We start from the raw sequence: 224952 nt of genomic DNA, 5'->3' as shown, positions 1-224952 counted from the left end.
GCTGTTTATCGTTAATCCAACCTCAATTTCATTGAAGAGCTTGAAAAGGTCAATGTCCCTGACCACAAGAGGAGATTTTGTCAGAATGCTGAGCTTATTTCGCTTGTTCATCATCTCAAGGGTTCTCCTCGTAAGCCTGAGCTCCTTCTCTATAGGCTGATAGGGATCGGAGATGCTTGACATCACCACATCTCCATAAACCCTCTTCCTTGCCAGCTCCGGGGCGTTAACCTTTACCTCCACCCATGTGCCCCATTCTCCGTAGTGCTTCCATTTGCAGATGAACTTTGCGTAGCAGTATTTGCACGCAAACTGGCAGCCAACGTATTGGTTTACAACGTAATCTACTCCCGGAATTCCGCTTTTTGTGTAAATGCTTTTTGCTTTGATTTTGATAACCCTCATCCAAACACCTCGATAACTTTGAGAAAGCTAAAGAAAGCTGAAAAGAGCACTAAACCCAAGAAAAGTCTATAGAATGTTAGCAGTTTCTTCTCTTCAAGCTCTCTGAGCCTAAGAAAAAGGTAAAAGGAAGCAACCCAGAGTGCAAGCTGAGCTAGAAGTAAAGGTGCATCATAGGGGTACTGACCTCCTCCCCGCCTTGAAAGGCGAGGGTTCCAACGAGCTAACCCCTCGCCAAGTCCGGGAAGGTTTTCGGGCGCATTGCCTACTCCCGTTGCCGGTTTCGGCTCAGCCCGAGGGGAGGGTCTTCCCCCCATTACCCCTACCGGCAAAGCCGGATTGGGGTTATCGCTTTGGCCACCTTCAGGGTTTTCAACTACTCTAAAGCAGAGTGGTAACGTGAAACCCCTCGTCTCATCGGGTTGTTTTGACTGGCCCCTCTGGGGCCTTATTACTCCTAGAAGTTTAAAAGGGTTTCGAGTGCTTAAAGGCTGTTGGGTAGTGCTTGCCCCCGCCCTGAAGGGCGAGGCTTTCAAAAGAGAAATGTAAACCCCATATGGAGCATCAAAATTAGCAAAAGCTACTGCCCCGGGCTGTGCCATCATTGAGATTGCCAAAGTGAAAAACAAAAACCTCAGTCTACTTCTCTCCATGACAGCACCAAACTTAAATAAGCTTTGGAGTTTATATCTTTTGATGTTCGGCAGCGAAATTTATTCAAAGCGCTTTTGGGAAGTGGACTTTGTTAGGGGAATAGCGTTAATCATGATGCTGATATCCAACTTTGTTACTGATTTGCAGTTCTTTCTAGGCTATTCAGAGCACAAGGTTTTCTGGAAGCTCTTTGCCTATGCAACGGCATCCCTCTTTGTCTCGATTTCTGGCCTCTCACTATGGATAAGTCATGCAAGAGGAAGAAAAAGCATGAAAAAATATTTTCTCAGATTTGCAAAGCTTTTTGGTCTTGGCTTGCTCATAACCTTCACAACATCCCTACTATTGGATAGAGGAACGATTTATTTTGGTGTTCTCCACTTCTTGGGTGTTGCGAGCTTGCTCGTTATTCCCTTCTATCCCCTTGGATGGAAAAACCTCTTTCCTGCAGCTTTCTTTCTTCTGGGGGCCCAAATCATAAAAAACATTCATGCGGAAACTCTGTTCATCCTTCCCTTAGGTATCACCCCCCATGAGTTCTTCACGCTTGACTACTTCCCTATTTTTCCATGGTTTGGGGTTTTCCTTTTGGGGACTGCAATAGGTGCGTTAACTTATCCAGACGGAAAAAGAAAGTTCAAAGTGAATACCCCAAAAAATCCCTTTGTTGAGTTCGTCTGCTTTCTTGGAAGAAACACCCTGAAAATTTACGTTATCCATCAGCCCGTATTCGTGGGGTTGCTCTTACTCCTCTACGGTGGTTTGCCCAATTTAGGGGTGTGAAGTTATGAAAACCTATGTCAAAAATATCCTAAAAACCCTAAGCATCCTTGCAGACGAGATAGTTGTTGGGATATTCTTGCTTTTCATTCTCCCAAAGGCCGGAATAGAAGTGCCGTTAAAGCTTACCCTCGTTCTAATTGGTTTCTTGATTTTTAAGGACCTCATAGCCGTTAAGTTCCTATGGGAGGTTTTCGAAAAGAGAATTGAAGTTGGACCAGAGGCATTAATTGGGAAAGAAGCCCTTGTAGTTGAAGAGCTAAACCCAAAAGGTGTTGTAAAAGTTGGAAACGAGCTTTGGATTGCAGAGTGCATAAACGGAACAGCCAAAGAGGGAGAGAAAGTTAAAATTATTGATGTTAAGGGGACTAGGCTCCTCGTGGAATGCCAAGCGTAACTAGAATCATTGCAATCTCTTCTGGGTTATTAGTGGTAAAAGCGACATCAAGGCCCCGTTTGTGGACAACAATGCATCCCTTTGCGGGAAAATTAAACCTTATTGGCGCCCAGCAGCTTATCCAGCCTTCTTTAACCTCAAAGCTCTCAATTTCTTCAATTTTTATTGTCTTTCTGAGGATAATTCCAAAAGTGCCGCGAAGTCTTATCTCCCGCTCGTCTATCTCGATTCTGAAAGTTAGCAGATCGGACAAAATTAATACCATTGCAGCAAATATTATCACCATTACTTCAAAGCCTTCTCCTTCATGGTAAGTCGCCCAGAGGCCAGCTGAGAGACCTACATAAGCAGGGAGCGTGAGAAAAAAGACAAACCTGCTGAAACGCTTCTCTTCATAAAGCATCAGCTCACCAAAAGAAAAGAGGAATTAGAGTTTAATAAAACTTTCCCAGGTCTTTGTGTCCTTCAAACCATGACCTGTTGCAACCACAACGACACTTTCGTCTCTATCTATTATTCCCTCTTCCCTCATGTTCTTAGCAAGGGCAAGGGCAGTGGCTGAGGAAGGTTCCACAAAGAGGCCCTCTTTCCCGAGCATTAAGCCCGCATTCATGGCCTCCTCATTTGTGACTGTATCCAGATAGCCCCCACTCTCATCAATTGCCTTTATGACATTCTCCCCATCCACTGGGGCTTTAACTGCTATAGCTGAGGCAACTGTTGGCTGTTTTTTCCTCATTGGCTCAATTGGCTTTTTCTCTTTCCAAGCCCTGACTATCGCATCGTAGCCTTCAATCTGAACCCCTGCAATTTTCGGCAATTTTTCAATAAGCCCCACTTCGTAGAATTCCTTTGCAGCCTTCCAGACGGCTCTTAAATGAGTCCCAGCACCGATAGGCACCACAATCCAGTCGGGAGCGTTAAATCGGAGCTGATCAAAGATCTCAAAGGCCGTGCTCTTCTGGCCTTCAACTCTGTAATGGTAGTTTCCCGTAAGGTAATAGTCCTCTTCCTTTGCCATCCTCTCGCTTTCCGCAAGGGCTTCATCATAGGTGCTTCCGTGAATCTTTATCTTTGCACCATAAACAACTGCTTGAACGAGCTTTCCAACCGGAGTTCCCTCTGGAACCACTATTGTCACTTCAAGCCCTGCCTTGGAGCCATAAGCAGAAATACTTGCAGCCATGTTTCCTGTCGAAGCGACCACAACTTTTCTTGCGTGGAATTCAAGGGCCTTTGTTATCTCAACACTCGAGCCCCTATCCTTGAAGGCCCCTGTTGGATTTTCTCCCTCATTTTTGATGTAAAGCTTTCCAAAGTCAAGCCTTTTCTCAAGGTTTTTCATTCTGTAAAGTCTTGTACCTCCTTCATTGAGACTAACAACTTTCCTAAGATTTGAAACCGGGTAGAACATCCAGTACTTCCATAACCTCGGCGCCTCTCTAAACCAAGCATCATTATCTTCTATAAGTTCTCTTATTCCGGCATAATCGTATTTCACATCCAGAGGAGCGCCGCAATTTTCACATTTGTAAATCCCACTCGCTAAGGAGTATTCTCTGCCGCATCTGGTACATTTTAACACTGTCTCAAACATTTTAACCACCCTATTGATTTTACACTCTTACCTCAGCCAGCTCCACTTAAATCTTTTGGATTAATGAAATTCAGCTCACTTATTAGGGAGAAAGTTTAAGTATCTGATGGTAAGAACATATTTGAGGTATGTAAGATGACAACTAGGCATTTTACAAGCTCAGTTATGCCGATGCCTTTGTTGTGGCAACTGCAATTGAAACAAATTCTCGAATTCTAACCGGTGATGAGGAATTCAGAAGTGTAGAGGACAAAGTAGAAATAGAATGGCTCTAATCCGTTATCCCTTAAATCTTAAGACGTGAATATCTCTAACAACTCTGTGTCTCTCTTCAAAGTCCGTGTATTTCCCTAAAACTTCAAAACCAAGCTTCTCAAGCCATTTCCTGTCCTTCCGGTAGACCCTCCCATTATCGAGTTTATACCCCGGAAATACAAACACGACCCTTGCATTTCTTTTTAAAACATCCCTAAAACCATCAAAAACCTGATAATAAAACCTGTCCAGCTCGTTAGCAAGCCTTATTGCCTCCCCTTTTGTGGGATGGTACTTTAAGGGCTTGCCCATATACGGCTCGGTGACTATTGCATCAAACTTAAGTCTAAAGCACCTCTTGAGCTTTCTTGCATCACAAACCTCAAGATGGGCCGTTCTTTTGACCCTAAACTCCTTCTTCAGCCATTTTAAATTTTCTTTTGCTCCATAAATTGCCCTCGGATTGGAATCACTCCCATAGGCGTTGAGTCCCTGAAGCAAAAACTCTTGCACTATAGTTCCTATCCCGCAGAATGGATCCAAAAAGTTCCCTTGCCTCACTTCACTAAGATTCACCATTATTCTAGCCAAACGTGGGGGAATAGAGAGAATGGGCCTCTGGACTGGCCTTTCAACATCCAGCTTTTTGAGTTCAAATGGATCAGCAACCGCTATTGTCTCTCCTACGTAAAGCTTCTCTCCAAAGAGGAAGACAAAATCCTTAACCTCGGGAAAACCCTTCAAGATAAGTTCAGCTGGCATTGCATAAACCTTGGCCGGCTTGAAAAACTTGGCAGGGCCGTAAGATTTAAAACTTTTCTTTATTTCACTCCCAAGCTTCCTCCAGAGCTTCCAATCCTCCTTTCCATAAATGCTCACGGTAAAATGCCTTGCATACTCCAAATCATCTATTGCTCCCTCCTCTCCCACAATTTTCACGAGCTTTAAAGAGCCCCCAAGTCTGTGAAAAAGTCTTTCTATACTTCTATCACTTTCAAAAACTATCCAGTGTCTAGAGCTCTCAATAACCCTAACCTTTAGTCCAAATCTTCTCGCAAAGGCCCAAAATTCAGCCTCACTAAGCTTAGGGTTCTTCCCATAAATGAGCGCATACATGATGGAGAGTTCATTGGCATATTTAAAAAACTTTGGAGAGAAATACCGAGACTCTGACCTCCTCCCCGACCTGAAGGGCAGGCTTTCAGAAAGGTGGTGTATCACATCTTGAAGTCCTTCAATTAGCTTAATTCTAACAGTATTCCCCCAACTTTTGAAAGCTAAGTTTATTTATGGGAAGAGCTTAGACATCATGGTGGTGTAACTTATGAAATTTGAGGTTATTATCCTTCCAAAAGTCTCAAAGAAGTCTAAGAAATACTTATCAAAGTCTCAGTTGGAAAAACTGAGTGAATTCTTTAAGACTTTGGAGTTTGATCCTCTTCCAGTGGAGCGATATGATATCAAACCTGTTAAGGGAAAGCACTCCGAAATTGGAAAGGGGAAACTCTATAGTTTTAGAATTGGAGATTATAGAGTGTTTTATACTATTCTTTGGGACAAAAAAGCGGTTGTCGTAGTCGATATTAAGCCTAGAGAAAAGGCATATAAAAAGTAGTCAGTCTAAACCTACCTTTTTTCTAAACTCTTCAATGCTTAACCCTTCCCCGCTTTTATAAGCCTCCTCGGCTTCTCTTATGAGTTGATTAGCTTCTTCATCATCTATTTCTTCAGCTTCTAACTGTTGGGCTTTTAGTTTAAGTAATTCAATCTTAATATCCTCTAGCCTTTTTTCAATATCCTCAATCTCTCTAATTAAGTTGCGAACATTTATAACCTCACTCATCTTTTCACCACTATTACCTTTCACTTTAAAGTTAAAATACTTTACCCTCACTTTATCCTTACAGTATGGGAATGCTTAAATTATCCCTTTGCTCAATAGAATGTGGGGTGTCTTATGAGCTTAGAAGAGCTTTATCGCTACCTTCGATGGAGGATGGATCCCGAAGATGAGAGAGCCCAAATAAGATTTCGGAGGATTGTTGAGGTCTTCGAAAAACTGAAGAAAGAAAACTTACTTCCCAACGAACCTAGAGTTCTCGACTTATGTACAGGCACCGGAATAGCAGGTGTTGCAATGGCAAAAGCGACAGGTGCAAAAGCTATTACTGTTCTTGATGCGAGAGAAGAAGACCTTAAAAAAGTTAAAAAGTGGATTGAGATAGCAGGTTTGGATTTGGAGCCAAAGATAGTTGTCGGGGATGCGAGGGAAGTATCAAAACTCGTCGGTGAGCATGACATTGCTCTCCTTTGGGGTCTTACAATGCCGCATTTTGATGCCTTTGATGCTGTAAAGCTATTCGCCAATGTTGCCTTAACCCTGAGCAAGGATGGAATCTTTCTCCTTGAAGAGTCGGACAGAGTTTATGGGATATTCTACCAAATCGGATACAAAGACATACTCATTGAGACCAAAACAGAGGAATACACTCTTATGTCAGTTCACGAAGGCTATGATCCAATTAGAGGTGTCTTTAAAAGAACCTACTACAAGCTTCCCGGGTTTGAGAAAGTTAGTGAGCAGGAGCACAGGCTCTGGGACTTGGCTTCCCAGCTAGCAATTGGAAGCGTGTTCTTTAAACAGCATCGCCTTATTTCAAAAATGGAGCACGGCATAAATGGGGTATCGAACCTAATTTATCTAAAAGGGCCAAGAAGAAAGATAGCAAAGGAGTTGGAGGAGGGTTAAATGCTATTTGAAATTGAAGTTCCAACAAGAGAGGAATTCGAGCTTATTGACATAACACCCGTTATAGAGGAGAGGGTAAGAAAATCTGGGATAAAAGAGGGGATAGCAGTTATTTTTACAAGACACACTACAACAGCCCTCTTCATCAATGAGAATGATAGTGGCCTTCTTGAAGATGTCAAAGAGTTCTTTGAAAGTTTTATCCCCAAGGGGAAAGGTTACAAACACGACAGAATAGATCACAATGCCCATTCCCATCTGAGGAGCATCCTTCTGAATCCAAGCCTTGCAATCCCAATAAAAGACGGGAAGCTCTTGCTCGGGACATGGCAAAGCGTGATTTTTGCTGAGCTGGATGGACCAAGGAGAAGAAGAGTTTTTGTGAAGATATGCAGGTGCTGATTTATTTTGATTTGTCTTTTGATTTATGAATTTTAAATTTTAAAATGACCACTTTTGAGCAGTATCTCCTTGTAGTTTGAGCATTCTATTGACTATTGGTGATGTGTGATGTTCAGCTTTGAGAGCTTGAGAAAGTTTTGGGAGAAGGAGAGAAGACCTGAACTTCAGAGAGAGCATGCAAAATACGAGGCAGTAAACTTCCAAAGAAGAATGCTTTAGCGCTCACTAAAAATTAAGCCAGATAAAAGGCTCTGGCGTGGCCTCATTTTTTATTTATCCAAGGAGACCTAGAGAAGATATCTGAGGAGTGCATCTCAATTATCCATCAACTAGCTGGGGATCCTCCGATTCACCATGTCTAATCCAAAATAATGAACGAAAGTTTTATTATACCAAAAAGTAAACAGAATACAAGATAATATTACCCTAATTAGCTCCCCTGACTACTGATCATTTCTAATCAGAAACACTATATGATTTGACCAACAATATATGATAGTGGGATGAAGATGACAGAAGATCAGGATGTCAAGAAGCTCTCAGAGGAGGTCAAAACTTTAAGAAAAGCCCTAAATGAACTAATGACAAGCTTTGAAATAGTTTCAAGGCTAGCAGAAAATTATCTCCGTCTGATTAACATCTATGCCCAATATGGTGGGTTAGGAATAGACGTGGTCGTGCCGGAGATAAGGCATGATCCCATAGCAAGAGAAATTGTAAAGATTCTCTTTGATTTGAGAAGTGCAAACATAAGCCAGATTACTCAAGAGCTAAAAAGAAGAAGGGGTAAAGCTTCACGAAATACCGTCAGAGAAAAAATACACCACTTAATTGACCTTAACGTTGTTGAAGAGGTTGATGGTGAGAAGGGAAAAGCATATGCACTCAGAAAGGAAGTGCTCAATAAGTGGTTTGATTTGATCGGAATCCCAATTAAGTTTGACCAAACAAAATAATTATTGAGGTGATTGATATGGAATTTGATGAAAAATTTGGTGAAGAGATAAAGAAAAAAATTGAAGAAGCCATGGAAAGCGAAACAGGAGCAAAGAAATTCATTGAACAGACTATTAGGGATCTCACGAAGGAACTCAGAGAAGCTAAGAGCGAGGAAGATGTAAAGCTGATAGAAAAGAAAATCGAAATGCTTGAAGAAATGCTCAAAGCCTACCAGAAGGGCAAAGGAGATGAGGAAGACATTAAGGAACTTCAACAGGTGCTCGGAACTGTTTCAGAGCACTTACCAAAGATCATGGACTCAATTTTTGGACCTATAAAGGATCTCCTAAACGACGTTTATGATCCAGAGAAGGCAGAAAAGTTCGGTAAAAACGTTGCAAACTTTTACAAAGAGCTTGTAGGAGCCGGAATGGATCCAGATAAAGCTTTCGAACTTACGAAAGAGTACATGGAAAGCATGAACATCATAAAGACTCTCGTTGCGGCGTTTATGAAAGAGAGGATGGGCAAACTCGAAAGCCTTAAAGACCTTGGGAACATCGGGAAGAAAAAGAAGATAGAGATAGAGGAGGAGTTTGAGGAGGAGCTCTGATGTTTTCGCTCTTTTTTTCCTTCCTTCGACTGCTCATGATAATTCCGAAAACACTGTGGCAGCTGGCAGGGATGAAAAGAGCTATCAAGAAAGGAAAAAGAAAGTTTAAGAAAACACTGATTAAAAACGGCCTCCCCAGAGAACTTGCAGAAGAACTTGCAAATGAATACGCCCTGTTGGATGAAATGCTGAGCATTAGAGGAATTTTAAAGCTAATCAAGACTTCCTGGCGTACTGAGCGTAATACGCCAGCTTTTCTAAAAGTTCGTTAAATCCTTCATAGGTAACCAGCGACAGCATTATTGGTTCTTGCTCAAGTCTCTTTTTGATGAGTTCCTTAAGCTCCTTGGCTTTTTCTCTAGGCACAAGATCTATTTTATTGACAACTACTATTATTGGCTTATCGTACCTAAACTTCAGCAGATGATGAAGCTTTTCCATTCCTCTGTGAAGGCCATATTGGGCATCTATCATGTGAATAACTATATCTGCCGAGGCAATTTCGTTCAGGAGCTCCTTGAACTTCTCCTCGCTTAGAACCTTTCCCCTGAGCTCATGTTGTGGATCATACAGTCCAGCCGTATCAATTAAAACCAGCTCATCGGCGCCCCCAAGGGGGTTCTTCATTGTTTTAGGAATCTTAACGGTTCCAAAGATTCTTCTAATTGTGCCTTTTGTGGTGCCAGGGATAGGCTGTGTTTCGGATATCTTCCTGCCCAAGAGAGCATTCATAAGCGTTGACTTGCCAACGTTTTCAGCACCTATAATCGCAACCTTTATCATCTCTCCCACCCAAACTATTTTCACGATAGTTAAGTTATAAGGGTGATGGGAGTGAAGAGAACCAAGTTCGGTCACAACTATTATTACATCCTTACGATTGACGAGCTCAAAAATGGCAATTTCAGGGGAAAAAATGTAGTAATAGAGGGAATTGTAGAGGACAAGCCAAAGATAGAATTCCTCCCCATGGAACTGCCAAGTTATAGAGCAACTTTCCACATTTCCGGCTTAAAAATAGAGTTCTCCGGAACTCCCAACGTAGGTAAAGGAGAGACCGTTAAAGTTTACGGAAGATTCGTGGGAGACGGGATAATAGCTAAAGCCATTGAAACAGAAAGAGTCCTCTACGTGACGGAGGAATAGGAATGCTGACCCTTTTTATAGAGGCTGGAAAGTTAAAAAAGCTCCCCAGAATGGGGTGGTTGCTTAGAGGAGTTCAAAATCCAGAGAGCGTTGCGGAGCATGCCTTTAGGGTGGCTTTTATAACTCTATTCTTAGGAGACGAACTGAGAAAAAAAGGGGTAAAGATAAACGTCGAGAAAGCACTGAAGATAGCCATCCTCCACGACCTTGCCGAGGCGAGGATCACTGATTTGCCCTTTGAAGCACAGAAGTATGTGGATAAAAAGAAAGCCGAGAGAAAGGCCATGGTAGATATCCTCGGCGCTGAAAAGGTGGAATACTTCAAGCTTTTTCAGGAGTACGAAGAGGAAAAAAGCCCAGAGGGGAGGCTTGTTAAATTTGCTGACAAGCTTGAAATGCTTCTTCAAGCATTGGAATATGAAAAAACTGGGTCAAAAGGTCTGGAAGAGTTTTGGGAAGCTTTGGGTTATTTGAAGAAAAGTGAATTTTACTCATACTTTAAAGAGCTCGTTGATGAGCTGGAAAAGCTGAGGTGATTTTATGGCCCTCGAGAAACTTGGAGAAAACCTCTATCTCTACCCTGGAAGCCCTTCAACAATGGTAAAAGTTGAGGAAAACGTGGTTATTATTGATCCGGGAAATGGGAGCAAAAGGCATAAAGAACTCAGACGAGAACTGAGGAAAATAAACCTTGAGATTGATTACATGCTCTCCACTCATGGACATGCCGACCACATAGCCATCGCACCGAAGCTTGGAAAGCCCTTATTCATTCACAGATATGAATTTTCTATAGCCGAGAGTCCACTCAACAGGGAGCTCTTAACCTTTGGCTCAAAGGCACCAAAAGGGTTTTTGGTTTATCAGTTTCCGCAAGAAGTCAAAGTCCACGGAATTTTTGAATGGGGCGATGTGCTATTTGGACTAAAAACAATAGAACTTCCCGGACACTCGCCAGGAATGACGGGCTTCCTAGACGAGGAAAACGGTGTTTTATATGCCGGAGATAGCTTTTTTGGTGAGAGGGTTATTCAGTCAGTAGGCTTGCCTTATTTAATTGAGCCAGAACTTTTCAAGGAGTCTATAAGGAAATTAATGAGCTACGCAGAGGAAGGCATTCTGCTCATTCCTTCCCATGGAAGGGCTGTAAAGGGGGAAGACGCCCTAAAACTGCTTGAACTTAATCTTCAAAGAGCAGAGGAAGGAGAAAGAAGGATTCTCGAGCTATTGAGAGAGCCAAAAAGTGTAAGCGAACTCAGCTATGCACTCGCAAAGGAATTCGGAGCAAAAATAACCCCCCAGATACTCGCTTTGAATCAAGTCCCAATAAGGGCAATTGTTGCAGAGCTCTACAATCGGAACCTCATAGAGGCAGTCATAGAAAACGACCTCAAGTGGAAGCTTAAGGAGTGAATCCATTTCCAAAACAAATATAGTAATAAGGACAGAATCTGCAGGTATAGTCCTTCCACCCCTCTGGGGGAACATCTTTTTCATAATGTTTTTTTATCAGATAGAACTGTTTTACGGTCTCTTTGAAAAGCTTTTCGTCGTAGGGCACTTCAAATGCCTTAAAGTTCTTGCCCCTTACTATAGGGAACCTAGAAAAGTCTACATCCTTCAGAACCTTTTTCGGCTCCTCATGCAGCTTAACATAATACAAATAGCCGTATTCACTTTCTGCCCACCTTAGATAAACGTTCAGCTGGGCCAAATGGTAGTCATAGGGAAGCCTTGGAAGGGAAGTTTTTCCTTTTATTTCTATTGGAAACCGCCTGAATGCATCTATTCTCCCGTGGATTTCAAGGCCTAGACGGGGAGATTTTAGCACTATGTGTTTCTCAAGCTCGAACCCAAACCTCTTTTTGAGTATCTCTCCAAGAACGTTGTGGGTATTAACTCCCTGCTCAAGCCTCACTTTTACGAATTCAGGCCACTTTTCCTTATACCCCTTGAGACGAAAGTAAACCCTTCTGGGGCACGTCATCGCTTCGCTTGCATAAAACTCAAGTAGCTCACTCATCCCCGCTCCTCCAAAAGGTGTTTAAAGCGTCAGCTAATACCGACGTCATCATTAACTCAGACTGGGCAAGGCCCATCATCCGCTAACTAAGAATACTTCTGAAGGTTTAAAATATTTGAGGTAAAAAGAAAAGATTAACTTCTGCTTTTTAGAAGAGACCCCTTCTTTATTGAGTAGCTGAGGCCATAAGCGGGCCACAAACCGGGAGGCATTGAATAGTGGTGGAGGTTCCTGAGTATTTTCTCAGCGTGCTCCTTTTTATCGGCAACTATCCTCAGCTTGTCCCTTGTGAGTTCTACAGTTCCGTTTGGTAGCTTGAGAATTATCTTATCCCCGATTATATCTGGCTTGGCCCTCATTAGAAGAGCCTTCAAGTCCCTATAGGCATCTTCCGTTATTTTCTGTTCAATGATGCCTTCCTTCTTTTTGGATTTTAATATCTTACTCAACCAAAAACTACTCGAGGATTCATCATCCATTGTCAAACTCTACCTCCGGTGAGGTTCTCAGATAATTCTGGGGAATAATCCTTTTTAAGCTTTTTCTATCGTTTTTTGCCGAAATGACCAAAAAACATCCAAGTTCAAGAAGTTAATCGCTACCACCAATTAACTCGAGGAAAACGATATAAACCACCCGGCAAATTTCCTTTGATGGCCAGAAAGACTCAACTTATAAAACCCCGTATAAGGGAAATATTAAGCAAAAAGCTCCCTTCAGAGTTAGTTAATCTTCTCCCAAAGCACTGGGTTCAGTTAGGGGATGTTCTAATACTTCCTCTAAGGGAAGAGCTCCTTCCATATAAGTACGAGATTGCAAAGGTCTATGCTGAGGTTCTAGGTGTAAAAACAGTCCTCAGGAAAGGAAGAATTGGCGGAGAGTTTAGAGAGACAAACTACGAGATAATCTACGGAAACGACCCCATAACAATCCACAAAGAGAACGGCATCCTATACAAGTTTGATGCTTCGAAGGTAATGTTCTCCCCTGCAAACGTTAAAGAGAGAGTCAGAATGGCAAGCATAGCAAAACCGAATGAGCTTGTGGTGGATATGTTCGCAGGAATAGGCCACTTAAGCCTGCCGATAGCAAAGCACTGCAAAGCTAGAGTGATAGCGATCGAAAAGAGCCCCTATACCTTTAAGTTCTTGGTCGAAAACATCGAGCTCAACAAAGTCCAAGACAGGATGACAGCCTATAACATAGACAACAGGGAATTCAAAGGCGAAAACATAGCAGACAGGATTTTGATGGGTTATGTTGTTAAAACCCATGAATTCATCCCGAAAGCTTTAGAAATAGCGAAAGATGAAGCAGTAATTCATTACCACAATACTGTTCCAGAAAAGTTGATGCCGAGGGAGCCCTTTGAGACTTTTCAAAAAATAGCCAGAGAACACGGCTACGAAAGCGAGCTTTTGGAGAGCAGAATAATCAAACGCTACGCTCCAGGAGTTTGGCATGTAGTTTTGGACATAAAGGTCTTCAAGAAATAAGGCTTTCATAGGTAGCCCAAATAGTATAGCAGCCCTTCTCGTCTTCCTCAATGGTCACGCTTTTCAACAAGCTCCCATATTCTTTAATCAACTCTTCTACCACCTTTGGGATCTCCTCAAGGAAAGCCTTCCTTTTTACAGTTATCCTCATCAGATCACCACAAGCCCAAAAGCGTCAAGTTTTTTAATGCTTTCCCAAACCCTCTTTCGGTGAGAGAATGAAATACAGCTGGGAAGAATTTGCGAGAAAAATGGGCGTAGAGCCAAAGATTTTGGAAAATAAAGAGGCGAGACTCTTAAAAAAGTTTGTGAGCGATTTAGTTCCACCAACTCACTGTCAGGGCTGCCAGGGGCTAGATTTAAGTATAGAGAATCCCGTTCACCATCCATCTTATGAGTTAACACCTGCATGCAATCACGACTGCATATTCTGCTACTCCAACGTTGCCCTAAAGTTGGGAAGGGCTCCAAAACCAGGCTACTACGGATGGGAAAACCCGTATGCAATCACCGTCTCCCAATACGGGGAACCCCTCATGAGTCCAAGAATAGTCGAGGTAAACAGGCTTTTGAGGGAGAAATTTCCCAATGCAAGATTAGACCTGCAGACGAATGGATCACTATTAACTGAAGAGCTCTGGCAGAAGCTTGACTTTGATCTAGTGATGATAAGCCTCGACGCCGCTTCACGAGAAAAGCACAAAATGATAACCAATGCCGACACCTTCGAAAACGTTGTGAATGCTCTTAAGATCGTGGGGAAAGACAAAAGCGTGCGCTCCATAGTTAGAACCATCTTCATGCCCGGGATAAACGACGAAGATATTCCAAAGATAGCGGAGCTTGCCGCTTCCCTTGGCATAGATGAAATGATGCTCCAGCCCCTAACGATACACAAGCTTAACGAAGAGAGACTTAAAAGAGCGGGTTTGGACTTTGAGAGAGCGGAGAGCATAAGGGAATACCTCAAGGCAGCAATGGAAGCCAAAAAATACATAGACGTTAGGATAAGCGGCTGTCAGCTTGCAATTTACAAGACCATGGATGCTTTAACACTTTTCAGCGCAAGGCGCATAGGAAGAGATGTCGCGCCGATAGTGAAGAGAAAGAGGGTCGAGCTCGAAGAAACCTGTGACGGATCAATAAGACTCAGCCTTGAGAAGGGAGTAAATCTAAGAGAGCTGGCCTCAAAGTTAGAACGCTTAAACATCCCCTATGAGCTAAAGAAAGAGTACATCAGGTTCTTAGATGAGGAAACAGAAATAATCGTCTTTAAGAGTGGAAAAGTATTGGTAAAAGGAGTTACAGAGGAGAGGGCAAGGGAGCTCTATGTCAAATACTTCGGTGAGTGAAATGCTGAAGTGCTCCCTCTGCATAAATGATGAGAGGACAGCGAAGATTAAAATCGTTGATGGAAAGCCTCTCTGCAAAGAGTGCATCAATTATTTAGCCCACAAGCCGGATAGAGAGAAGATAAGGGCAGAGCTTGAGGAGCTTATGGGCAAAGTAAATAAAGCCATAGTGGCTTTCTCGGGAGGAAAGGACAGCACCGTTGCATTATACCTTGCAAGGGAAAAATACAGAGTAGATGTGGAGGCTGTGATGATAGATCATGGCTTTATAGCGAAGGAAGCGATAGAGAATGCAGAGAGAATAGCCGAATACCTCAACGTTCCCTTAACTATTCTCCGCTACGATTATTCTGATATATTTAGGGATGCCCTTCTCAAAGGCAAATCTCCCTGCAAGAAGTGCTCCTCAAGAACAATGGAGAAGCTCAGAAAATATGCCTTAAAAAAGGGCATCAAATACATAATAACTGGGCATGAATTACCTTTTGGACACCACCCCTACAGGCTGATGAGCGATGGAGTTGTGCAAATCCGGCTTTTGAGTCTCATGAGCGAGGAAGAAAGGTTTGCGGTACTCAAAAATCTCCCCTTTGAGCTCCCAGAACTTGCCGGATACACCACCAACTGCCTGATTCTTGGGCCCGCACTTAAGAGGTACTACGAAAAGCACGGCTACAGTTTTGAAACGAGAAGGATAGCGGCACTTGTCAGATATGGACTGATCAGCAAAGAAAAAGCCTTAAAAAAGATCAGCAAACCAGAAGTCCCTGAAGAAGTTGAGAGGCAGGTTTACAGAAGTTTGAATATTTAGGGTTTGGAGCAATTCATCCTAACTGCCTTTTTGATGTGAAAAAACACTTATTTTAAGGGGCAATTATTCTGTATGCCCTAACGCTCCCGTCTCTAAACCTTATGTAAACAGTTTTATCTTCAAGCTGCACAGAATCCGGGGTCTTGTCGAGCTCTTTGCATGCTATCTTGATCAAATGCTTGCTTGTGAAGATACAAAGCCCATTTTTCTGCTTTCCCTCTTCATTCGCAAGGAAATAGGCAACAGCAACGTATTTATCATTCGCATCAACCCAGAAGCCTGCGCCAAGGGCACTGCCATCAATGCTTGCAACACGGGCTTTTCTAACCTTGCCTTCTTCGACAAGATACAAGTCTCCATTGGTTCTAACCCATAAAAATTTTGTCTCAACATATGTCGCTGCAAAATAAAGTTTATCCCCAATAATTTTGACCTTGGATATTACGAATCCTCCCGGAATGCTGGGACATATTTCAGTGAGAACCCCTCCAGCAGTAGCATTTACCACATAGACACAGGATTTAACTCCTTGCTCATAACTCCCATGCTTAATGAAGAAAACCGTGTCATTTTCGTAGTATTGAGGCAAAGTCATCCCCCTAAATTTTCTCTCCCATACAGTAGTAAGGTTGTAGTCCAAAAACAACATCGAAGTATCCCCAACAGGATCACCCGGATAATAAGCGTACAGCAGGATTCCGTCTGGAAGACAAAGATACTCACCAGTAACACCCTCCAATGTATAGTTAGCCAGAATTTCATTGCCCTCCACTATAGTGAAACTCACATAGCGGGCAAGATGATACCGGTAGGAATTAACTTTCACTTCAAACTGGCACTGTTTAAGAAGAGCGTTATAGTCCTCAAAACTATGACTCGATGCGTCTTTTGACTCTATTATTAAGTCTTTAGGAAGAAAGTAAAAAGCCAAGATCAATATTAGCAAAACTCCAAATCGTCTCATTGGTTCACACCTATCTTAAATGTACAAATTTCGTTAATTCCCTCTCCAATTACCCATTCATTCCAGACTAAGATTCTAGATATAGGTTCTTTTGTTTTCCAACATTTAAAATTCTTGAAATCATAAACACAAATGCCTTTAGATTCTCGGAATAAGCCAGATGTTTTTATGTCAAGATATGTGAAGGCTATCAAATCATTCTTTGCCACCGTGATCTCTTTGATTAAAGATGGAGTCTTCAGCCTTTTGTAAACTGGTGAAGCCACAATCTTCTTGAGTTTTCCTTTAAAATCAATAATGTATATTCTACCGGTGTATCCAATAACATACAAATAACCATCATGAGCTTTCATTCCGGCAATACCCCAATCATAGAACTTTCCTTCATAGTTCCTAAGGTTAATATGCCACTTGAGAGAACCATTGAGAGAAAACGCATAAATGTCACCGCCAGCTATGAGTGTTCCTCCAGGTTCTGTGCCACCAGTTGAAAAGAACAGCGTATTGTTGGAATACTCAAAGTCGCTGATTGCATATCTTGTAGTTATGTTCCATATGAACTCTCCGTTTTTGTTGAGAACTACCGCAGAACCATTAGTAAAGGCATCATCGGTCTCAAACGTTAAGATATACCCTTCTGGAAATGTATAAATCAGTGGGTACGAATCAGGAGGAGCTTTTAAAGAATACAGTAGACAGCCTTTAGTACAAACATAATACTCAATAACTTCAAAATTGTACTTCCCTCTAACGGAATGACGAGTAGAATAAAGCAGAAGATTTCCCAAGTTGATGGCAAACACCAATTCAGCTGAATCAACATCTTCAGGCACATCAAGCTTGGTAATTGTAAAATCACTCAGATTAATATTCAAAGCCTCAGAAGCATTTATTATTGAGAGCGTATCTCTTACAAGAAATGCCCTTTTTGCATCTGAAAATTCTTTGATAACTTTTCCATTTGTTATGTTAAGGATTAACAGGGCATTATCCTTAAGGATTGCAGCTTTTCCACTCCAAACACCAATCAAAGATCCACTATATTCCCATTCGCATTTGCTTCTCTCACTTAAAATATAAACTGAACCGAGTAACAATAAGAGAAAGAAAAAACCAAAAAATATTCTTTGTGTTTTCAAATTTTTCATGATATCTCACCTATGGCCATATTGTTCTGTTCGGCTTATCTTCATGTACAAAGTTTTGTGCTTTGCTGGGATCACATGCAAAACATCCTCCACAATGAGTGTTACACCAGTGGCACTGGCATCCAATCAAACAGCTTCTACAGCAATTTAAATAGTTTTCAAACACATCCAATTCATAAGTTCCCCAAGGGACCAAATTAGGATCTGGAAGATCTGCCCTTCCAGTTGTTAACCAGCAGTGAGTAGCATCACATTCAAACTGCCAAATTATATCGTGTTTTACACCAGCACTATCATACGCACTGAAAAACCACTTGACTTGGATAGAATGGACAGGAGATCCTCCCAAAATTGGATCATAGGTTAATTCTATTGCCTTGTCCCAATATTCGTGTATATTGGACGTTGATGTGAAATCATATGTACAATACTCATCATAGAAATAATTCATATTGGGAGTTGAAGATGTATACATACCGACCCACACAGCCGCTTTCTGAAACTCGTAGAGGTATGCTTGAGATGGCAGTAGGGGACTTGATTCTCCAAAGCAATAGCGTAGTGGACATCCCCAGCCTTTGTTTATACCTACATCAAGTGATAAAGGTTCTATTCCCATTATTTTCATAATTGTTTGTTTTTTTCCAAGTTCTTTAAGGTTTTTGAGTGTTTGCAGTTTATCCCTCTCCTTCAAGTAAGCATAAATTCTGTCCCAAATGTCTTTCCTATGCTGAATAAGCTTTACCGCATCTTCGATTGTAGTATTGCCGGATTTTATACCTTTAAGAATCTCCCTAAGCTTCATATCAGCCTCTATATACTTATCAAAAGTCAGCTCACCAGCTTGTCTATAATAAGCAATAAACCAGTCCAAGTCAATATCATTTCTGACAGGATGAACCTTCTCAACATACTCTCTGACTAACTCATCCTCCCTAGGAAGCTTATAGTACAGCACTTCCAATCCGTAGGAAGTTTTACGAGTGTACTTCTTGATTAACTTCAAGCTTAACCTCTGACGTTTATAAAATTCCAAATCACTCTTTAAAAACTGAACCTCGTCCTCAAGCTTGACGATTTTTTTCAAGGGTTTCAACGCTTTTAGTTCTGTTGAGTTCAGCATAAAGCTTCTGTAATTTTGCTTCTTTTTGGTTAATCACTTTAGTCAAGTTTTCAATTTTTGCATTCACTTCACCCAATGCTTTATCTACATCGAAATTCTGACAAGAGCAGCTTTCACACTTCTCGATCTGAACTTGCAAGTTCTTGACTTCTTGAAATTCTCCAGCAAAAGCAAAACTACTCAAAAACAACACTCCAGCCATGAACAACACTACCCACCTTTGCATTCGCCCCCCCCAAAGCACAACTTCAATAATACTATACGCAAAAGTATTATAAAAACATTTTGTCTCTATAATATCCATAACTAAACTAAGGATAGTAAAAATAAGGCACAGCAGAAACCTAATATATCCCCTCCGCCCAATCTAATTAAAGGGAAATCGTATGAATACAGAAGAAGTTATATGGGGAGCCCTTGCCCTTATAATCCTCTACCTCGCATGGAAGACGATAGCTCCTCTGCTCTCAGCAATATTCTTCGCTGGAGTTTTGGCCTATGCTATGCTGCCCATCCACAAGCGTTTTATACAGAAGACAACACCAAAGAACTCCGCTTTGCTGCTAACAGCATTCGTTATTGGAATCTCCGCCTTGATAACAGCCGAGCTTGTCCTAATTATAAAGAATCTTATCATGTCTTTTTACGAGGACATAATGACCTTTGTTTCGTGGAGCCTGGAACTTGAACTCCCGTTTGGAATGCACGACATTCTCCAAAAGCTTTATGCACAGCTTACTCCAAAATTAACAGAATATGTCCAGAGTTACGCCTTTTCAATCCCAAAATATCTCCTCCAGCTTGTAGTTTTCTTGGCAACGTTCTACGCTTTCCTCGTAAACTCTGAAGAGATAAAGAAGCAGATACATGCCTTAATTCCAGAAGGACACGAGCACTTGGCAGAAAAGCTCTTAAAAAGAGCGGATGTTACACTTCAAGCCCTCATCAGGGCGTGGCTTCTCCTAAACATCGCCAAGGGAATCATAATGACCCTTGGATTTGTGGGCTTTGGCATTACAGACTTTCCAACCGCCCTGCTAGCTGGGCTTTTAACGATACTCTTCAGCTTCATTCCGCTCTTTGAAGGATGGATGATATGGCTTGCTGCAGCTATCTATTTGCTCAAACAGGGAATTGTGCTAAAGGCAATCGCAATATCGGTTTATGGAGCCCTGCTCGTCTCTCCCACACCGGATTTCACAATAAGGCCAAAGCTTGTCGCAAAAGAGGCTAAGCTCGATGAGATAATGGTGCTCGTGGGTATGATTGGAGGAGTGTGGGCTTTTGGAGTTAAGGGACTTATAATCGGGCCAATAGTGCTTAACCTGGTCTCTGCGTTGCTAAAAGAGTGGAAAAGACTGACCTCCTCCCCGTCGTGAAGGGCGAGGGTTCCAACGAGGTCAGCATTCATTACAACGCCCCCTCTGTGGCACTTAAACAAACCTCTAAAGATCCTCCTGTTTGAGTGTTGCTGGCCACAGAGAGGGCAAGTTTTTGAAGTGAAAGCCTCATCTGTGATTATAACCTCAATACCATACTCCTTGGCAACTTCTTTTAAGCGTTTAATAAGGTAGTTAAAACGCCACACGTGAGAAAGCAGGAAGTTCTGCTTTTTACCCTTGTTAGAGTTCCTTGTGATTTCCTTTGGATGGCCAACCACGATTTTGCTAACGCCTAATTGGTAAAGCCTCTCGACAGTTTGTCTCACGGCAGTATTAATGTAATGCCTCGATTGGAGTTTTGCCTTCTCGTGCATTTTCTTGAGTTTCCTGCTCTTCTTCACTCCACTCTTATTGAGTTTGGACTGGTAATCAGCAATCCTCTTCTGCCAGTAGAAGGCAATGCTTTTTAGCGGTCTTCCATTAACGAGAAAACTCTCACCATTCTCCACATAAACAGCAATCAAGTTGTTTACTCCTAAATCAATCCCCGCTGAGAGATTTCCTTTCGGCTCTCTTGGAATTTTAACCCACTCTTTGTCATTCAGCCTTTCCTCTACTGTGAATGAAATGTGAGCGTACCACTTTCTCTTCACGTCGTCATAAATTATCTCCAGTCTTCCCTGCTTCCCCTTCAAGTGTATTCTGCCCTTGAACTGGATTCTCAGCCTACCAAATTTTCCGAGCCTCCTCAGCTCGATAAGGTTCCCATCAATCCGATACTGGTCGTTCCTGAGTGGAATTATGAAAAGTCTTCTGCCGTTATCCTCCTTGACGAATTTTGGAGGTTTTGGCTTGAACCACCCGGGAAGTTCTCCAGCCTTTTTCTTCTTGTTGAGTTGGAAGAAGCTCCTCCAGGCTTCGGCGTTTTTTCTGGCCAAGGTTTGAACCGTTGAGCCACCAATCCAGTCTTTGAAAGTGTAGTAGGCTTCTTGTTGAGTCCCTAGAAAGTCTATTTTACCAAATTCTTTAAACTGTTTCAAGCGTTCGTAGTTGATCCTATTCAGACTGTTGCTGTGGCTTGAGCTAACTCGAACAAAATCTTTTCCTGCTCTTTTGAAGGCTGGAGTTTGACCGTTACGCTCCTTTTCACTCTTCTTCACCGGTTTCTTTGACTTTTTTAATCCACATTTTTATGGCTTCGCTTACCGCTATCCCAAGTGCACCCTTTCTAACCCCGTACCTCCTTGCAACAGCCATCCGAAATTCTCTCTCAAGCTCATCATCGATAACTATAGTCATCTTTCCCATATACATCCCTCAACATACATATGGCATTAGAAGTATATCAAAGCTCAACAGAGCTGATGATTTTTACTCCTTTTTCTTCCAGCTCCTTGAGGGCTTTTTCCTCGTCTTCGGGCTTTATTCCCTTAACGGCATCCCTTATGAGATAAACCTCAAAGCCATGCTTTAGAGCATCCAAGGCAGTTGCTCTAACGCAGTATTCTGTAGCAACTCCACAGATGTAGACCTTTTTGACTCCCTTCTCTTTTAGAACTTCGGCAAGTTCTGTCCCCTCAAAACCGGAATATGCTTCCTTGTCTGGTTTGTCTGCCTTTGAAATGATTATTGCATCTTTAGGGAGATTAACCACTATCTCTGCCCCTTTGGTGTTTTGAACACAGTGGCTCGGCCACGGTCCTCCTTGCTCCTTGAAGCTTATGTGGTTTGGCGGATGCCAGTCCCTTGTTGCGACAATCAGGGCCCCTCTCTTCTTGAACTTCTCAATAAGCTCTTCGATCTTTGGGATTATTTTGTCTCCCTCTGGAACCGGAAGGGCTCCCCCAGGCATGAAATCCCTCTGCATATCAACTATTATCAACGCTTCCATTCTCACACCTCCAGTTTATCCTTAAACTTTGACATATCTATCCCCTTGTCCAACCCATAGAGGTAGGCAATTATTTTCTTATCCAAATCCCCATACCTTTCAGAAAACTTCTCTAAGTCCTCAAGGACTTCTAGATGACTCCACCCAAGCTTTTTGGCAATGTAGTCTATCATCTCACCAAAAACATCTTCTCTCTTCTCCTCTTCTTTAAGGACGTCTTCCTTAATTATGAGCTTTTCCCCTTTTTGCTCTATAATACCTCTATTTATGGCTTCCTCAACCAAGGTTTTAGCCTCGCTGTAATCCATAAGTCGCAGCTTAAGTACGATAGTTCCTATTAACTCAGGCTTTGAAAATTCATTCGAGCCTTTATAGAGGATCGCATACTTCAAAGCCTCCACAAATTCCACCAAGAATAAATAGGAACTCAAAAAATAAAAACGTTTGCCAGATTAAGGCCCTACTCCTCCTCCACCCCAGAAAAACATCTCAAACGGGAAGTCAAAGAGTTCCGAAAGCCTCCCCCCTGGAGATTGAGGATACACAAAATAAGCTGTTTTAAGGGCTTTCACGGATTTTCCGTCCACTTCGTATATATAAAGCTTTACAACAGGCAGAAGCGGATATCCTTGAGCTACTACCACTTGGTCAATCCTTTTAACTATAAAACCCTCTCTCTTTGAATCCAAAAGTTTATACCCCTTTAAAAAGCCTATAGATGGCGTTCCAAGTTTCTTAATTCCATCCACATCGAATTTGTAAAACTCATCGTTCCTCATATCCTCAAAAACGCCACTCGCAGTTAAGTGGCTCCCGGTCATTGTGAAGGAATAGAGGGATAGATAATAATCAATCGCTTTGAATGCAGAAACCGACCAAATTAAAAGGCCTATTAAGAGCCACGGAAGAAACCTCTTAAAAAACGGCCAGATACCACCCCTTATCCTGGCAAGCTTAAATTCTTTCTTCAATAGATAATTTCTGTTCAGATATGCTCCGTAAAGTATTATCGCAAGTCCACCAACATAATAAAAGGCCATCGTAAGGAGATAAGCACCATATTCCGGACCGTGTTCAAGGTACACCACTTTTTCCACCTCAGATAATAAAAACCCTAAAAATTTAAAAAGTTTTTCAAGAATGTAAAGGTTTATATTTCGGTGAAGGCAAGTGTACCTTGGTGATGATAATGGAGCAAAGGACACACCTCTTAACTTCAAAAGAGTTTGTTGGAGAGCCCGTAAAAATCGAAAAGGGCTATGCAGAGGTGAAACTCAAAACAAGAGAGGAGATGAAAGTTGATGAATACGGCCTAGTTCATGGTGGCTTTACATTCGGTTTAGCTGATTATGCAGCGATGCTTGCTGTTAATGAACCCACTGTAGTATTGGGCAAAGCAGAAGTGAGGTTCACAAAACCCGTAAAAGTTGGGGATGAACTTGTAGCCAAAGCAAAGGTAATTGAAGATCAAGGAAAGAAAAAGCTTGTCTCCGTTGAAGTCTTCAACCAAAACGAGGAAAAAGTGTTAGAGGGGACATTTTACTGTTATGTCCTAGAGAAGCACGTTCTTGAATGAGCCCTTTTCTTTTCAACCCTTATTATAGATGGACTCCTCAAAAAGCTTAGTTTTCCAAAACATTTTTATATTTAATATCGAAATTCGATATCGGTGCTCGATATGATGCGGCGCATTATTCTCGGCTTTATGGGACTGCATATACTCCACCATGCAAGCAAAGAACCAATAACCGGAGTTTTCATGATGAAAGAACTTGAATCCCATGGTTATAAGGTAAGTCCGGGAACGCTTTATCCTTTGCTCCAAAAAATGGAAAAAATGGGCCTTCTTAAGAGCAGATGGGAGGTTGAGAATGGAAGAAGGGTAAGGCTCTATGAAATAACCCAAGAAGGGATTAAAGTATTAGAAGAGGGAAAAAAGAAAGTTAGAGAGCTCTGCAGGGAAATTTTAGGTGATGAAAAATGAAAGAAAGAAAAATCTTTGGAATAAGCTGGAATGTTTTTCTCCTCGGAATTGTCAGCTTTCTCAACGATATGAGCAGTGAGATGATAGCACCGATAGTGCCTACTTACCTGACCGATGTATTGGGAGTTGGAAAAGCGGCAAGCGGTTCGATTATGGGGCTTATAGAGAGCCTAAGTTCCCTTTTTAAGGTTCTGTTTGGTTATGTAAGCGATGTATTCAGAAAGAGAAAAATCTTTGTCGCCCTAGGTTATTTACTCTCAACGATTTCAAAAGGAGCTTTAGCTTTTACACGCTCATGGTGGGATTTTTTAACTCTCAGAGTTTTGGATAGGGTTGGAAAAGGCATAAGAACAGCTCCCAGAGATGCTCTAATAGCGGAATCTAGTGAAAAAGGAAAGAGCGGCAAATCTTTTGGTTTTCACAGAATGATGGACACTCTAGGGGCAGTCGCTGGCCCTTTAGTTGCTATAGGGCTATTAGCGTTTTTAAGAAACTACCCTATAAAGACGGCGTATCGCTATGTATTCCTGCTTTCAGCAGTGCCGGGTATTGTGGGAGTTCTCCTTGTGCTGTTTCTAGTCAAAGATAAAGGAGAAGAAGTTAAAAAGAAAATAAAAGGGATATCAGCCCTAAAGAGCAAAAACCTCAGGCTGTTCCTAGTGATTGTTGCCTTAGCTGCCCTTGGAAGATACAGCTATGCCTTTACCTTATGGAAAGCTAAAGAACTAGGGTACAGCGTTATCCAAGGACTGGGATTCTATGCTGTGTTTAATGCAATCTATGCCCTATCAGCATACCCTATAGGCTATTACTCAGATAAGCTCAGCAAAAAAGCCGTTATAACATTAGGATTTGGAGTTGCAGCATTAGCATCACTTCTTTTTGCATATTCCATAAATTTGCCAATGCTTCTTCTTGCTTTTGTATTCTATGGGGTTTATATGGCAATTGAGGACACAATTCCAAGGGCCTATATGGCAGATCTGGCAGGGGAATTTGAGAAGGGAACAGTAATAGGGGCATACCACACCGTCTTTGGGATTTTTGTTTTTCCTGCCTCCCTAATAGTTGGCTATCTATGGCAGGCGTACTCCCTAAAGGTGGGCTTTATCTACGGTGCTACAGTAAATCTCATAGCAATGCTTCTCATGGCCCTCTTCGTCAAAGACTGAACCTTGTCAATTTTCTTTTATTTTTCATATTTTGTTGAATATATGTCAATATTCAAGGTGATAACACATGATTTTTTGTCAGAAAGACTAAAAAGCTATAGCGAGAAAAGAAAGTTAGAGCACAGAGGGGCTGAGAATATGAAGAGAATTCTGATCATCGGGACAGGGGGAACCATAGCGAGCGCAAAAACCAATACTGGATTTAAAAGCATCCTTACCATAGACGAGATTCTTGAAAAAGCCGGCATAAAGCTGAAAGATGGTTATGAGATAGAGACGAGGGACATTTTAAATATCGACAGCACCCTTATTCAGCCCGAAGATTGGGAGAGAATAGCAAAAGAAGTATACAGAGCACTGGAAGATTACGATGGGATAGTAATAACACACGGAACTGATACTCTAGCCTACACCGCCTCCATGCTGACCTTTATGATTAGAGGCGTTAACAAACCCGTGGTTTTAACCGGTTCAATGCGTCCAGTTACTGAGGAAGAAAGCGACGCCCCAAGAAATCTGAAAGCCGCTATAAGATTCGCAATGGAGAATATTTCGGGAATTTTTGTGGCTTTTATGGATAAAATAATGCTCGGCTGTAGAACTTCCAAAATAAGAGCCTTGGGCTTAAATGCCTTTATGAGCATAAACTATCCGGATGTGGCCTATGTAAAGGGAGAAGAAGTTATTTACAACCTTCCCCAAAAGAGATTCAAACCAAAAGGAGAACCCGTGCTTGATACAAAATACGACCCAAGGGTGGTCTTTATTAGACTCACTCCGGGATTAGATGGAGACGCAATAGATGCCCTCGTAAAAGCTGGATACAGAGGCATAGTGCTCGAAGGTTACGGGGCTGGGGGAATTCCTTATAGAAAAAGAGACATCCTAAGCAAGATAAGGAAAATTACCCCCAAAATCCCAGTAGTTATGACCACACAAGCCCTTTACGATGGGGTTGATCTGAACAAATATGAAGTTGGGAGAAAAGCCCTTGAGGCGGGAATTATTCCAGCAAAGGACATGACAAAAGAAACAACAGTAACAAAGCTCATGTGGGCTCTAGGACATACAAAAAACGTTGAAGAAGTAAGAAAAATACTCCACACAAACTACGCCGATGAAATAGAGGGTTAAGCTTTTTCGAGCTTTTCTATCATTTCTTCAGTTATCGTGAGAGGCTTCTCAACTTCATAGATGTCATTAAGCTCCCAAATGACTTCCCCTTTGTTTATGGCTTTAACATAGCGCTCCGCAAGTTCTTTTGCTTTTTCAAAAGAATCAGCCTCAACGATTCTCCTTACGTACCATTTCATTTCCCCATACCTAAGTTTGAACTCCGCCATGTACATGGTTACCACCAAATAAAAATTGGAGTGTGGGTATAAAAGGTTTAACTTCTCTTCAGCTTCACAACTTGCTTTGCAAACTCCTCAAGAACTTCCTTTCTCTTGCCCTCGAAGAATTTTATTGAACCTGCAAAGCTGTGGCCGCCGCCCTCAATCCCAGCATCAGGGAGCTTTTCTTGAAGTACTTTTATTATCTCGTTGAGATCAAAGTTGTACGCCTGCATTCCATCGCTTGCCCTAACAACCGCAAAATCTGGACCGTAAGCGAGGGTTAGAATTGGAGAATCTTCTCCATACTGCTCCTTGAAGTAATCATGGATCAGCCCGCTGAGCTTTCCCGGAGACGGATACTCAAACTTTGGAGCATATAGCTCTACATCGATAGTGTTGAATCTTATTCCATTTGGCAATACAATGCTCTTAACATGAGGCAGAGATGCCTTGAGGGCTTTCTCCTGCTTAGCCTTTACCTCTGGGTAGATTGAGTCCACTAGCTTCCTATGCCTCTGCAGGTTGCCAGTGAGGAGAAGGATCTCATCTATAATGCCATGTCCATCCATGAACTTCCAGTAGTAGGCTTCGTGGTCAATTACCTCTGCTATTTTCTTCAAATCCTCTTCTTCAAGACCTTTGCTTTCTTTGGCTATCTTGAGATATTGCTGGAACTCCGGAGCGTCGCTTCTATCCCCAGTTCCAGCTATAGCCGGAAGGTGCTTTATTTTGTCCTCAACCGGTGGATAGATGAAGCGAGCTATTTCAGTTGCAAGCATTCCCGCCGTTAGCTCATAGTAGCCCCTCTTTACTAGGTGAGGATTAACGTGTACGTCTACGTATTCATCCACCGCAGCCTTGTCCTCGCTTATAAAGTCTCTCGGATCGTGGTGGTCAATAACAACTATTGGAACCCCGTAGGCTTTTATACGCTTGTAAGCGGGGATATCCTCGGTTGTGCCCCCGTTATCGACTATCACAAGGAGCGGAAGCGGATCTCCAAAGCGCTCGTGATCTTCTATCATAAAGATTATGTCCTTAAGGACATCCTCAAGTTCATAAAACGGAGCTCTGCTCGGCCTTCTCTTAAAGAACTTCCATTTTGCCTGGGGATCTGGAGAAATCTCTTCCAATAGTGGCACTATAGCGTATTCAAGAGCCAAACCAGCTGTGTAGCCATCCGTATCTGCGTGGTGTCTCACAATTATAGGTCTTCCCTCAAATATTGCCTTCCTTATTATAAACGCAGCTTTCATGATCTTTGGTTTAAGCTTCTCTAGGACTTCGCTCTCAACAAGAAAACCAACATCCTCAGGCTGTGCCCTCTTGTTGAGCTCTTCCTCTATCTTCTTCTTAACCTCCGCAGCATCTGGACCCCATAGACGGGACATATCGCTTATTTCTATTTGAATCTCTCCCGCATGGAATGAAACCTTCCCAATTACTTCCACCATATCCCCAACTTCGATGTTAGGATAAGCCCTAACTCCCGGTGCCTCAAAAGCGGCTGCCCACGTTATACCTGTACCATCCGTTATCGTGAAGACCGTTGGACCTCCGGTAACTTGTATTTGGGTTATCTTGCCCCTAATTCTTACAGTTTTTCCAGCCATTTCTTTGGTTAATGCTCCAATATCCGTAACAGGAAGCTCTTTCCTAACGACTACTTCCTTGTAATGCCTCAAAGCAGATTCTATAAGGTCTATTTCCTTCTTTTCAGGTCTGACGTCTAATACTTGAACAAGAATCTCTTCCCCGGGGGTGTATTCCTTCTTTCCAAGAAGATCTTTCCTCTTTATTAATCCTGTCACATGAGGATTGAGCTTTACGAATACTCCAAACCGCTCCACCCTCTCGATAACACCCTTGTAAATCTTGCCTATTTCTACATCCTCGTAGTCACAGGTCTTGTCAAGAACGTAAACCACCTTGTACTTCCTTTCACACTCTGGGCACACCCATGAGGTCTCCATCCCAGGTTCCCAAGGCTCCTTAATCTTTCCACAAATGTCACAAGCTAACACTCTCCCAGTTCCTCCACAGGTTGGACAGGTGTCATAAACAGGAACAACTCCTTTTTCGTGGCACTCTGGACAAGGAATCTCTTCTACCTCCTCTTCAACTCCAAAATAATCCAAATTCCTGTAGCCTTTAAGCTTGTCTCCCAATTTAAAGTCCGCCGGAACATAACCCCAACCGTTACACACCTCACATTCCTTCTCGCCACTCTTTACTTTCCCGCTTCCATGACACTCGGGACAATCCTTCACCGCCATCTCTCACACCTCTCACAAAAGTAGACTATTCAATGAGACTAAGGCAAGCTTATAACTCTTTCTTTTATTCCTCTTTTGAGAAAAGCATCCAAAAAGCGATCATAGAGAGACCGTACAAGATACCAGTTACAAAAAACGGCATTACAAGGGATAAATCAAAAATTTTCCCACCTATAAGCTGACCTATGCCAAAGGTGGTCGTCCATGAGAAATTTCTTAATGCTACAGCAGTCGCTCTTTCCTCTTTAGTGAAAAAGCGCATCATAAATGAGTCCCATATTGGATTGACAATGTTCATAAGTATAGTTCGGATTGTATAAATCGCCGCTGCAATCGGGAAAGATGGAGAAAGGGGGAGTAAGAGTATCAACAGTGTGGCACTTCCATTGAAACCTACGATCGTTTTAACACTCCCAACTTTGTCGGCAATCATGGGAAGAGTGAATGTTCCAATCCCCATCACAAACTGCTGAATGGCAAAAAGACCACCAATGCTCTCCAAGCTGGTTCCAAAACGTTTGTTGAACCATAGCCCCATATAGGGTATCGTAACCCCAGCCCCCAAGCCAATTAAAGCCGATGGGAGGGAAAACTTTGCAATTTTGATCACAAGCTCCCTTTCAAACCTGAGTTTCTTTTCCTCCCTCTTCAAAACTGGAGAAACCATAAAAATAAAGAAGCCTTGAATCGGAACAAGTAATGCAACAAACAAGAGCGTCATTTTATATGGGTTTGAACCATCGAACATCTTGGGTAGTAAACCACCCAAGTACATCCCCAATGCAGCGCCTATCGTTCCCAAAGCGGCATTTAAGCTGAAGAGGTAGTGCCTCCTTTCATCGCTAGCTTCTTCACTTAAGAGGGACATCACTGCCGGTCCCTCAAGTGCCATTCCTATTCCTAACAAGACAGATGCAAGTGCAAAAGACCAGAATTCTGGAATAAACACTTGAAAAAGCCTGGCAATAAAAAATATGCCCACTGCAGCCAGGATAGTTATTCTATATCCAAGTTTAACACTGATATATCCCGAACCCAGAAGGGTTACCGCTTGAACTAGGGTGGAGATTGAAAAGACAACTCCTATCTGAGAAAAACTCATGCCAAGCGAGGAGTAATAAAACGGAAGAATAAACCATGCGATATTACCCCCTAACCAGGCTAAGAAGGAATAAACGACAACAAGCTTGGCATCTCTGCCGAATCCTCTGTAGCTTTGGAACATCGCTTTTTTGTCATTTGTCTCGTTTATAAACTTGTCGAAACGCTTAAACTTTGTTGTACCTAGCGAAGAAGAAGTAGAATATCAGGGTGGCTGTCACGTAGAGGGTTGCCGTGGCATAGAAGGGATAGCTAAGGGAAATTGAAAACAGTATGCCTCCTATATAATTCCCCAATCCCCTCATGAAGGTGGAAAAAGCCCTTCTAATCCCCGCAGCTGTTGCCTTTTCCTCAGTTGTAAAAAATCCCATCATGAAGGCATCATTTATAGGCCACACAATGTTCATAAGGATTGAGCGGATGATATAAACAAACGCTGCCAAGAGGAAGAGTTCCAACGATGGGAATATCCCAAAGAGAAAAGCAGCGATGCTCTGAAAGAGGGAAATAGTCTTCACAGGGCCGATTTTATCTACGAGCTTTGGAAGTATGAAAGAGCCTATGCCCATGACCAGCTGTTGGGCAAAGAAAACTCCGCTTATAACCGCTAACGTTTGTCCAAAGCGAAGGTTAAAGTATAAGCTCATATAGGGAATCGTTATTCCTGCTCCCAAACCTATCATTGCCGAAGGAAGTGAAAACTTGAGGATCTTTACAACAAGTTCCTTCCTCCAGTTTATACGTGGATTCTTTACTGGGACGTCTTTGATTACCAAAAGGATCGGGATTACAATGGCAAACTGGAGAATTGCCAAGGAAACAACAAGCCTGTATGCGAGTTCGCTTGTTATTCCAAAGGTTTCCACAAAGAAATCGGGAGCAAATCCGGCAATTAAGACCCCCAGAGCATTTAAAATCGTTCCAATTCCAAAGCTTATAGAAAAAGCATGATGCCTCTGCTTCTCTCCCACTTCCTCACTCAGCAAAGCGTAAAAGTTGGGCTGCCTTATTCCCATATTAGCCCCTATTAAAAAGAATCCCAGAGCAATAACGTAAAAGTTGAGTGCCAAAACTTGGAGTATTCTTCCCATCAATCCCAAAAATGCCCCGAGAATCAAAGTTTTCTTGTAGCCAAGCTTGAGAGACACCTGACCAGCGATCAAAAAGAAAAGTCCACCAACAAAAGTCTGGATTGAAAAGAAAATTCCCATTTTATCCATCCCATAGCCTAAAGCCCTAAGGTAAAAGGGCATTATGAATATGGAAAACTGGAGGAACAACTGGCCTGCTGCATTGGCTGCTATTAACAATTTTGCATCTCTGTTGTAGCTTCCAAGCATGGTTGAATTATATATCATAGCGTTTATAAGCTTATCGAAATGAAGCAGAAAAGCTTAAATACACTCCAGAGATGCCCTAAACGGCTAAAATAAGAAGAGCCATTCTAATCCGTGCTACAATCAGAGTTCGGTAAAATAAGCGTTCTTACAAAAAGTAAAGGAAAAGGCTAAGCTTTAGACATAAATTCGTCCACAGCTTTCTTTGTATGTATGTAGTCTTTTCCTGCCAAGATTATAACTTTGAAGTTTGGATTGTTTGGATTGTTCAAAATAGCGACTACGTGGCCCTTGTTCATTATGTCGTTTTTGAGACCCCCTATTGTTGCTGAATCATAGTTTTGTTCTAAGACCTTCCAAGCTTTGTTGCTGACCCATCCTCCAATTATTATCACATGTTTGTCGTTTGGAAGACTTGAAAGCTCTTCATCGGTTATTATGAGGGAGTTAACATCGCCTACAACCTCGGCTTTTGTCGTTTCTACCGTGATCTTCTTCTTGACTGTAACTGTCCTCAAAAACCTGTAGCCTGTTATCCCCGTTATAGCCCCATTGTTATCCTTCTCAAATACTGGTGAGATGCTAAGGGCGAACATAGGAAGGTTCAATACATCCCCATCTCCTAAGGTTACAACTGGGAATCCGTTTTCAGGGTCAACATGGAGATAGAGGGTGAATAAATAGTTTGAGGGATCGATATCCCAGACCCACTGTCCTTTGTACACATCCCCATCTTGGTATTTTGTGGTTTTTTCATAATATTCATATTCATAAGTAACCTGCTTGGTACCGCCAATCCCTATGAAGAAGTCCGAAGGAGTAAACACAAGAACTTTTTGAGCACCTTCCTCCAGCAGGGTCACAATCCTTCCACTGGGATAAGCATCGTAGATCTCAAAGTCCTCCTGACCTTGGGAATCCACATACATAATGTAATACTTCTCTTTGTAGAGTGTTTGAGTCTTTTCCAGCCCACTGGGGTATGTTATCTCTACAAGGGTCTTTTTCTGCTCAGTGTCAATATCAACAAAGTAAATCCTCCATCCATTTACTGTTAATGTGCTCCCAAGAGACTTCGAATCACTTTTCTCTTCATGGGAATATATGTAAAGGGTGTCCTTTCCGTTTTCAACCGTTGATACGAGTTTTGAGTTCTCCCCACCAAGGCTTAGTGGTGTCGTGTTCTCATTGAATATTATCTCTACACTTCTATCCCCGAACTGTGCCTTCTTTAACGTTGAATTGTAGAGAACTCTTGAAAAGTTCACTGCAATAACGATTTTATCTCCCTCTGGGGTTTCTCCGAGAACTAGGCCCACATCAGGCATGTCGGTTTCACTCAACTTATAATATTGATCGTTATCTGGGATAATAACACTCCTGTACGTCACTGGAACCTCAACGTATGTGGAGTATGAGCTCGGTTTTATTCCCTTAAGGACTAAGAATGCTCCAAGCCGTGCTCCAGCAATTGCGTCTTCGTTTATATGAAGGGGTTGATTGTTCACAACCTTTGTAGTGGGAAGCACGATAACGGCATTTGTTGAGTCTATTGAAAAGCTGTAGGCATTGGCTACTCCTACACCAGAGAGAAAGAACAACAACGCCATTACAAAACCCACGGTCTTCTTCATATTTGTCACCTCTATATCTTTTCAACTTTGAATTTTATTAAGATTTGCCTAGCTTACCAAATTTCTCAATAGATTAACCAAGGTCAGCAGAGAAATGCCAACAAATACCCCTTTGAGGTACTTGGGATCCATTTTAAGAGCAGTCTTAGCACCTAGCCATGAGCCAATAATGACGGGCAACATAAGAAGCATTCCAATAGAATAGTCCACACTGCCGTTTTTTGCATAGTTTATGAACGCAACAAAGTTGTTGAAGAAGATAATTACCTTTGCCATTGCGTTTGCCCTCAAAATATCTACCCTAAAGAACATCCTCAGGAGAGAGATTACCACAAGGGTAGATGCTATTCCCAAAACACCTATGTAGATGCCAATTGCCAGGCCCACAATTGATTGAGACAGCTTTCCACTAAGCATAGGCTCCCCTTGTGGCGCTTTTAATGTAAAATATGTCCCTATTATAAGAAACACCATCACTACAAAATTTGCGGCCTCCTCAGAAATACTCAGCAAGAAAACACTACCAATGTAGGAGCCAAGCAGAGAAAAGAGCACAATAGTTAAAGCTGTCTTTAGATTTAAAATGCCTGCTTTAAGGTATGTGAGAGAAGACACAAGTGTTAATGCCGCAATAATCATCTTTAATGTTCCAACAGCGGTTTTTGCGGGAATATTGAAGAGAGTGAGGATAAATAAGGTTATTAAACTCCCTCCGCTCATCAAAGAACCTATAAAACCTCCAAGCCCCACCATAAGTAAGAGAAGGACTTCTTCCATACTAGCTCGCCAGAAACACTTTTGGCATAGAAAAATAAAAAGCTTTATATGAGTTTTTATAACTCAAATAGTGCGATGATGAATGAATCCAATGCTGAAGAGATGATTGACCCCAGAGTGGCTGAGCGTGAAAAATGGAAAGCGAACTTAAAAAGCTAAACGAAAATATGGCAAAACTCTCTAAGCAAGTAGATGAGATACAAGAAGAGTTAGACAAGAAAAACAAACCCGATAAACTTGGATGGGATGATGTGGTCCAGTACGGCATAGGCAATATCGCTAACTTTTCATTGGGACAATACATCAGCGCCACAATCATTGTGAGTACTTTTGCAGTTATAGGGGCTATAGCTGTTGATCTGGTGAAGTAGATGATAATAGTTACTGGAGACAGATACGATGAAGCTCTAACGGATAGAAATTTTGAAAAAATTTTATTCCCAGAGTATGGAAAAAACAGAGAAAAACTTAGGGAATTCGTTAATAAGCTAAAGGGCGACGAAGTGATTGTAACCGCAAGCTTGGAGCTTATTGATCTCATACTGAAGAGATTTCAAGGGGAAGAACATGTCTTAATTTACTCAAACACGGGTAAAGGGTTAACCTTCAAAGAAGCTTATGAGCTGAGGAAATACCTTGATTTTGATCTGAGAGGGGCGGAGATAACAAACACAGAAAAAGTGAGCGTTCTCTTCTGTGAAGGGAAGACCGATTCAAAGTTCTTTAAAGCAAGCTATAAGAAGATCTTTGGCTTTAAAGAGGCCAGAGAAGTTCCTCCTAATTTAGTGCTAATTGAAAAGCTTTTCGAAAGAGACAACTACGAGCTAATAAAGAACAACGGATACATTGCCATAATCCCCAGTGAAGGGAACGCCGGAGTAATAAGAAATCTTGGGAACTTCTTGAGAGCAATGGAAGTCTTTGGATTTCATGTTGGGAAAATAGGCATTGCAATTGACATAGATGAAAGCAAAAAAGCTGTGATGGATTCCATAAGAGGCAAACTCTCATCCTTCAAGTATAGCAAAACAAAGAAAGGTTTTAAAGTTGGAAAAACTGAAGTCATTCCCCTCTTAATCGGGAGCAAGATAGACCTCGGCCCCTGCGTGGAGTGGCAAAAGCCAACGATTGAAGACTTTATGCTGGCGATTTTAGAAGGTGACAAAACTTTCAAAAAGCTGGAGAGAGCCATCAACATTTTATGCATAGACTTAAAGCGAAAATTGAAACCAAAAGAGGTTATTTATTTAGCAATAGCTGCCAAGAAGTTTTGGGGAAACCTTGAGGGCTTTTACGAGATGAGTATAATGAGAACCCCAAAGTGGAAGGTCGAGAAAGTCCTAAAAGAAAGCAAAATATATGAGAAGATGGAAGCGCTCTTACCATCTCTCTAAAAGGTAGTCTTTCTCCTTTAAGAATGTCTCCGCTCTTTTCAGAACTAGTTTTTCTGCCTCTTCTGTTGTCATGTCCTTTGTTTTTTCCACGAAGTCTGCGGTTTTTGCAAAATATAGCGGCACTAAAGGTTCGGCATTTTTGAGTATTCTGTTTTTATATGCCACTGCCCCATCAAAGAGAACGTGACTCCATAGGACGTCATCGAAGTCGAACGTTCTTAGTGCCTCTTTAACTTTCTCAAACGTTTCTTTTGAGAGTGCCCTCTCCAAAATCTCCTTATTTTCCTCGAAAAGATTCCTTGCCCTTTCTTTTAACAGGTCTAAGCTGACTTTGACAGGTTCTGGTTCTCTAACTTCCATCTCTCCGAAAACCGGAACCGGTTTTATATCCCTAACGTTTTTCCATTTATCCTCATACTTTTGCATCAGCATAAATAGAGTTCCCACGACTTGGTTGAACATTGGGCCTAGAGAAGCTGCTGGATCCTTTGGATCGTGAATTTTAACTCCCAGCGCTGTCTGGATAACTTTAAAGCCTTCCGCTATTGCAGTAGTGGTCAGAAATATGTCCACTCCAAACCTTGCTACATCGCTTTTCCAAATTTCTTCATCGGCAAGATAGGTGTCTATAAGCTCTGAGCTGATTCCAAAGTCTCCTCCTATTGGCTGTCTGACGTTGTATCCGTAGAGAGAGGCTGTCATTGGGTACGCTATGTTGTTGGTTATTGTTCCGTCATATTTGTGCCTTAAATACAGTGGGGCAACGAAGTGATAGCCCTCTTCAATTGGCTTGGCAAATTTGTAGATCCACTCTGGAGTTATGCTCCTTAGGTCGCTATCGACAAACACCACTGCATCGGCTCCTTCTTCCCTTGCTATCTCTAAGACCTCTTTCATGGCACTGCCCTTTCCTGGTATTGGCCATTTGTAAACCAAACTCCTTACTTCAACTCCTTCAGGGACTGGAGTTTTCATGACAACTTCTCTTGTACCATCTTTACTCCCACCGTCTGAATTGATAATTAAACCTCCCCCAAAATACCTCTTTAGTCCTTCTGCGGCTTGTCTAACGACGTATCCAATTGTATCAGCGTTGTTATAGCTTGGAATACCTACAATGACTTTCATCGCCCATCACCAAAATACAACCATTCATAGTGGTTTAAAATGAAAAATGCTTAAATACCTTTTGGTATTTAATAACCATGAGGGTTCCCCATGGGAAAGCTGAAGGTTGGAATAATAGGATGCGGAAATATATTCAATTTAGCCCATAAAAACGCCCTAAAAAACATTAGAGAAATAAAAGTCGTTGCTTGCATGGATATAAAGGAGAAAAAGGCAAAAGAAGCTACAAAGGAGTTCAATGCAAAACCGTATACAAATTTAGATGAGTTCCTCGATTTGGATTTAGACGTTGTTGAAATCCTAACCCCCACTTACACTCACGCTGAACTGGCCATAAAAGCCCTAAAAAGCGGTAAACATGTGATTGTAGAAAAACCCATAGCTCTTACAACTGAAGAAGCTCAAAAGATGATAAAAACCGCAGAAAAGGAAGGATTATGGCTTTTGGTTGGCCATACCAGAAGATTCGACAAGAGATGGGTGCAGATAAAGGAAGTGATAAAAAAGAGAAACATAGTACCGATGCAGATAAGAAAAGCGGAAGTTCAAAGACTGCCGTTTCCAGAGACTGCATGGTACTGGAAGCCAAATAAAGGGGGAGGAGTTGCAATAGACTTAGGCGTTCACGTTACAGATTTTCTCAGGTGGTATTTCGAAAGCGAACCCGTAAAAATCCTTGGAATCGGAAAAGCCATAAGAAAAGAGGCAAAAATTAACGGAACATACGACCACTTTGTGATGATGATAGAGTTTGAAGGTGGTAAAACAGGATTGGCAGAAGTAAGCTGGGCTTATTCGTATCCAGCCCGTTATGGTGTCTTCTACCACCACCTAGATGTTCTAGGAAAGAACGGAAGGATAAGATACACTCCCCTAGACACCCCTGTTGTTGGAGTGGTAAAGAGCCACTTTGAAATGCCACGCTTTTCACCATTGCTCTCAGCGTTCCCTGAGGCATTTGAAGCCGAACTGAGACATTTCTTCAGAGTAATAATGGGAGAAGAAGAGCCCGTGATAACTGCAAAAGACGCACTAATAGCCCTCCAAATGGCAGAGACGGCGATAGAATCAGCAAAGAGAGAAGAACCATTGGAGTTTAAGGGGGTGATAGAATGATAAATGTTGGAATAATCAGCTACGCTCACCCCCACGCACTTAGGTACGGAACAACTTTTGCCTCCAATCCAAAAGCAAGGCTCTACGCAATATCTGGTGATGGAGCAAACAGAGACGTGGCTAAGTCAGAGGCAGAAAAGCTGAAGGCAAAATTTTACCAAAACTACGAAGCCCTCCTCAAAGACAATAAGGTAGATGCCGTGTACATAGCGATTGAAACCTATAGACATAAAGAGGTTGCCATAAGGGCTGCCGAAGAAGGGAAGCACATACTTTTAGAAAAGCCTATCGCTTTAACTCTCGAAGACGCCGATGAAATTATTAAAGCAGCTAAAAAAGCCGGTGTAAAACTCATGGTTCCCTTTAATCCAAGGTTTACAACACCCCTTAGAAAGGCAAAAGAAATGATAGAAGCCGGAGAGATAGGAGATCTGGAGTACATATATTCGATTTCGGAGTACGTCAAACCCCCAATCTTCCTTGAAGGCTTGGACATGAGCTGGTTCTTAGACGTTAAAAAAGCAGGCGGCGGTGGGTTCATGGACACTGCACCACATGGGATAGATTCTCTGCTCTGGCTTACAAACAGCGAACCAAAGAGCGTTTACGCAGACATTGGTTCAAAAATATATGGATTTCCAGTAGATGATATAGGCACTGCAGTGCTGAGATTCAAAAATGGTGTGGTGGCAGTTCTAAACGCTGGATGGGGCAATCCGAAGGGATACTCATATGGACTGGAAATCAAGTACTACATACTCGGAAAGGAGGGATTCCTTGACGTCAGAACTGCATATCCCGACTTTACCGTGTATCAAGACAGAGCAGAAAAGATATACTGGGAGAGAGCCGATGTTAATGGCATCGTGAACTCATTCTTAGAATCGATAATAGAAGACAAAGAGCCACCAATAACTGGAGAAATCGCCAAAAAGAACCTAAGGATAATTCTAGCCGCTTATGAGTCTTCAAAAACTGGAAAAGTTATCAAGCTCTGAGTTTCCATTTTCACATTTTAAATACAACTACAAAAAGTGGTTTATATCACAAAATTTATATATTTTGAGTTAGCAAAATTAGGATGAGCAATTCAGAGGTGATAGGCCATGAGCCGAAAGGTAAGGTTGGCAGGAGTTTTGGTTTTGGTTCTTTTAGGAGCGATAGTAAGTGGGTGCATTGGGGGGCAACAAACCACAACACAAACTACTCAAACAACCACCGAAAAAGTCACAGTAACATGGCTTTCAACACAGCTAAACCCCCCAGAGGAGAGGGCTTTTGTACAGGAGCAATTAGTTAAAGAGTTTAAGGATCAAACGGGAATTGATGTAAACTTTGTACCTATCAGCTATACCGATCTAGCCACAAGACTTGAGGCGGAGGAAAAAGCAGGTAAGGTGACCATCGATCTGATAGCTGATCTCCACGGTGGATTGGACTTTTTTGCTTCCAAAGGATGGCTTGAAGACCTAAGCGGAAGAAAACTTGAAGGAAGAACATTCATAAGCACCTTTGAGAAATATGCAACCATAAACGGAAAGAAAGTTTACATCCCATGGATGAGTGCCACCTATGTAATGGTGGTAAACAAGAAAGCCTTTGACTACCTTCCAGCAGGACTTACACAAGAGGATGTTATGAAGGGAACTGAGAAGTGGACATATGATGCTCTTCTCGAATGGGCCAAGAACTTGAAAGATGCAACAGGACAACCACAGCTCGGCTTCCCAGCTGGACCAAAGGGTCTCTTGCACAGATTCCTCCACGGTTACATCTACCCAAGCTTTACCGGCTATCAGGCTAAGAACTTCGACAGCCCAGAGGCTGTAGAAATGTGGAAGTACCTTAGAGAGCTCTGGCAATACGTCAACCCAGCAAGTACAACATGGGACGCTATGGGTGAGCCACTCCTTAGAGGGGAAGTTATGATCGCCTGGGATCACACCGCAAGAATAAAGAACGCAATAGAAACCAACCCAGATCAGTTCGTAGTAGTCCCAGTTCCAAGGGGACCAAAGGGAAGAGGATTCATCCTTGTAGTTGCCGGATTGGCAATTCCAAAGAACGCTCCTCACCCAGATGAAGCATGGAAGTTAATTGATTACCTCACAAAGCCAGAAACACAAGTAAAGATCCTTGAGAACGTTGGATTCTTCCCAACAGTCCAAGAAGCAACGGGAGCTATCCCAAGTGGACCACTCAAGATACTCGCCGAAGGTGTTGCGGCTCAATCTGCAACTCCAGATGCGGTAGTAGCAATGATTCCAAACCTCGGTGAAAAGGGAGGACAGTTCACAAACGCTTACAGAACCGCCTTTGAGAGAATTGTCCTCAAAGGTGAAGACCCAGAAGCAGTAGTTAAAGAACTCGGTCCACAAGTAAAGCAGCTCTTCCAAGAGATGGGACAAGAGATTCCATGAGGGAGGTACCATGAAGGTCAAATCCTCCTACATTCCTTATTTTTTAATTTTACCTGCATTTGCGTATCTGCTGTTTTTTGTTGGGTATCCTCTTGTTCAAGCCCTCTATACCGCGTTTACCCAAAACGGACAATTCTCCCTTGCAACTGTTAGAAAAACATTTGCCGATCCTTATTTTTGGGATGCCTTAAAATATACCATAGCCCTTGCGGGAGTTATTGTCCCAACCCAAGTTGGGTTGGCTCTTATATTGGCCCTTACGGTTAATAGGGCGTTTAAAGGGAAAGATTTCACTATTTATGCCCTCACGATCCCGTTAACTATAAGCGATGTAGCTGCGGGTTTGATATGGTATTCTATGCTTTCTCCAAGCGGATTTTTGAATAAGCTTCTTCTAAATATTGGACTTATCCATCAACCCATCTACTTTTTTGGGTATCAATATCGTCATATGGAGTTTTTGGCTATTGTTCTAGCCGAGCTTTGGAGAGCAACCTCAATAGTTTTTGTTATAATTCTCGCCGGGCTTCAGATGATAAGCCACGAGTATCTAGAGGCAGCAGAGGTCTTTGGAGCAGATTACTGGACAAGGCTGAGGAAGATAGTGATTCCCCTCCTAAAGCCAAGCATCCAGAGTGCTTTGATAATCAGAACCCTTTTCGCAATGCAGATATTCGGTATTGTATGGATTCTAGCCGGGAGAGACATTCCAATTCTAGCTGGAGAAGGTTTCTACAGACTAACAGAGCTCAAAGAATACGATGTGGCATCCATCTACGCCTTGGTAATAGCAGGGCTTTCAATACTACTTGGAGCACTCTATATTAAGTTCATGAAGGCTGAATACCTGGAGGTGAGAAGATGAACGACGAAACAAAGTTTATGCTAAAAAGGCTAGCCTTCTATACGTTTATTTTTACCGTGGTCGCTTGGATAATAATCCCAATAATAATCTCAACACTCTATGGCTTCGCACTTCCCGGAGATTACTATGACCCCAAGAAGATCTTCCCAACAAGCTTCACAATAAAATACGTTAAAACCCTTCTCTTCACACTCGGGGCGTTAGATGGCATTAAGAACAGCGTTATTGTGGCATTAATCACAATAGCCATAAGTTTTGCCCTTGGAATTCCTGCTGGTTATGCAGTTGCAAAGTTTATCTTCCCCGGAAAGGACACCATAAAGCTGTCGATAGTGGCTCTTAGAATGTTCCCAATACCCGTAATGGCAATTCCCCTCGTAATCCTCTACATAAAGCTCAACCTTATTGATACATTATTAGGGGTTGCACTTGCCCATACGGCAATGGCGCTTCCCTTTGTAGTGCTAATAACCTCAAGCATCTTTGCAGGTGTTTCAACTGAGCTTGAGGAAGCCGGCATGGTGTTTGGACTTACAAGACTAGGCTCGTTCTTTAGAATTACCCTGCCCTTAGCATTACCAGGTTTAGCGGCTGCAGCTATGTTCACCTTCGTCATGTCGTGGAACGAGGTTTTTGTAGCGTCAATTTTAACGCTATCTCAGAGAACCCTCCCCGCTCAAATTCTGTCAATAATGGCTGGAGCGAGTGGAGGGGCAGCACCGGATTACTACAAGTTCGCAGCGGCATTCATCATGATAATACCCGCTATAACGTTCATATTCTTTGCTAGGAAGTATCTGGTAACAATGTGGGGTATAACACTAAAATGAGGTGTGAAAAATGGTGGAAGTCAGGCTTGAGAACCTCAAGAAGTATTTTGACAACGGAAAGGTAAAGGCTGTTGATGGAATAAACCTAACCATAAAAGACGGAGAATTCCTCGTACTCCTCGGACCGAGTGGCTGTGGAAAAACGACAACACTTAGGATGATAGCAGGCTTAGAAACACCAACAGATGGAAAGATATGGTTTGGAGACAAGGACGTTACTTACCTTCCCCCCAAAGACAGAAACATATCGATGGTTTTCCAGAGCTATGCCGTATGGCCCCATATGACGGTTTATGACAACATAGCATTCCCATTGAAGATTAAGAAGTATCCAAAAGAGGAGATAGACAAAAAGGTCAAATGGGCTGCGGAACTGCTCCAAATAGAGGAGCTTCTCGATAGGTATCCTGCCCAGCTCAGTGGTGGGCAGAGACAGAGAGTTGCCGTTGCAAGGGCAATAGTGGTTGAGCCAAATGTTTTACTCATGGATGAGCCACTCTCAAACCTCGATGCAAAGCTCAGAGTTGCAATGAGAGCGGAAATCAAGAAGCTCCAAACAAAGTTAAAGGTCACCACAATATACGTTACCCACGATCAAGTTGAGGCCATGACAATGGGCGATAGGATAGCGGTGATGAACCAAGGAAAGCTCCTTCAAGTCGGGCCCCCAACAGAGGTTTATTTGAAGCCAAACTCAATATTCGTCGCAACATTCATAGGCGCTCCGGAGATGAACTTACTTGAGGTAAGTGTTAAAGAGAATGACGATTCCATTATCCTAGAAGGAGAAGGGTTCGAAATTCCACTTTCAAGGGACTTTAAAGAGCTCCTAGAGAAGTACATAGACAAAACAGTTATCTTCGGTATAAGACCCGAACACATGACCATAGAAGGCGTCTCATCTCTAGAGCACGTGAAGAGAAGCACAACAATAGAGGGAACAGTTGACTTCGTTGAGGCTCTAGGAACAGATACGATTGTCCATGCCAATATAGGAAACGGCCAAATCATAAAGGTAAAGCTCCCTGGACACATACCCCTTGAGGTCGGGAGTAAGGTTAAAATAGTGATTGACTTGGATAACATCCACGTATTTGACAAGAACACTGAAAAAGCCATAATATGAGGGAAAGTAAATGGAGGAAGGCGAGCTCAAGGCGCTCTTGAAGGAGTTGGGATTGAACAAATATGAGGTCAATGCATACCTTACTTTAATCAAGCAAGGGCCCCTCACAGCGGGCGAGCTCGCCTCCCTCTCAAAAGTCCCTCAGCCAAGGATATACGACGTTGTGCGGAGTTTAATGGGAAAGGGCTTTGTTGCAGTAACAAGTGAAAGACCAAAGAAGGTAGTTCCACTCGATCCAGAAAAAGTTCTAGGAGCGATGGAGAAGAACTACTTGAAAAAAATAGAGCTTGCAAAAAGAGAATTAAAGGCTATGTACACTCCGCGTGAAAGCCACAGAGAAGTGATAGTAGTAAAAAGCAAAACAACCTTGGAAAACTACATAAAGGAGGCAATAAAGAACGCTAAATATCATCTCTCTCTTGCAATTCCTTCACAGCTTTTAGAAAAAGTGACACCCCTTCTAAAGGCAAAAAGCAGGGAAGTCACAATTGATCTATTTGTGTACGGAGAAAAAGAAGTCCCAAAAATCGCAGATAAGATCAGGGTAAGAGAAGTAGATGATCCAATAATAGTAATACAGGACAAGGCATTGGGCATTTATGTCCCTCCAGAAGCGTTCAAATCAAGAGAACAAACAATAAAGGGCTACGCCTTAATAATAAGGGACAAAAACCTCCTCTTCATGCTTGATAGGTACTTCTACCATGCACTATGGCCCACTGGAGAACTGATTTACAAGAAGAAAGGAAAAATAAAACTTCCAAAGAGTTACATACACATCAGATCTCTTGTAGAAGACATAAGGGAACACAACCTAATCGGGAACGAAATAGAAATATATGGAAAGTTTGTAAAGACTCAGAAACCCGTCCATTTAACTGGAAGAATAGCTGACTTCTTCGAAAGTGAAGGAAAAGTAATCTCAAACATAACCATTGAAACAAAAGATGGGAAAAGATACGTAGTGGGAGGCTGGAATGCATCCCTCGAAGACATTGAAGCCGATATATTGATTGTTAAAGATTAAATTATCAGTGATACAAGGTCTCTTATTGCTTTTTCTGGGTCTTTGGCTTTTGTGACGCCACTCGCTAAGAGAACTCCAACCGTCCCCAATTCTAGAGCCTTTTTCACATCTTCTCCCGTTGAGATACCAGCACCAGTAAGAACCTTAACCTCGGGGTTTACCTTTTTAACGAGTTCTACCGTGTTGGTTATTACCTCAGGCTTTGCCTTACTAACCGGGATCCCAGTGCCGATCAGCTCTGGAGGCTCAACAGCAACGTAATCCGGATTTAAAGCAGCAACTGCTGCACTAACTGAAGGATTGTTGGTGCAGACCATTGTCATTAAGCCGACTTCCTCAGCCCTTCTTATTGCAGCCTCCAAATCCGCGAGGATCATTCTGTTTTCAGAGTGGTTGAGTAAAGTCCCAACGGCTCCGGCCTCTTTTACTGCCTCCGGCAAAACGTGGCCTGTATGACTGCCGGGCTTTATTGGGTCTACATGCTGGGCAAAAACTGGAATCTCAACTTCCTGAGCGATTCTATAAAGATCAACCAACTGTGGAGCTACTACTATTGTTATCCCCGTCTCCTTGTAAACTTTTTCTGCCGCCTTGGCTATTTTTAAAGCCCTTTCTCCAGTGGCCTCAATATATGTCTTAAAATTTATAGCTATAATCGGCTCCTTCAACATCTTTTACCACCTCTTTTTTAGACAAAATAAAGGAAAAAATTAAAGCGTCCAATCAACCCCCAAAATTCTGCTGTATTCTGCCAAAACTCTTCTAAGGTATTCCTTAGCTGTCACAACTTTGTCTTTCTTAAACTGATCTGCCCACCTCTCGTTGCCAAACTCTTCTGCACCTTTTGCAACCAAGTCTATAACCCTCATTGAATCCCAGAATACCGGCTCATAACCTGCCTTTTTGAGGAAGTTGACAAGTTTCCTTATTGTTTTCTTGGCCTGTTCTTCCATATCCACATTTTCCCCATAAGCTTCCATAAAGAGTGCCTTCAACACGGGCTTTGCCCATCCACGGTGAAAGCGACACCAACCAACGTTATCATACCAGTATTCATAAAGGGCACTGGCGACTATCTTATTTGCAAGCTCTTCAGGCTCTAAGAATACCCCAAACTGATAGAAAGTCCAGTAGCGACCTTGGATTGGTAAAGGAATGTAGTTCCCAATAGCCCAGTACATAGTGGGTACCATCTCTCCGTTTATCCCTATGGGCGTGTAAACGCCATAGTCTTTGAAGCTTTCCCCGTAGCTCAATCTATCCTTGAATTTCTCATCAAGTATCTCACTAGCCCTCCTTATGCCTTCACCAATTATCCTGGCAATTTCCGTTTCAGCAAAAGCAACTCTGTGGGCTAATTCAGCAACAAGCTTGGCATTCTTTTCACTAGTCTCAACGGGCTTTAAGAGAAGAGAATCCTTATCAAATTCAGGCTTGTCGCTAATTCCAACTTCTTCTGGCTTGAGCAAACCTCTATAAACCAGTTCCAAAACCCACGCAGCGGTACCTCCAAAGCTGATCGCATCAAACCCCATGGCATCAACAGCGTGAACGCTTATATCGCTTGCCCTAAGGGTTATCACACCGCTTAAAGGCCCATTAGCTTCTCTCGGCTCGTACTCTATGTGGTGACCGTTGGCGTATTTCTTACACACTACTGGACAGGGTTCCCCACAGTTAGTCCAGTTTTTGGGCTCTATTGCCTCTTTGTTAAAGGGCTCCCAGTAGTATTTCATTATGTTTTCATGGATTTTAATACGCTCTTCTTTTGGGATATATGGCATCTGCCAGTTTAGTATGGGCACGAAATCTCCTTCGGCTGGATAGTTCCCTCCAAAGGTTCCTCCCGTCTTGAGCTTGGGGTTGTACTTGTATTTCACAGTTTTTTCCGATATGACTTCATTCATAGGTTTCTTATGAATACCCTCCACTATCGGCCTTGCCACCTTTATACTGCCTATATCTTCCTTTGGAAACTTCTTTCTTGCTTTTCCCCCAAATATTATGGCAACAACATTGTGAGCCCTCAACAAAACGCTTCCAGTTCCTCCCCTAGCAGCCCAGTCCTCACTTCCGACGACTCTTTTGCCGTTTCTCAAAGTTTGAGAGAACACTGCTCCCATATGCGTATTTAGAGAAGCAGGCCCAACACAAGCTATTCTATACTCCATTCCATCAAACTTGTCATGGAAGTTATCTATGAGGTATTGAGTGAGAGCATAAACCCCCTCTTCCCCTTTGTAGTCCTTCCATATTTCGATTACCTTTTCAAGCTCTATCTCGTGGAGCTCAACATTCAGGTTTTCTCCGTCATTGGAAAGCACTATTACTGTGGGCTTTTCCCTTTTGCCCTCAAGAACCACAAAGTCTACTCCAACCCTTTGAAACTGATAAGCCGCACCGCCCATAGTTGATGGGAAAACCCCTCCGTACTGGGGCGATCTGTAAACAAAAGTCATTCTATGAGAACCAGGGAGAACAGAACCAGCAAAAGGTCCTTTTCCAAAAACCATAACGTTCCTCGGGTCATAGGGATTCTTGAGCTCGTAGGTCTTATAAACTTCATCGTGCAAGTACAAGGCATAATCAATTATGCCGTAAATTCCCTCTCGCTCAAATTCTTCACTTTCAACTTTCTTTTCATCGAGGTTTATCTTAAGCACTGAAAACCTCATATCCCTCCCTCCCATATCACTCTGGGTGTTATGTAAAAGAGCAAATTATTTAAGATTTTTGGATAATGCAAGTGAATTTCATAGATTCTTTAGAACCAAAAAAGAAAATTAGCAAAGGAAGATCAAACCGGCTCAAATCTGTCCTTAAGCTTCTCTAAAACACCTGGCAAAGTTGTGTATTCCATTTCCTCCAGCGGTAGGCGATGTGGCTCAAAGGGTCCATGTCTCCTTATGTAATCTGCAATCTCCAATGCCTTCTTTCTTGCCTCGTCAAATGCAACATCCTCAAAGAGGTCAACCGGACCTATCAGCTTTCCATCCTTGTTGATCTGCCATCCTAACGCTACAACCCTTGGAGGTCCATCGAATCTTGAGGGAGTTGCATACTTGAGGGGAACGGGCATTATTGGGCCGTTGTGACTTCCTCTCATCCATCCACTTACCAAGTGTGGGAATGCAAATGGCTCCAAGACTTCTCCAAGGGCAGGAAGACCGCTTTGAGCCCTTACTATTGCCACTGGGTCGTCTTTTCCTACGTATTCGCCAGCAATTTCGTAAAGCTTTTCGGTGCTTATAACAGCAACCGGCTCATCTTCAGGGAGCTTGTGCCCTTTCTTTGGATACACGCGCTTTATTACGTATCTTGACTTTGCACCTATCAGTGCCAAAATGTCGTAAAGCTCCTCCGGCGAGTTCATAATAACCCTCTTGTGCTCCTTTATGTCCCATATCTCAAATCTAAAGCCCATGTGCATGTGGGGGTCAATGACCAGTCCAGCAGTGTTGAAGGGATCGGCAAACATCCTAAAGATCGGCAGGTTGAATGCTCCCGGCTCTGTTTTATCCATGTGGAATGTAACGATAGGCTCGCTTTTTCTTAGGGTAATCTCCATCTCGGCCACTCCTGGGCCCATTCCTCTAACGTTCCCACTAAAGGCATCTTTAAGTAGATCCTGACCAGCTCCGTAGAGACCGAGTTCTTTTGCTATCTCAGTCGCTTCTTTAAACACGTTCCAAGCTAGACCGTGTATTTTCTCACTGTCAACACCGTGCTTATGCGTCATAATAAGCTGCAAATCATCACCGCAGTATGTGGCATAGAAATCAATTATTGTCCCTTCCTCTTTTGCCTTACCCAAGAGCTCATTAGCCTTCTCGATAAGGGCTGGATGAACCTTGCAGTGTCCCGGCCATCCGCCAATATCAGCCTTTATCACGCTGATAGTTATCTTTTCTCCAACTGCCATGTGACATCACCAATAATACGTTTACTTTCGATCTTATAAAATTTTACCACCATAAAATATATCACTCTCAATGATACCAAAGAAGAAAAGGGTAAAAGGTTCAGCAGATATCAGTCCAGCCGAATTCCTCTTTTGCGACCTTTATAAGTTCTTTAAGCTCTTCTTTCTTGATGTTAACGCTGCTTACAGCACCCACAAGGGCTATAATGCCATGAACCTCTTCCTGCACCTGAATGACGTCGTCACTTATCTTTGTAACTTTAAGCTCCCTTCTGGCAACTTCCTCCTCCGTAATCCTAAACTTATCCTCCCCAATTTTTACGTGCTTTATCTCGGTCATGGATATCCCTCAAATAATATACGCTCTCAAATCTGATAAGCTTTCCTATTATGATTTCTGTGCATATGCACAAACTTTATATGCATCAAACTTCATCCATTTTTGGTGATGTACATGAGAATTGCAATACCTGCCGAGGATAACAGGGGCTTAGAAAGCAACGTAAGTAGGCACTTTGGAAGGGCTAAGTATTTTGTTTTTGTTGATGTTGAAGAGGGAAAAACAAAGAACGTAGAGGTTGTTGAAGTGCCCTTTGATGAACATAGCCCAGGAGATTTGCCGAACTTTATCAAGGAACACAATGCCGAGGTAGTTCTAGCTTACGGAATGGGGAGGAAAGCAATAGAGTACTTCAACCAGCTTGGCATCGAAGTTGTTACCGGAGCTTATGGAAAGATCAAGGATGCTGTTGAGGCATTTATTCACCAAGTTCTCGAAGTAGACCCTTACTGGAAAGAGAAGATAGAAAGAGAAAAGGAGCATAAAGGGGAGTGTGAAGAAGAAGGGTGCAAATGATCACTTTTTAATACAGTGTTAGAAATAAAAATATCACACGATCATTCCCTCAGAAGCCCCTTGATTATAAGCTCCGCTGCTTCCTCTTCACTCAAACCTTTCGCCATTAGCTGCATGAGCTGAGCCTCGTTTATCCTTCCTATCGAAGCCTCATGAGTGAGTTCAGCTTTGTCATTCTTTACCCTCAGGAGTGGCACTGTCTGTACATCTGCTCCGCCCTTAACTATCTCGTGACACTCTACATGACCTTTTGCATAGTCTCCGAGACCGTAGGCTTCATTTATTACATTTGCCCTCGCGTTGTCAAAAGCTATCACCGTAGTCTTCAGGTTTGCCCGCGAGTGATTCCCACTCAAATACGCAATCTCCTTAACCTCAACAGAATCGTCTTTAATAGCCTTTACCTTGGAAACAAGTTCCGTCACAGCATGATCGTCCAGTTTAACCTCCATTTCAAGCTTAAGCTCTCTGGCACGATGCTTTGTTAAAGAAAACTTCCCACTATATCTCCCTTTTCTCCCAACTTCAACCTCTGTTTTGCTGATCATTCTCACTCCTTCTCCGTGCACGTGTTCGTCTTCATAAACTACCTGCGCCCCTTCCTCAATCTTAATCTTTGCATATGCATCGTGGGTGAAATCTTTAGCATATGGGAATATGCAGTGGGAGAGAAATTTAACCTTTGAAGCTTTTCCCACGGCTATATCAAAAACAACCCTCTGATAACCTTCATTTTTTAGAAATCCTGTGCACAGATGGATTGGGAAGGGGAGTTCAACATTATCTTTGATTTTTATGCTTGCTTTTACCCCGTTTTTTATCTCCTCCCCAACTATTTCAACGCCCTCAACGTTGTTTAATCCGACTATTTTTTCTCCGCTTATTATTATCGCCGCTATCCTATCGCCGAAGAGAGATGTATCGAGGCCTTCTTTTTCATAAACCTCTACCAATGCTTCGTATTCCCTCACTCTGTCCATTTTAATGACCATCACTCATCACTTCCAAAAGCGGGCATTTACCACAGGCTCTTTTGTAGTATTCAACTACCTCATCCGAAAATCCCTTTCTAATGACTTTTCCACCACACACAAAGTAGCTGAACTCTGTCTTCCTTGCAATGTCCTCATGATGGGTGATTAAGATCACAGTTGTGCCAATCCTCCTCAGGTGATCCAAAATATCATCTATTAACTCTCCCGCCGTTATGTCCAGTCCAGAGTCGGGTTCATCAAGGATCGCATATTTTGGCTTTAGGAGAAGGATAGACGCAAGTTCAACTCTCTTTCTTTCTCCTCCGCTGAGGCTTTTATCAACAAACCTGGAATGATAGAGCTCATACGGTAAGCCAACTACCTCAAGAACTTCCCGCACTTCCTCTTTATCCACACTCAATTTTCCTCCCAGTGTGAGATACTCCTCAACCGTAATTCCATCGTAGCGTGCCGGCTCCTGCCAGAGCAGGGTAATACCGAGCTTGGCCCTTTCCGTTATGCTAAGGGGAGTTATATCTCTCTCATCCAGCAGAACTTTACCTCCAGTTGGCTTTATAACCCCCATTAGAATATAGGCTATAGTTGATTTCCCGGCCCCATTAGGGCCTAGGATAGAATAGCTCATGCCTTCCTTAAACCTCATGTTGATCTCTTCCAGTATTTTCCTGCCGTTTATTGAGTAGGTCACGTTTCTCAAGAGCAGCATGTGTATCAAAGAAGTTTCATGTGAATGGAATTTAAAGTTTTCTGGACAGCTTTACCCAAAACTCTTGGTTGAGAACCAAAACATGTGAAAAAGATTTTAAATGAAAAAATTTTAATATAAATGGTGGTTGAAATGAGCGAAGAAGTTAAGATGGAAAAGCTTCCTAAATTTCTGCCCAGCTGCCACAAAGAAGCTGAGAACCTCGATATAATCTTTACATGCTCTGGAGCGGCAAGTGTGGGAAAAATAGGTCATGAGGTTGGGGTTTTGCTAACCAACGCCGGTCAGAACGCGAGGCTCTGCTGTACAACTGCCGTTGCTGCCGGCTCGGAAATGCACCTCGACATAGGAAAGAGGGCAAGGAGGGTAATCGTCATAGACGGCTGTCCGATGAAGTGTGCAACCAAGGTTATAGAGAAAGCTGGGATAAAGATAGACCACAGCTTTACCGTTACGGACTTCGGAATAGCCAAGCAACCAACCCTCGACATAAGCGATGAAGACGTTCTCAAAGTTGCCCTGGCGATAGCTGAGAAGGTTGGAATGAAACTCAACGTTAAACCTTAGGTTGAGAACCTTTACATTTGAAAATCTTTTTAAGTGAAATTTTTCTCATTTATGCTGGTGATGCATATGAAGGGTCTTATACTCTGTGTTTGCCAGGGCACATGCCCATCCTTCCAGAAGATGAACGTGTTTGAGATTTTAAACCACTTCAGAAGGGAGAAGAAAGTTGACTTTGTCGCTCTGCACCCACAGCTCTGCGCTACGGATGGGGATAACTTCTGGAGGGCTTTGCTTAAGAACGGGGAGGACATAGAGAAGCTCTTTGTTGCTGGGTGCGATCCAGTTATGCAGAAGAAGATGTTTGGCTGGACGTTTAAGGAGCTCGGATTTAATGACCACAAGTTCATCGGAATAGAGATCAGAAACATGACCACGGAAGAAGCAATCAAAGCAATTGATGAAGCCATGAGCGTTGATACTCAGGAGGGATAAAGATGGCAAACAACTGGTACCCGATAATTGACTACGACAAGTGCACTGGCTGCTTGACTTGTGCAAACTTCTGCCCGCATGGGGTTTACGATGCCTCCGGGGACAAGCCCAAGGTAGTGAACCCCGATGAGTGCGTGGAGTTCTGCAGGGGCTGCCAGAGGATATGCCCAACAGGAGCTATAAACTACTTCGGAGACTCTTGATCACTTCTTCTACCCGTTTTCCCGATTTTACTTTGATTATTTTAATCCCTCCCTCCTCAAGTATCGTCTTTCCCTTCGGGCAGTCCATAGGTGTCAAGAGGACGTTTAGTCTCTCGCTAACCAAAAACAAGGCAACCTTGGAGCCTGCACCATAAGGCTCATCCTTATAGAGATTTTCCAGAACTTTTACATCTTTGATTTCTCCATCCTCAAGTTCCATCAATGTGAAGGTATCTGCCCTCACAAGGCTTTCGTGGATCTTATCGTCAAGACCGCCTTTTGAAGTTGGGAGGGCAACTTTAACCATTTTCCCCACCGCAGATTGTGTTCTTCTCCTCACACCTTCCTGCTTCGAGCTGAATCGTTACGTGGGTTATTCCAAAGTTTTTGAGTCTCTCCGCAATATCATCTATGAGCTTCTGGGCCTCGCTGAGGGGCATATCATTAACCTCAACGTGGCACTCAAAGTGGATTTCCTTCTCTCCCACCCTCCAAGCGTGGAAGTGGTGTGCATTCTTAACACCGGGGATGCTCTCAATTTCGTGTTTTATCTCCTCAAAATTTAGATTTGGTGAAGCCTCCATGAGTACTTCAACACTCTCCCTGAGAATTTCATAGCCCTCACGGAGGATGTAGAGCGAGATTAGAACTGTGACGAGGGGATCAACCCAGAGGACGTTCCACTTTATGATAGCTATTCCACCAATCACAACGGCGACTGAAGACAGTGTGTCACTCAATAGATGGAGATAAGCGGAGCGGACGTTCATGCTCTCGTGTGCATGCTCGTGGAGGAGGATAACCGATATCAGGTTGGCCAAAAGGCCTATTAAAGCTACTCCAAGCATAAGAGGCCCATTTATGGGTTCGGGGTTTTTAAACCGCTTATAGGCCTCAACAAGGAGGAATAATGCTACACCAACAAGGACGGCAGAATTGACAAAAGCAACTAGGATTTCGGCTCTTTTATACCCAAAGGTATACTTTTCGTTCCTCTCGCGCTCGCCAATCTTTACGGCCAAATAGCTCGCGAGGATGCTCATTGAGTCGCTGAAGTTGTGAAGGGAGTCGCTTAAAAGAGCTAAACTCCCAGAAAGAATACCGCCGATGACTTCAGCTAGTGTTATCGTTATGTTGAGGACGAAAGAAAACAACATTCTGCCCTTGAGTTCTTTGTGGTGATGTTCCATTATCACTCCCACTCTCAACTCTTGAGTGACAGTATAAAAGATTTTCGAACGTTAAGATTTGCATGGAAAAAGGCTTTTATTTGAGATGGCGTTCATTTTTAAAACGGTGGTACTATGGAGCGTCTTGAGTATTCTGCACATTTAAAGTGGGACGGCAACGTCGGGAGCGAGGCAAAGGTGAGGGAGTTCACATTTCATATAGATACAAACACCGATGGTCATAACAAGGGACCAAACCCGACGGAGTACCTCTTAGCGGCGATAGGCGGTTGTATAACCGTCAACTGGGGGAGGCTCATCAAGAAGATGCGCCTCGACGTGAGGGGCTTTGAGGTTGAAGTTAGGGGTTGGCGCGGGCTTGATGAGCCCCAGCTGAAGGAGATAACTTACAAAATCACGGTATTCACGAACGAGGACGAGAAGAAGATCATGCGCGTTAAGGAGCTGGCTGAGAAGTACGGAACGGTTTTCAACACCGTTGGAGCAGAGAAGATAAGGGGGGAGGTGGAGGTAGTAAAGCCAGGGGACTAAAGAGCCTCCGCTTTGCTTTTCTCATTAAGCTCAACACAGGTCTCAAAGAGGCACCTTACCCTCTCCGCAAGCTTTAGATAGAGGATGAGGAAAATTATCTGGAATATTGGAAGTGTAGCCGCTGGAATGGCCACGAGGGGTTGGAAAGCGAGCGTCGCTATCGCTATAGCCGTTCCGTTGTTCTTCCCGACGCTGAGGAAGGCTATCCCCATGTGTTCCTTGTAGCTCAGGCCGAGAACCCTGTCCAGCCACGTTATGACCCCGAGCATGATGAGCATGTAGACCGTGTTCACAATAGCAAGCTCAACGAGGAGGGTCCATTTGCTCAGCAGGAGCTGGGCCTTCATGAAGAATATCAATCCCACAAGGAGGAGCATGGTGCTCATTGTTATCGAACCAAAGAGCGGCTTTAGCTCAAGGAACCTCTCCTTGCCAAGCTTTCTCGTGAGGAGCCTCCTCGTGAGGTCGCCGAGGAACATGGGGAGGATGAGGACTATGAAGACCGTCCTGAGGAGCAGTGAGAGGGGAACAGGGACGTTGTAGGCACTGCCGAGGAGCTTTATCCAGAGCGGGAGCATGATCGGGATGAGGAGGAAGTTAACGCCGAGCGCCACCGTAGCAACTTCAAGGTCTCCTCCGGCTAAACCGGCGTAGCCTATGCTCATGGATGAGCCAGGAACGAGCATGACCAGGAGAAAGCCGAGCGCCAAGTTTGGGTCATGGATGAAGCCCTTTACGAGGAGAAAGGCCACCACTGGGGTGAGGGCAAAGTTGTAGACGAGGCTCAGGAGGACGGGCTTTGGCTCCTTGAGAACTTTGGGTATCCTCTCAAGGTTGAGGTTTATCATCATCGGGTATATCATGAGGAAGACGAGTATTGTAGTGAGGTTGCTCAATCCCTCTTTGTGGGCCTTAGCAAAGCCCGGAAAGGCCAGTCCCAGGGCCCAGCCTACGGCTATTGCTATGAGAGAGTACCACAGCAGGTTTTTCTTAAGGTTGTTTGCGAGCTTGAAGAACATGTGCATCACCTTCATGATATTTTCTTCATTTGAAACTAAACTTATTTGAATTTGATATCATTTAAAAGCATTGCTGGACAGAGCTGGGTAAAAGGCTCAAGCGAGCCAGAGAAAGCCCACCACCCTTCCGTCCTTCACGAGCTGGACCTTGGTGCCCAATCTCCCGAACCAGTAGGCACCGATCTCCACCTCTTTGGGGTCAACATCTTCCCAGAGCTCACCAATTATTTCCTCCTCAATGAGCAAGGGGACGTGGAGGGTTCCGCAACGGCACTTCCATGCAGCACCTTTGCTAACTTTCTCAAGCAGATCTCTTGCTTTTGTCTTGATTTCCTCGTAATTTGACTCTTTTTCCATCACATGTCCAAACCTTCCAACCTTCCACTTCCATCCGGGAACTCCAAACGGCATCTTAACCACCTCCAGTTTTTCTGAACTATAATATCACAATACTATTTATAAAGTTTTCTATAATATTCTAAGCAAAAGTCATCTAGAGCGGTAATTTTATAAGGGTTTAATGGTTAAGCATAATCGGTGAGGAAAGATGCCAAAATGGATGATGGGAGAAATGAGGAACCTGAAAAGTATGATGATGCTCCTCAAGCCTCTTTTGGCTGAACCAAGGAGAAGCATCATCAAAATCCTGAGTGAAGGGGTTAAGGGGACAAACGAAATCTATCAAGCACTTCAAGAGAGGGGATTGAACATGCCCCGCTCAACGCTCTACTACCACCTCTCTGCCCTTGAGGATGCAGGGATAATCGAGATGGCAGGTTATAGGGAAGAGGGTGGAGGAGCCCCTGAGAAGCTCTGGAAGCTGAAGGTTAGAAAAATTGGGATAGACTTGGTTACTGGAGAAGTGTTCAAAGAGTGAAAAGGCTCTTCTTACCTATTATCTCTTCCCTGCTCTTTCCGGCCTTCAAGTCGTCGATTAGCTTTAACACACGGCGCTTTATCTCGTCCCTTACTTCGCGGTACTTCTCTATTGGGTGGCCGTAGGGATCATCTAACCCCCAATCCCAAGTCTTTTCTGGTGGAGCATAAGGGCACTTGTCGAGACAGCCCATTGTGATGACGATGTAAGCTTTATCAGCCATCTCTTCGGTGTAGAGCTTCGGGTACTGGCCTTCGAGAGAAATTCCAATCTCTTCCATGACCTTCTTCGCTAGTGGGTCTATCTCTTCGGCAGGCTCCGTTCCGGCGCTCATGGCCTTGAACCTAGGGTCATCGTTGAAGTGGTTGAAGAAAGCCTCTGCCATCTGGCTTCTTGCGGAGTTCTTCACGCAGACGAAGAGGATGAGCTTTTCTTCCATTTTCTTCACCACGATGGGGTTAGAAACTCATTTTAAATATCTTTCCGCAATAATCTATAGAGATCAACATAAATGAAACAAATATCATTTGAACTTTCACCTTTGGTTTTAAAAAGACTTTTATTTGAAAACTCCTTCAACTCAAATGGGTGCGGGAAATGGGCGAGAAAAAAGGGTTAAGCTTCTTTGAAAAGTACCTCTCACTCTGGGTGGCTTTCTGTATAATGGCGGGCATAGTTCTCGGCAAGGTCGCCCCGGCAGTGCCAAGAGCACTCTCAAAGCTCACGGTAGCGAACGTCAACATGCCCATAGCAGTCCTGATATGGGCGATGATCTACCCCATGATGGTCAAGGTGGACTTCTCCGCAATAAAGAGGGTTCACAGGGGACAGATGCTCAAGGGGCTCACAGTCACGTGGGTGACCAACTGGCTGATAAAGCCTTTCAGCATGTTCCTCATAAGCTCCTTCTTCATAGGGACGCTCTTCTCCATCAAGCTCGGCCTGATCGAGCCCTCACTTGCCAAAGAATACATAGCTGGGGCAATACTCCTCGGTGCTGCTCCCTGCACGGCAATGGTCTTCGTATGGAGCTATCTTGCAGATGGAGATCCGCTCTACACGCTCGTGCAGGTTGCAACAAATGACCTCATAATTCTCCTCGCCTTCGCTCCAATAGTCGGCTTCCTAATGGGCCTCAACGAGGTTCCCGTCCCTTACGACACGCTCCTCCTCTCGGTGGTGCTCTTCGTGGTCATTCCGCTAACGGCAGGCTACGTCTCAAGGAGATACATCCTCACAAGGAAGGGACCGGAGTGGTTTGAAAGGGTGTTCCTGCCGAAGCTGAGCACCGTCTCCATCGTGGGGCTCCTGCTGACGCTGATACTCCTCTTCTCCTTCCAGGGGAGCATAATCCTAGAAAACCCACTTCACATAGCCCTCATAGCAATCCCACTGACGATACAGACGTACTTCATCTTTGCGATAGCCTACGGGTGGGCGTGGCTCTGGAAGCTTCCACACAAGGTTGCAGCTCCAGCATCATTCATAGGAGCAAGCAACTTCTTTGAGCTAGCCGTGGCAGTTGCAATAGCCCTCTTTGGCCTTGAAAGCGGAGCGGCCTTGGCCACGGTTGTTGGCGTTTTGGAGGAAGTGCCAATAATGTTAAGCTTAGTATGGATAGCCAACAAGACGAGAGGCTTGTTCACAGCTAAATTCGAGTCTGGAAGTTCAGCACTGGTACTTGCAGAGGAGTAGCGGTTTTTTTTCTCTGCTTTTAGCTTTTGATACCAAAACCTTAATCAATGAAGATACCTTCATCAATTCTGGGATGCGCCATGAAGGTTGAACTTCCCGTCCCAAGGCTTAAAGGTGAGATGAGCGTTGAGGAAGCGATAAACCTGAGAAAGAGCATAAGAAGATACAAAGATGAGCCATTAACCCTTGAAGAAGTCTCCCAGATACTCTGGGCCGCGTATGGAATAAATGCCTGGGGTAAAAGAACTTCTCCAAGCGCAGGTGCTTGCTATCCATTTGAAGTTTATGTAGTAGTCTCAAATGTCGAAGGGCTTAAACCGGGACTTTACCACTACGATGGCAAAGCCCATACTCTGGAATTGATCCGCGAAGGGGACTTAAGCAAACCCCTCGCTAGAGCATGCCTCAATCAAAGGCACGTAGAAACAGCTCCGATAAACATCATCATAGTGGCGCACTACGAAAGGACGACAAGAAGATACGGGGAGAGAGGGTATAGGTATGTGCACATAGACGCCGGACACATTGGGCAGAATATTTATCTGCAGGTTACCGCTTTGAAGCTGGGGACAGTTGCTGTAGGAGCTTTTATAGATGAAGAAGTTAAAAAAGTGCTTGATGTCCCAGGAGAGCCCCTCTACATATTCCCAGTTGGAGTTCCAGAGGACTAAAGCTCGCTTGCCTCGTAAACAACTGCACCGCCCCTCTCTTCAACCAATCTCGCATCGTACCTTTTTATTTTGCCGTTGGTGTTTATCTCCATGATCACCTTTTCCGGAGAAAGCTTTTTATCTGTTGTGAACTCCTTTGTCTCTATTGCCTGTGTAAAGAAGTCCCCACTCCGATCGAACTTAAAGACGAGTGTATTTCCTTCAAATTCATAGCCTTTGTAAACCGCTCCTCCCATTCTGAAAGTGGCTTCTAGAGTAATGTATTTTTCCTCATTAGCGTTGTTAATCACGTACCCTCCCACAAAAACTATCGCCAAAACCAAAATTCCGAAAAACGCTTTCAGACTTTTCATAGTTTTTCACCTAGAATACGCTCCGTTTAAAAATTTAAAAGAATTTTGACAGCTTCAAATATCTTTGAAGCTAAATTTTGTGAAGCTCTTCAAATTTGAGGAGGAGCTCGTCCTTAGTTCTTATGAGGTTCTGCCTTCCGACTTCCCGTCCGTCCTTGAGGTAAACGAGCGTGGGGACGTTCAGAATGCCGAACTGCTCCACAAGTTCCCCCCATTTTTCTGCATTCACATGGATAATCCGAATGTCATTGAATTCGTCAGCAAGCTCTTCAATGAAGTTCTCAACCAGTCTGCACGGGGGGCAACCTGGAATGGAAAACCAGAGCACAATCTTCCCCCTGCTAAGATCAACCTTTCCATCGTATTCGAGTATCATACCAACACCACCATTATTTTGCCTTCAAAGGGTAAAAGGATTGTCAGATTTTAACGCGCTTGAGCATGAGTGAGTTCGTGACCACGCTGACACTGCTAAGGCTCATGGCCCCGGCGGCCCACTCGGGCCGGAACTGGACGCCGAAGAGCACGTAGGCCAGCCCGGCCGCGAAGGGTATCAGTATTGTGTTGTAGAACATTGCCCAGAATATGTTCTGCTTTATCTTTGAAAGCGTCTTCTGGCTGAGCTTTATGGCCCTCACGACGTCCCTCGGGTCGTTTCTCACAAGCACTATGTCGCCGCTCTCCATCGCTATGTCCGTGGCGTTTCCAACTGCTATTCCCACATCTGCCTGAGCTAGGGCTGGGGCGTCGTTAATCCCGTCCCCCACGAAGATGACGGTTTCTCCCTTCTCCTGGAGCTTCTTTACCTCGCTGGCCTTATCGCCCGGAAGCACCTCCGCTAAGATGTAGTCCACGCCGAGGGCTTTTCCAATCGCTTCAGCAGTCCTCCTGTTGTCGCCGGTTATCATGCCGACCTTCTTGCCCATCCTGTGCAGCTCCTCAATGGCCTCCTTGGCGCCCTCCTTTATCGTGTCAGCAACCCCAATCACGCCGGCCGTTCTGCCGTCCACCGCCACTATTATCGCCGTCTTTGCCTCGTTTTCCAGCCTGTGAAGGACTTCCTCGATGCCCTCTATTGAGCGGCCGCTTTCCGCGAAGAGCCTCCTGTTCCCTGCCAAAACCTCTCTTCCGCGGACTCTGGCCCTGACGCCTTTTCCGGTGATCGCCTCAAACTCCTCCGGCTCTTCCGCCTCTATCCCCAGCTCCTCGGCCTTCCTCACTATGGCCTCTCCAAGCGGGTGCTCCGAGCGCTTCTCCGCCGAGGCCACCAGTTTCAGGAGCTCCCTTTCGTCCATGCCGAAGGCTATCACGTCCGTGACCTCGGGCTTCCCCTTCGTGAGCGTCCCGGTCTTATCAAAGAGAACTATGGTTGCTTTTCTAGCTATCTCCAATGCCTCACCGTTCTTGATTAATATTCCAAGCTCGGCCCCCTTCCCAATGCCTACCGTTAAAGCTGTTGGAGTTGCTAAACCAAAGGCACACGGACAGGCTATGACGAGAACGCTGAGTAGAGTGGTAAAGGCAAACACCAATGGTCTATCGGCTATGAAATACCAGTAGGCGAAGGAGAGCAGAGATACTGCGAGGACAGTGGGGATGAAATAAGCAACCACAGTGTCAGCCAGCCTCTGCACTGGAGGCTTCGTGTTTTGGGCTTCTTCAACTAGTTTTATTATCTGAGCGAGGAGTGTATCCCTTCCAACTTTTTCCGCTCTAATCTTGAGGACGGAGTTCTTGTTTATAGTCCCTCCGATGACCTTGTCTCCCGCCCGCTTCAGGCTTGGGATGGGCTCACCGGTTATCATTGACTCGTCTACGTAGCTTTCTCCCTCGATGACAACCCCATCGATGGGAATCCTTTCACCGGGCTTTACGATTACCACGTCCCCGGCCTTGACCTCGCTTATCGGGACTTCGATCTCCTTCCCTTCCCTCAGGACGGTTGCCTTCTTCGCCTGGAGCCCCATGAGCTTCTTTATTGCCTCACTAGTCCTCCCCTTTGCCCTTGCCTCAAGGTAGCGTCCGAGCAGGAGGAACGCCATAAGGAGGACGCTAGCCTCAAAAAAGTTGAACTCCCTCGGGATTACCCCAAATGTCGCTAGGACGCTCGTCAGGTAGGCCGAGCCGATACCTAAAGCGTACATCACCTCCATGTTGAGGGTCTTGTGCTTGAGCGAGGAGTAGGCCTTCCTGAAGATTCCCCTGCCGGCGTAGGCTATTGCCACCGTCGCGAGGAGGAAATGGATGTAGATCAGGTTTTCAACATAAATTCCAAACCTCTTCAGCTGCATGGAGAGAAAGAGGGGTATTCCGACACTCCAGGCCACTATGAGGTTGCGTTTCATCTCCCTTATATGCTTTTCCCTCACTTCCCTTTCGATGTCGTGGCTCTCTTCACCCTCCACGCCCAAAAACTCGTACCCCACGCTCTCAACGGCCTTCTTAATGTCATCAATATCAACGAGCGAAGGATTGTAAGAGACCCTTGCGCTCTCAGTTGCAAGATTAACGCTCACCTCCATGACCCCAGGGAGCTCCTTTATCGCATTTTCAACGGTCTTAACACACATCGCACAGGTCATGCCGCCGATTTTGATCACTGCATTCCTGCGCTCCCTTATTACCTCATATCCCACTTCTTCTATAGCCCTGATGATCTGATTCAAGCTAACCTTTGACTCATCAAAATCAACGAAAACCGTCTCACTGTTCAGGTTTGCCTTTGCAGTTCTCACACCATCTAATTCAGCCAAGGCCATTTCTATGGTTTTAACACACATGGCACAGGTCATGCCGTTAACTTTAAGAGTTATCCTCACACTCACCACCATTATTTACTTCGTGATGAAACTTATGGGCATTATTCATACCAAAATGTAAAGTCCAACCGAATGTCTTTTATATTTTGGTAACCAACTTCTTCAAGTGAGGGGGTAATGATGAACAGGCTGGACGACCTTGACCTCAAACTCATATACCTCCTAATGGACAACGCAAGGCTCAGCATATCCGAGCTGGCTGATAGGCTTGGAGTTAGCAGACCCACAGTTAGAACAAGGCTTGAAAAGCTCGAAAAGGATGGAATAATAGAAGGCTACACCATAAAACTAAATCCAGAACTTCAAAGAGCTCATAACGTGATCGCCCTTGTTGTTAGAACAGAAAAGCCAGAAAAGATGGATGAATTCGAGGAGATAATCGAGATAAATCGCTTCACAAGCACGAAGTACCTCATAAAAGTCGCTGTCAATGCTATGGAAGATCTCAAGCGGGTCATCGAGGGGACGGGCGTTGAAGTCCTCGAAATAATGCCAATCCTTGAGAGCAGAGAAAAAAGACTCAAACCGAAAATAAAGGTGCCCTTCAAGTGCGATTACTGTGGAAAAGAAATCGTGGAGGAGCCGATAGTCTACAAGTACCGCAACAGGGTCTACTTCTTCTGCTGTCCGACCTGCCTCCGGGAGTTCAAGAAGGCAAGGGAAAATTTGGAGAAAGTTAAACTATCCAAGGAGCAGAAGGTAGAGGATGCTCACGAACACGAGCACCATACCCATGGCTAAGTCCCCTCTTCCACTCATTTTTGAGAGTTTGTTGACAGCTTCGCCGAGCTTTGCATATCTGCTTCCATAGTGGAACCCCAACGTAACTAATGCCAAGGGAAGCACTGAAATCCCAATGAACACTCCCAAGAGTACTGCCCTAGTGCCTAAGGAGAATCCATCAGATAACAAAGAGGTTACAAGCAAATACGAGGGAAGAACACACGAAAGAGAGAGAAAAGACAGTATGCCACCCACTAAAAAAGCACTCGGTGGTGATGTGGCCCTCTCAAGAATTCTGTTGCTTTTCTCCCTCAGGGGGTTGCTTGGGGATATTTTTACATATCCCAGAGATGATGCTATTTTGTAGGCCCCCACTAAGATACCAAATGCCACAACAAAGTACCTTAGACCCATAAATTTTCCGTGGAGGTTCATCAAGACGGAGGCTATTATGGTATATCCCAGAAAAGCTCCCGCAGTAAACGAAAGTCCAACTTTGAGAACCTTATTTTTGTCGATCAGGGCTATCATCGAGAGGAGAAACACAATCATCAGGAAAATAGAGGGCCTTAATGCATTCAGAATTCCAAGTGCTATTACGGAAAGGGTCGTCAATCCCGTAAATTCGTTTATGGGCTCGGCTAGAACTCTTCCGTTCATGCTTAACAGCCAAAATAATATCAAGATGGTCTTTTTCATTTTGTGGCACCTCTTATGCAACAAGTTGCCAAATTTTATGGAATGACACTGAGAACATTAGCATAAAAAGTCCTTTCACAGCACCAATCCCTCAAAATATGAATAAAAGATAGGCAAGTCATGGGTTCTCTTCTTCCTCTTCTTCAAAACCCATATACTTCTCACATGCCTCGTGCATTTCCTTCATTTCTTTCCAGTTAACACCCATGTGCTCTTCCATCTCCGCTTCCATTTCTTCATGGAGCTCGGTGAAGTTCCCATCGGTCATGTACTCCTCCATCTCCTCGTGTTCGTCCATCATGCCGTGCATGCCGTAGCCCATCATTCCCATGCCCATTCTATGGCCGCCCATTGGGCCAAAGCCCCAGTGCGAACCGGTCTTCTCTCCTATGTCAAACCCGCCACTGTGGGCTAGGCCGTACGGGATTGCTATGAGCGCCCCAATTATGAATCCGATTAATAGCGACTTCCATTCCATCTTATCATCCTCCTGTTTCTTTTTCTACTTACTACTAAGTGAACACAATATTAATAGGCTTATCATTCCCAACATGGCAAGCAAAAAGTTGTTCCTTTACCAGAATGGAAGGATAATCTTAATTGGAAGTTTGCAAAGATAATTAACAGGCGAGAAGCGTGAACCCCGCGAAAAAATATGATAGATTTGCAAAGATTTATGATCTGTTTGAGAGCCCGATGGAGATACAGGCTTTTTCAAAATACAGGAAAAAAGCCCTAAGTCTTGTTAAAGGCAAAGTCCTCGAGATAGGAGTAGGAACGGGAAAGAACCTCCCATATTACCCAAAGGATGTGGAGGTTATTGGCATAGACTTCAGCAGAAACATGCTTAAAAAAGCCGAAGAACGGAGAAGGAAGGTCAGGTTAGAAAACGTCAAGCTTTTATACATGGACGCCCAGAACTTGGAGTTTGAGGATAATACCTTCGACACTATAGTTAGCACTTTCGTCTTCTGTACAGTTCCGGATCCAATTAAAGGACTAAAAGAGGCTTACAGAGTCCTAAAACCCGGAGGAAGGGCAATATTTCTTGAGCACATGAAAAGCGAATCAAAGCTTCTCAACGTCCCTCTCTACCTCATGGAGCCCTTCATAAGAACGCTCCTCGGAACTTCTCTGCTGAGAGAAACTCAGAGAAACATCGAAAGGGCGGGCTTTAAAATAGAAAAAGTTGAGAACCTCTTTTATGATATCGTGAGGCTGATAGTGGCGACAAAACCATAAAAGCAAATAAAACACAAAAAAAGCCTATGGACTTCACAGTTCTGTCCAAAACCTTTTATTTCAAACATTTCGTTAAATAACCATGAGTTGTTTCCTATTTTTCAAAAAGCAGCTTTGCCGCAATCGAAAGATATATATGCGCTTTTATTCACTAATGTGTAAGTGGTGGTTAGAATGGAGGAAAATTACACAAAAATGGGTATTTATGATGACATCGTGCAGACGATAGGTAACACTCCCCTGGTGAGGCTCAGGAAGATAGAGAGGTACTTTGGCCTCAAGAATGAGCTGTATGCTAAGGTGGAGTTCTTTAACCCTGGAGGAAGTATAAAAGACAGAATCGGGAAATACATGATTGAGGGTGCAAAGAAAGAGGGTAAAATCGTCGAGGGAGCCGTGATAATCGAGCCAACTTCTGGAAACACCGGTGTAGGTCTCGCACTTGTAGCAGCGGATGAGGGCTACCTGACGGTCTTCACGATGCCCGATAAGATGAGCATCGAGAAGGAACTCCTTCTCAAGGCCCTTGGAGCGTTCGTCATAAGAACACCAACGGCCGTTTCTCCAAGTGATCCGAACTCCTATTATAAAGTCGCCGAAGCTGTAAGAAACCTCATATGGAAGAAAGAGAGAGCCATTAGTAGGGAAGAACTCAGGGAAATAGTCGAATACGTGCAAAGACTCGTTAGGGAGGAAAGACTGGAAGAGCTGGAGGCCATCCTTGAGGAAAAGGTCGAGGAGACCCCCTACGCCTATATACCCAACCAGTACTTCAACAAGTACAACCCAATAGCTCATTACGAAACGACCGCCAGGGAAATTTGGGAGCAGACCAATGGGGAAGTAGACTATCTCTTCGCTGGCATAGGCACCGGAGGGACGATAACTGGAATTGGGCGCTATCTGAAGGAGAGAAAGGATATCAAGATAATCGGGGTTGACCCTATCGGCTCGATATACAACCTTGTGAAAAAAGGAACGAGTTTAGAGGAAGCTGTAAAGAGGGCTCATCCGTACCTCGTCGAGGGAATAGGGGAAGACCTGTTACCAGATACTGTAGATTTGAACTTAGTTGATGACATAGTGGTAGTTAATGACCAGCAGGCGTTTGCAATGACTCGCTTCCTTGCAAGGAAAGAGGGCATTTTAGCAGGAGGCTCTTCGGGGGCAGCTCTCTATGGAACCATAAAGTACCTCAAAGAAAATGGTGTTGAGGGCAAGAAGGCCGTCGTGATATTCCCGGATACGGGAAGAAACTACCTGACGAAGATCTTCAATGATGAATGGATGCTGAAGAACGGCTTCGAGATTGACGATGAAAAGGTTCTGGAGGTGCTGAGATGAGGTTCTCAACCAAGGCGATTCACATAGGCGAAGAACCAGAGAGAATGCAATACGGCGATGTGGTATCCCCGATCCACCTCTCAACAACCTTTGCAAAGAAGAGCGTAAAGGAGGTTGAAGAGGGCTATGTCTACTCGAGGAGCGGCAATCCAACGAGGGACAGTCTTGAGAGAAAGTTAGCAGCGCTTGAGAATGCAAAGTACGGACTTGTCTTCTCCTCCGGGCTTGCAGCCGAGTCAACGGTGCTTCTGGCGCTGTTAAGGAGAGGGGACCACGTTATAGCGTTCGACGACCTCTACGGCGGCACGAAGAGGCTCTTCAATCAGATAATGGAGCGCTTCGGACTTGAGTTCACCTACGTCGATGCGAGAAATCCAGAGAACGTTAGAAAGGCAATAAGGAAAAACACGCGGATGATCTGGCTTGAAACTCCCACAAACCCGCTCCTGAAGCTTGCGGACATAAAGGCGATAGCAGAGATCGCCCACGAGGAGGGCATCATAGTGGTAGTGGACAACACCTTTGCGAGTCCCTACTTCCAGAACCCCCTCGACCTCGGAGCGGACATAGTGCTCCACAGCGTCACCAAGTACCTCGGCGGACACTCGGATGTCGTCGGTGGAGCGGTTATGGTAAACGATGAGGAGCTCTATGAAAAGCTCAAGTTCCACCAGAACGCGGTTGGAGCGGTTCTTTCGCCCTTCGATTCCTGGCTGGTCATGAGGGGCATCAAAACTCTCTCCCTCAGGATGGAGAGGCACGAGAAGAACGCCATGGCAATAGCGAAGTACCTCGAGGGGCACCCGCTGGTTAAGCGCGTTTACTATCCAGGTTTGCCGTCTCATCCACAGCACGAGCTCGCGAAGAGACAGATGAGCGGCTTCGGTGGGATGCTTTCATTTGAGCTTAAAGGGGGTCTTGAGAAGGCCATAAAGTTCGTTGAGAGCTTAGAGATCTTCGCACTTGCTGAGAGCCTTGGCGGAGTGGAGTCCCTTATAGAACTGCCGGCGATCATGACGCACGCCTCCGTCCCCAAGGAAGAGAGGGAGAGAGTGGGGATAAGAGACTCGCTCATCAGAGTCTCAGTTGGAATAGAGGACGTCGAGGATCTCATCGAAGATCTTGAGAGAGGGTTCCAGGCGGTGGGAGAATGATATCGACTCTTGATGAGGTCAGAGAGTTTCTAAAAAAGCTCAGCTTTGATGAGAATTCAATAAATGAGCTTATGGATCAGATAGAGTACTTCGAAAAAGAAGCCCCGGAAAGGGACGATATTGTTAGAGACTATCTTAGAGAAGAGTGCATACAGACAATAGTAGAGGAAATAGTCAGTGAAATCATGAAGCTGAATAGAAAAGGACTCAAGATACTAGACGTTGCGGCCGGTTCCGGATTCTTTACTGAGAGGATCAAAAAGAAGCTTGAAGATAACGGAGTCGATGTAGAGGTCTATGGGTTGGATATAACTCCAAGCATGTTGAAGAGACTTAAGTACAAGGGCATAATCCCCATATGGGGCGTCGCCGAGAAAATTAAGGAATCTGTCAATATTGCAAACAAACAGTACAATATAAATGCCCCAGAGAAATTTGATGTTGTTTTATCCACCTTAGCATTTCACCACTTTCTAGAACCAGAGAAAGTGCTAAGAAGCATGAAAGAGGTTCTAGAGGATGGGGGAATTGTGGTGATAGTTGATGTCCTTAAACACGAGCATGAAGAGCTTAAAGAAACTTTGAAGGACACCCACCTTGGATTCTCGCTGGAGGAAATCAGGGAGATGGGTTCGAGAGTATTTAACCTAACAAAGGTCAACTATATGGATGTTTACTGTGAGGTTGGCGATATTATAGTTGGCTTGTATAAAGCCGTGTTTGCCTGACCAAGTAGTTTCTTTTTTCTGCTGTTTCTTTTAGCTTTGAGTGAGCTTTTAAGAGTCTTCTTCTAATATTATGCTCTGCTATAAGTATATTCAGCATTTTCCCTAAAATCCCATAGTGGAGAGTATGGTAAACGCTCTCAACACTTAGAGTTTTGTCATCCACAAGAATAGATATCATAAAAGGAAACCCAACACGCGGCTGTCCCTGACGGGTTTCATTTTGATACTTAAGAATAAAAAATAGAGAGATCTTCAGCCTTCCAGGATTTTTCTCTTCCTCCTTTCATATTCCTCGTCGTCTATCTCACCTCTGGCGTATTTTTCATCGAGAATTTCAAGTGCCCTCTTCTTCGAGGCTTTTTCCGTTCTGCTTGTACTTTCTATCAACCACTTGACAAGCCATATTATCCCGACTATTATCAGAACCCAGAACAACAGCATGAAAATCATGCCGAACCATCCAAACCAGCCAAATCCCATCATATGATGCCACCCCCATTCTTCTCCAACATGAACCAAAAAGTCTCCACCAATGTTCTCAAACATCATTTTTCTTTCACCAATGCCTACTCTTTTTCTAAAGACTATATGGTTTATCTCTATCGAAATGGAAATAATCAAATCAAAAATTTTCCAAAAATAAAGTTCAAGCCTTCAAAAACCTTGCATTTATGGCAACTATAACTGTACTCAAGCTCATTAACAAAGCACCTACAGCTGGGCTTAGCAATATCCCATAGCTGTAAAGTGTACCAGCTGCTAGGGGAATAGCAAATGTGTTGTAACCAGTAGCCCACGCTAAATTCTGCACCATCTTCCCATAAGTTGCCCTCGCAAGGTGTATTGCCGTTATCACATCCCTTGGGTCATTCTTGACGAGGATTATGTCTGCACTCTCTATTGCCACATCGGTTCCAGCTCCAATAGCTATACCTACATCGGCTTGAATCAAAGCCGGAGCATCGTTTATGCCATCCCCCACCATTGCAACTATGAACCCGTTTTCCTGGAGCTCTTTAACTTTCTCAGACTTCTGATGAGGCAAAACCTCTGCAAAGAACCCGTCTAAACCAAGCTCTTCCGCCACCCACTTTGCAACTTTGGCGTTGTCTCCTGTAAGCATATATGCCTTAATACCCATCTCGTGGAGCTTCTTTATAGCTTCCCTTGACTCAGGTCTTATCTTATCTGCTAAGGCTATTGCTCCTGCAAGCTTCCCATCTATTATTAAGAAGACCACGGTCTTACCTTGCTCAAGAACCTTATCAACACGCTTGTCATCTTTCCAAAGGCCATTTTCCTTCACGAAATTGGGGCTCACTACAAAGACTTCTTTTCCGTTAATAATACCTTGAACTCCTTTACCCGGCAGAACTTTTGATTCCTTGACTTCGTAGGATTCGAGATTGAGCTCCTTTGCCTTCTCAACTATACCTTGCGCAATTGGATGGCTTGAGTGGGCTTCAAGGGCAGCAGCATATTTTAGAATTTCGTATTCTTCAACGTCTTCCAGTGGGATTACATCAGTTACCTCAAATTTGCCCTCTGTTAGTGTTCCAGTTTTATCAAATACCACCACTTGGACGTCTTTAGCTCTCTCAAAGGCCTCCCTGTTCCTTATAAGAATTCCTTTTTTGGCTGAAATCGACGTGGAGACTGAAACAACAAGTGGAACTGCCAATCCAAGAGCATGCGGACAAGTTATAACCATCACCGTCACCATACGTTCAAGGGCAAAGACAAAGGGCATTCCCATATAAAGCCACGTTCCGAGGGTTATACTACCCGCTGTAATCGCTATGAGCGTGAGGTAAAAAGCAGCTCTGTTCGCTAAATCTTGGGTTCTAGATCTCGTCTCCTGGGCCTGCCTCACCAGCTCGACGACCTGCATGAGGTAAGTATCCTTCCCTGTCTTCTCTATCCTGACCTTTATTGCGCCTTCGAGATTTATTGAACCGCCTATAACACTGTCGCCGCGCTTCTTATAAACAGGTTTTGACTCCCCCGTGAGCATTGCTTCGTTTACACTTGTCTCTCCCTCAATTATGATCCCGTCAGAGGGTACTTTCTCTCCAGGCTTGACAAGGACAATATCCCCCTTTTTTAACTCACTTACTGAAACATCTTTTATTCCCTCTGGGGTTATTAAGTGAGCCTCAGTTGGCATGAGCTTTATCAGCTCTTCTAAGGCTCTTGAAGCGCCTAAAACAGAACGCATCTCGATGTAGTGGCCTAAAAGCATGATGTCAATAAGCGTGGCAAGCTCCCAATAGAATGTTTTTCCAGGCAACCCAAAGGTGACAGCGACACTGTAAGAAAACGCTACCGTAATTGCCAGGGCAATTAACGTCATCATCCCAGGTAGTCTCTTCTTGAGTTCTTCTACCATACCATTAAGAAATGGCCAGCCACCGTAGAAGTAGACCACTGCAGAGAGGCCGAAGAGAACGTAACGATCGCCGGCGAATGTGAACGTAAACCCAAGGAACCGCTGAATCAGAGGAGACAAGATCAGTATTGGAATCGTGAGTATTGCAGAGACTATAAATCTTCTCTTAAAGTCCTCCATCATCATTTTGTGATGCTCAGCATGTGAGTGCCCATGATCTTCGTGGCCCTTATGTTCGTGCTCCATATGATGATCATGTCCAGCGTTTTCTTCCATCACGCCCTTATGCGTGTGCATACTGCTCTCCGCCTCATGATCTATGTGCATGTCATGACCCATTTCATTATGACCTCCATGTCCCCTGGCTCCGTGGTGGACATGCATTTTTTCTTCATTATCTTCTTCCATCACACACCCCTCCAAATAATTTCTGATTTTAACCAGGTTAATGTTCCTGAAAAGGAAATCAGACCCTATTCACAACATCTCTAAGGATTTCTTCCACTTTGGTAGCGACTTCAATGAGTTCCTCATTCCCGGCTACACTCATAGCAATTGTTGGGAGCGTGAGGCTTACGTGAGTTTTCCCTTCTTTAACATAAACAAGGATGTTGCAAGGTAGGAATGAACCGCTGTTTGGATCGATTTCAACAAGTTGACTGGAGAACTCTGGGTTACATGCCCCGAGAATGACATAAGGCTCCATATCCAGGTTAAGCTTTTCTTTAAACAGCTTATCCACCCTTATCTCGCTGAGAACTCCAAAACTTGCTTTTTTTAGTTCCTCTCTAACCTTTGCAACGGTTTCATCGAACCCCTCCCCGACCATTTTTGTGTATGTATACCCTTTCTCCATTTCTCCCATTCCGTGCATTTCACGGGCGTGTTTTCCACCCATGCTCTCATACCCTTTCCATGGCCTTTGCAGCCGCCTTTCATTTTTCCTTTCATTCTCCCGTTCATTTGAATCACCTCTTGTTTTCTTCAATGTTATGTATATCTGGAAATAATATGAAGATTATCCTTTACAAATCGGTAATTGAAACATAAAAAACTTCCAAAATTGAAAATATATCGAGGGTATTGATTAAGCTTTTGGTACTCACGAGCCTCTTTCCCCGGAGGCTAAGCCTGAACTTCCGTATGACATCCGGAGGAATAACCTTTCCACTCGGGTTCTTGAAGCAGAGAGCATCGAAGGAACACATCCATTCCTGACATTATATTGAGCGAAACTCAAACCGGCAAGGAGCACCATGACAAGCCCGGCAATCCCCCATAATTACCACATGCACCAGAGCAGCTATTTCACCTATCTGTATTGACCAAAGTCCTCTCAACGAGACCTAAGGCATCAGAACAAAGTGGAGCGTATATTCCGCCCATATTGCAACTGAAACATGAAGCGGTAGGGTTTTCTTCTTTCGTAAGCTTTCTTAGTCTCAGACCACAAAAGGAGACTAAGAAAAGAAAAAGACTCCAATGCGTAAAGCACATCATCACCTCAGAATCCTCATTGCATTGAAGACCGCTATAAGGGCAACGCCTACATCCGCAAACACAGCCTCCCACATTGTTGCCTCCCCAATAATTCCAAGGCTTATGAATGCCAGCTTGACACCGAGTGCTAGTATTATATTCTGCCACACTATTCTCTGAGTCCTCCTTGCGATTTTTACTCCCCTAGGAAGCTTTGAAGGCTTGTCATCCATTACGACTACATCTGCAGTCTCTATTGCCGCATCACTTCCTAGGGCTCCCATAGCTACACCCACATCAGCTCTGGCAAGCACTGGAGCGTCATTTATGCCATCTCCAACGAAGACTATCTTCTCATCGCCCTTTTTCTTTCTCTCAAGCTCCTCAATGACCTTAACTTTATCCTCAGGTAAAAGCTCTGCGTAAAATTCATCGATGCCAAGTTGTTTGGCGATTTCATCAGCTACGTCCCTGTTATCTCCAGTGAGCATAATGACTTTCTTGACTCCAAGGCGCTTGAGCTCCTTCACTGCAATCGGCGAGTCCTCTTTTATCTCATCTGAGATTATTATATACCCGGCATATTTGCCATTGACTACAATGTGGGCTACTGTTCCCTTAACATGGCATGTGTCGTGCTCGATGTTGAATTTATGAAGAAGTCTGTCATTGCCAACCATTACCTCAGTGTCATCTATCCTCGCTCTGACCCCATGTCCAGCTATCTCCTCATGTTCCTTAATTTGAGTCTCGTCGATTTCTCTTCCATAGGCCTCCTTTATTGCCTTGGCTATTGGGTGGTTAGAGTGAGCCTCTGCTAATGCCGCGAATCTTAAGATTTCATCCTCACTGAAGCCGTTTCTCGTTTCTATCTTTGTAACCTTGAAAACACCCTTGGTTAGGGTTCCAGTTTTGTCAAAAGCAACTACTGTAGCTCTGCTAAGCGCATCAAGGAAGTTTGACCCTTTAACAAGGATTCCTTCTTTGGCAGCTCTTCCAATTCCCCCAAAGTACCCTAAGGGAATCGAAAGCACAAGGGCGCAGGGGCATGAAATAACTAGCAGAACCAAAGCCCTATAAACCCACTTTGAAAAGGGCTCTCCAAATGCTAGTGGTGGAATCACTGCTACTAATGTTGCTAGAGCTACCACACTTGGTGTATAACGGCGAGCGAATTTTGTAATAAACCTCTCTGTCTTAGCTTTTCTAGCACTCGCATTTTCCACGAGCTCAAGAATCCTTGTAATCGTTGATTCTCTGAGCTCTTTTGTCACCTTTACTTTTAGGAGACCACTCAGGTTAAGCATGCCTGAGAGGATCTCATCACCTTCTCTAACAGTTTTTGGAACGCTCTCTCCAGTCAGGGCGGATGTGTCAACGTTTGAAGTTCCCTGGATAATGATACCATCAACTGGAACTCTCTCACCCGGCTTGATTAGAATTATGTCCCCAACTTTGAGTTTTTCAGGCTTTATTTGAACAACTTTATCCCCTACAAGGAGGTTAGCGTACTCGGCCTTCAGGGCAAGGAGGGACTTAATCGAACGCCTCGATCTATTTACCGCCAGATCTTGGAAGAATTCTCCAACGACATAGAACAGCATGACACCAACAGCTTCAGGGTATTCCCTAATAGCAAAAGCTCCCAGCGTAGCTATCGCAATAAGGAAGTTCTCATCAAATACATTACCGCGTATTGAGTTGATCACAGCGTTCCTGAGTACTTTCCATCCGACAAGAAGATAACTCATTGTAAAGATCCCTAACACGAAGGCATTGTCCATGTCGTAGTAGTATCTCAAGACGATTCCAATAACAAACAACATGAGCGAGGGTGTTATGAAGTAGAGCGCCTTCTTAGGGTCTTCGTCTCCATCATGATGGTGCTCGTGGCCATGCTCGTGCTCTTCAGCGTCTATTACCTTCACGTCTGGTTCGACTTTCTTGATTATTCTCTTTGCCTTCTCTATATCCCCCTCTATTACGGCCTCTTTTGTAGCAAAGTTGACCAGAGCAAACTCAAAGCCTTCTTTTTTCAGTGCTTCCTCTATTTCGTAAGCACAGCTTGCGCAATCAAGGCCTTCCAATTTGAGCTTTTTAGGCATACCTCACTCCCTCACATGTTTCAATGCAATTTTCAAGACATCTTTGATGTGCTTATCATCCAACCTGTAGAAAACGTTCTTCCCATCTTTTCTGTAAGCGACGATTTTCCTGTCCTTTAGGATCCTCAACTGATGTGAAATGGCAGACACTGAGAGACCGGTAATATTTGAGAGGTCACATGTGCACAATTCTTCTTCTAGAAGCGCAAAAAGTATCTTCAACCTAGTTGGGTTCCCCAAAGCATCAAAGAAGTCTGCAATGTCTAAAATCAATTCCTCCTCTGGTAACTTCTTTTCAACCTCTAGTATCTTATCCATATGTTCCTCATATACTTTGCATATTTCTGTCATTTCATCACCTCCATATTTGAACAATTGTGCAAATATTTATAAACTTTGTCCCTCATTTACTATCACTAATGCTAAAACAATAAAGCTAAAACTATAAAACAACGAATTTAGAAATTCTACTATAAGTTCACAGAAATGGCACAATTCTGTTCGCTCAAAGAAACTCCTAGAAACTCAATGAAACCTTTAAATTCCACCGTTTCCCTAAAATATAAAGACCTCCCACGTATAATTGAGGTGAGAAAACATGATCTCAAAAAGAGTGATTGGTGCATCACTCTTTGCTCTCTTATTGCTCGGAAGCATAGGGCTGGCAAGCAACGTGACGATGTCAAATGAGACAGCCTCTATTGACAATGAAACAACAGTAATGGGCAATGTAACTGTAGATATTACGCTCAATGTGAGCTTGGCGGAGCAAGCTTATGGTCTGTTGCTTATTATCGAGAAGCTCTCGAACTATGTTACTGTTATGATTAACGCTACCCTTAATGTAGACAACGAAATTCTTCAGGAGTTTAATGAAACGGAGGCTCTCAGAGAAGCCGCATGGGGGGCTTACAACAGCTCAAACTACCAACTTGCAATAGAGCTTGCAATGGAAGCCATGGAAGGGTATAGAGATATAATTAAAGAACTAATGCCAGAAGAAGAGACAACTAAAAACGAAACTGAAGAGTACGAAGAGCTTATAATCGAAGCTCAACAAGAACTTAGAAGGGCACAAGAGTACCTCTCCTATGTAGAGGAGATCCTAAATGAGGCATCGCAGTTGGGAATAGATGTCTCACTTTTCCTTGAATTATATAACCAAACAGCAGAAGCTTACGAAAAAGTTGAGATTGACATAACTAACGGAAATCTTACCGCACTCAATGAAGACCTCAAGCTTGCTGAAGACCTCAGAGAAAAGCTGAGTGAAGCAATTGAAGAAGATTTAATCCCACAAATGCTCTCAATGAAAGCCGATGAAATCTCAATAGTATTTGTCTCCAAGCTGAACGTGCAACTAAACAGAACAATTGAACTCATGAACATGATTGAAAACCTGACACAGATTTCCAATGTTACATATCCCCCAGGGTATGAAGAAGAAATTAGGGATATCCTGAAAGATTACCAAGAAGAACTTAGGGAGATTGTGGAAGAGGTCAACAACCTCATAGAAGAAGGAGAATACGACGAAGCCCTAGAACTAATAGAAGAAATCAATGAAGAGCTGAGGGACATTGTAAACGAGATCAAAGAGGTTCGGGAAGAATTTTACAAGGAGTACTTGGAGAAATACTGCGAGGAATATAGAGAACAGGGCGAGGAAGGACATTATGAGAAGTACTGTGAGCGAGGAGAATGGGAGAGTGAAAAAGAAAATCATAAAGAGTATGAGGAAAATGACGAGTACAAAAAGGAGTATGAATGGGAAGAAGAGAAAGATAAAAACCATGGAGGAAACTACACGGAAAAATGGGAAGAAGATCATGAAGAAGAGAAAGAAGAACATGAAGAGAACTATACAGAAAATTGGAGAGAAAATTGGGAGGAATATAACTTCCCAAAAAATGATGAATCCAACGAGCCTGAAAAAGAGGAAGAGGACAATTAATAACATATGGAGGGATTTCAAGTGAACAGGAAGCTTGTAGTCAGTATACTCTTGCTTTTTGTTTTTTCACCCCTTACTTTAGCCCAATATACAGTAGAGAACATAGAACTTGCCGTGTATGAAGACGGGTATGTAAAAGTTACCCAAATAATAACTCCCGATGAATATACTGTGGTGGTAGACGTTCCCCTAATAGGAGGAAACGCTAAGGGCCTAATGGTTAGAGACGAAAATAATGAACCCCTCTTGTATAAGTTAAATAACTCTATCTTATCCATTTATTTTGAGAATGTTACTAATATCCTAGTTACTTACTACACTCCTGATTTGACATCTAAAGATGGTCCGCTTTGGAGTATTAATTTAACTTCCGAAGTCCCAGTAACGATTGATTTCCCTGAAAATGCCGTGATAGTCGGGTTAAATTCAGTTCCCCTTAAAATCGACAAGAACAAACTCATAATGCCTCCCGGAAACATCAGCGTTTCATACGTAATCGAAAGAAATCCTTCCTCTGCTACTTTAGGAACAGAAGTCGAAAGCAATCCCCCAAGTCCACCCCAACAAGGAGTACAGCAAGAAACAAACACAAAATGGCTCTTTTATGCAATACCGATCTTAGCAATACTGATCGCTGGAGGGTATTTATTAATCAAGAAGCAGCCGTCAGAAAGTTCTACAAGCAGCTTCTCCCTACCATTAAACAGAGAAGAGTTCCAGAAGAAAATCGAAGAGATGGATCTCTCAAGAGACGAAATGAGAGTTTTGCTGTATCTCTACGACAGGGGAGGCAAAGCGCCTCAGGCAGAGATGAAGAAGATGCTCAACATACCAAAGACGACCGCGTGGAGAATGTTCAAGCGCCTTGAGGAGAGGGGTCTGATCAGGATCTACAAGAAGAGGCGGGAGAACTGGGTGGAGCTCCTTTTTTAATCTCCCTTCGATTATCTCCTTTTCAGTAAGGCTTAAATAATTGCCCCGCGAATACTGTCCCATGCCAGAGATTGTTATTGAACCTGCCAAAGGAACGCCGGAAGAAGCCGGGCACTTCGCAGAGCTCATGCGCATTTCAGCTCCGGAGTTTTTTCCAGACCTCCTGGGGAAAAAGTTCAGGAAGTTCTTTGTGGGGGCTTTCCTCGAAAAGGGGAATCTTTTCAGCCATAAGCACGTCGTTTTTGCGAGGTTCAAGGGGAAAATAGCCGGAATGCTCCTAAGCTACGACTGGAAGGCGAAGAATAAAGAAGAAGGCAATACCGGCTGGCTCATGATGAAAATCCTCGGCTTCGACTTCCTCAGGCAGCTTCCGGCCTTCATAAGCTCCATCTCTGGGAGTGGAAGGCTTGAGAAGGGCGGTTACTACATCAGCAACGTAGCGGTCTATACGGACTTCCGGGGGAGGAAAATAGGAAAGGCTCTGATGCTGAAGGCGGAAGAGCTTGCCAGGGAAAGCAAGGCTAAGAAGCTCGCCCTGGACGTTGAGGTGGACAACGAGGTGGCGATAGCAGTTTACAAAAAGCTCGGCTATACCATCGAGAGGGAGCATGAGATTGGGCTTGGGGGCAAAAAGTACCGGTTCTACAGAATGATGAAGCCGCTCTAACCCCGGTAGTTCTTCCCCATTCAAAAAGCAGTTACTTGTGGATTTCTTCTCTGGAGAGCACGTACGCTCCAAGGAGCATGATCATGCCAAAGACGACCTTCAGTGCCGTGAGGCTCTCGCCAAGAGCTAGGAAAGCGAAGAGAGCACCTATGAGTGAGGAGGTCGAGAAAATTGCTCCCGTCCTCATCGCACCGATTTCTCTAAGGGCGAACAGGAACAGTACGAGGGAAAAGCCAATGCTGAACGCACCGACGGTTAAAACGTACGGAAGGCTCTGGAGCGGGATGTAAAAGGGGACTCCAATTAGAGAGGCTAGAGTTAACAGTGCACTTCCTCCAAACAGCCCCTTCAACGAAGTTACCAGAAGTAAATCCTTCTTAACGCTCAGGAGCTTGCTCAAATTGTTGTCTATTGCCCATGAAAGACCTGCCAAGATTATTAAAATGTTCCCGACAATGCCCTTGCTCAGCTCTACTTCCCTAAAGTTTTCTGTCGAGATTACAACGGCTCCAATTAAGATTAAGAGAATTCCGATAATGCTTCTTCTTGAGGCTCTTTCCTTAAAGACTATAAGAGCTATTAAAACAGTAAACAGCGTCTCGGTGTTGAGTAAAAGGGACGCATTAACAGCTGTTGTCCTATTCAAGCCAAACATGAACGAAAGAGGGGCTAAGAAAGATCCAAAAAGTACTATAAAGGCTAATATTAAAATGTCTCGCTTTGAGAAGAATTCTTGAGTTTTGACCCTGAATTCAAGCCTCTCAAGGATTTTGCCCCTGAGCGGCGTAAAGCGAAGGAGCATTAAAACTATCCCCGCCGTTAGATAGATACTTCCCGCTATTATCATTGGATGAACATTTCTAAGGGCGATTTTATTCAGCGTTGAACTTATTCCAAAGAGCAGAGCAGCTAAAACTGCACTCACATAGCCATAGTGATGCGTCATGATGACAAATACAAAAGGGGAGGTTATAAACGTATTTCACACAAAACGAAAAGAGATAGCACGGAATAGCATTGTTCGAACAGCTGTGCCCATACTCTGTTCTAAGAGGTAAAGAGCGGACTTTCATCATTCAATCACCACGCTAATATTAAGAAGATAGAATAATTCACACTTATCAAGCTAGATATCAAATTGAAGGGGATAAACAGCAATATTGGGCTGAACAGCAGTGCAAAGCAATTATTAGGATACGTGTTGAAAGTTAATTGAGTTTAGGTATTTCGCAACCTACGTAATATGTCGTTTGGTGGAGAATAGGAGGATGGATGTGTAAGCGCCAATGCTTACTAGATTTTGAGGGCTTATCTGAGGAAGTATCGTGGTGTCAGTTTCAGGTAGTTACAGGGTTATTTTGGACTTTCTGGCGTTAATTCTGAATAATAGGTGGGGGTTCTCAGAATTAACACCAGCCAAAATATCTAGATGAGCGAAAAGCTTATTACTCTAAATTGAGGTTATATTAATGAGGTGGTTTATGCATGGAGAGTACTGTAAAAATGGTACCTCAAGAACAAATTCAAGACTTCAAAGCTCAGAACCTTTTTATACCAAGGATTTTGAAAGAAAAACCCCCACGTCCTATCACAATGTCTAAAACCGGTCCATGTCCCCCCAAAGATCCGTACTTTTAGTTTTTATTTTTTCCACTTTTAAAACAGGTGATGTTATAATGAGATTGGCTTTAATTAAGCTTCCTATGGGAGCTCATCTTAGTTCTCATCCACCTTTAGGAATAACATATTTAGCATCTTATATTATTCAGCATAATATTATAGAACCATCAGATATATGTCTTTGTGACTTGGATTTAGTTCTACGCAATGCCTATTTTGATGGATTGGATATTTTGCATCTTTCCAAAGGAGAACTGCTCAAGTTACTTGCTGACACGATCGCAGGATTAAATTGTGAGATAATCGGATTTACAGTATATAACCATAATGTTAGATTATTGTCTGATATAGTAAAAGAAATACGAGATAAAATCCCAGATTCAATAATAATTATTGGAGGTCCCTTCCCCACACTCTTTCCTAAAATGGCCCTCAAGTATACTGGAGCAGATTATGCCGTTATTGGGGAGGGTGAACAGACACTATATGAACTTCTTAACTATCTAGCAACTGGCAAACCAAAACTAAACCGAATCAGAGGAATTGCATATGTGGATAAAGAGGGAAATATTAAACTCAATCCTAGGAGAGAACTTATTAGTAACTTAGACAAGATTCCGTTTCCAGCATTTGACCTGCTTCCTCTTGATGAGTATTGGGAATTCGATTACTTTCCTTCACTTCCACTGATAACTTCAAGAGGGTGTCCCTATCAATGCACTTTTTGTTCAGAACGCATAATTTGGGGCAAAACTGTCAGATTCAGAAGTATAAAAAATGTAATAGATGAAATAGAGAGAGATATATACGATTTTGGTGTAAGGGAAATATTGTTTTATGACAGCACCTTTACCCTTAATAGAGATCGTACTATAAATCTTCTTAAGGAGATAATTAATAGACGTCTTAATGATGAGGTTAGGTTCTTTGCTCAAACTCGTATAGACTGTATTGACAAAAAACTTCTTGAATTGATGAAACAGGGAGGTTTTGCCATGATTACATTTGGGGTTGAGACGGTAATAAAGTCAAGCATTGTAGAAGCTAACAAAGGGTATCCTCACTATATAGACGTTATTAATCATATTAAGGAACTAGTTAAACATGCCATTAAACTTGGGTTATATGTCAATGTGAATTTCATTATAGGATTCCCCTCAGAAACAAAAGACGAATTGCTCAAAGAACTTCAGTTGATTAAAGAATTACGACAATATGGGGCAATTCCCCGAGTTCATTTATTAAATCCTGAAGGAGAGCTACTTAATAAATACAAAGATGAATTAATTTCTAATCCAACTTATTATCGGGAGTTTTCCTCCCCATTAGAAGGAATCTCCGAACCAATTCCAGAAATTGATTCAGACTATTTCATTATACCTCCAAAGAATCTTAGCATTGATGAATATGTTAGTCTTTTTGAAGAGGCAATGTTTATAAGCGGTAGCATTGAGCCGGCGGGGATTTATTTATGATGAGGATAAAGATTGTTGATCCATTAACTTACTTTTCTACAGAAAAACTAAAAGAAAAAATCATTGAGCATTATTATCCTCCAAATTTCCCATTTTTCTTTACTTATCATTCTCTTCAGACACTTTTTGCGTACATTGTAAAAAAAGAAAATATTCTTGGAGAGATAGCAATGGTCAAAATTGGAAGGATCTTACATGTTGAACGTATTCTGTTGGATGAAGGAGAAAATGAGTTGGAATCAATTCTTTCTTTGATAAATACTTTTGCTACAAATTACCTAAAAGCACAAGAGGTTAGATACTATGTTTTAAAAGAAGTCAGTGGTGACATCTTCTTTCCTGGATCTAATACAGTTATAGGATCTCTTATTCCTACTAAGTACTACCCTCTCTTTAAGAAAAAGCAATTTTTGGAAATAGATTGCAGAATTGGATATCAGATAAAATCACTAAAAGACGTGGCAGATGTCGATACCTCTGACATCAATTTAAGTATAGGTATGGAGCCAAAACGTTACTACGAATTTCATGGAATACCAAATTATCCGGTAAATTTTATTCATGAAATATATGGGAAATTATTATCTCCCAACTTTTTTGTATTAAAAGCAGCTTTTAAAAATAGGGACATTGCTCTCTTTCATTGGTATCCAAATTACTATAGATTACTAAAAGACAATCCCATGATATTGTTTAGTGATATGAACGAAAATCAAATATCAGAAATTATACAGCGACTAAAGGAGGCAAAGATATTCAAAATCTTGTTTCATCCTAATATACTCGGCAAAATTGATTTAAGAATTGTCTTGGCCACTATAAAAGCTGTGTTAGATTTCCTTCATGAACAATTTGGTATAAAGCATATTCAAATTGGCAATTTTAATCCTTTTACTGAATCTTATTTAACATCGGCTTTACAAGAATTAGGAATGACCCCTATCTATGAATTTAGGACATTTTCATGGTGCACTGGAGGTGTGTGTGATGGATAAATATTTTGTTCCCAGACCTAGAATTATAATGAAAGAGTATGGTGGATGGTCAACACTGTATGATTTACGAAAGAGAAAGAGCCTGGACATTAACAAGGAGGGGGCTTTACTCCTTAAGCAGATTATAGGAAAGAGAGTAAATGAGGTACTGACTAAATTAGCAAAAGAACTAACACCAATTGAGATGGAATCAATTCAGAAATTCCTTGAAGAACTAATTCATGAAGGATGGCTTAGTATCTCCACACAACCAAGTAAGTTAAAAGTTATTAGGGGACCATTAGAAGCTGTCTATATTGAAGTGCTCAGAATTTGTAATTTGAACTGCAATCATTGTTATCTCCCAGAATGGAAGTCTAAAATGTCCTTTAATGATTTTTCACTAATATTGAATGAAGCATCAGAGTTGGGTGCATATAAAACGAGTATAACAGGAGGAGAGCCATTATTACATCCCGATATCTACAAAATGATCCAATACGCATATGATCTTGAATTTGACGTCAATCTCCAAACTAATGCAACACTTCTCACAAGCCATATAGTACAAAAGCTTACTAAGTACGATGTTTCAATTACAACTAGTTTAGACGGATTAGAGAATGTCCATGATGAGTTTAGAGGTATGAGTGGTGCATTTTCACGCACTTTAAGTGGAATACGTTTGGCCAAAGAGGAAGGATTACCAGTAAGAGTTAACGTCACATTGCACTCAAAGAACATTGATTCAATCCGTAAACTATTGTTGATGCTGAATCGCTTAGAAGTAGATGAAATAAATGTATTCTATCCTATCTTTACGGGGAAGGCCAAGACCATGAATGACATCGTTCCATTTTTGAAAGCTGTAAAAATTTTGTATGAAAATGAAGACTTAATCGGTTACAAGAAATACTATAATATTGCTATGTATAGTGGAAACTGTACTTTTTGTGGTATAGCTGAATGCTTTTTATTTATTACTGCTAGAGGAGACGTAACACTATGTCCTGCATTTTCAGGAGATGAGACATTTTATATAGGAAATATTCATCAACATACCCTATCTGAGTTATGGAACAGTAAAAAAAGAAGGGATCTCTTAGATAGATTGCAGTGCAAATTAATTCAAGAATGTCCCTATTCCAGAGGATGCAAAGGCGGATGTAGATCAAGAGCTTACTATTTCAGTGGTAAAAATCCATCTGCCCCGGATGTTATCTTCTGCAACCTCTGGAGGCTCTTGTTTTCGGAAAATATCAAAGAACCTCAGAGTTGAGAAAAATGTCCGAGATAATAATCAAAATAGAAAATCTTGACCTCATTTACAAGCGTGGCCAAGAGCGCATCAAAGCGTTAGATTCAATTAACTTGACTATCAGCAAAGGTGAAAAAGTTGGCATACTGGGTCCCAACGGGGCGGGGAAGTCATCACTAATAAAAATTTTGGCGGGAATTATTAGGCCTACATCTGGAAATGTAATTTGTTTAGGTTTGAACCCCTTTAAAGACCGTCGTAAATATCTGGAAAAAATTGGAGTTGTTTTTGGGCATAAAGGTTTTTTAATCCCAGATGTACCTGTTATAATGTCTCTTGAACTCGCAGCTGCAGTATATGGTGTGCCTAAAGAAGAATTTAACAAAAAACTCAAAGAATTGACTGAAATTTTAGGAATTGAACGAAGTCTTCTAAAGCGCCCTCCTCGCTTGATGTCCCTTGGTCAAAGAATAAAATTTGAACTAATTTCTTCTCTCCTTCACGAACCCGAACTTCTTATTCTCGATGAAGCCCTAATCGGAATTGATGTTGTGTCAAGACATATTATAAAAAACTATTTGACAAAAATAAACAAGGAACTTGAGACCACAATTTTAATTTCATCCCATATTTTATCTGACGTGGAAGATTTTTGTGATCGAGTCATAATACTGAACAGTGGCAAGTTAGTACTTGACACGAGCATAGAACAGCTGAAAAAGCGGCTTGGACAATTAAAGCAAATTGAAATGCACGTAATTTCCGAAGCTTATGCACCTTACGTAGCGGAGATGCTCAAGAAGGTCTCTTCTGATGTTACAGTGGACGGGACATTTGTAAAGTGCAGATTGCCATCTGAAAAAGTCAATGAAATTTTAACACTCATGTTAATGCCCAACAATCACAAATTGAACATTATAGAGGACATTATCATTAAAGAACCTTCTTTGGAAGACATCATTAAGAAGGTGTCTAACTATGAATAGGCTGTCTTGTGTAATCAACGTCCTCTTAAAATCTGCAGTGGAAAGGGTTAGGCTGTATAAAACCGACTTAGCTCTCTATTTAGTAGCATGGTGTGGATTTACCGCTCTGTTAATGACCTTCTGGACTTCGGTGTTAGCCAATTTTGAGATTGTGACCTTTACACGTGGAGAAGTGCTTGCATTTATAGGGATGTACTATATTGCATGGGGCATCGTTTCTTTTTTCTGGGGTGTACGGGATCTTCATGTTTACATTGTAGATGGCACAATTGACGTTTACCTGACCAAGCCCATAAATCCTGTGTTTTTAGTAATCTTAACAAAAAGCCATGCTGGAGTAGTTTTGGAAATTCTTACTGGAGTGATTCTACTCCTAATATCAATTCCACTATTGCCCAACCCAATAACTACTAAAAACATTTTTTTAAGCATTATTTTCCTCTCAGGAGGCGTAGCTCTTTATGCTTTAATCTACGGGGCTTTGAGTATGTTGGCCTTCTTCGTAGGTAGGATGGAGCACACTATTGAGCTAATTGACTACGCCTATGAATACACGTATTATCCGCTAAATTTTCTACCTAAGGGTCTGAGAAGCATTCTTACTTGGGCATTACCCTTGGCATTCTTAGTCACACTCCCTACTCTCAGTTTACTTGGGAAACTATCGACTAAGAAGCTCATAATATCAATCATCGGGGAGGGTATTCTACTCATCGTGTGGTTTGGGATTTTTGTGGCTGTTTTCAAAAAGGGCTTAGAGAAATACACATCTGCAGGAGGATGAGTGTATGAAGCTCGCAGTGGTGAAAACTCTTGTACAGGTTCATTTTGAGAAGCTCAAGACGTATAGGCGGGATTTTTTAATAGGGTTTGTTTCTGCTCCCATACAATTTCTCTTTCTTGTAGCTTTTTGGAGCTATGTCTATAGAACCTTCTCTCAAAAAACAGATATACCTACACTTAACGTAACGATTGCTTATTATGCTCTTCTCCTTATCTATGATAATGCAATCTCAGCATTAAATATCTCTGGAAAGCTCTCTAGAGATATATTTACGGGCAGAATTGATGTACTTCTCTCTAAGCCAATTTCTCCCCTGCTTAATTATGCCATTGAAGGTTATGTAAGATACCTTGTTTTTATACCGGTCTACCTCATTGTTTACTTTCCTATTGCGATAAAACTTGGTTTAAAATTTGACACTGAACATATTCTGGTAGCTTTCTTAGTTTTGTTGGCCTCCTCTACTATCAAGTTTTTAATAAGCTCTCTACTCGGCTTAGCTTCTGTATGGACTGGTAAAATAGTAGGTATAACAAGAATATATCAATTTGTTGAGTTAATACTCTCTGGAGGATTTGTTCCCTTATACCTTTATCCTGAGCCACTAAAAAGTATTGCAACATTCCTTCCTTTTTATTACCTCGCATACGTGCCAGTAGTGATTTGGATAGCTCCTGAGCTTGTTGCTCCTTCAACTTTTGTACTGTTGACTGTGTGGATTGTAGTATTGCTCTTCTTGGTGCATGTTATAACTCATCGTGCTTTATCCTCATATCAGTCTTCGTATGGATGATTTTTGGTATTTCGCATTGGCTCATCCACCTATTGTGACTGAAAGGTTTTAGAGTTTTCTTCCTGAGGGCTTATCATGGCAAGTGCCCCCAAACTCCTATATATCATGAGATTCTAATTCTTTTGGTGTTGTTTGGGTGAGAATAGCTGAATGGATGTGTAAGCGCCAATGCTTACTAAAGAAACCAACACTCCCAACCTGACTACGTTATTAAGGAAGAATAACCTGTCAATCACATTAAAAATTAACCCCGGGAGGATTAATGTTAAGATGGTTGAAATTAAGGCTGAGTAGTAAGAGTTAAACTCTTTCTTAAACCCCCAGAAGACGATTAACAAAAAACTAAAGGATATGAAGTAATCAACCATCATAATATCGCCGTCCAATAAGTCCATGTTATCTTAATGTCAATCCGAGTATTAACTCTCCCAGCATAAGTTATTGTGACATGCCCCGAACGGTCATCCGGATTTAAAGAAAAGTAGTCCCAGTCAAAATAAGATTTGTCAAATGCATCATATGCTTGAATTTTTATGGAATGAAATGTCATAGGAAGTGGTAGAGGTACATCAGAAATTTCGACGGGAATAGTTTTGGGACCATCCCACTCAAGATATAATGGGCATGCATACTCTGAGCAGTGTATAAGATCAAGCTTGGCATAAGCATAGAATTTGCCATCCTCAGCCGTTCCAGAGGCTGTGTAAATGTGTCCGGCATCACCTACTTGAAGGTGCAAGGTTATGGTGATGTCTTTGAAATATACTACCTGTTCTGGGCTTATTTCCTTTTGGTTAGTAGGTTCTGCTACTGTCATTTGGGCAGTCCCCACCAAACCTAACACTAACAACCCCAACAGTAAACCTAAGAGTTTTCTCCTCATTGAGGAGTCTCCTTACGAAGTTCTTGTGTTATAGTATAATGTTTTCAAATATTATAAATTTTTCGCTCCAAGTTTTAAATACTGTCATGATAAGCAGTTAAGGTTAAGTTTTTGGCAGTAGAAAAAGAAAGGAAAGAGAAGAACTAAAACCATATACTAGGTGGTTTCAGCATTAACTAGCTGCAGTGTTCTCGTACGTGAAAATATTAAAAAATCTTTTTTTACTAATAACATTGGGGAGAAGTGTTAATGGCTAATTACGCAATAAAGGCTCACCGCTTAACTAAACGCTATGACTCAACATTAGCACTCGACTCTTTAAGCTTTAGCGTAGGGCAAAATAGGATAATTGGACTAATAGGACCAAATGGGGCTGGAAAGACGACTTTAATAAAAATTTTAACTACTCAGCTCAAGCCTACATCAGGGAAAGCCTACGTTCTGGGCCATGAAGTGGGAAAGGGGAGCACTGAAATAAGGAAGAGAATTTCCCTTCTACCTCAGGAGGTCAAAGCCCACTTCTACACCCTCACGCCTTTTGAGTATATCTACCACTACCTTAGAATGCGCGGGCTGAAGAGGCAAGAGGCAAAAGAAAAAGCCCGTGAAGCTATAAGAGAATTCAACATAAGCTATGCCGACAAGCCAATGGTAGAGCTCTCGGGCGGGATGGTTAGAAAAGCGCTGGTTGCTATGGTCCTTTCCTTCGACGCTGAGCTGTACTTCTTGGACGAGCCTACAGTCGGCTTAGACCCCTCGGCGAGGTTCGAACTCTGGCAGATTTTAAGAGAGAAAACCAAAAGTTCAACGATTTTTCTGACCAGTCATTATATAGATGAGGTCTCAAAGGTCTGCGACGAGGTAATTCTGCTTGACAAGCGGATACTGCTCCAGGGGGAGCCCGAGGATATCGTAAAGCACTACTTGCCGCGCTTTAGGAAGAAAGTTGTGCTGTTTGAGTACGCGGACGTAGGAGAATATGCTGTCAAAAAAGCAGGGAAATACACTTTTGTTTATCCGGAAAGCGAAAGCGAGCTTGAAGAACTCACAGAATCGCTCATCTCCAGAGGAGTGCCCTTCAAAATTGAAGAACTTACAATTGAAGACCTGTTCCTGCTGGGGTGGTCTGATGATTAGCGTAATCGAGTACTACGCCAAGGCCCTCACGAAGAGCAGGGCTTCCCTTATAAGCTTCGCCGTTAGACCGCTCTCCTTCATATTCCTCCTGACCGTCGTGAGCGGTGGAAAGCTTTTCCCGACGGCACTCATTGGTGGAATGATCAGCTTTGTTGCCGGCGTCGGGATAGCCGACCTAGCCATAGAGATAGCGGGAATGAAAACGCGCTCAAAGTTTTATGATATACTCTCAACCCTTCCGGTGCATCCGCTGAAGCTCGGCCTTGGAATTTCAGTAGGGATGAGCATTCCCGCGTTGCCTTACTTGGTCATTCTCATCGTTACTTTAACCTACGTGAGGGGACTTTCTCTCCTGAGAATAGCCCAAATAATTCTTCTCTTAGCGTTTTTATGGCTTTGGAGTGTTTTCGTTGGACTCTACATAAGTGTGAAGCTCAAGGAGCCGATAGTTATAATGAGAGTTTCGAACATCACTCTAACAGCTTTAACGGTCTTCGCCCCAGTTTACTATCCCATTGAAGTTCTTCCAAACTTTGCCCACAAAATTATTCTCTTTTTACCGACGACAAGCTGTGCATACCTAATTCGCTCACTTTATGAGCCATTAAGTGAGTGGAAAATCGCTTTAACGAGCTTAACACTGTGGACTTTGCTTTTCGGAGTTTTGGCCTTTAGGGATGGGATTTTCAAAGAAGAGTGAACACTAGAGGGCACAGCACGGCATTTTTGAGATGTCCCCTTTGAAGGAGAGCGCCGCCAGCTTTATCGCCTCGCTCATCGTTGGGAAGACGTGAAGCGTGTCTATAACCTTATCCACGGTCATTCTGTTTCTAATTACCATAGCCGCCTCGTGGATCATCTCAGCAGCGTTGTAAGCTAAGATGTGAACTCCAAGGATCTCCTTCGTTTTTGCATCAACGACCATTTTTATCAGGCCCTTTTCTTCACCCAGGATCAATGCCTTTGGGACGTTCGAGATCTCTACCGTTCTGCATGAGCATCTTGTAATCCTTTGAGCTTCTCCATCAGTCAGACCAACGCTGGCAAGCTGTGGATCCGTGAAAACAACCCTCGGCACTACTCTGTAATTCATCTCAACACTTTTGTTTTCTTCCAGGGCGTTTGTTGCAGCGGTAAAGCCCTCCTTGGCGGCGACAGTTTCCAGCATTGGTTCACCTATCACGTCTCCGGCGGCGTAGATGTTTTCACCGGCCTTTAGGGTTTTATCCACGATCACAAAGCCCTTTCCGTCGGTTTTAACGTCCGTGTTTTCAAGACCAAGACCTACAGTGTTAGGCTCCCTTCCAGTTGCAAAGAAAACGTACTCCCCTTCAAACGTCTTTTCCTTTTCCATAACTTCCGCATGAACCCTGACACCATTTTCCGTCCTCTCAAAGCGTTTTATCCTCACGGAGGTGTTTACATCAATGTCCTCCTCCCTTAAGATGCCCTCAAGCTCTATTGCCAGTTCAGGCTCAACTGTGGGCATTATCCTTATGCTTCTCTGCAGAAGAGTTACCTCGCTCCCGGCCCTCGCAAAGATCTGGGCGAATTCTAAGGCTTGGGCTCTCCCACCGATGATTACAACTGAGTCGGGAGCCTTTTCAAGTTCAAGTGCCTCAATATGGGTCAGAATTCTGTTCTTAACGTCTTCAACACCGTCTATAGTTAAAATTCTTGGCTTTGCACCCGTTGCTATGAGAGCTTTCTTAAATTTAATCTCTCTACCATCTACTACAATTCTATGATTCGACTTAAACCTTGCTAAACCGTTGATATAGTCAACGTTCTCTAGACTCTCCAGAACTTTCTCATACTTCTCTCTCCTTAGCTTTTTTACGAGTTCATCCTTTCCGTCCAGCAGTTTTCTAAAGTCAAACTCCTTAAGGGTGAAGCCTAAGCCGGAGTAATGATTCACTAACGCCCTTTTCTTAAGCTCCAGGGAGGTTAGGAGATACTTAGTAGGAACACAGCCAACGTTTACACACGTCCCTCCAAGTGAACCATGGTTAACCATGAGCGTCTTCACACCAAGTTCATCGGCTTTTAAAGCCGCAGCGAAGCCTGCTGCTCCGCCTCCAATAATAACAAAATCGTATTCGTTCATCATGTTACATGCCGGATCAATGGGCATTTACTCCACCTCAACTTCGTAGCCGTATCGCTCTATTGCCCTTACAATGTCTTCAAGCCTTGTCTTTTCAGGATCGAACTCAACAACGGCAGTCTTCTTCTCAAGGCTGACCTCTCCCTTAGCTCCAACACTCTCAATTGCCTTGCTTATCCTCATAACGCAGTGCTGGCAGCTCATATTAGGTATTTTCAATATAGCTTTCATCATTTTGCCATCACCAGAATTACCTTAGAATAGAACATTTATTGCCCTTATCTTTTTCAAAGTGGGAAAAAGTAATCAAAAAAGTTTTAAAAATTGAAATTATAGGGACTCGATAATTTTGATAACCCTTTCCTCCATGGGCTTCATGAGCTTAACCACTTCCTCCCCCGCTATCTTCCATGCCACACTGGGCAAAGTAACGCCGAGGTAGTTTCCGTCCTCTCTGCGGTAGCCAAAGCCCGTGCAGGGGAGCAAAGCTCCTATGTTTGGGTCTATCTTCACAAGCTCTGCCACGAGTTCTTTGTCACATATGAATAGGAGATGATAGTCCGCGACAATGCCGTCCTCCCTCTCGACGATAGCCACAGGTATTCGCTCCCCTATGAGGAGAAAGCCCTCCTCCTCAAGCCTCTTCTTGAAGCGCTCCCATAGGAAGTCAAGGTCTTCCTCGAACTTTCTCACATAATAGAACACTCTCACACCTCCAGGAACATCTTCTTGTCGCTCGTCTCGACCATTATGCACTTTTCAAAACTGTATTCCACCCCTACTTTCTCTAAAAATTCCCTTATCTCCTCACTCTCGGCTCCAGGCTGGAACCAGAGTTTTTTGAAGCCTGCTTCAACAGCCTCCTTCGCCACCTGCAAACCTACTTTAGGTGGAACTACAAAGACTATGACATCTACATCCCTTGGAAGCTCTTTGATGCTTTTGTAGCACTTCACGCCTTCAATCTCATCGTAATTCGGATTCACTGGAAGGACTTCAAAGCCTTTGCTGAGGAGATCCTTCAATATTATATTCCCATACTTAGCGGGGTTTTTGCTTGCTCCAACGAGAGCTATCTTCTTGAATTCTTTCACATTCATTTTCCTCACCAAGCTTGAATTACGGTTCACCCTTTTTATACGTTTTTGGACAAAAATGGATAAAAGAGGATCATCCAGTGCTTTTTAATCTGGAATTCCTTGGAGCTAAGGAAGGTTCTTTGCCATATGCCCTTAAGACAAGATAGAGAGCCACTATAAGGTAGCCGAACTGGAGTATCACCCTTCCCCACTCCATCTTCACTGAGTAGCCGAAGAGAACCGCGAAGATTGAGCCAATCGCTCCCTTGTGGTGGAACACGCTCTCCTCGGGAATGCCGAGGTTGTAGGCTGTCTCCTCAATAAAGCCGAGGTGCATGCCCTCCTCTTCCGCCCACTCAATGAGCTCGTGGGTTCCGTAGCCGGCTAATCCAGCGGCAACAAACACGAGCAGTATAGAACTGTAGTAAAAGAACGTTCTGAGGTTTATTCTCATTCCTACCCCATAGATTAGGTATGCCAAAACCAAAGCGCTGATAACACCACCTATAAGCCCCGCTAAAGTTCCTCCCAAGTCCTGGGTGGCGAAAGGCGTAAGGAATAGCACCGTCTCAAGACCCTCCCTGAAAACCACTATGAAGGTGAATCCTATTAAAGCGAAGGGGTTTATGGCCTTGCTTACCTTGCTTTCTATTTCGGCTTTGATGTTCCTTCCTTTGGTGGCCATCCAGTAGATCATGCTCGTTAGCACTATAACAGCCAAGTAAGAGGCAACTCCTTCAAAGAGCTCCTTCTCCTCAAGGCCTCCATAGAGTGCAAGGATTGCAGCTCCTAAAACTACGCTGGCAAGTGCCGATAATCCAACTCCAGTCCATACGTCTTTGATTTGTCTCTCCCTACCAGTACGTTTAAGATAGGCAATTATGATAGCAACAATTATCGCAGCCTCCAATACCTCCCTAAATGTGATTAGGAACTGCCCTATCATTTTTTCACCCCCAATTTTAGACCAACCTAAAATAATTTTGTTGGCTTATTATTTTTACCCTTTCAGAATTGAAATTTCGAAATAGCAAAAGTTAAATGCACCCATCCACAAGAGAATTACCATTTTTATAAACCAGTTTACTTTTAATATCGAACTATAACTTTATGACATCCGACATAATTCAACAACTTTGAGAAGCATGGCTTAATGGGCTTAGCAATGTGAAAAATTTCCAGAATACTATTTAACAAAAAATAATAGAATAAGGAGTCAGATCTTTCCAACTAGGTCGAGGCTAACTTTTAAAGTCTCTTTGCCTGGCTCCCAGCTCGCTGGGCAAACTTCTCCCGGGTGTTCTCTTACATACTTCGAAGCTTTAAGTCTTCTAAGTATCTCCTTGGCACTTCTCCCTATGCTGTTGTCGTGAATGTCCATGCTGACAACTTTTCCATCCGGATCTATTATGAAAGTGGCCCTCCACGAGACCCCTTCGTCTTCTATGTAAGTTCCAAAAAGCCTGCATATCTTCCCTGAAGGATCAGCTAGCATTGGATAGCGCACCTTTTTGATTGCAGGGGAATGATCGTGCCAAGCTTTGTGAACATAAGCTGTATCAGTAGATACGCTAATTATTTCAGCACCTTCCTTCTTGAACTCCTCGTAATACTCAGCGAGCTCTTCAAGCTCCGTTGGGCAAACAAATGTAAAGTCCGCTGGATAAAAGGCTAGAACAACCCATTTGCCTCTGTAGTCCGAAATCTTGAGCTTTCCTATTTCGTCTTTCTCCGGGAAGTAGGCATCGGCCTCAAAATCGGGAACCACTTCTCCAACCCTCACCATTTGGTTCACCTCACGATTAATTAGGGTTGCCTAATTTAAAAAGGTTGTCCTAACAAAGTGTGAAGTTTTGAACTTCGAAGCTTTTCACTTCGAAAGGATAAACTTAAAGCCCCAAAGCAGAAACTCCACACGGTGGTAGCATGAAGCTCAAAGTTATTCTCGGAACGGCAAGGGAGGGGAGGAAGAGCGAAAAGGTCGCAAGGTACATCTTGAAGAAAGCGGGAGAACTCGGCTGGAAGGCAGAGCTGATAGACGTAAAGGACTATCTCCTATGCTACACCCACCGCTGGAACGTAACGCCCGAGATGGAGAGGTATAGGTTAAAAATCCTTGAGGCCGATGCCCTTGTAATAGTTGCACCCGAGTACAACGGGAGCTATCCGGGTGAGCTGAAGATTCTCCTCGACACGATTTATGACGAGTATGAGGCTTTGCCGGTTGGAATCGTCACCGTATCATCAGTTACTGGTGGAGTGAGGCTTCTTCAAGAGCTTAGATTAGCGGCGGTAAATTACAAAATGCTCCCCATCGGACAGGTTCTGTTTTACAATGTCGATGACCTCTTTGAAGGTGAAGAACTTAAGGACGAGAAATACAGGGAGAGAGTCGATAGAGTCCTCAAGACGCTTGAAAAATATGCAAAGGCGCTAAGGCCAATAAGAGAGGAAGTGAGAAAGAAGCTGGCGAGAGACGAAACTCATCTCTGACCTCAGTCGCCCACCGTGGCGAGGTGGATTCCCAGCAGCAGGAGGAAAACGGCCACGAGGGCGATATGGATAACTCTCCACCGCCTCAGGAGCTTCACTAAGTGCTTCAAAGCCCCGCTTTCCTTCTTCCGCGCGGCCTTCTCAATCTTTATGTGGACGTACCTCCCGTAGAAGCCGCTGATGTTCAGCAGAACTAAAACAATGGCCATTCCAAGTCCAGTCTTGCCGCCGAGGGTGGAGTAGTCGGTGCATGTCGCGAAGTGAGCTAATGCCAGCAACGTTCCCACCACGGTGAAGGCGTGGTGTATTGTCATCGGATAAACCGGGCCGAAGAAGGTAACGTATGGCCTCTCCGGCCTGACGACTATCCCCGGCTCCCCCTTCCTGTGCTCTATGAAGAGCCTCCTCTTCGTGAGCGCATAGTAGGCAGTGCCGGCGAAGATCAATGCCACCCCAAAGGCGGCCAAACCGCCGAGTTCCGCCTCGCCTTCGCCTTCACCGCCGTTCTCGTCCGCGAGCACAAAGCCAGGAAGGACGATGAGGGTTAGGAGTACCCCCGCCAGAACCTTCTTGGCAACTTTCATTTTTCTCCGCCTCTGCCCTTCATTCCAAGCAGGAAGTAATGGTACGGGTAGACATCGAACCGCTCAACCCTCGCGAAGCAGCGCCTCAGCATTTCAATCGCCTCCTCTTCAGCTATCCTTTCTTCAATTGGAGGCCCCCTGGGCGTTGGGATTCTTTTCCAGTCTATGACGATAACGTAATCGTAAAGCCCGGAAGCACGCCTTAGGAAACTTTCAGGCCCTTCAAGCTCGTGGAGGACGTTGGAGAGGAATAGAAGATTACCCCGAATCTCTGGGAGCTCCGATGAGTGAATTGGAACAACGTTCATTATCTTCTCTTCTTCAAGGCGCTTTTTCAAGTAGTCCAGTCTCTCTTCCCGCTTTTCCACAGCGTAAACCTTCTTAAAAAGCCTTGCCAGGGGAATCGTGAAGTAGCCGGTGCCGGCTCCAAAGTCTGTGGCAACCTCTCGATGTGGGATCCTTGATTTTATGACTTCGATGACCGGTCCAATGGGCTGGGTTTTCCTTCTCAATTCGCCGTGAAGGTGATGCACTCCAATCACCTTAAGGTAGTACCTTCCAAAGCGATTAAAGGTTTTTCCATATACCTCCTGTTTGAACCAGTTAGCTGTTGTCGAACTGGCCTCCTCCCCGCCCTGAAGGGCAAGGCTTTCAGAAGAAAAAAAGTAAAGTCCCCAATAGCGTCTAAGAGACTGGCAGAGATGGGAGACTTTGAGACTCCGCTTAAGGAGTACGTGAGGCTCGAGTACGTGGGCAAGATAATAGCCGGCTACCTTGAGAGGGGATACATTCCAATGACGTTCTGATGCTCAGAGGTCTCCTCTGAAGTAGATCGTTGCAGGACAGCCGCTGCACTTCTTTCCGTAGAGGTAGCAATCGGTGCAGACCTTCCCGCAGGGGGCTACCTTCCTAACGGGGTTTAGCTTGAAGTCCACGAACTCAGGATATGCCGGTGAAGAGCCGAGGGAGACGTCCATGTCCTTAACAGCCTCAAGCGGGCGTATCGTGTTCTCTATCGTGGCCTCAAGGGCCGAATGGTTTTCTGCTATGATGGCGAGGTTGAGGTTGTATTTCCCCGTCGTGGTGGCAACGAAAACCGTCCGGGGGCACCTTGCAAACACGTCCGCGAGCTTTTCCGCCTCGTCCATGCTCCTCACTCGAAGATTAACGACTGCAGAGACGAAGTTCCTCTTCTTTATGTTGAGCAGGGCCTGGACCCTCAGGTCACCGCGCTTCCCCAGCCGCTCAAGCCTCTCCCTCGCGGAGGGGTGGCTTATGCCGAGCTCCCTGGCTATTTCGCTTACCTTCGCCCTCCCGTTTTTCCTCAGCATGCGGTATATCTCCAGGTCGCGCTCGTCCATGGGACCACCTTCATTTTGAAGGTCTTTACCTAAAATTTCTTGGGAAATGAATATAAGCCTTTTGAATTCATAAAAAATTGAGGTGATGCAGATGGAGAGGAACGAGGGAACCCTCGATAGGGCCATTAGAGTGGTTCTTGGTTTGATCCTGCTCGGCCTCTGGGCGGCGGACAAGGTGCCCTACAGGACTCTGGTACTGATAGTCGGACTCATAGCGTTGATAACCGGACTTACGGGGTTCTGTGCAATTTATAAGCTCCTTAGCATAAGTACCTGCAAAGAGTGCTGAGGTGAAACCGTGAACCGCGCAACCAAGGCAATGATAATCTCGGGCGAGCTGCTCATATTAGTTAGTCTCGCCCTGATGGTAACTGGCCTATCCATGAACAGCCCATCGTCAAGCCTCGGAGGCCTCATCAGCTACGGGACGGCAAAAAGAGTCCACACGCTCGCGGCGTACCTCTTCATACCCCTGTTCTACGTCCACGCCACCTCGGGCCTGCTCATTGCCCTAAACCTCGTCAAGGCGTTCAGAAGCGAGAGGGCACGGAAGATAACCCTTGGAATCTGGACCGCAGTGGTGGCGGGAGTAGTACTGGTGTCACTGATTCCACAGGGCTCTCCAACGTTCCCCGGCTCGGTGAGTGCCTCCAATGCCACGACCCCCGAAGGGCTGACCCTCGAAGAGGTGGCAAAACACAGCACGGAAAGCGACTGCTGGATTGTGATAGGGAACGACGTCTACAACGTTACCTCCCTCATAGACACCCACAGCGGCGGCAGGGAGGCTATAATTAAGTACTGCGGAACCAACGCCACCGATGTCTTCTTCTCAAAGCACGACCAGAGGGCTTACGAGGTTCTACAGAGCTACTACATCGGCACCATTGGAAACACCACAGGGAAAGCATCGGGTTCGAATACCGCCATAGAGGAGGGCGAAGAAGACTGAGCTTTAGTTCTCCCTGTTTCTGTCCAGGATTTCAGGTTTGCTTTTTTCAATATCGAAAGACATAAAAGCTCCATAGCGTATTATTTTAAAGGATGATGTACATGGATGAAAAGTTTAACTCCCTAAAACGTCTCAACCTCATAGCCGGGGTATTCCACCTCATACAGGGCATCCTGATACTCGTGCTTGCCAACGATTTTACCGTTACCATAACACGGAACTACCTGAAGTTCGACGAAACCACGAGGAGCCTCATAACAGTCACGGAAAACCTCTTTGATGTTAGACTTGCCTACCTGATAGCTGTTTTCCCGTTCCTGACGGCTCTGTTCCATCTGGCAGTTTCAACGGTGCTTTTTGACTCCTACAGGGAGAACCTTTCAAAGGGCATCAACCCGTACCGCTGGGCCGAGTATTCAATTACCTCGTCCATAATGGTGGTCATCATAGCTCTCCTGGTCGGCATCTCGGACTTTGGGACGCTCCTGCTGATATTTGGAATAAACGCGGCCATGATATTCTTCGGGTACCTCATGGAGCTCCTGAACCAGTACACGGAGAAGGTGAAGTGGAGCCCCTTCATCTTCGGTTCCTTTGCAGGACTTATACCCTGGGTAGTGATCTTCATGGTAATACTCCGCTCCAGCCCGCCCGACTTCGTCATATGGATATTCGTCAGCATAGCGGTGTTCTTCAACCTCTTCCCCCTCAACATGATACTGCAGTACAAGAGGGTAGGAAAGTGGGCGGACTACCTCTACGGCGAGAAGGTTTACATCCTCCTGAGCCTCACCTCGAAGACCCTCCTTGTGTGGCAGGTCTTTGCCGGCACGCTCCAGCCCTCATGATATTTACCTCTGGTGAACCCTTATGGAAGAGGAGAAGGTTATACGGAACCCTGTCCCCTGGGAAGGCTGTTTTTAAAGTCGGCCAGTGGGCCTACAGCCCTGCGGGGGTGCCCACATCAATAATGACAGGCAGGCTTGCTGTAAAGAAAGCCCTCGGGGTTTGAGCGGGATTTCAGGGGGTAGATACATCCGCAGGAGGTGTCTTCAATGTGGTTTGCAGTTCTTTCATCGGACGAGGTGAGGAGAAAACCCGTTGGAGTCAGGCGACTCGGGAGAGACCTGGTGTTCTGGAGGGACAGTTCGGGAAAAGTCCACGCCCTGGAAGACTTCTGCGTGCACCGGAGGGCCAGGCTCTCAGTGGGGAGGGTTATAAAAGACAGAATCCAGTGCCCCTTTCACGGGTTTGAGTACGACGGCAATGGTAGGGTGAGGCTTATACCGGCCCTCGGGAAGAACTACAAAGTTCCTGATAGGTTCAGGGTTAATTCGTACCCGGTTTATGAAAAAAATAACATAATATGGCTCTGGTTCGGAGAAGGAGAGCCGGAGAAGGAGCCAAAGTTCTTCGATGATATAGATGAGGGCTTCGCCTACGCGGAGTTCAGAGAGCTCTGGAACGTCCCGTTCCCGAGGGCGGTTGAGAACCAGCTCGACGTCATGCACCTACCTTTCGTCCACAGAACCACCATAGGGCGGGGAAACAGGACCCTGGTCCACGGCCCCGTCGTCAAGTGGATAGACGAAGACAGTTTCATTTTTTACGTGTTCAACGAGGTCGATAGGGGGCAGAGGGTCAAAAAACCCGAGGAACTCAGCGGGGAGGAGTCGAGGGTTTACCTTGAGTTCATCTTTCCCAACCTCTGGCAGAACCACATAGGTGAAGGTATGAGGGTGGTGGCCTTTTTTGTTCCCGTGGACAGGCAGAAAACCATGATATACCTCCGCTTTTACGTGAAAATGACGGGATTGAAACCCGTTGATTCCATCATAGCCCGTTTAAGTATGCCCTTAAACAGGATAATCTTCCACCAGGATAAGAGAGTTGTGGAGACCCAGGAGGGGGACATAAGGAAAGATGTCCTCGTCCAGGGTGACCTGCCCATAATGGAGTTCCGCAAAAGGCTTTATAAGGAAAAGAAACTGATTGATTTCCTTTTTGGTGGGGGTCAGTGAGATGTCCGGAGTGAAAACCTACGACCCGACTTCATGGAAGCCAAAGCGCCTTGACCTCCTGCTTTCAGCTGTAATAGCCTTCTCTCTCCCTGCTGTGGCGGGATGGCTCTATGATCTGAGCGGGGCCCTCATACCCATGGTCATATACTATTCCCTCGCCTGGGGCCTTGTGAAGCTGAGGAGAGGGGTTATAGGCTATGGAACACCCCTCCCGGAAAAGCCTCCCAGGTGGTTCTATGTGAACGTCCTTGTAATACTCACGGCCCTATTCTTTGCCTACCAGGCACGGATTAGAGTTGAGGAAGCTGACCGGTTTGGTGTTCTCCTTACGGCACTTTTGTGGGCTCCGGTGAATGCTTCGACCGAACAGATACTCTGGCTCTACCTGTTTGATTCCTGGGACCTGTACCCTGAAAAACCCAGGCTCAGATATCGCATCGCGGGTCTGGTGTTCTTCGCCACCTTCGTGGGGCTAATACACACGATGTTCTGGACAAAGTTCCTCTATGTAGCGAGCCCCGAGGGCCTCTTTGGGGTGGCCTTTGTGCTGATGACGACCATTTCAGGGTTCATCCACATAGTGGTATGGCGTCAGTCCGGAAACATGGTTTTCACGTTCATACCACACCTCCTTCTGAACCTCGGCCCGCTCTTCTGGACGGGCTATAGCATAGTACCATACCTGTGGAGGTGAGAACCTGCGTCTCTGGTCGCTCCACCCAAAATACCTTGACGCCAAAGGGCTCGTGGCACTCTGGAGGGAAGGTTTACTGGCTAAAAAAGTGCTCGAGGGAAAGACCAGGGGATACAGAAACCACCCGCAGCTTGAACGTTTTAAAAACCATTCAGAGCCGTTAAAGGCCATAAACGCCTACCTCTTTGAAGTATGGAGGGAAGCGGAAAGGAGGGGCTACCGCTTTGACATCAGGAAGATAGAGGTAGTGGAGCTCAAGGAAAAGGTCCCGGTCACGAAGGGCCAGCTGGAGTACGAGTTCAACCACCTCCTCAAGAAGCTACAGAAAAGGGACTTAAAGCGCTATGAAATCCTGAAAAGAGAAAAGAACATCGAGGCAAACCCGGTGTTTGTGGTGGTTGAAGGCGGCGTAGAGACCTGGGAAAGGGTTGGGCACTAATCCACGTATATCATTTTTACCGTCATCCCGCCGTCCACCACAAAGTTCACTCCCGTTATGAAGCCCGCTTTCTCGTTGTCCGCGAGGAAGGCGCACATGTGAGCTATGTCCATGGGGTCACCGACCCTTCCGGCCGGGTGCTGCTCGTGGTCAATGGGCCTCAAATTTGGCTCCCTCCTTAACTTGGATTTCTTCCACCGTGAGGTCTCTATCCACCCGGGGCTGATTGCGACGACCCTTATCCTGTAGGGGGCAAGGCTTATGGCGAGGGCGTGGGTTAGGGCTAGGAGGCCTCCCTTCGAGGCCGAATAGGGCTCAGTGTTCGGTTCCGACATCAGGGCCCGCGTGCTTGCGATGTTGATGATAACTCCCCCTCCGCGCTTCTTCATCTCTTCAGCAGCATAGCGGGAGCATATGTAGGGCCCGGTGAGGTTCACCCTTATGGTTCTCTCCCACTCCTCAAGGGAGCGCTCGAAAATGCTCTTTCCATCGGGCTGTATGGCGGCGTTGTTCACGAGGATATCAACTCCCCCGTAAAGCTCCACGGTTTTCCTCACCATCTCCCTCACTGAGGCTTCATCCCCTACATCTGTTTTTATGAAGGTTACCTCAAGGCCCCTTTCTCTAAGCATCTGCTCTCTTTCAATTCCGGCCTCCTCGTCTATCTCCGCTATAACAACCTTCGCGCCGTTTTCGGCAAAGAGCTGGGCAATGGCCGCTCCAATCCCCTGGCCCCCGCCGGTTACTATGGCGACCTTATCCTTAAGGTTGTAGCACTTCATTTTCCCACCTCCAGCTTTTCGGGCTTTGTTTTGCAAATGGAAGAGGGATTATAAATAATGCCGAAAGGTTAATATTTCCTCCCCCAAACTTCCTATGGTGAAGTCCATGGCTGAATTTGACCGCTACTGGAGAATGCTCTTTTTCTTGGTGTGGTTTTTCCTGCTGAGCCTGTATGCCCTTGTCGTTTTGAGGAATGAAAGCAGCACGATTACGTTCAAGGTGGCCCTCTTCCTCTCCCTGCTTACGCTCCTTGGAATAGTGGCCCTCGTGGCCAAAATAAAAAAGATGGTCAGTAATTTTTCGTAATGACTTCAAGGTCCGAGAGGTGGGCCAGCTCTTCGGGTATTGCCTTCTGGGTGGCAATTTCCCTGAACACGAGGGCACTCGGTCTCAGGTAGCGCTTCTTTGTCTCGAAATCAACGTGGACGAGCCCAAATCTCATCCTGAACCCCTGGGCCCACTCGTAGTTGTCCGTCAGCGACCAGTGGAGGTAGCCCCTAACATCCGCCCCTTCCCTAATGGCGCTGTAAACGGCTTTGAGGTGGCTGACGAGGTAGCGAGGTCTGTACCTATCTGCCGCATCAGCAATTCCGTTCTCTGTTATGAGCATCGGGAGATTATACCTCTCGCTAAGCTCTTTGAGAAGTTTTTCAAGGCCTTCAGGATAGATTTCCCACCCGAAGTCGCTACATGGCCTGCCTGACCTTGCGTAGCCTTCTCTAACCCCCATAAACCCATAGCCCGGAAGGGGTCTGATGTGCCTACCCACCTTACCAAAGGCAAAGCGGGAATAGTAGTTTACTCCAAGCCAGTCAACTTTTCCCTTCAGGTCTTTCCGGGTCGAACCTCCATGGGCCTTTCCAAAATAGACGGCATCAACGAAACTGTAGAGATTGTTTTCCCTTATTTTCCTTACCTCCTCCGCGATATCCTCGCTCAAAGGTTCGAGCCATGTGTATGCGTAGATTACCCCCACTGGCTTCTTTGAAAACCTCTTGATGGCATCGTATGCTCTCGCGTGGGCCTGTACCATGTTCCACTTTGCCTTTTCTACAGCCTCAAAACTGAGGTAGCCCGGCGGAAAGCCCGAGGTCGGGCGGGAATATCCGTTTTCATAGACTACGTTGGGCTCGTTCATTGTGCTCCACATGTCCACCAAATCGTCAAGGTGGTAAGCAACGAAGGCGGCAAACTTTACAAACTCCACCACTGCACTTTCGTCCAGCCACCCGCTTGGGGCCCTGTCTGGGCCGAGCTTTCTTACTGCAATTGGGTCGTGAATCCACAATGGGAGAGGCCAGTGGTAGAGGTTGAGGATGAACGTCTTGCCCCTCTCCTTCCAGTCCGAGTAGATCTTGCGGTAATGTTTGAGGGCCTCCATGTTGGCCCTCTTTTCAAGCTCCTCTATCGCCTTCTCAGGAACTTCAATGCTTACTATGTTGCCGTCCTCGTCCTTCTCGACATCAACCTTCACGTCAAAGGTGGGCTCCGGGAAAATTCTAGCCCACTCTATACCTCCCCTTATGGCATCCATGCCAAGGCTTTCGGCTATATCGTGGTCCTGAGCGTAAAGGTGCCAGTAAGCAGGCCCGTTCTCAGGGAGGTCACCACTAACGAGGCCCGTAGCTATGTTCTCTCTATCGTGAACCCACACCCACCAGTCACTGTTGGGTACTTCGCTTCCTTCCAGCCCCATTTCAAACTGGAATCCGGACCAAGAATAGCCAAAAAGAAAATCTTTGGGGAACTTGTACATCTTTCACACCTCCAGAAAGTCCTCCCACTTTTTATAGACAGTTGGCACACTGTCTACCAATATCTTTGTGTACTCGTGCTTCGGGTTGTCAATAACTTCTTGCGGAGTCCCTTCCTCCACTATTTTTCCTTTGTACATAATGAAAACCCTGTCCGAGATGAAGTAGGACAGGCCTATGTCGTGGGATATGAAGATTATGGAGCTCCCCAGTTTGTTCCTTAGATCCTTGAAGATCTCCACTATCTTGCCCCTCGTTGAAACATCGAGCATTGAAACCGCTTCGTCAGCTATTAAGAGTTTTGGCTTAAGGATCCAGCTCCTCGAAATCATCACCCTCTGCAGCTGGCCTCCCGAGAGCTGGTGGGGATACTTGCCCAGTATCTCCTCTGGGTTTAGATCGACAGCCCTTAGGGATTCTTCCTTCAGACTTTTCCCTTCCTCTGACTTTGGATCAACGCCTATAAGTTCTAAGGCTTGGTCAAGAACCCTATCCACCTTGTAGAAGGCATTGAAGCTCCCCATTGGATTCTGGAAGACCGCGTGGACCTGCCTCCAGTACTCCTTCAGCTCTTCCTTCTTTTTTATGTCCTTCCATATGTCCTTGCCATAGAAAAGCACCCTTCCGGAAGTTGGAGATATTAGTCTCAGAATTATTTTCCCAAGGGTTGTCTTCCCTGAGCCGCTCTGCCCTATCAGTGAGATTATTTCCCCCTCATTGACGGTAAAGGATACGTCATCAACTGCCCTGACCTCTATTTTCTTTATGAAACCTGAAGTGAAGACCTTGGTGACGTGGTCACAGACGAGCATTTCTTTAGACATCTTTTCTCCCCTCCTGGTACAGCCAGCAAGCTACCTGGGACTCACCAACCGTCAGAAGTGCCGGTTCCTCCTTCTTGCATATCCCCATGGCATATGGGCACCTCGGGTGGAACCTGCATCCGCTCGGAGGATCTATCAGGTTTGGTGGTTGTCCGGGAATGTAAGAGATTCCCTTTTCCCTCCCTTCCGGCTCTATTGAAGCCACGGAGTTAATAAGACCCTGAGTGTACGGGTGGAGGGGCTCTCTGATTATTGACTCCGTTGGACCAACCTCAACGATCTTTCCGGCGTACATGACGGCTATGCGGTTTGCTATCTGTCTCACCGTGGATATGTCGTGGGTTATGAAGACGATGCTGTCAACGAATCCGAGCTTTCTGAGTTTGATTAAGGATTTTAGGACTATCTTTTGGGTCGTTACATCGAGTGCAGATGTCGGCTCATCCACTATAAGAATTTCCGGGTTCAGGAGGGTCGCCATAGCCAGCACGGCTCTCTGCCTCATGCCCCCGCTAAGCTGGAAGGGATAGAGCTCAATAACGTAATCTGGAAGATCCAGCTCAACGAGCCTCTCTTTTGCCGTCTCCACCGCCTTCTGGAAGCCAATATTTCTATCATGAGACCTCAGAACGTCATAGGCTATTTTTTTGATTTTTATTGTTGGCATAAGGGCATTCAACGCGTCTTGGGGAACATAGGCAATGTGTTTGCCCCATAGCTTTCTTTTAACTTCGTCCCTATTCCTGAACTGGCTTATCTCGAACCTCTTCCCGTCCCTGCTTATAATCTCAAGTCTGCCCCCCATGTACTGCAGGGGTGGAGTTAAATCCATCATCATGGTCTTCGCGAGGGTTGATTTCCCGCATCCACTCTCACCGACCAGTCCGAGGATATCGCCCTCATGGATCTCAAGGTTAACGCCATCAACCGCTTTTACGAGGTATTCTGTTGTGCCCTTTAGCTGGCGGTAGTATGCCTTCAGGTCCTCCAAAATCATTCTTCTCTCCATTGCCACCACCCTACATCTCCCTCAACCTTGGGTTGAAGACCTGCTCTATCCCTGTGGCTATGAGGAGCAATGAAGTTGAGAGCGCCACAAGCAGGACTCCCGGAGGTATAAAGACCCACCAGTGTCCCAGGAAGTACGATTGAGTTACAGCAGCGAAATAGAGCATCTTTCCAAGGGTCATTATGTGTATCGGCGTCAGTCCCAGTATGCTCAGCCCTACTTCCGCGTTTATTCCTATGTTCATGAAGGTCACGAAGGACACTATAGTATAGGTGGTGACGTAGGGAAGGAGGTCAAATACCGCTATTTTGAGGTCTCCGTATCCCGTCATCCTTGAGAAATGCACGAAGTCCCTTTCCCTGAGGCTCAGGAACTGTGCCCTTATTGCCCTCGCAAACCACGGCCAGGCCGTTAGGGATATTATCACCGCCACCAGGGTTAGTCCCGCGTTCTGGAGGCCGAGGTAGGTGGCTATAATGATGGCAAGCAGCACGTTTGGTATAGTAATAACGACGTTGGTAAAGGCCATTAAGCTCTCGTCTATGAGACCGCCTTTTATTCCTGCTACCACTCCTATTGTGAGGCCTATAAGAATGGAAAAGATGCCCGTGAGTGCACCCACGTAAAGGGAATTTCTGATACCAACCACTACTTGAGCGAGGATGTCCCTGCCAAACTGGTCAGTTCCCAGAAGGTAGTAACTACTTGGGGGAGACGCGGGGGGCCCGGCGGGACTAAATGGGTCAACTGGATAAAGGTAAGCTCCAAACAGTGAGAGCAGAATCTCAAACACCAGTATGCTAAAGCCTATCACGAACCTCTTGTTTCTGAAAAGTACGTAAAATATCTCCCTGTTCATGGTCTCACCTCATTCTCTAGCTCCAAGCCTTATTCTCGGATCTATAAGCACGTAGATGAACTCCACTATGAAGTTCGCAAGCAGCAGTGTCCCTATGAGTATCAGGAAGATTCCCTGTATCAGGGGGTAGTCTCTGGCCCCAAGAGACCTGGCGAGAAGAATACCCATTCCCTGGTAATTGAAAAGCTGCTCTGTAATTATCTGTCCTGCCATGACTGTTCCTAACTGAATTGCTATCCCCGTCACCTGCGGGAGCAGGGAATTTCTCAGGACGTATCTAAAGATTATCCTGTCATCAACGTTGAGCATTTGGGAGAATTTAACATAGGTTGACCCCATCTCCATCGCTGCAAGAACCCTCATGCCTATTATCCACCCTCCCGTGCTCACGAGGGCTATTGACAGAAATGGAAGTATGTAGTGGTGGAGGTAGCTTTTTATGAACTCCCAGGTGAGGGAAGGAGCCAAAGTTGGATCGTATGCCGAGCCGGAGGGGAACCATCCGAGTTTAATTGCAAATACGTATATGAGCACCATCGCCATCCAGTAATAGGGTATCTGAGAAAGCACTATGCCCGTCGATACAACGCTCTTCTCGAACAGCGTACCCCTCCTGTAAGCTGCCCTTGCACCAAGGTAGTTTCCAACAGTCCATGCAACTAGAGTCGCCGGCACAAGGAGGAGCAGGGTCCATGGGAGGTGCCATGCTATTAATTTTGTCACCGGCTGCCGGAAGGATGATATCGAAGTCCCGAGGTTTCCTGAAAATGCGTTTTTAAGGAAGTCCAAATACTGGACATGGAGAGGTTTGTTCAGTCCGAATTCTTCAACAAGCCTTCTCTGGTACTGGTCGAGGAGCTCCGGAGAGAGTGAACCTTGAGAAAGTCCGGCTATAATCTGTTGTACTGGGTTACCCGGTGCTATTCTGGGAAGAACGAATGCTATGGTCACAGCCACAAAGTAAGTAGCGAGTAAAAAAGAAAGTTTAATGAGGAGATATCTGTATATTGGTCTCATTGGGTATCACCTTGTCAGCTTCTTAGTCAGCTTCTTACTTTGACAACTTCCTCGCCCCAATTATGATGAGTATGACGACTATCACAATTCCCAAAATGCCTATGATGAACCTCGAACTGCTCACCGGCGTCTGTGGTTGTGTTTGAGTCTGTGTCTCTGTTGTGGTTGAAGAGGTTGTAAATGTCTCCGTTGGGGTAATCTCTGGTACAAAGACCCCTTTGAGCTGGGAAAGGACTTCACTGTTTGGTATTAATATTCCTCCTTCATCCTTGGGCTTAGCCCATTTTGGCGGGCTGACCGGCTCTCCGCTCTTTGAGAGGCCGAAGAGCAGCCATAATGGAAGAGAGTACTCTCTGTATGGAGCCACCTCCGTCCACCAGGGATTGTCTTGATTTGGCCATCCCTTCCAGTACTTTTCGCTATAAGCGTACCACTGCACAGAATACGCTATTGGTATGGCCGGAATATCCTCATAGATGAGCTTCTGTATCTCCGTGTAGTACTTCATGAGCTCTTCGCTATCCTTGGCCTGTGCAGCTTCTTTGAGGAGCTCCAGGGCTTTTGAGTTGTTGTAGAATCCCCAGTTGGCTGTGGGGGGAGTTAGTCTCGGGTCGAGAACATACCTGTAAGTGTCCCATGGGTGGTAGAATGATGGAGAACCTGTCCACCCCAAAGCGAGTGTGTAGCCTGCGCTGTTGATCATGCCCCAGTAGGCACCATAATCAACGGGGTTTGCCACCACGTTTAGCCCGATTTTCTGGAGGCTGTTCGCTATTAGATCAGCAGCTATCATCCAGTCTGTCCATCCGGTTGGTATTATTATGTTGAGCTCAATCTTTTCACCACTGGGGGTCTCTAGGAAGCCGTCCCCATCCACATCCCTGTATCCCGCCTGGGCGAGAATCTCTTTGGCTTTCTCCGGATTGGGAGTTATTTTTGCTTCAGGGTTGCCCCAGTACTCCTGAGCTAACGTCGTGTTCAGCCACTGCCTGTAGTGGGGAAATACCGTGAACACCAGCGACATTGATGGCTGCTCGGAGTATCCATAGAAAGCCTTCGTGAGGACTTCCTGATAGTCTATTGCATAGGCAATGGCTTTCCTCAGGTTGGGGTCCTGGAGGAGGGGGTCTCTGTGGTTGAAGTAGAGCATAACGAATGCTCCTGGCCTGAAGTAAGGCTTGCTCTTGTAGAAAGTACCTATCTCCTTGAAGTTGCCCACGTTGGGAATAAATATGCCCGACCAGTCAACGTTTCCCTGTCTAAGGTCTAAAAGTGCCTGTTCGTTGCTCAGGTAGATTCTATGTACTACATATTTTGGACCTGGTAGGCCAAAGATCTCTTTACCCCACCAGTCGTCTATCCTTTCGTAAACAATTCTGAGCTCATCAAAGTAGTAAAGCTTGTAGGGACCGGAGACTACTTGTGGGAGGTTTATGGTCACGTCTCCACTCTCGGTAGAAACTACGTCGTCGCAGACTCCTCCACAGTTTCTCCAGTCTATAATTTGGTTTCCAACCTTCTCATAGACCTGCTCGATTATGTGTTTTGGAGCTGGAGCAAACTGGAGGGCATAGAGGAGAAACATTGGAAGGTTTTTCTCCTCGCCGATTGTGAACTGAACTGTGTGAGCATCAAGGGCCTTTACATCGCTTATATACGGCTCTGAACCGGCAGCGGGACCAGAACCAACTTCTTTTGAAAGCCTGAAAGTGTATTCTACATCCTCTGCAGTTATTGGTCTTCCATCGCTCCATTTTGCCTCCGGACGTAGCTTAACAATCAGTGTTGTCTCGTTTACCAGTTCAAAGCTTTCACCTATAATGGGAACCCATGCGTTCAGACCCGCTATGTACTGGAATAGCGGGAGGTACATGAAACCGCCAGTTACGTAAGTTCCCCAGGTTTGTGACGGGGAGAATAGATTCCATGTCGATGCTGGACCCCATTGAGCTCCTGTAGCGAAAACAGTCTCCTCTCTTGGAAGTGAAATTTGGGCCCTTGCAACCGGAAATGCTCCTATATACACAATAAGAATCAAAAAGAGGGCCATACTACCAATCTTCTTATGATGGCTCATTATTCATCCCCCTTGTTCAAGTTTATCCTTCAGCAGTTCTTCCTTAGTTTTTTGTGTTTATAAGCTTTTTTATAAATTCGAAATAATTTATAAAATAGAAAAAGTTTTATAGAGATAATCACTAATTCTATGCGGGGATGCCTTATGAAGTACTATAAGCACTTCTTTGGAGGTTTAATGATACTGCTTCTACTGGGAAGCTACGCCTCAGCGCTGACGCTTCCAGAAGCAAAGCAGATTGCCAGTACGCAGGAAGCTGGGGATACAGTCCTTCAATGGAGCCCAAGCAATCCGTGGCCCGGTGCTTTGATTACCAGAAGTGATAATACCACCATTTGGATGGAGCCAAACTTCTGGAACATCGCTGGAGGGGACGGAGAGAACTACATGAGATTCATAAAAGCAACTGACGAAGTAGCTTTCTACGTCAACATGACCAACGTACAAACAAACTGGGGCGGAAATGCTTTTGCCACCCCAAACGTCCTCATAGTTGGTAGGGCTCCAAAGACCTGGTGGGGTAACAAGCCGGCAGTGGGAGGCTACGGGTGGTTCAGCCTTCCATTGAATGGTGCAGACATTGATTCCATCTCTAACGTGTGGACGAGGGTGAACTTTGAACTTGCCAAAGGCCAGAGCACCCTTGCAAGAACCGGAATTATAATGTGGTTTGAGCAACCGAACGGCAACCCTATCGGTGAAGTTTACATTGCATTCTCCGATGACTATGGTGGAATAGTGAACACCCAGTATCCACCGACAAACATTGGAACACTCACAGATAAAGTCTATGTTAATGGTCTGGTAATGGAGATAACTTTTACGATCCAGAGAACTTGGAACTGGGATCACTTTGTCCTTGAGTTTATCCCTGACCAGCCAATACCGGAGGGGGATGTGATTATAGACGTCAAGCCATTTGCAAAAGCCGCGGTGCAGGGAATTGTGGATGATCCATACTCCTCCTGGACCGCAGACCAAATAACCTGGACATCAATTGGTTTTGGAACTTACGTCGGGAGCAATGGGAATGCCTTTGAGATTGGCTGGATACTCCACGATGCAGAACTTCTTGAGTCGGCTTTCACATTAGAAGAAGCAAAGCAGATTGCTTCTACAGCAAACCCAGGGGATACCGTTCTCCAATGGGCTCCCGGAGGCTACTGGGCGCCTCCATATGACGACAATGGAGTTACAAGGCAGATTTGTACTTGGCCGGGTGCTTTGATTACCAGAAGTGATAATACCACCATTTGGATGGAGCCAAACTTCTGGAACATCGCTGGAGGGGACGGAGAGAACTACATGAGATTCATAAAAGCAACTGACGAAGTAGCTTTCTACGTCAACATGACCAACGTACAAACACAATGGGGAGGTATAGCATGGGCAACGCCGGCTGTAGTTATTGCAGGTAGAGTTCCTCCGAGCCTTAGCGGAACTGAACTCCCGGCTGCGGGAGGCTATGAGAACTTTTCATTGCCAATGCCATCAGTTAATGTTTCGAACTATGAAAGCATCTGGGCCAAGGTTGACTTTGAGCTCGTTAAAAGAGAAGACACTCTGATAAGGGCAGGCTTGGTGATGTGGTTTGAAGATGCTAACGGAAACCAGCTAGCGGAGGTATACATGCCTTTCTTTGATGATTACAACGGAATAGTCGGTGCCCAGTATCCCCCAAGTGAGGTCGGAAGTGTAAGCGCGATGGTCTATGTAAACGGAGTAGCCAGAAATGTTACCTTCACCGTTCAAAAGGCATGGAACTGGAATAACTTTGCATTTGAGTTTATACCAGAGGAGCCAATAGCAAAGAGTTCCGGTGAAATTCGCATTGATCTTAGAGCAATTGTGGACAAGGTAATCCAAGAAATAGTTAACGATCCGTATTCTAACTACAATGAGGAAGATATTGTATGGAGCTCCCTTGCATTTGGTACTTACAGCGGAAGCCAAGGAAATAGTTTTGAATATGGCTGGATACTCCACGATGCAAGAGTTCTACCGCCAGAAGCTGTGGAAGAAGAGGAAACATCTCCAGAGGAAAAGCCTTCTCATGAACCATACAACGTAGTAATGCTTAGCTATTTCTATTACCACCATTATCAGAAATTAATGGAAGCATACGAAGAAATCCTTGAAGGAAATACCACTGTAGAGGAAAATATCCTGAATACAACGGAAATCCTTAGAAAACAGGCGGAGGAGAACTATCAAAAGGTCATTGAACTCTCGCCAGGAACACCTTATGGTGGATTTGGAAATATAAGAACATTAATATATTTAAGAAAAGCTTACGTCTCTATTAAAAATGCAAAAGAGACTCTAGAGGGAGCATTACAGTATTCTAAGCTGTTGCAAGAATACGAAAAAGCCTTAGAACAAGCAAAGATGCAAAAAGTAGGTGAAAAAATACTTAATGAGGCAGAAACCGCTAAAAACACCTCGGAAGAGTATTACAATAAAGCTCTTTCCCTTCCAGCCGGAGATCCAAGCATAGTCTTCTACATAAATAAGGCATATAAACTTCTGAACTACGCCGTAAAAACTCTAGAAGATAACATACTTCCAACGCCACTCTTAGCAATACGCCAGGTTGCGGCGACTGCTGAAGAGGGAGATGTTCAGTTTACTTGGTGGGATCAGTGGCTTGAGGAGCCGATACAGCTGAGTGACGGAAGAACAGTGTGGATGCAGACGAACTTCTGGAACATCGTTGGTGGAGAGGGAGAAGTCTTCATGAGATTCATAAAGCAGACAGAAGACTTCGCCTTCTACGTTGACTTAAACAACGTACAAACACAATGGGGCGGCATAGCATGGGCAACACCCGAAGTAATATTCGCGGGTAGGGCTCCAAAGACCTGGTGGGGTAACAAGCCGGCAGTGGGAGGCTACGGGTTCTTTGACCTCCCATTACCAGCATCAGATGTTTCGAACTATGACAGAATCTGGGTCAAGGCAGACTACGAAGTTGTTAAGAAAGAAGGTTCATTAGTAAGATTTGGGCTCTTGCTGTGGTTTGAAAATGCCGATGGGTGGCCGATTGCAGAAGTTTACATCCCATTCTTCGACGACTTTGGAGGACTAGTCGTGGACAGGATACCAGCCGGGCAAGTTAATACAGTAGTAGCGTTAAATGGAAACACTTCCAGTGTGACGTTCAATGGTCAAAAAGGCTGGAATCCGGGAGGATGGTGGAGCTTCGAGTTCCTGCCAGAGCAGGAGTTCCCAAGCTCAGGAGAAATCGTAATAGACATCAAACCAATAGTAGACAAAGTGCTAGCAGAATTAGGCAACCAGGACGTCACTTGGACTTCAATATCTTTAAGCTCTTACAGTGGAAGCAGAGGAGATAGTTTCAACTACGGCTGGATAATCAGAGATGTAAGACTTCTCCCACCAGAAGAGGCACCGGTGTTGGATTAGACCACCTTTCTATATTTTTTGCATTTTTTATAAATTTTTTGTGTAATATAATAATGACAAGATTTATATAAAGAAGAGACAATTTTCATAGTGGTGATGCTTAATGAAAGAAATATGGAAGGCAGGCATGTTTGTTTTTGTTTTTGTCTTGATGGTTTCGACGTATGCGTCGGCAATGACACTTTCAGAGATACGCCAGGTTGCGGCGACTGCTGAAGAGGGAGATGTTCAGTTTACTTGGTGGGATCAGTGGCTTGAGGAGCCGATACAGCTGAGTGACGGAAGAACAGTGTGGATGCAGACGAACTTCTGGAACATCGTTGGTGGAGAGGGAGAAGTCTTCATGAGATTCATAAAGCAGACAGAAGACTTCGCCTTCTACGTTGACTTAAACAACGTACAAACACAATGGGGCGGCATAGCATGGGCAACACCCGAAGTTATCATCGAAGGAAGAGCACCAGCCCAGTGGTGGGGAGACAAAGCTCCAGTAGGAGGACACGAATACCTAACCTTACCAATGCCCGCTGCTGAGATCTCTAACTATGACAGTATCTGGGTCAAGGTAAAATATGAGGTGGCTAAAAGAGAAGACACCCTCGTGAGGTTTGGGATAAATCTCTGGTTTGAAGATCCTAGCTCAGGAGCGCCCATTGGTGAACTTTACATACCGTTCTTCGACGACTTTGGAGGAATAGTCGGGGACAGAACCGAAGTGGGAGAAGTCACCTCAACGGTAATTGTAAATGGAGAAATGAAAGACATGAAGTTCACCATCCAGAGGGCTATCTCTGGTGGCGGTTGGGGCGTTCTGCTGTTCATGCCGCAGGAACAGCTCCCGCAATCAGGAGAGGTCATAATTGACATAAAGCCCATGATGGACAAAGTGGTCGAGCAAATGAGAGACTTCTTTGGAATGCCCATTGAGAACCAGCAGTGGACTTCAATATCTGTGGGCTCATACAGCGGTAGCGAGGGAACGGCCTTCAACTATGGCTGGATAATTTACGAAGCGAAGATACTCTCTCCAAGTGACGCTCCCAAGGTTATTAAAACTGTGGTAACTGAAACTAAAACCATAACCGAGACTAAAACTGAGACTAAAACAGAAACTATAACCGAAACCAAGGCTGAGACCAAGACAGAGACCGTAACCCAAACAGTAACTGAGACCCAAGGAGGGATCTGTGGACCTGCCGCCCTTTTAGGGTTAGCACTAATCCCGTTATTCTTAAGAAGAAAGAAGTAGAGTAGCTTTGTTCTTTATGTTTTTATTCTTTTTTAGAGAGGTGAACCAATATGGAAAAAGTAATCTACGGCAAAATCATTGGCATCACGATGGTTTTGGCTTTATTCCTCGGGTGTATCGGAGGGAATACACAGACAGATATGGAGAAGACCTCTCCCACTTCTACAGCCGAGAATTCCCAGGTTCAGCCCACTACAACCACTTCTCAAATAGGGGAGGAGATAATAAAACCTAAAGCCAAGTTCCCCGAGGGATACTCCGATTTTGGAGGATGGAAGGAAATGAGACTCGAACCTTCTGGGTACTTCAGGGTTGAAGTTGTGGATGGAAAGTACTGGTTTGTTGATCCGGAGGGGTATGTCTTTCTTTCAAAGGGCATAAACGCGATAAACTATCTGGGAGATCACTCTCCCAAACTGGGGTACGCCCCGTATTATGTTAACGTACTCCGGAAGTACGGGGACATAAACCTGTGGATCAACACCACCGTTAGCAGGATGGTCGAATGGGGATTCAACACTGTGGGAGCGTGGTCTTCTCCCGAGATGTATGAGTATTTCCCCCACACCGTTCTTCTGGATATCGGGGCAAAATACGGGTTTAACTGGGAAAAGGGCACTATGCCGGACATTTTTAAGGATGATTTCGAGGATTATGTGAGGAAAGCGGTTTACTTCAATGTTGAACCATTGAAAGACAACCCCATGGTAATTGGGTTTTTTACAGATAATGAGCTCCGTTGGGGTCCGGACTGGAGATCAGGCAACCACCTTTTGGATGATTTCATAAATCTTCCTCCTGATGCTCCAGGAAAGAAAGTAGCTGTAGAAGTTCTGAAAGATGTTTTTAACGGTGACATCTCCAAGCTGAACAGGGAGCTTAAGACGAACTACACCTCTTTTGATGAGCTCCTTAGCTATACTGGAAAGCTCCCCTCAACTGCCCCCTTCAACGAAGCCAGAAAGGAGTTCGTGAGGAGGTACGCCGAGAGGTACTTCAGTGTGGTAACAAAAGCAATAAGGGAAGTTGACAAAAACCACCTCATACTCGGGGTGAGGTTTGCGGTTTCCCCCTTCATAAGACCGCCCGATGAGGTTTTTGAAGTTGCGGGGAAATATGTTGATGTTATTTCCTTAAACCTTTACAACTTCCAGGTGGCGCCGAAGGACTACCTCGACCATATACACGAAATCACAGGAAAGCCCATAATGATAACGGAGTTCTCCTTCAGGGCTATGGATTCAGGCCTCCCCAACACCAAGGGGGCGGGGATTACGGTGGAAACCCAGAAGGAAAGGGCTGAATACACCAAACGCTTCATAGAGAGCTTTATAAAGCTCCCCTATGCAGTCGGCTACCACTGGTTTAAGTGGTCAGACCAGCCGAAGGAAGGCAGGTGGGACGGTGAGAACAGCAACTATGGCCTCGTGAACATTGAAGACGATCCGTATGAGGAAATGGTTCAGATGTTCACTTCCCTCAACAAAGACCTTGAAAGGATCCACAAAGAAGGTTAATAGGGTGACTGCCATGATGGACAGAGAGTTTTTATGGGGAGTTTCACAATCGGGCTTCCAATTTGAAATGGGTGACCGCTTCAACAGGAACCTGGACACAAGGAGCGACTGGTGGAAGTGGGTTAGAGATCCGGTTAATCTCAAAAAGGGGCTCGTGAGTGGCGACCTGCCGGAGGAAGGTGCCAACAACTACGAGCTCTACCCAATTGACCACTCACTGGCAAAGGAGCTCGGGCTCAACGCCTACTCCCTCAACGTGGAATGGAGCAGAATATTCCCATGCCCCACGTATGGAGTCGAGGTGGATTACGAGCTCGACGGCAACGGGCTCGTTAAGAAGGTGAAAATAACCGAAGATGCCCTCAGAGAGCTCGATGAAATCGCAAACAGTTCAGAGGTCTACCATTACATGCGGGTACTCACGAACCTGAGGAAGCTGGGCTTTGAAATAATCCTTACCCTTGCCCACTACACCCACCCGATATGGCTCCACGACCCCGTCGAGTCAAGGGACGCAAACCTGAAGAACGAGAGGAACGGATGGGTAAACCAGAGATCAATAATCGAGTTCACCAAGTTTGCGGCCTACCTCGCCTACAAGTTTGGGCACCTCGTGGACATGTGGGCCACATTCAACGAGCCAATGGTGATGGTTGAACTTGGCTACCTCGCCCCTTACTCCGGGTTCCCGCCGGGAGTTATCAATCCACAGCTCGCAAAGAGGACCATCATTAACATAATAAACGCACATGCGAGGGCATACGATGCAATAAGGGAGTTTGATAAAGAGAAATCGGGAGGCAGGTCCAGAGAACCCGCCCAAATTGGCATAATAGCCAATAACGTAGGCACTTCGTATCCAAAAGACCCAAATGACCCGAGGGACGTTAAGGCCGCTGAAATGACGGACTTCTTCCACAGCGGGCTCTTGCTACAGGCACTAACCAAAGGGAACCTGAACATCGAGTTTGACATGGAGACGATGTTAAAGGTGAACCACTTGAAAAGACTCGACTGGATAGGGATGACCTATTACTCGAGGGAAGTTGTTGCCCATTCCGAGCCCAAATTCCAGGAAATTCCGATAACGGCTTTTAAAGGCGTCCCAGGATACGGTTACTCATGTCCACCAAACGAACTCTCGGCAGATGGACATCCGGTCAGTGATCTTGGATGGGAAGTGTATCCTGAGGGAATTTACAACAGCATAAAGGCCGCATCCTCCTATGGAAAGCCCGTTTACATAATTGAAAACGGAATCGCCGATTCTAAAGATATTCTCAGGCCGTACTTTATTGCCTCCCACATAGCTTACATAGAAAGGGCCGTTGAGGCCGGTTTTAATGTTGACGGATACTTCCACTGGGCACTGACGGACAATTATGAATGGGCAATGGGCTTTAGGATGAGGTTTGGCCTGTATGCCGTCGACATGATTACCAAAGAGAGGATTCCCAGGGAAGAAAGCGTTAGGGTCTACCGAGAGATCGTGGAGAACAACGGCATAACGGGTAGAATTGAAAAGAAGTACCTGAGGGGTGGGGGGTTATGAAAACAATAGCTGTTGATGAAGAGACCTGGAACGCAATAAAGAAGCTCAAAACAAAGCTCGATGCTAGGTCCTACGATGAAGTCCTCAGGATTCTAATAGAAACATGGCATTCCACTAACTTAAACCGAAAACTCGACGAAATAGGCCTGGACGACGAAGAGAGCGAGACAGCCCTGAAAATACTAAAAAAGCTAAAAGAAAAGGAGGAATAACCATATGAGAATTCCCAAGAGGATAATGTTTGATAGCTACTCCCTCCTGAGGATGCACATGAAAAGAAACAAATCACTGCTCGAGCTGACTCTCTTGAACTTCGAAGTCCTTGTACCACAGATCAGCATATATGAATACCTCGTCACAAAGGCTTTCCTTGGAAAAAATCCCGACCACGAGATGGCATTATTGAAGGAAATTTACCACATAATCCCTCTGGAAGATGAAGTAATCACTAAAAGTGCCGTAATCATGAAAAGTCTCCTGAAGAACAGAAAGAAAATTCCCACCATCGATGTTTTCGTTGGGGTTACGGCTATAGTGAAGAACGCTCTGCTGATAACGGATGATCCCGGCCGCTACAAACCACTCGAGAAATACGGGCTGGATGTAATAAGCATCGAAAAGTTTACTGAAGAGCTGAACCTCCTCGCCGTTGGACTCTCTGGGGAGGATTCTACAGCCAGTGCGATAGAAAAACCTGTAGGAGGAGATTCCAATGGATAAAAAAACTATAGGGATGCTGGTGTTAGTGATAATGCTTGGGGGCTTCATAAGCGGGTGTCTTGGAGGGGACACCCAAACGACATCGCCCTCTCCGAGCACAACCCCAGCCACCCAGACCACTCCAGTGACATCTTCTGAGACTTCAACAACTCAAACGTCCACCTCGACTACGCAAGTACCTATGAAAATTGAAACGAACGGGAGAACCTGGGAGTTGTTATGGCACGATGAGTTTGATGGAGAGATGGTAAACGAGAAGTACTGGACGTTTGAGATAGGAAACGGTCAGGCATATGGAATCCCCGGATGGGGAAACAATGAACTTGAATACTACTCCCCGAACAACACGGTGGTGGAGAACGGGACGCTCGTAATAGAGGCCAGAAAAGAGTGGGTAACCGACGAGTATGGAACCTTCATGTATACCTCCTCCAGGCTCAAAACCGAAGGCAAAGTTGAGTTTGAACCCCCTGTGAGAGTTGAGGCCAGGATGAAGCTGCCAAAGGGTAAAGGGCTCTGGCCAGCTTTCTGGATGCTGGGGACGAACATAAGGGAAGTCGGATGGCCCACATGTGGTGAGATAGACATAATGGAGTTCCTGGGCCATGAGCCGAGAACTGTTCACGGCACAGTCCATGGGCCCGGCTATTCAGGAGGAAGAGGAATAACTGCAAGTTATACGCCCCCTGAAGGAGTCCCCGACTTTACCGAAGATTTCCACGTCTTTGCCATTGAGTGGTTTCCCGATAGAATAGAGTGGTACGTGGATGGAGAGCTCTATCATGTGGTTACAAGGGCGCAGGTTGAGAGCGCGGGTAATGAATGGGTCTTTGACAAGCCCTTTTACATAATCCTAAACCTCGCAGTCGGCGGAAACTGGCCGGGAAGACCTGACGCGACTACAAAGTTCCCGGCCAGGATGTACGTGGACTACGTTAGGGTGTACAGGTTGGCCGATAACTAAAGCCGGGGGAAGAGTGATGATGGGGGAGAACTTCGATTCAAAGGGGCGCTTCATCATAGAGAACTACAACCGCTGGAAACCATTTGCGAGCTTTTTACCCGGAATAGCCGGAAAGAAAGGGATACCGATGTGGGTGTTCTATGTGAACAGGGGGCAGTGCATAAGCTCCTTTGGGCTACGGGACAAAGACCACCCGATAATGGAGTTCAACTCCGCAATTAGGGCCTATCAAAGCGTGAGGACTCTTGGCTTCAGGACTTTCATCAAGTTCCCAGAAGAAGGAATATTCTACGAGCCTTTCGGCCTCTCGGATAACGGGAGAATAAAACAGAGGATGCACATCGGGAGAAACGAGCTGGAAATAGAAGAGATAAATGAAGATCTGGGGCTCAGCATAAAGGTTCTCTACTACACCCTGCCCCAGGAGAAAATACCGGCCCTCGTCAGGATTGTCACCATAAGAAACATCTCCCCTGCCCCAAGAAAGCTGGAGATACTTGATGGAATGCCCATGATCATCCCCTACGGAGTCAACGACTACGTCATAAAGCACATGGCCACCCTCGTCAAGGCGTGGATGGAGGTCTTTAACCTTGAGAGGAAGATGCCCTTCTTTAAGTTGAAGTCCTCCACAGAGGATGTCCCCAAGGTCACAGAACTTACGGAGGGAACATTTTACATCTCATTCGTCAAGAGAAACGGAAAAAGCGAGCTCGTAAAGCCCATAGTTGATCCCAACGTGGTTTTCGGAGACGATACATCCATGATAACCCCTGAAAACTTCATTAGGACTCCTCTAAGGGAACTTCTCAACAGAAAGCAGGTCACATTCAACAAAATACCCTCCGCGTTCTCTCCGGTCGAAGTGGAGCTGAAGGCTAACGAAGAAGTAAAAATCTACACTGTAATAGGTTATGTGCCTCACATATCCTTTCTCGACCACTACGGGCCAAAATTCGCAGACGAGAAGTACCTTCGGACAAAGTACGAGGAAGGCAACGGCATAATCAAAGAAATCGTGCGCGACATCTGGACCAAAACCTCCTCCCAGCTCTTCAATGAGTATGTGAAGCAGTGCTACCTCGATAACGTCCTGAGAGGTGGTTATCCAATAGTTCTGAACGAGGGAAAGCCCTTTGTCTATTACCTGTACCTGAGGAAGCACGGCGACCAGGAGAGGGACTACAATTACTTTGTCCTAACCCCGGAGTATTATTCCACCGGAAACGGCAACTACCGGGACGTTAACCAGAACAGGCGGGAAAACGTCTTTTTCCATCCCGAAATCGGGAACTACGACATAAGGTTCTTCATGAGTCTCATCCAGGCGGACGGGTACAACCCACTCGTCATAAACGGAGTGAAGTATCACTTCGCCTCAGAGGACACATCCTTCCTTGGGGACCTCGTGGATAAGCCAGAGGCTTTAGCCGAGGCCCTAAAGGAGCCATTCACTCCGGGGAGGCTTTTAATGTTCATGGAGGAGAACAACATAAAGCTCAAGGTCTCCGAAGAGGAGTTCTTAAGAACACTGCTGAAGCACTCCGAGGAGGAGATAGATGCTGTCCATGGCGAGGGCTACTGGTGCGACCACTGGACATACAACCTGGATCTAATAGAGAGCTATCTCGGCATATATCCCGATAGAAAGCGGGAGCTGCTCTTTGAAGACCGCAGCTACACCTACTACGACAACGCAATGGTCGTGCTTCCGAGGTCTAAAAGGTACGTGCTCGAAAACGGAAGGGTCAGACAGTACAACTCCCTCATAGAAGACAAAGAGAAGAAGGCCCTTATCGAGTCGAGAAAGGAATACAAACACGTCATGAGGGCAGGAAAGGGAAGGGGCGAGATATACAGGACGAATCTTGCAACAAAGCTCCTCAACTTAGCACTCGTCAAGTTCGCAACGCTCGACCCGGCCGGAGTTGGGATAGAGATGGAAGCTGGCAAACCCGGATGGTACGATGCCCTCAACGGGCTTCCGGGACTCTTTGGCTCCTCGGTTGGAGAAACCACAGAGCTTTTGAGACTCCTCGACTTCCTGATTGAAACCTTCGAGGAGTTCTCCGAGGCCGAGCTCGATATCCCCGTGGAGGTTTGGAGGCTCTTCACAGAAGAGGTCAAGCTCGTTGAAGAATACAATAGCAGAGAAGACGAGAAAAAAGACCACTGGCTCTGGGAGGCTCTTTCAGACCTTCGCGAGTGGTACAGAGAGGAAACGAAGCTCGGCTTCGATGGAAGGGAGGTCAGGGTTAGGGCCGGAGAACTTGTTGATGGTCTGAAGTTTCTCCGCGAAAAGCTGACAGCGGGCCTTGAAAAGGCGATAGAAGAAAACAACGGAATAATGCCGATGTACTTCTACTATGAGCCCATAGAGTACAAACTCAACGAAAACGGAGAGATAAGAATACTGAAGTTTGAGCAGAGGAAGATGCCACTCTTCCTTGAGGGCGTTGTCAAGCAGATGAAAATAACCAGAGAAAAAGACCTCCTAAAGGAACTCTACCAGAAAGTAAAGGAGAGCGAGCTCTACGACAGGAAGCTGAAGATGTACAAGCTCAACGCACCTCTGAAAGACTGTTCAATAGAGATAGGAAGGGCAAGGGCCTTCACCCCTGGGTGGTTGGAAAATGAGTCCATATGGCTCCACATGGAGTACAAGTACATGCTGGAGCTCATAAAGAACGGCCTCTACGAAGAGTTCTACGACGACTTTAAGAACGTAATAGTTGCTTTCCTTGATCCGAGCGTTTACGGGAGGAGCCCGCTTGAGAACTCGTCCTTCATAGTCAGCAGTGCTTACCCCGACGAGTCCCTTCACGGAACGGGCTTCGTGGCAAGGCTTACAGGGGCAAACGCTGAGTTCCTGAGCATCTGGAAGAATATGTTCATAGGAGACAAGCCGTTCACCGTTGAAAACGGCGAGCTCAGGCTAACATTTGCACCGGCACTTCCAAGGCGGCTGTTTGACGAGGAGGGGAAGGTGAGCTTCAACTTCCTTGGAAAGTGCAGGGTCACCTACCACAACCCGGCTAAAAAAGACACGTGGAAGCTCGACCTAAACAGGGCAAAAGTAATCCTGCACCTTGAAGACGGGAGCAGAGTAGAGGTGAATGGAAATACACTCAGGGGAGAGTATGCACTGATGGTCAGGGAAGGCAAAGCCAAGGAGATCAACATTTACCTGCCGGAGGGTTGAAGCTGGCACCGTTGGCTTTTTCCTTTTTGATACTCCCAGGAGGTGGTAAAGATGAAGGTTGCCGTTGTTACCGGTGCATCAAAGGGAATAGGGAGGGCCGTTGCAAAGGCTCTGGCAAAAGAGGGTTATAAACTTGTACTTGGTGCGAGGAGCGTTGAAATGCTCGAAGAGCTTTCCAAAGAAATAGGGGGTGCTTTCTACTCCTACTTGGACGTCTCGGATCCAGAAAGCGTTGCGGAGTTTGCGGAGAAAGTCCTTAAGGAGTTTGGCGGCGTTGATTTGCTCGTTGCAAACGCAGGAATCCCAATGGGCGGAAGGCTGGATGAGGTTGGCGAAGAGGACATGAAGAAGGTTCTGGAAATCAACACCCTCGGCGTCTGGAGAACCATAAAAGCCTTCCTGCCGAGTTTGAAGGAGAGAAAAGGCACTGTAGCGGTCGTGACTTCATACATCTCAACAATGATCCTCCCAAATGCTGGACCCTACGTCGCGAGTAAGTGGGCGGCGAGGGCAATCACAAAGACCTTCCAGCTGGAAAACCCTGAGGTGAGGTTCATAGAGCTCCGTCCTGGAAAAGTTGATACCTACTTCTACGGAAAACCTGGAAGAAAAATAGAAGAAGGGTTCATGAAGCCGGAAGACGTCGCGGAGCTCTTAATCGCCCTTCTGAAGCTCCCGGAGCATGTGCTCGTTGAGGAGGTGCTCTTCAGATCAATCTATTAATCCGGGCCTTATCCTTTTGTTTTTCAGGCCGCTCAGTCCTTTAAGGCTCACTTTTGGACGGCAGAACCACGAGCCTAACGCTCGATGCTTTTATGGGCAGCGTCTCCCTCACAGCTATCGTCCCGTCGGTGTTGAGGACTTTGAAGGCCGCCACCTTTATCTCCTTGCCGGTCTGGGGGTTCCTCCCGGTGAAGACCTCCACGTAAACCCTGTCGAGGTAATCAGCTCTCAGAGTGGTTGGGCCCGAATCCTCGAGGAGTATCAGCGTCTCGCCGTTGGCACTGGTTATCACGTAGAGCCTGATCTCGGCCGAGCTCTCTTCCATGCCCTTCCACACTTCAGGTATAAACGGGCCGTTTCCGAAGTCGGTGATGTTGATATCCTTCATCGCGGGAACCTCCTCAAAGGGTCCTCCAAATGTCTCCCTGAAGATGCCGTTCAGGAGCGGACTGAAGGTGCACGAGCAGGCCTCAGCTGGCGTCTCCACAGAGGCCTCGACGGAGGTTATTGCGTTCTGGAACGCGTCCAGGGCCTTTTTTGCGTCCCTGGCTTCGACCTTTGTTCCGCCCATCCTAACGTTTACGTTGACGAGCTGTTCAGCTAACTGTTTTAGATCGGCCTTCATAACGAGGGTCTGGAGTGTGTACTGGCCGGGCATCAGGTAGAGCTCCTCCATCGGGGCGGGGTCGTAGGGGCCGGTGCCGTAGTCGGTCGGGTCGAAGACGAAGGGCGCTATCTGGGCCCCAGCGCAGAGAACCTCGTCGAGCGTTACCTCGTCCGTTATCGGCATCAGCTCCATGTAGTTCTCGTCGAGGGGTAAAGGCCTGTAGCAGAAGCCCCCATCGTCCGCTATGCCGAGCAGGGTCGTGTTCACCGGCGGGACGGTGTAAATACCGTTCTCATCTGGAGAAACTTTCATAACTGTCTCTCCCGTGTTCGGATCCACCATCCTTAAAACTCCAAGGTCCCTACCAGCGACCTTTATCTTCATGCCGTCCCTCGCGTTTATGTGTATCGCCACCTGGCCGGCGCTAACGGTTCTCCCGCCTTCTCTGATCGACCTGAGGACGCTTCCGGTTCCGGGGTGGTATATCTCCACGCTCTCAAGCTCGTACCCCTTGAGGAGGGAGTGCATCTGCTCCGCCATCTTGGCGGAGTCCATCTTGAGGGTCTTTCCGTTCTCGGTGTAGAAGAAGTCGCCCCTCATGTTGTAGAACCCCTCGATGGGCTCGCCGGTTGTGGCGTTCTCCCAATAAGAAGTCTCAACTGCCCCTACTTCCACAAGGGCTCTTAAGTTTAGAATCTCGTAGTACTTAAGCTGAGCCAGATTTTGGAGAAGATAAACCTTTCTTTTGATATCGCTCTCGTTTGCGACCATTTCCGATAGAATCTCTGCTGATTTTTCCCAATTTTCGATCTCAGAGCTTTTTACCTCTAAACCCAGCTTTCCAAGTTTTTCTTTAGCGTCAACTATCTCTTTGTCGTAGAGCTCAATCAATCCTTTGAGCTTTTCCTCATCGGCTTTCAGGTCATCCTGAGAAAGCGTTTCTGTGGGGGCACTAGTTGGGGTTTCTTTTGAAACTGTACTTGTGGTGGTTTCCTTTGGGGTTGCGGTTGTTGGGGTAGTGGTTTCCCTAGTGGTGTTTCCTTGATTTATACAGCCTGATATAAACGCGCCAAATACTATAACACTCAAAAGCAGAGCAAAGCCTGCAACTTTTTTCATTTTCATTTTTCAAACCTTCTTTTAGTCACGAAAAAGCAAAAATCAAAAAGAGTAAACTCCGTCTAGTGACTTATAATAGAAGTTACTTGTAAGGGTATATAACAGTTGTGCTTTACAAAGAAGAAAAAGGTAAACATAAAACATAACAAAACTACGCTCACAAAAGCTCTTCAACGAGAGCCATTATGTTGCTTCTGGCCTTTGCCTTCAGCCTCTCTAGGTGATCACTCAAGGCCTCTCCAATGCCATGCACAAAGAGGCTCAAAGCTTCTTCCCTGCTCAATCCACGGGAGCGGAGGTAGAAAAGAGCATCTTCATCAAACTGAGCAACGCTTGATGAGTGGGATGCAGTCTCTATCTCCCCGGTATCTACCTCAAGCATAGGTACGCTGACACCAAGGGAACCCTCGTCCATGATGATCACATGAGAGCTAACTTCACTCGAAGAGTTCTTAGCCTTTTCAAAAACTTTCGCTACACCTCTGTGCACTACCCATCCTTTCTTGTAGGAATAACCGTTTATTTTTGTTTCACTCTTACTTTTCTCCCCATACTGAAGAACATTAGTGAGGTAGTCAACGGCTGAGCCTATCCCTATGGGAATTCCCCTTAGGATAAGTTCGCTTTCAACTCCTTCAAGGGAGTAGTCCTCTCTGTGATGACTCATTTTTCCTCCTTTGACTATCGTGAATCCTCTCACTTTCGACCTTTCACCAAGTGTAGCCCTCAAGAGATAGTGTGACAGAGATACATGATTCCCGACGGTCAAAATCTCAGCTTCAGCATTTTTAAGTCTGAGCTCAACTACAAAGGATTTCGCCCCTTTTTCAGAGAGGTCATAGATTATTATAGGCACATTGGCGTTTTCCACCTCAATGCTTAGGTGATGGCTTATGAAAGCATTTTCAGAGAGGTGAGAAACTATTACAAGCGGCTCAAGCAAGCTTTTAGTTACCCTAAGTTTATACGCTTTCTTGAGGGCATAAAAGTGAAAGCCCAAAATTCTTGACTCTTCTGGCTGAGAGAGACCTAGGGTTCCTTCTTCCAGTTCAACGCCCTCTGGGAGGTCAAAGTTTGACTCACTTCCCGAGAAAACCACGTTAGCCTTAATTCCTACTTCTCCCCCCTTTGCTTCGGTGGGGAGATTAAGGGGCGAGTTTTCTTCAAAGAGCTTCCATTTCGTGTAGCTCCTTATTGTAGGACTATCCCCATACTTCTGATAGGTGAGCTTTTCAAGTGCTTCTGCAGTTATTGTAAATGACATCATCCAACACCCCCAACTTCACTGAACTCGAGCTCTATAACCTTCTTAAGAACCTCAACGTACTCAAAGGGCAACCCTTCAAGGATTTCACTTATAAAGCCAAGCACTATAAGGCTCTTGGCCTCTTCTTCTCTTATGCCCCTCGCGTTAAGGTAGAAGAGCTTATCTTCACTAAGCTTTCCAGTTGTTGCCTCGTGGATTATGCTGGCTGAAGGCTCATCGTTCTGATTGTGCGGATAGGTGTAAGCTTTGCTCTCTTCATCAAGAATGAGCGAATCACATGAAACTGTAGCAGTTGAGTTCTTTGCTCCCTTGGCTATCCTAACAAGACCACGGTAAATGTTTACTCCTCCATTGGCACTTATGCTTTTGGAGACTATCTTTGAGCTTGTATTTCTGCCCACATGAAAGCTTTTTGCTCCGGTATCCTTTAGGAAAGGTCCATTGCTGAGTGAAACTACATATTGGGCAGTCCGGGCGTTGTCGCCTTTTAGAACACTTGATGGATAAGTGTAGGTTATTCTGCTCCCTATGCTGCCCTCTATCCACTCGACGTAGGCGTTGTCCTCTATTATTGCTCTCTTATTGTTGAAGTTGATCACGTTCCTGCTCCAGTTCTGTATGGTGGTGAACTTGACCGTGGCGTTCCTGTGGGCGTATATCTCGACCATGCCGTCGTGGAAGGAGAAGCCCTTGTACATCGGGGCGGAACAGCCCTCAATGAAGTGGACGTAGCTTCCCTCGTCCGCAATCAAAAGCGTGTGCTCGAACTGTCCCTCGAGGGCAGAGCCTATGACGAAGAAGGCCTCTATCGGGAAGGGCACTCTAACCCCCTTCGGGATGTAGACGAACGCCCCGCCGCTCCAGAGGGCGTGGTGCAACGCTGAAAACTTGTGCTCTCCAGGCGGAAAGACCCTTCCGAAGTACTTCTTCACCAAATCGGGATATTTTTTAACGGCCTCCTCCATGGGAAGCATTATGATGCCCTTTTTCTCAAACTCATCTTTGAGCTGGGAATAAACGCTCTCGCTGTCGAAAACTGCAGTTAAGCCAGAGAGAAACTTCTTCTCTATTTCTGGGATGTTAAGCCTCTCAAAGGTTTTTCTAATGTTTTCTGGCAAATCATCCCAGTCCTTTACCTCCTTCTGTAGCTCCGGTTTGGTATAAAGAATAAGGTTGTCCAAATCAAGCTCTTCAATACCAACAACCCATTTTGGCATTGGAAGCTTTTCAAAAAGTTCTAAAGCCCTTAACCTATGCCTAAGCATCCACTCTGGTTCTTTCTTTATTCTTGAAAGCTCCTCTACAGTCTCTCTGCTTATCTTCCCCTTTAACTCTATTTCCTTAGGGTATGGGACAGCGGTGCCGAGTATTTCCTCAAGGGATCCAGCCTTTAAAATTTCTTCAAGCTTGGAATATTCGCTCATAATGCCTCCACCGCCGCAAAACCCCTCTCCTCTATCATCTTTACCAGCTCAACTCCACCAGATGCAACTATTTTTCCTTCCTTAATAACGTGAACCCTGCTGGGCTTGAGGTGCTCTAAGATTCTTCCGTAGTGGGTTATCAAGAGAATAGACGTGCCTTCTTCGTGAAGTTTGTTTATAACATTGGCTATCATTTTTAAAGAATCAACATCAACTCCGCTGTCGGGCTCGTCCAAGATAAGAAGCTTCGGCTTCACAAGGTATGCCTGAAGCATTTCAAGTTTTTTCCTCTCTCCACCCGAAAATCCAACATTCAAAAATCTTGCAAGTATTGATTCATCCAACCCAAGCTCTTGAACAGCATTAAATATGAGCTCATAAGCTTGTATCTCATCCAGTCCCTTGAGGTTTTTCAAAACTCTCTGCAAAAACTGGATAACTTTGACACCTTCAACCTCCACGGGATGCTGAAAGCTTAGAAAAATTCCCTTTTTAACTCTCTCTTCGGGAGGCATGTTAGTTATGTCTTCCCCCTCAAAAAGTATCCTGCCATCTACTACTTGATATTTTGGATGACCTGCTATAGTCAAAGCGAGGGTAGATTTTCCACTTCCATTTGGGCCCATAACGACGTGGAGTTCTCCATCATCAACGGTGAGGGTAATACCCTTTAAAATCTCCTTATTTTCTACTTTAACTCTCAGGTTATCCACTTTCAACATGACCATCACCGTCCATTATCGGTACATTTTTGTGTAAGAGAAAATGCTTTTAAAAGTTTTCTACACAAAAGTGAGTAATGAAAGCAAAATAACAAAAGAGGAATGTCTAAAAATTTTCAGTCCTTTTGCCAAAGTTCTGATCTTGATAGATGGACTAAAAGAAAGCGTATATAGTTTGTACTTAAAAACACTTGACAAGAAAAATTAAGAAAAAGACTAAAGGAGCTCCTTCATAGCCTCGTAGCCGAGCTCAAAGGCCCTGATGTTGGCCTCAATTGCTTTCTCCGGCACGCTGGCCTTGACAGCTTCAAGCATCGTCTCCTTGTCTATCGGAAAGTCCGGTAGAGCGGTTAAGGCCCCCACGAGGACGACGTTTTGAGCCAGTGCCGTTCCGGCCTCTTCGGCCAGCTTGAGCGCATCTATTTCATAGAGCTTAGCTCCAGAATTTCTGATGTTTTCAACTATCTCCTCGTAGGTGACGTACTTGTCTATCTTGCCCTTAACGAAGTTCTCGGTCTCGTAGGGGTGGTGTATGAGGCGCGTGTTGGTTATCACAGTCCCACCGGGCTTCAGGAAGTAGATGTACCTCAAAGCTTCCATGGGTTCGAGGGCGAGAATAACGTCCGCCTCGCCGTAGGGTATTAGCGGGGAAAGGCCCTCGCCTATGCGCTGGTGGACTATCACTGACCCGCTCCTCTGGGAGAGGCCGTGGAGCTCGCCGCTGACGACGTGGATTCCCTTACGTGAGCAGGCTTCGCCGACTATGTTGGACATGAGCACTATTCCCTGGCCGCCGACACCGCAGTAGATGACGTTCATTGCCCTCCCCTCCTCAGCATAATCTGCTCCAGCTCGCGATAATCTTCAATAGTCACGTAGGGCTTGTCCTCACCGCCGTAGAGTATCGCCGTCGAGTGTATCGCGTTGTGCGGGCAGAGCTGGGCGCAGACGCCGCAGCCGACGCAGACCTCTGGAAGAATCTTCGCCTTTAAGTCCTCCTCGTCTATGACTATCGCCGGACAGCCGAAGTCCCTTATGCAGTTGTAGGCCCTCTCGCAAGCATCTTTGTCCACGAAGTAGGGAACTATCTTTCCTCCAGCCCTTCTGAACTCGCGGAAGTGGTAGAGGGCGCATTCTCCCCGTGAGATGACGACGGAGAGGCCATCGTACTTGAGTGCCTCCCTTAGCTTGCCTATGTTCTTTCTCGCCTGGAAGGAGTCTATCACCACTATCTTCTCGACGCCAAGGCCCCTTAGGACAGACTCTATGTCTATCCTCCTCTCGTAGGGGTTCACCTTCTTTGGGCTTCCAGGATGGGCCTGCTGGCCGGTCATGGCCGTAACGGCGTTGTCGAGGATTATGAGCGTCATCTTGGAGTTGTTGCGTATTGCATTAACGATGCCCGGCAGGGCCGCGTGGAAGAAGGTCGAATCGCCGACGACCGCGACAACCCTCTCTTTGGCAGAGTGCTGGACGCCGTGGGCTATCCCGAGGGACGCTCCCATAGCCAGGAGTGAGTCCGTCCAGCCGATGTGCTCTAAGGCTAACATGGAGTAGCAGCCGATGTCGTTCGCCAGGTAGTAGTTCACTATCCTGCCCATCGCCCTCCTGAGGGCCCAGAAGGTAGCCCTGTGGGGACAGCCGGCGCAGAAGGTCGGCATCCTCGGCGGGGCGAGTTTAGCGAGCTCCCACATTCTCTTGAAGTGCCCCTCGTAGTCGAAGGGTAGTTCTTTCCCCAGAACCTCCGCGAGGACCTTTATGACTATCGGTACGTTGTACTCCAGCATCTCAAGGAAGTGGCCGCTCTTCTTGCCGATTATCTCAAGCTCTGGATTCCTCTCCTTCGCTATCTCCCTCACGAATCCCTCGATGTAGGGGGAGAGCTCCTCGACGATGACGACCTTATCGAGCCCCTCGATGAAGTCGCCAATAAGCTTCTCCGGAATCGGGTTCAGGACGGAGAGCTTGAGGACGTAAGCTTCTCCGCCGAGCTTTTGCAGGCTCTCGACGACGTAGGAGTACGGAACGCCCGAGGTTATGATACCTATTCCCCTCGCTTCCCCAGGCTTTGCTTCCCTGAGCTCCTTCCCATCGAAGTGCTCCACCCTGTTAAGGGCCAGGAACTCCGGGTCTTCCCTCATCTTCGCGATCTTCTCAAGGAGCTCGGCCTTGAACTTTCTAGCTAAAGAACCGACGGTTGCGTAGCTCCTCCTGTTTTCCTTCCACGAGAGCTTATCGAATGGGCTCCTCTCGAGCTTCCCGACCTTCACGAGGCCGCTCTGGTGGTTCACCCTCGTCGTTGTCCTGACCAGAACAACGCTCCCGTACTTCTCGCTCAGCTCGAAGGCCTTCTTAACCAGCTCATAGGCCTCCTGGGGGTTTGAAGGCTCGAGCATTGGGAGGTAGGCAGTGTAGCCGAACCACCTTCCGTCCTGCTCCGACTGGGAGGAGTGGGCGTAGGGGTCGTCCGCTATGACCACCACGAGGCCGCCCTTGACCCCAGTATAGGCGAGGGAATAGAGGGTGTCAGATGCAACGTTCCCGCCGACGCTCTTCATTGACGTGAAGCCCCTCAGACCGACAAAGGCCGCTCCCGCGGCCGTTTCGAGGGCAACTTTCTCGTTGGCGGCGATCTCGACAACAATGTCGTTGCGGTAGTGCGAAACTCTTTCAAATGTGTCAAGAATCTCTGTTTGAGGGGAACCCGGATAAAAGGCTGCAACTTTCACATCAGCCTCTAGCGCTGCTCTTACAATAGCCTCGTTAGCCAGCATATACCCCATATGGGGTTCCTCTTTAAGAACCTCTTTCAGGGACATAGAGACACCAAAATAATTTAGACTTCAAACTATAAAGATCTTTCTTAGAACAAAAATGAGTAAAAAGGTGCAAAAATGAAATTACTCGCCCTGCATCAAAAGGGATGGAAGCTTTGGAGCTCTCGCAGCTAACTCCCTGTCAAGCATGAATACAATCTGTGGACTCTCTTTGGCAAATTTCAGCTTGTCCAGTATTTTCTTTACGCTTGCCTCTTCTTCGACCTGTTCGTTAATGAACCACTCTAGAAATGCCCTTGTTGAGTAATCTTTTTCCTCCTCAGCCAAAGCCGCTAGTTCGTTTATACATTTGCTTATGAACTTCTCGTGCTCATAAGCAGCTTCAAAAGCCTCTATTGGGCTTTCCCATTCTTTTGGGGGTTGTGGGATCTCACTAAGCTCAACTCTCCCGTTTCTGTCGTATATATAGTTGTAAAATCTCAATGCATGCCCTATCTCTTCCTCAGCCTGAGCTTTCATCCAGTTGGCAAAACCCTCGAGGTTCAAATCGTCGAAATATGCCGCCATAGCAAAATATAGGTATGCCGAGTAAAGTTCTCTGTTTAGCTGTTCATTTAGAGCCTTTAACATTTTTTCACTCAACATAGCTACCACCACTTACTCTTACTTGTCAAAATATTTTAAGATATTGGTTTGAATTCATTTCTCCTTTATGTTACCTCCCACTCTCCAGACACTTGACAAATGCGTTCCACATCTTGAAAGGCCCAGTAACACAAGTCATATAGCAGTTGCAGTCAAACTTAACATCTGCACATTCGAGTACGGTACATATGTTGGCTGGATCTTTGGGGTCTACAGCATCAAGGGGGGCTAAACATGGGTGCAAATCACCCCATCCCAGTTGAGGAAGAGTGTTCCGAATGTCATTTGCATAAGCGTTTATTGAAGCCTCAGTCACAACAGCATTAGTTTCGGGCATCGGAGGCCAAGGAGTGACACAAGGATATCTTTCTATGGCATCCCAGATTAGATGGAAGTAGTAAGCGAAAACTACAGCAGGTCCAAAGTTTTTACTTTCAAGGCAGCACAGCCTGCAGGTTTCACCTTCCACAACGCCAACCATCGAGGCCTTAAGCTTACATAACTCACAATCTTCTGGAGTTGTGTTACCCTCTAAGCTCATGGGTCCGCGGGGATAAGTATTGGCGTGCATTGTATCAAGTGCTACCCCACCAAAACTGGCAGAAAAACCATTATATCCAGCTCCATTTTTAAGGATGGCATTAATCCCCGGGAAGAAGGGGATTGTTAGATTCCTATTCTCTGCCATTGCAACCATAAGGGATGTAGTTGAGTTACCAGATCTGAGGAGAACCTCATGAAAACCATAATCAAGTGGAATATTAAGCCTCCCCTTTGCATCAGTCCTTCCAATTTCTTCCCCATCAACCAAGACAGAGACATTGGCAGCATAAAAGCCCGGAGGCATAACTACATCAATAGAGAGGGTTAGAGGTTTCTCTTCTAGGACAGCTCCTCTTGGTTTCGGCACCGCAAAGTATCCTGCTATTAAGATGAATCCGATTAAGATCAATACTAGTCCTCGCTTATCTTTTCTCCTATAAATGATACTACCTCCCGTCCCTACTGCAACGCCAAGAATCACAAGAAAAACAGCCCAATTAAATGTGCTCTTCTCGGATTCTGGGACTTCAGCTGGAGGATGGCTCGTATTCTCTACAAAGAAAGAGAAGTAACCATCTGAATCTGTCCAGATCGTTCTCCCTGAAATGTTTATAGGTGCTCCAGGCATATTGATCTTTCCATAAATAATCGTCCCATTTTTCACTCTAAGGGACTTTTCCCAGAGGAGTTTTGGCTTTAGATCACTTATGATTACTGTATGATTCATGTAAACATCCTCACCGTCAAAGTAAACCGCCGTCAGGTTGTATTTTCCAGCCAAAAATGTGGCATTCCACTGTATTTCTTCACCCCACCTAGCAAGCTTCTTGTTTATGTAGAGGAAAACTGGACCAGAAAAGTACTCCATTGGTGTTACCCAGGCCTTAACAGTCCCGTTTTCGTAGAGGAGATGAACTTTTGGCCTCAGTTCTTCGAGGAGTACTAACTTCCCCCCTGAGCCGACGTATCCGCCACCAAAATCGTGTGTAAAGGCAATGCCTGGGAAAGTTGTATACCCTTCGGGATAAGACCTTTTCTCCACCCTTTCGACTACCGGTTCTATCTCTTCCTCACCACGCTTCACTTTCAAGACTTTAGTGTATCCCCCAAGGGGGATTACCTCAACGGTTCCTTCCTCCCTCTCGAGCGTAGCTTTTCCAGTCCACGTGATGTTCCTTGGGCTGAAGAGAACTAAATCCCAGTCGGAGTTCATCACGAGAACATAGCCACCAAAGAGCTTTACATGGAGAGGCCGACCTATAAGCTTTAGGAAGTGGAAACGCCCGCTGGAGGGCTCAAACATAACGACACCTACCATTTCACCCTCCATTATTGCCGCGTAAACGGTGAGGTTCTCATCAACGGTTATCCCGTCCGGAACGAGGGTAGCATACTCCGAGGGGAATCTCCAGACGTAGTAGGTACCGTTCCCCAAGAAGAGCACCCCAACGCCGCCCTTGGGTTCATTCTTAAATTCAACGGTGAAGTATATCCTATCAAGTACTGGGAAGACGTCGTAAATTCTGAAGGTCTCGTTGGAGAGGCGATAAAAAGCTATGATGCCATTTTTCAGCACGCCAATTCCACCAGTTCTGTTTAGCATACCTGCAAAGTAAGCGGTATTTCTTTTGGCATAAACGTGGATAAACTGGAGACCTGGATATTCCCATACGTATAGGGTGTCATTTTTCGGATCAAGACTTAGAGCAGGTCCCCAGTCAGCAACCATATAAACTTTGTCTCCAACAGAGAGGCCGTTGAGAAGGTAAGGCTGCTCCCAGTATATGAAGTGAGTCTCATTGGTCTTAAGCCATACCCTTTGCCCATAGGTGCTGAAGTACAGCCCATCAGGGGAGAGCCTCGGATGAAGTATCATTCCTCCAACATTCCATACAAATACCTTCCCGGAGGCTACAGGCGGGAGTGTTAGCAAAAATAGGAGCACAACACAGAGAGATCTTTTAGCACTGGACAAGGCCTTCACCTCAGCATTAGGTAATCTTTAAATAAAAAGCGAATTGATGTTTTCATAGAGGCCACTCTCAGAGTATCACCACTCATCTGCACTCCTGCGAGAGAAATCGTTGCTTGAATTAATTTTAATCCAGAAATTTCTACCCTTGCCATTTGAAATGAGTGTAGAAACCCTAAAAAAGGCAAGGAAGAGTCTTTTAAACCCATCCTTAAGGCCTCCTTTTGGAGTTTTAACTGTATATCTATACCACCTGAAACAATATAAAGTTTGCTTTTTCAAAAATAATGTTTTGAAAAGTAAACTATTACCACAGATCAAGAAATTATATACCTTTGCAAACTTTTCAGATTATGCCCTCTCTTCTAAGCTCATTCCTTATTCTTTCAAACTCTTCCAGTTTTCCTTGTGTTACTACTCTCTCCGGTCTGAAGGGACAGTCGCAGTAAGGATACTCAAGAAAAGCTTCATAGGTGCCTATTTTCCTTGCTATCGCAATTATCTCCTCTTTGTCAAATCCCAGGAGAGGTCTGTGGACTGGAAAATCTACACTCATGGTCTCGAAGTAAAGGTTTGTTAGGGTTTGTGATGCTACTTGGCCGAGAGAATCTCCAGTTACTATTCCAAGAGCCCCTTTTTCCTTTGCTATCTCCGCTGCCCTTCTGAGCATGGCAACTTTACAGACCACACAAGTCCATTCTCTTCGGTTTATCTTGTTTAAGGTGACTACGTAGGGTTTGAGAATCTCAAAATGGTTTTCCACAATAAGCTCTATTGGCTCTGGAGAATAGTCATTGAGGATCTCCACAACTCTCTCAACTACTTTCCTTGCGTTTTTTCCCTGATCAAAATGGATCGCTATTATCTCAGCTCCTCTTTTTAGCATTAAAAAAGCGGCAACGGGGGAGTCTATTCCTCCGCTCAATAGAACAACAACTTTTCCCTGCGTTCCAACAGGTAATCCCCCAACGCCTTTAATCTTCTCAAAGAACACGTAAGCTTTCCCATTTATTATTTCTATACCCACTGTAAGCTCTGGATTCTTCAGATCAACCTTCCACCCAAATTCCTTGACAATAAATGCCCCTATTTCTTTGTTGATTTCCACAGAAGTTTTTAAGAAGGTTTTATCAAGTCTTTGGGTTTCAACTTTAAAGCTTTTGGGACTAAACCCCTCAAGGGCTTCCTTGAGATATGCGGGGACTTCATCATAGTCCATAACCCTCGCAGGAGATACAGACACCACTCCGGGGACTTTGGCTATTATCTCCGCTGCCTCATCTGGTGCATCGACGAGAATTCTTCCTCTTATTACCTTGATCTTCCCCCCTATCCCTTTTCTCTTAAGAATCTTCTCAATATTCTCAGCTAATTTTCTCTCGAATTCTCTCCTCTTTCCCCCTTTTATTGCTATCTCACCGTATCTTACGATTATCACTTCAACCACCCAGATATCTTGCAAAGATGTTTTTTGCTTCCCTTTCCTCTTCAGCTCCCCTTACGACCATCCTGCCTCCCTGAAATATAAGTATCTCATAATCCTCGTCTTCAAACTGAATAAACTGTGAAGTCTTCATGTACTCAATGCCGAGCTTCTCTAGCCTCTTCGCCAGCTCATCAAAGTTTATTTCCATTCTTTCTGGAGGTGTTACTTGAATTGAACCATCGCAGAGCCTTTCTATTTTTATTCGTTTTTCTAGAAATGTGAACTCTTTTCTTACACATGCAGGGCAGTCTTCCCTTCTAGGCACTTCAACTTTTTCAAAGTCCAGAGTTTTTGTATCAAAGAACATGAGTTCGCTTTTAACCTCTTCTCCAAGCAAAATCTTCGCCGCAATGCCAACGGCTATTGAAGCCGCTAAGGGCGGAACATAACTCATAATCCCCGCCACGGCGCAGGTGGGCATGGGTCTAGAGGGCAACTTTGGCATAAAACACCTGAAGCATGCCGTTTTGCCTGGAATTATCGGCATTATATTTCCATAGGTAGACAAGACTCCCACGTAAATCCACGGCTTGTTGTTTTTGACCGCGTAGTCGTTTATGACCTGCCTCGTGTAGATGTTGTCGGTTCCGTCAATAATAAGATCGGCCTCATCCAAGAGGCTAACTGTTGATGGGTTCAAATCTTCAAAGTACCCTCTAACTCCAAACTTTTCCTTTAACGCGTCCACCTTTGGCTTTCCAACGTCTTCCTTTGTGTAGATTGTTCTTGGAAGATCGCTTTCATCTACAAAATCCCTATCTATGACGATTATCTCTCCAACTCCAAGCTTATGGAGAAAATAAACTTCCCAGCTCCCTAAAGCTCCCGCTCCTACAACCGCTACTTTACTCTCGCTTAGCTTTCTCTGCCCTTCAATACCTATGATAGGGAAGTGCCTCGAAAAGTCCATCATTGCTCTCACCGAAAAAAGTATGAAAGGGGGTTTATGAACTTAATTGTTTTTAAATTAAAGCTCCTTGAGGAGTTTATATATGACTGAAAAGTCAAGCTCTTCGAGATTCCTTTCAAAGGCAAGCCTGTAAAGCTCTTTAACGAGAACATTCAGTGGAACTGTCTTTCTGGAACTAATGGCAAGGTCATAAGCATAAGACAAATCTTTCACGAGATTTTTGGTGGAAAAGTGAGTTGAATAATCTTCGTTGAGAAGCTTTGCCTTCTTTGCCTTCAACACTACAGAGTTACCTGCACCGTTCTCAAGAACCTCTATGAGCTCTTCCTTTGGAATCCCGGCTTTCTCTCCGAGGGCTATCGCCTCACCCAGAGCCGCCATAAAGGTTCCAAGCACAAAGTTGTTTATCAGCTTGAGCTTCGTAGCCTTTCCAGTCTCCTCGAAGTAGAATATCTTCTTCCCGAGCTTCTCAAGGTATGGAAGTACTTTCTCAAAGGCTTCCTTCTCTCCACTCACGAGAATCGTCAGCTGACCGTTCCTTGCTGGAACAACGCTTCCAATAACGGGGCTTTCGAGATAGATAGCTCCAGCATTTCTATAAAGCTCGTGGAATTCAAGAACTCTCTCGTGGTGATTGGTGGTAGTGTCCACTATTATCTTTCCGCTGAGATCAAGCTTCAAGAGTTTTTGTGAGACCTCCCAAACAGCGTTGCTGTCATAGAGGGAGAGAAAGATTACATCCGTTTTCTCAGCAACTTCCTCTGGAGTTTTGGCTATGTTCTTAAAACCCTGTGCTTTTTCTATTGTTCTGTTCCAGACGAGGAGCTCGTACTCCTCTGATAATCTCTCTGCCATAGCTCTCCCTATGTGACCAAGACCAATCCACCCGATCATGGCTAATCACCCAAGACAACATTTTCAAAAATTTTTATAATCGCTACGCCCAAAATCTTAACGGTGGTGGCATGGAGTTCTTTGAGGTTCTCAGAAAGAGGAGGAGTGTAAGACGCTCCCAGGACAGGCCTGTGTCGCATGAACTCGTGGAGAAACTCCTTGAGGCGGCTTTCCTCTCGCCGAGTTCCTTCAACAAGAGGCCCTGGCACTTCATCGTGGTTGACGATAGGGAAAAGCTCAATGCCCTCTCAAAAGTCAAGCTTGGGGCTTCGGGTTTAGCCACAGCTCCCCTAGCGATCGTTATCACCGCGGACGAAACCAAAAGCGACGTTTGGATTGAAGATGCCAGCATAGCAGCAGAGCATATACAGTTAGCTGCCTTCGACCTCGGTTTAAGCTCCTTCTGGGTGCAGATAAGGAACAGAATGCACAGCGAGGACAAAACGGCCGAGGAGTACGTGAGAGAGCTTTTGAGGATTCCTGAGAACTACCGCGTGCTCTGTATAATCGGGGTGGGCTATCCAGCAGAGAAAAAGCCGCCCCACGGGGAGGAAGTCATGGAGTGGGAAAAAGTAAGCCACAACGAGTTTGGAAAGAGATTTAAAGGTTAGAACCTGCCAGAGCCTTCAGTTCTTCTATAAACTCTTCTGTCTCCTCATCAAGCTTTTTATTTACAATAACCTTCTTAAAGAGAGCTTTTTTCCCGTATAGCTCTTCCATTTGAGGGAGGCACTTCTTTGAGCTCCCGGCGCAGGTCGTGAAGAACACCGCTTCCTTTATTTTCTCCCTGTTCCGGAGCAGGTAGGTTCTTATTGCAGGCGTCACCCTGCTGTTCCACGTCGGCCCACCGAGAATCACGAGGTCGTAATCGGAGGGATCCTTCTCAAAGCTTATCTCCGTAGTCTTCTCCCTCGTGGCTTCGTAGCCCGCTATGAGAAAGCCAAGTATTCCCTTCCGGCTCTTTTTGTCAATTATCTCGTCAATCTCAGCATTGAGAGCTTCCGCAACTTTTTTTGCAACTTCCCAGGTATGGCCGTCACGCGAATAGAAGGCCACCAGAACTTTCATAGTTTTCACCTCAAAGCGGTAAAAATCAGCCCTGAGCCCTTCTCCTCCTCAACACGTCGGAAAGGAGCTCCCCATCAACACCGACGTTTTCCGTCTCGTTCTCATGGATGATCACGCTGACGTGGTGAACTCCGTAAACCTCCCTGACGACTTCCGTGAGCTTTTTCACAAGCTCTCTCTTGGTTTCTTCATCCGCTTTAGGGCCCTCAACTATTATAACCGGCATGTGAATCACCTTTAGACAGTTTTGACCTTAATATCTAAAAAGATTTTTGACCGTCAAAGATTAGTTTGAAAATCTCAAAGGTCACTCTAATCTATTTCATTTAGAGTAAAACTCCAAAATAGAGGGCACATAACTTTTTAAACTAAAGTTTCAATTGAAACTTTGATGCGCATGAAGTCCGAAAGACCCTGCGACCTGGTATCGGAGCTTTACTGGGTTATGAGAAAAGTCTTTGAAAGGCAGCTTGAAGACATCGGGGTAAGCTTCATGGAGTTTAAAGCACTTATGCACATCCAGAGGGTGAACTCGCAGTCAGAGCTCATAAAGGAGATGGGAGTTTCGAAGGGTACAGCTTCAAAAGTCCTCAAGTCCCTGGAAGCCAAGGGGCTAGTGGAGAGAAAACGCGTGATGAGAGGCTATACCGTTGAGCTCACGGAGAAAGGGAAGGAAGTCCTCGAAGAGATTAGAAAAGAAGGGAAGAAGGTGGAAGAAATTATGCTCTCAAAAATGAATGAAGAAGAAAAGTCTCTGCTCATTAACCTGCTCAAAAAAGCCATAGAGAGCATGGAGGAATTTAAATGAGTGAAAAATCCACGAAAGGTGTTCGGATTTTAAGGGGAGACCCGAAAAAAGCGCTTGTAAAGCTTTCGATACCCATGATGGTAGGAATGTCGGTTCAGACGATCTACAACTTGGCCGATGGGATATGGGTCTCAGGCCTGGGGCCAGAGTCCCTGGCAGCGGTAGGGCTGTTCTTCCCGATATTTATGGGAATAATATCCCTCTCAGCGGGCCTTGGAATAGGCGCAAGCTCTGCAATAGCGAGAAGGATAGGGGCGAGGGACAAGAAGGGAGCTGACAACGTTGCCGTCCACTCCCTAATTCTGACGCTGATTGTGGGTGCTGGAATAACTCTCCTCACATTTCCCACCATTAAGGGAATCCTCATGGCAATGGGAGCAAAGGGGAAAGCAATGGAGCTGGCATTGGAGTACTCACGCGTTCTTTTAGCCGGAGCCATTGTGGTTGTCTTCAACAACGTGGGCAACGGTATTTTGAGGGGAGAGGGAGACGCAAACAGAGCAATGTACGCCATGGTCCTCGGTTCGGGCCTTAACATAGTCCTCGACCCAGTGTTTATCTACACCCTGGGCTTTGGCGTTGTTGGAGCGGCGTATGCCACACTGCTCTCAATGATAATCACCTCTATCTTCATGGCCTACTGGCTCTTTATAAAAAGGGACACCTACGTGGAGATAGCCTTCAATGACTTCTCTCCGAGCAGGGAAATTTTAAAGGACATCCTCCGGGTTGGGGTACCAGCTTCTCTCGCACAGCTTACAATGTCCATAGCGATGTTCTTCCTCAACAGAGTGGCCATAATGGCCGGCGGTGAGAACGGAGTTGCGGTCTTCACAAGTGCATGGCGGGTTACGATGCTCGGAATAGTGCCCATACTCGGGATGGCGTCAGCAACTACGGCCGTTACCGGAGCCGCTTATGGAGAGAGAAACATCCAAAAGCTTGAGACCGCTTATTTATACGCCATAAAGCTCGCCTTTGCAATAGAGCTTGGCGTGGTGGCGTTTATAATGCTCTTTGCCCCGCAGGTTTCGTATCTCTTCACATATTCAGAATCCGCCCTCGTGATAAAGGAAGAGCTGATAAAGGCCCTCAGGACTCTGCCCGTTTTCCTCGTTCTCACACCGTTCGGCATGATGACCTCAGCGATGTTCCAGGGGATAGGGGAGGGCGAGAAGTCCCTCGTCCTCACGATACTTCGTACGGTTATCATGCAGGTTGGGTTTGCCTACTTCTTTGTCCTTTACACGGATTTTGACCTCAGGGGAGTGTGGATTGGCATTGTGCTCGGGAACATGACGGCAGCGATAGTAGGCTTCATCTGGGGAAGGATTAGGATAAAGCACCTGAAAGAGGCCTTCGGCGCTTCTTAGGCTTTGACTTTATGTTTTGGAAAGGAGTTTTCTCTTTAGTTTTTCACTCTGTAAAAGATAAATGTCATAAAATCTCTTGAAAAGGTAAAAACGGTGATACAAATGGAGGCAAAGGTCTGCAAGTTCTGTGCCGGGGACAGGCTTGATGATGTTGTAAAGGCCCTAGAGGAAAAGGGCTACTCCGTGGGCGTTGAGGGATGCATAGGGCTCTGCGCAAAATATGCGTGCGGGAACATCAACGTTATAGCTGAGGAAAGAGAGATATCCGTGAAAAGCTTTGAAGACTTCATTAGAGCCCTGGAGGAGTAAAAATGGCAAAGGCCCTGGTGATAATCTCGGGTGCGGATGAAAGGGCCCTCGTGGGGTTTATGTGGGCAACCAACGCAATAAAATACAAGTGGGTTGAAGATGTTGAGGTCATCCTTTTCGGCCCGATAGAGAGAGCAGTGGCAAGAGGAGACAAGCGCTTTATCCCCTGGATTGAGAAGCTGAGGGAACTTGGAAAGCTCCCTGTGGCGTGTAAAAGAATTGCAGAGCTTGAAGGCTTTGAAGCTTCCCTGCAAAAATACACAAAAGTAGAGTACGTGGGAAAAATTATAGCAGAGCATTTAGAAAAAGGCTACACACCGATGACATTTTAATGAAAAATCCTTCAAGAAAAGCCTTTTAATTCATTTTTCCACATTTCTTGGGGTGAAAGCGTGAGAAAACCCATTATGCTCCTAATTGCTCTCGGGCTTTTCATAAGCTTGGTGAGTGCAGGTAGTGTGAGTTATGGGGATTTGGAGTTTTACACCATTTCAAGCGAGAAAGAGCTTGAGGCTTTACTTTCAGCTCATGATGGGGAATACTTCTTTATCTTTTACCATTCAGAAACTTGTCCGGCTTGTAATTATATGAAAACCAGCGTCTTCCCAACACAAAAAGCCAAAGAAATCCTAAAAGGCATAAATTTGATTTCAATTGACGTGTATAAAGGGAGGGCATTAACAAACCTTCAATACAAGATTTATGATAAAGTTCTCGTTATCCAGCCAGACAATACTGGATACTACACGCCAAGGGAGAAAGGAGAGCTAATAAATGTCGGCGTTCCAGGCACACCGACGATGGTAATATTCAAAGCTGAAAATGGAGATAAGATTCTAAAAGGGGTAGCCGTTGGAGCTTTAAACCCTGAAGGTTTAGAGTTTTTTGTGCGAAGCAGCATTGGTAATGAGAATTCAAAAGAAGAAAATAAACGCTCTTCCGCAGGCAATTTATCTCTAGCACTCCTTTTACCTATATTTTCAGCTGGAATTCTAAGCGTGTTTTCACCCTGTGTGCTTCCTCTTATAGCGGGAACTTTTTCACTCCTCTTTGCAAGAAGGAAGGTTGAAGTTGTCATAGCAGGTCTCATTGTCTCTTTCTCTTTGCTCGGGGCTTTGGCAGGTAGCTTAGGCTCTTATATATCCCAGATTAGAGGGGCTCTCTACCTCATAGGCGGTCTTGGCTTTATTCTGGTTGGGGTATCGCTGATAAGTGGTAATATTAACCAAAAACTCCTCAGATTTATGCCTTCTCCCGCAGATAGAATTTCATCGAAGAATGGGTACGTTTACGACTTCCTATTAGGTTCTGCACTTGGAGCCACTTGGATTGGATGCATAGCGCCTTACGTTGGGTTTGCTGTTATTACAGCGGCATTAAGTGGAAGCGTCTTAAAGGGGATAGTGGTTATGGGTATTTACGGTCTGGGAATGGGACTTACAATCTATTTAATCCTTAGCTCAAAGGACTTAGCCGAGTGGATAAATGGAAAGTTTCTATCGAACAGACTAAGCCTAACCAAGGAGAAGAAAGCTAAGTGGGAAAAAATTCTAGGAGCCGTGATAATTCTCTTCGGACTTCTAATGCTTACCGAACTAACTCCCCTTAAGCTCTGGAGTGCGCTATTTGAAAAGCTTGCAAAACTTTAAGGAGGTGGTCAAATGTTTAGATATAGAAGAAAGGTTGAAAGGCCCTTAAAAGAAGTTGAAGAAAAGCTAAAGACAGAGCTTGAGAAAAAGGGATACAAGGTTGTACTTGAATTTACGCCGAGCGACGTTGTGAAGGCAAAGCTCGGCGTTGAGATGGAGCCTTATAGAATCCTTTACGTCTGCAACCCAAAGAAGTTCTACGAGATGACGAAAGTGGAATACGAGGTAGGTTCTTTTGCTCCCTGTCCAGTCTTGCTCTATGAAAAAGAAGGAAGCGTATACGTTGCTATAAACACTGCGGATGATATTATAGATGTCATCAAAGAACCTCTTGAAGACGTTAAAGCAGTCATAGAGTCTCTTTGATTTTCTTTTCCACAATTTTAATAAGGTTAAAATGCAAAATTTAATGAGGTGATTTTCATGCAAAGAGCTCTTGTAACTTTAACCCCCTCAGAAAGCAAACGCTTGATTGCTAAAGCTGTCGTTGCCCTAGAAGAAGTTCAAAATGCGTTGAAGCATGGTTTTGTATACATAGCCACCGGCACAACCACCGCGTACATAGCGGAGGAGATTCTTGGAGAGAAAATTGAAAAAGAAAAATGGACAGTAGGTACAATAAGTAAAGGGAGAACCTGTGTAACGGCCAAAAAAACCTGGCCAAAACACCTAGTATTGTACAAAGGAAAGCCCTTCGAAGGGGAGCCTTTAGAGGCTTTGAAAGAAATGGGGCCGGATGACGTCTTTATCAAAGGAGCAAATGCTATCGATGTTAATTGGAATGTGGCAGTTTTTGCGGCCGCTCCAGATGGAGGCACAATTGGCAAAACATATGGATGGACGATAACCAAAGGGGTCTTCACGATAACCCCGATAAGCCTTGAGAAGTTCACTCCAACACCCGTGGAAGTGAGTGCAAAGATAACCGGAATCCATTCATTTGACTGGGGAACTGGATTATATGCTGCTCTTGTACCTATTCCTCATGCAGTCCCCATAACTGAAGTTGAGGCATACGAGATCCTTGCCAATGTTGATGCGATTCCAATAGCTGCCGGCGGTGCCGGAGGAGCAGAAGGAAGCGTGACACTTGTACTTGAAGGAGACGATGAAGATATGGAAAAGGCAAAAGAAATAACAAAAGCAGTTAAAGGAGAGCCTCCGTTAAAGCCATACACAGAGGACTGTTCTATCTGTGTATTCGCAAAGATCTGTGGAATTGGCAGTGGAGCTTTTTGATTTTCTAATATTTTGTCACATTCTCCAACTTTTTGTTCAAAATAAACGTGTCTTCCTTTTTTATTGCCCCTTCAGGTATCATGAGAGGAGCATGAACCATTGCAAGAACCATGCCCTCCTTAGCTTCCATTGCTCTATGAGGCACAACTATGGTTGTTATTGGGTCCTCCTCTATCAGAAGTCCAACCCCATGTGTATAGCCGGTTATGTAGTAGTCTCCGAGATTTCTGGATTTGTAGATTTTCTCAATTTCTCTTTCTACCTGGATAAACCTAACCCCGGGTTTGGTGTTCTCCGCTGAAGTTATGTAGGCTTCTTCCATAGCTTCCATGGCGTTTTTCGCCCGCTCGCTTATTTCTCCTACTGGGAAAGACCTGGTTATGTTGGCATAATAGCGATTCCAGTCTGCACCTATTACCACCGAGACAATACTCCCCTCCCTAATCTTAACGTCCCTGAATGGCTCTGCATGTGCCCTTGGAGTTGCTGAGACGTAAACTTTTGGCTCTTCACTTCCGTTGAGCATTAGCTCCCTCATTATTTCAGCTGCAACTTCAAGTTCTGTTTTTCCGGGTTTTATTTCTTCCTCTGCAACTTTCATCCCTTTTACCGCTATTTTCCCAGCTTTTCTTATGTTCTCTAGCTCCCACTTATCCTTGATCATCCTAAGCTCCATGGAAAGGCCTCTGACATCAACGATCTCCACCTCAGGGTTGAGCTTTTTAAAGAGTTCATAGAAGAGTATGTAAGCATCTCTCTCCACGCTGAACTCCATACCTATTCTGCTGTATCCATTTCTCTTTATCCACATAGTTACGTTGGCCATAAGGTCTTCCGTTTTTTGGAACTCTATTACATTCTCTATCCAGCTTCTCTGTTTGAAGAGTTCAGCTTCTCCCTTGGCAACGATAACTAGTGGATCTCCCTCCGCGGGAATAAGAAGGCTTGGTCTGAGCCATTTAGTCCCAGTGAAGTAAACAAAAGTCGAGAGTGTCCTTATTACTGCCCCATCTATTTCATTTTTTCTCAAAAGTTCTTGGAATCTTTCAACTCTCTTTTTAAAAACTTCCCTTCTCATGTAATCACCTTCACCAACAATTAGTTTCAATAAATAAAAAGATTTAACCAAGTTTAATAACAAGAAACTTCAAAGGCAAATTACCAGCGTTTCTAACAGTGTGAGGGATATCCTTTGGGAGAAAGACGAGAGTGTCTTTTCTAACTTCTTCACTCTCTTCCCCTACCTCAACCATTGCTTTTCCCTTAATGATATAGATAAAAGCATCTACCGGTGTGGTGTGTGTATCAAGAGCCTCTCCCGGTTTCAGTGTAACCAACATTGCCTTTACATTTTCCCTCTTGAGCAGAGCCCTAACGTCAGCCCCATAAGGATTCTCCATCCTTTCAGCTTCTTCAGCTTTAACTACAAACACCTTAATCCCTCCAGTCCAAAAGTCTTTTCTCACCCTCTATGGCTTTGTACGGGGCGATATCCATCGTCATCTCGAGCGTTCCAATGTATTTGCCGTTTTCGTCAAAGAGGGGCACGTATTTGATGTAGACGTACTTTTCTCCAAGTTTAAGCCAAAAGGTGGCCTCTTTCTTTCTCCCTTCTTTGAATGCCTTCAGGATTTTGTTAACTATATAAACACTCTTTGGTGGGTGACAGAGCTGAACTGGTCTTCCAAGCACCGAGTGTGTCCTTATGAATATCCTCTCACCTGGTGAGAAAAATCTCACTCTATCCTCTTTATCTATGAATGTCACGTCAACAGGCAAAGCCTCAAAGATAGCCTTAAGCTCTTCCAAACTTAGATAGCCAGTCCCAAGATCTATGTCTCCCTCTCTCTTCAGTCTAGTCTTGTCAAACTCTAGAGGCTGACCTCTAAGAGCCTGCTGAACTTCCTTTGGGAGACCAAGGAGTTGCTCAACACTAAGCTCCGGATCAATTTCCCATGGGTGCAAAGGTTTAACATCCTCAGAAACACTCCATTCAGGTGGTTTTACTTTGTAATACCCAATTTCTTCCTCCTGCATTCTTATGGCCTTCCATTCCCCTTCGCTGAGGAGAGCTTTTAGCGTTGGATAGAATATGTTGTTTTCTCTGAAGACCATGTCGCTGAGCGCGAATGCTGCCTCACCTGCCTTAGCTTTGAAGCGCTCCACGAACTCCTCCCAGGGCATCTCGTCCCTCTTTCTCAAGAGTTCGGCAAGTTGCTTTATCATTACCCTTATTTCATCATGTTTCGTCCAGAGAACCGTAGCTATAGCCGTTAAACCTCTTCTTTCTATATAAGGAAAGATAAGCATCTCCTCACGATTGTAGTGTGTGAAGCCAACCTTTCTGAGGTTGTTCACTATCTCCTCAAGGACTCCGAGAATTTCTTTACGCATACGTTCGTCCTTTGTTGTTGCTAAAGTTCTCGCATAAAGGTTAAGCATTTCGGCATCTTTCATAATCTCCTTGTTCTCCTGATAGAGGGTTTTTAACGGATGGCCGTCAGGTAATTCCTTCTCTTCTAGTTCTTCAGTCCCTTTAACTGCTTCTCTGAACAGTTCCACGTGAAGGTCACACATTTTAGCTATATCCTTGGCTGAAATTCCTTCTTTCACAAGCTCCTGTTCTATAAGGGGAATTTCAAGAGGGGAGATGTTGCTTAAAACTTCTCTAAATTCCTCTTTGAGCTTTTCAACGCTCTCTCCTTCGTGGATTCTAAGTAAAAGGTTCTTAAGCTGTTTTTTCTTATACTCACGGTTGCTTAAAAGCTCTGTCATTCTACCTACCCCCAAACCTTTTTCGATAACAAGTCTAGACCGTAGAGGACCTCATCGTTCCTCTCTTTCAGTCTCGTGCGAACATCAACAGTTCCAAGCACCTCAAAATTTACTCCCCTGAGTATTTCCACAGCTTTCATATCTATCATCTCATGACATATGTCATATCAAATGTTTTTAAGCCTTTCTGGACAAATTTGTCCAGCAAAGTTTATATGTCACATGTCATAAGCGAAAATGGTGAAGCGGATGATGTTGGATGTGAGAGGACTAAAACCTCCCCAGCCGGCGGTTATGATATTAGAAAGCTTGGAAAAAGTCAACATAGGAGAAAAGCTTGAGGTGGTTGGCGATAAGCCCTTTGTAGATATGATACCCAAGCTTGAAGATGCAGGATATGAAGTGGAATTGCAAAAGATGGGGGAGTTCTTTATTCTGAGGATTACAAAGACAGAAAGTTCTAGAGAGCTAAGGATGGAAGTGGAGGAGTGTGATGAAAACCTCGAAGAGATATCAGAAGACACCAACGTAGCGAAGATACTCAAGGTTTATCCAGAATCACTCGACATACTCGTGAAGTATGGCTTTTCACCGCTCCAAAACCCTGTACTCAGGAAAACTCTTGCAAGAACCGTTACCCTTAAACAGGCTAAGAAGCTCATTGGTATGAGTGACGAGAAGTTCAAGGAAATGATGGAAGAGCTCAAAAAATTGGAGAAAAAAGATTAGTCAATTTCCTCTGCAAGAGGTGAACCCTCTTCTACTTTTATCCTCCTGCTTAACATATCTCTAAGATCTTTTTCTGGATCGCTTATGAGCTTCAGCTCGAATTGCCTCCTTATAGTCTCGAAGACGGTCGGAGTGAGGAACTCCGGCGGCTTGGGTCCGATGTAGATACCCTTGATGCCGAGGTAGAGGAGCGAGTACAGTATCGCTATAGCCTTCTGCTCCATCCAGCTGAGGACGATGCTGACCGGGAGGGAGTTGACATCGGTTCCAAGCTCGTTCGCTAAAGCTATTGCTATCTCAATTATCGAATAGACGTTGTTGCACTGGCCGAAGTCGAGAAACCTCGGAATGCCCTCGATGGTGCCGTAGTCCCTCGCGTTGTAGCGGAACTTGCCACAGGCAGCGGAGAGTATAAGCGCATCTTTCGGAATCAGCTCAGTGAGTCTCTCGTAATAGCCCATACCCTTGTGAGGTGTGTCACAGCCACCGACAACAAAAATGTGCCTTATCTTGCCCTCCTGAATCAGCTCTATGAGTCTGTCCTTCATGGCCAGCACGTTTGTGTGGTGGAAGCCGGTGAGGAGCTTTCCACCGTCGTAGGCTTTCATTCTCGGAGTTTTGAGGGCCCTCTCTATAACCGGCCCGAAGTCGTAGTCCTCTATGTGGGGGACTCCTTCAAGGCCTGCTATTCCGACTGTGAAGATTCTGTTGGCGTAAGCCTTCGTCGGCTGCTGGACGCAGTTGCTCGTTCCGAGTATGACACCTGGGAACTCCGCGAACTCCTTCCTCTGATAGAGCCACGAGCCTCCCCAGTTGCCGTGGAGGGCCTTAAACTTCCTCAGCTCCGGGTATGCATGTGCCGGGAACATCTCGGCGTGGGTGTAGACCTTAATCTCATCTTCAAGACCTCTCTCCTCAATCTGCCTGAGGAGCTCATAAAGGGCCTTGTAGCTGTGGCCGGTGACGAGTATGCCGTGTCCCTCGACCGTTCCGGTCGGGACTTCGACAGGCTCGGGCCTTCCGAAAGTCTCAACGTAAGCTTTATCGAGGAGCTTCATGGCCTCGAGGTGAACCCTTCCGTTCTCGAGGATCAGCCCAAGAAAGCGGTTCTTGTCAAAGTTAACATTGGTGAGCGTGGAGTAGAGCGCTTCCGCCAGAAAGTGGCCTATCCTCGGATCATCGTAGCCGACCTCAAGGGCGTGGTAGTAGTAGGCTGAAGTGCCCTTTATGCCGTAGAGCAAAGCTTCTTGGAGTGAATTCAAATCCGGATCCTTTCCACATACTCCTTGAACCGTACACCCGCCTGTTAAACTCATTGAACATTGATTACACAACATATCATATTCCTTTGGAAGCCTTATCGCCATTTATATCACCTCCATTTTATGACACATGTCATATCCTCGATTATTATTGAAATTTTTTACATAAAAGCTTTGCGGTTTATTAACCTAAAGAGGCGATATGACTTATGTCATTACAACTTATGGATTATTTTGACAGAAAAGTTTAAATATTCCATGTGTCATAAAATAGATCATGAAAACAAATGCCTTTGATGCTGTAGCTAAGTATGTATATCCAGCCCTTCGCAGGCGATTAGTGGAAATACTAAGGGAAAGTGGACTTAACCAAATTCAGATAGCTAAGCTTTTGCATATAACTCAATCCGCTGTTTCGAGGTATCTAAGAATGAACAGAGGTGCCCTCATAGAGGTGGAAAAATTTCCAGAGATTGATGAGAAGCTGAAAGAACTCGCAGAGAATATAATGAAAGAGAAGCCCGATGAGTATTATATCCACGGAGAACTCGTCAAGATCGCTGTTGAAATGCTTGGAAAAGGTTACGTTTGCTCTTTCCATTCCAAGGTAGACCCGGAGATAGATCCAAAGCTCTGTAGAATATGTATAGAGACCTTCGGGTAGATTTTACCGCAAAGCTATCAGCAACGCAAAAACCATTATCAGCATTATTTCATAAGTTTCTATTAGAGCTACAGATGGCCATTCAATAAGAGTTCCAACAATTGCAAGGATAAAAAGCAGGAGTGAAATATTTCTAAGCCTTTCCTCACTTCCTAAACCATAAAGGAGCATTCCGAGAAAGAACTGGACAAAAAAGTATGTGGAAATAAAGACATGGGGTCTAGTTCCTCCAGGATAAAGTCCTATAAGCGCCAGAAATATTGCGGCAACAGTTATATACGCCCCTCCAACGGTCTGAAGTTTTGTTTGAGAAATGAGAATCAAGTATACCGCAAAAAGCATTACAAATATTGAAGAAATGATCAGCCCATAATTATAAATCCAAGGTGAATTTGCTTCCACCGTTCCAAGATCACTAAGTGCGTGTTCAAAAAACGAGAACCACCTGTTTCTTGAGATTGCCCAAAAAGTAAAAAGCCAATAAGATATCCCTCCCGCTATCCCGGAATACTTCAAGATATCAACTCTCATAGTTTAGGTTTAGTTTTGGCTGAAAATAAATCTTTCTTGAAAATTTTTTCACAAATTCATTTTTAAATCTCTTCACTTGAATTTTTCTTGGGGGTGAGAATATGGATGAGCTGGAGATGATTAGAAGAAAAAAGATGCTTGAGCTCATGAAAAAAGCGGGGATGATTGAGGTCAAACCTAAGAAGCCAAAAGTTGTCATTGAGGTCATAACTTCTCCCGGTTGCCCATACTGTCCAATAGCATGGGCAATGGCTCAAGAAATAGCGAGAAAATATGAGGGTGTGATAGCAAAGGAAGTGAGCGTTGCAACTCCAGAGGGACAGAGAAAGGCGATGGAGCACAATATCATGGGTACTCCAACAATTTTGATAAACAACCATGTTGAATTCATAGGTGTGCCGAACTTTGCTGAATTTGAAAGAAGAGTCAGGCAGTATCTTTCCGCATAAACTTTAAAAATCGCTCTCTTTTAATTTCTCCCATGTTTTTATATGGAAAAAATTTTGAAATACAAAAGACGAAAGCCCTTAAAAGTCTGGAGGAAGCTCTTGAAAAAGACCTAGTGGACAAAGATATTGTTTCCCTTTTAAAGAAGGTAAATTCTCTTGAAAACTACTTCACAACGTCCTCATGTTCTGGCAGGATAAGTGTCATGCAAATTCCGGATTTCGGGGACAAGCTCAATGCAATATGGCTTGGCAAGTGGCATCGAGAAGTAGAATTAACAGAGGTGCTTGAAGCAATAGAAAAACACAGGGAAGGAATGCTCTGGTTTATGCTTCACAGCCCAATACTCCACATTTCTGCAAAGACCCTAGAAGATGCTGTAGAATTGCTTAACTTGGCTATCTCCTGCGGTTTCAAGCATTCAAACATTAAAAGCATAAGTCACAAAAAGCTCGTAGTGGAGATTCGCTCAACTGAGAGAATGGATGTTCCCTTAGGCAAGGATGGAGAACTCTGGGTAAGTGAGGAGTATCTTGAAAGAATAGTTGAAATTGCAAATCTTCAGCTCAGAAGAGCCAAGGAAAAACTTAGGAGACTTGAGAATGAAATTGAAAAACTTAAGAAGTAGAAGAGAAGACTTCAGAACTCAGTTTCTTCTTCCCCTGGTCCCTTTCCGCCTTCCTTCTCTTTCTCAAGCTTGCTTGCGGCAATGACGTCGTCGATTCTGAGTATCATTATTGCAGCTTCGCTTGCGCTCTTTATGGCTTGCTTCTTGACTCTCAATGGCTCAATGACGCCTCTCTCGAGCATGTCAGCTGGTTCCCCAGCAAAGACATCTACACCGATTGTTGAGCTTTTGTCCTTGTGAGCTGCGGTTACTTTCACTAGGACATCAACGGGGTCAAGCCCTGCGTTCTCTGCAAGAGTTCTTGGAATTACCTTCAATGCATCGGCAAATGCTTCAATAGCGAGCTGCTCTTTACCACCAACTTCTTTTGCATATTCGTCAAGCCTTATTGCGAGCTCGATTTCGCTTGCTCCACCACCAGCAACGATCTTTCCGTCTTCAACGATGTCCTTGACGACTTTTATTGCGTCTTCGAGGGCTCTCTCGACTTCATCAACGACGTGCTCTGTTCCTCCTCTAATGAGGATTGTGACGGCTTTTGGATTCTTGCAGCCCTCAACGAACACCATGTTTTCGCCAGCGACTTTCCTCTCCTCAACGAGCTCTGCATAACCTAAGTCATCTGGTGTAAGGTCTCTTACGTTTGTAACGATCTTCGCACCTGTTGCTTTGGCGAGCTTCTCCATGTCGCTCTTCTTAACTCTTCTAACGGCTAGGATTCCTGCCTTTGCGAGGTAGTGCTGTGCTAGGTCATCAATTCCCTTCTGGCAGAAGACAACGTTAGCCCCTGTGGCAACGATCTTGTCGACCATCTCCTTGATCATCTTCTCCTCTTGCTCAAGGAATGCCTGGAGTTGCTCTGGGCTTGTGATTCTAATCTCAGCGTCTGTTTCAGTTTCTTTAACTTCAAGTGCTTCATTGATAAGTGCGATCTTGGCGTTTTCGACCTTCTTTGGCATTCCTGGGTGGACTCTTTCCTTGTCGATAACGACACCCTTAATGAGTTGAGTGTCCCTTACGCTTCCACCTTCCTTCTTCTCAAGCTTGATGTTGTCAATGTCCACAATGTACTTGCCATCAACTTCCTCTGCAACTAGTTTTACAGCATCAACAGCAAGCTTTGCAAGGTATTCTCTCTCTTCCTCTGCCGCTTTTCCAGTTATGGCGGTTGTTGCTGCCTTCATGAGTATCTCTTCATCCATCGGGCTAACATCCTTTGCAATGCTCTCAAGTATCTCCTGAGCCTTTTCAGCTGCAAGGGTGTAACCCTTAACGATTATCGTTGGGTGGATGTTCTGGTTAAGCAACTCCTCGGCTTTTCTTAAGAGCTCACCAGCGATGACTACCGCTGTTGTGGTTCCATCTCCAGCTTCCTTGTCTTGGGTCTTTGCAACTTCGACCATCATTTTAGCAGCTGGGTGCTGGATGTCCATCTCGTCAAGAATAGTTGCACCGTCGTTTGTGATGACTATGTCACCAAGGCTGTCAACAAGCATTTTGTCCATACCTTTTGGACCAAGGGTGGTTCTTACGGTTTCAGCAACGATTCTTGCTGCAAGAATGTTCAATCTCTGGGCATCTTTTCCAACATATCTCTGGGTTCCTTCGGGAAGAATCAATATTGGCTGGCCTGCAAGTTGGGCCATCTCCACCCACCCCCGACTTTTTTTATTTCTTATCTGCGGGGAATTTTTAGTTACAATGTGTTTTCATTCCGATTATCCATTCCTTTGTGCTATTTATAAATTTTTCGGTCAACCTTTTTAAGCTACTCCTCAAACAACACACGGTGAAAGGGATATGGAAGAGTTTAAAAAAGCATTAGAAAGTAAGGACTGCCAAAAAGTCCTCGAGTACCTTGATGATTACCTAGAAATTATTGAAAGTGAAAAGGAGCTTAGAGATCTCCTCCAAGAACTTGAGGAACTTGTCCTAGAATGTGAGGAAGAGGCTTATGAACTCGCTCATGAAATTGCTCATATCTATGCCCACTTAGATGAACTTGAGAAGGGACTAGAGGTTTACAAGAGGCTCGTGGAGAAGTATAAAGACCAAGGAGAAAAATACCTAGATGCTCTCTACCATCTTGCAGATGCCTATGAACATTTTGGAATGCCAGATAAAGCTATAGAGACATATGAAAAGCTTCTAGAACTTGAAAGGAAACTTGGAAATAAAAAAGAAGAAGCACTAACACTGGCACACATTGCAATAAACTATGATGAGCTTGAAGAAACAGAAAAGGCAATAGAGTTAATGGAAAAAGCAAGTGCAATGTTTAAAGAGCTTGGCGATGAGAGGAACTATCTAGTAAGTTTGCTTGATTTAGCCCACTTTTACTACGAGCTTGGGGACTATAAACGTGCTGAAGAGCTTATCTCAGAAATCTTAAAAACTCCCAGAGATGCAGAGATTGAAATTAATGCACGGATAGTTGAAGCCGAGATAAAAGCCGCACAAGAGGACTTCAAAGGGGCATTCCAATCCCTCAAACTAGCTCTCCTAAAAGCCTTAGAAGTTGACGATGAAGAGCTTTTCAGCATTGCATTTGATGCACTGTATAACTTTATAACAGAACTCTTCGAGGAAAAAATGTACAAAGAGGTTTATGAGAACATGGACAGTTTAGCAGACGCTTTTGAGGAGATAAACAAGGAATACGAAAAATTCTTCAAGGCTGTAAAAGAGCTTGCAAAACTTAAAGATGGCCTAGAGAATGAGTACGATAGAGTGTATGAAAGCATAGCTATAGAGGAGTTCAAAGAGTTGCTTAGTGAACTCAAGAAAATCGGAACAAGGGTCTTGAATATTAGCCTCTAGCCTCTTGCCATCATTGTCTTTTGTTTTAAAAATCAATTTTTTGGAAATACAAAAATTAAAAAAATATCTTCAAAATCTGGAAACAGTCTCAACTTCAGCACTTTCAACGTTTTCCACTTGAGCAAATGCTTCCGCAACTTCATCAAAGGAGTACCCTTCAGCGTCTTTTCCAAGCACGTAGACTTTAAGTGCGACTAACCCAAACGCAATCGGTTCTCTGTCAATCTTAGATATCCCATATTTGCTCCCAAACTTCTCCTCAAGTGTCTTTCTGATTGCAGTTTCAAGCTCGTCGAGATTCACTTCTGGATCAGTTGGCATAACCCTAATGATCCCTACCAAATTAAAATCGCTCATCTTCTTCACCTCAAGGTCCTTCCCATCCGCATTTGGGGCACTTGTAGGTTACCCCAAGGACACGGCAACTTTCACATCTCCATATAACTTCTTCCCCACAGTTTGGACATATGAAGTGGGTAGCATGCTCTCTTGGTGTTATCTCTTTTCCACATGACGTGCATACAGGGATCGTCTCAGCCATTTCAAACCACCTCCTTAGAAATGAGGTTTTTGTTACCGTGACTCTTAACGCAATAAAGGGAGTCCATTTATAAAACTTTCGAGAGGGTCAGACCATGCGAGTCTCTTCATCTCTTCTCTGTCGAAATCTCCCTCATCATCCCTAACAAAAATAAAAGAAGGGGCTTATAAATCTTCCTCAAAAGCCAAAAACTGTGCAAATTTTTGCTTATAGGCCAAAATTTCCTCTATTTGATCTTTATTTATCTTGTCTGACACACTGATCTGCTTGTAAAGAACCTCAAGCTCTTTTAGCACCCTCTCAAGTTCCATCTTTCTGTCTTTATAGCTTCCATTAGAGCTCTTTATCTTGCCCAAAAGCTTACCCCTCAAAAACGGCAAAACCTCAAACGGCCGGCCCATATAGGCCCAATATATACCTTCTCTTAAGATTTCACCTAGAATCTCAATTTCAGAATAGTTTATTTTCTTTTTCCTACCGATTGGTTTCCCACTCCCCCCTCATAGGTATCACCATCCTTAAGCAGAGCTTTTATTGCTGATTAAATTTTTGGCCATTTGTTTGTTAAAATGTCAGATAAATCCGAAAATCCTTGATTTTTGTCAATTTAATGCCCAATTCTCTTGTGCTATCTGTCACTAATTCAAACAAAGTAACGGAAGAAGGAAAGTTTACGATGGTTAAACTTTGATAAAACGCTTTTTTCAGATTTCTATAGTTTTCTTCCACGTGTTTAGATAAAATACCAGCATAATTTCTTATGGTCTTTATATATGAGCCATGTTTGCATCACAACCACGCTAAAGTATTGAATAGATGGCCCGTTGAGGATATAGAGTGACTATCTCCGTTTATCTAGAGCCTAAGTTTTACAGAAACGTAACTCTTAAATAGGTCTTTTGATGTATATTCTTATGCCATTATACACTAAGGCATGCAATATTGAAGAAAAAATGAAGGAGGCCGAAATAAATGAAGAGGTCTGGAATTTTGGCATTGTTGTTTGTTTTTGTTATGGTACTAAGCCCCCTAGCAGCAGCAGAAAAGGGCCCAGCAGCTGATGTTCTATACATTGGAATTAGAACTAACGAAGAGACCGGTATAACTGATGTGGCAAAAGGAGACCTCGACATCTTCCTATGGAGCGTAGGAGGAGCAGCATTCCAAGACTTGCCTTCAGATGTTCTCAACAACTTAGAGTTAATTAAAACCGCAAGCGGTTACAACGACATTGAAGTCAACCCCGTCCACGATGACGACAACCCATACCTAATCACAGTAGGTGAAAAGAAGTACTTCAACCCATTCGCCTGCAGGGACATAAGATACGCATTGAACTTCCTCATAAGCAGACAGTACATAGTCCAAAACATCCTCCAAGGATCAGGCCAACCAATGCTCGGTGGAATAAGACCAAGCACCGGTGCAAACGCATACTTCGAGCCAGTATACAAAGCCATGGGAATCACAGCAGTCGCAGACATTGCCAAATCACAGCAATTGGTCGAAAACTGCATGAAGAAAGCCGCAGATGAATTGGCAAAACAAGGTTATGAGCTTAAGAAAGGTGACGACGGCTTCTGGTACTTCAACGGTGAGCCCGTTACACTCAAGTTCATCATAAGAATTGAAGACCACAGAAAAGACCTCGGTCTTTACGTTGCCGACTTGATTGAGAGATTCTGGGGCTTCAAGGTAGAGAGGCTCCTCTGGGACAGAAGAAAAGCTTCAAGCACCGTATATGCCGGTGATCCAAAGAACTATCAATGGAACATGTATACTGCTGGATGGGTCTCAACAGTTAACATCAAGTGGCCTGACGACTACACAGCCTGGTGGTACACCAGCTGGTACGGATGGTTACCGGCAGCAGTAGGATGGCACATGCCGGAGGAAGATCTCATAACCTTCAAGGAGCTCGTTGACGAGCTTGGAGGAGCCGAAGCTGTTATCGAGAACTTCCAGCTCAAGTACTACAACACTCCAGACAAGCTTGCCGAACTTTACGACATGACAGAGGAGGAAATCACTAAGATTCTCGTTCTTGGTAGTGTTGAGTTTAATGGCAAGACTTACGAGATGGAAGAAGGTAACGTCGACCAGTACTGGGACTTGCAGAAGATCTCAATGGCCTTAGGTGTTAGAGACTCACAAAAAGTCTTCCTCGTCGAAACCTGGGAATACTTCCCAGTCAACAAAGAGAGGGTCAAGGCTATTGCAAGAGACGTTTCTTCAGGATTGTGGACAAGATGGAGCCTAATCACAGCAGAAACCCCAGACAAAGTAGTAAAAGTTGCTGAATTCTCAGCAACCGGAGCACTCTTCATGAGCGCATTCAACCCAGTTGGCGGTATTGATGATGTTTACAGCTCAGCAATATGGAGAGTAATCTACGACTACGCCATGTACACAGACCTATCAACCGGAACATACATCCCAGTCAGATGTGATTACAAGGTCGAGAGAGGTCCAGTTACAGTCCCAGACGACGCTGTAATTTATGACACTGTCCAAGACAAGTGGGTTGTTGCCCACGCTGGTGAGCAGGCCAAGGCCAAGATTACCTACGACTGTAAGTTCGGCAACTGGCACGATGGCCACCCAATGACAATGGCAGACGTTAAATACGCCGCTGCCTTCACCTGGGAGTGGTCAACCAAGGATGGTGACGACGATGTTTACTACGATGACAAGCTCTCCTCAGCTGCAGAGAGCCTCGCAAAGATTAAGGGTATTGAGTGGGTTGACGAGGACACTTACGTTGTTTACACTGACTTGACACACCCAGTTGCTGATGACGTTACAGCCAACATGAACGTCTTCTGGGCTTCACAGCCATGGCAACTCCTCTACGCAGAGAGCGAACTTGTTGCCAAGGGAGACGAGTACGGAGCATCACAGAAGTATTCCTTCAGTGAGGAGGCCGAAGGTGTCGCACAGCTCGACCTTCTCGTGAAAGACCACGTCGCCGACTTGAAGAAGGTTCTTGAGGCTTTGAAGGCCAAGAAGGCCGTTCCGTCAGCAATTGCTGATGATGTTAGCGATCCAACTGCTGGTTACGACGCAATAATCAACTGGATCAACAGCAAAGGACACGCTGTGATAAGCAACGGACCATTCTACCTTGAGAGCTATGATCCAGATAAGATCTTCCTTGAGCTGAGAGCCTTCAGAGATCCAACATACCCATTTGACCTTGACTACTGGAAGCAGAGATTAATCCTCGCAAAGCTTGAGCTCGCTGGCCTTGAAGTTCCAACTAGGATATTCACCGGCGATGAGTTGAAAGTTACAGTTAAGGCCAACATGGTTGAGCAATATCCGGAGACCGGTACAAAACCAGCTGACAAAGGATTTGTCTTTGTTGAAGTGAAAGACGAGAAGGGACAAACGGTATTCAGTGGTGAAGCCAAATTAGCAACAGCTGGAAGCTTTGAAGTCGTTATCCCAGGTTCAGAAACTGCCAAGTGGGAGGCCGGAAGATACGAAGTTTACGTCAAAGGTGGACTAGAAGAGGGCGTTGTTTCATTCACTGACAAGAAGACTTTAGTCGTCATCAAGAAAGAAGAAACAACATCACCAAGCTCAAGTCCAAGCCCAACAAGCTCACCAAGTCCAACTTCCTCACCAAGCCCAACGAGCTCTCCAAGTCCAACAGAGACAGGTGGAGGAATCTGCGGACCAGCAGCACTCATAGGACTAGCACTAGTCCCACTATTACTAAGGAAAAAGAAGTGATATCTTCTCTTCAAATTTTTTAATTTTATTTCTCCTTCTTCTTTTGATTGTCAGGAATATTCAATTAATATCAGTACCCTATTTCGATAAGGATTTAAACGCGTTTCTATGTCTCTGTTTGTGCTCATAAGCCTTTTACTGGACACTAAATAGAAAAATATATAAAGTTTTACAAACTTGAAAATGTTGATGAATGATAAAAAGCCTCAATGTACACATTTGAATGGAGGTGTGTAAGTTGGGATATGGGAAATACATTGCAATTAGGCTCCTTAATGCACTGTTAGTTCTTGCTTTAGTTACTTTACTGGTTTCAGTGCTCTTTACGAAAGTTGCAGAGGAAGACATAAGATCCACTATTCAAGAACAGATAAATCTCAAGCTGAGATCTAACCCCGAACTCCAAAAACAATTGGCGGCAGATCCAGAAAAAATGAAAGAATGGTATGAGAGAGAGTATAACAGACTTATACACGTGTATGAATTAGATAAGCCATTTTGGGTAAGGGTAGTACAGAGAACAAAAGACACATTAACACTCAACTTTGGCAATACAAAGTCTCCAATATTCGGAGAAACAGCAGTTAGTAAGATAATTGCAAAGGCAATACCAAGAACTGTCATTTTATTCACCACGGCACAAATCTTCGTTATTTTAATAGGCCTACTTCTGGGTGTGAAAGCAGCACAGATGGCAGGAAGCATATTGGACAGAGGAGTTTCAATAGTGGCAATGGTCACAAGCAGTATCCCAATGTGGTGGTTCGGAATGATGATGATCCTAATATTCTCATTCAAGATGGGCTGGTTCCCAAGTGGTGGAATGACCTCAATGCCACCCAAAGAAGGTTTTGCATACTACCTCGACGTCCTCTATCATATGATTCTCCCAGTAACCACAATAGTCTTTGTTCTATTTGGTGGATGGGCCTGGACGACCAGAAACATTATGATTGGTACAATGCAGGAAGACTTCATCATGGCTGCAAGAGCAAAGGGTGTTCCTGAAAGAAAAGTCATTTACGGACACGCTTTAAGAGCCTCAGCTCCGCCAATAGTGACAATGACAATATTCAGCCTTCTTGGTTCAATTGGTGGTGCCATCATTACCGAGAGTGTTTTCAACTGGCCAGGAATGGGAAGATTGTACTGGACTGCTTTGCAGCAAAACGAAACTAGATTATTAATGGGTGTAACGTTCGTTACAGTGGCATTATATCTGATAGCGATGATCATTGCAGACTTGGCTTATGGATACCTAGACCCAAGAGTCAAAGTTGGTGCATCCCAATCAACATGAGGTGAAGAGCAATGAGGTGGGTTGACGTAAAAGCGAGCTTAAAGGATTTCTGGTTTGAATTTAGAAGACAAAAAGGTGGATTATTTGGACTAGCGTTGCTTTTCCTGTTGATATTTACAGCCCTTGCAGCCCCATATATAACCGAACCAGACATCCCCAAGAAGTGGACACAGTATTGGGAAGGAAATCCCGTAACGGTGCCTCCAGTTTGGTACAACTACTTTACAACCAAAAAACTGGCTCCTCACGAAGTTTTAACGGCAAATGATCTCAAGATAACCGCTGATGGGCAGGACATCGGTGGAGGAATGAAGTACTATAGTTTTGAATTCACTTATGAGAACAATTACGATGTTCCACCCTCAGATATCATAATAAGGAATATTGGAGTTAAGCTAGCAGATATAAACTCCCCTGCTCAAATCGTTGTCACGGTGATAAGACCCGACGGAAACAAGATAGAACTCCTTAACACTGAGCTAAGAGAAGGTTCCATATACCAGTTAGCAAAAGATGGAAAAGTTAAAGCCGCAGTATTCCAATGGGCATCCCAATTTGAAAACCCTGAAAAGATCGCAGAAGGAGGAGAGACCCTAAAGAACACAATGGACACCATGAAAGTAATATTTGCCAAAGCCCAAGAGGGCATTTTAACAAACCCCGAAGCTCTTAAGGGAACATATACTTTCCAAGTAGAAATATTTACATTCACAGAAGGAGATCAAGTAGATTTAAGCACCACGCAGGTCATCCTCTCAGGAAGAACATATGGACTAATGGGAACAGATTACAAAGCTAGAGACCTTTGGGCAGGCCTTGTATGGGGAACGAGAGTATCGCTCACAGTAGGTGTTACAGTAGCAGTTCTTACGGTTCTTATAGGTATATTCTACGGAGTTACAAGTGCCTATCTTGGTGGATGGAAAGATGAGTTCATGCAGAGAGTTAACGAATTCTGGGCTTCAATACCAACATTACCAATACTTATCCTCCTTGGTGCTGCATTCAAGGGACACGTTAGCCTTTGGACAATAGTATTCCTTATGGTAGCCTTTTACTGGACTGGGATTGCGAAAGTTGCAAGAAGTATGGCCCTTCAGATTAAAGAGCAGACTTATGTTGAAGCCGCAATAGCTCTCGGAGCCGGTACTGGGAGAATTATCTTCAAACACATAATGCCCCAGATTATGCCTTATGCTTTCGCTGCAATGGCTCTTAACGTTCCTGGCGCAGTTTTAACCGAAGCGTCACTTAGCTTCCTTGGATTAGGTGATCCAACTGCAGTTACATGGGGGCAAATACTCTACGATGCACAAACACAGAGTGCTACAATTAACGGATACTGGTGGTGGGTTATTCCACCCGGACTAGCGATTACATTAGTAGCATTCACTTTCGTGTTGATTGGTATCTCACTCGATAGGGTGCTCAATCCAAGACTGAAGAGGCTGTGAGGTGGATAAAATGGCCAAAAATGTGCTTGAAGTTAAAGATCTTAAAATGTACTACTTCACTTCAAGAGGACCTGTGAGAGCAGTTGACAACATTACCTTTGAACTCAAAAAAGGTGAAGTTTTAGGCCTAGCAGGGGAAAGTGGATGTGGAAAATCATCACTAGGTTTTACACTAATGGGAATGCCTACTCCCCCCGGAAAGATCATCGGAGGAAGCATAAAGATCGATGGCAGAGAGATCGTTGGGTTGCCTGAAGAGGTTCTCAGAAGAGAAATCAGATGGCAGAAAATCTCAATGATATTTCAGGGTGCCATGAACGCCTTAAACCCAGTTTATACTGTCGGATACCAGATGATAGAACCACTAATATATCACAAAGGTATGACAAAAGAAGAAGCCCTAGATAGGGCTATGAGATACTTAGAGCTAGTTGGACTTGCTCCGGAGATAGTTTATAGGTATCCACACGAGCTCAGCGGTGGAATGAAGCAGAGAGTTGTTATTGCTACTGCATTGCTCCTCGAACCAGAGGTTGTCATTGCAGATGAGCCAACAACAGCTTTAGACGTAGTTGTCCAAGCCCAAATCATAAACCTCATGAAGAAGCTGAAAAAAGAACTAGGCCTGTCGATGATATTCATCACACACGATTTGAGCATTCTTGCGGAGATAAGTGACAGAGTAGCAATAATGTATGCAGGAAAGATAGTAGAAATTGGAGACAGCGAAAAGATATATTACGAGCCAGCTCATCCGTACACTCAAAAACTCCTAGCTGCAATCCCAAGATTGCATGAGGACGTTGAGAAGCTTGAGTTTATACCTGGACAGCCACCCAACTTAATACATCCACCAAGTGGATGTCGCTTCCATCCAAGATGCCCGTATGCAATGCAACAATGTAAGGAACAAATCCCAGAGCTGAAAGAGATTGAGAAAGATCACTATGCCGCATGCTGGTTGTTGTGAGGGATGAAAAATGGCGGAACCAATATTAAAGGTTGAGAACCTCAAGAAGTACTTCCCAATTAAGAGAGGCTTACTAGCAGGACTTAGAGGTGAGCCCCCAAGATTCGTTAGAGCGGTAGATGGCGTTAGCTTTGAAGTCTATAAACAAGAGGTTTTTGCACTAGTAGGGGAGAGCGGATGTGGAAAAACCACCACTGGAAAACTAGTAATGAAGCTATTAGAACCCACCGAGGGAAAGATTTATCTTGAAGGACAGGATGTAACAGAACTCAAAACTCAAGAAGAGATCAAAGCATATAGAAGAAAAGTCCAGATGGTCTTTCAGGATCCATTCTCATCAATGAACCCAAGATTCAGAATATATGATGTGCTAGAAGAACCGCTCTTGATTCACGGAATTGGTGAGACAAAAGCAGAAAGAGAAGAGCTTATTTACAAAGCGCTTGAAATGGTTAAAATCGTCCCACCTGAAGATTACGTAGGCAGACACCCCCACATGCTCTCGGGAGGACAGAGACAGAGAGTAGCTATTGCAAGAGCCTTGATACTTAACCCAACCTTCATAGTGGCAGATGAGCCAGTCTCGATGCTTGACGTTTCAATTAGAGCAGAAGTCCTTGAATTGATGAAAGAGCTCAAAGAAAAGATGGGCGTTACCTACCTTTATATCACCCACGATCTATCAACAGCCAGATACTTTGCCGACCATATTGCGGTCATGTACCTAGGAAGAATTGTTGAAATGGGGCCTGCAAAAGTGGTAATTGACAATCCAATACACCCATATACAAGAGCCCTACTTGCAGCAGTCCCAGAGCCAATTCCAGAGAGGAGAAATATAATCAAGGAGGTTCCGATTAAGGGTGAAGTTCCAAATGCTGCAAACATTCCACCAGGCTGTAGATTCCATCCAAGATGTCTCTACATGGAGAAAGGACTCTGTGATGTCAAACACCCGCAATTAATAGAGTACGAGCACAACCACTGGGTAGAATGCTGGCTAGCTGGAAAAATTTAATCTGTTCTTACCCCAATCTTTATATTTTTGTTTCTGAAAATGCCTTGTGGGTGATATGATGGTAACTTTTAAAGATGCACTTAGATATCCTCTAATAAAAGTAGGACTGCTTTTCTTATTCTTGGCCATCATACTCGCTTTTATCTCTATGTATGGAATTCCAAAGAGTGGCAATTGGCGTGGAAATTTACAACAGGGACAGCATTTAATAGGAGACTCTCAATTTGAAAAAGAGTATTTCATAAACAATAGAACTCTCACATTATATTCTCAAAATGCATCGGTGATCATTGTTCATGGAAATAAAGTTGACGTATACAGATTAAACAATAGTTCTGTAACGTTAAACCCACTTTCCCAGCCACAAATAAATGTAGAGAGCGGAAATGTTTCTTATGTGTACGATGTGGAAGGAGTCCAATATCCTTATTCCCCCCTAGCATGGGTAGCTTTCATCTCGATGCTGGTGGGAAGTGCTTTAAGTCTTATCGGATATGTAAGATTTATGGAAGAGCTAAAGGGAGGTTAGAAAATGAGAGAACTAAATTTTGAAGAGGTTATCGATAGGCTCGTCTCATTTATAAAAGAGAAGACAGAAGAGGCAAAAGCTAAGGGAGTGGTAATTGGGATAAGCGGAGGAGTAGATAGTGCAACCGTAGCCCACCTTGCAACAAAGGCACTCGGAAAAGAAAATGTACTTGGCCTTGTAATGCCCTATTACATGAATCAAGACGTTGAAGATGCTTTATTAGTATGCAAAAAACTTGGAGTTGAACATAAACTCATCAGCATAAAAGAAATCGTAGACGAGTTTGAAAGGAGCATTGGCTTTGAACTTGACAGAGTTTCAAAAGGTAATTTAATGGCGAGAACTAGAATGATACTTTTATATGCCCATGCAAACTCAAGAAACTACCTTGTTTTAGGAACTTCCAATAAAAGTGAGTTTTTAACAGGATACTTTACAAAGTGGGGAGACGGAGCTAGTGACTATGCCCCATTAATCAACCTATACAAAACAGAAGTTTGGGAAATTGCCAAAAGACTTGGAGTTCCGGAGAAGATAATAAATAAAAAACCGAGCGCCGGCTTATGGGAAGGGCAAAGCGATGAAGATGAACTGGGAATTAGCTACACACTTTTAGATGAAATTCTCTATAGGTTAGTAGATTTAAAAATGGAAAAGAACAAAATTGCTGAAGAACTAAATGTTCCAATAGAGAAAGTTGAGTATGTCGAGCATCTACTCAAAAAAAGCGAGCACAAAAGGAGGCTTCCCATAGGGCCAGAAATTTAACGGTGAGATGCATTGAAAAAAGGATATATATTAGTCTTTTTAGCCGCGAGTATGTGGGGAACTCTTGGAATTTTTGCTAAATTGCTCTATGGCTTCGGATTGGACCCCTTTACAATAACATTCTACAGGGCATCCATAGCGTTTACCCTTCTTTTTGTTTATAATCTTTCCAAAGGCTTTCAGGTTAAAAAGCATAGACTGCATTTTTATGCATTCTATGGATTTTTTGCAGTGTTTCTGTTTTACATATTGTATTTCTATACTGTCAAAATTTCGTCGGTATCTTTGGCAGTCCTTCTGCTATATTCTGCTCCAGTCTACTCCACAATACTGGGGTATTTCATCTTCGGTGAAAGAATCACCCCCATAAAGCTTGCAGCACTTGTAATGGCAATAATAGGAGTTCTTCTAGTTGTTAATCTCAATGAAAACAGCGTGAGTAGGCTGGCTATAGTATTAGGCCTTCTATCAGGGTTTACATATGCCCTCTATGGAATTTTGGCAAAACTTGCCGTAAAAAATGAAAAACCAGAAGAAGCCCTTCTTTACACAATAGGTTTTGGAGCACTTTTCCTAGCACCGTTTTCAAACTTTAAAATTCCCATTTCTTCTTTGCCATACCTTTTCGGACTGGCATTCTTCCCAACGTTCTTAGCATATATCCTATACAACACTGCACTTAAGGAAATAGAAGTTAGCAGAGCATCGATAATTGCTACGGTAGAACCAGTAGTTGCTTTAATCCTTGCTTATCTTATATTCCACGAAATCCTAACGATCAAACAAATGATCGGAGCCACACTAATAATTCTAGGTTCTCTCATGCTGCACATAGAAGAAAGGAATGAGAAAAATCAAATATAGAAGTAGCGCTCAAGTTCCCATTCTGTAACCTTTATTGTCTTTCTGTCAATCCCTTTCTTTTCTAAGTATCTCTGATAGTCTTCCCATTCCTTTGTTTTGTATTCCATAAAGTTGCGATAGGCCTTTCCAAGGGAATCCTTAACTACTTCGTCCCTCTTCAGTTCTTTGAGGGCTTCTTCCAAAGTAGTGGGTAAGACCTCTATTCCTAGAGACTCTCTTTCTTTTTCACCCAGCTCATATACGTTCTCTTCTACATAGGCAAACGGTTCGATTTTATGTTTTATTCCATCAATACCCGCCATTAAGATAGCCGCAAATGCGAGATACGGATTTGCACTTGGATCAGGACAGCGGTATTCTATCCTCGCTCCATTCCCCACATACGCGGGAACCCTTATCAGTGCACTCCTGTTTTTATATCCCCAAGAGATGTATACTGGAGCTTCATACCCCGGCACGAGACGTTTGTATGAGTTAACAGTAGGGTTAGTTACTGCCGTTAAAGCTTTTGCATGCTTTAAAATGCCACCAATGAAGTAAAGGGCTTCGTCACTTAATCCTTTTTCTCCCCTGAAGATGTTATTTCCATCTTTCCAAAGACTTATATGTAAATGCATTCCATTGCCGGGCTTACCAAAAAGGGGCTTTGGCATAAAGGTAGCATAGAGACCATAACTTTCTGAAACTGCCTTAACCAGATACTTGAACCTAACTATATTGTCAGCAGTTGTCAATGCATCTGCAAAACGAAAATCTATTTCATGTTGGCCCGGGCCAACCTCATGGTGCAGAACTTCGGGAATTAACTTGAACGCAGGCATATAATGGGCTATGACTCTCTTCATTTCCTTTGCCTTGTCCAAATTAACAAGATCAAAATAACCTCCTCCATCAGGAAGCTTGAGCTCCCATGAGCCGTTCTTTTCAAAGAGATAAAACTCTGGTTCAGGCCCTATATACGCTGTTATTCCCATCTTTCTCAGTTCTTCCATGACCGAGTTCAGTATTCTCCTAGGATCAGCATGGTAGGGCTTTCCATCTTTATATATATACCCAAATACCTTTGCAATCCCTTCCCAAGGAACTTCAACATAAGTAGTTGGATCTGCTTTGAAAAGAAGGTCACTGTCCTCTATTCCCTGAAATCCCGGAATTGAAGAACCATCAAATGAAATTCCATCAGTCACTGCTTCTTCATACCTTTCGATTGGAACTTCCATGCCCTTTGGAACTCCATTTATATCAACAAAAATTAGCTGCAAGAACTTAGGTTTGCTTGGATCATGCTCGATAAGAGATTTAATCTTGTTCATTTTTACTCCACCTCTACTAACGATCCTTTCAATATTAAACATGCAGTTCTATACAATGTTTACAATATAAGCTTTTCTACTGAACTTTTGGCAAAATGCCAAATGAGCAGAGCCATGCCACATTTGTGTCCAAAAATTACCATGTTGAATGAAGAATTTGACTTATTATTGTTAAAAATATTCCAAAGAAAGTTTTTTATTCTCGTCCAAAAAGAATACCAACATGCCTAAAGAAGACGAAATGATCCAAAAAGAACTCTCACGGCTAAATTTCCACTTACCCAAAAGTAGAAAGAGCCTCAAAACTCTCCTCGAGGAAGACGAACCTAAAGTACAGCTTAGAGATGGCCAATTCCATTTTTTTAAGAAAGACGAACTAAAGTATCTTAGCACTTTACTTGATAAGGATGAATATAAGTCCCTTTATCTCCCCATAATACTTGAGATTACCCCGACATGGCACGGCTACTTTAGGGTTAGAGGAAAAACTGCAGTCAAAGTTATTGAAAAAATACTTGGGACATATGATCTTTTGGAGGAAAAAAGTGAAGTAATCCTCCCACGTTATCTCATACCAGAAATTCGAAAAAAGTTACCTACAACAACAACCTATGCATTTATAATGGAGTAAGACGGAGGGATAAAAATGGATGAAAACAAAATTCTGCTTCATTATTACATGTTCACGATTCCCCATATAACAGTTTTTGCTGGAGCAATACTGGGTATTCTTCTCATTTTACACGTTGATGTAAGGAAGGCACTGGGAGTATTCGCTACTTTTTATGGGGTCCTACTTATTATAATAGCTGCAGTAGTTAGAAACCAGTTTTCAAAATTGCCACTATACCGAATAAGTCTGTTGTTTTTTACAATATTCGCACTCTTAGGCATCATATTACTTATAATGTGAAACTTTATATTTATCGAATTACAAATTATCTAGGGGAAGAGTTATGAAGAGAATCATCGCAACTATCGTAACATTATTGATATTCTCTTCCTTGGTGTCCTCCCAATACCTATTTTTCTCAACACTGGAAGGCAGTATCACCGTAGTCTCAGGGGATTATAGAGAAGGAACCCTTACTATTGTGAATAATGGAGACAAGGAATTTCAAGTGGTGAGTTATCGGAGATATTATGCAGTCGACGAGAACAATAGAGAAGTTTCCGGGATTAAGCTGGAGATATATAAATCCACAGGGGAGCCTGTATCTCCCGGAGTTTTATATACATATTGGAAACCTGGTGAAATAAGAACCCTTAGGTATAGAATTCATGTCGATGAAAGTGTAAATCCAGGGAAGTATACTCTCTTTATAATCCTTTGGGGATTTTCAGGGTCAGGGGAGATAAGCATTATTACAGTTCCCGTCTCACTTGAAGTTACAGACATCCCGCTGATATTTAAAGAAACCATTATACAAATAAAAGAGCGTGGTGCCTCAATTTTTCACGTATTAAATGGAGAGACACTGGAAATACACTCGACAGTTTATAATCTCAAAAGTTCCCCAATATTTGTAAAAGGAAGTGTGTATCTAGAAAAAGACGGAAATCGGTATCTTAAAAAAGACATAGCAGCGAACTTAACTCCGGGAGAGAACTTAGTCCAAGTGAACATTTCAATCCCATATGAGTTTCCTTCTGGCCACTACAAGCTGGTATATACCCTTGTATATCCAAAAGGAACGTATTTGTTCTCAAAGGATTTCTACATATCCTTCGGAGTTGATCTAGTAGATATCTCCCTAGAAAAAACTCAAATAATGGAAGATGAGCCCAATACCGCGTATTTTACGATATTATCTGAGAGGTCTATTCCAATAAATCTCAGCATTGAAGTGTATGGAGCCAACAACAAGCGTATGTACAACCAAACCAAAGAGATCACACTTAACAAAGGCAATAATATTGTAAAAGTTCATTTACCCCCGTTGCCTCCAGGCAGCAAAAAAATAATAGGGAAGATATCTTTTGGAAGTATGGAACTCGATCAGGGCTCTTCCAGTTATGATATATTGGCATATCCGAAGATTGAAAAGATTTCCTACCAAGAGCTCTCCCTAGCTCCAAAGAAGGGACAGGTTAGGTTTTTAGTGGAAATTAGCAACAAAAACACTCACGAGATAAAGGGGCTTTTATCCTACAGCTTTTTTAGCACTAACGGTACAATATTAAAAGGCTCCAAGGATCTTATATTGATCCCCGGTGATAATGAGGTAGACTTTATCGTAGAACTTCCTCTGGGAGAAATAGACTACGAAATTTCTCTGAAAAGCAACGGGAAAGAGCAAAAAGTTAATGGAAAGCTAAAACTGGAGCTTCCAAGCCCTACAACTACTTCTCCAACCCAAAGTTCTTCTTCATTAAAAAGCTCTTCTACTAGCCCGATTCCTCCTAAAGAAACTTCAACAAAATACTATGTCATTGCAATGGCCTTGCTTATACTGCTTCTCCTACTCCTCTTTAGTTACTACTCAAAATCCAAAAAACCAAGAAGAAAAAGAGAGCGATCCAAACCAAAGAGGAAATCTCCATTAGGTAAGTTCAGAAAACCAAAAAAACCAGAGATTAAAGAGTATAAGGAGTTGCCCAAAAAATGACCAAATCTTTATAATTTCTTTCCTTTAATTTTAACATGGTGAGGGGGCTGGGGCTGTCGGGTCTTTGACCCGAGGAAGTTCCGCCCACCGCACCGGGACCGCGGTGCCGCAAGGCACCTCCCGAAAGGGAGGGCAACGGCGCAGAAACGACACGTCCCCCAGGAAATGTGGATGAAAGCGGTGAAGGGGCTCGCAAGAGTCCCGAGCTAACCCGCAGACAATCCTGGGGGGAGCGGTGAAACGGCCGTCCCGCGGGGTGCAAGGCCGAGATAGGGGCGATGAGTTCCCGGTGTGAGCCCCGTGGTAGGCCGCTTAGTCGAATGCCCCTTAATACAGAAGGCGGGCTATAGCCCCCTCACCTCATCTTTAAATCTAGAACAGAGGCCATTAAAATTAGAGCTCCTCCTATTATTGTTCTTACTGTGGGTATCTCTCCAAGAATTAGCATTGCATAAACAACTGCACTCAAGGGATCAATATAGCTCAAAAGAGAGGCCTCATTTGCTTCCACCTCCTTAAGACCGTCCATATAGATTAGAAGAGCAAATGCAGTATGAACTATCGCAATAATCCCAACAATGGATAAGGAGTAAATAGAGATTTTTAATTCATCAAAAATCCCTACTAACGGAAAAAGAATCAACATAGCAAAAAAGAGTTGAAAAAACGTTAAATACGAACTTTCAATGTCCCTTAGGTATCTGCCTAAGATAGTTACACCAGCATAGAACAAAGCTCCTAAAAACGCAAAAATTATTCCCAAAAAATCTTTACTTTTAAGAGAAATCTTTCCTTGTGTTCCTATTATAAACGCTCCCAGAAATGCTATTAAAATAAGAATTGCTCTTTTTATTGTTATCTCTTCTTTAAGAAATGTTGCAGACAATACAAAAACTATTACTGGTGCTAAATAATAAATGAGAGTTGCTTTTGCAATGTCCGTGTACAAAACTGCCGAAAAGAAAAACACCCAGTTCAATCCAAGCACAGCTCCCAATAGAAATACCAAATGCACTTTAGGCTTTATTTTTGAGAACGCTTTTTTGATCCACCTCGAATCATTAAGAGTATAGAAAAACAAAAAGACAAAGCTACCTAAAAGCACTCTATAAAATGCCAATTTTAAACCGCTTAAATTTGAATACCTAGCAAAAATCCCTACGCTTCCCCATATGACCATAGAGATTATTATTTTAGCTCGTCCGTAGATCATAAGTTGTCCTCCGTGCTCTCCTTCCATACCTTGTATGCTTCCTTGACCTCTTTTTCTCTAAATTTAGGAACGGCATTTTTAAAGGGATCAAAAGACTCCAAATCTTTCTCACTGTTTCCTATATATGTGGCAATTAGGCCTACCTTTGAATGAAGAGAGGAAGGTAGACGAAGAATTCTCTTTACATCAACAGTCACCCTTCCATCAAAATATGCTTTTGAAAATGTTGTAGATAAGCTGAACAGTCTTAAAAGGGTCTTGTACCCAACTCCCTGAGGAAAGGCTGTCAATAGGGCTTTTCTCACAAAACCTTCATAAATCTCATCCCTATTCTTCATTATTATATTGATTTGTTTCTTATTTAGACCAATGTTCCTCAAGTGGTACTCAGAAATCCTCCTAATAAAATAACCAAACCTCAATCTAAAGACCCTATAATAACCCGAAGACAGCAGTATCTTTCTTTCCTGAATATCTTCGAAAGTAATTTCTTCAGCACTAGAAATATAGCTTAAAATTCTTTCTCTAGCTTTTGAATCTAATTCAAGAGCCCAATCATCTAAAACTCTAATATGGTAGCCTCTCCCAGAATAAACAACATGGATATTTTCAAATCCAAAGTCCTCTCTCAGAATAACGAGAGTATCCCTCGTCAATTCCTTGGCATCTTCAAGACATATCGGGCATACCTTCCCTGCTTCGTGATCACATCTCTTTAAAGGAAGATCTTTTGCATCTATGTCAAAAACCAACTCTGCCCCAAGCCAGCCACTCATATTTTTTGGATCATCATATAGTGCCACGCTAGAATAGATTGAATAGGGGGCCGTGATTTTTACATAGTCTTCTAGGTCTTTAACATCTTGAAATACATTTTTCCTATCATTAGGGCCTTCGCCAGTATGATCAAACCCAAACTCCCTATTCTCTAAGGTATCCAAAATAAATTTCGGGATTTTCTTTGAATTCCATTCCCTTGAATAGTATTTTACCCTTTCCTCCTTGCTGACTTCTCTAAATAGGTTGTTCATTCTCTTCACCTTCATTCTTTTTCCTACTTAAATAAAGCTTCCTGAGGTAGTAGGTCAACGGATTTTTGATGTATCTGCAGTCTTTATCTGGCTTACAGAGTTGAGGAGCACTAGAACGTATTTTTTCACAGTTAGGAGGAAAGTACCACGTTGAATTTCCACTGTCCTCTAAACTCGGCTCCAGCGTGTAACCAAAGCCCAGGTGATACCATATGTTTTTGATCTCGTTCGGCTGATCCTGAAAGAGAGGTGGCTTGCATCTATTGCCTGCCTGAATTATCAAGGGTAAGATTTCTTCCTTTATTACCTTTAGATCCTTGACGCAATCTTTCACTTTAACATCCCTTTTAGGAGGATTAGGGCATATCCTAGCATAGCTCAAGAAAGAAGTCAGCAATACTGTTATGGCATAATTTCTTAACCCACTCGGAACTCCGCCCAGTGCTATTTTCACGCAAGGAGGGAAGAAATCAAAACGTAAAGGCTGAGCAGTAGTGTTAAACTTCTCAACCCTTTCTTTAAAGTATTCTCGAGCAAGCTCACTCAGCCTAGAATAAAGTTCCACGTAGTAGTGAGGCAATTCTTCTCTGATATCATAAAGAATGTTAACAGCTTTTTCGAGATTTTTCTCAAAGCTCTTCTTCCATAAATCAATCACTTGAGCTCTATTTAAATACACATACCCATTTCTTATGTAAAAACCCTTAAGAGATCCTTCATTTAATGAAAGAAATTCTTTTAGAGGTATTTTATACTTGAGGATTATTTTCTCCTTTTCTTCAGAGGGCAATTCTTCATGAAGAGTTTTCTCAATTATTGTCCTATCCCTCTTTGGGATCTCATTTTCTGATGATATTTCTAAGGGAAGTGCGAGTTCCTCAAAGTTTTCTGAGGATTCTATCTTTGTCAGATATATCTTTAAGTTCGCCTCTTTAACCAGTTCCATCTCCACCCCATAGGGAGAAAATGCCAACGCTCCCAAGAGTGCATAAAAGCTTATCAAATCTTTCCAATCATTCAAAGTGAGCAGGTAATCAGGAATTTTATCGGTATTTATCCATCGAACTCTCTCTAAAGCCAGCTCTATGTCCAGATAGTTGGGAATAATCTCGAGTAGCTCGTTAATGGTCTCAAATTCATTCAACAACTCTTGGGCTCGTTTCCCAAATGGGTCTAACATTGGCTCACCTTTTAGAATACTGTCCATTTCACAATAAAACTCTTTTGTTGGTAAATTATCGTAAAGGTTTATCAACTTATTAGAAATTTTACAATGTCATAGGCATAGCAGGGCATGAATATCCAAAAACCTTATATTTTAAAGGGTAGTAAATTTAATAGACGAATAAAGAGTGTGAAGTATGCTAATAATGGTGATTCATTATGATAGACGATTTTTCGAGGAGAAGGGTAAAAAGTGGGATCCCAGGATTTGATGATTTAATTGGAGGGGGATTCCCCGAGGAATCAACCGTCCTTATAACAGGTAGTACTGGAACTGGAAAAACTACTTTTGTAGCTCAATATATATACAAAGGCGCAGAAGAATATGGAGAGCCAGGAGTTTTAGTAACCTTAGAGGAGAGAGCAAAGGATATCAGGAGAGAAATGGCACAGTTTGGATGGGACTTTAAAAAATATGAAAAAGAAGGATTAATAGCAATTGTAGATGGTGTTAGTGCAATTTCGGGAATACCCTCCGAGGAGAGATTTGTTCTGGAAGATAGACTCAATGTAGATAACTTTTTGAGATATATATATCGGGTTGTTAAAGCAATAAACGCAAAGAGGCTTGTTATTGATTCTGTCCCCTCCATAGCATTCAGACTTCAAGACGAGAGAGACATTAGAGAAGTTCTACTAAAGCTAAACACAATTCCTCTCGAGATGGGCGTCACGACACTCCTCACTACAGAAGCTCCTGATCCAAAAGCTGGAAGAATAAGCAGGTATGGAATAGAGGAATATATTGCAAAAGGTGTTGTTATTCTCGATCTTCAAGAGAAAAATATAGAGCTTAAACGCTATCTTTTAATCAGAAAAATGAGGGGAACCAAGCATTCTATGATAAAGTATCCTTTTGAGATAACCGATCGTGGAGTTGTTGTATATCCCAGTGGTGAAATCTATTAAAAGGAGGGGCAACATTGAATCTAGAGTTAGGTTTTTCACCCCAAGGGGAAATAGAAGAAAGGGGAGAACGAGTCCCCACAGGTATAATCGACTCCCTATTAATGGGGGGGATACCAAAGGGCAGTGTTGTTTTGTTAATTGGAGACCCAAAATCAGGTAAGACCACTTTTATAACCCAGTTTATGTATAATCAGCTCGTATCTGGGGCAAATGTTATAGGACTTCTCGTGGATGTATCTCGATATGAATTCATAAGCAATGCACTTGACTTTGGATGGGGATTGATGGGATATTTAAATGATAAACTCTACATCCTTGACGCGTATACCCAAAGACTACGTGGTGGACCAAAATTCTCATTTACCGAGGAGGTAATACCAGATATTAGGGATACTTCCCAGGTAATAGATGTAATAAAGGATTTAACCACCAAGATAATTTTGAACAACCCTCACATTGATAATCCCCCGGTAATTGGAGCAGTTTCATCTTTAACTCCTATGTTCTTTGAAACTGAAGAGAAGCAGATATATAAATTCTTGGAGGATTTAAAGGCATTTGCTCATAAAAACAAACAAGTGTGGATACTAGAAATGAACTCAGGGGTAGAAGAGCCCCATGTTGAAACAATAATTAAGGCAATAGTAGATGGAATCATAGAAATGAAGCTATTTGAGGAAGGAAAGACTTTGAGAAGGTATTTAAGAGTATATGGGATGAGAAGAACACGCCATGTCCTTTCTTGGATCCCTTACGAGATAACAGAGAAAGGAATCATACTGCAGAATCAAAGTTTGTAAGTGCCGTTTGAATCCTGGGCCAGCTCACTTTATCAGCCAGAATAGGTACCTACTCATTGATCCATAAATTTTTTAACTCTACTTTTATTACTATTAATCATGATTAAATTAACAAAACTTGAAATAGTTTTAATAACAGTGTCCGTTCTTTCTATTTCGTTACTTTACCTAATAGGAGCAGAAGTCACTAGTCCAGTATCACTAGAAAAGGCAGAGAAAGGTAAGCTAATAAACTTTACAGGTATTTGTGTTTATTCGCAAAAGGGCTTTAGCGTCCTATACGATGGAAAAAACACAATCATCCTATATGAGACTTTGAAAACAGACGAAAGTTACAAAGTCGTGGGCAAACTTCTCGATGAATCGAAACACGCTGTAGAGGCTCTAGAGATACACGAAGTTTCTCATAATGTTTTAGACTTAGACTCCCTTGAGGGAGCATTCTGGAAAGACTCTTCGTGCTATCTTTTAACACCTCAAAGAATCAAACTAAGCAAGTGCTTAAACATCACCAAAGGAGAAAAAGTCACGGCTTATGGACTCTTCTATGGAGACAGGTTCCATGTTGTCGATTATACTCCTAAGGGGCTCTTGAAAATGCCTGTAAATGGAATGCCCTTTAGAATTAGAGGCGTTGTAATTCGGAACATAACCCCAATAACAATATGGAACGGAAGTGAGGAGATTAAGGCGTATCTGCCCTACAAAACCAAGATAGAACTTGGCGATGAAGTTGAGATAACAGGAATTGCAAGGTTTTACTCCACACTCACCATCTATGTTAATTCTCCCAAGGATGTAAAAGTTATCGGAAAGGCAAAAACGGTACCTATTGGAAAAGAGACGACTGGAGAGATAGCACACGGGATATGTCAGGTCACAAGAGACAGTATCGCCTTAAGTTTAAACTGTACAGAACTGAAATTATATGGATTCTCAGCTAACTTTGGGGACATTATAGAGTTCTACAGCATAAGAAGAAAAAATTCTCTATATTGCATCAGATGTATGGTTAAAATCCCGAGAGAAAAGCTTCCAAATTCAATTTGCGCCCCAATCTCTGACATTCCACTCAAAATACACGGAAAAGTGAAATGGGTAAAAAGATATAAAAACGGATTTGGGCTCGCTAACGTTACCTACAAAAACTGTTGGATATTGCTTAAACTACCCAAATCCCTGGGAATCTCTCCAGAAATAAACGAAACACTTACAGCTTTTGGTTTTTATACCACATATCGAGGAGCACCTGCTTTTGAAGTACCATCAAGGGATGACATATGCTTAAATGGGTCATGTTAGGCATTTTATTTGGTACAGTAACAGGCATTACACCCGCATTACATGTTAATACCCTAGCCTCCATTGTCGAAAGTTTCCTAACATTTCCAAGAGGGTTTTCATATGTGGTGCTTCTTTATTCAATGGGCTTAACGCATACGTTCTTAGACGCATTTCCTTCAACATTCTTTGGTATTCCAGAAGAGGAAACATCGATAAGCGTTCTCCCAGCCCATAAACTTGCCCTTCAAGGCCAAGCCCTTGAAGTCATAAACATATCTTTAAAAGCAAGTCTTTTGGCTGCAGTATTCTCTGTTTCCCTAGCATTTCCCTATGTTTTATTAGCGGAACACTACACAACTCTTCTTGGGAAAATTGCTGTGTTTCTAATAGCTTTCTTTCTCATAATCACAGAAGAGGGTGTAAAACGGATATATGCCCTTCTAATTTTCATCCTTTCTGGAATCCTTGGGCTTGTTGTTGATAGGCTCCCTCTTAGCGAACCATATTTTCATGTTTTTGTTGGACTATTTGGAGTTCCTGCGATATTGTTTTCTCTGAACAACAACCAAAAGATTGAAATAGGAGACCCGGAAATTCAGATGCCAAAAAAGAGGTTTTTAAAATTTTCCTTTATTGGGACATTTTTTGGAATGTTGGCTTCTCTTTTGCCTACTTTCACATCATCTCAAGCTGCACTCTTAGGAAGTTTTCTCTCAAAGGATGAACGTGCATTTTTAACAATAGCTTTCTCAGTCAACACATCAAACTTCATTTTCAGCCTCGTAAATTTTTATGCAACTGGAAAAACCAGAAACGGCATCTTAGTTTTAATTAAGGACATATACTATCCTCTAAGCTCCGAAGAGCTATTCATCCTGCTACTTGTGACTATAATAACCAGCAATATTGTCAATCTCTACGGTATACAGCTTTCAAAGATTATTGGAAAAGGAATATCAAAAATTAACTACACAAAACTAAATTTAGGAGTGTTGATTTTTATAGTAGTTGCCTCTCTCTACTTTGATGGACTACTTGGATTGATAGTCCTTTTAACAGCTACGATAATAGGTGTCAGCGCCACAATTTTTAAAATAAAGCGGACGACCTGTATGGGTGTCTTAATGCTCAAGATAATGTTAAGTTAAAACCACAAAAAAGATAAAAGAACTAAAGCTCTTCCTTCTTCTCCTTTAATATCCTCTGGAACTCTCCATAATCCGTAACAACATTAACTCCTTCAAGTGTCTCGAAATATGCTTTCTTGATTTTAATCCTCCTAACATCAGTATATTTCATTTCTGGAGGATCATATGAGCCTGGCTCAACAACTTCGTCTTCTATTACATACGTTTTAATATCAGGCTGTCCTATATACTTCCAAACTTCATAAAAAACCTCTGGAGCTAAATGTATTTCTCCATCCACTTCTGTATAGTCTGCCCCAATTGCATCCAGAAACTCTTTTATTACTTCTAAGTTCATAGAACTCACCCAATAGAATATATAGGGGTCAATGGTTAAATACCTATCGCCTTAACTTTGGAAGGGTGAGAAAAATGAGTAAAGTGTATGTTGACGCTCAAGCCTATAGAGCAATTGAAAAGGGAGCAATGATTGTTTTTAAAAAAGGCGTGATAAGAACAGAAGGCGAGATTAAACCGGGGGATGTCGTAGAAGTTTATTCTCGAGGAGGAAAATTCTTAGGAAAAGGATTTGCTAATCCAAATTCAAACATAATGGTTCGGCTAATTACCAAGGATAAAGATACGGAAATAAACAAGGAGTTGTTCAAGGAGCGCATAAGAAAGGCAAACGAGTACAGAAAAAAAGTTCTAGGATACGACAAGGCATATAGAATGGTTTACGGAGAAGCAGACTACCTGCCAGGATTGATTGTGGATAGATTTAACGATATAGCATCAATTCAGATTTCAAGTGCTGGAATGGAGAGGTTTAAGCTTGATGTTGCCGAAGCGATCCTTGAAGTAGAACCCGAAATCGAAACAGTTTTTGAGAAAAACACAGGAAGGTCAAGAAGAAGAGAAGGCTTACCCGAGATAGAGAGAGTCTTGCTTGGAAAAGAAAAATACCGTACGATAATCAAAGAAGGGAGAGCAAAGTTCATCGTTGATATGCGAGGTCAAAAAACCGGATTCTTTTTGGACCAGAGAGAGAACAGAATTGCTTTGGAAAAGTACATCAAGGGCGGAGAAAAGGTACTCGACGTTTTCACATATACGGGAGGTTTTGCGATTCATGCTGCAGTTGCAGGAGCAGAGAAGGTTATTGCAGTTGACAAGTCGCCATCTGCAATAGAACAAGCAAAAGAAAACGCCAAGCTGAACGGTGTTGAAGATAAGATGGAGTTTATTGTTGGATCAGCGTTTGGGGTTATGGAAAAACTACAGAAAAGAGGAGAAAAATTTGACATTGTGATCTTAGACCCTCCAGCATTTGTTCAGCACGAGAAAGATCTCAAGAGAGGTCTTAGAGCATACTTCAACGTAAATTATCAGGGGCTAAAGCTCGTTAAGGATGGAGGGATATTAGTCACCGCTTCATGCTCCCAGCATGTTGATATGCAGATGTTCAAGGATATGATAATAGCCGCTGCGGCAAAAGCAGGAAAGTTCTTAAAGCTCATTGAGCCCTACAGAACTCAGGCGCCAGACCATCCGATATTAATGGCTTCAAAAGATACTGAATATCTCAAATGCTTGTTCCTTTACGTGGAGGAAATGAAATAAAATCCTTTTATTTTTGGCATCAGACCGTGGGCGTATCTTCATAGCTTTGCTCAGTGGAGGTGCTTTCTCCTCATCTGCCATATGGATTCTAAAGTCTTTCAATATAAGCTTTATCGCTTAACGAATATCAGCGAATGCCTGTGCCTAGTTCCCACTTTAAATTTTATATCTTGAACAAGATAACCAATGCGCTCTCCTTCTAAAATTAAACTCCCTAACAAACTCTGTTTATCAGGCAGAAAAAGCGCAACCTTTCCTTTTTCCTTCAAATATTGCCACCCTTCTTTGAGAATTTTTATAGAAAAGGCTTCTCCGTACTTACCCCCACCAACACCTTCTTTTTCCGTAAGAACACCCTTTGTGGGTTTTTCATAATATGGGGGTGCAGAGAATATCACATCAAATTTTTCCCCTTTTGGTACCAAACCATCAATAATCTCCCCTCTACTCTTTATTAGTTTTACCTTGGATTTATTCCGCTCAACATTTCTCTTGGCATATTCAAAAAACTCGTCGTCCACTTCAGTTGCCCATACATCACAGTTGAATAGTTTATCTGCCATAATAGCCATTAAAGCAGAATGTCCAGTCCCTATTTCTAGAACTTTCTCTCCCCCCCTTAGGAAAGTCTTTAAGAAAATAAAACGAGAGATCGGCGTTGTGATAAGTCCCTTAGGATGATATTCGACTTCAATACCAAAAATTGCCCTAGCAATTGCTTTGTTATACAGAATTCTTGCCTTTCTGTTTGATAAATTTAACCTACCCTTTTCATCAAGGTATTTTCCAAGCTCAGGGAAAATTTTAATCGCTTCTCTAACCGGCAGTCCAAGTTTTCCATCTTTCCACGAGGGCATGAATACAACTCTCTAAACAAATAATTAAGGTTAACGTCTAAAAGAAAGATCAAAGAAGGGATAAAGCGGCCATTATCTTAGCATCTTCGACCATATTCTCGATCTTGGCATACTCATTTGGCTGGTGAGCTACTTCATCAAGAGTGGCCCATACAACCGCTGGAATTCCGAGCTTTCTGAAGTAAGCTGCAAAAGTTCCCCCTCCGATCCCCCCGATTTTGGGCTCCTTCCCTCTAAACTTCTTTATTGCCTTCTGTAAAAGCTTAACAATCTCACTGTCCTTGGGAGTTGGGAGTGGGGCATCTAGCCTTTGCAGTACTTCTACTTTGATCTCAGGCAGTATCTTAGCATTTATCTCTTTTTTGTATTTATCTCTAACTTTCTCAGCAAGCTCTTGAGCATCATTTAGAATGTCATCTAAGTTATATTGAGGCAAGACCCTGCAATCAAAGACAATTTCGTGCTCACCGGGGGCAATATTGGGAGCATCGCTTGGATTTCCTCCCATAGTTGGTTCAAAAGTGCTCTCAGGAGGATCAAAGAGTTCATCCCTTGCATTGTACTTTTCATGAAGGAAATCATCGAGAGTTTTTGCATAATCAATAGCAACTCTATGGGCGTTTAGTCCCAATCCCGGCATGCTTGCATGGACTTGTTTTCCTTTAACCTTTATTTTTATCCAAAGAATGCTTTTCTCTGCAATCTCTATAAATGTTCCCTCTTCGTTTCCCCCGTCTGGTACTAGGACTAGGTCGTCTTTTCTGAATAATTCTGGATGTTCTTTCATTAACCATTCTAAACCATACTTGCTGCCGGTTTCTTCGTCACTTACAAAAGCAAGGATTATTGTTCTCTTAGGCCTAATGCCAAGATTCATTAAGGCCTTAACAGCGTAAAGTGAAGCAACTAGGCTTTGACCATTATCCTCACTACCCCTGCCATAAACCTTCCCATCCTTGACAAGAGGTTTGAATGGCTCCGTAACAGTCCACTTGCTTAAATCTCCAGGCGGAACAACATCTAAGTGCGTGAGAATCCAAAGTCTTGGACTTCTCTCGCCTTGTTCACCATAATAATATGCCAAGATATTTGGTCTAACACCGTTTTTTGCCCTTTCATCGGGCGCATTATAAACCTCAACCTTGTCAAAAGGCCAATCCTTAATAGTCTCCAAAAGCCTTTGAGCTTTATCGTACTCCCCCTCACCCCCACTATCAGGACTAATTGCCGGAATCTTAATAAGCTCCACCAAAGTCTCTACCATATTTTTCCTGAGAGCTTCAATTTCCTTAAAAACAGCCTCCACATTCATTTGCATCACCATTTTTAATTTTTAGTCTCTCTTTAAAGTAATTTTTGGTTCAAAGATAAAAAGCAAAAGAAGAAAAAAATCATTCAACTTCCTTCTTTCCCGTGAGATAGAGCCACACTGCTATAAGGGCAAGGAAAGCTACTCCAAGGAAGTTGCTGCTAGAGCCTATTGATGGTGCTTTATTTGCCACTATCAGGCCGGCAAACACTATGCCCATCAATGCCTCTCCAGCTATCAGTCCGGCTGCTCCAAGTACCCCAGCATCTGTTGGTTTTTCTTCCGCTTTTACCCCTCTTGCCTTTCCTACAATCCACCTGAGAAGGCCTCCAATGAAAATAGGAACACCCAAGCTTAATGGGAGGTATATACCAACTGCTACGGGCATTACCGGTGTTCTGAACTTTGAATTCCTCATGGCCAAGATTTCATCAAGGATTATTAGAGCTATGGCAATTCCTGCACCGATAAAGACCATATTCCATTCCAGAGTTCCAGTAAATACACCCTCAGTAACTTTAGCCATAAGAAACGCTTGTGGTGCCGCCAAAGCATTCTCCTTAGCCGTTGGTGTTCCAGCAATACCATAAGCTTTTATGAGTAGATTCAACACTGGGGCCATTACTAATGCCGCTGCAAAAGTTCCTATTACCTCAAAGACCTGCTGTCTCTTTGGGGTGGCTCCAACAATGTGTCCTGTTGCCAAATCTTGCATTGTGTCTCCAGCGATGGCTGCCGCTGTACAGATAACAGCTGCTACTAATATTGTTGCTGTCATGCCCCCTGTTCCACTAAGTCCAAGACCTTTAAGAACCAATGCCGTAAAAAGCAAGCTCATGATTGTAATACCTGACACTGGATTGTTTGATGAACCAACGACACCAGCTAAGTACCCAGCAATTGAACTTCCAAAGAAGCCTACAATAAGCATTATAACTGCCATAACTGCTGCTATACCAATGGAGTGGATTATGTGACCATATAAAAGGAACAATGGAACAACAAAGGCTGCAATAAGCATCAATACTGTAGTCATTGGCATGTCCTCTTCAGTTCTTAGGATCATTTCACCACTTTGCTTTCTTTTGGTAGCCTCAAGTCCTGCTTTTATACCCCTCATAATAGGACGTCTAAGCTTTATAAGGCTCCATAGCCCGCCAACAACCATTGCTCCAACTCCCATGTATCTTATTTTTGTACTCCAAGTAACCCATGCAAGGTCTAAAGCACTGAGTCCATTTGGATTGCCTGTCTTGGCAACGTAGATTGGTATCGCGATAAACCATGCAATTGCGCCACCAAGAAACACAAGGAATGCTATGTTAAGACCAACAATGTATCCCACACTAAGCAGAGCTGCTGAAAGGTCGCTTCCTAAGTAAAGCACCCTTGAACCAACCATTTTGGCTGTCTCAATTGTACCTGCCCAAAGACCTGAACTCCCTAGAAGCTTGTAGAGTCCACCAAAGATGCCACCCACAAATATAGGTTTTGCGTGAGAGCCCCCTTTGTCACCAGCGATAAGTACCTCAGCACAGGCAGTACCTTCCGGATAAGGAAGTCTCTCTTCTACGATAAACGCTCTCCTTATCACAATTGTGAAGAGAGCACCCAATGAACCGCCCAATGCCGCTATGATAGTTACCAACCAGTATGGAAACTCTGTGTATGTCCCTAAAACCACCAAAGCTGGAAATGTGAATATAACACCTGCCGCCAATGATTCACCTGCAGATGCCGCTGTTTGAACCATGTTGTTTTCGAGAATGTTCTTGTCCTTAAATGCCATTAATATGGCCATAGATATAACCGCAGCAGGAATGCTGGCACTAACTGTCATACCAGCGTACATGCCGAGGTACGCATTTGCGGCACCCATTATTATGGACAAGATAACACCTAAAATAAATGCTTTAACAGTATATTCAGGCAAAGACTTTTCTGGTGGGACGTATGGCTTAAACTCCAAATCCAACACCTCCAAGACTTTTTGGCATTTTAATTCCATTGATTTGCATATAAAATACTTTCGGTTCTATGAAATTAAATTCAATGTTAAATTTAGTTACAATATTGTCTCAAAACTAGTATAAACGATACTCTTAGTTCATCAATGCTCATTATATGAAAGTTTGTTCACCAAATTTCCATATCAGGATTATCCATAGAGCTTATATACACATTTACTCCTACTATTAATATCGCTAAAAAGCGGAGGGAGGGAAATTGGTAGAGATAATCTTTTTGGGAAGTGGTGGCGGAAGATTCATCACAATAACACAGTTCCGGCCTACCGGTGGGTTCTTTATAAATTCGAGTAAAAGGATATACATAGACCCTGGACCCGGGGCATTAGTTAGAGCATGGAGGTACAAGATAGATCCAAGAAAGATAGATGTACTTTTTGTTTCTCACCGACATACAGACCACTGTAACGATGCCGAAATTCTGGTAGAAGGGATGACAGTCGGAGTTACAAAAAAACGGGGCGCGCTTATAGCCTCAAAGAGCGTAGTCTACGGAGACGAGAATCATACCCCTGCAGTATCTAAATACCATCTGGATTCATTAGAAGAAGTCCATATCCCTAATCCGGGGGAGAGAATCCAGCTCGGAGAAGATGAGATGACAATAACTCCCACGGTACATTCAGATCCTTCTGCAATAGGGTTTATATTAAAAACACGTGTCGGAAAAATAGGATACATCCCAGACACGGAGTACTTTGAAGAGCTGAAAAAAATATATGATGGCGTTAGGCTATTGATAGCCTCAGTAACAAGGCCAACGAATATGAAAATTCCATATCACCTCTGCACTGAAGATGTAATTTACATGCTGAAAGATATGAAGCAAAAACCAGAGATGCTCATAATGAGTCATATAGGCATGAAAATGCATTTTGCAAACCCATATAAAGAGGCCAAGTTCATAGAAAACGTGACAGGAGTAAAGACTTTAGTTGCAAAAGAAGGATTCAAGGTTAAAATGGAGAAAACAGACATAAAATTAAGAACTCTTAGACCTGCTAGAGAGCTCTGACACTAACCTACTAACCAAGTTATATGCCAAGCTGAACAGCTCTTCTCTTCTTTTTTCTGTGATTCCTTCTACAACGACCCTTATTTTTGGTTCGGTTCCACTTGGCCTTACCAATACCCAGGAACCATCCTTAAGGTTTAACCTTATACCAGAAATCGTTACAACCTCTTCAATTTGATCCTTTAAGTACTCTTGCAATTGTTGTTTTGCTTTCTCAACAACTTGATGCTTTATCTCGTCTGGACACTTCACGTTCTTTTTAACCATGTAGTATTTTGGGATGTCCTTAACTATCTCTGAAAGCGGCTTTCCTTCCTGATCTATTATTTTTACCAACAGTCCAATTGTCACAAAACTATCGATCCATAATCCAAACTTAGGATGAATAAACTTCCAAGGTTCTGAAGCAAATATTGCATTATATCTTTTTATTCCATCATGAAGTTGACCTAATGGAACCCTGTATACTTTTCCACCCTCTTCTTCAACAACCTTATCGATTCTGAAGGAGGTATTTATTGAAACTACAACGTTTCCTCCTTTATGTTCTCTGGCATAAAGCCTCGCAAAAAGTGCTATCAAGGTGTCCTCCTCTACATAATTGCCTTTTTCATCAAATACTGCAATTCTATCGGCATCTCCATCTTGAGCGATCGCAAGGTCGAATCCAAGTTCCCTCACAAGGTTGCTTAAATATGCTATATTTTCATATCTGGGCTCAGATTTTCTACCTGGGAAGTAACCGTCTGGGTGAGAATTTAACGTAACAACTTTTGCCCCCATTTCTCTCAATAAATAGGGGGTTATTAAACTACCAGCACCATTTCCCATATCTAAGAGAATTTTCAATTTGGTCTCGTGATTTACATAATCCAATATTTCCTTAATATATTGCTCTCTCAAATCTAAATCTTTTACATTCCCAATTTCATTCCACGGGGCAATTTTGTAACTTTTAGAGAAAATTATTTTTTCTAGTTCCTCCTCTTGCTCCAAAAAGAATTCTATTCCTCTCTCATTAAACACCTTGATACCATTATCACTAGGCGGATTATGGGATGCCGTTATCATCACACCAGCATTTCCAAGCTTATTTGTAGCCCATGCAAGCATTGGAGTTGGGACAAGACCAATCCTAATAACGTCCACACCACTACTCAGCAAACCGCTTACGACTGCACTTTCGAGCATTGCACTTGAGGTTCTCGCGTCTCTTCCTACAACAACCGTACCATGATCAATGTAAGTACCAAGAGCCTTCCCAACATTTAAAGCGAGCTCTGGAGTAACTTTTGAATTAATAGGCCCCCTAATTCCCGCAGTTCCAAACAGCCTCATTGTATCACCACACAAATCTTAGGGGTTAACTTATATATCTTTTTCATCGGGCTTCCAACTGTAAATGGGCAACCCCTTATAATTCTCAAGCCTTAAAATTCTAGGCATAGAGTCAAGAGAAAATGGTAGAATATACACAGGAATTTTGAGTAATTGAGCTAGTTTTAAAATTGGCCTAATGATTTCTGGAGTCGGCCGGATGGAATATATAGCAACAGCGCCCCTATATATCTCCAAACTTGGTGAAAAAACGTTATCCACATAAGCCTCTAGTCCAAGTTCTTGAGCCTTTTTAACTGCCTCTGGATTCCAGTCTATAACTAGAACTTTTCTTCCAAGATTTTTTAATCTCAAAGCTACTTTAAAGTTGAATCCAACCCCTATCTCAACGAATTTCCCCTTTGGATGCCTCTCAGCTAGAAAGATAGCAAATTTCTCAAAGCTCATGAGAAATACAAGAAAAGGAGGAGTTAAAAAGTTTTTCAAAATATTGCTTTTCCGGTGGTTTTGTCGAAGATGTGGGTTTTCCTCATATCAAAAACAACATCAACCTCCTGACCCTCCCTAACACGAGACTCAGAAGAAAACCTACCAACAAAAACCAAACCACCAACCCTCAAATGAACAACCCTCTCCCCACCCAAATTCTCAACAATCTCAACCCTAGCCCTAACCATATTCTCCCCAGGAACCCTAACCTGAGCAAACACAGCATCATAAACATCCTCCGGACGAATACCAAAAATAACCTCCTTGCCAACGTAGTTAAGCTCTTCCAATACCTCAAACTGATCTGGAAGTAATTTAAGCCTAAACTCCCCAAAATCCACAAAACCATCCTCACTAACAGTAGCATCCAAAAAATTCATCGGCGGCGAACCAATAAAACCAGCCACAAAAACATTCGCCGGCCCATCATAAACCTCATCCGGCGAACCAACCTGCTGCAACACTCCCTGATTCATAACAGCAATCCTATCACCCATCGTCATAGCCTCAACCTGATCATGAGTCACATAAACAGTAGTCACCCCAAGCTGCCTCTGCAGCTTCTTAAGTTCTGCCCTCATCTTAACCCTAAGCTTCGCGTCTAAGTTACTCAACGGCTCATCCATAAGAAAAACCTGAGGCTTCCTCACAATAGCCCTCCCCAAAGCAACCCTCTGCCTCTGCCCTCCTGACAGTTCCCTCGGCTTCCTCCTGAGGAGTTCAGTTAAACCAAGCAACTCCGCAACCTCCCTAACGCGTTGGTCGATTTCTTGTTTGGGAACCTTCCTGAGCTTAAGCGGAAAGGCAATATTATCGTAAACAGTCATATGAGGATACAGAGCATAACTCTGAAAAACCATAGCAATATCCCTATCCTTTGGCGGAATGAAGACGCCCTTTTCCGGATCAGCAACAAGCTTATCCCCAATATAAATTTGCCCCCTCGTAGGTTCTTCCAAACCAGCAATCATCCTCAAAGTCGTAGTCTTCCCACAACCTGAAGGGCCAAGCAAGACTAGGAATTCTCCATCCCTAACCTCCAAACTCAAATCCTTCACCGCAGTAACCTCACCAAACACCTTCCAAACACCCACAAGCCCAACACCAGCCATCGCTTTTCACCTCTTGAGTTTATTTTTAATCAGTCGATTATATTACTCGAAAAAGTAAGGTAAAAATTAAAGAGAAGCCTATCTCCTCTTTTTCCTTAGTAATAGTGGAACTAGTGCTAGTCCTATGAGTGCTGCTGGTCCGCAGATTCCTCCTGTCTCTGTTGGACTTGGAGAGCTCGTTGGGCTTTCTGTTGTACTAGATGAAGAAGTCGGGCTCGGAGATGAAGTCGTCGGAGAAGTCTCACTTGGTGTTGGACTTTCAGTCTTAGTGGGAGTCTCACTTTCCACTGGTTTTTCTTCAACTCCAAGCAGAGGTATCATTTTTACTGTCGCCCTCTTTCCGTTCTCTGCATCATAGCTGCTCAACTGCTCCTCTTGGGTTGGTTTCACCCCTTCAGGGACTAGAAGGTCATATACTCTTGGTGCTACACCTGCTATTACAGCATTAACATCTCCACCTCCACCTTTCCATTCCTCGGCTTCTACGGCTATTGGTCTCCACTTATCTGGCCCATAGCCATCTTGCGAACCAACAAGAACGGCTCCGTAGAGGCCATAGGCTTCGTTTATTTCAATGTATTTCTTTGGAACTTCAACTACAATGGCATTTCTTACGGGGTCTGCAGAGATTTTAAGTTCTCCTTGAAGTGATTCTCCATTGGGTAACACAATTATGTTTCCGTAATCCCATCCTGCTATCCTCAATGCTATGTCCCACGGATGCTCTGGATCTAAGTCTACATTACTACCCGGCCCATCCGGAAACATCTTAATTGCCGAAGAGTTCCCGCCTTCTTTAAAGTCGAGGTAAACCTCAATTATCTGCAGACTGAAGCCATTTGGACCATTCCATGGGTTATCCCCAAGATCTGCAAAGTAAAACTCCAAAGTATAGGTGTCCCCGCTATCGAGCATTCTAAACTTAAGCAGGTCTAAGTGTCCCGGCACAAAGACTTTGTTTGTAGCGTAAGTATAAGTCCCAGGGCCATGATCATCTCCTTGGGGATCATTAACCTCCACTATAACATTAGTGGCTGTTGTTACGGGGATCATCTTCACCATCGCTCTCTTTCCATTCTCTGCATCATAACTGCTCAATTGCTCCTCTTGAGTTGGTTTGAAATCTTTTGGAGCTAGTAGGTCATAAACTCTGGGGGCTACTCCCGCTATTACTGCATCAGCTGGAGCTCCACCGCCTTTCCACTCCTCAGCATCAACAGCTACAGGCCTCCACTTATCTGGCCCATAGCCATCCTGAGAACCAACCAGTACGGCCATATATTCTGGAACTTTTGGAAGGTATTTCTTAGGAACCTCTACTATAATGGCGTTTCTAGCAGGATCTGCTGATATTTTCATTTCCCCTTGATAGCTAGTTCCATCCGGGAGAACAATTATGTTTCCGTAATCCCAACCAGCAACCCTAATGGCTAAATCCCATGGGTGCTCTGGATCTAAGTCTACATTACTACCCGGCCCATCCGGAAACATCTTAATTGCCGAAGTATTTCCACCTTCCTTGAAGTCAAAGTACGCTTCAATTATCTGCAGGCTAAAGCCATTTGGACCATTCCATGGGTTATCCCCAAGCTCTTTGAAGTAGTATTCAAATACATACGAACTCGGCTTTTCGAGGATTCTCACCTTAAGCAGGTCTAAGTGTCCTGGCACGAAGACTTTGTTTGTAGCGTAAGTATAAGTCCCAGGGCCATGATCATCTCCTTCAATGTCTTCAATCTCTGCAACTACAACCCCCTCAACTTGCTTTGGAAGTTTCACTTCTATTGGTGTTGTTATTATTTCAAGTTCTCCTTGATCATCGGCTGTTGAAACAGCAAAGTAGAAGTCAGAAGGACTGTCCAAGTAATCAAATGGAACGGTAACTTCAATTCCTTTGTCACTCTGTTTTACATCTAATTCGCCAACTTTTTCATTGTTTTCATAGTCTGTGGCCTTATAAACTTCCGCCTTTCCATCTTTCACAAGTATGTGCGTGGTTATCATAAGACCAACACTGTCTTTGCTGAATGGGAAAATATCATATCTAAGTTCATTCGGTTTGCTCTGGAGGAGTGTAAACGTATTGCCCATGACTTTTCCAGGCTCAAAGATGCTTATTTCAAAGTCCTTTGTAGTTTTGACAACAAAATGCAATCCCTGCTCGTCAAAGTAAAGTTCTATTCCCTCAGCAAATGGTGATAAGCTCGACCAGCTCTTTTTCTCCCCTTCTGGTAACCCTGTTAGCTCTCGTATTGTATATGGCTCTCCATTGGGGAAGTAATTCCCAAAGAGATAGCTAGGAATTTCGAGTCCAGCGAACTTATACATCTCGTAAAGGTACGTCTTAAGATAGCGATCAAATGTATAATCCTGCCCGCTGTCTTGATCACTTCCATACCACCAGAACCAGTCACTTGCCTCCGCTCTCAAGAGATATTCGTACGCAGTGTCCCAGTCGGCCACTTTATCTTTATTCTCAAATAGTGCCTTTCTTCCCAAGTAGAGCCAGTACCATCCTAAGTTTTCCTGCGGTTCACCTATCCATGTCGAAAGTGTCCCATCAACCCAACTGGATTCTGGCCACTGCATATTCTCTTCAACTCCAGCCATATCATAAAGCTCGCCGAGGCTTTGAGCCTTTAATAGGGCATTAACTCTCTCTTCCGTTGTGAAATCCAGTCTCTTCATGAGCTTTGGAGTAAGTTTATTGGCCTTATCTCCATACATCTGAATATACTCACTTGGAGTCACTGTCCTTATCAAACCTTGGTTCTGAAGCTCGGTAAGCTTCTTGTATAATTCCTCCAAGAAAATCTTGCCATCAAAGGGATAGTGCTCCCATGGATTCTCTCCATCCAGAGTAACCACATAAACAAGGCTCCCATCGTAGTTCTCTTTCTGCACTTTCAAAAGCTCGTTAACAAAGTCTTCTACAGCTTGATACTGATTCATTCCTGAATATCTGAACCCAACCCTATCGCTCAAATCATGGTTTCTTGGGAAGAGATATATCTTCTTGCCATTGAACTCAGCCACCCATGGCTTGTAGTAGTTTTCAATAGTGTTTGGAATTCCAAGAATGTCAAGAACCATCTGATCTGTCATTACCCACTTCCATCCATTGTTAGCTAGAATTTCTAATGTTTTATCATTTAGTGCGCTCTCTGCGGCCCATCCTCCTTGGGGCTCGACCTTATTGTCACCAAGATACATCTTGTAAAGCTCATGAGCCTTCTTTACGTGGGCATCAAAATCATTTTCCCATCCAAAGTCGTTGAGTAACGGCCCAATTGGATGGGCATAAGGAACTACTGTTACTTCAACATTGCCGTTTCCAAGAAGATAGTTTATCTTTTCGTGTTCTTCAAACGTGTGATTGAGAAGCCACATCTGGTGTTTTAGGACAGTAGCTACGTCTTTTCTCGTGTATCCCCCAACATCGACTTTGTCGTAAAGTGCTTTAAGTTCAGGAGTGTTAATGATATAATTGTAATCAATCCAAGCTAAGTTAAAGAGGACTGCCAAGTCTATATAATCCTGCTCCGTAAATTCACTTGTTATCTTTTTCTTTTGCTCATCTAAGGGCAAGTTGCCATACTGCTTGAATGCATTGTTCCTCTTTTCTTTAAGTTCTGTATATCTATCCCAAGGTTCCCTATATGGGTTGCCATCTTTATCTGCCACAGGTTCGCCGTTCCAAGGTATGGTATGATCAAAAAAGCCTCCCGGAGCTTGAAGCATGAACCATTTGTCTTCAAGTGTTAGTGGCTCTCCATTTGCTATTTTCTCCGTGACTATCTGATATGTATCTTTCTTGCCATTCATATAATCGGCAAGTTGGGCAATTAAAGAGCCCGATAGATCTATAGCCACATGGACATCTGGATATTTGCTAAGATAATTTGCCATTTTCCAGTAGTTATTTGCTGCATGCAGTCTAACCCAAGGTCTAGTATAAATATCTTGAACTGGATCGTAGTAGTACGGTTGGTGCTGATGCCACACAATAATGACGTTCAATGGCTTCGGTTCCTCTGCCTTTACTCCTACTCCAGCAATGCTCAAGGCAACTAAAAATATGAAAAACAATGCCAAACCTTTTTTCATTTCTATCACCTCATTCCTTCAATCCTCCGAGAGTAAGCCCACTCCTTACATAGTTTTGGGCTAGGAGGAACATGATAAAGACCGGAAGAGCAAATATCAAAGCAGCTGCAGCAAATTGATTCCACGAAATAGATCTCAAATTCGCAAGCATTGTGTATAGCCATACAGTTAGAGGATAGTTTTCTTGGTTGAGAAGCAAGTTAGCGAGTATAAGTTCCGTCCAACCTCCAATGAATGCGAATATTGCCACTGTTGCCAATCCAGGAAGAGCCATTGGAATAAGCACGTGCCTTATAATCTGCAGGTATCCCGCACCATCAACTAACGCTGCTTCGTCAAAATCTGGGGGAATTGAATCCAAGTAGGACTTTAAGAGCCATGTGTTAAATGGTACTCCACCAGCGGCGTAGATTACTGGCAAAACAAAGATGTTATTAGTTAAGTGAAGCTTTACCAACATACCGTACAGTGCAACCAATCCTGCTATCCCTAACCCTCCTGCAACCTGAGTAAACATCAAGTAAAAGTAAAGAACGTGCTCTCTTCCAAAGAACTTAAGTCTTGAAAATGCATATGCAGAGGGTATTACAAATAAAAGCGTCAAGATAACGGTAAGACTGGCTATTAGTAAACTTCTCTTCATGTAGTCTGGAACCTCTCCACCTACTTTTGCTAGGCGAATGAATGCAAAGTTAGTTGCAGTGAATGCAGCCTCTTCGGCAGAAATTATCCCTCCGTCTTTTACTACTACTTCCACGTTTTGAGCTTCATAGGTATTTTCGTCAATTTTGGTGAACTTTGAAAGATCTAAGGGCACCTCATTAGGAGAACTAACAGTTATTATTATCTTTTGTGCAGACACTTTAAGGTTTTTAACACCGCCGGTACTTTCAATCTGATGAGCATTTAGCTTTATCAGTTCACCCCTAACAATAATTTGGGTTCCATCGGGTTCTTTCCTCTCCTCTCCACCTTTTCTTTCAAGTATCTCTGTATCTATCAAGGTGAACCTACTCGAGTAGCTCCCAACAATCTTAGCCTCATGTAGCTCTATCTCATATCTGTTTAGAGAATCCTTTATAGTACCTTTTTTAGCATCTATTTCAAAGTTTGTTGTTTTTATAAGCCCCTCGGTATGACCAAAGAGCAGATCTCTGTAATTGGAGAAGGTTATCCTATCTGGAATTAAGTCAATTTCAGTGGTGGCAAGAGCTCCCGAGGGTTTAACAGAGAGCATTGCCATATAATAAACGGGGAAAAGTAAGATTGCTAAAACAAAAAGAGCTAATAAAGTCAGAGCAAATGACTTCAATAGCTCATCCTTTCGCTTTGGCAGTTCAATTTTAAGTTTCATCCCTTAACTCCCTCCTGTAGTCTCGTTATTCTCATGTTAACGAACATGTAAATTGCAAGAACTATTGTTGCTATGAGCAAAATAGCTGCCGCCCTTCCGTAGTGAGGAACCGAACTGCCGAAAGCCTTTCTATATCCATAAAGGAGGAGGAACCTATCTTCAAACAGTCCTGCATTGTAAATGAAGGGGACAAGGAAGTACTGAAAGCTCGCTGCGGAAGTTAGAATTGTGGCAAAAGCAATAGGTTTACTGACAATTGGAATAACCACCTTTGTCAATCTCTGCCAGTAACTTGCCCCATCGATAATTGCTGCTTCAATGAGCGTATCTGGAACACTCTGGAGGGCTGAAGTTATTACCGTCATCATAAATGGATAGGCAAGCCACACTTCAATTATGTTTAAGGCCACAAAACCCCAAGTTACACTCGTCATCCAGTCTGGTGGGTTTGTTATTCCTAAATCCCTTAATATTATATTAATCGGACCAACAACAGGATCAAACATAAAGCGCCATACCATTACAGAAAAAAGCAAGGGCAGTGCCCATGGAATTATCAAAAGGGCTCTATAAAAAAACTTGCCCTTTACGTATTTGTTATTATACAGAACACTCAAAAGAATCCCAACAACGACTTTCAAAGTCACACTAGTTGCCACAAAAACCCACGTCCACACAAAAGCAGATCTAAACTTTGGATCGCTTAACGCCCACCTAAAGTTTTCCAATCCCACAAACCTCAATGGCTCGGCGGTAGGAGCCTGTATTGGGAAGTTGCCTAATTTGGCATTTGTGAAAGCAATGTAAATGGAGTATAAGATCGGATAGATGTTAAAAAACAAGAATGCTATCATGCCCGGTAATATCAAAGCGAGAGCGGCGATTGTTTTTTTGTCCATTTACTTACACCTCCGAGAATTAGAAAGTGTAGAAAGAAAAAGAAAAGACACTAACCACCACTAAGGGCATCGAGTATTTCTTTCTGTGCATCCTGGAGTGCCTGTTCAATAGTCTTCTTTCCAGCTATTATATCGGTGATTGCTGTTCCGACTGGTCCCCAAACAGCACCCATCTCCGGGCTCTTTGGCATTGGAATTGCATATTGAACTGCTTGACCAAAGCCATAAAGTACTGGATCATTCTGGATCTCTGGGTCGTTAAGGACCTCAGTTAACACTGGGATATAACCGTTTTGGAGTGAAAGGGTCTTTATAACATCCGGGTTTGTTGTGAACCATTTAAGGAACGTCCAAATTGCATCCTTCTTGCTTGGATCGTTAAGCTTTGCAACGTAAATAAGCCTAACACCACCATATGGGTGAGGCCTGTGCTGCTCATCAATAGCCGGAAGTGGCACTATGCCAAAGTTAATTCCAGCGTTCCTAACATCTGGAATGCTCCATGGACCGTTAATCATCATTGGAGCTTTACCATCGTGGAATAAGCTTACTTGAGCGTTGTAATCTTGAGTCTTAGCAACATATGGGAATATCTGCTCAAAGAAGAACTTGAAGCCCTGAAGTGTCTCAGGCTTGTCAAGACCAGGAGTCTTTGTCTTGTCATCGAAGTAGTACCCACCAAACGCGTGCACCCAACCAGAAAGGAAGTATGGATCCATTGGGGTTGCAAGGCCGTAAGTACCTTCGGCTTCATTGTAGTATTTTTCCATAATCGCCTTCATCTCATCAAAAGTCTTTGGTGGGTTTGGAACCATGTCCTTGTTGTAAATTAAAGCTACAGTCTCAGCAGCATAAGGCATGGCATAATAATGTCCACCATACTCAATAGCATTTTGAGCCATTGGACTGAACTTGTTTAGAATTTCGGGAGTTATGTATTCATCAATCGGTTCAAGAAGACCAGCTTCAGCAAACTTTCCAATCCAATCGTGAGCCCACATAAAGAGATCAGGGCCCTGTCCAGCAGGAATTGCAGCTTTAAGAGAGGTTTCAAGATCAGCTTTTTGTTCAAGTTGAATATCGATGTTTGGATATTCAATCTCAAACTCAGCAATCAAATCTTCAAAAGCCTTGAGCTCATTTGGACCAATTGCATGCCATATAACGATTGTTACTTTCTTTTCCTCTGTTGTTGTAGTTGTTGTCTGGGTGGGAGAGCTCGTGGTTGTTGTAGTTGTTTGGGTTTGTGTGGTTTGTGTGGTGGTTGTTTGTGTGGGGCTTGAAGTGCCAGTCCCACCACCAATACACCCACTTGCAACCACTCCAATTGCCAGCACTCCAATCAACAATAAAGCAAATAGTGCCTTCTTCATGCATATTCACCTCAGTTGAATATTTCAAATTTAGTATCATCCTCAGTGATATATATACCTTACGCTTTGATGATCACAGAATAGCAAGTGTTCTAAATGAGACATCGATGAAAAAATTTGGAATTCTCAAGAGAGACGGCCAACAAAAAATGAAAACGGTTTTAGATCAACACCATCCAAGCCCCCCAGCATCAGTTTGTCGGGCAGTTTTTTGATCGGAACAGAGTTTTCCGAATAGTTTATTCCGATTAAAAGCTTTTCTTTCTTGTATATTCTCTCATAAAGCAACAATCCCCCCTGAAATTCCACAGGTTCAAATGCTCCAACCTGCAGTGCTTTGCTAGTCTTCCTCAGCCAGATAAGCTTTTTCACAAGATAAAATATGTCCCAGTCCCATTTTCCTTTGTCCCATTCCATAGGAGCCCTTGAACGCTCCATAAAAGGAGCTTCTGTATTTTTCATGCCAATTTCATCACCATAGTAAATAGATGGAATTCCCTTGTATGTGAAAAGAAAAACCAGGGCACAGAGGTATTTCCTCTTATCTCTAAGTAGACTGAGCATTCTGTCTACATCATGGTTATCTAGGAAGTTATACATAACATACTCCGCAGGACCGTAGTAGATACTCAAAAGCTCAAGCCAATTCAAGAACTGCTCTGCATTGATTTCTCTAGTAACAAAAAATCTTAAAATTGCCTCGTATAGCGGATAATTCATTGTTCCATGAAACTTGTTGAATATCCACAGCCTAGCGTCGTCCATAACTTCCCCAAATAGATAGACGTTACTGGGCAACTTTTCTCCAATTTCTTCCCATACTTCGGGCGGAACTCCGTGAGCAACATCTAACCTCCACCCATCAGCTCCTTTTTTAATCCAGTACTCCATTACATTCCTAATGAGTTCTCTTACTCCTTTGTTGTCGTGGTTTAAACGAGGCATCAACCATACAGAATAAAAGCTTTCATAGTTCCATTTAAGGGATTTAAGCCGCTTATATTTTTCATCCCATGGAAGTTCCGAGTTTAAAATATCAAAGAACTCCTTTGGAACAACTGGAAATCCCGTTATACGATAAAAATCCCTATACCCACTGTTTTTTTCGTTTTTCACCACATCTTGAAAGTAGGGATGGAAAAAGCTTGTATGATGAAACACCCCATCCAGGATAAGTTTTATATCTCTTTTCTGCAACTCCTGTACTAATTTTTCAAAAGCTTCATCCCCTCCAAATTTTTGAGCAACATGATAGTAGTCCACTATATCATACCCATGATATGTAGTTGACTCAAAAATAGGAGTTAAATAGAGAGCATTTACCCCCAGCTCAGTTAGATAGTTCATTTTTTGGATTATTCCTTCAAGATCCCCCCCATAATGGGAGGCACTTTTGAACCCTATTTCCTCCTTTGGATCATTTTTGGGGTTTCCGTTAAAGAACCGATCAGGCATTATCTGGTAAAAAATCCTGCTTAGGACCCACAAAGGCACCTTGTATTTACTCCCTTGCTCAGACAAATCGACATCGAAGTCCCCATATTCTAAAGTGCCCTCATCTGTTTGTAATCTAAAGTAATAATGCAGGTTCTCTTTTTTTGGAAGTCTTATTTCGAAGTAATCAAAAAGTTCATCATAGGCTTTCTTTGTCATCTCCCAACTTTTCTCCTCAATTAGAAACGCCTTTTTAACAAGTCCTTTAAGCGCTCTAAGGCGTATGTAAGTGTACTCGCCAAAAGAATATAAATAAATGGGAGCAGGAAAGTGATAAATTTCCTCACCCGAGAAAATTCTTGCCACATTGGCTTCTCTTTCAGCCTTGTATGAGAGTCTCTGGAAGTGATTCTTTTCCTGATTTTCTGGGTCAAGCATCTCCCTACCATCAACTGAAAATGAGTAATACCAAATTCCCTCGGGAAGCTCAAGTTTTATGTACCATCTATCCCCCTTTTCTTTCATTCTAAAGCTTCCTTCGTTGAATGCATTAAAATTTCCTAAAAGATAGGCATAGGAACCGCTTTTGGGTATGGAAAACTCCGTGATTCCAACCTTTCCAAAGTACTCATTATCTTTAAATCCGAAAATTTTATACATGTTAAACACCTCTAATGATTATGTATCACCTTTAATGTTTAAATTGTCGAAAGTGAATATTAAAAATCTTTAGGAGGAGAAAAAATGAGGGAAGAAGAAATAATTAAAATGCTTCAAAAGCTCGGTTTAACAAAATACGAAAGCTTGGCGTATATAACTCTTCTAAAACTTGGAACCAGCAAAGCTACAGACCTTACAAAAGAAAGCGGAATCCCCCACACAAGGATATATGACGTGCTAAGCTCTCTCCACAGAAAAGGGTTTGTAGACATTATGCACGGAACTCCAAGGATGTACAAACCCGTGAATCCAGAAATAGTTTTCGAGAGACTTAAAGAAGAACTCCTAGGTGATATAGAGGCTGTAAAAAATGCCCTTCTTGAACTCTATAAATCCGTACATGGAGAGGACATACCGGAAATATGGACTATCCATGGGTTCGAAAACACTTTAGAGAGGGCAGAGTACATAATAAGAAGCGCAAGACGAGAGGTACTAATAAATACTCCTTTTGAGTTTTTGCGATTACTTAAAGATGAAATTAAAAAGAGAAAGGATGTTATCTTTGTAATTGTAAGCAATTTTGAGGAACCTCCTGAATGGCTTAGCAAGGAAAACGTAATTTTAGCTAAAAGTGGAGGGGCTCCGTGGTTAATGGCAACTTGGATCATAGGAGATGTAGATTACGCACTCTTTTTTGGAGCACTTCCGAAGGATAGGAGAAAAGAGAAATTCTATTCCTTCTGGGGCAAATCTCCAAAGTTAATCCAGAACTACATGCATTGGTTCTACACAATGTACTTTGACAATAGTGAAGTCATAAAGCCTATTGAATATGAAAAACTCAAGAAACCCTTTGAAATAGCTAACATAAGAACCCTCATAACGATTCTTAAACAAGCAGGACTACCAAGAGAGATGGAAGTCATAGGACATTTTGTTGACACAAGAGAAGAAGCGACGATAAAAGGACAAGTTGTTAATTATGAGTATACATCCCTCACGGCCAATATAACTCTCAGAGATAAGAAGGGAAAAGAATGGAAAATTGGAGGATTGGGAAGTTACTTTGAAGACATTGAGGGAGAAAAGTTCATTGTGTTAGAATAAAAGGAATAAAGGTGAATCAACATGAAAATACTAATGCTTGGATTTGAATACTTGCCAGTAAAAGTTGGTGGGCTTGCAGAGGCTATTACCAGTATTGCAGAAACTTTAGCAAAGCTCGACAATGAAGTTTGGGTCTTTACACCATCTCATGGCCATATCGATGGAAAAAAACTTCTTGAGTTTGATATCAATGTTTATGGTGGTAAAGAGAAGATAAGTGTATACGAAAGAATTCAAAAGGGGGTTAGGGTATTCGCTCTAAGTAGCAACTTGCTCGACAATAAAGATGTCTATGGTCCTGGATGGGAAGGAATGCTTGGTAAAGCAGTTCAGTTTGGAAAAGCAAGTGTTGGTCTGCTGAACCATCTAATAGAAAAGGAAGGAAAACCGGATGTGTTACATTTCCATGACTGGCATACAGTCTTTGCTGGAGCTTTAATTAAGAAGTACTTCCAGATTCCAGCAGTCTTTACAATCCACAGGCTCAATAAATCCAAAGTTCCAGCCCACTATTTCCATGAAGCCCACTTAGGCGAGCTCGCTCCGTATCCGGACATCGATCCAGAGTACGTTGGTGCATACATAGCGGATGTGGTAACAACAGTAAGCAGAAGCTATCTTTGGGAAGAATGGAATTTTTACAAGAACTTTGAAGGAAAGGCCACCTATGTCTACAATGGAATAGCATGCGACTTTTGGAACGAGGAGCTTCTTGAAAACAGAGATTTACCAAGAGAAGAAAGGAGAAAGAAAATTTTGGAAAATCTGGGCCTAAAGGACGGAATTACTTTTATGTTCATAGGCAGATTTGACAGAGGGCAGAAGGGTGTCGACACACTTTTAAAAGCTATTGAATTCATTGCACAAAGCTATCCCTCTGAATTCTCGAAAATGCGCTTCATAATAATCGGAAAAGGAGATCCTGAGCTCGAACGCTGGGCCCACACTTTAGGGGCAAAATATCCAGAGAACATAAAGGTAATAACTGAAATGCTGAGAAGAGAATTCACAAGGGAGCTATACGGTAGTGTTGACTTCGTGTTAGTTCCTTCCTACTTTGAGCCCTTTGGTTTAGTTCAGATGGAGGCCATGTGCCTAGGGGCAATTCCTATAGGATCCGCTGTGGGCGGAATAAAAGATACCATAATAAGCCTAGATGAAGACAAAGAAAATGCTACTGGATTGCTAGTTCTCCCAAGGGATCCAAATGCCCTCGCTCAGGCCATTATAAGGATGGCCAAGTTCAGAGAAGAGAACCCCCAGTTAATTGAAAAAATGCGCCAAAATGGAAAGAAAAGAACCAAGGTTTTTACATGGGAAAATGCTTGTAAAAGATACCTCAGGGCATACAAGAACGACATAGACAAAGCGGTGGAGTTTTTAAAATAGGCATCAGTACCGAGATTTATCCTCACCGCTCGGAAGCGGCCAAGCTCATCATCTGCCACAAATTTTTAATTCTTTTTCCTTATAACATTGAGGTGGAAATATGGATTGTCCATTTTGCAACCCATCTAAAGAGGTTTTGCTCTATGAAAACAAACACGTTAGGATTCTCATAGACTCCTTCCCCGCAAACAAGGGACACCTTCTTATAGTTCCAAAAAGCCATGTTGAAAATTGGAGGGAACTTAAGGAAGAAGAGAAAATAGCCATAATGAAAGGTGTAGAACTGGCAATTGAGAAGCTAAGTGAAGCTCTAAAGCCAGATGGCTTCAACGTTGGGATAAACCTTGGAGAAGTAGCAGGCCAAACAGTGGCTCATCTTCACGTTCATGTGATCCCAAGATATAAAGGGGACACAAATTTCCCGCGAGGAGGAATAAGAAAAGCAGTTTTAGATGTTGAAGACGAGAATCTAAGTTTAAAAGGAAAATGGATCAAAAACCGACTCACGTCCAGAGAAAAAGAAATATTAAAAAGACTATTCGCTTACATCTAAAACCTCGGCTTTTTGAAATTCCACAATTTTCTTTGGGCTTAACTTGCTTAACCTGTCTATCCTCCCTCCTCCACCAACTACAAACTCTTTTTCAATAACTCTCCTATCCACCACGGTCTTTATGGGAACTCCCACTGGAGGGACTTCTCCAATTTTGTAGCCAGTAATCTCTTCCACTTCCTTTGGTTTTGCCATCCTGACGTTTCCAAAAATGTTTTTTAGTTTCTCCAGGCTTGCCTTTGATTTTCCATCTACTATGACCAGAAGAGGTTCATTCTCATTTACAATGAAAACTAAGGATTTTATAATGTTCTCCGGATTAATTCCTAAGAGCTCAACAACCTGCTTTACACTTTTTACCTCCCCTTGAGGTTCTATTATCTCTCCTCCTAGCTCCTTAACAATCTCCTCTACTCTTATTACCTTTGCAGGATATTTCTCTTCGTTCTTTTTCAATTTTCTCTCTATAGCTTCATCAAGATCAATGTTAAGCTCATGGGCCAGAAGGGTGAGATATATTACCACATCAGCCATCTCATCAGCAATTTTCTCCTTCTTCTTTGGGTCTTTGACACTTTGAAGTATCTCCTCATTGGTTTTCCACTGAAAGTGCTCCAAAAGCTCCCCTACCTCAACAACTAGAGAAATTGCAAGATTTTTTGGAGTATGGTATTTTTTCCAAACTCTTTCATCCCTAAACTTTACAACTTTTTTCTCGATCTCTTTAAAATTCATGAGTCCTCATCTCCCTTAGAAGTATCAAGTATTCTAGCAACTCTTCTAGTTCTTCCTTTGAAAACTTTTTCTCAGCATCTTCCTCTGGTTCAAATGATGATAGATAATCCTTTATTTTGTTTAGCCTCTCAAGCTCATCCTCCAGCTCAAGAGACCTCTTTGTAAACTCCCAGGAAGTATGGGGGCTCTCGAAAATCCTCTGCTTGTTGCTGACTATAGCTATCTTTACATTCGCTATTGCCTCATCAACCAATTCTAATAGTTCTTTTATCTTCATCTTTCACACCGTTGATAATAATCAAGTAAATTATTTAAAGTTGATTGAAAAAGTCAATATTGAGGATACTCATGGATTTCGAACTATTTATGGAGAGGTATGGATACAAAGTCCTCCTCATCATAATGTTCGGAATCGCTTTTGGAGTAGTCGGAGCAGTGCTAATTGCGCCTGCATTACCGGATTTATTAAGGGGGAGATTCTCCGAGGCTGCTCAAACACTGTTATTTATAATCCTCCTTGGGATAGCTATTGGAGGAATTGTCTATAAGACCCGGCCGACTGTGGGAGGAATTTTTGGTAGATATTGGTACAGGTGGAGGAGGTAGATGCTAATGGACTTTGGTTTATTTATGGAACAGTATGGGTATAAGGTTTTGATAATAATAACGGCACTGGCTCTGCTATTATCCACAAACTACCTCTTCTTCTACTTGGTAGCCATTGGAAAGGAAGAACTGGCCTATTGGATATTGGTAGTAGGTGTTTCCATTGCAGTTGCGATAATCCTTAGAAGCTCAAAGAGGATAATTACCGAATATAGAAAGTCTCACGAAACCGCTCACGGAAAAATCATGCAGTCAAAGAGGTGAGGGAAATGGATTTTGATCTCTTTATGGAAAGATATGGATACAAAATTCTCCTTGGAATAATGGCGCTTGTTATTATTGGGCTTTTTGCAATACCTGCACTTGGGATTGCAAGATTAATAAAAACGTATGGACTTGAAGTTGGACTCATGTTCCTCATAGTAGCAGCGGCTTATGGTTTTATAGTTTGGAGAAGATCAAGCGAAGCATATGCGGAAGCTCATGGAAAGTATTTCTACGACGATAAATGGTATAAAAAGAAATAGAATCACTCCTTGCGTGGATAAACAATCGCATCAAAAGGACAGAGCTGTTCGCAAAGCCCACAGCCAGTGCATATCAATGGATCTATTCTCATCTTCCCTGCTTCCCTATCAAACACGAGCGCTGGGCAGCCTGTTAACAGAGCACAAGCCTTACATCCAGTACACTTCTCCTCAATGACCACCGGTATTTCTCCAATCTCTCCCCTTCTAATCACTGGAATTATGCATTCTCTCCTCGCTATTATCACTGCCGGACCTTTGACCTGCATTGCCTCTTTTATAGCTTCCTTAGTGGCTTTTAAGTCATATGGGTCAACAGTCTTCACGTACTTTATCCCAAGTGCTTTTACAAGGCCTTCAATATCTATCTCGTTGAACTTTCTTCCTGTTTCGCTCTCTCCCGTGCCGGGGTGAGGTTGATGACCGGTCATTGCAGTTGTTCTGTTGTCGAGTATCATTACCAGAACATCCAAGTTTTTGTAGACTGCATCTATCAAGGGCTGAATTCCATTGTGGAAAAACGTAGAATCTCCGATGGTCGCTATTATCTTTTTACCCATGGCTATGCTCTGACCATTTGCGAGGCTTATGCTGGCCCCCATAACGTATTCGGTCCATATAGCTTCCAGCGGTGGCAGTAAGGAGAGTGCATAGCACCCTATATCGCCATGAATTGGAACTTCATCTTTTTTGAACTTTAACTCCCTAAGAGCATCAAGTAAAGCCCTATAGGACCCCCTGTGTGGGCATCCGGGGCACATTGTGGGGGGCCTCGATGGAGCTAAATTTTCGGCTTCCTCAACTTCTATAGGCTTTATGTATTCTTCCCCCTCCTTATCGAGAAGTTTTAAGAGGGCGTTCCTGACTAATCTGGGGGTTAGTTCACCCTCTAAAGGCAAATGTCCAGTGCGTTTGCCATATATAGGGACTCTTATCCCTTCTTCATAGGCTATTATTTTTATCTCCTCCTCCAAAAATGGTGCACCATCCTCCACAACTATAGCTTTTTTGACCCCTTTCAAGAACTCAACAATAAGCCTCCTTGGCAGAGGATGAGGAGTTGATATCTTAAGTATCTTAAATTTCTCTCCAAGCTTTGAAACAACTTCCTTCACGTAATTATAGGGGGCTCCCTCAGCTATGATCCCAATTTCACCTTCTCCTTCAACCCAATTAAAGCTCAAACTCTCAAATTCAGCCTCAATTTCTTTTAGTGTTCTATTCAGCCATTTATGTCTCTCAAGATTGCCCTTCATAGAAGCTCTTACGTATCTTTGAATGTCCTTTTCAAACTTTGGCTTTCTGTCAAGCCTAAGGAACTCTCCAACCTCGACATCAGCGGTGGTGTGATTTACTCTGGTAGTTGTCCTGAAAATAACGGGTACTTTGTACTTCTCACTTAATTCATATGCGTACTTTATTAGGTCATGAGCTTCTTGAACGTCTGCAGGCTCTAGAACAGGGAGTAAAGCAAGCTTTCCATAATACCTATCATCCTGCTCTGTTTGAGATGTATGTGGTCCCGGATCGTCGGCAACTAAAATGACAAGTCCCCCTTCCACACCAGAATAGGCGAGGCTCATTAGAGGATCAGCAGCAACGTTAAGACCAACGCACTTCATTGTCACAAGTGCTCTAAGACCTGCATAAGCAACTCCCGCAGCTTCTTCAAGTGCTACTTTCTCATTTGGTGCCCATTCAGCAAAGATTTCAGGATTTAGTTTTGCTATTGTTTCAATGACCTCCGTAGAAGGCGTTCCAGGGTAACCTGTTGCAAATGAGATACCGCTTTCAAGTGCTCCATATGCGATTGCCTCGTTTCCCATGAGGAGTTTCCTATTTGGTGACTTCATAACCATTGAGGAGCTTGAATTAGCAATTTCCATGCTCACCACCACAATCTCTTCGTTTTAAGCCTATAAAACTTATAGTTCGGAGAAAAACTAGGAAAATCGAAAATCTTTAGATTTTAGCCTCAAAAACCATAAATGTTCTCGCTATAGGGTTCGGATAAACTTGCCATTCAAAATCCCCCTTTTCTATAGGTATTTCCCCGTAAAGACCCCCTTCTCTAGGATCAAGACTCTTCCCCCGTATTTTAGTTTCCTCTATCTCAACCGTCATGTATCTTGGAAGCCCAATTCTCACAAAGCCTTCCTTCATCGCATAATCAATTCCCCACTTCACGGAATAAATCCCGGCATAAAGCTCTGCTATTCTGACAGCAACACTTTCTTTGCCTATAGCTAAGATCTCAATTCCGGTCTCTTCCCAAAATCTCTTTGCTAATGGCTGTAGATCTTTGCTTAGCTCGTGCCATATTGCTTTCCCTCTATCAGATATTCTCAATGCATCTATTGTCGGATCATCAAGTTTTCTGACTTCTATTCCGCCAAGACTAGAGTCTAAGTGAATAACATCTGGCTTTACTTTTCTTGCGAGCTTTAATGCCAAAAAAGCCTCATCCTTCAGCGCTTTCCTTCCACTGAGATCATACTCAAAGGGGTTAGAGTACTTTACGATGCTCAACTTCGCAGTCCTATATGGCTTCTCCACAAGAACAGCCGCAGTTGCTATTAGACCAATAGGATTATAATTTTCATCCAATACTGCTCCCCCGGTATCTGCAGAGACTATTCTCATCTCTTTTCACCTTTTCGGTTCCAAATGAGCCCTTTTGACTATCAATACTCCTGAGCCCGTATAAGCATCCCATATTTTTTCAGTTTCATCAAAAACTACTCTTGCCTTGAAAAATGGTGCATCCCTAACAAAAGTTTCAAATTCCCCCCCTTCACCCGCAATATGAACTTTATACTTCTCATTAAGCACCTTTAGCTCTTCAAGAGCTTTTTCGTCTATTTTTCTCCCCAACCATCTTTCATCTAGCCCATAGGCTGAAACTCCCACTATGACTATGTCAAAGCCATCTAAAATTAGAGTTCTCATGTATTTCTCGGGGTCGGCCTTCCAGAAAGGTGCAAAAAGCTTTATTCCAAGCTCCTCAACAATTCGTTCAGCCCTTTCCTTTTGATACTGGCTCGCCAATGCCCCAGCGACGATCCCATCTATTTTTAACCCCTCCAGAACCCTCTTCAAATCTTCAACTTCTCTCTCCTTCTCTCCTTTTGTAAAGCCCTTGACGATAGGGATTCCAATAGCCCTTGCTTGAAGCTCTGTGAGATGGATATTAGGAACGTGATACATATAGCTCTCATCACTCTCAGAATGCATGCTCACGAGGTATTTAACCTCAAATCCTTTTCTCAAAGCCCAGTAGAGGGCATATGTGGAGTCCTTTCCTCCAGAAAAAAGTACTGCAACCCTCATTTTTGACCCTCTTTACATTTTTGAAAAATAGTTAAATAGACCTTTTAAAAAATTTTGGAAATCAGAGATATTCCAAAGCTTTTTCTGTTTTTTTGTCAAAGAGGATTATCCTATCTTCATTTGGTATTATTGTAACTTTCTCCCCAAATCTAAAGTGCTCCCCCTCAGGAGCAAAAACCTTGACAAAGACGTCACTGTCAACTGCTACTGTAACTATCTGCTCCCTTCCTAAGGGCTCAAATGAGTAAACTTCCCCTCTAATGCCCTCTCTTTCACCCCTCACTATTTCCGCATCATGTGGCCTGAATCCAAAGAGCACTTCTGTTATGTTCAATTTTTTAATGATCTCTTTATACTGCCTAGGCACAGGGAGTCTACTCTGATATATCCTAAGCATATCCCCCTCTACTTCTGCTTCAACAAAATTCATAGGGGGGCTTCCTAAAAATCCCGCCACAAACTTGTACATGGGTTTGTAGTATACCTCATCCGGTTCTCCAACCTGCAAGATTTTTCCTTCTCTTATAATCGCTATTCTATCAGCCATTGCAAGAGCTTCTGCCTGGTCATGGGTAACATAAACGGCAGTAATGCCTAACTCTTTCTGCAATCTCTTAAGTTCTGCTCTAACTTCTAACCTTAAGAGAGCATCCAGATTACTCAAAGGCTCATCAAGCAACAGAACATCTGGTTCTTTGACGAGAGCCCTAGCTATAGCAACCCTCTGCTGCTGACCACCACTAAGCTGCCAGGGATATCTGTCTAGGAGGTGATCTATATGAAGCATCTTTGCAACTTCCCTAACTTTCTTTTCTATCTCCTCTTTAGGAGCTTTTTTGAGCTCAAGAGGGAATGCAATATTTTTAAAAACCCTCATATGTGGATAAAGGGCCCAGTTCTGGAAAACCAGGCCGACATTTCTGTCCTTTGGTGGGACTTCAGTAACGTCTCTTCCGTCAAAATATATTCTTCCAGTTGTAGGTTTGTATATCCCAGCTATTGTGTAAAGTAGAGTTGACTTGCCGCTTCCAGAGGGGCCAAGCAGGGCCATAAATTCTTTGTCTTCGATTTCCAAGGTTATGTTGTCAAGTGCCGTGAAGTTGCCAAACTTTTTGGTTATTCTATCTAGGGTTATCCTAACCATCTCCTCTCACCCCTTTATTCCTCCTGAATAGCCTTGGAGAAGCAACTGCTGGGCTGTGAGGAAAAACATGATGGTAGGTAAGAGATACAAAGTCCCAGCAGCAGCTATCAATGGCATGTGTGAGTACTCAGCTTCAATATTTGCTTCTATAAACGTTGCAAGTGTCTGATCAATCAGAAAGGTTCTAACGTAGATCAAATCCTGCCAGCCTGCTAAAAATCCAAACAATGCAACTGCAAGTATTCCGGGCTTTATTAGTGGCAACATTATCTGTCGCCATACTCTTATCCTTGAAGCACCGTCTATTATTCCCGACCATTCAAACTCCCATGGAATTGTATCGAAGAATCCCTTCATAAGCCAAACAGACATTGGTATCTCAAGGGCTGCCCTAGCAAGAATTACATAAAAGAAAGAGTAGAGCCTCACAAAGGAGGGCTCTTGAGGAAAGGTCAGCCTATACAGCAAATAAACACCCACAATTAAAGCAACTCCCGGGAAAGCATGGAGCATGAGAAGGAGAAGCATCATTAATTTTCTTCCCCTAAATTTCATTCTCGAAAGAGAGTACCCGGCAAGTGTGCTGATTAAGGTAACTATGCCTGAAACCCCAAGAGCAACTACAAGGGTATTCAGAGTTATTTTTAGGATATTCTGCCTTATCCCTCCAGTTATTGCCAATCTTCCTTGAAAAACGTTTATCCAGTTCTCAATTGTAGGTCTAAAAGAGCTAAGGCTCAAATTAGTAACCATATCCTTGCTAAAGCTTGAAATAACCAAAAGTGCAAATCCCAGTATTAGTGGAAGACTTGCAAAGAGTATTGTAATGATTATTATCCACTCGCCCCTCTTTGGCCTTGTTTCAACATCTCTCATTCTATATCCCCCCTAGGTTCATGAATCATTTTCTCAAACTGGAGCACTTTTAAGGTAACAAATCCCCCGATAATACCGATTATAGAGAGCAACACTGCTGCTGCAGCTGCCAAACCTTGGTCTTGCTCCCCTCTTCCAAATGCAGTATTGTAAACATAGAGGGCAAGTGTTGTGCCGTAGTCTCTGCTTACCAGATCCCACTGAACAAGAAGGAATAAGTGAGGATAGGTCGTCAATAAGCTCAAGAACTGCCAAGTTAATACGTACAGAAAGTGCCATCTCATCATTGGAACCAAGATTTTTCTGGAAATCTGCCATGCCGAGGCACCATCAACCCTCGCCGCTATAACAAGCTCCTTTGGTATCTGATTTAAAGCAGACGTGAAGACTATCATACCAAAGCTAACTCCCACAAGGCCATTAACAAAGATAATTATACTCCAAGCTCCCCAAGGAACTATTTGGCCCCATGGAATGGGTTGAGAAACCACACCAAGCTTCATAAGGATAGAATTCAAAGTGCCGATGTTACTCCCATGAAAGAAGTAGTACCATACCAAACTGTAAACAGCTATGGGAGACATTCTTGGCAACAACCACAGAAGCCTAATAGTTGAAGCCGAGCTCTCATTTATGAAAAATGTCCCTAAAGCTAGGAGAAGACCGCCAAAAACGTTTATAATAAGGGTTATACCCACAAAAACAACGGTAGTTAAGAGAATAGTTCTCACCAGCGGGTCATGCTGGAACATATGAAAGAGCCTCTGATAATTGTAAAAACCTACAACCTCGGTCAAATACCTCTCAATATTCCAGTTCCTCATTTTGGTAAAGCTTATGTAAACTGTGAATATTAGGGGGATCAGATAAAATAAACCAACCATTATAATCATGGGAGAAAGAAAAAAGGAAATGTTTCGAAGCTTTTCTCCTTTCATAGTCTCCACCTCATGGGAATTTCCAGTCCTTTGGAATTTCTCCTATTACTTCAACGTTCTGGGCTAATTCTGGATCTGCATTGATTTTTTGGATAATGTAGTTAACACCTTCTTCTGGCGTCATTTCACCTCTTAATACCTTATCCACTGCTTCTTTGAAGATATCAGCCAATGCTGGATACTTTGGATGTGCTGGGGCTAGTTTTGTGTACTCTAACATATAGCTCACATCGGCAAGGAACTTGGCGTTTATTGGGTGCACTGTGGTGGCAACAATGTCCTTTATATTATCTTTGACTTGAGGATCGAGATCGAGGTTGAGACTCTTCAGGTCGTTAAGCCACTTCTCATCACTAATCAACTTTGCGGCTTCTTTCCTCACTGGCAGATGAGCACTTATCACACTGTGAATCGCGTTTATGTCGGGATCACTTGCCTTTATTATCATTAAGAATGCTAATTTGTGATAGAGATCCTTGAGCTCATCGTACTTTGGATTTTGCTGACCGGCCTTGGAATTTATCATCCAAACAAATGGCTGGCTGAGTGTTACAGGCTTTAGACCCTTCTCTCCGGCCGGGAATAAGGTGTAAGCAAACCAAGCCTGAACTTCTTCAGGTTTCAATGGTCTCGGAGTGCCTTCTTTTCCATAATATTCCTTGGTCTGCCATTCTGTCCAATACCATGTACCACCTATGTCGAACAGAGTTCTTCCTTCAACTATTGCAGGATGAATCTGCTTTGCCCAGTCCCAGCTCATTATGTCCTTGGGGAGCAATCCATCTTGGGCAAACTTCCACTCTACATAAAGCCACTTGTAAACTGCTGGAACATCTAACACAAGCTTCCCAGAGTCTTCATTGTACAGTTTGCCGCCAAAGGCAAAGATAAACTGAATTAAGTCTGGATGTGCGGATCCTTTTCTGTGTATCAAGCCCCACTCTACTCCGCTTTCCTTTGCTTTTTTAGCCCAATAGTAAACATCGCTCCATGTGAATTCTCCGTTCTTAACTTTTTCTTCAATTCCCTCCAAGTTAAAGCCTATTTTTGCTGCAACGTCTTTCCTTATGTATAGAGGCCTAGCTTCTGTGTCCTGAGGTAGACCGTACAGCTTCCCATTGAATTTTGACGCCTCAATGAGTGAGGGATAGAAGTCCTCTATCACACTTTTGTATGCATTTGCGTATTCGGTTATATCAAGAATGTAGCCTTCGTCTGCAAGAGTCGGTAGAAATGCATAAGAATTCACAAAGAAATCTCCAGCTTGTCCTAGAGGTTGTTTGCTGAGATATTCTTGGTAGGCATCTTGGAAAGAAGCAACATAGTGTGTATCCGTTATCGTTATCTTTACGTTAACCCCATTTTCTTCCCAAACTTTGTTTATCCTTCTCGCCGCTTCTACAATCCCATAAACTCTCATCACGCTGTTGGGATCTCCAGATCCCCATGCAGAGAATTTTACTTCATTTACTCCATTGCTTTCGAGTGCCTTGCCTATTGCCAAGACATCCTTCACAAAATCTCCTGTTAGCTCAACGCTTGTAGTTCTGGTTTCTGAGGTCTTCTGTGAACCAATGCACCCACTGGCGATCACTCCAAAAAGTACCACCATTGCCAGCAATATTCCCATTTTTCCCTTCACAGCCACCACCTCGAAAAAACTCTCTGGGATTCAAGATGCCAAAAGTGGCATAAGCTTATTATAATTGGAGGTATGGTAGCAAGGCTACCGGTGATATTTTGGGACTCAGATTTTATAAACTTTATGTAACTTTAGTCGAGGCCTAGCATATACACCACCGAAAGTGTTATATATGGCCATAAAAGATTACAAACCAAAAAATATTTAATATTTATAAAATAACAACAATGGGGTGAAAACATGGTTCGTGTTGTAATATTAGGCCAGGGATACGTGGGGAGCATCTTCGCTCTTGGAGTTGAAAGAATAAAAACAGGAGAACTTGGCTACTACGGAATTCCCCTTCAGAACGAGCTCCCAATAAAAGTCGAAGACATAGAAATCGTCGGAAGCTATGATGTTGACAAGAATAAAATAGGGAAGTCCTTGTATGAAGTGGTAAAGAACTACTGGAATGGCAAAATCCCAGAAGCCCTCAAGAACATAACTGTAAGAAAAGGAATTCACCTTAGGAGCTTAAGAAACCTCCCCATAAAGGCTGAGGGGCTCGAAGACAGAATGACTCTTAAAGAAGCTGTTGAAAAACTTGTCGAAGAATGGAAAACTCTCGATGTGGATGTTATAGTCAACGTTTGTACCACGGAGGCTTTTGTTCCATTTGGAAACAAAGAAGAACTAATAAAAGCTGTTGAAAACGACGAGAGGGAAAGATTGACTGCAACTCAGGTCTACGCTTATGCTGCTTCCCTATATGCAAAGGAAAAGGGAGGAGCAGCTTTTGTGAACGCTATTCCCACTCTAATAGCAAACGATCCTGCATTTGTAGAGCTTGCTAAAGAAAGCAACTTAGTCATTTTTGGCGATGATGGAGCCACAGGAGCAACACCCCTAACAGCTGACATCCTAGCTCACCTAGCTCAGAGGAACAGATACGTTAGAGACATAGCTCAGTTTAACATCGGTGGCAACACAGATTTTCTGGCTCTGACAGACAAAGAGAGGAATAAAAGCAAGGAATTCACTAAATCAAGTGTTGTTAAAGATCTCCTTGGTTATGAAGCTCCCCATTATATCAAACCCACAGGATTCCTTGAACCATTAGGGGACAAAAAGTTCATTGCCATGCACATCGAGTACGTCAGCTTCAATGGCGCGGTAGATGAGCTCGTGATAACTGGGAGAATCAACGATAGCCCAGCTTTGGCTGGATTGTTAGCAGATTTAGTAAGATTGGGCAAAATGGCAGTAGAGAAGAAGGAATTTGGAACCGTCTATGAGGTCAACGCCTTCTATATGAAAAACCCAGGACCAAGGGAGAAGGGCAATATCCCCAGGATAATAGCTCACGAAAAGATGAGGATATGGGCAGGATTAAAGCCCAAGTGGCTTTAGCCTTTTAGCTTTTCTTTTAACACTCTCTCTGCAACTTCAAGAACTTCTTCGGGGGTTTTCTTAAAGCCTCCCCCTCTTGCTAAAATTTCACTCCCTCCTCCACCGCCACCAACTAATTTAATAACTTCTTGAAGAACTTCGTTCATTGAAACTCCTGTTACATCCTTATTTTTTGCTAAGATTAAGTAGTTTTGTCCAACTATCATGGCAACTACATTTGGGTTTTTATCAACCAAGTAAACGACGAATGCCTGGGCGTCTTTCATATCTACGTTCTCAACATGGGAGACAAGTTTTATCCCATTTATCTCCTCTGCTCTGGAGAGTAGCGCTTTGCTTTTCCATTCCCAGAGTTCTCTCCTAAGTGCAGTTTTCTCTTCCTCGAGCATTTTTATGTTCTCTTTAAGCTCTTCCACCCTATTAACCAGAGGTCTGTTTTTGTTGGACATCATGTTGAGACTATTCCAGTAATCTTCTAGAAGCTTGTCTGTGTGTATTAATGCCCTGTATCCGCATGCAAATTCCACACGCCAGATGGTTTTGGTTTTTCTATAAAAGTTGAGAACTTTTATGAATCCAACCTCACTGGTGTTCTTGACATGCGTTCCTCCACATGGTATTACATCAATATCCCCAATTTTTACAATCCTTATTCTGCCTTTTACATCCTTTGGAATGTCTTTTCTAAGGATTCCCCGTATGTCGTCTGGAAGCTGGTCATATTCTTTAACCTCCACAGGAAGGTTTGCCCAAACAATTTCATTTGCCTCCAATTCGGCAGCCAAAACGTGCTCCCACGTAAGTTCTTCATCAAAGTTGATTTCTATTTTATTATACTCAGGAAAAATCTGAAAACCTGCAGTGTCACTGTTGTACATCCTTTTTAGAACTGCAGATAAAATGTGCTGACCGGTATGTTGCCTCATATTTTCATATCTCCATTCCCAATCCAGTTCAAGAAAGACTTCTTCACCCACTCTTGGAATTTTGCCTTTTAACCTTCCCTCGTGCCATATCTCGTCTTTTCCCTCAACCTTTTCGACTTCAATTCGGAATTCCTCCCCTTTTATAACCCCTCTATCGCTGGGCTGTCCTCCCCCTTCTGGGTAGAAAATTGTTCTGTCCAGCTTCACCCTAATAGTTTTCCCATTAAGCTCGACAGCTTCTATCCTTGCAGAAGCCTCTCTTAGGTAGGGGTCAAGATAGAACAACTTGAGCGTCATATTTCTCACCAGAGAAGAATCTCAATAAAAAGATAAAAAGGTAACTAACCCTGAGCTTTAGCTTCAAGAAGAGCCTTAACTCTCTTTAACCTGAAGAAGTTCTCCCTCTCCATTTCATCAAGGTGCTGACTGATGTATTTTACAGTTTCTCTCATTCTCGGGATAATAATGTATTCCAGAGCGTTAACTCTCCTCTTTGTTTTTTCTATCTCTCTAGCAAGTCTCTTCAATGTTTCCTCAACTTCAGCCAGCCTTATGGCCAGCTCAAGTACTTCTTCAAATTTCTCGGAGGCAATATCGACCTTGGAGGAGCTTGAAACAAAAGCATAACCTCTCTCACTGGGATCTCTCTTAAATCCCTCTGCTTCAATTAAAGGTACAGGCACCCCCATAATGTTTCTTTTTTTAATATCTATCTCCTTATTTGGCCTTACACTAAGAGCTATCTCGCTAAGCCTTACAATTCCAGCATCTATCTCGGCTAATCTAAGCTGTTCAAATGCTTCTGCTATTTTCTGATTGAGCTCTCTTCTCAGTGCTAGAGCCTCATCGTATATTGTGAAGAACTCCATGATAAGAGCATCTTGCTTCTCTTTGAGAATCTTATGTCCTTTTTCAGCCAGTTTTATTCTCCTCTTTAGTCTTAAAAGCTCCATTCGGGTTGGCTTGACCTTCAGTATCTTCGTCATTTAGCTCACCTCAAAATAAAAGAAGTCAGGAGGAGTGCCTGTATTTTGGATGATATTTCTCTATGTACTTCCTCTCTACTCTCTTGAGCTCTGATTCTGGCAGTATTGATAAGAGATCCCATCCGAGATCTAGAGTCTCAAATATCCCTCTGTCTTCGTCATATCCCTGAGCAACGAACTCCCTCTCAAATCTGTCCGCAAATTCAAGGTATTTTCTATCGGTTTCACTTAGAGCTTCTTCACCTACAACTGCCACAAGATCCCTTAGGCTTCTACCTTCTGCATAGGCTGCATAAAGCTGCTGGCTTAACTGGGAGTGATCTTCTCTTGTTCTTCCTCTTCCTATACCATCCTTCATTAATCTGCTAAGGCTTGGGAGAACGTCAATTGGTGGATAAATGCCCTTTCTATGGAGGTCTCTGCTCAAAACTATCTGTCCCTCGGTGATATACCCTGTAAGATCCGGGATTGGGTGAGTAATGTCATCATCAGGCATTGTGAGTATTGGCATTTGAGTTATACTTCCTTTTCTTCCCCTAACCCTACCAGCTCTCTCATAAATAGTTGCCAAGTCAGTGTACATGTATCCGGGGTATCCTCTTCTTCCGGGAACTTCTTCTCTTGCCGCTGAAATCTCACGCAAAGCCTCTGCATAGTTAGTCATGTCAGTCAAAATAACTAAGACTTGCATATCATAATCAAATGCCAAGTATTCAGCGACTGTAAGGGCCATTCTCGGGGTGATGATACGCTCAATTGCTGGATCGTCTGCAAGGTTTAAGAACAGCACAGCCCTCTCAATTGCCCCTGTTTCTTCAAAGCTCTCTTTGAAGAAGTTTGCTTCCTCATAGGTGATACCCATTGCAGCAAACACCACAGCGAACTGCTCCTCTTCTCCTAAAACTTTTGCCTGTCTTGCAATTTGTGCCGCGAGCATGTTGTGGGGTAAACCACTACCGCTAAATATTGGGAGCTTTTGACCCCTAACAAGGGTGTTCATTCCATCTATTGCCGATATACCGGTTTGAATGAAATCTCTTGGATATGCCCTTGCCACAGGGTTCAAAGGAGCTCCATGAACGTCTCTCCTATCCTCAGGAATTATCTCGGGTCCACTGTCTATTGGCTCGCCGATACCATTGAATATTCTTCCAAGCATATCCATGGAAACCGGAACTTTAAGCGTTTCTCCCGTAAACCTAACCCTTGTAGTCTTCACGTCTAGATCTCTAGTCCCTTCGAAAACCTGAACAATAGCCAAGTCTTCTCTCGCCTCTAACACCTGCCCCTTTCTTTTTTCTCCACCCTCGACTTCTATTTCCACAACTTCACCGTAGGCTACTCCCTTAACGCCTTGAACTATCATCAAAGGACCGTAAATCTTGCTTATTGTGGAATACTCCATTCCAGGCATTTTTATCACTCCCCGTATTTCTTAAAGAGTTCTTCAAACTGCTCTTCTGTCTTCTTTATTAGTGAAGCTATTTCCTCAACGTTTGGATTGTACTTCATTCTTCCTATTTCTTCTCTAACAGGAAGCTTTGCAATCTCTTCAACCGGAACTCCTGCATCTATTGCCCTCATGGTATAGTGATAGAAGTTCAATATAACCCTCATCATTGTTATTTGCTTCTTTGGAGGACAGTAAGTGTCAACCTCGTGAAAAGCGTCCTGCTGGAGGTAATCCTCTCTAATCATTCTTGCCACAAGAAGAATGGCTCTTTCTCTCTCTGGCAAGGCATCTGGGCCGACGATTCTAACTATCTCTTCAAGTTCGGACTCCTTCTGCAAAAGTGCCATTGCCTCATCTCTCATTGCTTTCCATTCCGGATCAACATTCTTGTGCCACCAGTCTTTTATAGAGTCCACATAGAGGGAATAGCTGGTAAGCCAGTTAATTGCTGGGAAGTGCCTCCTTCTTGCCAGATCTGCATCAAGTGCCCAGAAGACCTTAACGACTCTTAAAGTGTTCTGTACAACTGGATCGCTCAAGTCACCGCCAGGAGGCGATACCGCTCCTATAACACTAACGCTGCCTATTCTCTCATCGCTTCCTAAAGTTTTTACTCTTCCGGCCCTTTCATAAAATTCAGCTATCTTTGAAGCAAGATATGCTGGGTAACCCTCTTCACCAGGCATTTCCTCAAGTCTTCCTGAGATTTCTCTCAAAGCTTCTGCCCATCTTGAAGTTGAGTCTGCCATGAGAGCCACGTTATAGCCCATATCTCTAAAGTATTCAGCAATTGTAATTCCCGTGTAAATTGAAGCTTCTCTAGCAGCAACGGGCATGTTTGAGGTATTTGCTATAAGAACAGTTCTCTCCATTAATGGCTTACCCGTTCTCGGATCTTTGAGCTTAGGGAACTCTTCAAGAACATCTGTCATCTCATTTCCTCTTTCTCCACATCCAATATAAACAACAACCTCAGCGTCACTCCATTTGGCCAATTGGTGCTGTGTTACGGTTTTCCCACTCCCGAATGGTCCTGGGATTGCTGCTGTACCTCCCTTGGCCTGTGGGAAGAAAGTATCGATTGTTCTCTGGCCAGTGATTAGCGGAACCTCTGGAGGAAGCTTTTCTTTATATGGCCTTTTCACACGAACTGGCCATCTTTGGTACATCTTAAGTTCCTTTATCTCTCCATCGGGGGTCTTAACTTTTGCAATAACCTCTTCTATTGTGTATTCTCCCTCTTCAGCGACCTCCACTATTTCGCCTTCAATCCCAGGGGGTACCATTATTTTATGCTCTATGATGCTCGTTTCAGGAACTACACCAATGATGTCCCCACCTACCACCTTATCTCCAACCTTCACCTTTGGCGTGAAGTGCCACTTCTTGTCCCTCGGCAATGCTGGAGCGGTAAGTCCTCTTCCAATGAAGTCCCCACTCTTCTCTCTCAAGATTTCTAGAGGCCTTTGTATTCCATCGTAGATTGAAGTCAACAACCCTGGGCCAAGCTCAACGCTCAAAGATGCTCCTGTTCCAACAACGGGTTCGCCAGGTCTAACACCTGCAGTTTCTTCATAAACTTGGATAACAGCTTTATCTCCTTCCAACCTAATTATCTCTCCAATAAGTCCAAGTTCTCCAACTCTAACGACCTCATACATTCTTGAGCCTCTCATATCATCAGCTACAACCAACGGGCCAGTAACTCTAACTATCCTTCCCATGTTTTTCACCTCTTTATCTCTACACCTATGGCTTTTCTAACGATTTCCCTCAACTGTTCCTCACCATAGAGTGATCCATACTTATCAGGAATTTGAAGGATTATCGGGAAAGTAACACTAGGAATTTCAATTTTTTGAGCTAACCGTTCTGTTATCAGGATTATACCAACATCTTCCCTTTCTATGAGTTCCTTTAGCTTATTTCTTGCTCTTTCCAGCTCGTTCATATTTTCTCCAAATGAGTACGCTTCGTGAACCCCTGCAAGCCTAAAACCAAGTGTGGTGTCTTTATCCCCGAGAACCACTATTTTCATGGCAGCTCACCTACTGCTTTCTTTATGATCTCTGCCCTCACACCATCCTCTATTAGCTTTGCTACTGCCTTGAGTTTTCGTATTTCGCTTTCTTTTTGAAGGATATAGCTCAAAGGTACTGCAATACTCAATGGATAAAATCTCGTCAGCTCCGCCATTCTCTGAAGTATGTACTTGTCAAATGCCCTCTCAAATGCCGAAATGTCCTCCAATATCTCTTCTCTGTACTCCCTTATTATTCTCGAGTACTCTGTGGAGTCTAACTCCGCTAAGACCATCTCAACGTCTTCCATGTTTGCAAGAGCCTCAAGAGTCTTCTTCTTGACCTTACCCCCCGGTATCAGAGAGTTTCTAAGTTTATCTGCCCCTATTCCATGGGCTTTTCCTCTAAGTATTGTGCTTAGGTTTATCTTATCGATTTTTAAGCTTACAAACTCCTGCAGAATTGTCTTTTCCTCATCTTTTCTTGAGGCGGCATACTTAGAGAGCTTCAGATAGTGGTTTTTGTAGAGTTCTGTTTCAAACTCCTCCGGTGTTATCTCCTTTAATAGAAGCTTTTGATAGGGTTCTTCATATTCTGTCCCCTCTAATATAACGAGTATTTCTTCGAAGCTCTTTGCCTCAGCAATGGCCTTCACTTTTTCAACCATCATACCAATTTCGTTTATGTAATCCCTGGCCACCTCTCCCTTTAGCTTTGCTTTAACAGAAGAAGAGATGTTTCTAACGTCCCATTCTTCAAGGAGAAGTTTAAAGAATTCTCTGGTTCTCTTGGGAAGAATCTTAAGGAGAAGCTCGTATACATCTGCTAAAGCCTTATCAAAAGCTCTATCTATGCTTTCGGAGTTTAAAGCTGGGAGAGAAGTTAAGTATGGCTTGTAATCAGTATCCTCTAGATTCATAATAAAGTTACTCAGAGTCTTTGATTCTGCCAATTCATTGAACTTTTGCTCTGTGAAAAGCCTTGCCTCCATAGCCCGGATTCTAGCGTTCGGGTATGAGTACGGGGTGTACTTCCACAAAATTTGTCCGGTTTTGTAAGCTACCCACGTAAATATGACCGCCAAACTTGTGTCGAGAATTGCTGTTATGGTGCTTACTTCCACGTTCCTCACCTAAACAAGGTTTTTGCTATTATGGAGCGGAGATCACTTTGGAACCTTTCTATTCTTGCTTCAAATGTGTTGTCTATCCTTATGCTTCTGTCGGAATTGTATATTACTACTCCTCCCATGGTCTCTATCGGTGTTCCTATTTCTATTTCAACGTCCTTTCCGAGCGTCTCTTTTGCATCCTTTTTGATCTCTTCCAAGTGTTTCTTCAAGAGGGATATAGTTTCTTTATTTGAAGCCACTACTACTTTTTCCTCTCCTAATTCTTTGATTCCCTGAATAATCAACTCTTTGAGGACTTCAAGATACTCCTCCTCTGGTATTGAAGTTAGCCTTTCCTTTAATGCCCCTAAAACCTCATTAATTAGCTCCTCCTGAAGTGCAAGCTTCTTCCTTCTGACCTCAAGCTTTGCATTGGCAATTATTCTTTGTTTCTCAAGTTCTGCCTGTGTTTGGGCTTTTCTGATTATCCATTCGGCTTTTGCTTTTGCTCTTTTTTCAGCCTCCTTTCTAAGTTCCTCTGCTTTTTTTTTCTGCCTCTTCTAGGATGTACTTTATTTTCAGCTCTGCTTCTCTGTTGATCTCTTCGATAATTAGCTTTGCTCCTTCCATTGAGGATTCCTCCTAGTAATAATAGGGAGAAGGCTCAGAAGCCAACTCCCGTAATTATGAGGATCAGAGCCCCAACGAGACCAAAGATTGCCATTGTCTCAGCCATAGCGGCAAATATAATCGCTTGAGTGAATGTCTTTGGATTCTTTGAAACTGCTCCAATTCCAGCTGAAGCTATTATACCCTGAGGAATTGCTGAGAGACCAGTTAGTCCAACGGTTAAACCTGCTCCCAGAAGGATAGCTGCCTTAATGAGGTTTTCTGTAGTAGTTTCGGCAAACTTAAATCCTCCTCCAAGTATCCCCGATACGAGAGCAATTAGGAACAGGGTTATCAACCCATAAATACTCTGAGTCATTGGGAGACCTTGCAACACCAGGGCATTTCTAAAGTTCTTCTCATCTTCTGCAACTGCTCCTGCTGCCGCAGCTCCAGCAATTCCAACACCAAATGAAGAGGCTGCTCCAGCTATACCTGCCGCAAGTGCGGCACCCAATGCAACGTAAACTATTGGCTCCATTTTCTTTACACCTCCTAAACCTCTAATTCAAGTTCAGACACTTCCCTTTTAGCTTTAAAGGGTTCAAACCTCTTACCCTCACCTGAGTAAAACGTTCCAAAAAATTCAACATAATGTAAACGTAAAGCGTGAACAAACGCTCCGAGGGCATTTATTGCCGTTGAAAATATGTGCCCTCCTACAAATACCACCAGACCAATTGCTATGCCTAAGGGCACTGGACCTATTTTAATACCCCAGATCATTGCCACGATTATGTTTACTACCATTGCTATTCCTGCTGTTGCCAATGCTAATGCCATTAACCTAGCGTAGCTCAGCCAGTTACCGATAAATCCAAAGAAGTCAGAGATCGTCATAAGCAGTCTCATCAGTATTGGCAAATCACTTCTAATCTCAGAGATTACAAAGAGGACAATACCTGGCAGTAAAAAGACTTGCCCTAGTACAATACTTGTAAACCCTGCCATTGAGAGTGCAAGAAAGATCACTCCCAAAATTATGAGCATCCACGGAAGTTGCTCTAATACTGCATTGACCGTTTCTTTGTTCTTTACTTTAACTATGAATCCCAGGGTGTAGCCAATAAAGAGATGAAGCAATCCAATTGCCAATGCTAAACCCAAAACAACTAGTGCTCCTCTCATCGGATCTAAAAGTGCTGGCACATTGATCCCTGCTCTCTGAAAAGCATCCCCAAAGTAACTGCCAAAGAGGATTCCCATTACAATAGTGAAAAATGCACTCCAAAGGAGAACATTTGAGAACTTGTAGACACCATCATTAAGCTTTTTGTGTCCCATTGTAAGCAGTGCGGCCACTACTGCTATTATAAGCCCATACATAAAGTCTGTCAACATGAAACCAAAGAAAAACGAATATGTGAACGCCAATATGGGAGTGGGATCCAGCTCGTTGTACTTTGGAACACCAAACATTTCGGTCAGCATTTCAAAAGGTTCAATGAATTTAGGATTCTTCAGCTTTACAGGTATTTCATCGAGTTCCTCGGGTGTTGGCGGCCTTACATTCACATAAATTTTACCGCGAGATATCTTGTTTAATCCCTCTAGAATTTTGGGAACGTCTTTTCTCGGTAGCCATCCAGTAAGGGCAAAAGTCATGTTTGTTCTTACTAAATTGCTCAGCATGTTTGCTTTTTCTCTTTCATTCTCCATGAGTTCTTGATAGAAAACCAACTCGTCGTGATACTTTTCAGCGAGAACTCTTGCTTCTTTTTCTGCCATTTCCAGTTCCTTATTGAGCCTTGTTATCTCTTTTTGAAGATCTTTTATAGCATCTTTTGGCTTTCCTACCACTTCAGGAACCTCAATTCTCTCAAAGGAATATTTCGCAAGAATGGGATTGGCTTTATCGTAGTCCCTCTTCAACAGGGCAATCACAACAAGAACTTTTCCCTTCAGATCTCTTGAAACATACGCTAATCTATCACTGAGAGCTTTTTTTAGTTCTTCAATAAGAGGTAAAAACTTGTCTTTTTCAACAAAACCTACAACTATTTCAACGCTTTTTGTAGGTTTGAGGTATTCAACTTCAATGTCCAATGCTGAAAGTAGTTCTAGGATTTCTATTTCCGTTTTTAATCTTTCTATTTCAGTATTCAAAGAAGTTATCTTGCTCTCAACGCTTTTTATTTCTGGCTCAGCATTTTCAAGAAAGCTTTCGATTTCCTTTATTAGGTTCTCAATTCCCCTGTATTTGTATTTTTTCTTTGGTTTTAATTCCGGAAAAATGAATCCTTTAATGCCACCTTTCTCCTGTTCCTTGTAGGATTTCAAGAAATCTATAAGACGGGAAAGACTAATACTGTAAGATGCAGCCTTTCTATAGAACTCATTTGGAGCATCTTTCTGGGCAATACTTACGTCAACTTCTCGAATCTCTAGAACTCCCTGCTCGTGCAGATAAGTCAAGATAGAATCCTTATATCTGTTTAGGCTCAACACCTCTATTTTGGCCATCTCTTCTGGTTTAAACATCTCTCATCTACCTCTAATGAGCTTTATTGCCTCTTCAATTGCTTGTTCAAAGTTTTGTGTGGCCTTAATCCTTATCTCCTCAAGTTCCTTTTCACCCTCTTCAGAAATCTTTTTTGCTTCCTGCTCTCCTTCTGATCTTTTTGCTTCTATAAGAGAGTTCGCCTTTTCTTGGGCTTCTTTTAGTATTTCCTCCTCAATTTTTTTAGCTTCTTCTTTTGCACGGTTTATTATTATCTTCGCCTCTTCTTTTGCCTTTTCAATTCTTTCTTCAGCTTTTTTCTCGGCATTCACAATTTCTTTAATGATTGTCTCCATGAGAAGCCCTCCGATGAATTTAATGAAAGTAACCAGTACAAAGGAGTGTTAAGTGAATGCTTTAAATAATTTATGCTCAAAGGTGCACAAAGGAGGACAGAAAAGATGAAAATTTTTGCATAAATGATAAAACAATAAAAAAGATTCAAGAGTTAATTTGGATATAATTCAAGTCTGCTCTTCACTGCTTTTCTTCTGTTCAAAGATTTTTTTGATTTCGTTTAGGACAGAATTTTTAGCAAAAACAACCACTTCACCCTTTTTGGGTAGTTTCGTATCCCCTGAGGGAATTGTTAGATTCCCCTTTTCATCATATATTGCCACTATAAGAGAGTCTTTTGGTAAGTTGAGGTCTTTTACTGACTTTTCTGAAATTTCACTTTCATCATCCAGACGGAATTTAACGATTTCTGCCCCCTCCTTGGGGAACAAAACTCTGTCAAACCCCGGAGTTGTTAAACTCCTAAAGATGTAGTTTGCAGCGATCTCCTCTGGACTTATTACTACATCAAAGTATTTTTTTAAATCCTCAACTCTTTCGAAGACCTCCTTATTCTTGGGTTTACTTATTCTGAGAACTGTCTTTATCTCAGGATTTAGATGCTTTGCAAGAATGCATGCCAATATGTTTGCATCATCTCTTCCAGTTAATGCCGCAAAAGCATCCGCTTGCTTCACATTAGCCTCTTCTAGGGTCTTATGATCCGTAGCGTCCCCTTCAATCACAAGCCCATTAATAAGGAAGGAGAGCTCCTTGGCCCTCTCCTTATCTATGTCAATTATTGTAACGTCATGCCCCTCATTTTCCAGCATTTTAGCTACAAGATATCCAACCCTTCCAGCACCCATTATCACAATAAACATCTGCTCTCACCTCTCTTCACTGAGGAGCACTTTTGCTATTTCAGCATATGCTGGCCTTGTTATCAATATCCCAATGAGCACCCCCAGTATTGTGGTGAAAGCAAAGCCTCTCAAACCTCCTACGAAGAACTTGAAGAGAAAGCTCATTGCAACTATTGTGGTAGTTGCTGATGCCCAAATAACGAAGAATGCTCTTCCCATTCTCTTAAGTATTCCACTTCTCTTTGTGATTTTTTCTTTCTTCCTTCCACCCAAGAGCTCGTCTGTTATTACTATTTGCTGATCAACTCCAGTACCTATGGCCGCTATTATACCAGCTATACTTGGTAGGTCAAGATTCCACCTTATCAGTGCAGCAACTCCCAAAATTGCAATAACCTCACTTAAACTTGTAAGCACTACTGGAATAGCTATCTTCGCCTTTCTGTAGTGGAGATAAACTATTAACCCAACTACCAACAAAGCCACTATTCCAGCCTGTACTACTTGTTTTCTGAACTGCTCTCCCAATGTGGGAGGAATGTAGTTAACTCCCTCTACAAAAACTTTTACTGGAAGTGATCCACTTCTCAAAACCACCGAAACAACCTGAGCCTGTCTCATTGCTGCAATGTCCTCCTTAGAGCCTCCAATTGAAATCGCCAATTCAGTGTGAGGTTCACCAGTCGTAAGTCCTTCTTGAAGCCTATAGGGCCCATAAAGGCCTAATATTCTTCTAATAAATTCATCTATAGCCTCCCCAGCTCTTGGTTCTCTCTTTTCAACTTTTATTCCCAAGCTCCTCAAGGTTGATTCAAGCTCCCCATTAACCCCTACAAGGATAACCTTTTCTTTCCCTTGGGCAAGCTTGGCTATTTCCTCAACGCTTTGATTTTTGTAAGGGATTACATCGATGTTAAAGGCTTCCTTAAGCCTTTGTGGTAGAGGTTTAGCATCAGGTACAAACTGAAATTCATTTGAGTTCATGACTGCGTATATCTCCTGTGAAACTATCAAAGTGGAATTTACCGGTGGATCAAGAAAGATGTCCACGGGATAGCCAACTTTTCCCAGCGCCAATTGTGCAAACTTTTCTGCAGCCTCTTTAGAGATTGAAAATGGAACGATCCAAGCCCCTTCTCTAGGTTCATAACTTACCTGATCTACCCTCTTTATGTCAGCCCCAGTTGCAAATATAACACCATTGAATTCAGCATAGAAAACACCCTGACGGTTTATGGTGTCTATAATGCTGTTTGCTTCTTCTTCTGTTACGTTAGCAACTCTTATTTTTATTATTTGATCTCCCCATGGCTCCAATGTGATATCTTTAACTCCAAGAGTGTTTAATCTATTCTCAAGAGAAATCCTAACCTCTTCCATAGTTGACTGGTCAACAGGTTTCTCAAGCTGTACGGTTATCTCAACGCCTCCACTTATGTCCAAACCATAAGTTATCCCCTGAGCAATTATTGTTAAGATCGACCCCACAATAACGAGTATGAGCAAAAGAACCCTGCCGTTCAAGAGGAGCTTCTTTAGATTCATTTCTTCTCACCCCTTTGTATGTACCATCTTAGCACTCCAGCATTGAGTATCCATGTGTTCATGAAGTCAGCCAACAATCCAAAAATCAATACAGCGGCTATCATGTCGATAACTTCCGCTTGAGAGATTACCCATAGTGAAGCTAAAGCTCCCAACGTGGTGGTGCTCATAGTGAAGCCCGTAGAGACCGCTGAAAAATAAGCCTCCTCAACGGTGTCTTCCTTCCTCCTCAAAAGCTTGGTGGTAAGGAGTATGTTGCTGTCCACAGAATAACCTATGAGCATTAGAAGAGCAGCGATTGTGGCTTGGGTTAGTTCCAAACCAAAGATGCTCATTAAGGCAAGGGCTATCGTCATGTCTGAAAGAGCTGAAAATATCACAGTCAACGACGGAACTGGAACTCTAAAGAACAAAAACACAACAACAGCCATTCCTAGAAATGCCAGAGAAACTGCTTTCAAGCTTTGTTCTTGGGCCGTTCTTGATAAACTGGGCCCAAATTGAGTTTGTGAGATTGCTGCATCTGGATATTTTGATTTTATGAGTTCGATCATTCTCTGCACGTTTACATCGGTAGATGCTCTTACTTCCACTCTTGTGTCCCCAGTAATGCTCTTAATTTCCCTAACAGTCACTTCAAAGTTTTCCGCTTTTAACAGGTTCTCAACATCTTTTGCGTCTGCATTCCCTCCGTGGATAGTTATGACCACTCCTCCCTTAAGATCTGTTCCGAGTGTTGGAAAATGAACCACCAATATTAAAAGCGCTACAAGAAAAACAATTAATGGGTAAGTTATCATTTTTTTAGGATCTGCGGTTGCGAGCTTTTTGAGAGTATTTTCGAGCATTGTGTTCACCTCTACGGATTTTTAATGTACTGCATTGTCTTTTTAGATACTCCACCGTAGCATTTAAAAATCTATTCAATAGCCACTATAAAGAACAAGTTTTAAAACCTAAGGTGAATAACTGGATTAGGTGATGCTCATGGACACCATCGGATATCACTATGTGGTTGAAGCTTCAGGATGCGATCCAGAGGTTCTAAAAGATCCAAACAGAATAAGAGAGATTTTCTTAGAGGCCGCAAAAGCAGGAAACATGGAAGTTAAGGCGAGCTACTTTTTTAGGTTCTCACCCACCGGGGTTAGCGGAGTTGTTATTGTTGCCGAGAGCCATATTTCCGTTCATACATGGCCAGAAGAGGGATATGCAGCGCTAGATGTTTACACATGCGGCGAGAAAGCAGACCCCGAGAAGGCCGTTGATTACATCCTTGAGAAGTTCAAGGCTCAGTACGCTCACGTCTCAGAAGTCAAAAGAGGTATCAAAGAGGAAGAAGGCACATTCACCCACATGATTTTAACATGGGAAGAAAAACTTGATAGAAGAAATGAGAGATAATCACTCCAAAAGTTTTTCGAGTTCTATCTTTATTTTCTCTATCTTGTCTCTGATATTTTCAAACTTGATCTTGTATGTCTCAAGCTCTTCAATTCTCTGTTTGAGCTCATGATTCTCCATTAATAGGTCATCCACCTTCCTTTCGAGCTCTTCTTTTTCTTTTCTCCACTCATCGGCAAGGCCCTCAAACTCTTCAACTTTCTTTTCAAGCTCCATCTTTTCGCGTGTTATCTCATCAACCAATCTTTCTAGCCTTTTGATCTCCTCTTCTTTTGCCTTGAGCTTTTCTTCAAGCTCTTTGATTTTTGCTTCCTCGGTTTTCTTGCCCTGCAGCTCCATGATTTTTACTTTAGCCTCTGCAAGCTCCTTTTCCAGCTCTTTCTTTTCCTTTTTAACTTTTTCAAGCTCTGCCTTTGTATCCTCAAGTTCTTTCTTTAATTTTTCAATTTCTTCCCTTGCCTTCTCCAAGCTCTCAAGCTCCACTGTCTGCTTCATCTTCTCAAGCTCTTCCTTAACCTTCTCGTACTCAAGCTTAAGCCTCTCATACTCCTGCGTTAATCTTTCGTACTCCTCCTTAGCAATTACTTCCCTAAGGCCACCTTTCTCAATAATTTCAATAGTTTTGATTAGCTCATCGAGCTTTCCTTGTTTTATCAGCTCGTAGGTTTCTCTAACAAGTTGCCCTGCTTTGCTTTCTCCCTTGAGGTGTTTTCTTATCGTCTGCTCAGTTCTGCCGAGCTCTCTTGCAATTTCACTTGTTGTCATTCCTGCTTTTTCTCTCGCGATTGCTCCAGCTGCAACGGCTAAGCTGTCAACCCATGTTAGCCTCTCCGCTGGATCCTTTATGAGCTCAATAACCTCTGGTCTAAAGAGTGTCGCAAACAAGAGGATACTTTCTAATTGGTGAATCTCCTGCCTTCCAACGGGGTTAAGGGGGATCTCAACTGTCATCGTTCTCACCCCCTCAAATTTCTACAATACCGCCCCTCTTCAAAACTTTGTTCGCATAAACTGTTATTCCCTTGTCGGTTATCTCAAATGGGTGTCTTCTCATCGAATGGCTAGTTCCCCTCATTTTCCACACTATAAGAGAGCGTTTAAGCTCACCATCGATCTCATCAAGGTCAAGTCTTATGATACCGTCAACACCGTGCTCTACTCCGGGCCCTCCAAATCCCCTTTCCCCAACGCTGATCTGGCTCACAAATATACTTGTACATCCTGTTCCAGCTAGAACTCTCTTGAGCTGAAGGATTATGCTCCTAGCCATAGCGGGCTTGTTTATATAGAGCGTTGTAACGGAATCAACAACGACCCTTTTGGCGTTGATGTCTTTTATAGCTTGTCTTAACACATCGATAAACTCCCTAATATCGGTTAAATCATGAACTATATACTTCTCATACTCCTTAGACTTTCCGATTCCGGCTGTGAAGGCATCTACCATGGCAAACATTCCCTGCTCTTCATATGGCTTGACATCCCATCCAAACTGAGCCATGTTTTGCCTAACTTGAACTGGATGCTCTTCAAGAGCCACATAGATTCCGGGTTCACCCATTTGTAGCCCATTCCATAAGAACTGTTGGCTGAATATCGTCTTCCCTGTTCCAGGTCCTCCGCTGAGCAAAACTACGTTTCTCTCTGGAATTCCTCCATGAAGTATCTCATCCATCCCCGGAATACCAGTTTTTACTCTCTTAATCACTTTCTCACCCCCACAACTGGTATTTATCTGATTTGAGCGAGTTAGAGAGAATAGTGATTTTAGTTACCAATTGGAATTATATATCAAGGATATTTAAAGTTTACGGTGGGAACTATAAAATTAACACTACTTGTGCCGCCTTATGAAGTCTCCAATATCTGTAATGTTTTTAATGAACTTCTTTTCGCTCTTTGGGTTTATGATGCCCAATCCGAGAATCACGCCTTCTTCGTTCAGGATAACCAGCTTTTTGCTTCCCTGCCACTTGTACTCTTTGACCCCTTCTTTAGGCACATCTTTGCCAGTTGTAAAAAGAAAAGCAGTTTTTGGTTTTAATACAGCAAAGTTCTTTTTGATGTCAACAAAATAAAAGAACTCAATATTTGGGTAAAACTTCTCGACAAGATTTCTATCCACCTTTATTGTACCCACAAAGGATCCAAATGCATAGGGCTTTACCCTTAGGTTTTCTATTTCTCTCCAAACTTTCTCGTTTACCGCATAGACATCCCTAAATTTTCCTTCAACTATTCCGAAAAACTCGTGTTTTAGCTCCCCAAACTTTTCAGCTTCCTTCATTATCAAATCAAACTCCCAAGAAGAAGCCCTTCTGTATCTAAGTTCCATTGTTTTCACCGCTCAAAAGACTGTTTAAGCTATCCAAATCCGTTTTTTCAAACTCTTTTTGAAATCTAAGACCGGTTTCTGCTACTTTCTCCCTCGTTATAACCTCCTTCCCTTCGCCAATCCCCGGACAGCTCTCATCATAATAAAGCCATAGCTTCTCCCCCTTGTACTCAAAAGGCTCTTCACCTTCAATGCCAAGGGGCTTATGAGAAACCATAAACGGGTAGATCTGGCAAATCAGGGGGTTGTAGTCGTGGACTTTACATCTCCCAGTCTCTGGATCGTGAAAAATACAACCAAGATCCCACTCCCTATATGCCAAAACAAAGCGTATTTTTCCCTCCTCTGCAGTTAAAAGGATAAACTCCTGCGGATCATGATTGTGTTTCATAATATTAGCTATATCATGTATCGTTAGGTAAATGAACCTTCCCCTACAGCAGTCCAAGCAGAACTTGCACTCAAATTTCACATCGTTCTTCATAGGCTTTGGTTTGAATCGCACTTTTTAATCCCTCATAAAGACCTCTCCACGAAACTTTTAAATCTCTCGGAATAGAAAACAAAATGTATGAAGATCCGTTCTATTATTTGGATAATTCTAGCAGCTCTCATGGTTATGTGTATCAGCCCTTCTAAGGTAGAGCTCAAAGACGTCCAGTTCTCAGAAACCGTAAATGCCAAACGTCTTTTTGAAGTTAACTGGGGTAGCAATGCCGCCAACGAAAGTGTCTCGCTGTATATAACTTTTGACGGCTGGAATGCCACAATTAAGGGGGTTCAAGAGATTGATCTCTCCCTAACCTCTTCAGCTGTGATTCCTCTTCTCTTTGAGAACTCATCGATCTTGAAGGTCAACATTGAAAAAATTGAAGTTTACGGAGCAAAAGCAAGTGTAAGAGGGTTTTATGATGGGAGATACGGCCTTCTGCTGCTCAACGTGAGCCCTATCAAAAGCACCCAGAGAATTAAGCTTTTCTACACTTTCCATTATCAACCCCTCTTCGATATTAACATGAGAGATCCAATTGAGTGGCACCTGAAATCAACCAAGGACTACTTCTACCTCCCCCCTGAGGCTTACATGTTCCTATCCAAGCTTAAGGGGAGTTCTACGATTAAGATTTCCCATTATCCATCCAGTTACACTCTTGCAGGTCTTTTGAAACTTCCAAATGATAAATACAAACCGCTCCTCCCAGAGGAAAGCACGTCCCATACAGATGGTGGGAGGTTTTACATTCTTTTGGGAAAGTGGAACGTTTATGAGAAAACAACAAAAATAGACGGGAGAAGTGTAAAAATTACGGCGCTTACTGATGAGCCAGATCCAACAGATGAGCTCGCAAAAATCCTAAAACTTTATTCTTCCTACTTAATCCCATACCCATACGATGAGTTTGTCTACATCAAAATCAAAGGGCATAGAAGTGAAATTGAAGGATTTGGACTCTATGGAGGGGCAGTAGGAACACAATTTGAGAATGTTATTCCTCATGAGGTTGCCCACAACTGGTTTGGTGAGTATGCAGAGCTTGGACTTTTAGATGAGTCATTCGCAACATACACATCATCTCTCTACAATTCAACGCCTGAGCAGCTGGACTACTGGGAGGGGATATGTCTCAGCTCAAGGGATAGAACACCAATAGTTGAGATCAATGCTATAAGAAACCACCAAACCAATCTCTATCAAAGAGGCGGATTCATCCTTCGCTCACTTCAGTTTGTGGTTGGGAATGAAACATTCTTTCAAGGGCTTAGAGAGCTCCTTGAGATCTGCCACGTTAAAGATTGCAGCCAAATTGAAGAAACACTGAACCTGATAAGAGAAATTTACGAAAATAAGACCGGAGAAGATTTAGACTGGTTCTTCAGGGAGTGGTTCTATACAGCAGATTATCCAAATTTCACCGTCTCTAGCTTAAAAGTCTCTCAAAATGACGGCTACTACACTCTAAGGCTCAACATAACTGAGGAGAATGGTTTTGCAATGCCTCTCGAAGTGGAGGTTGTAACTCTAAGTGAGAGCATCACGGAGAGAATCTTTGTTAATGGCTCTGTTATCTTGAGGCTTGAGTTAAAAGAAAAGCCATTCAAAATAATTCTTGATCCAAATGATTGGATCGCCAATTTCAACGGCTCTCCCTGTAGGGTTAACTGGGAAAAGTTTACATTTGAGAAAATCAAGAAAGAAGAAAGAGAAACAGAAGGGGTCAAGATAGTTGTGAATTGAATTTTTTGCCAAAATTAAATGCAAGAACACAAACAAAATTTTGCTATTCGGGCTTCTCGAATGTATAAGTAAGTGTACTGACCTCCTCCTCACCCTAAGGGACGAGGCTTTCGGAAGAAAAAGTAAGGTATCTATCTTCTCCAGATCATTTCAATATACATGCCAATTAGGCCAAGTTCAAATGCCGCTAAAAATAATGTTGATGCAC

At 43.6% G+C, this 224952-nt stretch carries 238 protein-coding genes, 1 other RNA gene and 3 pseudogenes (2 of these 242 running past the window's edge); 111 read left to right on the top strand and 131 right to left on the bottom strand.

Features of this window, described 5'->3' with window-relative positions; translation table 11 throughout:
- Window positions 1-405, bottom strand: the 5' portion of a protein-coding gene (locus tag ACZ5NL_RS08135) for an SPL family radical SAM protein (protein WP_464841805.1). The gene continues 393 nt to the left of window position 1, outside the view; only the first 405 of its 798 coding nucleotides appear in the window; it begins with the start codon at window positions 403-405; the stop codon falls past the left edge of the window.
- Window positions 402-1055 carry a hypothetical protein gene (locus ACZ5NL_RS08130; RefSeq protein WP_464841803.1) on the bottom strand — a complete coding sequence of 218 codons (654 nt, stop codon included), beginning with the start codon at window positions 1053-1055 and terminating at the stop codon, window positions 402-404. The genes ACZ5NL_RS08135 and ACZ5NL_RS08130 overlap by 4 nt, the downstream gene beginning before the upstream one ends.
- A 43-nt stretch (window positions 1056-1098) precedes the next feature.
- Between ACZ5NL_RS08130 and ACZ5NL_RS08125 the strand changes: the two genes are divergently transcribed.
- Both ACZ5NL_RS08125 and ACZ5NL_RS08120 read left to right on the top strand, forming a co-directional pair.
- Window positions 1099-1839: a heparan-alpha-glucosaminide N-acetyltransferase gene (locus tag ACZ5NL_RS08125; RefSeq protein WP_464841801.1), complete on the top strand. Its 741-nt coding sequence runs from the start codon at window positions 1099-1101 to the stop codon at window positions 1837-1839.
- A gap of 4 nt (window positions 1840-1843) precedes the next feature.
- Window positions 1844-2233: an NfeD family protein gene (locus ACZ5NL_RS08120; RefSeq protein ID WP_464841800.1), complete on the top strand. Its 390-nt coding sequence runs from the start codon at window positions 1844-1846 to the stop codon at window positions 2231-2233.
- On the opposite strand, the gene ACZ5NL_RS08115 is transcribed toward ACZ5NL_RS08120, so the two are convergent.
- Both ACZ5NL_RS08115 and thrC read right to left on the bottom strand, forming a co-directional pair.
- Window positions 2205-2636, bottom strand: coding sequence for a hypothetical protein (locus ACZ5NL_RS08115; protein ID WP_464841798.1), 432 nt, complete (start codon window positions 2634-2636; stop codon window positions 2205-2207). The genes ACZ5NL_RS08120 and ACZ5NL_RS08115 overlap by 29 nt on opposite strands.
- A 24-nt stretch (window positions 2637-2660) precedes the next feature.
- A complete protein-coding gene (gene thrC / locus ACZ5NL_RS08110; protein ID WP_464841796.1) occupies window positions 2661-3830 on the bottom strand; it encodes a threonine synthase in 1170 nt (389 codons plus the stop codon).
- 182 nt (window positions 3831-4012) lie between these two features.
- Between thrC and ACZ5NL_RS08105 the strand changes: the two genes are divergently transcribed.
- A complete protein-coding gene (locus ACZ5NL_RS08105; protein ID WP_464841794.1) occupies window positions 4013-4105 on the top strand; it encodes a hypothetical protein in 93 nt (30 codons plus the stop codon).
- A gap of 4 nt (window positions 4106-4109) precedes the next feature.
- On the opposite strand, the gene ACZ5NL_RS08100 is transcribed toward ACZ5NL_RS08105, so the two are convergent.
- The gene (locus ACZ5NL_RS08100; RefSeq protein WP_464841792.1) at window positions 4110-5201 is read right to left on the bottom strand and encodes a TRM11 family SAM-dependent methyltransferase; all 1092 of its coding nucleotides are present in this window, start codon (window positions 5199-5201) and stop codon (window positions 4110-4112) included.
- 208 nt (window positions 5202-5409) lie between these two features.
- Here ACZ5NL_RS08100 and ACZ5NL_RS08095 point away from each other — a divergent pair, with 208 nt between their 5' ends.
- The gene (locus ACZ5NL_RS08095; protein ID WP_464841790.1) at window positions 5410-5700 is read left to right on the top strand and encodes a type II toxin-antitoxin system RelE family toxin; all 291 of its coding nucleotides are present in this window, start codon (window positions 5410-5412) and stop codon (window positions 5698-5700) included.
- On the opposite strand, the gene ACZ5NL_RS08090 is transcribed toward ACZ5NL_RS08095, so the two are convergent.
- Entirely contained in the window at window positions 5701-5928 is a 228-nt protein-coding gene (locus tag ACZ5NL_RS08090) for a hypothetical protein (protein ID WP_464841789.1), read from the bottom strand.
- A 114-nt stretch (window positions 5929-6042) separates the two neighbouring features.
- On the opposite strand from ACZ5NL_RS08090, the gene ACZ5NL_RS08085 reads away from it, so the two are divergent.
- The 5 genes from ACZ5NL_RS08085 (at window position 6043) to ACZ5NL_RS08065 (ending at window position 9060) form a co-directional block, all read left to right on the top strand.
- A complete protein-coding gene (locus ACZ5NL_RS08085; RefSeq protein ID WP_464841787.1) occupies window positions 6043-6834 on the top strand; it encodes a class I SAM-dependent methyltransferase in 792 nt (263 codons plus the stop codon).
- Window positions 6835-7236, top strand: coding sequence for a secondary thiamine-phosphate synthase enzyme YjbQ (locus tag ACZ5NL_RS08080; protein ID WP_464841785.1), 402 nt, complete (start codon window positions 6835-6837; stop codon window positions 7234-7236).
- Window positions 7237-7745: 509 nt separating this feature from the next.
- Window positions 7746-8192, top strand: a complete 447-nt coding sequence (locus ACZ5NL_RS08075; protein ID WP_464843411.1) for an ArsR family transcriptional regulator — start codon at window positions 7746-7748, stop codon at window positions 8190-8192.
- 17 nt (window positions 8193-8209) lie between these two features.
- A complete protein-coding gene (locus ACZ5NL_RS08070) occupies window positions 8210-8788 on the top strand; it encodes a hypothetical protein (protein ID WP_464841783.1) in 579 nt (192 codons plus the stop codon).
- Window positions 8788-9060 carry a hypothetical protein gene (locus ACZ5NL_RS08065; protein ID WP_464841781.1) on the top strand — a complete coding sequence of 91 codons (273 nt, stop codon included), beginning with the start codon at window positions 8788-8790 and terminating at the stop codon, window positions 9058-9060. Before ACZ5NL_RS08070 ends, ACZ5NL_RS08065 begins: the two co-directional genes overlap by 1 nt.
- Here the strand turns inward: ACZ5NL_RS08065 and ACZ5NL_RS08060 are convergent.
- The gene (locus ACZ5NL_RS08060; protein WP_464841779.1) at window positions 9005-9571 is read right to left on the bottom strand and encodes an Era-like GTP-binding protein; all 567 of its coding nucleotides are present in this window, start codon (window positions 9569-9571) and stop codon (window positions 9005-9007) included. The two genes, ACZ5NL_RS08065 and ACZ5NL_RS08060, sit on opposite strands and share 56 nt — an antisense overlap.
- 51 nt (window positions 9572-9622) lie before the next feature.
- Between ACZ5NL_RS08060 and ACZ5NL_RS08055 the strand changes: the two genes are divergently transcribed.
- Genes ACZ5NL_RS08055 through ACZ5NL_RS08045 form a run of 3 tightly spaced genes read left to right on the top strand, consistent with a single transcriptional unit; the run spans window position 9623 to window position 11347 of the window.
- Window positions 9623-9934 carry a hypothetical protein gene (locus ACZ5NL_RS08055; protein WP_004069498.1) on the top strand — a complete coding sequence of 104 codons (312 nt, stop codon included), beginning with the start codon at window positions 9623-9625 and terminating at the stop codon, window positions 9932-9934.
- A 2-nt stretch (window positions 9935-9936) separates the two neighbouring features.
- Window positions 9937-10470: an HD domain-containing protein gene (locus tag ACZ5NL_RS08050; protein WP_464841778.1), complete on the top strand. Its 534-nt coding sequence runs from the start codon at window positions 9937-9939 to the stop codon at window positions 10468-10470.
- Between the two features lie 4 nt (window positions 10471-10474).
- Window positions 10475-11347 carry an MBL fold metallo-hydrolase gene (locus tag ACZ5NL_RS08045; RefSeq protein WP_464841777.1) on the top strand — a complete coding sequence of 291 codons (873 nt, stop codon included), beginning with the start codon at window positions 10475-10477 and terminating at the stop codon, window positions 11345-11347.
- On the opposite strand, the gene cas4 is transcribed toward ACZ5NL_RS08045, so the two are convergent.
- Both cas4 and ACZ5NL_RS08035 read right to left on the bottom strand, forming a co-directional pair.
- Window positions 11337-11957, bottom strand: a complete 621-nt coding sequence (cas4, locus tag ACZ5NL_RS08040) for a CRISPR-associated protein Cas4 (RefSeq protein WP_464841776.1) — start codon at window positions 11955-11957, stop codon at window positions 11337-11339. The two genes, ACZ5NL_RS08045 and cas4, sit on opposite strands and share 11 nt — an antisense overlap.
- 134 nt (window positions 11958-12091) lie before the next feature.
- A complete protein-coding gene (locus ACZ5NL_RS08035; RefSeq protein WP_464841775.1) occupies window positions 12092-12436 on the bottom strand; it encodes a hypothetical protein in 345 nt (114 codons plus the stop codon).
- 174 nt (window positions 12437-12610) lie between these two features.
- Here ACZ5NL_RS08035 and taw2 point away from each other — a divergent pair, with 174 nt between their 5' ends.
- Window positions 12611-13453, top strand: coding sequence for a tRNA(Phe) (4-demethylwyosine(37)-C(7)) aminocarboxypropyltransferase Taw2 (gene taw2, locus ACZ5NL_RS08030; RefSeq protein ID WP_464841774.1), 843 nt, complete (start codon window positions 12611-12613; stop codon window positions 13451-13453).
- On the opposite strand, the gene ACZ5NL_RS08025 is transcribed toward taw2, so the two are convergent.
- Window positions 13443-13604, bottom strand: coding sequence for a hypothetical protein (locus tag ACZ5NL_RS08025; RefSeq protein WP_464841773.1), 162 nt, complete (start codon window positions 13602-13604; stop codon window positions 13443-13445). The genes taw2 and ACZ5NL_RS08025 overlap by 11 nt on opposite strands.
- A 67-nt stretch (window positions 13605-13671) precedes the next feature.
- On the opposite strand from ACZ5NL_RS08025, the pseudogene ACZ5NL_RS08020 reads away from it, so the two are divergent.
- Together ACZ5NL_RS08020 and ACZ5NL_RS08015 are read left to right on the top strand one after the other, a co-directional pair.
- Window positions 13672-14568, top strand: a pseudogene (locus tag ACZ5NL_RS08020) (radical SAM protein); the annotation flags it as partial.
- Window positions 14569-14806: 238 nt separating this feature from the next.
- Window positions 14807-15616 carry a 7-cyano-7-deazaguanine synthase gene (locus tag ACZ5NL_RS08015; protein ID WP_464841772.1) on the top strand — a complete coding sequence of 270 codons (810 nt, stop codon included), beginning with the start codon at window positions 14807-14809 and terminating at the stop codon, window positions 15614-15616.
- Window positions 15617-15668: 52 nt separating this feature from the next.
- On the opposite strand, the gene ACZ5NL_RS08010 is transcribed toward ACZ5NL_RS08015, so the two are convergent.
- Genes ACZ5NL_RS08010 through ACZ5NL_RS07995 form a run of 4 tightly spaced genes read right to left on the bottom strand, consistent with a single transcriptional unit; the run spans window position 15669 to window position 19053 of the window.
- Complete coding sequence (locus ACZ5NL_RS08010) at window positions 15669-16580, bottom strand: hypothetical protein (protein WP_464841771.1); 912 nt, start codon at window positions 16578-16580, stop codon at window positions 15669-15671.
- Window positions 16577-17728, bottom strand: a complete 1152-nt coding sequence (locus ACZ5NL_RS08005) for a hypothetical protein (protein WP_464841770.1) — start codon at window positions 17726-17728, stop codon at window positions 16577-16579. Before ACZ5NL_RS08005 ends, ACZ5NL_RS08010 begins: the two co-directional genes overlap by 4 nt.
- 10 nt (window positions 17729-17738) lie before the next feature.
- Window positions 17739-18824, bottom strand: coding sequence for a GAS domain-containing protein (locus ACZ5NL_RS08000; protein WP_464841769.1), 1086 nt, complete (start codon window positions 18822-18824; stop codon window positions 17739-17741).
- Window positions 18793-19053 carry a hypothetical protein gene (locus ACZ5NL_RS07995; RefSeq protein ID WP_464841768.1) on the bottom strand — a complete coding sequence of 87 codons (261 nt, stop codon included), beginning with the start codon at window positions 19051-19053 and terminating at the stop codon, window positions 18793-18795. Before ACZ5NL_RS07995 ends, ACZ5NL_RS08000 begins: the two co-directional genes overlap by 32 nt.
- A 184-nt stretch (window positions 19054-19237) precedes the next feature.
- Between ACZ5NL_RS07995 and ACZ5NL_RS07990 the strand changes: the two genes are divergently transcribed.
- Window positions 19238-20230, top strand: coding sequence for an AI-2E family transporter (locus ACZ5NL_RS07990; RefSeq protein WP_464841767.1), 993 nt, complete (start codon window positions 19238-19240; stop codon window positions 20228-20230).
- Between the two features lie 11 nt (window positions 20231-20241).
- On the opposite strand, the pseudogene ACZ5NL_RS07985 reads toward ACZ5NL_RS07990, so the two are convergent.
- The 5 genes and pseudogenes from ACZ5NL_RS07985 to ACZ5NL_RS07965 form a co-directional block, all read right to left on the bottom strand.
- Window positions 20242-21383 (bottom strand): annotated as a pseudogene (locus ACZ5NL_RS07985) (RNA-guided endonuclease InsQ/TnpB family protein); the annotation flags it as partial.
- Window positions 21380-21541, bottom strand: coding sequence for a hypothetical protein (locus tag ACZ5NL_RS07980; protein ID WP_464841766.1), 162 nt, complete (start codon window positions 21539-21541; stop codon window positions 21380-21382). The pseudogene ACZ5NL_RS07985 and the gene ACZ5NL_RS07980, both read right to left, overlap by 4 nt.
- 37 nt (window positions 21542-21578) lie before the next feature.
- Window positions 21579-22124, bottom strand: coding sequence for a nicotinamidase (locus ACZ5NL_RS07975; RefSeq protein ID WP_464841765.1), 546 nt, complete (start codon window positions 22122-22124; stop codon window positions 21579-21581).
- Between the two features lie 2 nt (window positions 22125-22126).
- The gene (locus tag ACZ5NL_RS07970; RefSeq protein WP_464843409.1) at window positions 22127-22525 is read right to left on the bottom strand and encodes a DUF2240 family protein; all 399 of its coding nucleotides are present in this window, start codon (window positions 22523-22525) and stop codon (window positions 22127-22129) included.
- A gap of 51 nt (window positions 22526-22576) precedes the next feature.
- Window positions 22577-23221, bottom strand: a complete 645-nt coding sequence (locus ACZ5NL_RS07965; RefSeq protein ID WP_464841764.1) for a hypothetical protein — start codon at window positions 23219-23221, stop codon at window positions 22577-22579.
- Window positions 23222-23313: 92 nt separating this feature from the next.
- Here ACZ5NL_RS07965 and ACZ5NL_RS07960 point away from each other — a divergent pair, with 92 nt between their 5' ends.
- The 4 genes from ACZ5NL_RS07960 (at window position 23314) to ACZ5NL_RS07945 (ending at window position 26414) form a co-directional block, all read left to right on the top strand.
- The gene (locus ACZ5NL_RS07960; protein ID WP_464843407.1) at window positions 23314-23700 is read left to right on the top strand and encodes a PaaI family thioesterase; all 387 of its coding nucleotides are present in this window, start codon (window positions 23314-23316) and stop codon (window positions 23698-23700) included.
- A 102-nt stretch (window positions 23701-23802) separates the two neighbouring features.
- Window positions 23803-24108: a PadR family transcriptional regulator gene (locus ACZ5NL_RS07955; protein WP_464843405.1), complete on the top strand. Its 306-nt coding sequence runs from the start codon at window positions 23803-23805 to the stop codon at window positions 24106-24108.
- On the top strand, window positions 24105-25280 hold the full coding sequence (locus ACZ5NL_RS07950) for an MFS transporter (RefSeq protein WP_464841763.1): 1176 nt from the start codon (window positions 24105-24107) through the stop codon (window positions 25278-25280). The genes ACZ5NL_RS07955 and ACZ5NL_RS07950 overlap by 4 nt, the downstream gene beginning before the upstream one ends.
- Before the next feature lie 138 nt (window positions 25281-25418).
- Entirely contained in the window at window positions 25419-26414 is a 996-nt protein-coding gene (locus tag ACZ5NL_RS07945) for an asparaginase (RefSeq protein WP_464841762.1), read from the top strand.
- Here ACZ5NL_RS07945 and ACZ5NL_RS07940 read toward each other — a convergent pair.
- From ACZ5NL_RS07940 to ACZ5NL_RS07915, 6 genes are all read right to left on the bottom strand, one after another.
- Complete coding sequence (locus ACZ5NL_RS07940) at window positions 26411-26629, bottom strand: hypothetical protein (RefSeq protein ID WP_464841761.1); 219 nt, start codon at window positions 26627-26629, stop codon at window positions 26411-26413. The two genes, ACZ5NL_RS07945 and ACZ5NL_RS07940, sit on opposite strands and share 4 nt — an antisense overlap.
- A 41-nt stretch (window positions 26630-26670) precedes the next feature.
- Entirely contained in the window at window positions 26671-28893 is a 2223-nt protein-coding gene (locus ACZ5NL_RS07935; protein ID WP_464841760.1) for an OB-fold nucleic acid binding domain-containing protein, read from the bottom strand.
- Window positions 28894-28957: 64 nt separating this feature from the next.
- The gene (locus ACZ5NL_RS07930) at window positions 28958-30118 is read right to left on the bottom strand and encodes an MFS transporter (protein WP_464841759.1); all 1161 of its coding nucleotides are present in this window, start codon (window positions 30116-30118) and stop codon (window positions 28958-28960) included.
- 43 nt (window positions 30119-30161) lie between these two features.
- Complete coding sequence (locus tag ACZ5NL_RS07925) at window positions 30162-31334, bottom strand: MFS transporter (protein WP_087037108.1); 1173 nt, start codon at window positions 31332-31334, stop codon at window positions 30162-30164.
- A gap of 167 nt (window positions 31335-31501) precedes the next feature.
- Window positions 31502-32965: an S-layer protein gene (locus tag ACZ5NL_RS07920; RefSeq protein ID WP_464841758.1), complete on the bottom strand. Its 1464-nt coding sequence runs from the start codon at window positions 32963-32965 to the stop codon at window positions 31502-31504.
- Between the two features lie 48 nt (window positions 32966-33013).
- Complete coding sequence (locus tag ACZ5NL_RS07915; protein ID WP_464841757.1) at window positions 33014-33742, bottom strand: sulfite exporter TauE/SafE family protein; 729 nt, start codon at window positions 33740-33742, stop codon at window positions 33014-33016.
- A gap of 134 nt (window positions 33743-33876) precedes the next feature.
- Here ACZ5NL_RS07915 and ACZ5NL_RS07910 point away from each other — a divergent pair, with 134 nt between their 5' ends.
- Both ACZ5NL_RS07910 and ACZ5NL_RS07905 read left to right on the top strand, forming a co-directional pair.
- On the top strand, window positions 33877-34113 hold the full coding sequence (locus tag ACZ5NL_RS07910) for a hypothetical protein (RefSeq protein WP_464841756.1): 237 nt from the start codon (window positions 33877-33879) through the stop codon (window positions 34111-34113).
- Window positions 34114-35136: a DUF3226 domain-containing protein gene (locus ACZ5NL_RS07905; protein WP_464841755.1), complete on the top strand. Its 1023-nt coding sequence runs from the start codon at window positions 34114-34116 to the stop codon at window positions 35134-35136.
- On the opposite strand, the gene ACZ5NL_RS07900 is transcribed toward ACZ5NL_RS07905, so the two are convergent.
- Complete coding sequence (locus ACZ5NL_RS07900) at window positions 35122-36264, bottom strand: glycosyltransferase (protein WP_464841753.1); 1143 nt, start codon at window positions 36262-36264, stop codon at window positions 35122-35124. The genes ACZ5NL_RS07905 and ACZ5NL_RS07900 overlap by 15 nt on opposite strands.
- Window positions 36265-36354: 90 nt before the next feature.
- Between ACZ5NL_RS07900 and ACZ5NL_RS07895 the strand changes: the two genes are divergently transcribed.
- The 7 genes from ACZ5NL_RS07895 (at window position 36355) to ACZ5NL_RS07865 (ending at window position 43648) form a co-directional block, all read left to right on the top strand.
- A complete protein-coding gene (locus ACZ5NL_RS07895; protein WP_464841752.1) occupies window positions 36355-37380 on the top strand; it encodes a Gfo/Idh/MocA family protein in 1026 nt (341 codons plus the stop codon).
- Window positions 37377-38378 carry a Gfo/Idh/MocA family protein gene (locus ACZ5NL_RS07890; protein WP_464841750.1) on the top strand — a complete coding sequence of 334 codons (1002 nt, stop codon included), beginning with the start codon at window positions 37377-37379 and terminating at the stop codon, window positions 38376-38378. Before ACZ5NL_RS07895 ends, ACZ5NL_RS07890 begins: the two co-directional genes overlap by 4 nt.
- A gap of 108 nt (window positions 38379-38486) precedes the next feature.
- The gene (locus tag ACZ5NL_RS07885) at window positions 38487-39800 is read left to right on the top strand and encodes an ABC transporter substrate-binding protein (protein WP_464841749.1); all 1314 of its coding nucleotides are present in this window, start codon (window positions 38487-38489) and stop codon (window positions 39798-39800) included.
- A 10-nt stretch (window positions 39801-39810) separates the two neighbouring features.
- A complete protein-coding gene (locus ACZ5NL_RS07880; protein WP_464841748.1) occupies window positions 39811-40665 on the top strand; it encodes a carbohydrate ABC transporter permease in 855 nt (284 codons plus the stop codon).
- A complete protein-coding gene (locus ACZ5NL_RS07875) occupies window positions 40662-41495 on the top strand; it encodes a carbohydrate ABC transporter permease (RefSeq protein WP_464841746.1) in 834 nt (277 codons plus the stop codon). Before ACZ5NL_RS07880 ends, ACZ5NL_RS07875 begins: the two co-directional genes overlap by 4 nt.
- Before the next feature lie 10 nt (window positions 41496-41505).
- Entirely contained in the window at window positions 41506-42621 is a 1116-nt protein-coding gene (locus ACZ5NL_RS07870) for an ABC transporter ATP-binding protein (protein ID WP_464841745.1), read from the top strand.
- Between the two features lie 10 nt (window positions 42622-42631).
- Window positions 42632-43648 (top strand): TrmB family transcriptional regulator, encoded by a 1017-nt coding sequence (locus ACZ5NL_RS07865; RefSeq protein ID WP_464841744.1) that lies wholly within the window; start codon window positions 42632-42634, stop codon window positions 43646-43648.
- On the opposite strand, the gene tpiA is transcribed toward ACZ5NL_RS07865, so the two are convergent.
- From tpiA to ACZ5NL_RS07845, 4 genes are all read right to left on the bottom strand, one after another.
- On the bottom strand, window positions 43645-44319 hold the full coding sequence (tpiA, locus tag ACZ5NL_RS07860; RefSeq protein ID WP_464841743.1) for a triose-phosphate isomerase: 675 nt from the start codon (window positions 44317-44319) through the stop codon (window positions 43645-43647). The genes ACZ5NL_RS07865 and tpiA overlap by 4 nt on opposite strands.
- Window positions 44320-44358: 39 nt before the next feature.
- Complete coding sequence (gene gor / locus ACZ5NL_RS07855; protein ID WP_464841742.1) at window positions 44359-46323, bottom strand: glyceraldehyde-3-phosphate:ferredoxin oxidoreductase; 1965 nt, start codon at window positions 46321-46323, stop codon at window positions 44359-44361.
- 122 nt (window positions 46324-46445) lie between these two features.
- Window positions 46446-47570: a fructose-1,6-bisphosphate aldolase/phosphatase gene (gene fbp, locus ACZ5NL_RS07850; RefSeq protein ID WP_004068030.1), complete on the bottom strand. Its 1125-nt coding sequence runs from the start codon at window positions 47568-47570 to the stop codon at window positions 46446-46448.
- Between the two features lie 100 nt (window positions 47571-47670).
- Window positions 47671-47910 carry a hypothetical protein gene (locus ACZ5NL_RS07845; protein ID WP_004068029.1) on the bottom strand — a complete coding sequence of 80 codons (240 nt, stop codon included), beginning with the start codon at window positions 47908-47910 and terminating at the stop codon, window positions 47671-47673.
- 114 nt (window positions 47911-48024) lie between these two features.
- Here ACZ5NL_RS07845 and ACZ5NL_RS07840 point away from each other — a divergent pair, with 114 nt between their 5' ends.
- Window positions 48025-48426 carry a NifB/NifX family molybdenum-iron cluster-binding protein gene (locus ACZ5NL_RS07840; protein ID WP_464843404.1) on the top strand — a complete coding sequence of 134 codons (402 nt, stop codon included), beginning with the start codon at window positions 48025-48027 and terminating at the stop codon, window positions 48424-48426.
- 41 nt (window positions 48427-48467) lie between these two features.
- Here ACZ5NL_RS07840 and ACZ5NL_RS07835 read toward each other — a convergent pair whose 3' ends face one another.
- Window positions 48468-49418, bottom strand: a complete 951-nt coding sequence (locus ACZ5NL_RS07835) for a SufB/SufD family protein (protein ID WP_087037083.1) — start codon at window positions 49416-49418, stop codon at window positions 48468-48470.
- Complete coding sequence (locus ACZ5NL_RS07830; protein ID WP_087037082.1) at window positions 49408-50127, bottom strand: ATP-binding cassette domain-containing protein; 720 nt, start codon at window positions 50125-50127, stop codon at window positions 49408-49410. The genes ACZ5NL_RS07835 and ACZ5NL_RS07830 overlap by 11 nt, the downstream gene beginning before the upstream one ends.
- A gap of 120 nt (window positions 50128-50247) precedes the next feature.
- Here ACZ5NL_RS07830 and ACZ5NL_RS07825 point away from each other — a divergent pair, with 120 nt between their 5' ends.
- Genes ACZ5NL_RS07825 through ACZ5NL_RS07815 form a run of 3 tightly spaced genes read left to right on the top strand, consistent with a single transcriptional unit; the run spans window position 50248 to window position 51329 of the window.
- Window positions 50248-50694 (top strand): putative zinc-binding protein, encoded by a 447-nt coding sequence (locus ACZ5NL_RS07825; RefSeq protein ID WP_256957806.1) that lies wholly within the window; start codon window positions 50248-50250, stop codon window positions 50692-50694.
- Between the two features lie 60 nt (window positions 50695-50754).
- Entirely contained in the window at window positions 50755-51126 is a 372-nt protein-coding gene (locus ACZ5NL_RS07820; protein WP_464843402.1) for a heterodisulfide reductase subunit A-like protein, read from the top strand.
- A gap of 2 nt (window positions 51127-51128) precedes the next feature.
- Window positions 51129-51329, top strand: coding sequence for an ATP-binding protein (locus ACZ5NL_RS07815; protein WP_464841741.1), 201 nt, complete (start codon window positions 51129-51131; stop codon window positions 51327-51329).
- Here ACZ5NL_RS07815 and ACZ5NL_RS07810 read toward each other — a convergent pair.
- Complete coding sequence (locus ACZ5NL_RS07810; protein ID WP_464841740.1) at window positions 51304-51636, bottom strand: NifB/NifX family molybdenum-iron cluster-binding protein; 333 nt, start codon at window positions 51634-51636, stop codon at window positions 51304-51306. The genes ACZ5NL_RS07815 and ACZ5NL_RS07810 overlap by 26 nt on opposite strands.
- Complete coding sequence (locus tag ACZ5NL_RS07805) at window positions 51629-52519, bottom strand: cation diffusion facilitator family transporter (RefSeq protein ID WP_464843400.1); 891 nt, start codon at window positions 52517-52519, stop codon at window positions 51629-51631. Before ACZ5NL_RS07805 ends, ACZ5NL_RS07810 begins: the two co-directional genes overlap by 8 nt.
- Window positions 52520-52633: 114 nt before the next feature.
- Between ACZ5NL_RS07805 and ACZ5NL_RS07800 the strand changes: the two genes are divergently transcribed.
- Window positions 52634-53050, top strand: coding sequence for an OsmC family protein (locus ACZ5NL_RS07800; protein WP_464841738.1), 417 nt, complete (start codon window positions 52634-52636; stop codon window positions 53048-53050).
- Here the strand turns inward: ACZ5NL_RS07800 and ACZ5NL_RS07795 are convergent.
- Both ACZ5NL_RS07795 and ACZ5NL_RS07790 read right to left on the bottom strand, forming a co-directional pair.
- Window positions 53047-54075 (bottom strand): arsenic resistance protein, encoded by a 1029-nt coding sequence (locus ACZ5NL_RS07795; protein WP_464841737.1) that lies wholly within the window; start codon window positions 54073-54075, stop codon window positions 53047-53049. The two genes, ACZ5NL_RS07800 and ACZ5NL_RS07795, sit on opposite strands and share 4 nt — an antisense overlap.
- A gap of 90 nt (window positions 54076-54165) precedes the next feature.
- Entirely contained in the window at window positions 54166-54480 is a 315-nt protein-coding gene (locus ACZ5NL_RS07790; protein ID WP_464841735.1) for a hypothetical protein, read from the bottom strand.
- A gap of 136 nt (window positions 54481-54616) precedes the next feature.
- On the opposite strand from ACZ5NL_RS07790, the gene ACZ5NL_RS07785 reads away from it, so the two are divergent.
- The gene (locus ACZ5NL_RS07785; protein ID WP_464841733.1) at window positions 54617-54946 is read left to right on the top strand and encodes a helix-turn-helix domain-containing protein; all 330 of its coding nucleotides are present in this window, start codon (window positions 54617-54619) and stop codon (window positions 54944-54946) included.
- On the opposite strand, the gene ACZ5NL_RS07780 is transcribed toward ACZ5NL_RS07785, so the two are convergent.
- Window positions 54936-55385 carry an arsenate reductase ArsC gene (locus ACZ5NL_RS07780; protein ID WP_464843399.1) on the bottom strand — a complete coding sequence of 150 codons (450 nt, stop codon included), beginning with the start codon at window positions 55383-55385 and terminating at the stop codon, window positions 54936-54938. The genes ACZ5NL_RS07785 and ACZ5NL_RS07780 overlap by 11 nt on opposite strands.
- A 158-nt stretch (window positions 55386-55543) precedes the next feature.
- Here ACZ5NL_RS07780 and arsB point away from each other — a divergent pair, with 158 nt between their 5' ends.
- Together arsB and ACZ5NL_RS07770 are read left to right on the top strand one after the other, a co-directional pair.
- Window positions 55544-56641 carry an ACR3 family arsenite efflux transporter gene (gene arsB, locus ACZ5NL_RS07775; protein WP_464841732.1) on the top strand — a complete coding sequence of 366 codons (1098 nt, stop codon included), beginning with the start codon at window positions 55544-55546 and terminating at the stop codon, window positions 56639-56641.
- An 80-nt stretch (window positions 56642-56721) separates the two neighbouring features.
- Entirely contained in the window at window positions 56722-57312 is a 591-nt protein-coding gene (locus ACZ5NL_RS07770; protein ID WP_464841731.1) for a SagB/ThcOx family dehydrogenase, read from the top strand.
- Here the strand turns inward: ACZ5NL_RS07770 and ACZ5NL_RS07765 are convergent.
- The 3 genes from ACZ5NL_RS07765 to ACZ5NL_RS07755 all read right to left on the bottom strand — a co-directional run bounded on the left by ACZ5NL_RS07765 (window position 57309) and on the right by ACZ5NL_RS07755 (window position 60484).
- On the bottom strand, window positions 57309-57665 hold the full coding sequence (locus tag ACZ5NL_RS07765) for a hypothetical protein (protein WP_464841730.1): 357 nt from the start codon (window positions 57663-57665) through the stop codon (window positions 57309-57311). The two genes, ACZ5NL_RS07770 and ACZ5NL_RS07765, sit on opposite strands and share 4 nt — an antisense overlap.
- Before the next feature lie 70 nt (window positions 57666-57735).
- Window positions 57736-58041 (bottom strand): thioredoxin family protein, encoded by a 306-nt coding sequence (locus ACZ5NL_RS07760; protein ID WP_464841729.1) that lies wholly within the window; start codon window positions 58039-58041, stop codon window positions 57736-57738.
- A 43-nt stretch (window positions 58042-58084) separates the two neighbouring features.
- On the bottom strand, window positions 58085-60484 hold the full coding sequence (locus tag ACZ5NL_RS07755) for a heavy metal translocating P-type ATPase (RefSeq protein ID WP_464841728.1): 2400 nt from the start codon (window positions 60482-60484) through the stop codon (window positions 58085-58087).
- Between the two features lie 120 nt (window positions 60485-60604).
- Between ACZ5NL_RS07755 and ACZ5NL_RS07750 the strand changes: the two genes are divergently transcribed.
- Entirely contained in the window at window positions 60605-61225 is a 621-nt protein-coding gene (locus ACZ5NL_RS07750; RefSeq protein WP_464841727.1) for a TRASH domain-containing protein, read from the top strand.
- Here the strand turns inward: ACZ5NL_RS07750 and ACZ5NL_RS07745 are convergent.
- Both ACZ5NL_RS07745 and ACZ5NL_RS07740 read right to left on the bottom strand, forming a co-directional pair.
- Window positions 61166-61906, bottom strand: coding sequence for a cytochrome C biogenesis protein (locus ACZ5NL_RS07745; protein WP_463280511.1), 741 nt, complete (start codon window positions 61904-61906; stop codon window positions 61166-61168). The genes ACZ5NL_RS07750 and ACZ5NL_RS07745 overlap by 60 nt on opposite strands.
- Before the next feature lie 118 nt (window positions 61907-62024).
- Window positions 62025-62384: a hypothetical protein gene (locus tag ACZ5NL_RS07740; RefSeq protein WP_463280512.1), complete on the bottom strand. Its 360-nt coding sequence runs from the start codon at window positions 62382-62384 to the stop codon at window positions 62025-62027.
- A 218-nt stretch (window positions 62385-62602) separates the two neighbouring features.
- Between ACZ5NL_RS07740 and ACZ5NL_RS07735 the strand changes: the two genes are divergently transcribed.
- The 4 genes from ACZ5NL_RS07735 (at window position 62603) to ACZ5NL_RS07720 (ending at window position 66374) form a co-directional block, all read left to right on the top strand.
- Window positions 62603-63148, top strand: coding sequence for a class I SAM-dependent methyltransferase (locus ACZ5NL_RS07735; RefSeq protein ID WP_464843397.1), 546 nt, complete (start codon window positions 62603-62605; stop codon window positions 63146-63148).
- Window positions 63149-63322: 174 nt separating this feature from the next.
- Window positions 63323-64492: a PLP-dependent cysteine synthase family protein gene (locus ACZ5NL_RS07730; RefSeq protein ID WP_464843396.1), complete on the top strand. Its 1170-nt coding sequence runs from the start codon at window positions 63323-63325 to the stop codon at window positions 64490-64492.
- Window positions 64489-65646 (top strand): cystathionine gamma-synthase, encoded by a 1158-nt coding sequence (locus ACZ5NL_RS07725; protein WP_464841725.1) that lies wholly within the window; start codon window positions 64489-64491, stop codon window positions 65644-65646. Before ACZ5NL_RS07730 ends, ACZ5NL_RS07725 begins: the two co-directional genes overlap by 4 nt.
- A complete protein-coding gene (locus ACZ5NL_RS07720; RefSeq protein ID WP_004068004.1) occupies window positions 65643-66374 on the top strand; it encodes a class I SAM-dependent methyltransferase in 732 nt (243 codons plus the stop codon). Before ACZ5NL_RS07725 ends, ACZ5NL_RS07720 begins: the two co-directional genes overlap by 4 nt.
- A gap of 252 nt (window positions 66375-66626) precedes the next feature.
- Here the strand turns inward: ACZ5NL_RS07720 and ACZ5NL_RS07715 are convergent, their stop codons facing one another.
- The 5 genes from ACZ5NL_RS07715 to ACZ5NL_RS07695 all read right to left on the bottom strand — a co-directional run bounded on the left by ACZ5NL_RS07715 (window position 66627) and on the right by ACZ5NL_RS07695 (window position 72698).
- Complete coding sequence (locus ACZ5NL_RS07715) at window positions 66627-66923, bottom strand: SHOCT domain-containing protein (protein WP_004068003.1); 297 nt, start codon at window positions 66921-66923, stop codon at window positions 66627-66629.
- Window positions 66924-67020: 97 nt separating this feature from the next.
- On the bottom strand, window positions 67021-69171 hold the full coding sequence (locus ACZ5NL_RS07710; protein ID WP_464841723.1) for a heavy metal translocating P-type ATPase: 2151 nt from the start codon (window positions 69169-69171) through the stop codon (window positions 67021-67023).
- Window positions 69172-69229: 58 nt separating this feature from the next.
- Complete coding sequence (locus ACZ5NL_RS07705) at window positions 69230-69661, bottom strand: DUF302 domain-containing protein (RefSeq protein ID WP_238565046.1); 432 nt, start codon at window positions 69659-69661, stop codon at window positions 69230-69232.
- Window positions 69662-70262: 601 nt separating this feature from the next.
- The gene (locus tag ACZ5NL_RS07700; protein ID WP_004068001.1) at window positions 70263-72347 is read right to left on the bottom strand and encodes a heavy metal translocating P-type ATPase; all 2085 of its coding nucleotides are present in this window, start codon (window positions 72345-72347) and stop codon (window positions 70263-70265) included.
- 3 nt (window positions 72348-72350) lie between these two features.
- The gene (locus ACZ5NL_RS07695) at window positions 72351-72698 is read right to left on the bottom strand and encodes an ArsR/SmtB family transcription factor (RefSeq protein WP_004068000.1); all 348 of its coding nucleotides are present in this window, start codon (window positions 72696-72698) and stop codon (window positions 72351-72353) included.
- A gap of 247 nt (window positions 72699-72945) precedes the next feature.
- Here ACZ5NL_RS07695 and ACZ5NL_RS07690 point away from each other — a divergent pair, with 247 nt between their 5' ends.
- The 3 genes from ACZ5NL_RS07690 to ACZ5NL_RS07680 all read left to right on the top strand — a co-directional run bounded on the left by ACZ5NL_RS07690 (window position 72946) and on the right by ACZ5NL_RS07680 (window position 75901).
- Window positions 72946-74301 (top strand): hypothetical protein, encoded by a 1356-nt coding sequence (locus tag ACZ5NL_RS07690; protein WP_464841720.1) that lies wholly within the window; start codon window positions 72946-72948, stop codon window positions 74299-74301.
- 21 nt (window positions 74302-74322) lie between these two features.
- Window positions 74323-75234: a helix-turn-helix transcriptional regulator gene (locus ACZ5NL_RS07685; protein ID WP_464841719.1), complete on the top strand. Its 912-nt coding sequence runs from the start codon at window positions 74323-74325 to the stop codon at window positions 75232-75234.
- Between the two features lie 61 nt (window positions 75235-75295).
- Complete coding sequence (locus ACZ5NL_RS07680) at window positions 75296-75901, top strand: GNAT family N-acetyltransferase (RefSeq protein ID WP_464841718.1); 606 nt, start codon at window positions 75296-75298, stop codon at window positions 75899-75901.
- Window positions 75902-75932: 31 nt separating this feature from the next.
- On the opposite strand, the gene ACZ5NL_RS07675 is transcribed toward ACZ5NL_RS07680, so the two are convergent.
- Window positions 75933-76847 carry a DMT family transporter gene (locus ACZ5NL_RS07675; protein WP_464841717.1) on the bottom strand — a complete coding sequence of 305 codons (915 nt, stop codon included), beginning with the start codon at window positions 76845-76847 and terminating at the stop codon, window positions 75933-75935.
- 730 nt (window positions 76848-77577) lie between these two features.
- On the opposite strand from ACZ5NL_RS07675, the gene ACZ5NL_RS07670 reads away from it, so the two are divergent.
- The 6 genes from ACZ5NL_RS07670 to ACZ5NL_RS07645 are packed head-to-tail and all read left to right on the top strand — an operon-like array spanning window position 77578 to window position 83791.
- Entirely contained in the window at window positions 77578-78996 is a 1419-nt protein-coding gene (locus tag ACZ5NL_RS07670) for a B12-binding domain-containing radical SAM protein (RefSeq protein ID WP_042699660.1), read from the top strand.
- A complete protein-coding gene (locus ACZ5NL_RS07665; RefSeq protein WP_042699662.1) occupies window positions 78993-79991 on the top strand; it encodes a hypothetical protein in 999 nt (332 codons plus the stop codon). Before ACZ5NL_RS07670 ends, ACZ5NL_RS07665 begins: the two co-directional genes overlap by 4 nt.
- Window positions 79984-81249 carry a radical SAM protein gene (locus ACZ5NL_RS07660; protein WP_463280522.1) on the top strand — a complete coding sequence of 422 codons (1266 nt, stop codon included), beginning with the start codon at window positions 79984-79986 and terminating at the stop codon, window positions 81247-81249. The genes ACZ5NL_RS07665 and ACZ5NL_RS07660 overlap by 8 nt, the downstream gene beginning before the upstream one ends.
- 5 nt (window positions 81250-81254) lie before the next feature.
- Complete coding sequence (locus ACZ5NL_RS07655; protein WP_052315901.1) at window positions 81255-82214, top strand: ATP-binding cassette domain-containing protein; 960 nt, start codon at window positions 81255-81257, stop codon at window positions 82212-82214.
- Window positions 82207-82998: an ABC-2 family transporter protein gene (locus ACZ5NL_RS07650; RefSeq protein ID WP_042699668.1), complete on the top strand. Its 792-nt coding sequence runs from the start codon at window positions 82207-82209 to the stop codon at window positions 82996-82998. The genes ACZ5NL_RS07655 and ACZ5NL_RS07650 overlap by 8 nt, the downstream gene beginning before the upstream one ends.
- 4 nt (window positions 82999-83002) lie before the next feature.
- On the top strand, window positions 83003-83791 hold the full coding sequence (locus tag ACZ5NL_RS07645; protein ID WP_042699671.1) for an ABC-2 family transporter protein: 789 nt from the start codon (window positions 83003-83005) through the stop codon (window positions 83789-83791).
- 367 nt (window positions 83792-84158) lie between these two features.
- On the opposite strand, the gene ACZ5NL_RS07640 is transcribed toward ACZ5NL_RS07645, so the two are convergent.
- Complete coding sequence (locus ACZ5NL_RS07640) at window positions 84159-84635, bottom strand: hypothetical protein (RefSeq protein WP_464841716.1); 477 nt, start codon at window positions 84633-84635, stop codon at window positions 84159-84161.
- Window positions 84636-84923: 288 nt separating this feature from the next.
- Here ACZ5NL_RS07640 and ACZ5NL_RS07635 point away from each other — a divergent pair, with 288 nt between their 5' ends.
- Window positions 84924-85811, top strand: coding sequence for an ABC transporter ATP-binding protein (locus ACZ5NL_RS07635; RefSeq protein WP_225807268.1), 888 nt, complete (start codon window positions 84924-84926; stop codon window positions 85809-85811).
- On the top strand, window positions 85804-86511 hold the full coding sequence (locus ACZ5NL_RS07630) for a multidrug transporter (protein ID WP_087037029.1): 708 nt from the start codon (window positions 85804-85806) through the stop codon (window positions 86509-86511). Before ACZ5NL_RS07635 ends, ACZ5NL_RS07630 begins: the two co-directional genes overlap by 8 nt.
- A 3-nt stretch (window positions 86512-86514) precedes the next feature.
- Here ACZ5NL_RS07630 and merA read toward each other — a convergent pair whose 3' ends face one another.
- From merA to ACZ5NL_RS07600, 6 genes are all read right to left on the bottom strand, one after another.
- Entirely contained in the window at window positions 86515-87945 is a 1431-nt protein-coding gene (gene merA / locus ACZ5NL_RS07625; RefSeq protein WP_464841715.1) for a mercury(II) reductase, read from the bottom strand.
- Entirely contained in the window at window positions 87946-88152 is a 207-nt protein-coding gene (locus ACZ5NL_RS07620; protein WP_058947162.1) for a heavy-metal-associated domain-containing protein, read from the bottom strand. It abuts the gene before it with no gap.
- A 96-nt stretch (window positions 88153-88248) separates the two neighbouring features.
- Window positions 88249-88623 (bottom strand): DUF302 domain-containing protein, encoded by a 375-nt coding sequence (locus ACZ5NL_RS07615; RefSeq protein WP_087037022.1) that lies wholly within the window; start codon window positions 88621-88623, stop codon window positions 88249-88251.
- A 2-nt stretch (window positions 88624-88625) separates the two neighbouring features.
- Window positions 88626-89018, bottom strand: coding sequence for a CoA-binding protein (locus tag ACZ5NL_RS07610; RefSeq protein ID WP_464843395.1), 393 nt, complete (start codon window positions 89016-89018; stop codon window positions 88626-88628).
- Window positions 89019-89088: 70 nt separating this feature from the next.
- Window positions 89089-89943, bottom strand: a complete 855-nt coding sequence (locus ACZ5NL_RS07605) for an FTR1 family iron permease (RefSeq protein ID WP_464841714.1) — start codon at window positions 89941-89943, stop codon at window positions 89089-89091.
- A 270-nt stretch (window positions 89944-90213) separates the two neighbouring features.
- The gene (locus ACZ5NL_RS07600; RefSeq protein WP_464841713.1) at window positions 90214-90783 is read right to left on the bottom strand and encodes a peroxiredoxin; all 570 of its coding nucleotides are present in this window, start codon (window positions 90781-90783) and stop codon (window positions 90214-90216) included.
- Between the two features lie 140 nt (window positions 90784-90923).
- Between ACZ5NL_RS07600 and ACZ5NL_RS07595 the strand changes: the two genes are divergently transcribed.
- Window positions 90924-91490 carry an NADPH-dependent FMN reductase gene (locus tag ACZ5NL_RS07595; protein WP_464841712.1) on the top strand — a complete coding sequence of 189 codons (567 nt, stop codon included), beginning with the start codon at window positions 90924-90926 and terminating at the stop codon, window positions 91488-91490.
- A 2-nt stretch (window positions 91491-91492) separates the two neighbouring features.
- Here the strand turns inward: ACZ5NL_RS07595 and ACZ5NL_RS07590 are convergent, their stop codons facing one another.
- Together ACZ5NL_RS07590 and ACZ5NL_RS07585 are read right to left on the bottom strand one after the other, a co-directional pair.
- Window positions 91493-92074 carry a hypothetical protein gene (locus ACZ5NL_RS07590; protein WP_464841711.1) on the bottom strand — a complete coding sequence of 194 codons (582 nt, stop codon included), beginning with the start codon at window positions 92072-92074 and terminating at the stop codon, window positions 91493-91495.
- Complete coding sequence (locus ACZ5NL_RS07585; RefSeq protein ID WP_464841710.1) at window positions 92071-92616, bottom strand: class I SAM-dependent methyltransferase; 546 nt, start codon at window positions 92614-92616, stop codon at window positions 92071-92073. Before ACZ5NL_RS07585 ends, ACZ5NL_RS07590 begins: the two co-directional genes overlap by 4 nt.
- On the opposite strand from ACZ5NL_RS07585, the gene ACZ5NL_RS07580 reads away from it, so the two are divergent.
- Window positions 92602-92880, top strand: coding sequence for a hypothetical protein (locus ACZ5NL_RS07580; protein WP_464841709.1), 279 nt, complete (start codon window positions 92602-92604; stop codon window positions 92878-92880). The genes ACZ5NL_RS07585 and ACZ5NL_RS07580 overlap by 15 nt on opposite strands.
- A 3-nt stretch (window positions 92881-92883) precedes the next feature.
- On the opposite strand, the gene ACZ5NL_RS07575 is transcribed toward ACZ5NL_RS07580, so the two are convergent.
- Window positions 92884-93435 (bottom strand): Lrp/AsnC family transcriptional regulator, encoded by a 552-nt coding sequence (locus ACZ5NL_RS07575; RefSeq protein ID WP_464841707.1) that lies wholly within the window; start codon window positions 93433-93435, stop codon window positions 92884-92886.
- Between the two features lie 91 nt (window positions 93436-93526).
- Between ACZ5NL_RS07575 and ACZ5NL_RS07570 the strand changes: the two genes are divergently transcribed.
- From ACZ5NL_RS07570 to ACZ5NL_RS07545, 6 genes are all read left to right on the top strand, one after another.
- Window positions 93527-93724 carry a YgaP family membrane protein gene (locus tag ACZ5NL_RS07570; protein WP_464841705.1) on the top strand — a complete coding sequence of 66 codons (198 nt, stop codon included), beginning with the start codon at window positions 93527-93529 and terminating at the stop codon, window positions 93722-93724.
- 9 nt (window positions 93725-93733) lie between these two features.
- Entirely contained in the window at window positions 93734-94387 is a 654-nt protein-coding gene (locus ACZ5NL_RS07565) for a cytochrome b5 domain-containing protein (protein ID WP_464841703.1), read from the top strand.
- Window positions 94388-94479: 92 nt separating this feature from the next.
- The gene (gene heR / locus ACZ5NL_RS07560) at window positions 94480-95235 is read left to right on the top strand and encodes a heliorhodopsin HeR (protein ID WP_464841702.1); all 756 of its coding nucleotides are present in this window, start codon (window positions 94480-94482) and stop codon (window positions 95233-95235) included.
- A 207-nt stretch (window positions 95236-95442) separates the two neighbouring features.
- Window positions 95443-96408 carry a Rieske 2Fe-2S domain-containing protein gene (locus ACZ5NL_RS07555; protein ID WP_464841701.1) on the top strand — a complete coding sequence of 322 codons (966 nt, stop codon included), beginning with the start codon at window positions 95443-95445 and terminating at the stop codon, window positions 96406-96408.
- 1 nt (window position 96409) lies between these two features.
- Window positions 96410-97102: a hypothetical protein gene (locus tag ACZ5NL_RS07550; protein ID WP_464841700.1), complete on the top strand. Its 693-nt coding sequence runs from the start codon at window positions 96410-96412 to the stop codon at window positions 97100-97102.
- Window positions 97103-97154: 52 nt separating this feature from the next.
- Window positions 97155-97541: a pyrimidine dimer DNA glycosylase/endonuclease V gene (locus ACZ5NL_RS07545; protein WP_464841699.1), complete on the top strand. Its 387-nt coding sequence runs from the start codon at window positions 97155-97157 to the stop codon at window positions 97539-97541.
- On the opposite strand, the gene ACZ5NL_RS07540 is transcribed toward ACZ5NL_RS07545, so the two are convergent.
- Window positions 97538-98323: an SDR family oxidoreductase gene (locus tag ACZ5NL_RS07540; RefSeq protein ID WP_464841698.1), complete on the bottom strand. Its 786-nt coding sequence runs from the start codon at window positions 98321-98323 to the stop codon at window positions 97538-97540. The genes ACZ5NL_RS07545 and ACZ5NL_RS07540 overlap by 4 nt on opposite strands.
- A 97-nt stretch (window positions 98324-98420) precedes the next feature.
- Here ACZ5NL_RS07540 and ACZ5NL_RS07535 point away from each other — a divergent pair, with 97 nt between their 5' ends.
- Window positions 98421-98630, top strand: coding sequence for a hypothetical protein (locus ACZ5NL_RS07535; protein ID WP_464841697.1), 210 nt, complete (start codon window positions 98421-98423; stop codon window positions 98628-98630).
- Here ACZ5NL_RS07535 and bgaS (ACZ5NL_RS07530) read toward each other — a convergent pair.
- The 6 genes from bgaS (ACZ5NL_RS07530) to ACZ5NL_RS07505 are packed head-to-tail and all read right to left on the bottom strand — an operon-like array spanning window position 98614 to window position 105864.
- The gene (gene bgaS / locus ACZ5NL_RS07530) at window positions 98614-100080 is read right to left on the bottom strand and encodes a beta-galactosidase BgaS (RefSeq protein ID WP_464841696.1); all 1467 of its coding nucleotides are present in this window, start codon (window positions 100078-100080) and stop codon (window positions 98614-98616) included. The genes ACZ5NL_RS07535 and bgaS (ACZ5NL_RS07530) overlap by 17 nt on opposite strands.
- Before the next feature lie 3 nt (window positions 100081-100083).
- A complete protein-coding gene (locus ACZ5NL_RS07525; RefSeq protein WP_464841695.1) occupies window positions 100084-100902 on the bottom strand; it encodes an ABC transporter ATP-binding protein in 819 nt (272 codons plus the stop codon).
- On the bottom strand, window positions 100895-101911 hold the full coding sequence (locus ACZ5NL_RS07520) for an ABC transporter ATP-binding protein (RefSeq protein WP_464841694.1): 1017 nt from the start codon (window positions 101909-101911) through the stop codon (window positions 100895-100897). Before ACZ5NL_RS07520 ends, ACZ5NL_RS07525 begins: the two co-directional genes overlap by 8 nt.
- A gap of 10 nt (window positions 101912-101921) precedes the next feature.
- Window positions 101922-102725 carry an ABC transporter permease gene (locus tag ACZ5NL_RS07515; protein ID WP_464841693.1) on the bottom strand — a complete coding sequence of 268 codons (804 nt, stop codon included), beginning with the start codon at window positions 102723-102725 and terminating at the stop codon, window positions 101922-101924.
- A 54-nt stretch (window positions 102726-102779) separates the two neighbouring features.
- Window positions 102780-103787 carry an ABC transporter permease gene (locus ACZ5NL_RS07510; RefSeq protein ID WP_464841692.1) on the bottom strand — a complete coding sequence of 336 codons (1008 nt, stop codon included), beginning with the start codon at window positions 103785-103787 and terminating at the stop codon, window positions 102780-102782.
- Window positions 103788-103821: 34 nt separating this feature from the next.
- Complete coding sequence (locus ACZ5NL_RS07505; protein WP_464841691.1) at window positions 103822-105864, bottom strand: ABC transporter substrate-binding protein; 2043 nt, start codon at window positions 105862-105864, stop codon at window positions 103822-103824.
- A gap of 144 nt (window positions 105865-106008) precedes the next feature.
- On the opposite strand from ACZ5NL_RS07505, the gene ACZ5NL_RS07500 reads away from it, so the two are divergent.
- The 9 genes from ACZ5NL_RS07500 to ACZ5NL_RS07460 all read left to right on the top strand — a co-directional run bounded on the left by ACZ5NL_RS07500 (window position 106009) and on the right by ACZ5NL_RS07460 (window position 119217).
- Entirely contained in the window at window positions 106009-109290 is a 3282-nt protein-coding gene (locus ACZ5NL_RS07500; protein ID WP_464841690.1) for an ATP synthase subunit B family protein, read from the top strand.
- 103 nt (window positions 109291-109393) lie between these two features.
- Entirely contained in the window at window positions 109394-110539 is a 1146-nt protein-coding gene (locus tag ACZ5NL_RS07495; protein WP_464841689.1) for a CGP-CTERM sorting domain-containing protein, read from the top strand.
- A 50-nt stretch (window positions 110540-110589) separates the two neighbouring features.
- A complete protein-coding gene (locus tag ACZ5NL_RS07490) occupies window positions 110590-112056 on the top strand; it encodes a beta-agarase (protein ID WP_464841688.1) in 1467 nt (488 codons plus the stop codon).
- Between the two features lie 13 nt (window positions 112057-112069).
- On the top strand, window positions 112070-113608 hold the full coding sequence (bgaS, locus tag ACZ5NL_RS07485; RefSeq protein WP_464843394.1) for a beta-galactosidase BgaS: 1539 nt from the start codon (window positions 112070-112072) through the stop codon (window positions 113606-113608).
- Entirely contained in the window at window positions 113605-113820 is a 216-nt protein-coding gene (locus tag ACZ5NL_RS07480; protein WP_464841687.1) for a hypothetical protein, read from the top strand. The genes bgaS (ACZ5NL_RS07485) and ACZ5NL_RS07480 overlap by 4 nt, the downstream gene beginning before the upstream one ends.
- Before the next feature lie 4 nt (window positions 113821-113824).
- Entirely contained in the window at window positions 113825-114328 is a 504-nt protein-coding gene (locus ACZ5NL_RS07475; RefSeq protein ID WP_464841686.1) for a PIN domain-containing protein, read from the top strand.
- Window positions 114321-115292, top strand: coding sequence for a glycoside hydrolase family 16 protein (locus ACZ5NL_RS07470; protein ID WP_464841685.1), 972 nt, complete (start codon window positions 114321-114323; stop codon window positions 115290-115292). Before ACZ5NL_RS07475 ends, ACZ5NL_RS07470 begins: the two co-directional genes overlap by 8 nt.
- 16 nt (window positions 115293-115308) lie before the next feature.
- Complete coding sequence (locus tag ACZ5NL_RS07465) at window positions 115309-118494, top strand: cellobiose phosphorylase (RefSeq protein WP_464841684.1); 3186 nt, start codon at window positions 115309-115311, stop codon at window positions 118492-118494.
- Window positions 118495-118545: 51 nt separating this feature from the next.
- A complete protein-coding gene (locus ACZ5NL_RS07460; RefSeq protein ID WP_464841683.1) occupies window positions 118546-119217 on the top strand; it encodes an SDR family oxidoreductase in 672 nt (223 codons plus the stop codon).
- Window positions 119218-119257: 40 nt separating this feature from the next.
- Here the strand turns inward: ACZ5NL_RS07460 and ACZ5NL_RS07455 are convergent, their stop codons facing one another.
- The 11 genes from ACZ5NL_RS07455 to ACZ5NL_RS07405 form a co-directional block, all read right to left on the bottom strand.
- Window positions 119258-120949, bottom strand: coding sequence for a hypothetical protein (locus tag ACZ5NL_RS07455; RefSeq protein ID WP_464841682.1), 1692 nt, complete (start codon window positions 120947-120949; stop codon window positions 119258-119260).
- A 151-nt stretch (window positions 120950-121100) separates the two neighbouring features.
- Window positions 121101-122207: a SufD family Fe-S cluster assembly protein gene (locus ACZ5NL_RS07450; RefSeq protein ID WP_464843392.1), complete on the bottom strand. Its 1107-nt coding sequence runs from the start codon at window positions 122205-122207 to the stop codon at window positions 121101-121103.
- The gene (sufB, locus tag ACZ5NL_RS07445) at window positions 122207-123634 is read right to left on the bottom strand and encodes a Fe-S cluster assembly protein SufB (protein WP_464841681.1); all 1428 of its coding nucleotides are present in this window, start codon (window positions 123632-123634) and stop codon (window positions 122207-122209) included. The genes ACZ5NL_RS07450 and sufB overlap by 1 nt, the downstream gene beginning before the upstream one ends.
- Window positions 123631-124356, bottom strand: a complete 726-nt coding sequence (gene sufC, locus ACZ5NL_RS07440; RefSeq protein WP_464843391.1) for a Fe-S cluster assembly ATPase SufC — start codon at window positions 124354-124356, stop codon at window positions 123631-123633. Before sufC ends, sufB begins: the two co-directional genes overlap by 4 nt.
- Before the next feature lie 216 nt (window positions 124357-124572).
- Window positions 124573-125175 (bottom strand): indolepyruvate ferredoxin oxidoreductase subunit beta, encoded by a 603-nt coding sequence (gene iorB / locus ACZ5NL_RS07435; RefSeq protein ID WP_464841680.1) that lies wholly within the window; start codon window positions 125173-125175, stop codon window positions 124573-124575.
- Window positions 125172-127175 (bottom strand): thiamine pyrophosphate-dependent enzyme, encoded by a 2004-nt coding sequence (locus ACZ5NL_RS07430; RefSeq protein ID WP_464841679.1) that lies wholly within the window; start codon window positions 127173-127175, stop codon window positions 125172-125174. Before ACZ5NL_RS07430 ends, iorB begins: the two co-directional genes overlap by 4 nt.
- Window positions 127176-127256: 81 nt before the next feature.
- Complete coding sequence (locus ACZ5NL_RS07425) at window positions 127257-127778, bottom strand: ferritin (RefSeq protein WP_464841678.1); 522 nt, start codon at window positions 127776-127778, stop codon at window positions 127257-127259.
- Window positions 127779-127848: 70 nt separating this feature from the next.
- On the bottom strand, window positions 127849-130296 hold the full coding sequence (locus tag ACZ5NL_RS07420; RefSeq protein WP_464841677.1) for an NHL repeat-containing protein: 2448 nt from the start codon (window positions 130294-130296) through the stop codon (window positions 127849-127851).
- 343 nt (window positions 130297-130639) lie between these two features.
- Entirely contained in the window at window positions 130640-131731 is a 1092-nt protein-coding gene (thiI, locus tag ACZ5NL_RS07415) for a tRNA uracil 4-sulfurtransferase ThiI (RefSeq protein WP_464841675.1), read from the bottom strand.
- Window position 131732: 1 nt separating this feature from the next.
- The gene (locus ACZ5NL_RS07410; RefSeq protein WP_464843390.1) at window positions 131733-132692 is read right to left on the bottom strand and encodes a HesA/MoeB/ThiF family protein; all 960 of its coding nucleotides are present in this window, start codon (window positions 132690-132692) and stop codon (window positions 131733-131735) included.
- A 54-nt stretch (window positions 132693-132746) separates the two neighbouring features.
- Window positions 132747-133583 (bottom strand): NAD(P)-dependent oxidoreductase, encoded by an 837-nt coding sequence (locus tag ACZ5NL_RS07405; protein ID WP_464841674.1) that lies wholly within the window; start codon window positions 133581-133583, stop codon window positions 132747-132749.
- A gap of 71 nt (window positions 133584-133654) precedes the next feature.
- On the opposite strand from ACZ5NL_RS07405, the gene ACZ5NL_RS07400 reads away from it, so the two are divergent.
- Entirely contained in the window at window positions 133655-134194 is a 540-nt protein-coding gene (locus tag ACZ5NL_RS07400) for a nitroreductase family protein (RefSeq protein ID WP_464841673.1), read from the top strand.
- Here the strand turns inward: ACZ5NL_RS07400 and ACZ5NL_RS07395 are convergent.
- Window positions 134184-134651 carry a flavodoxin family protein gene (locus ACZ5NL_RS07395; RefSeq protein ID WP_464841672.1) on the bottom strand — a complete coding sequence of 156 codons (468 nt, stop codon included), beginning with the start codon at window positions 134649-134651 and terminating at the stop codon, window positions 134184-134186. The two genes, ACZ5NL_RS07400 and ACZ5NL_RS07395, sit on opposite strands and share 11 nt — an antisense overlap.
- Before the next feature lie 25 nt (window positions 134652-134676).
- Window positions 134677-134877 carry a 4-oxalocrotonate tautomerase DmpI gene (gene dmpI, locus ACZ5NL_RS07390; RefSeq protein WP_464843389.1) on the bottom strand — a complete coding sequence of 67 codons (201 nt, stop codon included), beginning with the start codon at window positions 134875-134877 and terminating at the stop codon, window positions 134677-134679.
- A gap of 165 nt (window positions 134878-135042) precedes the next feature.
- On the opposite strand from dmpI, the gene ACZ5NL_RS07385 reads away from it, so the two are divergent.
- From ACZ5NL_RS07385 to ACZ5NL_RS07355, 7 genes are all read left to right on the top strand, one after another.
- Entirely contained in the window at window positions 135043-135459 is a 417-nt protein-coding gene (locus tag ACZ5NL_RS07385; RefSeq protein ID WP_464841671.1) for a MarR family winged helix-turn-helix transcriptional regulator, read from the top strand.
- On the top strand, window positions 135456-136832 hold the full coding sequence (locus ACZ5NL_RS07380; RefSeq protein ID WP_464841669.1) for an MATE family efflux transporter: 1377 nt from the start codon (window positions 135456-135458) through the stop codon (window positions 136830-136832). The genes ACZ5NL_RS07385 and ACZ5NL_RS07380 overlap by 4 nt, the downstream gene beginning before the upstream one ends.
- Window positions 136833-136934: 102 nt before the next feature.
- On the top strand, window positions 136935-137141 hold the full coding sequence (locus ACZ5NL_RS07375; protein ID WP_464843388.1) for a hypothetical protein: 207 nt from the start codon (window positions 136935-136937) through the stop codon (window positions 137139-137141).
- Window positions 137142-137143: 2 nt separating this feature from the next.
- Entirely contained in the window at window positions 137144-137473 is a 330-nt protein-coding gene (locus tag ACZ5NL_RS07370) for a hypothetical protein (RefSeq protein WP_464841667.1), read from the top strand.
- Window positions 137474-137533: 60 nt separating this feature from the next.
- Window positions 137534-138790 (top strand): cytochrome c biogenesis protein CcdA, encoded by a 1257-nt coding sequence (locus ACZ5NL_RS07365; protein ID WP_464841665.1) that lies wholly within the window; start codon window positions 137534-137536, stop codon window positions 138788-138790.
- A gap of 12 nt (window positions 138791-138802) precedes the next feature.
- Window positions 138803-139156, top strand: a complete 354-nt coding sequence (locus tag ACZ5NL_RS07360; protein ID WP_464841664.1) for a DUF302 domain-containing protein — start codon at window positions 138803-138805, stop codon at window positions 139154-139156.
- Window positions 139157-139213: 57 nt separating this feature from the next.
- A complete protein-coding gene (locus tag ACZ5NL_RS07355) occupies window positions 139214-140029 on the top strand; it encodes a hypothetical protein (protein ID WP_464841662.1) in 816 nt (271 codons plus the stop codon).
- A 4-nt stretch (window positions 140030-140033) separates the two neighbouring features.
- On the opposite strand, the gene ACZ5NL_RS07350 is transcribed toward ACZ5NL_RS07355, so the two are convergent.
- The 4 genes from ACZ5NL_RS07350 to ACZ5NL_RS07335 are packed head-to-tail and all read right to left on the bottom strand — an operon-like array spanning window position 140034 to window position 142953.
- On the bottom strand, window positions 140034-141107 hold the full coding sequence (locus ACZ5NL_RS07350; RefSeq protein WP_464841660.1) for a M24 family metallopeptidase: 1074 nt from the start codon (window positions 141105-141107) through the stop codon (window positions 140034-140036).
- A gap of 43 nt (window positions 141108-141150) precedes the next feature.
- Entirely contained in the window at window positions 141151-141462 is a 312-nt protein-coding gene (locus tag ACZ5NL_RS07345) for a cupin domain-containing protein (protein ID WP_464841659.1), read from the bottom strand.
- A gap of 1 nt (window position 141463) precedes the next feature.
- Window positions 141464-142804: a DUF438 domain-containing protein gene (locus tag ACZ5NL_RS07340; RefSeq protein WP_464841658.1), complete on the bottom strand. Its 1341-nt coding sequence runs from the start codon at window positions 142802-142804 to the stop codon at window positions 141464-141466.
- 5 nt (window positions 142805-142809) lie between these two features.
- Entirely contained in the window at window positions 142810-142953 is a 144-nt protein-coding gene (locus ACZ5NL_RS07335; RefSeq protein WP_464841656.1) for a hypothetical protein, read from the bottom strand.
- A 100-nt stretch (window positions 142954-143053) separates the two neighbouring features.
- Between ACZ5NL_RS07335 and ACZ5NL_RS07330 the strand changes: the two genes are divergently transcribed.
- Entirely contained in the window at window positions 143054-143533 is a 480-nt protein-coding gene (locus tag ACZ5NL_RS07330; protein ID WP_464843386.1) for a DUF1858 domain-containing protein, read from the top strand.
- Here the strand turns inward: ACZ5NL_RS07330 and hcp are convergent.
- Window positions 143530-144900 (bottom strand): hydroxylamine reductase, encoded by a 1371-nt coding sequence (gene hcp / locus ACZ5NL_RS07325; RefSeq protein ID WP_464841654.1) that lies wholly within the window; start codon window positions 144898-144900, stop codon window positions 143530-143532. The two genes, ACZ5NL_RS07330 and hcp, sit on opposite strands and share 4 nt — an antisense overlap.
- 172 nt (window positions 144901-145072) lie before the next feature.
- Here hcp and ACZ5NL_RS07320 point away from each other — a divergent pair, with 172 nt between their 5' ends.
- Window positions 145073-145459, top strand: a complete 387-nt coding sequence (locus tag ACZ5NL_RS07320; protein ID WP_464841653.1) for a transcriptional regulator — start codon at window positions 145073-145075, stop codon at window positions 145457-145459.
- 3 nt (window positions 145460-145462) lie between these two features.
- On the opposite strand, the gene ACZ5NL_RS07315 is transcribed toward ACZ5NL_RS07320, so the two are convergent.
- Complete coding sequence (locus tag ACZ5NL_RS07315) at window positions 145463-145990, bottom strand: DUF998 domain-containing protein (protein WP_464841652.1); 528 nt, start codon at window positions 145988-145990, stop codon at window positions 145463-145465.
- A gap of 101 nt (window positions 145991-146091) precedes the next feature.
- On the opposite strand from ACZ5NL_RS07315, the gene ACZ5NL_RS07310 reads away from it, so the two are divergent.
- On the top strand, window positions 146092-146439 hold the full coding sequence (locus ACZ5NL_RS07310) for a thioredoxin family protein (protein WP_464841650.1): 348 nt from the start codon (window positions 146092-146094) through the stop codon (window positions 146437-146439).
- Between the two features lie 32 nt (window positions 146440-146471).
- On the top strand, window positions 146472-147065 hold the full coding sequence (taw3, locus tag ACZ5NL_RS07305; protein WP_464841649.1) for a tRNA(Phe) 7-((3-amino-3-carboxypropyl)-4-demethylwyosine(37)-N(4))-methyltransferase Taw3: 594 nt from the start codon (window positions 146472-146474) through the stop codon (window positions 147063-147065).
- A gap of 11 nt (window positions 147066-147076) precedes the next feature.
- On the opposite strand, the gene thsB is transcribed toward taw3, so the two are convergent.
- A complete protein-coding gene (gene thsB / locus ACZ5NL_RS07300; RefSeq protein WP_464841647.1) occupies window positions 147077-148711 on the bottom strand; it encodes a thermosome subunit beta in 1635 nt (544 codons plus the stop codon).
- A 154-nt stretch (window positions 148712-148865) separates the two neighbouring features.
- Between thsB and ACZ5NL_RS07295 the strand changes: the two genes are divergently transcribed.
- Entirely contained in the window at window positions 148866-149885 is a 1020-nt protein-coding gene (locus ACZ5NL_RS07295) for a tetratricopeptide repeat protein (protein ID WP_464841645.1), read from the top strand.
- Between the two features lie 69 nt (window positions 149886-149954).
- Here ACZ5NL_RS07295 and ACZ5NL_RS07290 read toward each other — a convergent pair whose 3' ends face one another.
- From ACZ5NL_RS07290 to ACZ5NL_RS07280, 3 genes are all read right to left on the bottom strand, one after another.
- On the bottom strand, window positions 149955-150242 hold the full coding sequence (locus ACZ5NL_RS07290; protein ID WP_464841643.1) for an elongation factor 1-beta: 288 nt from the start codon (window positions 150240-150242) through the stop codon (window positions 149955-149957).
- 10 nt (window positions 150243-150252) lie between these two features.
- A complete protein-coding gene (locus ACZ5NL_RS07285; protein WP_042699814.1) occupies window positions 150253-150426 on the bottom strand; it encodes a zinc finger domain-containing protein in 174 nt (57 codons plus the stop codon).
- A gap of 164 nt (window positions 150427-150590) precedes the next feature.
- Window positions 150591-150782 carry a hypothetical protein gene (locus ACZ5NL_RS07280; protein WP_464841641.1) on the bottom strand — a complete coding sequence of 64 codons (192 nt, stop codon included), beginning with the start codon at window positions 150780-150782 and terminating at the stop codon, window positions 150591-150593.
- A gap of 616 nt (window positions 150783-151398) precedes the next feature.
- Here ACZ5NL_RS07280 and ACZ5NL_RS07275 point away from each other — a divergent pair.
- The 8 genes from ACZ5NL_RS07275 (at window position 151399) to ACZ5NL_RS07240 (ending at window position 161067) form a co-directional block, all read left to right on the top strand.
- Window positions 151399-154164 carry an ABC transporter substrate-binding protein gene (locus ACZ5NL_RS07275; protein ID WP_464841640.1) on the top strand — a complete coding sequence of 922 codons (2766 nt, stop codon included), beginning with the start codon at window positions 151399-151401 and terminating at the stop codon, window positions 154162-154164.
- 238 nt (window positions 154165-154402) lie between these two features.
- Window positions 154403-155464 (top strand): ABC transporter permease, encoded by a 1062-nt coding sequence (locus tag ACZ5NL_RS07270; protein WP_464843385.1) that lies wholly within the window; start codon window positions 154403-154405, stop codon window positions 155462-155464.
- An 11-nt stretch (window positions 155465-155475) separates the two neighbouring features.
- Entirely contained in the window at window positions 155476-156918 is a 1443-nt protein-coding gene (locus tag ACZ5NL_RS07265; RefSeq protein WP_464841638.1) for an ABC transporter permease, read from the top strand.
- Window positions 156919-156928: 10 nt separating this feature from the next.
- Entirely contained in the window at window positions 156929-157888 is a 960-nt protein-coding gene (locus ACZ5NL_RS07260) for an ABC transporter ATP-binding protein (protein ID WP_464841636.1), read from the top strand.
- Window positions 157889-157898: 10 nt separating this feature from the next.
- Window positions 157899-158906, top strand: a complete 1008-nt coding sequence (locus tag ACZ5NL_RS07255) for an ABC transporter ATP-binding protein (RefSeq protein ID WP_464841635.1) — start codon at window positions 157899-157901, stop codon at window positions 158904-158906.
- Between the two features lie 46 nt (window positions 158907-158952).
- Window positions 158953-159435 (top strand): hypothetical protein, encoded by a 483-nt coding sequence (locus tag ACZ5NL_RS07250; protein ID WP_464841634.1) that lies wholly within the window; start codon window positions 158953-158955, stop codon window positions 159433-159435.
- A 3-nt stretch (window positions 159436-159438) separates the two neighbouring features.
- Window positions 159439-160203, top strand: a complete 765-nt coding sequence (locus ACZ5NL_RS07245; RefSeq protein WP_464841633.1) for an NAD+ synthase — start codon at window positions 159439-159441, stop codon at window positions 160201-160203.
- 12 nt (window positions 160204-160215) lie between these two features.
- Window positions 160216-161067: an EamA family transporter gene (locus ACZ5NL_RS07240; RefSeq protein WP_464841632.1), complete on the top strand. Its 852-nt coding sequence runs from the start codon at window positions 160216-160218 to the stop codon at window positions 161065-161067.
- Here ACZ5NL_RS07240 and glnA read toward each other — a convergent pair.
- The gene (gene glnA / locus ACZ5NL_RS07235; protein WP_464843384.1) at window positions 161058-162380 is read right to left on the bottom strand and encodes a type I glutamate--ammonia ligase; all 1323 of its coding nucleotides are present in this window, start codon (window positions 162378-162380) and stop codon (window positions 161058-161060) included. The two genes, ACZ5NL_RS07240 and glnA, sit on opposite strands and share 10 nt — an antisense overlap.
- Window positions 162381-162603: 223 nt before the next feature.
- Between glnA and ACZ5NL_RS07230 the strand changes: the two genes are divergently transcribed.
- From ACZ5NL_RS07230 to rnpB, 4 genes are all read left to right on the top strand, one after another.
- Window positions 162604-163011: a DUF61 family protein gene (locus ACZ5NL_RS07230; RefSeq protein ID WP_464841630.1), complete on the top strand. Its 408-nt coding sequence runs from the start codon at window positions 162604-162606 to the stop codon at window positions 163009-163011.
- Between the two features lie 15 nt (window positions 163012-163026).
- Complete coding sequence (locus tag ACZ5NL_RS07225) at window positions 163027-163293, top strand: hypothetical protein (protein WP_464841628.1); 267 nt, start codon at window positions 163027-163029, stop codon at window positions 163291-163293.
- Window positions 163294-163336: 43 nt separating this feature from the next.
- Window positions 163337-164989: a hypothetical protein gene (locus ACZ5NL_RS07220; protein ID WP_464841627.1), complete on the top strand. Its 1653-nt coding sequence runs from the start codon at window positions 163337-163339 to the stop codon at window positions 164987-164989.
- 38 nt (window positions 164990-165027) lie between these two features.
- Window positions 165028-165348: RNase P RNA component (gene rnpB / locus ACZ5NL_RS07215), an RNA gene on the top strand.
- Here rnpB and ACZ5NL_RS07210 read toward each other — a convergent pair.
- From ACZ5NL_RS07210 to priL, 3 genes are read right to left on the bottom strand one after another with little or no spacing between them, the layout of a single operon-like run.
- Complete coding sequence (locus ACZ5NL_RS07210; protein ID WP_464841626.1) at window positions 165345-166202, bottom strand: DMT family transporter; 858 nt, start codon at window positions 166200-166202, stop codon at window positions 165345-165347. The two genes, rnpB and ACZ5NL_RS07210, sit on opposite strands and share 4 nt — an antisense overlap.
- Window positions 166199-167233 carry a DNA primase catalytic subunit PriS gene (gene priS, locus ACZ5NL_RS07205; protein WP_464843383.1) on the bottom strand — a complete coding sequence of 345 codons (1035 nt, stop codon included), beginning with the start codon at window positions 167231-167233 and terminating at the stop codon, window positions 166199-166201. Before priS ends, ACZ5NL_RS07210 begins: the two co-directional genes overlap by 4 nt.
- Window positions 167217-168413, bottom strand: a complete 1197-nt coding sequence (priL, locus tag ACZ5NL_RS07200) for a DNA primase large subunit PriL (protein WP_464841625.1) — start codon at window positions 168411-168413, stop codon at window positions 167217-167219. Before priL ends, priS begins: the two co-directional genes overlap by 17 nt.
- Window positions 168414-168616: 203 nt before the next feature.
- On the opposite strand from priL, the gene ACZ5NL_RS07195 reads away from it, so the two are divergent.
- From ACZ5NL_RS07195 to ACZ5NL_RS07180, 4 genes are all read left to right on the top strand, one after another.
- Window positions 168617-169366, top strand: a complete 750-nt coding sequence (locus tag ACZ5NL_RS07195; protein ID WP_464841624.1) for an ATPase domain-containing protein — start codon at window positions 168617-168619, stop codon at window positions 169364-169366.
- Window positions 169367-169380: 14 nt separating this feature from the next.
- A complete protein-coding gene (locus ACZ5NL_RS07190; RefSeq protein ID WP_464841623.1) occupies window positions 169381-170166 on the top strand; it encodes an RAD55 family ATPase in 786 nt (261 codons plus the stop codon).
- 99 nt (window positions 170167-170265) lie between these two features.
- Window positions 170266-171468: a hypothetical protein gene (locus tag ACZ5NL_RS07185; protein WP_464841621.1), complete on the top strand. Its 1203-nt coding sequence runs from the start codon at window positions 170266-170268 to the stop codon at window positions 171466-171468.
- Window positions 171447-172598 (top strand): tripartite tricarboxylate transporter permease, encoded by a 1152-nt coding sequence (locus ACZ5NL_RS07180; protein ID WP_464841619.1) that lies wholly within the window; start codon window positions 171447-171449, stop codon window positions 172596-172598. The genes ACZ5NL_RS07185 and ACZ5NL_RS07180 overlap by 22 nt, the downstream gene beginning before the upstream one ends.
- Before the next feature lie 22 nt (window positions 172599-172620).
- Here the strand turns inward: ACZ5NL_RS07180 and ACZ5NL_RS07175 are convergent, their stop codons facing one another.
- Window positions 172621-172935, bottom strand: coding sequence for a DUF5748 family protein (locus ACZ5NL_RS07175; protein WP_464841617.1), 315 nt, complete (start codon window positions 172933-172935; stop codon window positions 172621-172623).
- 74 nt (window positions 172936-173009) lie between these two features.
- On the opposite strand from ACZ5NL_RS07175, the gene ACZ5NL_RS07170 reads away from it, so the two are divergent.
- The gene (locus tag ACZ5NL_RS07170) at window positions 173010-174200 is read left to right on the top strand and encodes a class I SAM-dependent rRNA methyltransferase (RefSeq protein WP_464841615.1); all 1191 of its coding nucleotides are present in this window, start codon (window positions 173010-173012) and stop codon (window positions 174198-174200) included.
- A gap of 110 nt (window positions 174201-174310) precedes the next feature.
- Here the strand turns inward: ACZ5NL_RS07170 and ACZ5NL_RS07165 are convergent, their stop codons facing one another.
- From ACZ5NL_RS07165 to ACZ5NL_RS07155, 3 genes are all read right to left on the bottom strand, one after another.
- Window positions 174311-175057 carry an RlmF-related methyltransferase gene (locus ACZ5NL_RS07165; RefSeq protein WP_464841613.1) on the bottom strand — a complete coding sequence of 249 codons (747 nt, stop codon included), beginning with the start codon at window positions 175055-175057 and terminating at the stop codon, window positions 174311-174313.
- Between the two features lie 49 nt (window positions 175058-175106).
- Window positions 175107-176369: a M20 family metallo-hydrolase gene (locus tag ACZ5NL_RS07160; protein ID WP_464843381.1), complete on the bottom strand. Its 1263-nt coding sequence runs from the start codon at window positions 176367-176369 to the stop codon at window positions 175107-175109.
- Window positions 176370-176448: 79 nt separating this feature from the next.
- Entirely contained in the window at window positions 176449-178335 is a 1887-nt protein-coding gene (locus ACZ5NL_RS07155) for an OPT family oligopeptide transporter (RefSeq protein WP_464841611.1), read from the bottom strand.
- 257 nt (window positions 178336-178592) lie between these two features.
- Between ACZ5NL_RS07155 and ACZ5NL_RS07150 the strand changes: the two genes are divergently transcribed.
- Complete coding sequence (locus ACZ5NL_RS07150) at window positions 178593-179408, top strand: MBL fold metallo-hydrolase (RefSeq protein ID WP_464841610.1); 816 nt, start codon at window positions 178593-178595, stop codon at window positions 179406-179408.
- Here ACZ5NL_RS07150 and glmM read toward each other — a convergent pair.
- The 8 genes from glmM to ACZ5NL_RS07110 form a co-directional block, all read right to left on the bottom strand.
- Window positions 179376-180746: a phosphoglucosamine mutase gene (glmM, locus tag ACZ5NL_RS07145; RefSeq protein WP_464841609.1), complete on the bottom strand. Its 1371-nt coding sequence runs from the start codon at window positions 180744-180746 to the stop codon at window positions 179376-179378. The genes ACZ5NL_RS07150 and glmM overlap by 33 nt on opposite strands.
- 30 nt (window positions 180747-180776) lie before the next feature.
- Complete coding sequence (locus tag ACZ5NL_RS07140) at window positions 180777-181193, bottom strand: UPF0146 family protein (RefSeq protein ID WP_464841608.1); 417 nt, start codon at window positions 181191-181193, stop codon at window positions 180777-180779.
- 35 nt (window positions 181194-181228) lie between these two features.
- Window positions 181229-182347, bottom strand: coding sequence for an ABC transporter ATP-binding protein (locus tag ACZ5NL_RS07135; protein WP_464841607.1), 1119 nt, complete (start codon window positions 182345-182347; stop codon window positions 181229-181231).
- A 78-nt stretch (window positions 182348-182425) separates the two neighbouring features.
- Window positions 182426-186454, bottom strand: coding sequence for a glucodextranase DOMON-like domain-containing protein (locus ACZ5NL_RS07130; RefSeq protein WP_464841606.1), 4029 nt, complete (start codon window positions 186452-186454; stop codon window positions 182426-182428).
- Between the two features lie 10 nt (window positions 186455-186464).
- On the bottom strand, window positions 186465-187808 hold the full coding sequence (locus ACZ5NL_RS07125) for an ABC transporter permease subunit (protein ID WP_464841605.1): 1344 nt from the start codon (window positions 187806-187808) through the stop codon (window positions 186465-186467).
- A complete protein-coding gene (locus ACZ5NL_RS07120; RefSeq protein WP_464841604.1) occupies window positions 187805-188707 on the bottom strand; it encodes a carbohydrate ABC transporter permease in 903 nt (300 codons plus the stop codon). Before ACZ5NL_RS07120 ends, ACZ5NL_RS07125 begins: the two co-directional genes overlap by 4 nt.
- 50 nt (window positions 188708-188757) lie before the next feature.
- On the bottom strand, window positions 188758-190080 hold the full coding sequence (locus tag ACZ5NL_RS07115; RefSeq protein ID WP_464841603.1) for an extracellular solute-binding protein: 1323 nt from the start codon (window positions 190078-190080) through the stop codon (window positions 188758-188760).
- A gap of 126 nt (window positions 190081-190206) precedes the next feature.
- Window positions 190207-192174, bottom strand: a complete 1968-nt coding sequence (locus tag ACZ5NL_RS07110) for an alpha amylase N-terminal ig-like domain-containing protein (protein ID WP_464841602.1) — start codon at window positions 192172-192174, stop codon at window positions 190207-190209.
- Between the two features lie 84 nt (window positions 192175-192258).
- Between ACZ5NL_RS07110 and trmBL1 the strand changes: the two genes are divergently transcribed.
- The 3 genes from trmBL1 to ACZ5NL_RS07095 all read left to right on the top strand — a co-directional run bounded on the left by trmBL1 (window position 192259) and on the right by ACZ5NL_RS07095 (window position 195226).
- On the top strand, window positions 192259-193284 hold the full coding sequence (gene trmBL1 / locus ACZ5NL_RS07105) for an HTH-type sugar sensing transcriptional regulator TrmBL1 (protein ID WP_464841601.1): 1026 nt from the start codon (window positions 192259-192261) through the stop codon (window positions 193282-193284).
- 21 nt (window positions 193285-193305) lie between these two features.
- Entirely contained in the window at window positions 193306-194673 is a 1368-nt protein-coding gene (locus tag ACZ5NL_RS07100) for a glycogen/starch synthase (RefSeq protein ID WP_464841599.1), read from the top strand.
- Window positions 194674-194773: 100 nt separating this feature from the next.
- Window positions 194774-195226 carry an HIT family protein gene (locus tag ACZ5NL_RS07095; RefSeq protein WP_464841597.1) on the top strand — a complete coding sequence of 151 codons (453 nt, stop codon included), beginning with the start codon at window positions 194774-194776 and terminating at the stop codon, window positions 195224-195226.
- Here the strand turns inward: ACZ5NL_RS07095 and ACZ5NL_RS07090 are convergent.
- The gene (locus tag ACZ5NL_RS07090; protein WP_464841596.1) at window positions 195209-195961 is read right to left on the bottom strand and encodes a YbaK/EbsC family protein; all 753 of its coding nucleotides are present in this window, start codon (window positions 195959-195961) and stop codon (window positions 195209-195211) included. The genes ACZ5NL_RS07095 and ACZ5NL_RS07090 overlap by 18 nt on opposite strands.
- Window positions 195951-196238 carry a hypothetical protein gene (locus ACZ5NL_RS07085; RefSeq protein ID WP_464841594.1) on the bottom strand — a complete coding sequence of 96 codons (288 nt, stop codon included), beginning with the start codon at window positions 196236-196238 and terminating at the stop codon, window positions 195951-195953. Before ACZ5NL_RS07085 ends, ACZ5NL_RS07090 begins: the two co-directional genes overlap by 11 nt.
- Before the next feature lie 71 nt (window positions 196239-196309).
- On the opposite strand from ACZ5NL_RS07085, the gene ACZ5NL_RS07080 reads away from it, so the two are divergent.
- From ACZ5NL_RS07080 to ACZ5NL_RS07070, 3 genes are read left to right on the top strand one after another with little or no spacing between them, the layout of a single operon-like run.
- Entirely contained in the window at window positions 196310-196567 is a 258-nt protein-coding gene (locus tag ACZ5NL_RS07080; RefSeq protein ID WP_464841593.1) for a hypothetical protein, read from the top strand.
- Window positions 196568-196831, top strand: coding sequence for a hypothetical protein (locus ACZ5NL_RS07075; protein ID WP_464841591.1), 264 nt, complete (start codon window positions 196568-196570; stop codon window positions 196829-196831).
- A gap of 5 nt (window positions 196832-196836) precedes the next feature.
- Window positions 196837-197094, top strand: coding sequence for a hypothetical protein (locus ACZ5NL_RS07070; RefSeq protein WP_464841590.1), 258 nt, complete (start codon window positions 196837-196839; stop codon window positions 197092-197094).
- A 2-nt stretch (window positions 197095-197096) separates the two neighbouring features.
- On the opposite strand, the gene iorA is transcribed toward ACZ5NL_RS07070, so the two are convergent.
- The 7 genes from iorA to ACZ5NL_RS07035 form a co-directional block, all read right to left on the bottom strand.
- On the bottom strand, window positions 197097-198980 hold the full coding sequence (gene iorA / locus ACZ5NL_RS07065) for an indolepyruvate ferredoxin oxidoreductase subunit alpha (RefSeq protein ID WP_464841589.1): 1884 nt from the start codon (window positions 198978-198980) through the stop codon (window positions 197097-197099).
- Window positions 198981-199056: 76 nt separating this feature from the next.
- Window positions 199057-199737: a DUF4152 family protein gene (locus ACZ5NL_RS07060; RefSeq protein WP_464841587.1), complete on the bottom strand. Its 681-nt coding sequence runs from the start codon at window positions 199735-199737 to the stop codon at window positions 199057-199059.
- Between the two features lie 6 nt (window positions 199738-199743).
- Window positions 199744-200424: a diphthine--ammonia ligase gene (locus tag ACZ5NL_RS07055; RefSeq protein WP_464841585.1), complete on the bottom strand. Its 681-nt coding sequence runs from the start codon at window positions 200422-200424 to the stop codon at window positions 199744-199746.
- Between the two features lie 61 nt (window positions 200425-200485).
- Window positions 200486-201568 (bottom strand): ABC transporter ATP-binding protein, encoded by a 1083-nt coding sequence (locus tag ACZ5NL_RS07050; protein WP_464841584.1) that lies wholly within the window; start codon window positions 201566-201568, stop codon window positions 200486-200488.
- A 6-nt stretch (window positions 201569-201574) separates the two neighbouring features.
- A complete protein-coding gene (locus tag ACZ5NL_RS07045; RefSeq protein WP_464841582.1) occupies window positions 201575-202444 on the bottom strand; it encodes a carbohydrate ABC transporter permease in 870 nt (289 codons plus the stop codon).
- Window positions 202441-203382, bottom strand: coding sequence for a carbohydrate ABC transporter permease (locus tag ACZ5NL_RS07040; RefSeq protein ID WP_464841581.1), 942 nt, complete (start codon window positions 203380-203382; stop codon window positions 202441-202443). Before ACZ5NL_RS07040 ends, ACZ5NL_RS07045 begins: the two co-directional genes overlap by 4 nt.
- A gap of 10 nt (window positions 203383-203392) precedes the next feature.
- The gene (locus ACZ5NL_RS07035; RefSeq protein WP_464843379.1) at window positions 203393-205012 is read right to left on the bottom strand and encodes an ABC transporter substrate-binding protein; all 1620 of its coding nucleotides are present in this window, start codon (window positions 205010-205012) and stop codon (window positions 203393-203395) included.
- Window positions 205013-205264: 252 nt separating this feature from the next.
- On the opposite strand from ACZ5NL_RS07035, the gene ACZ5NL_RS07030 reads away from it, so the two are divergent.
- A complete protein-coding gene (locus ACZ5NL_RS07030; RefSeq protein ID WP_464841580.1) occupies window positions 205265-206416 on the top strand; it encodes an inositol-3-phosphate synthase in 1152 nt (383 codons plus the stop codon).
- Here ACZ5NL_RS07030 and ACZ5NL_RS07025 read toward each other — a convergent pair.
- From ACZ5NL_RS07025 to ACZ5NL_RS06965, 13 genes and pseudogenes are all read right to left on the bottom strand, one after another.
- Window positions 206413-207639, bottom strand: coding sequence for an alanyl-tRNA editing protein (locus ACZ5NL_RS07025; RefSeq protein WP_464841578.1), 1227 nt, complete (start codon window positions 207637-207639; stop codon window positions 206413-206415). The genes ACZ5NL_RS07030 and ACZ5NL_RS07025 overlap by 4 nt on opposite strands.
- A 44-nt stretch (window positions 207640-207683) precedes the next feature.
- Window positions 207684-208328 carry a V-type ATP synthase subunit D gene (locus ACZ5NL_RS07020; protein WP_464841577.1) on the bottom strand — a complete coding sequence of 215 codons (645 nt, stop codon included), beginning with the start codon at window positions 208326-208328 and terminating at the stop codon, window positions 207684-207686.
- A 25-nt stretch (window positions 208329-208353) separates the two neighbouring features.
- A complete protein-coding gene (locus ACZ5NL_RS07015; RefSeq protein WP_464841575.1) occupies window positions 208354-209742 on the bottom strand; it encodes an ATP synthase subunit B in 1389 nt (462 codons plus the stop codon).
- 5 nt (window positions 209743-209747) lie between these two features.
- Window positions 209748-211505, bottom strand: a complete 1758-nt coding sequence (locus ACZ5NL_RS07010; protein WP_464841574.1) for an ATP synthase subunit A — start codon at window positions 211503-211505, stop codon at window positions 209748-209750.
- A 5-nt stretch (window positions 211506-211510) separates the two neighbouring features.
- A complete protein-coding gene (locus ACZ5NL_RS07005) occupies window positions 211511-211819 on the bottom strand; it encodes a V-type ATP synthase subunit F (protein ID WP_464841572.1) in 309 nt (102 codons plus the stop codon).
- Window positions 211816-212925, bottom strand: a complete 1110-nt coding sequence (locus tag ACZ5NL_RS07000) for a V-type ATP synthase subunit C (protein ID WP_464841570.1) — start codon at window positions 212923-212925, stop codon at window positions 211816-211818. Before ACZ5NL_RS07000 ends, ACZ5NL_RS07005 begins: the two co-directional genes overlap by 4 nt.
- Window positions 212926-212930: 5 nt before the next feature.
- A pseudogene (locus ACZ5NL_RS06995) lies at window positions 212931-213543 on the bottom strand (V-type ATP synthase subunit E).
- A gap of 34 nt (window positions 213544-213577) precedes the next feature.
- On the bottom strand, window positions 213578-214063 hold the full coding sequence (locus ACZ5NL_RS06990; RefSeq protein WP_252742679.1) for a V-type ATP synthase subunit K: 486 nt from the start codon (window positions 214061-214063) through the stop codon (window positions 213578-213580).
- Window positions 214064-214077: 14 nt separating this feature from the next.
- On the bottom strand, window positions 214078-216063 hold the full coding sequence (locus tag ACZ5NL_RS06985; RefSeq protein ID WP_464841568.1) for a V-type ATP synthase subunit I: 1986 nt from the start codon (window positions 216061-216063) through the stop codon (window positions 214078-214080).
- 3 nt (window positions 216064-216066) lie between these two features.
- A complete protein-coding gene (locus ACZ5NL_RS06980) occupies window positions 216067-216378 on the bottom strand; it encodes a V-type ATP synthase subunit H (RefSeq protein ID WP_464841566.1) in 312 nt (103 codons plus the stop codon).
- 168 nt (window positions 216379-216546) lie between these two features.
- Window positions 216547-217242, bottom strand: coding sequence for a potassium channel family protein (locus ACZ5NL_RS06975; protein WP_464841564.1), 696 nt, complete (start codon window positions 217240-217242; stop codon window positions 216547-216549).
- 6 nt (window positions 217243-217248) lie between these two features.
- Window positions 217249-218769: a preprotein translocase subunit SecD gene (locus ACZ5NL_RS06970; RefSeq protein WP_464841562.1), complete on the bottom strand. Its 1521-nt coding sequence runs from the start codon at window positions 218767-218769 to the stop codon at window positions 217249-217251.
- Window positions 218766-219617 (bottom strand): protein translocase subunit SecF, encoded by an 852-nt coding sequence (locus ACZ5NL_RS06965; protein WP_464841560.1) that lies wholly within the window; start codon window positions 219615-219617, stop codon window positions 218766-218768. Before ACZ5NL_RS06965 ends, ACZ5NL_RS06970 begins: the two co-directional genes overlap by 4 nt.
- Window positions 219618-219756: 139 nt before the next feature.
- Between ACZ5NL_RS06965 and speD the strand changes: the two genes are divergently transcribed.
- Window positions 219757-220173 carry an adenosylmethionine decarboxylase gene (gene speD, locus ACZ5NL_RS06960; protein ID WP_464843378.1) on the top strand — a complete coding sequence of 139 codons (417 nt, stop codon included), beginning with the start codon at window positions 219757-219759 and terminating at the stop codon, window positions 220171-220173.
- On the opposite strand, the gene ACZ5NL_RS06955 is transcribed toward speD, so the two are convergent.
- From ACZ5NL_RS06955 to ACZ5NL_RS06940, 4 genes are all read right to left on the bottom strand, one after another.
- A complete protein-coding gene (locus ACZ5NL_RS06955; RefSeq protein WP_464841559.1) occupies window positions 220174-221124 on the bottom strand; it encodes a transcriptional regulator in 951 nt (316 codons plus the stop codon).
- Window positions 221125-221137: 13 nt separating this feature from the next.
- The gene (locus ACZ5NL_RS06950) at window positions 221138-221881 is read right to left on the bottom strand and encodes a KaiC domain-containing protein (RefSeq protein ID WP_004066651.1); all 744 of its coding nucleotides are present in this window, start codon (window positions 221879-221881) and stop codon (window positions 221138-221140) included.
- A gap of 126 nt (window positions 221882-222007) precedes the next feature.
- The gene (locus ACZ5NL_RS06945; RefSeq protein ID WP_464841558.1) at window positions 222008-222508 is read right to left on the bottom strand and encodes an NIP7 pre-PUA domain-containing protein; all 501 of its coding nucleotides are present in this window, start codon (window positions 222506-222508) and stop codon (window positions 222008-222010) included.
- The gene (locus tag ACZ5NL_RS06940; protein WP_464841556.1) at window positions 222498-223013 is read right to left on the bottom strand and encodes a YkgJ family cysteine cluster protein; all 516 of its coding nucleotides are present in this window, start codon (window positions 223011-223013) and stop codon (window positions 222498-222500) included. Before ACZ5NL_RS06940 ends, ACZ5NL_RS06945 begins: the two co-directional genes overlap by 11 nt.
- A gap of 66 nt (window positions 223014-223079) precedes the next feature.
- Here ACZ5NL_RS06940 and ACZ5NL_RS06935 point away from each other — a divergent pair, with 66 nt between their 5' ends.
- Window positions 223080-224744: a M1 family aminopeptidase gene (locus ACZ5NL_RS06935; RefSeq protein WP_464841555.1), complete on the top strand. Its 1665-nt coding sequence runs from the start codon at window positions 223080-223082 to the stop codon at window positions 224742-224744.
- Between the two features lie 131 nt (window positions 224745-224875).
- On the opposite strand, the gene ACZ5NL_RS06930 is transcribed toward ACZ5NL_RS06935, so the two are convergent.
- A protein-coding gene (locus ACZ5NL_RS06930; protein WP_464841554.1) for a hypothetical protein crosses the window boundary here: on the bottom strand, window positions 224876-224952 show its 3' end. 226 nt of this gene lie beyond the right edge of the window; the window shows 77 of its 303 coding nt (coding positions 227-303); its start codon lies off the right edge, out of view; the stop codon is at window positions 224876-224878.

This window comes from Thermococcus aegaeus (genome assembly GCF_055393685.1).
This window is presented reverse-complemented; position numbering and strand designations above follow the sequence as displayed.

Bases quoted from the DNA above. Each gene is read 5' to 3' on its own strand.
- hcp (WP_464841654.1), bottom strand. From the start codon at position 144,900: ATGGCGATAAGGCTTCCAAAGGAATATGATATGTTGTGTAATCAATGT.
- ACZ5NL_RS08090 (WP_464841789.1), bottom strand. From the start codon at position 5,928: ATGAGTGAGGTTATAAATGTTCGCAACTTAATTAGAGAGATTGAGGAT.
- ACZ5NL_RS07990 (WP_464841767.1), top strand. From the start codon at position 19,238: ATGAATACAGAAGAAGTTATATGGGGAGCCCTTGCCCTTATAATCCTC.
- dmpI (WP_464843389.1), bottom strand. From the start codon at position 134,877: ATGCCGGTTATAATAGTTGAGGGCCCTAAAGCGGATGAAGAAACCAAG.
- ACZ5NL_RS07550 (WP_464841700.1), top strand. From the start codon at position 96,410: ATGTCCGGAGTGAAAACCTACGACCCGACTTCATGGAAGCCAAAGCGC.
- ACZ5NL_RS07360 (WP_464841664.1), top strand. From the start codon at position 138,803: ATGTTTAGATATAGAAGAAAGGTTGAAAGGCCCTTAAAAGAAGTTGAA.
- ACZ5NL_RS07665 (WP_042699662.1), top strand. From the start codon at position 78,993: ATGATGAGGATAAAGATTGTTGATCCATTAACTTACTTTTCTACAGAA.
- thsB (WP_464841647.1), bottom strand. From the start codon at position 148,711: ATGGCCCAACTTGCAGGCCAGCCAATATTGATTCTTCCCGAAGGAACC.
- taw2 (WP_464841774.1), top strand. From the start codon at position 12,611: ATGGCCAGAAAGACTCAACTTATAAAACCCCGTATAAGGGAAATATTA.
- ACZ5NL_RS07715 (WP_004068003.1), bottom strand. From the start codon at position 66,923: ATGATGTTTGAGAACATTGGTGGAGACTTTTTGGTTCATGTTGGAGAA.
- ACZ5NL_RS07940 (WP_464841761.1), bottom strand. From the start codon at position 26,629: ATGTACATGGCGGAGTTCAAACTTAGGTATGGGGAAATGAAATGGTAC.
- heR (WP_464841702.1), top strand. From the start codon at position 94,480: ATGATGTACATGGATGAAAAGTTTAACTCCCTAAAACGTCTCAACCTC.
- ACZ5NL_RS07230 (WP_464841630.1), top strand. From the start codon at position 162,604: ATGCCTAAAGAAGACGAAATGATCCAAAAAGAACTCTCACGGCTAAAT.
- trmBL1 (WP_464841601.1), top strand. From the start codon at position 192,259: ATGAGGGAAGAAGAAATAATTAAAATGCTTCAAAAGCTCGGTTTAACA.
- priL (WP_464841625.1), bottom strand. From the start codon at position 168,413: ATGTTAGACCCATTTGGGAAACGAGCCCAAGAGTTGTTGAATGAATTT.
- ACZ5NL_RS07310 (WP_464841650.1), top strand. From the start codon at position 146,092: ATGGATGAGCTGGAGATGATTAGAAGAAAAAAGATGCTTGAGCTCATG.
- ACZ5NL_RS07400 (WP_464841673.1), top strand. From the start codon at position 133,655: ATGGAGTTCTTTGAGGTTCTCAGAAAGAGGAGGAGTGTAAGACGCTCC.
- ACZ5NL_RS07175 (WP_464841617.1), bottom strand. From the start codon at position 172,935: ATGAACTTAGAAGTAATAAAAGAGTTTCTGGATGCAATTGGGGCAGAC.
- ACZ5NL_RS07820 (WP_464843402.1), top strand. From the start codon at position 50,755: ATGCATATGAAGGGTCTTATACTCTGTGTTTGCCAGGGCACATGCCCA.
- ACZ5NL_RS07840 (WP_464843404.1), top strand. From the start codon at position 48,025: ATGAGAATTGCAATACCTGCCGAGGATAACAGGGGCTTAGAAAGCAAC.
- ACZ5NL_RS07135 (WP_464841607.1), bottom strand. From the start codon at position 182,347: ATGGCTGGTGTTGGGCTTGTGGGTGTTTGGAAGGTGTTTGGTGAGGTT.
- ACZ5NL_RS08065 (WP_464841781.1), top strand. From the start codon at position 8,788: ATGTTTTCGCTCTTTTTTTCCTTCCTTCGACTGCTCATGATAATTCCG.
- ACZ5NL_RS07960 (WP_464843407.1), top strand. From the start codon at position 23,314: ATGGAGCAAAGGACACACCTCTTAACTTCAAAAGAGTTTGTTGGAGAG.
- ACZ5NL_RS07330 (WP_464843386.1), top strand. From the start codon at position 143,054: ATGATGTTGGATGTGAGAGGACTAAAACCTCCCCAGCCGGCGGTTATG.
- ACZ5NL_RS07740 (WP_463280512.1), bottom strand. From the start codon at position 62,384: ATGGAATGGAAGTCGCTATTAATCGGATTCATAATTGGGGCGCTCATA.
- ACZ5NL_RS07905 (WP_464841755.1), top strand. From the start codon at position 34,114: ATGATAATAGTTACTGGAGACAGATACGATGAAGCTCTAACGGATAGA.
- ACZ5NL_RS07660 (WP_463280522.1), top strand. From the start codon at position 79,984: ATGGATAAATATTTTGTTCCCAGACCTAGAATTATAATGAAAGAGTAT.
- ACZ5NL_RS07055 (WP_464841585.1), bottom strand. From the start codon at position 200,424: ATGAGGGTTGCAGTACTTTTTTCTGGAGGAAAGGACTCCACATATGCC.
- ACZ5NL_RS08060 (WP_464841779.1), bottom strand. From the start codon at position 9,571: ATGATAAAGGTTGCGATTATAGGTGCTGAAAACGTTGGCAAGTCAACG.
- ACZ5NL_RS07295 (WP_464841645.1), top strand. From the start codon at position 148,866: ATGGAAGAGTTTAAAAAAGCATTAGAAAGTAAGGACTGCCAAAAAGTC.
- cas4 (WP_464841776.1), bottom strand. From the start codon at position 11,957: ATGAGTGAGCTACTTGAGTTTTATGCAAGCGAAGCGATGACGTGCCCC.
- ACZ5NL_RS07675 (WP_464841717.1), bottom strand. From the start codon at position 76,847: ATGACGCATCACTATGGCTATGTGAGTGCAGTTTTAGCTGCTCTGCTC.
- ACZ5NL_RS07500 (WP_464841690.1), top strand. From the start codon at position 106,009: ATGAAGTACTATAAGCACTTCTTTGGAGGTTTAATGATACTGCTTCTA.
- ACZ5NL_RS08050 (WP_464841778.1), top strand. From the start codon at position 9,937: ATGCTGACCCTTTTTATAGAGGCTGGAAAGTTAAAAAAGCTCCCCAGA.
- ACZ5NL_RS07575 (WP_464841707.1), bottom strand. From the start codon at position 93,435: ATGGACGAGCGCGACCTGGAGATATACCGCATGCTGAGGAAAAACGGG.
- ACZ5NL_RS07975 (WP_464841765.1), bottom strand. From the start codon at position 22,124: ATGGAAGCGTTGATAATAGTTGATATGCAGAGGGATTTCATGCCTGGG.
- ACZ5NL_RS07225 (WP_464841628.1), top strand. From the start codon at position 163,027: ATGGATGAAAACAAAATTCTGCTTCATTATTACATGTTCACGATTCCC.
- ACZ5NL_RS07835 (WP_087037083.1), bottom strand. From the start codon at position 49,418: ATGGTCATTAAAATGGACAGAGTGAGGGAATACGAAGCATTGGTAGAG.
- ACZ5NL_RS07805 (WP_464843400.1), bottom strand. From the start codon at position 52,519: ATGGAACATCACCACAAAGAACTCAAGGGCAGAATGTTGTTTTCTTTC.
- fbp (WP_004068030.1), bottom strand. From the start codon at position 47,570: ATGGCAGTTGGAGAAAAGATAACTATCAGCGTGATAAAGGCTGATATT.
- ACZ5NL_RS07060 (WP_464841587.1), bottom strand. From the start codon at position 199,737: ATGAGAATAGTCTCTGCAGATACCGGGGGAGCAGTATTGGATGAAAAT.
- tpiA (WP_464841743.1), bottom strand. From the start codon at position 44,319: ATGTTGAAGGAGCCGATTATAGCTATAAATTTTAAGACATATATTGAG.
- ACZ5NL_RS07450 (WP_464843392.1), bottom strand. From the start codon at position 122,207: ATGTCATTTACAATAACTGCAGAAGCACTTGAAAAGCTCACCTATCAG.
- ACZ5NL_RS07020 (WP_464841577.1), bottom strand. From the start codon at position 208,328: ATGACGAAGATACTGAAGGTCAAGCCAACCCGAATGGAGCTTTTAAGA.
- ACZ5NL_RS07370 (WP_464841667.1), top strand. From the start codon at position 137,144: ATGGCAAAGGCCCTGGTGATAATCTCGGGTGCGGATGAAAGGGCCCTC.
- gor (WP_464841742.1), bottom strand. From the start codon at position 46,323: ATGAGGTTTTCAGTGCTTAAGATAAACCTCGATGAAAAGAAAGTTGAA.
- ACZ5NL_RS06970 (WP_464841562.1), bottom strand. From the start codon at position 218,769: ATGAATCTAAAGAAGCTCCTCTTGAACGGCAGGGTTCTTTTGCTCATA.
- ACZ5NL_RS07340 (WP_464841658.1), bottom strand. From the start codon at position 142,804: ATGACAGAGCTTTTAAGCAACCGTGAGTATAAGAAAAAACAGCTTAAG.
- ACZ5NL_RS07570 (WP_464841705.1), top strand. From the start codon at position 93,527: ATGGAGAGGAACGAGGGAACCCTCGATAGGGCCATTAGAGTGGTTCTT.
- ACZ5NL_RS06955 (WP_464841559.1), bottom strand. From the start codon at position 221,124: ATGACAGTTGAGATCCCCCTTAACCCCGTTGGAAGGCAGGAGATTCAC.
- ACZ5NL_RS07620 (WP_058947162.1), bottom strand. From the start codon at position 88,152: ATGATGAAAGCTATATTGAAAATACCTAATATGAGCTGCCAGCACTGC.
- ACZ5NL_RS07395 (WP_464841672.1), bottom strand. From the start codon at position 134,651: ATGAAAGTTCTGGTGGCCTTCTATTCGCGTGACGGCCATACCTGGGAA.
- ACZ5NL_RS07030 (WP_464841580.1), top strand. From the start codon at position 205,265: ATGGTTCGTGTTGTAATATTAGGCCAGGGATACGTGGGGAGCATCTTC.
- ACZ5NL_RS07335 (WP_464841656.1), bottom strand. From the start codon at position 142,953: ATGATAGATATGAAAGCTGTGGAAATACTCAGGGGAGTAAATTTTGAG.
- ACZ5NL_RS08095 (WP_464841790.1), top strand. From the start codon at position 5,410: ATGAAATTTGAGGTTATTATCCTTCCAAAAGTCTCAAAGAAGTCTAAG.
- arsB (WP_464841732.1), top strand. From the start codon at position 55,544: ATGGGCGAGAAAAAAGGGTTAAGCTTCTTTGAAAAGTACCTCTCACTC.
- ACZ5NL_RS07885 (WP_464841749.1), top strand. From the start codon at position 38,487: ATGAGCCGAAAGGTAAGGTTGGCAGGAGTTTTGGTTTTGGTTCTTTTA.
- ACZ5NL_RS07255 (WP_464841635.1), top strand. From the start codon at position 157,899: ATGGCGGAACCAATATTAAAGGTTGAGAACCTCAAGAAGTACTTCCCA.
- ACZ5NL_RS08010 (WP_464841771.1), bottom strand. From the start codon at position 16,580: ATGAGACGATTTGGAGTTTTGCTAATATTGATCTTGGCTTTTTACTTT.
- ACZ5NL_RS07790 (WP_464841735.1), bottom strand. From the start codon at position 54,480: ATGCCGTTTGGAGTTCCCGGATGGAAGTGGAAGGTTGGAAGGTTTGGA.
- ACZ5NL_RS07495 (WP_464841689.1), top strand. From the start codon at position 109,394: ATGAAAGAAATATGGAAGGCAGGCATGTTTGTTTTTGTTTTTGTCTTG.
- ACZ5NL_RS06975 (WP_464841564.1), bottom strand. From the start codon at position 217,242: ATGTTTATTGTGATAATGGGTGCTGGAAGGGTTGGATATCTTGTAGCT.
- ACZ5NL_RS07875 (WP_464841746.1), top strand. From the start codon at position 40,662: ATGAACGACGAAACAAAGTTTATGCTAAAAAGGCTAGCCTTCTATACG.
- ACZ5NL_RS08120 (WP_464841800.1), top strand. From the start codon at position 1,844: ATGAAAACCTATGTCAAAAATATCCTAAAAACCCTAAGCATCCTTGCA.
- ACZ5NL_RS07650 (WP_042699668.1), top strand. From the start codon at position 82,207: ATGAATAGGCTGTCTTGTGTAATCAACGTCCTCTTAAAATCTGCAGTG.
- ACZ5NL_RS08130 (WP_464841803.1), bottom strand. From the start codon at position 1,055: ATGGAGAGAAGTAGACTGAGGTTTTTGTTTTTCACTTTGGCAATCTCA.
- ACZ5NL_RS07425 (WP_464841678.1), bottom strand. From the start codon at position 127,778: ATGTTGAGTGAAAAAATGTTAAAGGCTCTAAATGAACAGCTAAACAGA.
- ACZ5NL_RS07180 (WP_464841619.1), top strand. From the start codon at position 171,447: ATGCTTAAATGGGTCATGTTAGGCATTTTATTTGGTACAGTAACAGGC.
- ACZ5NL_RS07735 (WP_464843397.1), top strand. From the start codon at position 62,603: ATGGAGATACAGGCTTTTTCAAAATACAGGAAAAAAGCCCTAAGTCTT.
- ACZ5NL_RS06945 (WP_464841558.1), bottom strand. From the start codon at position 222,508: ATGGAACTTAGATACAGAAGGGCTTCTTCTTGGGAGTTTGATTTGATA.
- ACZ5NL_RS07080 (WP_464841593.1), top strand. From the start codon at position 196,310: ATGGATTTCGAACTATTTATGGAGAGGTATGGATACAAAGTCCTCCTC.
- ACZ5NL_RS08035 (WP_464841775.1), bottom strand. From the start codon at position 12,436: ATGGATGATGAATCCTCGAGTAGTTTTTGGTTGAGTAAGATATTAAAA.
- ACZ5NL_RS07115 (WP_464841603.1), bottom strand. From the start codon at position 190,080: ATGAAGAAGGCACTATTTGCTTTATTGTTGATTGGAGTGCTGGCAATT.
- ACZ5NL_RS07320 (WP_464841653.1), top strand. From the start codon at position 145,073: ATGAAAACAAATGCCTTTGATGCTGTAGCTAAGTATGTATATCCAGCC.
- ACZ5NL_RS07510 (WP_464841692.1), bottom strand. From the start codon at position 103,787: ATGAGACCAATATACAGATATCTCCTCATTAAACTTTCTTTTTTACTC.
- ACZ5NL_RS07810 (WP_464841740.1), bottom strand. From the start codon at position 51,636: ATGGTTAAAGTTGCCCTCCCAACTTCAAAAGGCGGTCTTGACGATAAG.
- speD (WP_464843378.1), top strand. From the start codon at position 219,757: ATGGACACCATCGGATATCACTATGTGGTTGAAGCTTCAGGATGCGAT.
- ACZ5NL_RS07830 (WP_087037082.1), bottom strand. From the start codon at position 50,127: ATGCTGCTCTTGAGAAACGTGACCTACTCAATAAACGGCAGGAAAATA.
- ACZ5NL_RS07290 (WP_464841643.1), bottom strand. From the start codon at position 150,242: ATGAGCGATTTTAATTTGGTAGGGATCATTAGGGTTATGCCAACTGAT.
- ACZ5NL_RS07285 (WP_042699814.1), bottom strand. From the start codon at position 150,426: ATGGCTGAGACGATCCCTGTATGCACGTCATGTGGAAAAGAGATAACA.
- ACZ5NL_RS06985 (WP_464841568.1), bottom strand. From the start codon at position 216,063: ATGTTTAAACCAGAAGAGATGGCCAAAATAGAGGTGTTGAGCCTAAAC.
- ACZ5NL_RS07725 (WP_464841725.1), top strand. From the start codon at position 64,489: ATGAGGTTCTCAACCAAGGCGATTCACATAGGCGAAGAACCAGAGAGA.
- ACZ5NL_RS07845 (WP_004068029.1), bottom strand. From the start codon at position 47,910: ATGACCGAGATAAAGCACGTAAAAATTGGGGAGGATAAGTTTAGGATT.
- priS (WP_464843383.1), bottom strand. From the start codon at position 167,233: ATGAACAACCTATTTAGAGAAGTCAGCAAGGAGGAAAGGGTAAAATAC.
- ACZ5NL_RS07745 (WP_463280511.1), bottom strand. From the start codon at position 61,906: ATGAAAAAGACCATCTTGATATTATTTTGGCTGTTAAGCATGAACGGA.
- ACZ5NL_RS07385 (WP_464841671.1), top strand. From the start codon at position 135,043: ATGCGCATGAAGTCCGAAAGACCCTGCGACCTGGTATCGGAGCTTTAC.
- ACZ5NL_RS07465 (WP_464841684.1), top strand. From the start codon at position 115,309: ATGATGGGGGAGAACTTCGATTCAAAGGGGCGCTTCATCATAGAGAAC.
- ACZ5NL_RS07540 (WP_464841698.1), bottom strand. From the start codon at position 98,323: ATGAAGTGCTACAACCTTAAGGATAAGGTCGCCATAGTAACCGGCGGG.
- ACZ5NL_RS07035 (WP_464843379.1), bottom strand. From the start codon at position 205,012: ATGGGAATATTGCTGGCAATGGTGGTACTTTTTGGAGTGATCGCCAGT.
- ACZ5NL_RS07815 (WP_464841741.1), top strand. From the start codon at position 51,129: ATGGCAAACAACTGGTACCCGATAATTGACTACGACAAGTGCACTGGC.
- ACZ5NL_RS07025 (WP_464841578.1), bottom strand. From the start codon at position 207,639: ATGACGCTCAAGTTGTTCTATCTTGACCCCTACCTAAGAGAGGCTTCT.
- ACZ5NL_RS07460 (WP_464841683.1), top strand. From the start codon at position 118,546: ATGAAGGTTGCCGTTGTTACCGGTGCATCAAAGGGAATAGGGAGGGCC.
- ACZ5NL_RS07520 (WP_464841694.1), bottom strand. From the start codon at position 101,911: ATGGAGAGAAGAATGATTTTGGAGGACCTGAAGGCATACTACCGCCAG.
- ACZ5NL_RS07070 (WP_464841590.1), top strand. From the start codon at position 196,837: ATGGATTTTGATCTCTTTATGGAAAGATATGGATACAAAATTCTCCTT.
- ACZ5NL_RS07950 (WP_464841763.1), top strand. From the start codon at position 24,105: ATGAAAGAAAGAAAAATCTTTGGAATAAGCTGGAATGTTTTTCTCCTC.
- ACZ5NL_RS07260 (WP_464841636.1), top strand. From the start codon at position 156,929: ATGGCCAAAAATGTGCTTGAAGTTAAAGATCTTAAAATGTACTACTTC.
- ACZ5NL_RS06990 (WP_252742679.1), bottom strand. From the start codon at position 214,063: ATGGAGCCAATAGTTTACGTTGCATTGGGTGCCGCACTTGCGGCAGGT.
- ACZ5NL_RS07945 (WP_464841762.1), top strand. From the start codon at position 25,419: ATGAAGAGAATTCTGATCATCGGGACAGGGGGAACCATAGCGAGCGCA.
- iorA (WP_464841589.1), bottom strand. From the start codon at position 198,980: ATGGAAATTGCTAATTCAAGCTCCTCAATGGTTATGAAGTCACCAAAT.
- bgaS (WP_464843394.1), top strand. From the start codon at position 112,070: ATGATGGACAGAGAGTTTTTATGGGGAGTTTCACAATCGGGCTTCCAA.
- ACZ5NL_RS07045 (WP_464841582.1), bottom strand. From the start codon at position 202,444: ATGAGAGATGTTGAAACAAGGCCAAAGAGGGGCGAGTGGATAATAATC.
- ACZ5NL_RS07490 (WP_464841688.1), top strand. From the start codon at position 110,590: ATGGAAAAAGTAATCTACGGCAAAATCATTGGCATCACGATGGTTTTG.
- ACZ5NL_RS07125 (WP_464841605.1), bottom strand. From the start codon at position 187,808: ATGAAACTTAAAATTGAACTGCCAAAGCGAAAGGATGAGCTATTGAAG.
- taw3 (WP_464841649.1), top strand. From the start codon at position 146,472: ATGTTTTTATATGGAAAAAATTTTGAAATACAAAAGACGAAAGCCCTT.
- ACZ5NL_RS07275 (WP_464841640.1), top strand. From the start codon at position 151,399: ATGAAGAGGTCTGGAATTTTGGCATTGTTGTTTGTTTTTGTTATGGTA.
- ACZ5NL_RS07050 (WP_464841584.1), bottom strand. From the start codon at position 201,568: ATGGTTAGGATAACCCTAGATAGAATAACCAAAAAGTTTGGCAACTTC.
- ACZ5NL_RS07865 (WP_464841744.1), top strand. From the start codon at position 42,632: ATGGAGGAAGGCGAGCTCAAGGCGCTCTTGAAGGAGTTGGGATTGAAC.
- ACZ5NL_RS07600 (WP_464841713.1), bottom strand. From the start codon at position 90,783: ATGGTGAGGGTTGGAGAAGTGGTTCCCGATTTTGAGGCCGATGCCTAC.
- ACZ5NL_RS07085 (WP_464841594.1), bottom strand. From the start codon at position 196,238: ATGAAGATAAAAGAACTATTAGAATTGGTTGATGAGGCAATAGCGAAT.
- ACZ5NL_RS07645 (WP_042699671.1), top strand. From the start codon at position 83,003: ATGAAGCTCGCAGTGGTGAAAACTCTTGTACAGGTTCATTTTGAGAAG.
- ACZ5NL_RS07195 (WP_464841624.1), top strand. From the start codon at position 168,617: ATGATAGACGATTTTTCGAGGAGAAGGGTAAAAAGTGGGATCCCAGGA.
- ACZ5NL_RS07170 (WP_464841615.1), top strand. From the start codon at position 173,010: ATGAGTAAAGTGTATGTTGACGCTCAAGCCTATAGAGCAATTGAAAAG.
- ACZ5NL_RS07075 (WP_464841591.1), top strand. From the start codon at position 196,568: ATGCTAATGGACTTTGGTTTATTTATGGAACAGTATGGGTATAAGGTT.
- ACZ5NL_RS07470 (WP_464841685.1), top strand. From the start codon at position 114,321: ATGGATAAAAAAACTATAGGGATGCTGGTGTTAGTGATAATGCTTGGG.
- bgaS (WP_464841696.1), bottom strand. From the start codon at position 100,080: ATGTACAAGTTCCCCAAAGATTTTCTTTTTGGCTATTCTTGGTCCGGA.
- ACZ5NL_RS07590 (WP_464841711.1), bottom strand. From the start codon at position 92,074: ATGAAAGTTGCCAAGAAGGTTCTGGCGGGGGTACTCCTAACCCTCATC.
- ACZ5NL_RS07605 (WP_464841714.1), bottom strand. From the start codon at position 89,943: ATGATAGGGCAGTTCCTAATCACATTTAGGGAGGTATTGGAGGCTGCG.
- ACZ5NL_RS07165 (WP_464841613.1), bottom strand. From the start codon at position 175,057: ATGCCCTCGTGGAAAGATGGAAAACTTGGACTGCCGGTTAGAGAAGCG.
- ACZ5NL_RS07690 (WP_464841720.1), top strand. From the start codon at position 72,946: ATGATCTCAAAAAGAGTGATTGGTGCATCACTCTTTGCTCTCTTATTG.
- ACZ5NL_RS07010 (WP_464841574.1), bottom strand. From the start codon at position 211,505: ATGGGAAGGATAGTTAGAGTTACTGGCCCGTTGGTTGTAGCTGATGAT.
- ACZ5NL_RS07720 (WP_004068004.1), top strand. From the start codon at position 65,643: ATGATATCGACTCTTGATGAGGTCAGAGAGTTTCTAAAAAAGCTCAGC.
- ACZ5NL_RS07005 (WP_464841572.1), bottom strand. From the start codon at position 211,819: ATGAAAATAGTGGTTCTCGGGGATAAAGACACCACACTTGGTTTTAGG.
- ACZ5NL_RS08070 (WP_464841783.1), top strand. From the start codon at position 8,210: ATGGAATTTGATGAAAAATTTGGTGAAGAGATAAAGAAAAAAATTGAA.
- ACZ5NL_RS08085 (WP_464841787.1), top strand. From the start codon at position 6,043: ATGAGCTTAGAAGAGCTTTATCGCTACCTTCGATGGAGGATGGATCCC.
- ACZ5NL_RS07090 (WP_464841596.1), bottom strand. From the start codon at position 195,961: ATGAATTTTAAAGAGATCGAGAAAAAAGTTGTAAAGTTTAGGGATGAA.
- ACZ5NL_RS07210 (WP_464841626.1), bottom strand. From the start codon at position 166,202: ATGATCTACGGACGAGCTAAAATAATAATCTCTATGGTCATATGGGGA.
- ACZ5NL_RS07100 (WP_464841599.1), top strand. From the start codon at position 193,306: ATGAAAATACTAATGCTTGGATTTGAATACTTGCCAGTAAAAGTTGGT.
- ACZ5NL_RS07800 (WP_464841738.1), top strand. From the start codon at position 52,634: ATGGAGCGTCTTGAGTATTCTGCACATTTAAAGTGGGACGGCAACGTC.
- iorB (WP_464841680.1), bottom strand. From the start codon at position 125,175: ATGAACGTCATCTACTGCGGTGTCGGCGGCCAGGGAATAGTGCTCATG.
- glmM (WP_464841609.1), bottom strand. From the start codon at position 180,746: ATGAGGCTGTTTGGAACTGCGGGAATTAGGGGGCCTATTAATTCAAAA.
- ACZ5NL_RS07110 (WP_464841602.1), bottom strand. From the start codon at position 192,174: ATGTATAAAATTTTCGGATTTAAAGATAATGAGTACTTTGGAAAGGTT.
- ACZ5NL_RS06980 (WP_464841566.1), bottom strand. From the start codon at position 216,378: ATGGAGACAATCATTAAAGAAATTGTGAATGCCGAGAAAAAAGCTGAA.
- ACZ5NL_RS07120 (WP_464841604.1), bottom strand. From the start codon at position 188,707: ATGGACAAAAAAACAATCGCCGCTCTCGCTTTGATATTACCGGGCATG.
- ACZ5NL_RS08125 (WP_464841801.1), top strand. From the start codon at position 1,099: ATGTTCGGCAGCGAAATTTATTCAAAGCGCTTTTGGGAAGTGGACTTT.
- ACZ5NL_RS07870 (WP_464841745.1), top strand. From the start codon at position 41,506: ATGGTGGAAGTCAGGCTTGAGAACCTCAAGAAGTATTTTGACAACGGA.
- ACZ5NL_RS07880 (WP_464841748.1), top strand. From the start codon at position 39,811: ATGAAGGTCAAATCCTCCTACATTCCTTATTTTTTAATTTTACCTGCA.
- ACZ5NL_RS08005 (WP_464841770.1), bottom strand. From the start codon at position 17,728: ATGAAAAATTTGAAAACACAAAGAATATTTTTTGGTTTTTTCTTTCTC.
- merA (WP_464841715.1), bottom strand. From the start codon at position 87,945: ATGCCCATTGATCCGGCATGTAACATGATGAACGAATACGATTTTGTT.
- ACZ5NL_RS07670 (WP_042699660.1), top strand. From the start codon at position 77,578: ATGAGATTGGCTTTAATTAAGCTTCCTATGGGAGCTCATCTTAGTTCT.
- ACZ5NL_RS07955 (WP_464843405.1), top strand. From the start codon at position 23,803: ATGATGCGGCGCATTATTCTCGGCTTTATGGGACTGCATATACTCCAC.
- ACZ5NL_RS07595 (WP_464841712.1), top strand. From the start codon at position 90,924: ATGAAGCTCAAAGTTATTCTCGGAACGGCAAGGGAGGGGAGGAAGAGC.
- ACZ5NL_RS07930 (WP_464841759.1), bottom strand. From the start codon at position 30,118: ATGTTCCAAAGCTACAGAGGATTCGGCAGAGATGCCAAGCTTGTTGTC.
- ACZ5NL_RS07895 (WP_464841752.1), top strand. From the start codon at position 36,355: ATGGGAAAGCTGAAGGTTGGAATAATAGGATGCGGAAATATATTCAAT.
- ACZ5NL_RS07160 (WP_464843381.1), bottom strand. From the start codon at position 176,369: ATGAATGTGGAGGCTGTTTTTAAGGAAATTGAAGCTCTCAGGAAAAAT.
- ACZ5NL_RS07350 (WP_464841660.1), bottom strand. From the start codon at position 141,107: ATGAGAAGGGAAGTTTTTAAAAAGAGAGTTGAAAGATTCCAAGAACTT.
- ACZ5NL_RS08045 (WP_464841777.1), top strand. From the start codon at position 10,475: ATGGCCCTCGAGAAACTTGGAGAAAACCTCTATCTCTACCCTGGAAGC.
- ACZ5NL_RS07505 (WP_464841691.1), bottom strand. From the start codon at position 105,864: ATGAGCCATCATAAGAAGATTGGTAGTATGGCCCTCTTTTTGATTCTT.
- ACZ5NL_RS07730 (WP_464843396.1), top strand. From the start codon at position 63,323: ATGGAGGAAAATTACACAAAAATGGGTATTTATGATGACATCGTGCAG.
- ACZ5NL_RS07430 (WP_464841679.1), bottom strand. From the start codon at position 127,175: ATGTCCCTGAAAGAGGTTCTTAAAGAGGAACCCCATATGGGGTATATG.
- ACZ5NL_RS08015 (WP_464841772.1), top strand. From the start codon at position 14,807: ATGCTGAAGTGCTCCCTCTGCATAAATGATGAGAGGACAGCGAAGATT.
- ACZ5NL_RS08075 (WP_464843411.1), top strand. From the start codon at position 7,746: ATGACAGAAGATCAGGATGTCAAGAAGCTCTCAGAGGAGGTCAAAACT.
- ACZ5NL_RS07710 (WP_464841723.1), bottom strand. From the start codon at position 69,171: ATGGAAGAAGATAATGAAGAAAAAATGCATGTCCACCACGGAGCCAGG.
- ACZ5NL_RS08115 (WP_464841798.1), bottom strand. From the start codon at position 2,636: ATGCTTTATGAAGAGAAGCGTTTCAGCAGGTTTGTCTTTTTTCTCACG.
- ACZ5NL_RS07185 (WP_464841621.1), top strand. From the start codon at position 170,266: ATGATTAAATTAACAAAACTTGAAATAGTTTTAATAACAGTGTCCGTT.
- ACZ5NL_RS07140 (WP_464841608.1), bottom strand. From the start codon at position 181,193: ATGAGCTTTGAGAAATTTGCTATCTTTCTAGCTGAGAGGCATCCAAAG.
- ACZ5NL_RS07680 (WP_464841718.1), top strand. From the start codon at position 75,296: ATGCCAGAGATTGTTATTGAACCTGCCAAAGGAACGCCGGAAGAAGCC.
- ACZ5NL_RS07475 (WP_464841686.1), top strand. From the start codon at position 113,825: ATGAGAATTCCCAAGAGGATAATGTTTGATAGCTACTCCCTCCTGAGG.
- ACZ5NL_RS07750 (WP_464841727.1), top strand. From the start codon at position 60,605: ATGAACAGGCTGGACGACCTTGACCTCAAACTCATATACCTCCTAATG.
- ACZ5NL_RS07380 (WP_464841669.1), top strand. From the start codon at position 135,456: ATGAGTGAAAAATCCACGAAAGGTGTTCGGATTTTAAGGGGAGACCCG.
- ACZ5NL_RS07795 (WP_464841737.1), bottom strand. From the start codon at position 54,075: ATGCACATGTTCTTCAAGCTCGCAAACAACCTTAAGAAAAACCTGCTG.
- ACZ5NL_RS07890 (WP_464841750.1), top strand. From the start codon at position 37,377: ATGATAAATGTTGGAATAATCAGCTACGCTCACCCCCACGCACTTAGG.
- ACZ5NL_RS07555 (WP_464841701.1), top strand. From the start codon at position 95,443: ATGTGGTTTGCAGTTCTTTCATCGGACGAGGTGAGGAGAAAACCCGTT.
- ACZ5NL_RS07765 (WP_464841730.1), bottom strand. From the start codon at position 57,665: ATGAAAAGTCTGAAAGCGTTTTTCGGAATTTTGGTTTTGGCGATAGTT.
- sufC (WP_464843391.1), bottom strand. From the start codon at position 124,356: ATGTTGAAAGTGGATAACCTGAGAGTTAAAGTAGAAAATAAGGAGATT.
- ACZ5NL_RS08100 (WP_464841792.1), bottom strand. From the start codon at position 5,201: ATGTATGCGCTCATTTATGGGAAGAACCCTAAGCTTAGTGAGGCTGAA.
- ACZ5NL_RS07770 (WP_464841731.1), top strand. From the start codon at position 56,722: ATGAAGGTTGAACTTCCCGTCCCAAGGCTTAAAGGTGAGATGAGCGTT.
- ACZ5NL_RS08080 (WP_464841785.1), top strand. From the start codon at position 6,835: ATGCTATTTGAAATTGAAGTTCCAACAAGAGAGGAATTCGAGCTTATT.
- ACZ5NL_RS08025 (WP_464841773.1), bottom strand. From the start codon at position 13,604: ATGAGGATAACTGTAAAAAGGAAGGCTTTCCTTGAGGAGATCCCAAAG.
- ACZ5NL_RS07980 (WP_464841766.1), bottom strand. From the start codon at position 21,541: ATGGGAAAGATGACTATAGTTATCGATGATGAGCTTGAGAGAGAATTT.
- ACZ5NL_RS07455 (WP_464841682.1), bottom strand. From the start codon at position 120,949: ATGAAAATGAAAAAAGTTGCAGGCTTTGCTCTGCTTTTGAGTGTTATA.
- ACZ5NL_RS07935 (WP_464841760.1), bottom strand. From the start codon at position 28,893: ATGGCGGTGAAGGATTGTCCCGAGTGTCATGGAAGCGGGAAAGTAAAG.
- ACZ5NL_RS07700 (WP_004068001.1), bottom strand. From the start codon at position 72,347: ATGCCTAAAAAGCTCAAATTGGAAGGCCTTGATTGCGCAAGCTGTGCT.
- ACZ5NL_RS07405 (WP_464841674.1), bottom strand. From the start codon at position 133,583: ATGATCGGGTGGATTGGTCTTGGTCACATAGGGAGAGCTATGGCAGAG.
- ACZ5NL_RS07220 (WP_464841627.1), top strand. From the start codon at position 163,337: ATGAAGAGAATCATCGCAACTATCGTAACATTATTGATATTCTCTTCC.
- ACZ5NL_RS07265 (WP_464841638.1), top strand. From the start codon at position 155,476: ATGAGGTGGGTTGACGTAAAAGCGAGCTTAAAGGATTTCTGGTTTGAA.
- ACZ5NL_RS07315 (WP_464841652.1), bottom strand. From the start codon at position 145,990: ATGAGAGTTGATATCTTGAAGTATTCCGGGATAGCGGGAGGGATATCT.
- ACZ5NL_RS07580 (WP_464841709.1), top strand. From the start codon at position 92,602: ATGCACTCCAATCACCTTAAGGTAGTACCTTCCAAAGCGATTAAAGGT.
- ACZ5NL_RS07525 (WP_464841695.1), bottom strand. From the start codon at position 100,902: ATGTCTAAAGAAATGCTCGTCTGTGACCACGTCACCAAGGTCTTCACT.
- thrC (WP_464841796.1), bottom strand. From the start codon at position 3,830: ATGTTTGAGACAGTGTTAAAATGTACCAGATGCGGCAGAGAATACTCC.
- ACZ5NL_RS07355 (WP_464841662.1), top strand. From the start codon at position 139,214: ATGCAAAGAGCTCTTGTAACTTTAACCCCCTCAGAAAGCAAACGCTTG.
- ACZ5NL_RS07920 (WP_464841758.1), bottom strand. From the start codon at position 32,965: ATGAAGAAGACCGTGGGTTTTGTAATGGCGTTGTTGTTCTTTCTCTCT.
- ACZ5NL_RS07130 (WP_464841606.1), bottom strand. From the start codon at position 186,454: ATGAAAAAAGGTTTGGCATTGTTTTTCATATTTTTAGTTGCCTTGAGC.
- ACZ5NL_RS07780 (WP_464843399.1), bottom strand. From the start codon at position 55,385: ATGGAAGAAAAGCTCATCCTCTTCGTCTGCGTGAAGAACTCCGCAAGA.
- ACZ5NL_RS07610 (WP_464843395.1), bottom strand. From the start codon at position 89,018: ATGAATGTGAAAGAATTCAAGAAGATAGCTCTCGTTGGAGCAAGCAAA.
- ACZ5NL_RS07995 (WP_464841768.1), bottom strand. From the start codon at position 19,053: ATGGCTGGAGTGTTGTTTTTGAGTAGTTTTGCTTTTGCTGGAGAATTT.
- ACZ5NL_RS07910 (WP_464841756.1), top strand. From the start codon at position 33,877: ATGGAAAGCGAACTTAAAAAGCTAAACGAAAATATGGCAAAACTCTCT.
- ACZ5NL_RS07480 (WP_464841687.1), top strand. From the start codon at position 113,605: ATGAAAACAATAGCTGTTGATGAAGAGACCTGGAACGCAATAAAGAAG.
- ACZ5NL_RS06935 (WP_464841555.1), top strand. From the start codon at position 223,080: ATGAAGATCCGTTCTATTATTTGGATAATTCTAGCAGCTCTCATGGTT.
- ACZ5NL_RS07655 (WP_052315901.1), top strand. From the start codon at position 81,255: ATGTCCGAGATAATAATCAAAATAGAAAATCTTGACCTCATTTACAAG.
- ACZ5NL_RS07900 (WP_464841753.1), bottom strand. From the start codon at position 36,264: ATGAAAGTCATTGTAGGTATTCCAAGCTATAACAACGCTGATACAATT.
- ACZ5NL_RS07695 (WP_004068000.1), bottom strand. From the start codon at position 72,698: ATGACAGAAATATGCAAAGTATATGAGGAACATATGGATAAGATACTA.
- ACZ5NL_RS07705 (WP_238565046.1), bottom strand. From the start codon at position 69,661: ATGGGTGGAAAACACGCCCGTGAAATGCACGGAATGGGAGAAATGGAG.
- ACZ5NL_RS07825 (WP_256957806.1), top strand. From the start codon at position 50,248: ATGGTGGTTGAAATGAGCGAAGAAGTTAAGATGGAAAAGCTTCCTAAA.
- ACZ5NL_RS07925 (WP_087037108.1), bottom strand. From the start codon at position 31,334: ATGCTTGGAAGCTACAACAGAGATGCAAAATTGTTAATAGCAGCCAAT.
- ACZ5NL_RS07915 (WP_464841757.1), bottom strand. From the start codon at position 33,742: ATGGAAGAAGTCCTTCTCTTACTTATGGTGGGGCTTGGAGGTTTTATA.
- ACZ5NL_RS07785 (WP_464841733.1), top strand. From the start codon at position 54,617: ATGCCAAAATGGATGATGGGAGAAATGAGGAACCTGAAAAGTATGATG.
- ACZ5NL_RS07410 (WP_464843390.1), bottom strand. From the start codon at position 132,692: ATGATGGACTTTTCGAGGCACTTCCCTATCATAGGTATTGAAGGGCAG.
- ACZ5NL_RS07015 (WP_464841575.1), bottom strand. From the start codon at position 209,742: ATGCCTGGAATGGAGTATTCCACAATAAGCAAGATTTACGGTCCTTTG.
- ACZ5NL_RS07635 (WP_225807268.1), top strand. From the start codon at position 84,924: ATGGCTAATTACGCAATAAAGGCTCACCGCTTAACTAAACGCTATGAC.
- ACZ5NL_RS07375 (WP_464843388.1), top strand. From the start codon at position 136,935: ATGGAGGCAAAGGTCTGCAAGTTCTGTGCCGGGGACAGGCTTGATGAT.
- ACZ5NL_RS06965 (WP_464841560.1), bottom strand. From the start codon at position 219,617: ATGCTCGAAAATACTCTCAAAAAGCTCGCAACCGCAGATCCTAAAAAA.
- ACZ5NL_RS07095 (WP_464841597.1), top strand. From the start codon at position 194,774: ATGGATTGTCCATTTTGCAACCCATCTAAAGAGGTTTTGCTCTATGAA.
- ACZ5NL_RS07630 (WP_087037029.1), top strand. From the start codon at position 85,804: ATGATTAGCGTAATCGAGTACTACGCCAAGGCCCTCACGAAGAGCAGG.
- sufB (WP_464841681.1), bottom strand. From the start codon at position 123,634: ATGAGCGAATATTCCAAGCTTGAAGAAATTTTAAAGGCTGGATCCCTT.
- ACZ5NL_RS07040 (WP_464841581.1), bottom strand. From the start codon at position 203,382: ATGAAAGGAGAAAAGCTTCGAAACATTTCCTTTTTTCTTTCTCCCATG.
- ACZ5NL_RS07760 (WP_464841729.1), bottom strand. From the start codon at position 58,041: ATGATACTCGAATACGATGGAAAGGTTGATCTTAGCAGGGGGAAGATT.
- glnA (WP_464843384.1), bottom strand. From the start codon at position 162,380: ATGAACAAGATTAAATCTCTTATCGAGCATGATCCAAGCAAACCTAAG.
- ACZ5NL_RS07245 (WP_464841633.1), top strand. From the start codon at position 159,439: ATGAGAGAACTAAATTTTGAAGAGGTTATCGATAGGCTCGTCTCATTT.